This is a genomic window from Cellulosimicrobium sp. E-16, assembly GCF_049913115.1.
GTDB lineage: Bacteria > Actinomycetota > Actinomycetes > Actinomycetales > Cellulomonadaceae > Cellulosimicrobium.
Genome location: NZ_CP183974.1, coordinates 1,535,928 through 1,766,613 on the forward strand (window position 1 = coordinate 1,535,928; position 230,686 = coordinate 1,766,613).

The following is a 230,686-nucleotide window of genomic DNA, read 5'->3' on the forward strand; positions in this document are numbered from 1 at the left end:
GTGGCGCGCGTGGGCGCGGCCGCCACGTCCGGCGTCGCGGTCTGGGTCATGCTCGTGGGGTCGGTCGGGCTCGCACTGTGGCCGACGGTGCCGTGGGCGGTCGTCGTCGCGTTCTCGGTGCTGGGGCTCGGCAACGGGATCGGCTACGCGATCTGCGCACAGCTCGTCGTGACGTGGTCGCCGCCGGAGGAGATCGGCGCCGCGACCGGCCTCAACAGCGTGATCCGCACGGTCGGCTCGGCGGCCGCCGCGCCGGTCGTCGCGGCGCTGCTCGCGGGCGCGACGGCGGACGGCGATCCCGCCGGACCGTTCGCCGCGTCGTTCTGGGTCGCCGCGGCCGTGAGCGCGGCCGGCGTCCTGGTCGCCGTGGCGCTCACGGTCCTCAGCCGATCGAGCCGCTCTGCGTCGGCGCGTCCATCGCGTCCTTGAGGCGCGCGGTGTCGGCGGCCGACCAGCCCTCGGGAGCGTGCAGGGCGGCGAACCCGTCGGCGTACTCGAGCTTGTAGACGTGGCCGTGACCGGGCGGGATGTCCGACGCGGCCGCGACGAACAGGTCGCCCGTGAGCTGCCAGAACGTGACGAACGGGTACCACCGCACGTCGCCCAGGACGTCCGGGCCGCGCGGCTCGCGCAGCCAGTCGGGCTCGGACCAGAGCGTCTCCGGTCCCCACCAGGTCACGCCGTCGGACGCGTGCTGGAGGTAGACCACGCGTGGCTCGTCCCAGCGCGGGCCGGGACCCCAGAGGTCCGCGACGCCGGTCGCGACCGGGTCGCCCCACCGGACCTGCCGGCCGTCGTCGAGCACGGGCGCGTACTCGAGCGACCCGGGGTCGCGCGCGTCGGTGAGCTCGCGCCACATCGGGGTGAAGCCGGGCGTCCCGGTGAACATCGCGCCGTCGGAGCGCGCCTCGACGTCCTGCACCCCGCTGAACGCGCCCTGCATGCCGAACGACCCGAGCGAGATGCCGAAGGCGAGCAGGCGCGGGCGGGCGTCCTCGGGGAGCTCCGACCAGCGCGCATATACGGCCTCGAAGAGCGCCTTGCCGGCCGCGGGCGGGGTCGAGCGGTCGCCGACGAAGCTGATCCAGCTCGGCAGGTACGAGTACTGCATGCTCGCGATCGCGGTGTCGCCGCCGTGCATGAGCTCGAGCGCCTCCACCATGCCCGGGTCGACCCAGCCGGTCCCGGTCGTGGTCGCGACGACGAGGACGGACCGGTCCCACGCGTCGGTGCGGTCGAGCTCGTCGACGACGCGCGCCGCCGTGGCGTCGAGGTCGCCGTCGGCGTCGAGGCCCGCGTAGGCGTGGATCGGCTCGCGCACGTCCGCGGGGTCGACGACGTCGCCCGCCTCGGCGAACGCGCGCAGCTCGTCGACGGTCGGGCCGGACACGACGAACTTGCGGCCCTCCGCGCCGAGCGAGTCCCACGTCTCGGGGGACGCCGCCGACCCGGACCGCTCGGGCTGGGCCGGGGGAGACAGGCGGGGGTCGACGTCGGCGTTCGCGGCCGAGTAGATCGAGTTGAGCGCGCTCATCGCGCCCGACCAGACGACGCCGTTGAACACGAGCACCACGACGACCGCGACCGCCACGCCGCTCACGAACCGCGCGACCGGAGCAGGCACGACCCGGCCGACCAGCCGGGCGACCCAGCGCGCGACGCGGCGCAGCCCCCGCCCGGCCTGCAGCACGAGCAGCGCGACGGCGAGCGCCACGAGGAGGGTGACGACCTCACGCCCGGGGACGTCCTCGGACATACCGAACAGGTGCCGCAGCTCGATCTGGCGGCGTGCGCCGAGGACCAGCGAGAGGGGCACGAGCACGACCGTCGCCCCGGCGAGCACCCACCACGCGACGCGGCTCGCGCGCGCCGTCCAGCGGATGCGCAGGCCGACCTTCACGGCGAACCACTCGACGAACGCCCCGACCCCGTACCCGCCGACCGCGCTCACGCCCGAGATCACGGCCTGGTAGTACCACGCCCGCGGGATGAGCGACGGCGTGAACGACAGGCAGAACCACAGCAGCGCGAGCACCAGCCCGGTCGCCGAGAACCGCCGCAGCCACCGGCCCCACGCACCGTGCCTCGCAGGCTTCTCGTCGACGGGCTCGGGGGTTCGGGTCTCCGTCACGGTGGGCTGCACATCGCGAGCGTAGGCGAGGTGCCTCGAACCGTCCCCTCGAAGCGCCCGCGCCGGGGAGCGGTCACGCCTCCAGAAGCAGCGCCTCGCCCTGTCCGCCCCCGCCGCACAGCCCGACCGCGACGCGCCCGCCCCCGCGGCGCGCGAGCTCGTGCGCCGCGTGGACGGCGAGGCGGGCGCCGGACGCGCCGATGGGGTGGCCGAGCGAGATGCCGCCGCCGTGCACGTTGACGACGTCCGGCGAGACGCCGAGCACGCGCGTGGAGACGGCGACGACGGTCGCGAACGCCTCGTTGATCTCGACGAGGTCGAGGTCCTCGATCGTCCAGCCCGCGCGGTCGAGCGCCTGGCGGATCGCGCGCGCCGGCTGGGAGTGCAGGGACGTGTCCGGGCCGGCGACCTGTCCCCATGCCCGCACGGTCGCGAGCACGGGCGCGGCCGCGGACTCGGCCCGCGCGCGCGTCGTCAGCACGAGCGCGGCGGCGCCGTCGGAGATCTGCGACGCGTTGCCCGCGGTGAGGGTGCCCTCGGGGTCGAACGCGGGGCGCAGGCGCGCCAGGGTCTCGGTGGTGGTGTCGGGGCGCACGCCCTCGTCGTCGCGCACCTCGACCGGCTCGCCCCGGCGCTGCGGGACGCTCACGGGCGCGAGCTCGGCGTCGAACAGGCCGTCCTTCGCCGCGGCCGCGGCGCGCTGGTGCGAGGCCGCCGCGACGGCGTCCTGCTCCTCGCGCGACACGAACACGTCGTCCACGTTGGTGCGCTCGGTCGAGACGCCCATGGAGGCGCGGTCGAACGCGTCGGTGAGCCCGTCGCGGGCGACCGCGTCGACGAGCGTCGCGTCGCCGAACGCGAACCCGGCGCGCGAGCCGGGCAGCAGGTGCGGCGCGTTGGTCATCGACTCCTGGCCGCCGACGAGCACGACCTCGGCCTCGCCGGAGCGGATCATCCGCGCGCCGTCGATGACCGCGGTGAGCCCCGAGAGGCACACCTTGTTGACGGTCACCGCGGGCACGTCCCAGCCGACGCCGGCGCCGGCCGCCGTCTGGCGCGCGGGGTTTTGGCCCGCCCCGGCCTGGAGCACCTGGCCGAACACCACGGCGTCGACGGCGTCCGCGCCGAGGCCCGAGCGCTCGATCGCGGCGCGCGCCGCGACGGCGCCGAGCTCGACCGCGGTGAGCGCGGCGAGCGAGCCCTTGAGCCGCCCCTGCGGGGTGCGGGCGGCGGCGACGATCACGACGTCGTCCGGGCGAGCGGCGGGAGAGGCGTCGGGGGAGACGGGGGTGGTGGTGCTCACGGCTGGACCTCCAGGGGTGCGGACGGCTCTGTCTGCGCGGGCGCCGGGGGTGTGGCGCCCGCTCGTGCGGCGTCGGCGTCGACGACGACAACGGCACTGTCGACCAGCCCGAGCAGGAGCCCGAGGAACACGTCCGGCTCCTCGAGGTGGGGGCTGTGCCCGACGCCGGGCCGCACCTCTTCACGGTACCCGCCGCCCGCGGCGGCGTAGGCGTCGAGGACGGCGCGGGTCTGGGCGACCATCGGCTGTGGCGGGTGCGTCTCGGCACCCGGCCAGCCGGGGACGGCGCCGAGCGCGCCGAGCTGCGCGAGGTCGAACAGCGACGCGTCCGAGACGATCGCGTCGGCGTCGCCGCGCACCCACAGCACGGGTGCCGTCGCGCCGGACGTCGCGAAGCCGGACAGGTCGCAGTACTTCGCGCTGATCGCGTTGTTCATGCCGCGCGTCCCGGGGGCCACGCCGGGCCAGGTGTCGGAGGTCGTCCGGTCGCCTGGGTAGTTGTCGTCGCCCGTGCGCGTCGAGAGCACGGAGTCGAGCAGCAGCTCCTCCAGGGCGCCGAGCGGCTCGCCGAGCGAGGCCGGGTCGGCGACGTAGAACCGGCGCAGCACGTCGCGGGGCGACCCGGCGTCCTCGCTGCGGTCGCCCGCGGCGAGCGCCGCGACGAACGCGGGGTTGGCCGTCCCGCCTCCCGAGCCCGCGAAGTCGGGGGAGAGCGGCGTGCCGTCCACGTCGCGCGTGCCGCCGAACCCGTACGGCGACATGGGCGCCTCGAGGAGGAGCGCGTCGAACAGGTCGGGCCGGTCGGTCGCGAGCTGGAGCACGACTCCCGCCCCGGCGGAGTGCGCGACCGCGACGAGCGGGCGCGCCAGGCCGAGCGCGTCGACGACCGCCGCGACGTCGTCCGCGTAGTCCCGCACGCCGCGCGTCGCGTCGACGGGACGGACCTCGGCGTCGCCGTACCCGCGCAGGTCGACGGCGACGCCGCGCACGTCGGCGGGCAGCGCGCGCAGCAGGGGGTCGAAGAACGCCGACGACGAGCAGTTGCCGTGCACGAGCAGGACCGTCGCGCGCGCCGCGCCGTCGGCGGCGACCTCGCGCACGTGCTCGCGCCCGCGTGGGGTCGTGACGTCGCGGTGCAGCACGTCACGCCGCAGCACGTCGCGCGTCACGACGGCGTCCCGGCGGCCTGCGTGGACGGTCCCGGCTCGGCGTCGGTGACGTCGAGCGGGGCGTCGTCGAGCACGACGGCGAGATCGGGCTCGGTCGCGGCGCGCACGTCGTCGACGCTCACGCCGGGAGCGGTCTCGCGCAGCACGAGGCCGTCGGCCGTCACGTCGATCACCGCGAGGTCGGTGATGATGCGGTGCACGACCCCGCGCCCGGTGAGCGGCAGCGAGCACGAGCGCAGGATCTTGGGCGACCCGTCGCGCGCGACGTGCTCCATGAGGACGATCACGCGGCCCGCACCGTGCACGAGGTCCATCGCACCGCCGGGCCCCTTGACCATCTTGCCGGGGATCATCCAGTTGGCGAGGTCGCCCGTCTCGGAGACCTGCATGCCGCCCAGGATCGCGGCGTCGATCTTGCCGCCGCGGATCATGCCGAAGCTGAGCGCGGAGTCGAAGAACGCGGCGCCCGGCAGCACGGTGACGGTCTCCTTGCCGGCGTTGATGAGGTCGGGGTCGACGGCGTCCTCCGTCGGGTACGGCCCGACGCCGAGGATCCCGTTCTCCGACTGGAGCACGAGGTGCTTGTCCGCCGGCACGTAGTTGGGCACGAGCGTCGGCAGACCGATGCCGAGGTTGACGTACCAGCCGTCCTGGAGCTCGCGCGCGGCGCGCGCGGCCATCTCGTCGCGGGTGAGCGGCATGTCTCAGCCCTCCTTCGTGCTGGTCGCGGGGCCCGACGACGCGGGTGCGGGCTGGTCGGTCCCGGCTGCCGGGCGCACGGTGCGGCGCTCGATGCGCTTGGGCGCGTCGGGGCCGACCTCGACGACGCGGTGCACGAACACGCCGGGCAGGTGCACCTCGTCGGGGTCGATCTCGCCGGGCTCGACGAGCTCCTCGACCTGTGCGACGCACGCGCGGCCCGCCATCGCGGCGAGCGGGGAGAAGTTGCGCGCCGAGCGGTGGAACACGAGGTTGCCGTGGCGGTCGCCGCGCAGGGCGTGCACGAGCGCGTAGTCCGTGGCGATCGCGTCCTCGAGCACGAACTCGGCCTCGTCGGCGTACGACCCGTCGTGGCCGCGCGGGCCGACGCCGAACGTGCGCACCTCCTTGGGCGCGCTCGCCTGCGCGACGCCCCCCGCGCCGTCGTACCGCTGGGGCAGGCCGCCCTCGGCGACCTGCGTGCCGACGCCCGTGCGGGTCCAGAACCCGGCGATGCCCGCGCCGCCGGCGCGCAGCTTCTCCGCGAGCGTGCCCTGCGGCGTGAGCTCCAGCTCGAGCTCGCCCGAGAGGAACTGCCGCTCGAACTCCTTGTTCTCCCCGACGTACGAGCTCGTCATCTTCCGGATGCGGCCCGCACCGAGCAGGACCCCGAGACCCCAGTCGTCGACGCCGCAGTTGTTGCTCACGACCCACAGGTCGCGCGTGCCCTGGGCGAGCAGCGCCTCGATGAGCGCGATCGGGTTGCCGCACAGGCCGAACCCGCCGACGGCGAGCGACGCGCCGTCGGGCACGTCCGCGACGGCCTCGGCCGCGGACGCGACCACCTTGTCCAGCCCGGTCCCTCGTGGGGACGCGATCGTGGGGCTCATGCCGTGACCTCCTCGTCACTCGCGGGTCCCGGTCGGCCGCTCGTGACGGCGGCCAGGGCCCGCAGGGTCTCGCCCGCGACGGCCTCGACGCCGGGCGGGCTCATGATGATCGTGTAGTGATTGATACCCGCTACGTCGCGGGTGCGCAGCCCCGGCAGCCGCGCGCGCCACGCGGCGAGGTGCTCGGGGGAGTAGAGCGCCTCGGGCTCGTCGAGCAGGCCGCGCGGCGCGCGCAGGAGCACGAGCGGGACGTCGAGCGGGTGGTCGCCGGCGAGCGCGTCCGCGAGCGGCCCGCCTTCGTAGAGCTCGAGCGAGTCGGCCGAGACCGCGGCACCGGACGACGCCGGGCGCAGCGCGGGCGCCTCGCCCACGAGGTCGTAGTCCACGTACCCCGCGACGACGTCGCCCCACGGCTCGTCCCACGCGCTCGCGAAGGCGGGGTGCGCGCGCCAGAAGCCGCGGTACTCCTCGCGGTCGGCGAACGTGCGCTCGAGGCGCTCGACGGCGGGGCCGAGCAGGGCGCGCAGGACCTCGTCGTGCGTCGCGTCGGGTGCGAGCCCGGTGGGCGGCGGGAGCGGGACGCCGCCGTCGACGAGCACGAGCCGGGAGACCCGGCCGGGGTGACGGTGCGCGAGCACGACCGACACGAACGCGCCCATGGAGTGCCCGAGCGCGACGACGCTCTCGACGCCCAGCGCGTCCAGCACGGCGGCGAGGTCGTCGGCGTGCGCGCCCATGCCGTACGGGCCGGGCAGGGAGTTGCTGCGCCCACGGCCCCGCAGGTCGGGCGCGACGACGCGCACGCCCGGCAGGGCCGCCACGACCGCGGGCCACGCGCGGTGCGATGCCGTGATGCCGTGCACCGCGAGGACGGTCGGGACGGTCGTCGCATCCGGCGTGGCGTCGGGCCTCGCGTGGTCGAGCCCTGCGTGCTCGCCGCGACGCGCACCGTCGTCGGGCCGTGCACCGGGTGCGGGGACCGGGTCCCACACGCCGACGCGCAGGCGCCCGCCGGCGACAGGGACGTCGAGCGTCGCGTAGGTGTGGGTCGCGGCGGTGACGTCGTGCGGTGCAGACGTGGGGGTCGCGGTCGTGCCCGCGGTCATCGCGCGCTCCAGCCGCCGTCGATCGTCCACGAGGCGCCCGAGACCATCGACGCGTCCGGGCCGGTGAGCCAGCCGACGAGCGACGCGACCTCCTCCGGCTCGACGAGCCGCTTGACCGCGGACTCGGCGAGGAGCACGGTCGCGAGCACCTCGGACTCGGGGATGCCGTGCACGCGCGCCTGGTCCGCGATCTGCTTCTCCACGAGCGGCGTACGGACGTACCCGGGGTTGACGCACACGCTCGTCACGCCGTGCGGGCCACCCTCGAGCGCCGTCACCTTGGACAACCCCTCGAGCCCGTGCTTCGCGGACACGTACGCCGACTTGAACGGCGACGCGACGAGCCCGTGCACCGACGACACGTTGACGATGCGCCCGAACCCCCGCGCGTACATCCCCGGGAGCGCAGCCCGGACCAGCAGGAACGGTGCCTCGAGCATGATCGCGTGCAGCAGGCGGAAGTCGTCGGGCCGGAAGTCCTCGATGGGGCTCACGCGCTGCACGCCCGCGTTGTTGACGAGCACGTCGACGTCGAGCGTCAGGTCGTCGAGCGCGCGCGTGTCGGCGAGGTCGACGACCCACGCCTCGCCGCCGAGCTCGTCCGCGAGGCGCTTCGCGCCGTCGGGGTCGACGTCGGCGACGGTGACGTGCGCGCCGCGCGCGGCGAGCTCGCGCGCGCACGCCGCGCCGATGCCGCTCGCGCCGCCGGTGACGAGCGCGCGGCGCCCGGCGAGCGTCGAGGCGCCGGGTCTGGCGGGGATGCCTGCGGGGACGGTGGCGGCGACGGTCATCGCGCGTCTCCTTCGGTGTCGGTCGAGGTGGCGGTTCCGGTCCCGGTCGGTGGAGCGGGCCGCGGCGCGGCGAGCGCGCGCTCGATGAACTGCATGGTCTGCTCGAAGACGTGCGGAGGGACCTCGGCGGCCGCGGTGTCGTACGACGGCGGCTCCGCGCCCTCGTCCCAGCGCCCGCCCCACAGGACCCAGCGCATGCCGACGATCTCGCCGATCCCCATGAGCGCCCACGCGGCGACCTCCGGGTCGACGTCGTGGCCGACCTCGCCGTTCGCACGCGCTTTGTCGAGGCCCGTCATGTAGCCCTCGACGATGCGCGAGTAGTGCCGGCGCAGGGCCCCTGGCGAGACGAACTCGGCCTGCCGCACGATCCGGTAGAGCGCCGGGTGCTCGGCGGTGAAGCGGAAGAACGCCTCGAAGCCCGCGCGCTCGGCGGCCAGCCGCGAGCCCGCCTGCGAGCTCGCCTCGATCATCGCGTGCCGCACGCGGCGGTTGAGGTCGTCGACGAGCTCGTCGAACACGTCGATCTTCGACTCGAAGTACAGGTAGAACGTGCCCTGCCCGACGCCCGCCGCCTCCGTGATCTTCACGATCGACGCGTCGTGGTACCCGACCTCGGCGAACACCTGCTCGGCCGCGGCGAGGATCTTCGCCCGCGTGCGGTTGCCGCGGGCGGTGCGGGGCTGGGTGCTCATGAGTCCTCCGGGACGGTCACGCGCTCGGCGAGCGAGCGGCGCGACACCTTGTGCAACGACGTGCGGGGCAGGGACGGGACGAGGTCGAAGCGGCGCGGGACCTTGAAGTGCGCGAGCTCGCGGCGGCAGAACGCCTCGAGGTCCTCGGCGTCGGTGGGGAAGCCCTGGCGCGGGACGACGAACGCCGCGCCGACCTCGCCCCACCGGTCGTCGGGCACGCCCACGACCGCGACGTCCGCGACGCCGGGGTGGCGCCGGAGCACGGCCTCCACCTCGGACGGCGTGACGTTCTCGCCCCCGACGATGAAGACGTCCTTGATCCGGTCGACGACGCGGTAGTACCCGTCGGCGTCGCGCTCGACGAGGTCCCCGGTGCGCAGCCAGCCGTCGTGCAGGACGGCGGCCGTCGCGGCGTCGTCACGGAAGTACCCGGCGAACACCCCGGGTCCGCGGACCAGCAGCTCGCCCGACGCGGGACCGTCGAGCACCTGGCCGGTCACCGGGTCGGCGACCGCGACCTCGACGTGCGGGTACGGCGTCCCGGCCGACCCGAGGCGTTCGCGCGCCTGGTCGTCGGGCAGGCACAGCACGTTGGGTCCCGCCTCCGTGAGCCCGTACCCCTGCGAGAGCGCGACGCCGCGGCGGTGCCACGTGCGCAGCAGCGGCTCGGGCATGGGCGCGCCGCCCACGACGGCGTGCCGCAGCGACGACAGGTCGGCGTCCGCGAAGCCGGGGTGCTCCGCGAGGAGGAGGTAGTTCGTCGGGACGCCCATCATCGTCGTGACGCGGCGTTCCGCGACGAGCTGGAGCACGCGCTCGGGTTCGAACGTGCGCTCCAGGACGACCGTCGCACCGGTCCACCACGCGAGCAGGGGCTGGATGTTCCAGCCGCCCGCGTGGAACTGCGGCAGGACGCTCAGCACGACGTCGTGGCTCGTCAGCTCGACCGTGCGCGAGAGCGAGAGGTTGGTCCAGAAGCAGTTCGCGTGCGTGAGCAGCGCGCCCTTGGGCGTGCCCTGCGTCCCGGACGTGAAGACGAGCAGCAGCGGGTCGTCGTCGCGCACGGGCCGGCGTTCGGGGGAAGGCGTTCCCGCGGCCCGGTCTGGGCCGCTCGTCCCCCGTGCGCCGTCGGTCAGCCGCGGGCGGCGCGACGGCGCGGGGACGCGCGCCTCGACGCCGCTGCGGCCAAGCTCGGTGCGCCGCGGCGGGAGGACGAGCCGGTCCAGGGCGGCGTCGGCCAGCGCGGAGAACTCCTGCTCGACCAGCACGAGCGCGGGGTCGGCCTGCTCGAGCTGGGCCGCGAGCTCGCCGGGCGACAGGCGCCACGAGAGCGGCGCGAGCACCAGGCCCGCCTGCGCGCACGCGAAGAACAGCACGACCTGGTCGGCGCTGTTGCCCGTCACCGTGGCCACGCGGTCCCCGACGCCGTACCCCGCCTCGCGGAACGCCGCCGCCAGGGTGCTCGCGCGCTCGTGCAGGTCGCGGTAGCGCAGGGTCACGCCCCGGTCGTCGACCGCGACGCGGTCCGGCGTCGCGAGCGCGCGGTCGCGGGTCCAGCGCCCGAGGGTGTGCAGGCCGTCCTGCGCGCCGGGCCGGTGCTGCGTCGTCGTCATGCCACCTCCTCGAGGCGCTCGCGGGCTCCCTCCCGATCCTCCCGCGGGCGGCGGCGCGCGGCGAGGCGCGACGCGGCACCGGCGATCCCGCCGGGCAGGAACATCACGACGAGGATGAACAGCGTGCCGAGGAGGAACAGGGGCTCGCTCAGCGGCACGCGCAGCACCGCGGGGAGGTCGGCCACGGCCGCGGAGCTCGCGAGCGTCCCGAGGCGCTGGTCGAGGACCGTGTAGAGCACGCCGCCGACGATCGCGCCCCACCGGGAGCCGACGCCGCCGAGCACGACCATGACGAGCAGCGTGAGCGTGAAGTCGGCGGACGTCGCGCGCGGCACGGCCCCGGACTGGAGCAGCAGGTACGCCATGCCGACGACGGTCGCGAGCGTCGCCGCGAGCACGAACACGAGGAGCTTGACGAGGTAGGGCCGCCCGCCGATGACGCGCACGCGCATCTCGTTCTCGCGCGTCGCCGCCGCGACGTGGCCGGCGCGCGAGCGCTCGACCCACAGCACGACGAGGTAGACGCCGACGAGCACGGCGAGCGCGAGCCAGTAGAGGTTGCGCGTGTTGAGCACCCCGACGAACGCGTCGGGGACGTTCCCGGTCGCGAGGGCGAGGCCCTCCTCGCCGCCCGTGGCCCCACCGGGGTTGCGGCGCACGAGCACGTTGCCCGCCTGCGCGAACGCGAGCGTGACCATGGCGAACGAGATCCCGGTGACGCGCAGCGAGATCGCGCCGACGACGTGCGCGAGGACGATGCCCCCGACGAGCACGAGCGCCGCGGCAGGCAGGAGCGGGATCTCGGTCGTGTCGAGCACGATCGCGAGCCCGTAGACGCCGGCGGCGAAGTAGAGCGCGTGGCCGAAGCTCAGCAGCCCCGCGACCCCGAACAGCAGGTGGTAGCTCAGCGCGAGCGCGCCGATGAGCCAGCACAGCGCCATCATCTGCAGCGCGCCGGGCGTGTAGGTGGGGCCGGGCAGGACACCCGGGACGTGGATGGCCAGCAGCGGGAGGCACGCGAGCAGCGCGACGAGAGCGACGCCCGCGAGGGTGCGGACCAGCGTGCCCGACGGCGCCCTGCGGGCCGGGCGCTCGTCCTGGGGGGCGTCGTCGGCGCGGGCCGCGGGGGCCGGGGGAGCGGTCTGGGTGGTCATGCGGCTGCCCTCCCGAGGAGGCCGGTGGGACGGACGAGGAGCACGAGCGCGAGCAGCAGCACGACGATGAGGTCGCCGTAGCCGAGGTAGTAGTTCGCGAACTGCTGCAGGACCGCGACGAGCACGGACGCGATCGCGGCTCCGGTCAGCGAGCCGAGACCGCCGATGACGGTGACGATGAACGCGAAGATGAGCAGCGACCCGCCGAGGTGCGGTGAGACGTAGCCGAAGTACTGCGAGGCGAGGACCCCGCCGAGGCCCGCGGCGGCGCCGCCGACGGCGAACACGAGCGTGAACGCCTTGCGCACGTCGATGCCGAGCGCCGTGACCATGGACCGGTTCTCGACGCCCGCGCGGATGATGAGCCCGTAGCGGGTGCGCTTGAGGAACAGCACGATCGCGCCGAGCACGAGCGCCGCCGCGGCGATCGCGACGAACCGGTCGTTGGGTACCGGGGCACCCGCGAGGTCGGTCGTGCCCTTGAGCCACGCGGGGCCCGAGATGAACTCGGGGTCCGAGCCCCACATGCCCTCGAACAGCGCGACGGACGCGAGCGAGAGGCCGACCGTGACGAGCACCTGCTCGATGTGCCGCTCGTAGAGGGGGCGGATGAGCAGCAGCTCGGTGAGCGCCGCGGCACCGGCCCCGACGACCGCCCCGGCGACCAGCGAGAGCGCGAACACGCCCCACGAGTCCGCGCCGAGCGACCGCGCGACGAACCAGCCGCCGAACGCGCCGAGCGTGAGGAACGAGCCGTGCGCGAAGTTGAGGACGCCCATGAGCCCGTAGATGAGCGACAGGCCCGACGCGACGAGGAAGTACAGCGCCCCGAGGCCGAGCCCCGTGACGAGGAGGAGGACGATCGTGCTCACCGGGCAGCCGCCCCTTCGTTCTCGTGGTGTGCGTCCCCGGCGTGCACGCCGAGGAGCTGCTGGACGCGGTCGGGGTCGTCGAGGAGCTCGCGCGCCGGGCCGGTGTGCACGACGCGGCCCGCGTCGATCACGACGACGCGCTCGGCGAGCCGCTCGATGACCTCGAGGTTCTGCTCGACGAGCAGGATCGGCACCGTGCGCGCCGCCTCCGCGAGCGCGTCGGACACCTCGCCGACGATCCGCGGGGCGAGGCCCTTGGTCGGCTCGTCGACGAGGAGCAGCCGGTTGGCGTTGAGCAGGGCGCGCGCGAGCGACACCATCTGCTGCTGGCCGCCGGAGAGCGTCCCCGCGCGCTGCGCGGAGCGCTGCACGAGGTCGGGGAACAGCTCGGCGACGAGCTCGCGGCGCGGGTGCGCGTCGCGCTCTGCGAGGCGCAGGTTCTCCGCGACCGTGAGCCCGGCGAACACCTCCCGGTCCTCGGGCACGTACCCGACGCCCCGCCGCACGATCCGATCCGTGCGCTCGCCGTCGACGCGTTCGCCCGCGAGCCGCACCTCGCCCCGGCGCTCGATCAGGCCGAGCACCGCCTTGAGCGTCGACGTCTTGCCGACGCCGTTGCGCCCCAGCACCGCCGTGACGCCCGTCGACGGGACCGAGAAGGTCACGTCCTCGACGACCTGCTGCCCGGCGATGCGCGCGGACAGCCCGCGCACCTCGAGGACGGGCACGTCGCTCGACGCCTCCGCGTGGGCGGTGCCGTTCCTGCGGCCGCTCATGCTGCCTCTCCTGCCGTGACGCCCAGGTAGGCGCTCTGCACCGTCGGGTCCGCCATGACGGCGTCGGGGGTGTCGCACGCGAGCAGCTCGCCGTGGTGCATGACGGCGACCCGGTCCACGAGCCCCAGGACGACGTCCATGTGGTGCTCGACCATGAGGACGGTGCAGCCGGTCGCGTGCAGGTCGCGGATGACCTCGACGAGGCCGGGCACGTCGGCCGACGACACGCCCGCCATGGGCTCGTCGAGCAGCACGACGCGCGGCTCCGTGGCGAGGAGCACCGCGATCTCGAGCTTGCGCTTGTCGCCGTGCGACAGGTCCCCGGCCGCGACGTCGGCCCGGCGCGTGAGGCCCACGGTCTCCAGGTGCCGGTCCGCCTCCCGCGTCGCGGCGTCGCCGCGGCGCGGGAAGCGCAGCACGGACAGGGCGCCGCCGAGGCGCCCCTGCGCGGCGAGCCGCACGTTCTCCCGGACGCTCAGGCGCGGGAACAGGCTCGACGTCTGGAACGTGCGGCCCAGCCCGGCGCGGGCGCGCGCGGCCACCGAGTCGGTCGTCACGTCCACGCCCTCGAGAAGCACCGACCCGCTCGTCGGGCGGTGGATCCCCGAGACCAGGTTGAAGAGCGTCGTCTTGCCCGCGCCGTTCGGCCCGATCACCCCGAGCATCTCGCCCCGCCCGACGGCGAGGCTCACGCCTTCGAGGATGCGCGCGCCGCCGATCTGGAGGCCGAGGTCGCGGACCTCGAGCGCGGGGAGGGTGTGCGGCTCGCCCACGTCAGCCCGCCTCGGCCGGCGCGACGTCCTCGCCCGGCACCTCGGTGACGAGCTCGGGGACCCAGGCGTCGCCGTCGGCCACGAGCTTGACCTGGTACATCGGCTGGACCAGGGCGTGGTCGGACGCCCGGACCGTCGTCGTGCCCTTGGGGCCCTCGAAGCTCCAGCCCTCGAGCGCGTCGACCATGCCCTCGACGTCGTCGCCGCCCTCCTCGATCGCGTGGACGATCATCTGCGCCGCGACGAAGCCGTCGGGCGTGAAGAGGTCCGCCTGCTTGCCGGCCTCCTCGACCGACGCGAGCATCGCGGCCTCGACCTCGGTGCCCGCCGCGCCCGGGAAGTAGTGGTTGAGGAAGTCGACCTTGCTCGCGGCGCCGCCGTACGCGCCGTAGGTCGCGACGTCGCCGAGGCCGGTGACGACCGTCGTCGAGTCGAGCACGCCCTGCTGGTCGAGGCCCTGCCACATCGCGCCCGACGTCGCCCCGGCCCACGCCACGAACACGAGGTCGGGCGCGGCGTCGACGATCTGGTGCGCGAACGGCGTGAACTCCGTCGCGTCCTCCGGCACGAGCACGCTCGTCACCTCGGCGCCCTGCGCGCCGAGGACCGCCTCGACCGCGGCGAGGTTGCCCTGGCCGAACGCGTTGTCCTGCGCGAACACGACGACCTTCGCGCCGTCGGGGTCGACGAACGTCCCCGCCGTCGCGACGTCCTGGAGCGACTGGCGCCCCGAGCGGAAGGTGTAGTCGTTGATGCCCGTGAGCGCGTCGACCGCGGCGGGGCCGGAGATGTAGAGGACCTTGTTCTGCTCGGCCTGCTCGGCGAGCTTGAGCGCGACGCCGGACACGACCGTGCCGCCGAGGATCTGGTAGCCCTTGCCGATGAGGTCCTTGGCCTGGCCGACCGCCTTGTCGGGGTCGCCGCCGTCGTCGTGGAACGTCACGTTGACCGGGCGGCCGTCGACCTCGCCGGTGCCGTCGGTCGCGTAGTCGAGTCCGGCCTGGAAGCCCTCGTAGTAGGCCTCGCCGTAGGCCGCGAGCGGCCCGGTCTTGGAGTAGATGATGCCGACGTCGACCGGGTCGGCGCTCGCGCTGCTCTCGCCTCCGGTCGTGTCGCCTCCGGTCGCGTCGGTCGGCGCGCACGCGGCGAGCACGAGGCTCGCGGCCGCGAGCGCGGCGACGGCGAGTGCCGGCCGCTGGGACTTCTTCGTCCGCATGACTTCGCCCTTCTTTGGGTGGTCCTGGGGGAGCGCCGCTCAAACATGAGAGGCGATTCAGGTTGCGGGAATCATGGATCCGCGACCGACGCGGTGTCAACCCGCGCCGGTCACGATCCGGCCACGGGGCCGACAGGCGTATGTTGACAGGTGATTCAGGTCACACGTAACGTCCGGTCTCGCCCGGGTCCGGCGCGCAACGGTGCGCGCCGCGGTGCCTCCAGCGCCGACGGCGACCCGACCTCGACGTGGAGGTTCAGATGGTCAGGCACTCCCTCAGGCGGCAGGGTCGCGCCCGCCGCTCCGCGGCCGCGGTCGCGCTCGGCACGGCGCTCGCCGTCGTGCTCGCGCCGCTCGTCACGGCGCCGGCGTCCGCGGCCGGCTCCTGGTCCCAGCGCTCGGCGGGCGGTATGACGGTCGAGCTGTACCGGCCCACGACCGAGCCGGCGCTCCCCGGCGGTCGGGCGCTCATGATCTCGCTGCACGGCTGCGTCCAGACCTCGCAGGTGATCAAGAACGCGGGCAACTGGGCCGCGACCGCCGACGACCACGGCATGGTCGTCGCGGCCCCCGCCGCGCCGAACGGCGGTGTGCTGCTCGGCTGCTGGGACTACTACGACACGAACCACAGCCGCACCCACCCCGCGCGGCACGACGACAACCTGCTCGACCTCGTCTCGGCGCTGCTCGCCGACACCTCGCTCGGCATCGACCCGGACCAGGTCTACGTCAGCGGGCTGTCGTCCGGCGGCGGCCAGGCGATGGTCATGGGCTGCCTCGCCCCCGACGTGTTCGCCGGCGTCGGGATCGCGGCCGGTCCGACGGTCGGGACGACGTCGGGCCAGATCGGGAGCGTCGCGACGTCGCTCGCGCAGGCGCGCTCGACGTGCCGGACGTTCGCCGGGACGCACGCCGCAGACTTCGGCTCGCAGGTGACTTCGGTCGTCTTCGGCAGCGCCGACACGACCGTCGCGACCGGGTACGGGACGCTCAACGCCCAGGTCATGGCCGACCTCTACGGCGCCGGGACCACGTCGTCGTTCTCGCTCGCCGGGCTCGCGGGGGCGAACACCGCGGGCTCCGGCTCGCTGTGGTCCGACGCCGACGGCCCGCGCGTCTCGCTGGTCCGGAACACCGGGCTCGCCCACGCGTGGCCCGCGGGCGGCGGCCCGGGCGGGTCGTACGTCGCGACGAACAGCATCGACTACCCGGCGTACCTCACCGACTTCCTGTTCGCGAACAACCGCCGGGTGGAGCGCGACCCCGGCACCGGACCGGACCCGGACGTCGTCGCCCCGACGGTCTCGATCACGTCGCCGACCGCGGGCTCGACCGTGACCGGGACCGTCCGGGTCGGCGTCGCGGCGTCGGACGACCGCGGCGTGGACCGGGTCGAGCTGAGCGTCGACGGCGCGGCGCTCGCGACGCTGCGCACCGCCCCGTACACGTACGACTGGGACACGGCGGCGCTCGGCGCGGGCGCGCACGTCGTCGCGGCACGGGCCGTCGACGCCGCGGGCAACGCGACGACGGCGCAGGTCACCGTCACGGTCCAGGTGCCGTCCGGCCCGTGGTGCGGGACGGCGACGAACGCCCAGCACCAGGCCGCCGGCCGCGCGATCTCCTACGGCGTGAACCCGTACAACCCGTACTACGCGGTGGGATCGCTCGCGTACCTCGGCCAGGGCGACGCGACGGTCACCACGCTGCGCGAGGCCGCGCCGGGCCGCTACGAGATCGCGACGACCTGCTGACGGGCGCCCCTCTGTGCCGAACCCGGGGATACGGGCAGGTTGGCCGGTTCTCTCGCCTGTAGCCCCGGGTTCGGCGACGCCGGAGCGCGCCCCGGTGCCGCGGGACGGCCGGCGCAGGGGCGGTCGGGTCAGTGCTCGAGGCGGTCCTTCGCGTCGCCGATGTGGTCCGTGATGTCGTCCGGCAGGTCGTCGAGGTTCATGTCGTTGGTGCGTGCACGCCGGGCGTCCCAGCGCAGCGCGAGCGCCGCGAGAGCGGCGGCGATCGTCGAGGCGGCGAGGACCGCGATCTTCGCCGCGTCGGTGTGCGTCGAGTCCGGGAACGACAGCTCCGCGATGAGGAGCGAGACGGTGAAACCGATGCCGCCCAGCAGGCCGACCGGCAGCAGGTCGCGCACCCCGATGCCGGGCGCCAGGCGCAGCGGCGTGAACCGCGTGACGAGCGCCGTCACCCCGAGCACGCCCACGAGCTTGCCCAGCACCAGGCCGAGGACGATCGCGAGCACGACCGGCTGACCGAGGACGTCGCCCCCGCCGCCGACGAACGTCACGCCCGCGGCGAAGAACGCGAACACGGGCAGGGCGATCCCCTGGGAGAAGGGGCGCAGGGCGTGCTCGAACCGGTGGGTCCGCGACTCGGCCTCGCCGTGCATCGCGAGCGCCGGGACGGTGAAGCCGAGCAGGACGCCCGCGACCGTCGCGTGCACGCCGGACTCGTGGACGAGCACCCACGCGATCACCGCGACGGGCACCAGCAGCCACCAGCGCGTGCGCCGGGCGCGCACGAGCGCGGCGAACAGCGCGACCGCGACGAGCGCGAGGCCGAGGAACCCGATGCGCAGGTCGGCCGTGTAGAAGACCGCGATGACGATGATCGCGAGCAGGTCGTCCACGACCGCGAGCGTCAGCAGGAACGTGCGGATCGCGGCGGGCAGCCCGCGCCCGAACACGGCGAGCACGCCGAGCGCGAACGCGATGTCCGTGGCCGTCGGGATCGCCCAGCCGTGCAGCGCGCCGTCGTCGCCCGCGAGCAGCACGACCGCCGTGAAGATCACCGCCGGAACGGCCATGCCACCGACCGCGGCGAGCATCGGCACGCCCGCCTGGCGCGGGCTCCGCAGGCTCCCCGCCACGAACTCCTGCTTGAGCTCGACGCCTACGACGAAGAAGAAGATCGCGAGCAGCCCGTCGGCGGCCCAGGTCTCGAGGCTCAGGTCGAGGTGCAGGGGCAGCGGGCCGATCGAGGCCGGACCGACGACCGTCTCCGAGAGGGTCGTGTACGCGTCCCGCCACGGCGAGTTCGCCCACAGCAGCGCGAGCAGCGCCGCGCCGATGAGCAGCGCGCCGCCCGTCGTCTCCCTGCTGACCCAGCGGCGCAGCCGCGCCCGGGGCGACGGTCGGTCGGTCGGTGGGGTGGGGTGGGTGCCGGAGGGCGGGGTGGCGTGGGTCATCGTGCTCCCGGGGTCGCTGTCGAGTCGCACGGCCCGCGGACGCGAGACCGTGGCCGACCAGACTTCCCGGCACACCGCCCTCGATTCTACGGGCCGTACCCCGCGCGGCCGACGTGCCCGGCTCGCGATCATCCTCCCGGGCGACGCCGCGCGCGGCCAGCGCACGTGAGGATCCGTGGGTGCCCGACGCCGTCCCTCGCCCCGCGCCCGACCTCACCCCGGCAGGCCTCACCGGCGCTGCTCCGGCCCCGACACCTGCCCCGACGCCGTCCCCGGCCGGGTCGGCGTCACCGGACGTGCCGACCGTCGTCGGACCGACGGCGCTCGACCGCTCGCTCCTGTGGGGCGGGTCGCCGGTCGTGGGGGCGGCCGTCGCGTTCGGGCTGCTGCACCTCGCGGGCTGGATGGTGGGTCTGCCCTGGGCCCCGTTCCAGGGCCTCGCACGCGTGATCGACGAGCTCCTCGGCGAGCGCGGCGCGCTCGGTGCCGGGATCTGCCTCGCCGTCGGGGCGCTCGCCGGGCTGGCGTTCGCCGCGCACGCGGTGCGGGACATCGCGGTCGTGACCGTCGACCCCGAGCGCGCGACCCTGATCCTGCGCGACGACCGCACCGAGCTCGACCGCGACCGTGTCGCCGCCGTGCTCGTCGACCGCAAGGACCTCGTCGTGCTCGGCCGTCGTACGCCGTCCCCTACCGACCGGCAGGCGTCGCCCGCGTCACCCGCGGCGCGCGCGTCGACCTCTGATGCCGGCATGGCGGAGGGCGCGCCCGTCGACATTCCGGTCGTCGAGCTCCTGCACGTGCGCACCGAGCTCGCGACCGATCGCCTCGCGACTGCGTTCCGATCGCACGGGTGGCCGTGGCACGACGACGACCCGTGGGTGGACGAGTTCCGCCGCTGGGTCCCCGGCGACCCGGCACTGCCGCCGAGCGCCGACGCCGTCCTGCGCGCCCGAGCCGCCATGCTCCGCTCCGACAAGACGGCCGACGCCACGGAGCTGCGGCGCGAGCTCGCCCGCCTCGACGTCGTCGTCCGCGACGTCGACAAGGTCCAGCACTGGCGCCCGGCCACCCCGCAGAGATAGAGCCATGGTCGCGTGAGGTAGAGCCGTGGTCGCGTGAGGTAGAGGCCTGGTCGCGCGAGGTAGAACCCTGGTTCTTGTGCTCGACGGCGTGTGGTTGCGTCGGGTGGTCGGGTGGGTGGTGGTGCCGCGTCTACCATCCGCCGCTCGTTCCTCGCGGCTCCCGCCAGGCCCGCCACGACGCGGCACCACCACTCACCCCGCCCTACGTCGTCTCGCCCCGGTCGTCGCTCACCCGGGCGACCGCCCGCGGTGTCGGTCTCGCCAGGACGGTTCTGCTGCCGCTTGCCGGATGAAACCGCAGCGCCGGCGGCGAGCGGCGCTCCGAGAAACCACGGCCGAAAGGCCGGGGTGACGGCGCCGCAGCCCCGAGCACCGAGGCCACCCTCACCGCGGACCCCGCGGGCCTGAAACCCGACCACGCCCACCTCGCCGAACCACGGCTCTACCTCGCGCGACCACGGTTCTTCCTCGGCGGGGCCGGTCAGGTGGGGGTGTCCTCGGCGAGGGTGAGGAGGCGGGTCATGGTGTTCCAGTTGCGCCCTGTTACCGGGGTGCCGGCGGCCTTCGCGAGGACGGCCGTCGTGAGCTTCGAGCGGCCGATGCCGTCGGGGTAGGCGACGTAGAGGACGCCGTTCGCGACGGCCGCGCGCTCGGTACCGCCGCGGTCGGTGATCGTGGCGGCGCCGTCCGGGTCGACCGGGGTCTCGCCCACGAGGACGAGGAGCGCGGCGGGGTGCTCCTGCGCGTCGTCCGGGAGGGGGTTGCCGCGCACGATCTTGCGGAGGCGCTCGGTGGTGAGCACGGCAACGGCGGCGTCGACGCCGAAGCGCTCGGCGACGGCGTCGTGCAGGAGCCGGGCGACGTCGTCGGGACCGGACGCGCCCGAGGTCCCGGGCGCGACGACGAGGTTGCCGCTGTTGACGACCGTGCGGGCGTGCGCGAACCCGAGCTCGGCCGCGAGCTCGCGCAACGCGCCCGACGGCACCTTGCGGCCGCCGACGTTCACGGCGAACAGGAGTGCGACGTAGGCGGTCACGACGTCGCCCCCGGTCGCCGGTGGGACCACGGCGCGGCCTCCTCAAGGCGGGCGGCGAGGTCGAGGAGGAGCGCGTCGTCGCCGTGGTCCGCGCCGAGCATCACGCCGACCGGGACGGTGGCGGAGGTTCCGTCGGGGTCGGTCACGCGCGCCTCGCCGAGCGGGAGCGAGATCGCGGGCCGGCCGGTGAGGTTCCAGACGCTCGTCCACGGCGTGAACGCGGTCTGGGCGGCGAAGTCGGCGGCGGGGTCGTCGTCGATCCGCTGGCTCCCGACGAGCGCGGGCGGCTGGGCGAGGGTGGGGGAGAGCACGACGTCGACGCCCGCCCACGCGGTGGCGACCTCGCGCGTGAGCTGCTGCACCCCGGCGAGGGCGGTGGCGTACGCGAGCCCGCTCACGCCGCGCCCGCGCTCGCGCAGCCACCGGGTGAGGGGCACGAGCAGGTGCTCGCGGTCGGGCGGCACCGGCGCCTGGAGCGCGCCGACCGACCACAGCGCGGCGAACGCGTCCCAGCGCTCGGCGCCGAACGGCGGGGGGATCTCGACGACGTCGTGCCCGAGCCCGGCGAGGAGCGCCGCGGTCGCGCGGGCGGCGTCGGCGCACGCGGGGTGCACGGGAGCGTCGGCGGCGATCACGGGGTCGAGCAGGAGCCCGACCCGGAGCCGCCGCCCGCCCGGTGCGGCCGCGAGGCGCGCCGTGAAGGTGTCGCCCGGCCACGGGCGCGCGAGCACGTCGAGGAACGCCGCGGCGTCGCGCACCGACCGGGTGAGGACGCCGTGCGTGGCGAGGCCCGCGCCGTCGACCCCGTACGGCCCCGGGCTCACGAGCCCGCGCGACGGCTTGAGCCCGACCAGCCCGCACGCGCTCGCCGGGATGCGCAGCGACCCACCGCCGTCGCTCCCGTGCGCGACGGGGACGACGCGCGCCGCGACCGCGGCCGCCGCGCCCCCGCTCGACCCGCCCGCGGACCGTGCGAGGTCCCACGGCGTGCGGGCGGTCGGCCCGACGTCGGGCTCGGTGTAGCAGGGCAGGCCGAGCTCGGGGGTGGTCGTCTTGCCGACCATGACGGTGCCCGCCGCCCGCAGGAGCGTCACGACGCCGTCGTCGTAGGGGGCGGGGATCGGGTCGATCGCGGCGGACCCGGCGCGGATCGGCACGCCCTCGACCATCGTCAGGTCCTTGACCGGGCAGGGGACGCCCAGGAACGGGGGGAGACCGTCGATTCCCCCGACCGCGCTCCCCGCGCGGCGCGCCGCGACGAGCGCCGACTCGGCGGCGAGCGCCTGCGTGCGGGCGAGGTCGGAGGTGAGGACGGTGAAGGCGCCGACGTCGGCGCCCACGCCCGCGGCGGCGTCGAGCGTCGTGTCGAGCACCTCGGTGGGGGAGGCGTCGCCGGTCCGGAGCACGTGGGCGAGGGCGGTCGCGTCGAGGTCGAGCAGGTCGGTGACGCTCATGGCTCGTGAACCTACGCGGCGAGCCACGGCCGCGCGAACCGTCCGGGGTCGACACCCCGCCTGCCCGAGGCGTATATTCCAAGCGGAATATTCCTCGCGGACCTCCTCGTCCGGGCTGCCCGCCCGCACCGTCCGCCGCACCCCGCCCGTGAGACCGTCCCGGAGACGACCGTGCCCGCACCGCGCCTCAGCCCCACGGCGACCCTCGTGCTCGCCGTGCTGCTCGACCAGCCCATGCACCCGTACGAGATGCTCGTGCGCCTGCGCAAGCGGCGCGACGACCGCCTCGTCCGGCTCAACCCGGGCGCCGTCTACCACGCGGTCGACCGGCTGGAGCGTGACGGCCTCGTCGAGCGCGCGGGCGTCGACCGCGACGGCAACCGTCCGGAGCGCACGGTCTACGCCGTCACGGACGCGGGCGTCGCCGCGCACCACGACCGCACGCGTGAGCTCGTGCGCGAGACGCCGCCCGAGTACCCGGCCTTCCCCGTCGGGCTCGCGCTCGTGCACGACCTCCCGCGCGACGACGCCCTCGCCCTCCTGCGCGAGCGTCGTGCGACGCTCGCCGCCGCGACCGACGGGGTGCGCGAGCACCTCGACGGCGTCGTCGCGCGCGGGCTGCCCCGCCGCATCCTGCTCGACGCGTCGTTCCAGCTCCACCAGACCGCGGCCGAGATCGCGTGGCTCGACGCGACGATCGCCGACGTCGAGTCGGGCGCGCTGAGCTGGACCGAGGAGCCCGCGGCCGCCTTCCGCTTCCCCCGCACTGCCTCACCTCAGGAGACCTCGTGACCACTCCCACCCCGGGCAGCAGCCCGAGCACGGCCCCGGCACCCGCCGACGCCGGCTCGCGCGTCGTGCCCCTCGTCGACCTCCACGGCCGCAGCGCCTGGAGCATCCTGCCGCCGCTCATCCTCGGCTTCTTCATGATCATGGTGGACACCACGATCGTGAACATCGCCGTCCCCACGCTCCAGACCGAGCTCGACGCGTCGCTCGTCGCGGTGGGCTGGGTGAACAGCGCCTACCTGCTCTCCTACGCGGTGCTGCTCCTGCTCGCCGGGCGCCTCGGCGACCGGTACGGCCCCAAGCCGGTGTTCGTCGTCGGCCTGCTGGTGTTCACGCTCGCGTCGGCCTGGTGCGGGTTCTCGGGCTCCATCGAGATGCTCATCGCGGCGCGCGTCGTCCAGGGCGTCGGCGCGGCGCTCATGACGCCGCAGACCATGGCGATGATCACGCGCGTCTTCCCGCCGCGGCAGCGTGGCGCGGCCATGGGCCTGTGGGGCGCCACGGCCGGGGTCGCGACGATCGCCGGACCGCTGCTCGGCGGCGTGTTCGTCGAGTCCTGGGGCTGGGAGTGGATCTTCTTCGTCAACGTGCCGGTCGGCGTCGTGGCGCTGTGGTTCGCGCTCGTCCGGCTCCCGCGCCTCGCGACGAACAAGCGCTCGTTCGACGTGCTCGGCGTCGTGCTGTCGGTCGTGGGCCTGTTCGCCGTCGTCTTCGGCCTCCAGGAGGGGGAGACGTACGACTGGGGCACCATCACCGGGCCGATCACGGTCTGGGGCGTCATCGGCGCCGGGCTGCTCGTGCTCGTGGGCTTCGTCCTGTGGCAGCGCCACCTCGGCGACGGCGCGCTCCTGCCGCTGCGCCTCTTCCGCTCGCGCAACTTCTCGCTCGCGAACGTCGCCGGGATGTCCGTGTCGTTCGCCATGATCGGCATCTTCTTCCCGCTGACGATCTTCCTGCAGTCGATCCTCGGTCTCTCGCCGCTGCACGCCGCCCTCGTCAACCTGCCGGGATCGCTCGTGTCGGGGATCGTGGCGCCGCTCGCGGGACGCCTGTCCGACCGGGTCCCGGCCAAGTGGGTCGTCGCGACGGGCTTCGGCGTCCTCGCGGTCGCGATCGGCTGGCTCGCCGCGGTCGTGGGTCCCGGGGTGTCGGTCGTGACGATCGTGCTGCCGATGACGCTGTTCGGCATCGGCACCGGGTGCGTGTTCTCGCCGCTCGCCAACCTCGCGACGTCGGGCCTCGACCACCGCACCGCGGGCGCCGGGGCGGGCGCCTTCAACACCACGCGCCAGGTGGGCGGCGTCATCGGCTCCGCGGCGATCGTCGCGACGCTCACCGCGCGTCTCGCCGTCACGCTCCCCGCCGCCGCGCGGGACGCGGCGGCCTCGCTCCCCGAGCAGTTCCGCCAGCAGTTCGTCGACGGGTTCGCGAACGCGGGCTCCCTGCAGGGCGGTGCGGGCGGGTCGTTCGACCTCCCGCCCGGGGTGCCCGACGACGTCGCGCGCCAGGTGACCGACGCCGCCACGGCCGCGTTCCACGACGGTTTCGCGACCGCCGTCGGGCAGACGCTCGCCGTCACGGCCGTGGTCCTCGTCCTCGGGTTCGTGTGCGCGGTCGCGATGGCACCGAAGCACGTCGAGCACTGACACCCGCGAGATCGGCCCGTGCGCCACGAGATCGACCCTCCGAGGGTCGATCTCGGACGCTCGGGCCGATCTCGCGTCGTCGTTCTGCCGCTCCGCGTGAACGTCGGGTTAAACCTCGACGGCGCGCGCGTGCCGGGCTGGTGATCCGAATCACACGGGCGTAGTTTCGAGGAGACGGACGGCACCACCGCCGTCCTCCGGGAGGCCAGCCGATGGGGTTCACGCTCCGCTCAGGAGGGCCGGCACCGGCGCTGCTGAGCCGTGGCACCCACGGCCCGACGGCCGGTCGCCTGCCTCGCCCAGAGAGAGAACGGCGCCCGCGCGCCGGAGGGGAGCCCTCGTGGTCCATTCCTCACCCACCCCGCAGGACGACGCGAGAGACGACGCACGCCGCACGTTCGTCGTCGACACCTCGGTCCTGCTGAGCGACCCCCGCGCGATCGGGCGGTTCGCCGAGCACGACGTCGTCCTCCCGGTCGTCGTCATCACCGAGCTGGAGGCCAAGCGTCACCACGCCGAGCTCGGGTACTTCGCCCGCAGCGCGCTGCGCATGCTCGACGACCTGCGCGTCAAGCACGGCCGTCTCGACGCCCCGATCCCCGTCGGCGACGCCGGTGGGACCCTGCGCGTCGAGCTCAACCACACCGACCCGGACGTGCTGCCCGCCGGCTTCCGGCTGGGCGACAACGACACCCGGATCCTGTCCGTCGCCGCGAACCTCGCGGCGGAGGGGCACGACGTGACGGTCGTGTCCAAGGACCTGCCGATGCGGGTCAAGGCGTCGGCGGTCGGGCTGCGCGCGGAGGAGTACCGCCACGAGCTCGCCGTGGACTCGGGCTGGACGGGCATGGGGGAGATCTCCTTCACCGACGCGGAGGCCGCGGCGCTGTGGGAGCACGAGTCCGTCGAGCTGACGAGCCTCGACCCGGAGGTCGTCGAGGCCGCCGGGCCGCTGCACTGCCACACGGGGCTCGTCGTGCACTCGCCGCGCGGGTCGGCGCTCGGCCGGGTCACGGCGGACAAGCACGTCCAGCTCGTGCGCGGCGACCGGGAGCTCTTCGGGCTGCACGGTCGCTCGGCCGAGCAGCGCGTCGCGATCGACCTGCTGCTCGACGAGTCCGTCGGCATCGTGTCGCTCGGCGGCCGGGCGGGGACGGGCAAGTCGGCGCTCGCGCTGTGCGCGGGGCTCGAGGCGGTGATGGAGCGCCGGCAGCACCGCAAGGTCATGGTGTTCCGCCCGCTCTACGCGGTCGGGGGGCAGGAGCTCGGATACCTCCCCGGGTCCGAGGCCGAGAAGATGAACCCGTGGGCGCAGGCCGTCTACGACACGCTCGGCGCGCTCGTCTCGCCGCAGGTGCTCGACGAGGTGATCGACCGCGAGATGCTCGAGGTGCTGCCGCTCACCCACATCCGCGGGCGGTCGCTGCACGACGCGTTCGTCATCGTCGACGAGGCACAGTCGCTCGAGCGCAACGTGCTGCTCACGGTCCTGTCCCGCATCGGGCAGTCGTCGCGCGTCGTCCTCACGCACGACGTCGCACAGCGCGACAACCTGCGCGTCGGGCGGCACGACGGCGTCGCAGCCGTCATCGAGGCGCTCAAGGGCCACCCGCTGTTCGCGCACGTCACGCTGACGCGCTCCGAGCGCTCGCCCGTCGCGGCGCTCGTCACGGAGATGCTCGAGTCGATCGAGGTCTGATCCGCCGCGAGGTAGAGGCCTGGTCATGACCAGGCCTCTACCTCGCGGTACCAGGCCTCTACCTCGGCGGACCGGGGATCTCGCTCGCGCGGGGGCGGGTCCGCGGGTGGACGAGGACCACCGCGAGCACGCCGACGACGGCGCCCAGGACCGTGTCGAGCGCGCGGTCGAGCGCGAGCGCGGCCGGGTCGGCGGGGTGGGCGAGCGAGGTCATGAGCAGCGCCATGGGCGTGATCGTGAGCATCGCGAGCCCGTAGTGGCGTCCCACGATCGTCTCGGTCACGGTCTGGAGCACCACGACGACCGCGGCCGTCCCCCAGAAGCCGAGCGGCGCGGCGAGCAGCGGCCACGCGAGCAGCGCGCCCGCGACGGTGCCGGCCCCGCGCTGGATGGCCCGCACGACGGCGTGGCGCGCCGACTCGCCCTGGAGGACGGCGGTCGAGCCCATGGTCGCCCACGCGGCGTGCCCGAGGCCGGCGACGGCGGCGACCCCGCCGGCGACGAGCCCGGAGACACCGACGCGTGCCGTCGCGATCCGCCAGGGGCTACGGACGCGGGACCGCGCCCGGGTGGTGAGCGAGGTGCGGACGGGCGCCGCGCCGTCCGCGCGCGGGACGCCCAGGGCGTCGAGCGCCCGCTCGATCTCGTCGAGCTCGCGGGAGAGCGCCGGGACGGCGCCCCGCGGCAGGCGCCACGACGCGTCGTCGGCGAGCACCTCGCGCGCTCGGCCGACGGCGGATCGCGCGGCGTGGGCACCGTGCGGGACCGGCACGGGGAGAGCCGCGTCGGTCGGCCGCGCACCGGGAGCGCCCGGACCGCGCGAGGACTCCCGCGCGACGACCGCCACGGCGTCGGCGGCGCGCCGGACGGCGAGGCGCGCGGGCGCCGTCGGGCGCACGAGCGCGCCGGCCATGCAGACGAGCCACGCGAGGAGCGCGCCGGACGCGCCGGTGAGCACGCGAGGGCCGAGTTCCACGAGCGTGGGGGAGCCGGCGAGCCCGGCTCCCGCGGCGAAGACGATGATCGTCGCTCCGGGCGGGCCGGTCCGCACGAGGAGGCAGAAGGCCGTCGCGCCCGCGGCGAGCAGCGCGACGGCTGCGGTCGTGACGAGCGTGGGCGCGCCGGCGACGGCGAGGAGGCCGAACGCCGCGATCGTGCCGGTCATGAGGACGCCGACGGTGGCGAGCAGGGCGGCGCGGCGGCGGTAGGGGTCGTACCGGCCGTAGAGCGACGTGAGCGCGCCGAGCGACGCGAACGCCGCGAGGTCGGGGCGGCCGAGCAGCCCCGGGACCGCGATCGCGAGGGCGACCGCCGCGCCGCACCGCAGCGCGGCGGCGAGCGTCGCGTCGGCAGGGCTCACGCGCAGCGCGGCCCGCAGGTGGGCGGGGTCGAGCACGTCCTGGGCCGCGGTGCGCACCGGTGCGAGCGCGGTACGCGTAGGGGCGGGGAGGGGGGAGAGAAGAGGCATGTCCTCCCCAGGCTAGCGGTGATTCCAGGATGTTTCACTAGTGAACTACTGTGACGCCCGCCCTATCCTGGGAGCGTGGACTACGTGGACCGCGTCCGTGCGGAGTGGGCCGAGCAGCGGCCGGACCTCGACACCTCGACCTCCGCCGTCGGGGCGCGGCTGCGTCGTGCCGCCGGCCTCCTCGAGGGCGCGCTCGAACGCTCGGCGGCGCGCCACGACGTCTCGCGCGCGGAGTTCGACGTGCTCGCCGCTCTGCGCCGCGCCGGGAGGCCGCTGCGCGCGGGCGAGGTCACGACGATGACCGGCGCCCCCGGAGCGTCGATCACCAAGCGCCTCGACCGGCTCGAGCGCGCCGGGCTCGTCGAGCGGACCGTCGCCGAGCGGGACCGCCGCGGCGTCCTCGTCGCCCTCACGCAGGACGGCGTCGCGCTCGTCGACGAGGTGTTCCCGCAGCAGCTCGAGCGGGAGCGCGCGGCGCTCGCGGACCTCGACGACGCCGAGCGGGCCGAGCTCGCGCGACTGCTCGGCGTCGTCCTGCGCCGCCTCGACCCGGTCGACTACTGACCACCCGACGCCGCAGACGCCGAGAGCCGGGCGGGGTGCGTGCGCACCCCGCCCGGCTCTCGGGCAGATCGGTCGGGCCGAGGGCTCAGGCCTGCGGCGGGCGCGTCATCGACAGCACGTCGAGCGCCTCGTCGAGCTGCGCCTCGGTGACCTCGCCGCGCTCGACGAAGCCGAGGTCGATCACGGCCTGGCGGACGGTGAGGCCCTCCTTGACGGAGTGCTTCGCGACCTTCGCCGCCGCCTCGTAGCCGATCACGCGGTTGAGCGGCGTGACGATCGACGGCGACGACTCGGCGAGCGCGAGCGCCCGCTCGACGTTGGCGGTGATCCCCACGACGGTCTTGTCGGCGAGCACGCGCGACGCGTTCGCGAGGAGGCGGATCGACTCGAGCACGCCCTGCGCGATGACGGGGATCTGGACGTTGAGCTCGAACGAGCCGGACGCGCCGGCCCACGCCACGGTCGCGTCGTTGCCGATCACGCGCGCGGCGACCATGAGCACGGCCTCCGGGACGACGGGGTTGACCTTGCCCGGCATGATCGAGCTGCCCGGCTGCAGGTCGGGGATGAAGATCTCGCCGAGGCCCGTGTTGGGGCCGGAGCCCATCCAGCGCAGGTCGTTGCAGATCTTGGTGAGCGACACGGCGATGGTGCGCAGCGCACCGGACAGCTCGACGAGGCCGTCGCGCGAGGACTGCGCCTCGAAGTGGTCGCGCGCCTCGGTGAGCGGCAGACCGGTGTCCTCGACGAGCAGCGCGATGACGCGCTGGGGGAACCCGGCGGGCGTGTTGATGCCGGTGCCGACGGCGGTGCCGCCGAGCGGGACCTCCGCGGCGCGCGGGAGCGCCGACTCCAGCCGCTCGACGCCGTAGCGGAGCGCCGCGGCGTAGCCGCCGAACTCCTGGCCGAGCGTCACGGGCGTGGCGTCCATGAGGTGCGTGCGGCCCGACTTCACGACGGTCGCGAACTCCGCGGACTTGGCCTCGAGCGCCTCGGCCAGGTGGCCGAGCGCGGGCACGAGGTCGCGCACGACGCCGGCGGTCGCCGCGACGTGCACCGACGTGGGGAAGACGTCGTTGGAGGACTGCGAGGCGTTGACGTGGTCGTTCGGGTGCACGTCGCGCCCGAGCGAGCGCGTCGCGAGCGTCGCGAGGACCTCGTTGGTGTTCATGTTCGACGACGTCCCGGACCCGGTCTGGTAGACGTCCACCGGGAAGTGCGCGTCGTGCGCACCCGAGGCGACCTCGTCGGCCGCGGCGACGATGGCGGCGGCGACGTCCTCGTCGAGCACGCCGAGCTCGGCGTTCGCCCGGGCCGCGGCCTTCTTCACGCGAGCGAGGGCCTCGATGTGGCCGCGCTCGAGCGGGGTGCCGGAGATCGGGAAGTTCTCCACCGCGCGCTGCGTCTGCGCGCGGTACAGGGCCTGTGCGGGGACGCGCACCTCGCCCATCGTGTCGTGCTCGATGCGGTACTCGGTCGTCGGAGCAGCCTCGCCGGCGGCGGCGCCGGAGGCCTCGGGAGATGCAGTCATGGGGCCATCCTGCCGCACCGCGCGCGGGCTCCCGCAACCCGCGTGACCGAGGTCACGCGGGGCGCGGGACGTGCCGGTGGCGCGAGCTCAGGCGTCGGCGAGGGGCGCCTCGCCGACGTCGCCCACGACGTCGACCAGGTGGGCGCGGCCCTCGGCGAAGTCGTACTCGACGCCGACGATCGCGCAGCGGCCTTCGGCGACCGCCGCGGCGAGGCCCGCGGAGTACGAGTGGAGCATGTCGACCGTGTTGCGCACGTGCTCGCGGCGCAGCACCGCGGGATCGAGGTTCTCCAGCGAGCCGTTCCCGGCGCCCGTGATCTTCGCGATCGAGGGGATGACCCGGTCGACGACGGCCCGGACGAACCCGTCGGCCTGGGCCCCCGTGGTGAGCGTCTCCACCGCGGCACCCACGGCGCCGCACGAGTCGTGCCCGAGCACCACGACGAGCGGCGCGGAGAGGACGTCGACCCCGTACTCGATCGAGCCGAGCACCGTGGTGTCGACCACGTGGCCCGCCGTCCGCACGACGAACATGTCGCCGAGGCCCTGGTCGAAGATGATCTCCGCCGCGACGCGCGAGTCCGAGCACCCGAACAGCACCGTGTGCGGGTGCTGCGCGGCCGAGGTCTCACGCCGTCGGTCCGCGCCCTGCGAGGGGTGCAGCGGGGCGTCGGCGACGAAGCGGTCGTTGCCGGCTCGCAGCGTCGCCCACGCCTCGGCGGGGGTGAGCGAACGGACCGGCTGTGCGGGGGCGGGAGAGGTCATGACCCCCATCATCGCGCAGGTCGGGGCCCGCCCGACGCGCCCGTTCGCATGGCGGGCCGGGCCGGGGGGCGGTATCCATGGAGGGTGACACCCCGGAGACGGGGAAGCCGCGACCGAGGGGAGCTGACGTGCGTCGACGCACCCGAGCGCTCGCCGTCCTGGTCGCCGTGGGGCTCGTGGCGCCGCTCGCCGCGTGCGGCCCGGGCGACGACGGGACGCCGGTGCTCACGTGGTACATCAACCCGGACAACGGTGGCCAGGCCGACATCGCCGCCTCCTGCACGGAGGCCGCCGGGGGCGCGTACCGGATCCAGACCGAGCTCCTGCCGCGCGACGCCGCGTCGCAGCGCGAGCAGCTCGCGCGCCGCCTCGCGGCGAAGGACTCGTCGATCGACATCATGAGCCTCGACCCGGTGTTCATCGCCGAGTTCGCGGAGGCCGACTTCCTCGCCCCGGTGCCGGCCGACGTCGCCGACGCGACGACGCAGGACGTCGTCCAGGGGGCGATCGACGCCTCGACGTGGAAGGACGAGCTGGTCGCCATCCCGTTCTGGGCCAACACGCAGCTCCTCTGGTACCGCAAGTCGGTCGCCGAGGCCGCGGGCCTCGACATGTCGCAGCCCGTCACGTGGGACCAGATCATGCAGGCCGCCCAGGACCAGGACAAGCTCCTCGCGGTCCAGGGCGCCAAGGCCGAGTCGCTGACGGTGTGGATCAACGCGCTCGTCGAGGGCGCGGGCGGGCACATCCTCGAGAACCCGGAGGCGCCGGCGGACGAGGTGAAGCTCGGCCTCGACAGCGACGCGGGCAAGGCGGCCGCGACCATCATCGGGGAGATCGGCACGTCCGGCGTCGGCGGCCCGGGGCTCCCGAGCGAGGACGAACCGGCGTCGCTCACGAAGTTCCAGGGCGACCGCGGCTCGTTCATGGTCAACTGGCCGTTCGTCTGGTCCTCCACCCAGGGCGCGGTCGACGCGGGATCGCTCGACCAGTCGCTGCTCGACGACATCGGTTGGGGCCTCTACCCGCAGACCACCGAGGGGGAGGATGCCCGCCCGCCCTACGGCGGCATCTCGCTCGGCATCGGGGCGTTCGGCAAGCACACCGACCTCGCGTACGAGGCGGCGCAGTGCATCGTGAGCCCGGAGAACCAGGCCGAGTACTTCGTGACCAACGGGAACCCGGCCGCGAGCATCAAGGCCTACGACGACCCCGACGTGCAGAAGGCCTTCCCCATGTACGACGTCATCCGCGACTCGCTCGACCAGGCCGCCCCGCGGCCGCAGACACCGTTCTACAACGAGGTCTCCACGGGCCTGCAGCAGACGTGGTACCCGCCCGCCGACGTCGACCCCGACACGACGCCGCAGCAGTCCACCGAGTTCATCACCGCCGTCCTGCGAGGGGAGCGACTCCTGTGAACGCCGGACCTCCTGCCGAGCCCGCACCCCGCGGCCGGCACGCCTCCACGCCGTCGACCACCACCGAGGACGCGCCGCCCCGCCGCGGCGACGCGTCCCGCGCGGACTCCCGTGGCGTGCCCGACGCCGCCGCGAAGGCCGCTCGCAGCGACCGCGCCCGCGCCGAGGCGCGCCTCGGGTGGTACCTCGCCGGGCCGGCGTTCGTCGTCATGCTCGCCGTGACGCTGTACCCGATCCTCCAGGCGGTCTACGACTCGCTCTTCAACTACAAGCTCACCGCCCCGGACGACCGCGCGTTCGTCGGGCTCAACAACTACGTCGTGATCCTGACGGACCCGGTGTGGTGGAAGGCCCTCTGGGTCACCCTCCTCATCACCGTCATCACCGTCGCCATCGAGCTCGTCCTCGGGTTCGCGCTCGCGCTCGTCATGCACCGCGCGATCAAGCGCCTGCGCGGTCTGCTCCGCACGGCGATCCTCGTGCCCTACGGGATCATCACCGTCGTCTCGGCGTTCGCGTGGTTCTACGCGTTCGACATCACGTCCGGGTACGTCAACCACTGGTTCGACTGGGTGCCCGGCATCGGCCCCGACCTCAACTGGTTCGCGCAGCAGGGCACGAGCCTGTTCGTCATCATCGCGTCCGAGGTCTGGAAGACGACGCCGTTCATCTCCCTCCTGCTGCTCGCCGGCCTCGCGCAGGTGCCGGGCGACCTCGAGGAGGCCGCGAAGGTCGACGGCGCGACCGCGTGGCAGCGGTTCACGCGGGTCATCGTGCCGAACATGAAGGCCGCGATCATGGTCGCCGTCCTGTTCCGCGCGCTCGACGCGTTCCGCATCTTCGACAACGTCTTCATCATGACGAACGGCGCCAACGGCACCGAGGTGCTCTCGCTGCTCGCGTACCGCACCTCGATCGGCCAGCTCCAGATCGGCATGGGCTCCGCGATCTCCGTGCTGCTGTTCCTGTGCGTCGTGCTCATCTGCTTCATCGCGATCAAGCTCTTCAAGGTGGATCTCGCCGGCGCGAGGGGGGAGAAGTGATGGGCAGCGTCCTCAGCACCCGGGCCAAGATCTGGTGGGCCGTCATCACGGTCGTCGTCCTCGTCGGGTCGTTGTTCCCCGTGGTGTCGATCTTCATGACGAGCTTCAAGGGTCCCAGCGACATCAACTCCGGCACGTTCCTGCCGCCGCAGTGGAGCACCGACAACTACGAGCAGATCCTCGCCACGGGCGGCTCGGCGCAGGAGCTGTTCCTCTCCGCGCTGCGCAACTCCATCGGTATCTCGCTCATCGCGACGGTCATCGCCGTCGTGCTCGCGACGCTGTGCGCGTACGCGATCGCACGCCTGAACTTCCCGGGCAAGCGCCTCATCCTCACGACGGCGCTCGGCGTCTCGATCTTCCCGGTCGTCTCGATCGTCACGCCGCTGTTCAACCTGTGGCGCAACATCGGCCTGTACGACACGTGGATCGGCCTCATCATCCCGTACCTGTCGCTCACGCTCCCAATCTCCATCTGGACGCTCGCCGCGTTCTTCCGGCAGATCCCGTGGGAGCTCGAGCAGGCCGCCCAGGTCGACGGCGCGACGCCGTGGCAGGCGTTCCGCAAGGCGATCGTCCCGCTCGCCGCGCCCGGCGTCTTCACCACGGCGCTCATCGCGTTCTTCATCGCCTGGAACGACTTCGTCTACGGCATCTCGCTCACGTCGACGAGCGCGGCGCGTCCCGTCCCGGCGGCGCTCGCGTTCTTCACCGGTGCGTCGTACTTCGAGGAGCCGACCGGCGCGATCTCGGCGGCGGCCGTCGTCGTGACGATCCCGGTGGTCGTGCTCGTCGTGCTGTTCCAGCGCCAGATCGTCTCCGGCCTGACCCAGGGGGCGGTGAAGGGATGAGCACGACTGATCGCCGGGCGACCGCCCGGCAGCCGACCCCGCAGCCCGCCGCGGCACCGCCGCGCCCCGCCCGCGCCGTCGGGCACCGTGCCGCACGCCGAACCCGAGGAGAGAGCTGATGGCGTCGATCACCCTCAAGGACATCGTCAAGCGCTACGGCGACGGGTTCCTCGCGGTGGACCGCGTGAACCTCGACATCGCCGACGGCGAGTTCGTCATCCTCGTGGGCCCGTCCGGCTCCGGGAAGTCGACGGTGCTGCGCATGATCGTCGGGCTCGAGGACATCACGTCCGGCGAGCTCGACATCGACGGCGCGCGCGTCAACGAGAAGGCGCCGCGCGAGCGCGACCTCGCGATGGTGTTCCAGAACTACGCGCTCTACCCGCACCTCACGGTGGCCGAGAACATCGCCTTCCCGCTGCGCCTCGCCAAGGGCAAGCACAGCGAGGCGGAGATCCGCGAGAAGGTCGAGCGTGCGGCCGACATGCTCGACCTGCGCGAGCACCTCGACCGCAAGCCCGCGAACCTCTCCGGCGGCCAGCGCCAGCGCGTCGCGATGGGACGCGCGATCGTGCGCGACGCGAAGGCGTTCCTCTTCGACGAGCCGCTGTCGAACCTCGACGCCAAGCTGCGCGGGCAGACCCGCACGGAGATCGCGCGCCTCCAGCGGCGCCTCGGCACGACGACCGTCTACGTCACGCACGACCAGACCGAGGCCATGACGCTCGGCGACCGTGTCGCCGTGCTCCGGCGCGGCGTGCTCCAGCAGGTCGCGAGCCCGCGCGGGCTCTACGAGCAGCCGGTCAACCTGTTCGTCGCGGGGTTCATCGGGACGCCCCCCATGAACTTCCTGCCGGGCGAGGTGTCGGGCGGGCGGATCACGCTGCCCTTCGGCGAGTTCGACATGCCGGAGAACGTCGCGTCGGTGGTGGGGAACCGCGGACTGGTCATCGTGGGGCTGCGTCCCGAGCACTTCGAGGACGCGCGGCTCGTTGACCCGTCCAAGAAGGACCGGGGCCACACCTTCGAGATCCAGATCGACGTCACCGAGTGGCTCGGGGCGGAGCTCTACGCGTACGTCCCGTTCGAGATGCACGAGTCCGTGAAGGGCCAGCTCGAGGAGCTCGACCGCGAGCTCGACGGCGAGGGGCTGCGCACCCAGTTCGTCGTCGCCCTCGACTCCGCGTCGCGGGTGCGCGACGGCGACACCACCGAGCTCTGGTTCGACCCGACGAAGATGATGATCTTCGACCCGGAGACGAGCGAGAACCTCACGCGCGACGACGCCGAGGCCGACCGGATCGAGGAGGACAACGCCGAGGACCGCAAGCGGTCGCTCGAGCGTGCGCAGAAGCAGGACGCCCAGGTCTGAGGGTCGCCGCCGCCCGGGCGGTCTGCCCGGGCGGCCGAGACGTCCCCGAAAGCCGGCTCAGGCGGACGCGAGCTCGGCGCGGCGGGGCGGGTTGGCGCCCGCGCGGGAGACGGTGACGGCAGCGACGGCGGCGCAGCGTTCGAGCAGGGCGGCGAGCGTGGCGGCGTCGATCGCGCGCAGGGCTTCGCGGCGGTCCGCGCCGAGAAGGCCCGCGTCCCAGAGCCCGTCGACGAGCGCGCCCATGAAGGAGTCGCCCGCGCCGACGGTGTCGACGACGCTCACGCGCGGGGCGGCGACGCGCTGCTCCCCGGCGGCGGTGACGGCGACGGCGCCCTCGCCGCCGAACGTCACGACGACGAGCGCGGGGCCGAGCGCGAGCCACCGGTGCGCGACGGCGACCGGGTCCGCCCCGGGCACGAGCCACGCGACGTCCTCGTCGCTGACCTTGACGACGTCGGCGAGGTCGACGAGCGCCTCGATCCGGGCGAGGGCGTCGGCGGGGTCGCCCATGAGGGCGGGTCGGGCGTTGGGGTCGTAGGTGATCGTGGCGGTGTCGCGCGCGGCGGCGACCAGTGCGCGCACGTCGGACGCGCCGGGCTCGAGGACGGCGGCGATCGAGCCGGTGTGCACGGCGAGCGTGCCGGCGGCCGGGGCGGTGCCGGCGGGGACGCGCCACTCGAGGTCGAACTCGTAGGTCGCGGCGCCGTGAGCGTCGAGGTGGGCGGTGGCGACGCTGGTCCGGTCGGCGTCGGTGCTGCCGGGGGCGAGGGTCACGGCGGAGTCGTCGAGCCAGGCCCGGATCGCGTCGCCGCGCTCGTCCGGGCCGAGCCACGTGGCCAGGCGCGCGTCGCGGCCGAGCCGCCCGAGGGTGAGGGCGACGTTGGCGAGGCTCCCGCCGGGGTGCTCGTCGACGCTGCCGTCGGCGCGGTGCACGACGTCGATCAGCGCCTCTCCGACGACGAGCACGTGCTCGCCCTGCGCAGGGGCGCCGTCGGTCGAGGGGGCTGCGGGGGAGGTGCTCATCGGTCGTCTCCGGTGGTGTCGTCGGGGGTCTCGTCGGGCTCGTCGTGCGTGCGGCTCTCCGGGGCGCGTGCCGCGTCGAGCCGGGCCCGCGCGCCGTCGAGCCACTCCTGGCAGCGCGCGGCCAGCGCCTCGCCGCGCTCCCAGAGCGCGAGCGACGCCTCGAGCGGCTCGCCGCCGGCCTCGAGCCGCGCGACGACCTGCACGAGCTCGTCGCGCGCCTGCTCGTAGGAGAGCGTCGCGACGTCGGGCGTGACAGCGTTGTCAAAGGAAGTCACGGCAGTATTCAACCCCATCTGTGCATCGTGGTCGGACCGGGCGTCCGATAGCCGGACACCTCGGGGTGCGGGACGCGTCTCACGACGCGCCCCGGGAAGCGTCGGGCGCGGGCCCGTCGTCGTGCGTGGCGGTGACCTCCGCGTCGAGCGCACCGCGCGCGAGCCGCACGTGGACCCCGTCTCCTGCCGCCACGTCGTCGGGGGAGCGGACCACGTGGCCGTCCGTCCGCTGCACGACGGCGTACCCCCGCTCGAGCGTCGACGCCGGCGACAGAGCGCGCACCTGGGCCTCCAACCGTCCCACCTCGCCCGAGGCGCGCACGAGCCGCGTGTCGAGAGCGCGTCGCGCGCGGTCGCGCAGCGCGTCCACGCGCTCGGCGTGGTCGGCGAGCATCGTGCGGGGCGCGGCCAGGACCGGGCGGGACCGCAGTCCGTCGAGCAGCGCCTGTTCCCGCGCCACGCGCCCCGCGACCGCGGTCCGCAGCCGGTGACGGCCCTGCGCCACCCGGGCCCGTTCCTCCGCGACGTCCGGGACGACGCGCTTCGCGGCGGCCGTCGGGGTCGAGGCGCGGTAGTCCGCGACGAGGTCGAGGAGCGGGCTGTCCGTCTCGTGCCCGATCGCGCTCACGAGCGGGGTGCGGCACGCCGCCGCGACCCGGACGAGGGCCTCGTTCGAGAAGGGCAGCAGGTCCTCCACCGCCCCTCCGCCACGCGCGACGACGATCACCTGGACGTCCGGGTCGGTGTCGAGCGCCCGGATCGCGTCGCCCACCTGCTGGACCGCGTGCGCCCCCTGGACCGCGACCTCACGGATCTCGAACCGGACCTGGGGCCAGCGGGCGCGCGCGTTGACCACCACGTCGTGCTCCGCCTTGGACTCCCGCCCGCACACCAGCCCGACGACCTTCGGCAGGAACGGCAGCGGGCGCTTGCGCTCGGCGTCGAACAGCCCTTCGGCCGCGAGCACGCGCTTGAGGTGCTCGATGCGCGCGAGCAGGTCGCCCACGCCCACCGGCCGGATCTCGCGCGCCTGGAGCTGGAGCGTGCCGCGCCGCGTCCAGAACACCGGCTTGGCGTGCACGACGACGTGAGCGCCCTCGGCCAGCGGCGTGCCGTCGAGCACGCGCGTGGCCGCGGAGACGGGCAGGGACATGTCCAGGTCGGTGTCGCGCAGCGTGAGGAACGCGGTCGACGTGCCCGGACGGCGGTTGAGCTGCACGATCTGCCCCTCGACCCACACGGGCGCCATCCGGTCCACGTACTGCTCGATCTTGCGGGCGAGGAGCCGCACGGGCCACGGGTGGTCCGCGCTCGTCTCGAGCGCGCGCGCCGGCAGCGGGCCGCGGTCCCCGGGCCGGGGAGACCGCGCGGACGGGGTGCCCGGCCGCGGGACGTCGTCGGGCAGGGGGAGCGAGGCGGTCACGGGACCAGCCTGCCGCACCCCACCCACGCCCACCCGGCGCGCCCACCGGTCGGAGCGGGCGTCGCCGTGGCTGGGCGACCGTTCACGGGGCGAGCAGGTCGACCGTCACGAGCACGTACCCCTGGGCGCGCAGGTCGTCGATGATGCCGGGCACGGCGTCGACCGTCGTGGCGTGGATGTCGTGCATGAGGACGACGCTGCCCGGTCGGGCACCCTCGACAGCGCGCCGTCGGGTCTCCGCGGCGTCCTTGGTCTTCCAGTCGAGCGTGTCCAGGTTCCAGAGGATCACCTGGAGCCCGGTGCGCGTCGCGACCGACCGGACGCGGTCGTCGACGTCGCCGTACGGGGGGCGAAGGAACGTGGGTGTCTCGCCGGAGGCCGTCGTGATCGCCTCCTGCGTGCGCTCGAGCTCGGCGCGCACCTCGTCGTCGTCGAGCGTCGTGAGCTGCGGGTGGTCCCACGTGTGGTTCGCGAGCAGGTGGCCCGCGGCGGCGGTGTCCCGCACCACGTCGGGGCGCTTCTCGACGTTGGTCCCGACGAGGAAGAACGTCGCGGTGACGTGCTTCTCCGCGAGCGTCTTCAGCAGGCGCTCGGTGTCCGCGCCCGGCCCGTCGTCGAACGTCAGGGCGACGCACCGGTCGACCGTGCAGTCCACCCCCTGCGCCCGACCCAGCTCCCGTCGCTGCTGGAGCGTCAGCGCCAGCCGGTCGGTCCACACCGCCTCGGTGGCGCCGAGCACGGCGTCCCGCTGCGCCACGGTCTCGGCGACGGGGGCACCGCCCGCGCCGGCGTCGAGCGTGGGGCCTGCGGCGGCGAGCGCGGCGTCGAGCGACGTGCGGTGCGCCTCGTCGGAGACGAGCCCTGCCGACTCGGTGAGCACCGGGCGGCCCTCCGCGACGGCGTCCTCGAGCCCGTCGTACGCCCACTGCTGCCACGCCGACGCGACGTCCTGCGTCGCGGCGGCGACCGCTGCGGTCGCGTCGTCGAGCGCCTCGGGCGACGGCGTGGACCCCGTGACGACCTCGAACCGGCGCTCCGGCGACGAACGAGGGAACAAGGGGTTCGGACGCGTGAGCTCGTCGACGGTGCGGTCCTCGACCGGGTACTCGACGGGCGCTCCGACGAGCGTCGCGGCCTCCGGCAGCGCCGCTGCCAGCGGGTCGCGCACGGCGGGGTCCTCGACCTGGCCCTCGCTCTGCGTCAGCACGGCGCTGCCGATCACCTCCGCCACGGCGAGCGTCGCGAGGCGGGGCAGGTAGGCCGCCTCCGCCCCGGCACGGGCGGTCACGGCGTCGCGCTCCGCCTGGGCGACGTCGGCGTGGTACCGCGCGACGGAAGCGACCCACCGGTCGTGCTCCAGCGACGCCGCGAGGACCAGCGCCCCCGCCACCACGACGGCGACCCCGGGCACGAGCCAGGGCCACACGCGGCGCCGGGGTCGTGTCGGCTCAGCGGGGTCGACGGGTCCCCCGGACGTGCGGTGGTCGGACGCGTCAGGGGTCGTGGGGTCGATCGGGTCGAGGTCGTCGGCCATCACTCGATCCTCCGGGGACGTCGGACGTCCGGCGACCCGGAGCGCCGTCCCGCCGGGGTGAGATCCGTCTCCTGGTCCGGCGCCCGTGCCCCTCCTGCGAGCGAGTCGCGGAGGGACGGTGGAGCACCGGAGTCGGTGCTGTGAGGAGGGCGGGAGGAGCACGGGCGCGGCCCGTGGTGACGGGCCTCACCGGGGTCGGCGCGCGGGCGCTCGCCTAGACTCGGTGGCGTGAGCGACCTCCCCGCCGGCTCGTCCGCGCACCCGTCCGACCGCCCCGCCGTCCCGCCGGAGGCGGCACCGCTGGACGCCGCGCCCCGCAAGCGCGTCCTGCTGGCCGCGCCGCGTGGCTACTGCGCGGGTGTGGACCGGGCCGTCGTCGCGGTCGAGAAGGCGCTCGAGCACTACGGCGCGCCGGTGTACGTGCGCAAGGAGATCGTGCACAACAAGTTCGTCGTCGAGACGCTGAGCGAGCGCGGGGCGGTCTTCGTCGACGAGACCGACGAGGTGCCGGAGGGCGCGCGCGTCGTGTTCTCGGCGCACGGCGTCTCACCGGCGGTCAAGGCCGCCGCGGCGGCGCGCAACCTCGACACCATCGACGCCACGTGCCCCCTCGTGACCAAGGTGCACAAGGAGGCCGTGCGCTTCGCCAAGGACGACTACGACATCCTGCTCATCGGCCACACGGGGCACGAGGAGGTCGAGGGCACGGCGGGCGAGGCGCCCGACCACGTCCAGGTCGTCGACTCGCCGGACCACGTCGACAAGGTCGTGGTCCGCGACCCCGACAAGGTCGTGTGGATCTCGCAGACCACGCTCTCCGTCGACGAGACCATGGAGACCGTCCGCCGGCTGCGGGAGAAGTTCCCGACGCTCCAGGACCCGCCGAGCGACGACATCTGCTACGCGACGCAGAACCGCCAGGTCGCGGTGAAGAAGCTCGCGCCCGACGCGGACGTCGTCATCGTCGTCGGCTCGGCGAACTCGTCGAACTCGGTGCGCCTCGTCGAGGTCGCGCTCCAGGCGGGTGCCGGGGCGTCGTACCGCGTCGACCGGGCCAAGGAGATCGACCCGGCCTGGCTCGACGGCGTGACGACCGTCGGGGTGACGTCGGGTGCGTCGGTGCCCGAGATCCTCGTGGACGACGTGATCGCCTACCTCGCGGAGCGGGGGTTCGGCGAGGTCGAGGAGGTGCGCACCGCGACCGAGGACCTCATGTTCTCGCTGCCGCGCGAGCTGCGCACCGACCTCAAGGCGTCCGGGTCCGACGGCGGTCGTCCGGCCCGCGGGGGCCGCACCTCGCTCTCCGTCCAGCCCGTCTGACGGTCGGGGTCGCCCGCAGCCGCCGGCTCCGGGCGGGAGGTCAGGCGCTCGCGCCGCCCGCCGACGGCTCCCGACGGGACTCCTCACGGTCCTCGGGGCGCTCGTCGATCGCGACCACGGACTCGTTGACCGACGCGAGGAGCTCGGGCGCGCTGATGGCGCTGAGCTGCGGGTTCACGGTGGCGGGCGTCGCGAGCTCCTCGTCCACGACGTGCAGGTCGGCGAACCTCCGGGCGCTGACGAGCACGCGGGTCTCGAGCGAGCCGACCGTGCGGTTGTAGGCGTCGGAGGCGTTCTGGAGCTGCCGCCCGAGCTTGGCCAGGTGCGACCCCATGACCGCGAGGCGCCCGTGCAGCTCCTTGCCGAGCGTGAGCACCTGCTGCGCGTTCGTGGCGAGCGCGTCCTGCCGCCACGCGTACGCGATGGTCCGCAGCATCGCGACCATGGTCATGGGCGTCGCGATGACGACGTTCTTCGCGACGGCGTGCTCGAGGAGCGACGGGTCCTGCTCGACGGCTGCCGAGAGGAACGACTCCGCGGGCACGAACATGACGACGAACTCCGGCGCGGGGCCGAACTGGTCCCAGTAGCGCTTGGCGCCGAGGTCGTCGACGTGCTTGCGCATGTGGCGGGCGTGGGCGGCGAGCCGGTTCGCGCGCACCGCGGGATCGGTCGCACCCTGCGCGTCGAGGTAGCCGAGGAACGCGACCTTGGCGTCGACGACGACCTGCTTGCCCCCGGCGAGCCGCACCACCATGTCGGGGCGCAGCGCCCCGTCGTCCGTCGCGACCTGGTCCTGCTCCACGAAGTCGACGTGGGGGAGCATCCCGGCCGCCTCGACCACGCGGCGGAGCTGGAGCTCGCCCCACGCCCCGCGCACCTGCGACGACCGCAGCGCGGTGACCAGCTGCGACGTCTCGGCGCGCAGCAGCTCCGACGCGTCGCGGACCCCGCGCACCTGCTCGGCGAGGCTGCCGTGCGCCGCGAGCCGCGCGCGCTCGGCCTCGGCGACCTCGGCGCGCACCTTCTCGAGCGCGCCCGCGAGCGGTTCCACGAGGTGCCGCACGGCCTTCTCGCGGCGCTCGAGGTCCGCCGCGCCCTGCTCCTGGCTGCGGCGCAGGCGCTCCTCCGCCTGGACGAGGAACTGCTCCGTGCCCGCGGCCAGCACCTTGCGCGAGAGCACCTCGAACTGCCCCTCGAGGCGGCGGTGGTCGCCCTGGACCTCCTCGACGCGGCGCTCGGCCGCCGCGCGCAGCTCGGCGAGCTGCTGCTCGTGGGTCGCCCGCGCGAGGTCGAGGCGCTCGTCCGCGCTGCGCTGCGCCGCGCCGAGCTGGCGCACGAAGCCCTCGCGCTCGGCCTCCAGCCGCTCGGCCAGACCGGCGCCGCGCGCGGCCTCCTGCTGCGCCTGCCCCAGCAGCTGGGTGAGCCGGCGGACCTCCGCCGCGGCGGCGTCGGGCGACGCGCGCCGCACGGTGAGGACGAGCGCGGCACCGCCGACGAGCCCCAGCACGAGGCCGACCGCGAAGAGCAACCATCCCGAGGTGTCCATGGCGGCACCCTCCCACGGGGGACCGACACGACGGCCCCCGACACGTCGCGCGCGCTCTGGCGGACAGGTCGTGACAAAAGGCACCGCACGAGGTCGGAGGGCTCCGCTACGTTGGCCGCATGGTCGATCCCCACCCCGTCCCACCTGTCGCGCCGGCCGGCGCGCCCGCCCCCGCGCCGGGCCTGCCGCACGGTGCCGCGCCCGGGCCCCTCACCGGCACGCAGCCCGGCCTCCCGACGCCGCCCGACCCCGCCGCCGCGCTCTCGCTGCGCGGCCTGTGGAAGCGGTTCGGCGAGAAGATCGCGGTCGCCGGCATCGACCTGGACGTCCCGGCAGGCTCTTTCTACGGGCTCGTCGGGCCCAACGGCGCGGGCAAGACGACGACGTTGTCCATGGCGACCGGGCTGCTGCGCCCCGACGCGGGCTCCGCGCACGTGCACGGCACCGACCTCTGGGCCGATCCCGTCGCGGGGAAGCGGCAGCTCGGCGTCCTGCCCGACGGCGTCCGGCTGTTCGACCGGCTCACCGGGGCGCAGCTCGTCACGTACGCGGGCCTGCTGCGCGGCATGGACCGGGACACCGTGGCCGAGCGCACGGCCGAGCTGCTCGCGGCGCTCGACCTCGCGAAGGACGCCACGACGTTCGTCGTGGACTACTCGGCGGGCATGACCAAGAAGATCGCGCTCGCGACCGCGCTCATCCACGCCCCGCGCACGCTCGTCCTCGACGAGCCGTTCGAGGCCGTCGACCCGGTCTCGGCCGCCAACATCCGCGACATCCTCGCGGGCTACGTGGCGAGCGGCGGGACGGTCGTCGTGTCCTCCCACGTCATGGACCTGGTGCAGCGCATGTGCGACCACGTCGCCGTCGTCGCGGGCGGGCACGTCCTCGCGGCGGGCACGGTCGACGCGGTGCGCGGCGACCAGAGCCTGGAGGACCGGTTCGTCGACCTCGTCGGTGGCCGGCAGAGTACGGAGGGCCTGGCGTGGTTGCGCAGTTCGTAAGGCTCAAGCTCACCCTGATGGGCAACACGTTCCGGCGGAGCGTGTGGCAGACCATCGGGTTCCTCGTCGGGGCGCTCTACGGGCTCTTCGTCGTCGGGATGCTCGTCGTCGGGATGGTCGTCCTCGGTACGGACGACCCCGCGCTCGCGGGGTCGATCATGATCCTCGTCGGTGCGCTCGCCGTCCTCGGGTGGTGGGTGATCCCGCTCTTCGCGTTGGGCGTCGACGCCACCCTGGACCCGCAGCGCTTCGTCCTGTTCGGTATCCCGCAGCGCCGGCTCCTCGCCGGGCTCGCCGTCGCGGGCGTCGTGTCGATCCCCGGGATCGTCACGGCGCTGGCCGCGCTCGGCGTCTCCTTCGCGTGGTGGCGCACGCCCCTCGCGGTGCTCGCCGCCCTCGTCGGCGCGGTGCTCGCGGTGGCGTTGTGCGTCGTCGGCTCGCGAGCCACGACGACGGCACTCGCCCCGCTGCTCGAGTCGCGCCGCTACCGCGAGGTCGTGACCATCGCCGCCTTCGTGCCGCTCGTCCTCGTCGGCCCGGCCTTCGCCTGGGTCGGCTCGCAGCTCGGTGAAGGCCCGGTCGACGGCGACGCGGTGCAGGGCATGGTGTCGCGACTCGCCGAGATCGCGGCCTGGACCCCGTTCGGCGCCCCTTGGGGCCTGGGCGCCGCGGTGCACGACGGCGCGTGGGGCCTCGCGCTCGCGCGGCTCGTCGTCGCGCTGGCCACCCTCGCGCTGGCGTGGGTCGTGTGGGACAAGGCGCTCGCCCGCGCGCTCGTGACACCGCCCGCGGCCGGCTCCGGGGGCCGGGCCAAGGGGCTGGGCTTCTTCTCGCGGTTCCCCGCGACGCCGACCGGGGCGGTCGCGGCACGCACCGCGACGTACTGGCTCCGCGACCCGCGCTACTCGGGGTCGATCGCCGTCGTCCCGCTCATCCCGGTCGTGCTGCTCGTGGTGGGCGGAGGGGCAGGGTCCGAGATCTTCCTCGCCCTCGCGCCGTTCACCGCGTGGATCCTCGGCTTCTCGATCTCGGCCGACATCGCGTACGACCACACGGCGTTCGCGCTGCACGTGTCGACCGGAGTCTCCGGGCGCGCGGACCGGTGGGGTCGCGCCCTGCCGGTGCTGGTCGCCGGGGGCGTCGTGTCGCTCGTCTTCGCGGTGGTCTCGGTCGCCGTGGCGGGACGCTGGGACGCGCTGCCGGCGCTGCTCGGCCTGACGGTCGGCACCCTCCTGGTCGCGACCGGCGTCTCGAGCGCGACCTCGGCGCGGCTGCTGTACCCGGTGCCCAAGCCCGGCGACAGCCCGTTCAAGCAGCCGCAGGGCGCCGCGATGGCGACGCTCGTCGCGCAGTCGGTCGCGATGCTGCTCGTCCTCGCGCTGTCGCTCCCGTTCCTCGTGCCCGGGCTCGTCGCGATCCTGGCCGACCTGCCCGCCGTGGGCTGGGTGACGCTCGCCGTCGGTGTCGCCGTCGGGGTCGTCGTCCTGCTCCTCGGCGTCCGCTGGGGCGCCCGCGCGTACGACCGGCGTGCGCCCGAGCTGCTCCAGAAGGTGATGTCCGCGGCCTGACCTCCGGGCCGGGGTCCGCGCACCGCGGCCCCGGCCCGTAGACTCGGGCGACGTGGCACTCACTATCGGCATCGTCGGCCTGCCCAACGTCGGCAAGTCCACCCTGTTCAACGCCCTGACGCGCAACCAGGTCCTCGCGGCGAACTACCCGTTCGCGACGATCGACCCGAACGTCGGCGTCGTCTCGCTCCCCGACCCGCGGCTGGACAAGCTCGCCGAGATCTTCGGCAGCCAGCGCATCCTGCCCGCGACCGTGTCGTTCGTCGACATCGCCGGGATCGTCAAGGGCGCGAGCGAGGGGGAGGGGCTCGGCAACAAGTTCCTCGCGAACATCCGCGAGGCCGACGCGATCTGCCAGGTGACCCGCGCGTTCGCCGACCCGGACGTCGTCCGCGTCGAGGGCTCGACGGACGCCGAGGGCGACATCGAGACCATCAGCACCGAGCTGATCCTCGCCGACCTCCAGACGCTCGAGAAGACGGTTCCCCGCCTCGAGAAGGAGGTGAAGATCAAGAAGGGCGACGCCGCCCTCCTCGACGCCGCCCAGAAGGCGCAGGCGATCCTCGAGGCCGGCACGACCCTCTTCCAGGGCGCGGCCGCCGCCGGGCTCGACCTCGCCGACGTCGCGAGCCTCCAGCTCCTCACGGCCAAGCCCTTCATCTACGTCTTCAACACCGACGACGCCGGCCTCGTGGACGACGACCTGCAGGACCGCCTGCGCGCGCTCGTCGCGCCGGCCCAGGCGATCTTCCTCGACGCGAAGTTCGAGTCCGAGCTCGTCGAGCTCGAGCCGGACGAGGCGAAGGAGATGCTCGCCGAGTCGGGGCAGGACGAGGCCGGGCTGGACCAGCTCGCGCGCGTCGGGTTCGACACCCTCGGGCTCCAGACCTACCTCACCGCGGGTCCCAAGGAGGCGCGCGCCTGGACCATCCGCAAGGGCTGGACCGCGCCGCAGGCCGCGGGGGTCATCCACACCGACTTCGAGCGCGGCTTCATCAAGGCCGAGGTCGTCTCCTTCGAGGACCTCGTCGCGACGGGGTCCGTCGCCGCAGCCCGGGCGGCGGGCAAGGCGCGCGTCGAGGGCAAGGACTACGTCATGGCCGACGGCGACGTCGTGGAGTTCCGGCACGGAATAACCTCTGCGTCGCAGGGTAAGAAGTAGGACACACGATCCCTCTTGAGGGCAACGGAGGAGAGTGAGTCGTGTCAAGGCTGACCGAGCTGCTCAAGCAGGCGCAGAAGGTGGACCCGCAGCTCAGTGCGGACCTCGAGGCAGAGATCGTCGCTCTTACGAAACGGCGTTCGTTCGGCCTCGTCTTCGAGCAGCACCAGCCTGAGGCCATCGAGCTCCCCGGTCGACCTGTCCGCCGAGGCGACAAGGTGCGGGTGCTGCCGCCTCGGGGGACTGCTGGGCAGGGCGATCATCGGCTCTGGCGCGCCGTGCGGGTCGAGAGGGTGGACGGGCAGCGTGTGGTCCATCTGGTCGAGCTCGACGCCGATGAGCCCGAGACCCGTGCTGAGACCGACGACGCGCTTGTGGTCGTCGCAGAGTTCCGCGACCGCATCTACCCGGGCCTCGTCGAGACAGGTCGCGTCGAGCACGCGCCGGGCAAGCCGTTCCACACGGTGGTTAACGCAGAAAACTTCCATGCGCTCGAGATGCTCACCTACACCCATCAGGAGTCGGTCGACCTCGTCTACATCGACCCGCCCTACAACACCGGCGGGAAGTTCGCGTGGCTGTACAACGACGACTACGTGGACGCAGACGACGACTACCAGCACTCGAAGTGGCTGGCGTTCATGGATCGCCGACTACGGATCGCGCGCGAGCTGCTCAAGCCCAGCGGGGCGATCATGGTGTCGATCGGTGACGACGAGCAGCACCGGTTGCGGATGCTGATGGAGCAGATCTTCGGCGTCGAGAACCATGTAGCCCAACTGGCGGTCGAGATGTCCACGACATCCGGGCCGAAGACGACGAACGCGCAGCAGGGCACGATCGTCAAGAACGTCGAGTACGTCCTGATCTACCGGAAGTCTCCGACGTTCGACACCGAGGTCAGGCATACCCCCCTCTACGACGGCATCGAGAAGTGGGATGCCAACTACCCGCTGTGGCTGAACGATGACGGCACCACCGAATCGCTTTACCAGAGGCTCGATGAGGAACCGGCTGTGCGCGCAGACATCGAGCGGTTCGAACTCGTTCGCGAGACCGGCAAGCTCAAGGGGACCTTCATCGGAGCTCCGGGGATGGATCTGCTCCTCTCAGCGTCGGCGGCTGCGCGAGAGTTCATCCTCAACAACCTGACTCGCATCGGGCGCACTGACACGCCGCCGGTCTCTGGGAGGAGCGTTGAAGTCCCGACTGGACGATGGGTCGAGCACCGGACTGATGGGCGCACATATCGGCTCACGCGCTCCGGCAAAGGCAAGGTCTGGCAGATCTACACGCTGGACCGGAACTACCGGTTGTCCGATGACTACTTGCCGCGCTTCGGCCGGACGGTGATCCGTGGCGATCTCTGGCGAGGCTTCCACTCCGACATGGGGCACGTCTCGAACGAGGGAGGCGTCGGGTTCGCAAACGGCAAGAAGCCGGTTCGCCTCATCAAGCAGCTCGTGAAGTGGGCGAACAACTCGCCCGATGCAGTCATCCTCGACTTCTTTGCGGGCTCTGGCACCACGGCGCACGCGGTCGCGGCGATGAATGCAGAGGACGGCGGAAGCCGCCGCTCGATCATCGTCACGAACAATGAATTGAGCAAGGCCGATCGAAAGGTAGTTTCTGCTGCCGGGCACCGTGCAGGCGACCCGGAGTGGGAAGCTCTGGGCGTGTTCGAGTCGAAGACGAAGCCCAGGCTTCTGAACGCGTTCAGCGAGACCGCCGCCAACGCTGAGTTCTTCAACCTCACATACGAGGCACCGCTGTCCGTGCGCCACAACCGCGCGTTCGAACGCATCGCGCCGATGCTGTGGCTGCGTGCCGGCTCGCGCGGCCGGATCATCACCGAGTTGGGGGACGCGGGCTGGGACGTGGCAGAGGCGTACGGAGTCCTGGCCGACCTCGACCGCTCGAGCCAGTTCACGGCTGCGGTCGCAGCGACCGAGGGCGTCGTGAACGTGTTCATCGTCACCGACGACGACTCCGCTTTCCAGATGGTGTGCCGCGAGCTGCCCGATGGCGTCTCCCCAGTCCGCCTCTACGAGAGCTACCTGCAGAACTTCGAGATCAACACAGGAAGGACCCTGTAGTGGAGTACACGCTGAAGGACTACCAGGTCGGGGCCGTCCGCGACGTACTCAGGAACCTCGAGCGGGCGCGCGACTCCTACCGCCGCTATGACGCCAGGTCGCAGTTCTCCCTCGCGGCGACGACGGGTGCCGGCAAGACCGTGATGGCGGCCGCCGTGATCGAAGCGCTCTTCTTCGGCAATGACGAGTTCGACTTCGCCGCTGATCCAGGAGCCGTCGTCCTGTGGTTCTCCGACGATCCGTCGCTCAACGAGCAGAGCCGCGCACGGATCAAGGCGGCCGCCAGCGAGCTCGACTTCCGTCTTCAGGTCGTATCGAACACTTTCGCTGAGGAGTCCTTCAGGCCGGGCCTCGTGTACTTCCTCAACACCCAGAAACTCGCCAAGGGCTCGAAACTCGTCAAGGGAGTGTTCGAGGAGACGGAGCAGGAAGAGGAGGACCCCGCGCGGCTCCCCGGGATGGAGAACCGCCCGGACACAGCGCAGACGTCGATCTACGACACGATCACCAACACGATCGCCAACCCGGATCTCACGCTGTACTTCGTGCTCGACGAGGCGCACCGAGGCATGGGCACTCGGTCGTCGGATCGCTCCACTATCGTCCAGAGGCTCATCAACGGCCAAGGTCCGGTCCCGTCCATGCCGATCGTGTTCGGGATCTCGGCGACCGTGGAGCGCTTCGAGGCGGCGATGAAGGGCTCCAAGGACCGCGACGCTCTTCCATCGGTGCTGGTCGACTCCGCCCTCGTGCAAGCTTCCGGCCTGCTCAAGGACGACATAGCGCTGTCCATCCCGGCAGAGAAGGGATCCTTCGACACCGTTCTGCTCACCCGGGCAGTCGAGAAGATTCGCGCCTCGTCGGACGCGTGGGCCGACTACGCGGTCGCGCAGGGCGACCACGAGGCCGTCCAGCCGCTCCTCGTCGTGCAGCTCGACGACAAGCCGTCCCAGGAAGTGCTGGTCCGTGCTCTCGACACGATCTACGACGCCTGGCCGGATCTGCCGTTCGATGCCGTCGCCAACGTCTTCGGCGATCACGAGGGGAGAGCGCACCCCGACCTGAGCGTCGGTCGGCACCTCGTGCCGTACGTTGAGCCCCAGCGCGTCCAGGAGGACAAGCACATCAGGGTGCTGCTGGCGAAGAATGCGATCTCGACGGGCTGGGACTGCCCGCGCGCCGAGGTGCTCGTGTCCTTCAGGCCGGCGAAGAACCCGACCCACATAACCCAGTTGCTGGGGCGGATGATGCGCACTCCGCTGGCTCGCCGAATCTCGGGCAACGAGCTGTTGAACTCGGTCGACTGCCTATTGCCGAGATTCGATCGCAAGACCGCGACCGACGTGGCCCAACTGCTGATGCGTGGCGCGACGAGCAAGGACGGTGAGGACGGAGATGATGCCGGCGGCGGCCAGGGCCGTCGCGTGCTCTTCGACCCGATCGCGCTCCATCCGAACAACGCCATCGATCAGGGCGTCTGGGACTGCTTCGCTGCGCTCCCGTCCGTGACCATCCCGAAGAAGAACGTCAAGCCGATCCGCCGCCTCACCGCTCTGGCGACGGCTCTGTCCAAGGACCAGCTGGTTGACGAGGCTGTCAGCCAAGCCCACGCCCACCTGCACGCCGTGCTCGATGGGCGGGCCATCCAGTACAAGGAGAAGCTCGCAGCGGCGCGTGAGGATGTTCTGACGATGGAGGGCGAGGAGATCCGAGGCCGCGTCGGCGGCGGGCTCTCATACAAGGCCTTCGCGGTGAGCGCCGACCCCCGAGCGATCGAGGACTACTACAGGGCCTCGGCCCGGGTTCTGAGCCCGGCCCTCTGCTCGACCTACGTCGACCATCTCGTTGGCGACGACGGAGACGAGGACGACCTGCTCGAGGCGCACATCGTGGTGGCCTCGCTGGGGCGGGTTCCCGAGATCGCGCAGGCCGTGGAGGACGAGGCCGATGCGCTGGCGAAGACCTGGTTGACGCAATCCCGCGTTGCTCGGAAGGGCCTCTCCGACGAACGCCAGGCCGAGTATGACGTGCTCGAAGCGATGTCGACGACGCCAGACCCGGTCGCCCTCGTTGTCCCGACCGTCACGCAGACCGACACCAAGGTCCGCCATGCCGACGGGTCGGAAGAAGACCTCCCGGTGTTCGACATGCATCTGATGTCGATGGATGACGGCAAGGTGCCAATGCACTTCTCCAGCCGTTGGGAGGTCGAGGTGCTGCAAGCAGAATCCGCTCGAGCTGGGTTCCAAGGCTGGTACCGGAATCCCGACCGGGCGACCAAGGATTCACTGGCGATCGCGTACAAGGACGAACTGGGGGACTGGCGCGCCCTCAGACCCGACTTCCTCTTTTTCGGCACGTCGCACGACGGCCGTGTCGTTGCTGACCTCGTCGACCCGCATGGCCACCACCTGTCCGACGCCTTGCCGAAGCTGCGCGGGCTCGCGGACTTCGCTGAACGGTTTGCGGCAGACTTCCGGCGCATCGAGTCCGTCGCCGAGACTGGCGGAAAGCTTCGGGTGCTCGACATCACGAAGGCTTCGGTGCGGCAGGTCATTCGCGAGGCGCAGAGCGCCAAGGCACTGTATGAATCGGATCTCGCGAGTGACTACTGACCCTGTAGACGCCGAGCAGCGCGCCGCGATCCGCGATGAGGCGTCGCGGATCCATGAGAGCGCAGTCTTCTCCGCCCAGGGCCAGTTCGAGGCTGCGAAGGCATGGCGAGCCGTGCATTGGTCTCTCGGTGCGGTCACCGCGCTCGTCAGTGCGCTCTCGGCGGTCCTGACCTTCGCGAGCGAAGCTCAGATGCTCAGCGGTGCACTGGCGGTGCTGGCCGCGATCGCAGCAGCTGTGCTCACCACCAGCCGGCCGGACAAGCTCGCCGAACGCGCAGCCGGCTGCGGCAACGACTACACCGCGCTGCGGAACGATGCGCGGAGACTTCTCCACGTCCAGGTGCCCAACGACTCGCTCTCCACTCTCCGCAGGACCCTGGACGGCCTGGCGCGACGCGCCTCCGATCTCGACCACGCGGCAGATCCGATCCCTCGGTTCGCGTACAAGGCGGCCAAGCGCAACGTCGAGGGAGACGGCGGCCAGACCTTCAGGTCTGATACGCCATGAGCACGACCGCCAACGCCAACCTCGAGTCGCTGATCAAGGCGATGACGCCGGACGAGGCGAAGCGCACGGCCGCGGCGCAGCACCGCAGGGAGCTCGAGGACTGGCTCACCACGGATCAGGCGATCATCCGGATGCGGGAGACAGGCTCCTGGCATCACGGGACAGCGCTTGACGTGTTCAGCGACGTGGACTATTTCGTCACCATGCCGGGCTCGCGCCCGTCCTCCTCCTCGTCCGCACTCGAGACCCTCCGGGCGTCGCTCGCGCGAGGAATCAGCGGAGCGTACGTATCCGTGGACCGTCCAGCGGTGCGCCTCCGCTACTTCGGTGACGACGGTCCGGATGTGGAGATTACGCCGGCGTACTTCAAGGACACCGACGACTACGACATCCCGGACCCCGACGGCACCGGCTGGATCCGGAGCAACCCGGCCGTGCACCTGGCCTATGTGAACAAGGCGCAGCAAGACACCGACGGTCGCGCAAAGAGCCTGATCCGCCTGGTCAAGACGTGGAGGGCGTTCAATCACGTCCCGCTGTCCTGCTTCTACCTGGAGATGCGCACCGCCCAGTACGCGATGGCGCATACGCCGATCATCTATGACTGGGACCTCCGCGACTTCTTCAAGTCGCTCGCCGCGAACGGACTTCGTGAGATGAACGACCCGACCAACTATGGTCGTCGCATCAGCACCGGCGCGACCTCGCTGTCCGACTCGATCACGGCGAAGTACGCAGTGGAAGAGGCTGCGAGGCTCGCCGGCCTCGCTCGTGAAGCGACCGAGGCTGAGGACCACTCCGCCGCGATCCGCTACCACCTCCAGCTATTCAACGTCCAGCCGTAGCGAGCGTCTCGCGAGAACTCTTCAGTGCTCCATCTCGGCACTCGACTCCGCCCCTTCGCGTCTCGCGCGAAGCTCCGCACTGGCGCTTGGGCGATCAGTGCTGTGCTCGGGGAGCCTGAAGGGGTCGGTCGTGGTGAGCGTCCGGCTACCAAAGAAAGAGCGAGAGAATCGGAGTTCCGTATAGAAATAATCTCATGTCCGGTAGACTGGCTCCGTGAGCCAGAGCCCCCAGGCACCCGTCCGTGCGGTGGTCTACCTCCGCATCAGCCAGGACCGCGAGATGGACGGTCTCGCCATCGACCGTCAGCGCGCCGACTGCGAGCGGATCGCCAAGGACCGCGGCTGGGAGGTCGTGCGCGAGTACGTCGACCAGTCCAGGAGCGCGACCGACAAGACGAAGGTCCGCCCGGCCTACGACGAGATGGTGCGCGACTACGAGGCGGGCTCGTTCGAGGCCATCGTGTGCTACGACCTCGACAGGCTGACGCGGCAGCCCCGCCAGCTCGAGGACTGGATCGACGCCGCCGAGGACCGAGGGCTCAAGCTGGTCACCGCGAACGGCGAGGCCGACCTCAACACCGACGGGGGCCGCCTCTACGCGCGTGTCAAGGCCGCGGTGGCCCGCGGCGAGGTCGAGCGGAAGTCGGCCCGCCAGAGCGCCGCCCACGTCCAGCGAGCGGCTCAGGGGCGGCCTCCGAAGGGCGTGAGGCCGTTCGGCTACGACATCGACGGGACGGTCGTCCCTCACGAGGCCGAGGTGGTAGCCGAGCTCTTCAGGCTGTTCGCGGTGAAGGACGGCCCCTCGCTCGCCGCTCTCGCAGCTGGGCTCTCGGGCAAGGAGGCGAAGCACATCCCGCAGTCCCTGCATCACGTCCAGCGGTTCACGCGGACCCTCGCGATGGAGCGGAACGAGCGCCGAGCCGTCGAGGGCCTCGAGCCTCGGCCGGTGCCCGAGGACGGCCCCTGGAGCAGCTCGACCGTCCTGGGGATCCTCCGCAACCCGCGGTACGCCGGCTGGTCCGTCTACACCGACCGTCGCGACCGGACGAAGAACAAGCGCCGGTCCTGGTACGCGCAGGTGATGCGGGACGAGAACGGCGACCGGGTCAAGGGCCAGTGGGACCCGATCGTCGAGGAGGCGACCTGGCTCTCCGTCCAGGAGCGCCTGGACATGCCGGCGCGCGTCACCAACAAGACCGGTTCGACGTCGCGCAAGCACCTGGGCTCGGGCCTCTACCTCTGCGGCATCTGCGAGAAGCCCGTCAAGGCCCACGGGGTCCGCTACCGCTGCGCCGGCCACGTCATGCGCGTGCGGTCCCACGTCGACGACTGGGTGCTCCAGCTCGTGCGCGCCAGGCTCGCGCGGCCCGACCTGCAGGACGCGCTGCCGAGCCGGGACGAGCCGCGGCTGCGCGCCGTCCAGGCGCAGATCGCCGTGCACGAGGGGAAGATCAAGCGGGCCCAGCACGACTACGACGAGGAGGTCATCGAGAGCTACGACCTGAAGCGCGTCCGCGAGCGCGAGAACGCGAAGATCGTCGTGCTCGAGGCGGAGCGCACGGCGCTCACGGCGACGACGGACCTCGGGGGAGTGCTGAACGCCGAGGACCCCGTGTCCGCGTTCGACGGCGCTGACCTGGCGATCCAGCAGCGCATCGTGGACTTCTTCTGCACCGTCAAGCTCCTGCCAGCTCCGCGCGGACGCAAGGCGTTCGACCCCGACACCGTCGAGGTCACTCCGAAGTAGATGGCCCCGTTCTGCTCGCCCGGTGTCCCACGCGTCGTCTAGCGTCGTTACATGGTGCAGATCACGGACTACGAGCGGCGCGGGGATCTGAACGCCCCCTTCGAGCTGACGAAGAAGGACGATAGGGCGCAGAAGGAGCGCGAGCGCATCCGCGCCGCGGTCAGGAGCGACGTCCCGCCTCTGGCATGGGAGCAGTACACGGCCGGCGAGCCGTGCCCCGGCTGCGGGCTGCCCTACCGCGACGAGGAGCCCTGGGACTTCCGGGGAACCATGCACCTCAACGTCGAGGAGCGCGCCCGGTACGACGCCGAGGAAGCGCGGTTCGCGCGGGACCATGGCGAGTGCCATGGAGTGCGCCACTCGGTCTCCGGATCGCTGACCATGCACTGCGACGCGTGCTGCCCGCCTCCGCCGCTGTCGCCGTCGCAGAGGGAGGCGATCGCGAAGGTCTTCGCCTCCCCGACGCCGCCTCATGACCTCATGAGATGGCGGCTGCGGCTGTACTGCGGGCACGTCGTCGAACAGGCCGCCCACCGCACCCACATGACCATCCACGCCGCGTTCACCGGCTCCACTCGCTGCGCGGAGTGCGGGCTGGACCCGGCGACCATCGTCGACGGGGAGGCCATCGGGCTCAAGGAGGAACGGCCTCGCCCGAAGCGGGCAGCGGTTCCGGCCGAGGCGGGCACCCGATCGGGCAGGCCGACGAAGGCGGACCTGGAGGCCAGGGTCCACGAGCTGGAAGCAGAGGTGGAGCGGCTGCGAGGAAACTGACCGGCCGTTACGGTCGCTCCACGGCTGCGGGCTCGTCGAGCCACTCCGGCTCGTCGCGGCCCAGCCCCTCGGCGACAGCGGTCGCTGTCTCATGCCAGGCCCTCAACACTGCGTCCAGACGCTCGGTGTCGGCCGCGTCCGCGAGGTCCCGCGCGCACGCCTCCTGGTCGGCGGGCGACAGCGCGCGCATCCAAGCGAGGTCCTCGGTCATGCCCTCGATCCTAGGTCGCCCGACGGTCGGGCGCTCCAGCGCTAGATGATGGGCGTGGGCGTCCCCGCGGACCTCGGGTGCCGGGCGCACACCGGCGCGACGAGCTCCGGCAGCGGGACGCCGAGGGCATGCGCGATGCCGTGGAGTGTCGAGATCTTCGCGGCCACCCGGCCTGCCTCAATCTGGATGATCGACTTCCGAGCACCGCCTCGAGGGCCTCCAGGGCGTCGAGCGCTGAGCTGAGTCGCGCCGGCACGGCGCGCCTGGCGTGCTGCGGCCGAGCCTTCCTGCTTCCGACCGAATGTCGGTGCCCCACCTACTCTTGCGCTACAGATGCTTGAAGCGCGAGAGAGGCCATGAATTGAAGCTGACGTCATTCCGGGTTCACCGGTACAAGAACGTGCTGGACTCGACGGAGGTGGCGGTCGAGGGCGACGTCACGACGCTCGTCGGGATGAACGAGTCCGGGAAGTCGACGATGCTGGACGCGCTCTACCGGCTGAACCCTGTGTACGGCGACAGGTTCGTCGAGCTCGACGACTATCCGCGGTGGCGACGCAGCCGCGACAGCCGGAGCGGAGACCTTCAGGAGATCACGCCGATCGAGGCGACGTTCAAGCTCGACGACGATGACCTCAGTGCCCTCGGCGGGAAGCTCGGCGAGGACGTCGTCGGCTCGGACATGGTGAAGGTCGGCCGCCGCTACGACGGCGAGGCATGGGTCGAGATCGCCATCGATGAGAAGCGATTCCTCCGCGACGTGCTCGACGGCCACCGTGACGCGGACGAGCTGCTCGGAGCGCACGACACCGTAGCTGGGCTCAAGGGCGCGCTCGAGGCAATGGCCAAGGAGGAAGCCGCGACTGCAGCCGCTGCTGCCGCCGCGGCGGCAGCAGTGACCGACGACCCGGACGGCACGGACGACGATCCGGCCGCGGCGGCCGATGAGGCGGTGAGCACGACCACGGCGGACGTCCTGTCGCGCATCACCAGCAGGCTCGGCACTGCCAGTGACCTTGCCGCCGTCGCGGAGGCGACCGTGCTCGCGCGCATGCCGAAGTTCTTCCTGTTCAGCGACTACCAGCGCCTCGATGGACGGGTGGACGTCGCTGAGCTCAAGACCCAGGCGGACGAAGAGCCGGGGGCGTCGCCGAAGCAGACGGCTCGTGCACTGCTGAAGCTCGCCAACACGGACGTGAACGCGATGACGAACTCGAACTTCGAGGCCAGCACCGCCGAGCTCGAGTCGGTCTCGAACGACCTGTCCCGCGAGATGAAGGAGTACTGGAGCACGAACCCCGAGCTGCGGATCAAGATCGTGACCGAGCCGGAGACCATCTCGGACGCCCGCGGGCAGTACAGCGTCGTGCGCTACCTGAACTTCCGCGTCGAGGACCGCAAGCACGAGTTCACCAACAACTTCTCGCGCCGGTCCTCCGGCTACCGATGGTTCTTCTCCTTCCTCGCGGCCTTCAGCGAGTTCGAGAGCCGCGGCGGCGACGTCGTGATCCTCCTCGACGAGCCTGGCCTCACCCTGCACGCCAAGGCCCAGCGCGACTTCCTCCGGTTCATCAACGAGCGGCTCGCTCCTGCGGGCCAGGTGATCTACACGACGCACTCGCCCTTCATGGTCGAGCAGATCGAGCGCGTGCGCGTGGTCGAGGACCGCGGCGACGACATCGGCTCGGTGACCTCGTCCGACGCCCTGGAGGTGGGGGAGGACAGCGCGTTCCCCCTGCAGGCCGCCCTGGGCTACGACCTCACGCAGAACCTGTTCATCGGCGAGCGGAACCTCCTCGTCGAGGGCCCTTCCGACCTCGTGTACCTGGATCTGGTCAGCCGGCGGCTGCGCGAGCTCGATCGCGAGGGCGTCGACGAGCGCTGGCGCGTCCTCCCTGCCGGCGGGTCGTCGAACGTGCCCGCGTTCGTGTCCCTGCTCGGGCGGAAGGTGTCCGTCACCGTCCTCCTCGACTCCGGGACCGAGGGCGGCGGGAAGGTCGAGGCCGCGATGAACGCGAACAAGATCGACGGCGGGCGGATCGTGCTCGTCAGCGCCGTACTGGAGCAGAAGCACGCGGACATCGAGGACCTCTTCAGCGAAGAGGACTACGTCGAGCTCTACAACGCCGCGTTCGGCAAGTCCATCCGTCTCGAGGACCTGCCCAACCACCACCAGCGCATCCTGAAGCGCCTGGAGGCATCGGGGGAGCCCAAGTTCGACCACTGGCGTCCCGCTGCCGTCCTGCTGCGCGATCCTTCAAGGGTCGAGCGGCTCTCGGAGGCCACGCTGACGAACTTCGAGGCGCTCGCGAAGAGGATCAACGCCACTCACGTGTGACAGCCTGTAGGGAGCGACGTTGCACGCGAGACATTCGCTAACCGCGGCGACGTGGTGGAGTTCCGCTTCAACGTGTGACCCGGCTCGTCGTGCCCTCCGGGCGCCAGGCGCTCCAGCCGGCAGCCCAGTAGACCGGACGCCAGCCGCGGCGGCTCCAGTCCCGGGGCACCACCTCGACGTGTACCTGGGGGACCGCCTCCAGCGCCTGGCCGCCCCAGGTCTGGGCGTGGAACTCCGCGACCGTGTCGTCGACGTCGTCCCGGCACGCCTCGGCCCGACCGTCGGCCACGACGACGTGGAGGACGGTCGGCTCCGTCCGGGCGTCCACGAACGGCGCGCGGACGTCTGGCGAGATGTTGCCCAAGGCGGCCTGGACAGCGGCCAGCACCGCCACGTTCTCGCGGTCGAGGGCCGCCTTCTGCTCCTCCGTCAGCGCCGGGTCGTAGTAGTCGTGCACGCGCCGAGCAGAGAGATCCACCGGGGACGCCGCGGACACGTCGGACTCCCGACGAGGGACGGGCGACGCTCCGACCGAGACGCGGGACGCCGGCCGGACGGCCCGCCGCATCGTGAGATGTCGACGGGGCCCCGGTGCCTGGCCAGTCGACGTTTCGCGCGTGTTTCCCTGTCGTCTCGGGGTGGCGACGCGCCCGTACCGGCCAGTATCAACTCGGTAACGATCGACCGCAGCAACCGGGCAAGGGGGAGAAGCCACGCAACTTGCTGGGTAGCGTTGCCTCAAACCGTGGTGGGCATACCCGTCCACGCGCGCCGACACCAACCGGACGCGCGGGCGACGGGGCGGCCGGGGGGCGAACGACGCCCGTCCGTCCGCGCCCACCATCCCTTGGAGGAGGAACATTGAAGATCAGGCGCACGAGTGCCGCCCTCGCGGTGACGGTCACCGGAGCACTGCTGTTCTCGGCGTGCAGCGGCACGTCGGGTGACGGCGACACCGAGACCGACGACGCGGGTATCAACACCGAGTCGGCCGTCACGGTCGCGTGGGAGGCCCCCCTCAACGAGCTCAACCTCAGCTCGTCGAACGGCAACGCGACGCAGAACGCGATCATCAACTACGTGCTGAACTCCGGCTTCAGCTACTACGACGCCGACCTGAACCTCGTCCAGGACGAGTCGTTCGGTACGTACGAGAAGGTCTCGGACGACCCGCTGACCATCAAGTACACGTTCGGTGACGACACCAAGTGGTCGGACGGCACGCCGGTCGACGCGACGGAGCTGCTGCTCGACTGGGCCGGCCAGTCCGGCAAGTTCAACACCGTCGAGGCCGAGACGGACCCGGAGACCGGCGAGGTCACGAACCAGGCCGAGGTGGACGCTGGTGTCTACTTCGACGGGTCGGACCCGGGCATCGCCCTGATCTCGCAGAACCCCGAGATCTCCGAGGACAACAAGTCGGTCACGGTCGTCTACGACAAGCCGTTCGGTGACTGGGAGCTGAGCTGGACGAACGAGTTCGTCCCCGCCCACGTCGTCGGCCAGAAGGCGCTCGGCATCGAGGACGCGGAGGAGGCCAAGGCCGCCGTCCGCGACGCGATCCTCAACAACGACACCGCCGCGCTGTCGAAGATCTCGAAGTTCTGGAACGAGGGCTTCCAGTTCACCTCGCTCCCCGAGGACCCCTCCCTGTACGTCTCGAACGGTGCCTACACGCTCGAGGACTACAAGGAGAACCAGTACCTCACCCTGAAGGCGAACCCTGACTTCCAGGGCAAGAACAAGGGCGCGGTCGACACCATCACGGTCCGCTACATCGAGGACCCGATGGCCCAGGTCCAGGCGCTCGAAAATGGTGAGGTCGACCTCATCGGCCCGCAGGCCTCGGCCGACGTCCGCACGGCGCTCGAGGCGCTCGACGGCATCGAGACCCACTCGGGCATCGAGGGTACGTACGAGCACGTCGACCTGGTCTTCCAGAACAAGGGTCCGTTCGACCCGCAGACCTACGGTGGCGACGCGGAGAAGGCCAAGGCCGTCCGCCAGGCGTTCCTGCTGACGATCCCGCGCCAGACGATCGTCGACAACCTCATCAAGCCGCTCAACCCGGACGCCGAGGTGCGCAACTCGAACATCCTCATCCCGGGCTCGCCGAACTACGACCAGATGGTCGCGGAGAACGGCTCGGACTTCTACCCGGCTGCGGGTGACATCGAGAAGGCGAAGCAGCTGCTCGCCGACGCCGGGGTCGCCACACCGGTCAAGGTGCGCTTCGCGTACAACAACGAGAACACGCGCCGCGTGAACGAGCTCGCGCTCATCACGGACACCGCCTCGCAGGCCGGCTTCGAGATCGTCGACACGGGCCGTCCGGCCGCCGAGTGGGGCACCCTGCTCGCCACCGGCCAGGACCAGTACGACGCCTCGCTCTTCGGCTGGCAGTCCACGTCGACCGCGGTCACCGAGTCGGACGCGAACTTCCGCTGGGCGCCGAACCCCGGTGTCAACAACTACGGCCAGTACAACAACCCGGCCGTCGACGCCGCGCTGGACAAGCTCCAGGTCTCGACCGACCCCGAGGAGCAGTTCCAGCTCCAGCTCGAGGTCGAGAAGAACCTGTGGGCGGACGGCTTCGGTGTGACGATCTTCCAGTTCCCGGCCATCCAGGGCTGGGACGAGAACCTGAAGGGCGTCGAGTCGATCACGATCAGCCCGACGATCTTCCACGGTTTCTGGAACTGGACGTTCGAGGGCTGAGAGTCCTGAACACCGCCTGACGAGGCCCGTCGCCGTCCGCGAGGACGGCGGCGGGCCTGTCCGGACGCAGGAGACCGGGGGTCTCCGACGGCCCGTCCGTCGGGACCCCCGGTCCTCGCGTGCTCCCGAACCCCGACGTCCTCACCACGGCGTCCCGTGCCCCTCGGTTCACGATCGCGCGAGACCCGCGCGTAGAATCGACCGGCCCCAGACCCGGGGTCCCTACCGACCAGCGAGGTAAGACCTCCGATGTTCTCCTTCATCTCGCGGCGTGTGCTGGCAGGGTTGGCGACCCTCCTCGTGTCCACGTTCGCGATGTTCCTGCTCGTCGACGCCGCGATCCGGCCGTACATCTTCATGGATCTCGAGTCGAGCACGAAGCCCAACAAGGCGCAGCTCATCGCCCAGCGCACCGCCGAGCTCGATCTCGACACGCCCTCGGTGATCCGCTACTTCAAGTGGCTCGGCGACTTCGTCACCGGTGACCTCGGGACGGCCTGGCAGAGTGGCCAGTCCGTCACGACCCTGCTCCAGGGCGCGGTGATCTCGACCATCCAGCTCGTCGCCGCGGCGACCGTCCTCGCCGTCGTCTTCGGCGTCATGGTCGGCATCGTCAGCGCGCTGCGCCAGTACAGCACCTTCGACTACCTGACGATCTTCGTCTCGTTCGTGCTTTACTCGCTCCCGGCCTTCTGGGTCGCCGTCCTGCTCAAGCAGTGGGGCGCGATCGGCTTCAACGACTTCCTGCGGGACCCGAACCTCTCGATCCTCGTGATCGCCGTGGTCGGCGTCGTGATCGGCCTGTTCTGGTCCCTCGCCTTCGGCGGGACGCTCAAGCGCCGGCTCACCGTGTTCGCGATGGGCTTCGCCGCCAGCGCGCTCGCGCTGCTCTACCTCCAGCTCTCCGGGTGGTGGGCCGAGCCGAACCTCGGTCCGGTCATCATCATCGTCACGGGCACCGCCCTCGCGTTCGCGATCACCGCCCTGGTGTCCGGGCTGAAGAACCGCCGCGCGCTCTACGCGTCCCTCACCACGGTCCTGGTCGGCGTCGTCATCTACTTCCCCATCCAGTCCGTCCTCAAGCAGGTGGACAACTGGTGGCTCGTGCTCGTCCTCGGGGTCGTCGCCGTCGGCGTCGGCATCGGGATCGGGTATGCGTGGGGCGGCCCCGACAAGGGCGTGTCCGCGCGCGCCTCCGGCATCACGGCGTTCCTCGTCGCCTCGATGATCTTCGTCGACAAGGTGATGGGCGTCTGGCCCGCGTACTTCAACGCGACGGCGATCAACGGCCGGCCCATCCCGACGATCGGCAACAGCACGCCGAACCTCGGCGGGAACTTCTGGGTGCAGGTCCTCGACCAGTACACGCACCTGCTCCTGCCGACCATCGCGCTCGTGCTCATCCAGTTCGCCGGCTACACGCGCTACTCGCGCGCCAGCATGCTCGAGGTGATGAGCCAGGACTACATCCGCACGGCGCGCGCCAAGGGCCTGCCCGAGCGGACGGTCGTCATGCGCCACGGCTTCCGCAACACGCTGATCCCGCTCGCGACGATCGTCCCCATCGACGTCATCACCCTGCTGGGCGGCGCGATCATCACCGAGAAGGTCTTCGCCCGACCGGGCATGGGCCTGCTCTTCCTCAACTCGCTGCAACGAGGCGAGATCGACCCCGTCATGGCGTACCTCGTCATCGTCGCGGCCCTCGCCATCATCGCCAACATCGTGGCTGACCTCATCTACGCAGCCCTCGACCCGCGGATCCGGGTGAACGCATGAGCAACACACCGAACGACGCGTCGCAGAGCGGCGCGACCGAGAACCAGATCGAGCTCCTCGAGGTCGAGGGACTGTCCCAGGGGCAGATCGTCCGACGGCGCTTCTTCCACCACAAGGGCGCGGTCGTCGCGCTCGTCTTCCTCGTCGGCATCGTCGCGCTCGCGATCACGTCCATCGGGATCGGCGGATGGGACGGGTGGTACGCGTACAAGGCGTCCGGTCAGGGCTCGACCTACCCGCTCGTCAACGGGGGCGCACCCTCGCCCGAGCACATCTTCGGTCAGGACGAGGCCGGCCGCGACGTGTTCGCGCGCGTCATGCAGGGCACGCAGACCTCGCTCCTCGTGGTCCTGTCGGTCGGCGTCATCGCGACGGTGGCGGGCGTCCTCTTCGGGGCGCTGTCCGGGTACTACCGCGGTCGGGTCGACTCGTGGCTCATGCGCTTCACGGACCTCGTCATCACGATGCCGGTCATCGTCATCGGCGCGGTGCTCGCGCTCCTGTCGGGCGGCAGCAACGCGCTCATCCTGGGCGCGTTCCTCGGGCTCGTCCTGTGGCCGCCGCTCGCGCGCCTCGTGCGCGGCGAGTTCCTCTCGCTGCGCGAGCGGGAGTTCGTCGACGCCGCCCGCGTCGCCGGCGCGAGCGACCGGCGGATCATCTTCAAGCACATGCTGCCCAACGCGGTGGGCGTGATCATCGTCAACGTCACGCTGCTCATGAGCTCGGCGATCCTGCTCGAGACGGCGCTGAGCTACCTCGGCGTCGGCATCCAGGCGCCGGCGACCTCGCTCGGCAAGCTCATCAGCGACTACCAGGAGGCGTTCGCGACGCGTCCGTGGCTGTTCTGGTGGCCGGGTCTGTTCATCGTCGCGATCGCGCTGTGCGTCAACTTCATCGGTGACGGCCTGCGCGACGCGTTCGACCCGCGTCAGAAGCGGATCCCGTCGGAGCGCAAGATGGCGCGCGCACAGCGGGTCGCGCGTCCCACGGCCGCCGCCACGCCGGGCGCGACCGGTGAGGCCGGGGCGAGCTGATGACCGCCGTCGTCGCCGCCCGCCCGGGAGGTCGTGGACCTCTCGGGCGGCGCGGCGCGCCGACGAGGTCAGGCAGTGAGCGCCACGACCGTCCCCACGACGAGCGCGCCCAGCACGGCGAGCTGCACGACGTGCCACGTCGTGCGGGCACCGGGAGCCCCCGGCACCGCACGGTCGAGGTGGCCGGCGGCCGCGAGCAGACCGTGGCGCTGCGTGACGGCGTCGGCGACGGCCTCGGCGCTGGCACCCGCGACAACCTGGTCCTGGCCGGCCGTGCGCCGTCGGGAGCTGCGCAGCCAGCGAGCCGTCCCGCTCGACCGGGGCGCCGCCCAGGCGGTCACCGTGCCGCCCGCGTAGCGCACCTCGAGCGAGTACCGGGTCTCGACGCCCTCGTACGCGGTCCACGGCACGTGGACGGTGCGGGCGACGTTGCGGACCTCGACCCCGCCGTCGGACACCTCCACGGCGGGACGCCAGAACAGCATCCAGACGAGGTACGTCACGAGCGCGGCGGGGAGCAGAGCCCCCACGACCGCGACGACGTCCCCCGTCACGGCCGTGACCACGACCAGGGCGACGGCGACGGCGCCCGTCGCCACCGTGAGGACTCGGCCGTACGTCGAACGGAAGACCAGCGTGGGACCCATGCGCCCATGCTCGCAGAGTCGAGGCGCCACGAGCGCCGGCTCCAGCAGGAAGGACACTGATCAGCGTGGCCATCGAGACGTCTCCCGCGGCCCCGGCCGCGCGCCAGGGCAGCCCCGTGCTGACCGTGCGCAACCTCGGCGTGGACTTCTACGTCGACAAGGCCTGGTACCCCGCGGCCACGGACGTGAGCTACGACCTCCACTCCGGTGAGGTCCTCGCGATCGTCGGCGAGTCCGGCTCGGGCAAGTCCCAGTCGTCGCTCGCGCTGCTGGGCCTGCTGCCGCCGAACGGTCGTGCCCGCGGCTCCGCCAAGCTCGGCGACCGCGAGCTCATCGGCATGTCGCACGGCTCGCTGCGGCACGTCCGCGGCAAGGAGATCTCCATGATCTTCCAGGAGCCGATGACGGCGCTGAACCCCGTGTACACGGTGGGCTTCCAGATCGTCGAGACCATCCGGACGCACTTCAACGTCGGCCCCGCCGACGCGAAGAAGCGCGCGATCGAGCTCCTGCGGCTCGTCGAGATCCCGGAGCCGGAGCGACGCTTCGACGCGTACCCGCACCAGCTCTCCGGCGGTCAGCGCCAGCGCGCGATGATCGCCCAGGCCCTCGCGTGCGACCCCAAGCTCCTCGTCGCCGACGAGCCGACCACGGCGCTCGACGTCACGGTCCAGGCCGAGATCCTCAAGCTGCTCCGGGACCTGCGCTACCGGGTCGACGCCGCGATCATCCTCATCACGCACGACATGGGCGTGGTGGCCGACATGGCCGACTCGATCATGGTCATGAAGGACGGCCAGGTCGTCGAGCGCGGCACGTCGGCCGAGATCTTCGGCGCGCCGAAGCACCCGTACACGGTCCGTCTCCTCGAGGCGGTGCCGCACCTGGGCTCAACGCGCGAGGCGACCACGGCCACGGACCGCGTCCCGGCGGCCGCGGCGCAGGAGCGCCCGCTCGTGCTCGACGCGCAGGACATGATCATCGAGTACCCCGGTCGACGCCGCCAGGCCGCGTTCCGCGCGGTCGACGAGGTGTCGATGCAGATCCGCCAGGGCGAGGTCCTCGGGCTCGTGGGCGAGTCGGGCTCGGGCAAGACGACGATCGGGCGTGCAGCCGTCGGCCTCCTGCCGGTCACCGGGGGTTCGCTCGAGATCGTCGGCAGGAACATGGTGGGCGCCACGCCCAAGGACCTCAAGCCGCTGCGCACCGAGGTCGGCATCGTGTTCCAGGACCCGGGGTCGTCGCTCAACCCGCGCCTGCCGATCGGCGAGTCCATCGGCGAGCCGCTCATGCTGCACAAGGGCGTGAAGGGCAAGGAGCTCAGCCGTGAGGTCGAGCGCCTGCTCGACCAGGTCGAGCTCCCGCGCGCGATGCGCAACCGCTACCCGCACGAGCTCTCGGGCGGTCAGCGCCAGCGCGTCGGCATCGCCCGTGCGCTCTCGCTCGAGCCCAAGCTGCTCGTGGCCGACGAGCCGACGTCGGCGCTCGACGTGTCCGTGCAGGCCAGGGTCCTCGACCTGTTCACGGACCTCCAGCGCGAGCACGGGTTCGCGTGCCTGTTCATCTCGCACGACCTCGCGGTCGTCGAGATGCTGTCCGACCGCATCGCCGTGATGCACAAGGGCAAGCTGGTCGAGGTGGGCGCGACGTCGCAGATCGTGCACGCTCCCCAGCACCCGTACACGCAGCGGCTCCTCGCCGCGGTGCCGGTGCCGGACCCGGCGGCGCAGCGCGAGCGCCGTGCCGCGCGCGACGCGCTGCTCGAGGCCGCGGCGCGCGACATCGCGAACGACGAGCTCTCGTCGCTCGTCGACGAGGAGCGCTCGCTCGCGGAGCAGCGCGACGACATCGACCACGAGCGGAGCGCGCCGCCCACGGCGGGCGCCGGGTTCTGACCGCACCCCGCACCGACGTGCGGGACCGGACGACGCCTCGGGGGCGGCTGCGCACGCAGCCGCCCCCGAGGCGTTCCGGTTGCCGGGGGGCCCGTGCACGACAAGCCTGGAGCCCATGAGCGCGCCGGAGCACGAGACGCCCCCTGAGCCCTCCGACGTGGGCTCTCCCGCCCGCGGAGCCACGGCGGCCGACGACCTCGACAGCCCTCGCACCGGGAGACCCGACCCTCGGGTGTTCTACCCGGCGGCCGGGATCATCCTGCTCTTCGTGCTCGCGACCATCCTCTTCACCGACACGGTGACGGCGCTCATGAACACGCTCCAGCGGGACGTCATCGGGGTCTTCGGCTGGTACTACGTGATCGTCGTGGCCGGCTTCGTCGTGTTCTCCCTGTGGATGGGCCTGAGCCGCTTCGGCGACATCGTGCTCGGCAAGGACGAGGACGAGCCCTTGTTCCGGCTCCCCGTGTGGTTCGCGATGCTCTTCGCGACCGGTATGGGGATCGGGCTCGTGTACTGGGGCGTGGCGGAGCCGCTGTCGCACTACGTGAGCCCCAAGCCGGGCGTCGAGGGGAGCGACCCGGCGCTCGCCCAGGCCGCCATGGGGCAGAGCTACCTCCACTGGGGCGTCCACGCGTGGGCGATCTACGTCGTCGCGGGCCTCGCGCTCGCGTACGCGATCCACCGCAAGGGCAGGCCGGTGTCGATCCGGTGGGCGCTCGAGCCGCTGTTCGGCGACCGGGTGAAGGGCAGGCTCGGGGACGTCATCGACGTCGTCGCGATCATCGGCACGGTGTTCGGGGTGGCGACGTCGCTGGGCTTCGGCGTCCTCCAGATCTCCGCCGGCCTCGGGTACCTCGACGTGGTGCAGCCGAGCACGGCCCTCGAGATCGGGCTCATCGCGGCGATCTCCGCGCTCGCGACGATCTCCGTCGTGTCGGGGCTGGGCAAGGGGATCAAGTGGCTGTCCAACGGCAACATGATCCTGGCCGGGGTCGTCCTGGTCCTCGTGCTGGCCCTGGGGCCGACCCTCTTCCTCCTGCGCGAGTGGGTCCAGTCGCTCGGCTACTACGTCCAGAACATCGTCCGGCTGTCGTTCGACACGACCGCGTTCCAGGGCGAGGCCGGGCTCGAGTGGCAGTCGTCGTGGACGATCTTCTACTGGGGCTGGTGGATCTCCTGGGCGCCGTTCGTGGGCGTCTTCATCGCCCGGATCTCGCGCGGGCGCACGGTGCGCGAGTTCGTCCTCGGGACGCTCCTCGTCCCGACGGTCGTCACGACCCTGTGGTTCTCGGTCTTCGGCGGGTCGGCCCTCTACCGCGAGCTGACCGAGCCGGGGAGCATGCTCGTGGACGGCGCGGTCGACACCGACACGACGCTGTTCCAGCTCTTCGACGGCCTGCCGCTCGGCAACGTCCTCTCGGTCGTCGGGATCCTGCTCATCGTCGTGTTCTTCGTGACGTCGTCGGACTCCGGCTCGCTCGTGGTGGACATGCTCGCGAGCGGCGGCAACCCGAACCCGCCCACGTGGAGCCGCATCTTCTGGGCGGGCGTCTCGGGGCTCCTGGCGATCGCGCTCCTGCTCGCGGGCGGGTTGCAGGCGCTCCAGACCGCGGCGATCCTCATCGCGCTGCCGTTCTCCGTCGTGATGATCGGGATGGCGGTCTCGACCGTCCGCGCCCTGCGCGCGGAGCACGCCGCGATCCTGCGGGCGGAGCGCCGGGCCGCGCGCGCCGCGCTGACGGAGCACGTGACCACCCACGTCTCGGAGAGCATCTCGGAGCAGTGGGAGGAGCTCTACCCCGACCGCCCGGACCGGTTTCGCGCCCTGACCCGGCGCCCGCGCAAGGGCTCGCCGCCGTGACGCCGTCGGCACCGCGACGGGGACCGTCGCGGCGAGCCACGCAGGGAACGACGCGGGGGAGTGACGCGGGTCATGGTGGCGGGAACCGCGACCCGGTAGGATAGCCGTGCCCGGGTGACGGCCCGTGCTCCGTGATGCCGCGGCGGGCTGCTCCCGCGCCGTGCGCGCAGAGGTGGCCGGCCGTCGTCGCCCCTCGAACCCCACGAAATGAGAACCGTAGATGTCTGTGCGCTCCGACCTGCGCAACGTGGCGATCGTCGCCCACGTCGACCACGGCAAGACCACGCTCGTCGACGCGATGCTGCGCCAGTCCGGCGCCTTCTCCGCGCACCAGCACGTGGACGACCGCGTCATGGACTCCGGTGACCTCGAGCGCGAGAAGGGCATCACCATCCTCGCGAAGAACACCGCGGTCCGCTACGCCGGCCCGGCCGCCGCCGCGGTGGGGGAGCCCGACGGCATCACGATCAACGTGATCGACACCCCCGGCCACGCCGACTTCGGTGGCGAGGTCGAGCGCGGCCTCTCCATGGTCGACGGCGTCGTCCTCCTCGTCGACGCGAGCGAGGGCCCGCTCCCGCAGACGCGGTTCGTGCTGCGCAAGGCGCTCGCCGCGAAGCTCCCGGTCATCATCGTCGTCAACAAGGTCGACCGTCCGGACTCGCGCATCACCGAGGTCGTCGCCGAGGCCACGGACCTGCTGCTCGGCCTCGCCTCCGACCTCGCGGACGAGGTGCCCGACCTCGACCTCGACGCCATCCTGGACGTCCCGGTCGTGTACGCGTCGGCCAAGGCCGGCCGTGCGTCGCTCGACCAGCCCGTGGACGGCCAGCTCCCGTCGAACGAGGACCTCGAGCCGCTCTTCACGACCATCCTCGAGAAGATCCCCGCGCCGACGTACGACGAGGGCGCGCCGCTCCAGGCGCACGTCACGAACCTCGACGCGTCGCCGTTCCTCGGCCGCCTCGCGCTGCTGCGCATCTTCAACGGCGAGCTCCGCAAGGGCCAGGTCGTCGCGTGGGCACGGCACGACGGCACGCTCCAGAACGTCAAGATCACCGAGCTCCTCGAGACCAAGGCGCTCGACCGCGTCCCGACGGAGTCGGCCGCGCCCGGCGACATCGTCGCCGTCGCGGGCATCGCGGACATCACGATCGGCGAGACGCTCACCGACCCCGAGGACCCGCGCCCGCTCCCGCTCATCACGGTCGACGACCCGGCGATCTCCATGACCATCGGGATCAACACGTCGCCGCTCGCGGGCAAGGGCGGCAAGGGCCACAAGGTGACGGCCCGCCAGGTCAAGGACCGCCTCGACTCCGAGCTCGTCGGCAACGTGTCGCTGCGCGTGCTGCCGACCGAGCGTCCCGACGCGTGGGAGGTCCAGGGCCGCGGCGAGCTCGCGCTCGCGATCCTCGTCGAGCAGATGCGCCGCGAGGGCTTCGAGCTCACGGTCGGCAAGCCGCAGGTCGTCACGCGCACGATCGACGGCAAGACGCACGAGCCGATGGAGCGCATGACCATCGACGTCCCCGAGGAGTACCTCGGCAACGTCACGCAGCTCCTCGCGCAGCGCAAGGGCCGCATGGAGACCATGTCCAACCACGGCACGGGCTGGATCCGCATGGAGTTCATGGTCCCGGCGCGCGGGCTCATCGGCTTCCGCACGCGCTTCCTCACGGAGACGCGCGGCACGGGCATCGCGGCCTCGATCTCCGAGGGCTACGAGCCGTGGGCCGGGCACATCGAGACCCGCACGACGGGCTCGCTCGTGGCCGACCGCGCCGGCAAGGTGACGCCGTTCGCGATGATCAACCTCCAGGAGCGCGGCTCGTTCTTCGTCGACCCCACCCAGGAGGTCTACGAGGGCATGATCGTCGGCGAGAACTCGCGCAACGAGGACATGGACGTGAACATCACCAAGGAGAAGAAGCTCACGAACATGCGGTCCTCGACGGCCGACAACTTCGAGAACCTCATCCCGCCGCGCCACCTCACGCTCGAGGAGTCGCTCGAGTTCGCGCGCGAGGACGAGTGCGTCGAGGTCACGCCCGAGGTCGTCCGCATCCGCAAGGTCCTGCTCGACCAGACCGAGCGCGCTCGCGCGGTCTCGCGCGCCAAGCGCGCCTGACGTCGCCTCACGGGGTGACCGTCCCGTCCTACCAGCAGACCGCCGTCGTGCCCGACGGTGGTCTGCTGGCCGTGCACGCCCACCCCGACGACGAGACGCTCGCCACGGGTGCGCTCCTCGCGACCTGGGCGCGGTCCGGGCAGCGCGTCACCGTCGTGACGTGCACGCGCGGCGAGCGGGGCGAGGTGATCGACACGCCCGCGCACCCGACCGGCGTCGGGCACCTCGAGGGCGACGGTTCCGCCCTCGCCGCGCACCGCGAGGGGGAGCTCGCCCGCGCGCTCGCCGTCCTCGGCGTCTCGGACCACGTCTTCCTCGACACGGTGACGCCTCCCGGGGCGAGCACGCTTCCCGACGGTGCCGCGCGGCCCCGGTTCGAGGACTCCGGGATGGCCTGGGTCGCGCCCAGCGTCGCGAGCGCCGCGGAGGACCTCCCACCCCGGGCGTTCGTCGCCGTCCCGCTCGACGAGGCCGCCGCGCGGTTGGCCGCCGTCGTGCGCGACCGCCGTCCCGCCGTCGTCGCGACGTACGAGCCCGGGGGCGGGTACGGGCATCCCGACCACGTGCGCGCGCACGACGTCACCGTCCGGGCGCTGGAGCTGCTCGGTGCCGCCGGCGAGCCCGTGCCCGCGCTCTGGCAGGCCGTCGCCCCCGCGAGCACGGTGCGCGCCGCGCGGAGCGCCCTCGCGGCGCACCCCGCGGTCCGGGCGCTCCTCGCGGACGACGCCGCCCTCGTCCTGCCCGACCCGGACGAGGACCTGCCTCCGGTCGCGCGCCCCGACCCCTCGCTGCCCCTGCTCGTGACCGTTCCGGTGGCGCCCGTCCTCGACCAGCTCCTCGCCGCGATGCGGGCGCACGCGACGCAGGTCCAGCGCGTGACCGCCGCGGTCGGGGCCGAGGGATCCGGCGAGGGCGACGACCTCGAGGGCGTGCTGGGCTGGTACGCCCTCAGCAACGACGTGCTGGCCCCCGTCCCTTCACACGAGTTCTACGCTCCCTCCGGCGGCGCTCTCCCGGGCGACCAGGTCCGGCCCGAGCCCACGCGTTAATCTGGGCCCCGTGGAGACCGGTATGGGGCGGCTCGTCGGCCGCGGGGTGGCGTGCGCGCTCGTCGGTGTGATCGTCGGGCTCGTCGGCACCGTCGCGCACCGGGCGCACGTGCTCGGCGTCGACCTCCCCGGAGGCGCTGGGCTGGGCATCGTCCTCGCGCTGCTGACCGTCTTCGCGGCCGGCACCCTCGCACGCGCCTGGGGTGGCATGGCCGGCCTGCTCGGCTACGGCATCGGATGGGTCGTCGTGGTGCAGCTGCTCTCGCTCGAAGGCCCCGGCGGCGACGTCCTCGTGCCCAGCGAGCCCGTCGGGTACGTCTGGATCTACGGCGGTCTGCTCGTCGTCGCGGCGGTCGCGTTCCTGCCGCGTTCGTGGTTCAGCGACCGACCCGTCCGCCCGGCGCTCCACGGGCGTCCCACCAGGCACGACGGACCCGAGGACCCCCTCGCGTCCCGCTAGAATTCGCGGTGCGGATCCCCGCACACCCCTCGTCGTCGCGCGGACAGCCGCGCGCCTTTCGTCACGGAGACAGTGGATGGGTCAGCCGACCGACCGAGACGCCGATCTCGACTCCCCTCAGGACGCCGTCCCGGGGACCGGGGCCCCCGGTCCCCACCCCGAGCCCGCCCCCACCGACGAGAGCGCCGAGGCGCCCGGGACGGCCGACGTCCCCGAGCAGCCCGGCACGGACGACGGCGACGTCGCCGACGAGGCCGGTGCCCCCGCCGAGTCCGTGCCCGCCGTGGACGACGCACCGCGGGTCGGCACGGGCGAGGCCGCCGCTGCGGACGAGGTCCCCGAGCCCGCGCCGCCGCTCGACCAGGACACCCCGGCCGGCGACGGCGTCGCGGTCGAGCCGGTGGTGGCTGCCGAGCCGGTGGCGCTCGCCGAGCCCGCAGCCCCGCACGAGCGGGAAGACGCCCCGGTCGATCCGGACGAGACGACGGTCATCGAGGTGACCGAGGACCAGCCGGACCTGCCGGAGGGCTCGGAAGGTGTCGTGCCGCAGGCCGACGCCCTCCCGGGCGGCGCGCAGCCGGCGGATGCCTCCTCGACCGACGCGGGCGACGCTCCCGACGACGCGGCGCAGGTGCCGGCGCCGCGCAGCGAGCCCGCGGCCGCTCCGGCCGGGACGGCCGTCGGGGCCGAGGACGGCTCAGCGCAGGATGCGACCGCGTCGGACGCGGGAACCGCTGCGGTGGACGACGTCCCGGTCGCGGACGGTGCCGTGGAGGCTCCGGCCGCGGGAGAGGCGCCGAGCGCCGCACCCGTGCCCGAGGCGCCGGCCGGCTCGGCCCCCGTGGCGGAGACCGAGCCGCCGTCGACCGCCCCCGCCGGGACGGTCGGCCCGCCGTCGTCCCCGGACGAGGAGGACGACGGCGAGGAGGAGCCGTACGTGCCCCGCGTCTTCGCGTTCGACCCCAGCGTCCCGGCCGTGCTCGTCCCGTCGCCCGGGACCGAGGCGCAGGCCGCGACGCCCTCGGACGGTCCGGACGTCGCGGCGGACGAGCCCTCGGCCGAGCAGACCGCCGTGGTGCCCGCGGTGGAGGAGCCCGAGACCGAGCGGACCGCCGTCGTGCCCGTGGTGCCGCCGCAGGCACCCGTGCCGTCGGCGGACGTTCCGGACCCCGCGCCCGCGGACCCGGCCCCCGCGCAGGCCGCGGACGCCACCCAGGTCATCCCGCCCGTCGACCCGTGGTCCCGGCCCGCCCCGGTCGTCCGGACCTCCGTCCGGCCGGGTGCTCCGGCCACGGCCCCCGAGGCGGACCCGACGGCGGCCCCGGGCGCGACGCCCGCGGCCGCACCGGCGGCAGCCGGCCTGGGAAGCGCCTTCGGCCCGGTCCCGCCCGACGAGTCCCGGCAGACGTCGCCCTTCGACGGTTTCGAGGAGGACGCCCCCCGGCGCGGCTGGGTGCGCGGGCTGATGTGGACGGGCATCGGCGTCCTCGTCCTCGGCGGCCTCTACACGGGTGCGCAGTGGTTCTTCTCGGACAAGGTGCCGAGCGGGACGAGCGTCGCCGGCGTGGACGTGGGGGGACTCACCCGGACGGCGGCGCAGGACAAGCTCGAGTCCGAGCTCGGCCCGCGCGCGGCCGAGCCGGTCACGCTCACGGCGGGCGAGGCGAGCACGACGCTCGACCCGGCGACCGCAGGCCTCACGTTCGACGCCGCAGCCACCGCCGAGGAGCTCACGGCCTTCTCGATGAGCCCGGCCCGCCTGTGGCAGCACCTCTTCGGCGGCGAGGACGAGGCCCCCGTGGTCGCGGTCGACGACGCGGCGCTCGACGCCCAGGTCGAGGCGCTGCGCGGGAGCCTCGAGATCGAGCCGGTCGACGGCACGGTGCAGTTCGTGGACGGTGCCCCGACGAGCACGGCGGCGGCCGACGGCTCGGCCCTCGTGACGGACGAGGTCCCGGCGGCCATCACGTCGAGCTGGCTCGTCACGGACGGCCCGGTCGCGCTGCCGACCGAGCCCGTGGAGCCCGCGATCACGCAGGAGGAGACGGACGCCGCGCTCGCTCAGGCGGAGAAGGTCGTCTCCGCGCCCGTCGTCGTCTCGGTCGGGGGGCAGAACCCCGAGCTCCCGCCGGAGGCGCTCGCGGCTGCCGCGTCGTTCCCGGCGACGGACGGGGTGCTCACGCTCACGTTCGACGGCGCGACGCTCGTGGACTCGGTGGTCGACCGGACGAACGACCTGCTCACCGCCGCGGACGACGCGCACTTCGTCTTCCAGGACGGCGCGCCGGTGATCGAGGGCGGGGAGCCCGGCACGACGATCGACCCGGCGGCCATCGCGGCGGCCGTCACGACGGCGGCGTCGGGCGACGAGCGGACCGCGACGGTCGAGCTCGTCGAGTCCGACCCCGAGCAGTCGGTCGCCGCGCTCGAGGCGCTCGGGATCAAGGAGAAGGTCTCGGAGTTCTCGACGCCCGTGCCCAACGTCCCGGTCCGCACCGCGAACCTGCGGCGCGGCGCGGAGAAGGTGACGGGGACCCTCGTGAAGCCGGGCGAGACCTTCTCGCTCGTCGACACGCTGTCGCCCATCACCCTCGAGGGCGGCTACTTCGCGGCGGGCATCGTCGAGAGCGGTCGCCACACGGAGGGCGTCGGCGGCGGTCTGTCGCAGATGGCGACGACCACGTACAACGCCGGGTTCTTCGCCGGCCTCGAGGACGTCGAGCACCGACCGCACAGCTACTGGTTCGAGCGCTACCCCGCGGGGCGCGAGGCGACGATCTTCGTCGGTTCGATCGACATGAAGTTCAAGAACGACACCCCGTACGGCGTCCTCATGCAGTCCTGGGTCGGCGGGGGCGAGCTGCACGTCGCGATCTGGAGCACCAAGTACTACGACGTGGAGACGTCGTCCAGCGGCAAGTCGAACGTGGTCCAGCCGACGACGGTCACGCACTCCGGCGCCGACTGCGCCCCGACGCCCGCGGGCAGCCCGGGCTTCTCCATCACCAACTACCGCAAGGTCTACCGCGAGGGCGAGCTCGTCAAGGACGAGTCCTACCGGTGGACGTACAAGCCGGACAACGCGGTCGTCTGCGAGTAGACGACCGGTCCACCACACACACGGAGGTCCCATGCTCGGACGGAGCGAACGGGAGTCGGGCGCGCAGGCGCTGCTCGCGGCCACGGCGGCCGGCTGGGTCGAGGGCGACCCCGCCGAGGCGGACGCGCTGCTCGACCTCGGGTCGACGACGGCCACGCTGTCGACTGTCGCGAGCATCGACGGACTGTCCGCCGTCGTGCACCTGGGGCACCCGGCGCAGCCGTCGCACGAGCTGGAGCGGGCGCTGCTCGCCGCGCCGCCCACGCTCGTGCTCACGGGCGCGTCGGCCGTGCCGGCGCAGTGGGTCTGGGTCGGGCGCTCGGGCGCCGCGCGGGACCTGACGGGGCACGTCGTCGTGGACGAGGCGGGCATGCGCGACCGCCGCCACGTGCTGCGCACGATGGGCGTGAGCCCGTCCCTCGTCCCGACGCGGACGAGCCTGGAGGAGCGCATCGCGCTCGCCGGCCCCGACGGCAGCCTCGTCGTCGAGCGCTCCGTCGCCGCGGGACCGCTCGCCGCGCTCGGGTACGCCGAGCTCACCGGGAGCGAGGTCCTCGGCGACGGCGCGCCCGTCTGGTACGGCCTCCTGGAGAGCCGGGACGCCGTGCCGCGAGCCGAGGGCGTCGCCCAGGTCTGGCTCGCGTTCGGGCCGCGGGACGACCACCGCGGCTCGCTCCAGGAGACGCTCGCGCTCGTCGCCCAGGCAGGCATCGACCTCCAGCACCTGCGCAGCCACCGCTCCGAGGCCGGGCCCCACATCTTCTTCTGCGCGTTCTCCTGCCCCGACGCGGGGACGCTCGACGCTCTCCTCGGGGGCTTCGCGGAGCGGGGCGTCGCGCACCGCCTGCTGGCCGTCCTGCCCGGACAGGAGTTCGTGCCCGGCCCGGACGCGCTCGCCCCGCGCTGGGCGTCGGCGCCGGACCCCGTGCGCGCGTGAGCGTCGTCGGCTACCTCGGCCCGGAGGGGTCGTTCACGCACCAGGCGGCGGCCGGGTGGTGCGCCGACCACGCGGACGGCCAGGCCGACCGGTCCGCGCGCCTCGCCGCGTGCACGACGGTGGCGGACGTGTTCGCCGGGGTCGCCGCCGGAGAGCTCGCGCGCGGCGTCGTCGCGATCGAGAACACGGTCGAGGGCTACGTGGTGCCGTCGCTCGACGCGATCGTCGGGAGCGCGACGGTCGTCGCGGTGGACGAGGTCGTGCTCGACATCTCGTTCGACGCGTTCGTGCGGCCCGGCCACGGTGAGCTGACAGAGGTCACCGCCCACCCGCACGGCCTCGCGCAGTGCCAGGAGTTCGTCCGCCGGAGCGGGCTCGCCCCGCTCGCCGCGTCGTCGAACGCGGCGGCGTGCCGGGACGCCGGTCCGCACCAGGTGGCGCTGGGGCCGACGATCTGCGGCGAGCTCTACGGCCTCGACACGTTCGAGCGCGCTGTCGAGGACTTCGCCGGCGCCCGGACCCGGTTCCTCGTCCTCGCGCCGCGGGCAGAGGCGACGGCGGCCCTGGAGGCGGCGCGCGCCCAAGGCGACGGCCCGTGGCGCACGATGCTCGCGGTGACCCCCGTCGTCACCGGGCCGGGCGTGCTCGCCCGCATCACCCGGTCCTTCGGCGAGCGCGGCGTCAACCTGTCGAGCCTCATCACGCGCCCGCTCAAGGCGGTGGCCGGCACCTACGTGTTCGTCCTGACCGTCGACGGCGCCCCGTGGGACGCCCCGGTCCGCGCCGTGCTCGACGACCTGGTCCGGGCGGGCGACTCGCTCAAGGCCCTCGGGGTCGTGCCCGCGCGCGGCGAGCTGGACGAGTCGGTGCACGCCGACGTGGACGTCGCGCACGTCCCGGTCGGCAGCGTCGACTCCTCGGCGGACCCGGCCGCGCTCGCGGCGGGGCTGCTGTGGTGACGGCCGACGCCGGCCCCGAGAGGCCGGGGCTGCGGGTCGGGGTCGTCGGGCTCGGGCTGGTCGGCGGCTCGGTCGCGCGGCTCCTGCACGAGCAGGGCGTCGAGGTGACCGCGCACGACGCGACCGCCTCCACGCGCGCCGCCGCACGCGCCGCGGGCCTGCAGGTCGTCGGCGACGTGGCCGACGTGTGCGCGGCCGAGCCCGACGTCCTCGTGCTCGCCGTCCCGCTGCGGGCCATGCGGGCGGTCGCGACCGACGTCGCACGGCACGTGCGCGGCGCGACCGTCGTCACCGACGTCGGCAGCGTGAAGGGCGCGGTGCGCGACGCCGTCCGGTCGGCGGGTCTCGACGCGCGCTACGTCGGGGCGCACCCCATGGCCGGAACCGAGCACTCGGGGTTCGAGGCGTCCGACCCGCGGATGCTCGACGGCGCCCGATGGGCGGTCACGCTCGACGGGACGACGCGCCGCGAGGCGTTCGCCACGGTGCTGCGGCTCGTGACGGGTCCGCTCGGCGGGACGGTCCACGTGCTCACCGACGACGTCCACGACGAGTCGACGGCGCTCGTCAGCCACGTCCCGCACGTGCTCGCCACCGAGCTCCTCGGCGTCGTCGCGGACGCTCCGGTGCGCGACGTCGCGCGCGGGCTGGCGGCGGGCAGCTTCCGGGACGCGACGCGGGTGGGGCGCACCGACCCCCGGCGCACCGAGGCGATGGTCACCGACAACGCCGCCTGGGTGGCGTCCGCGCTGCGCGTGGTCGTGCGCGACCTCGAGCAGCTCGTCGCGGCTCTCGAGTCGAACGCGCCCGTGGGGGAGTTCTTCGACCGGCCCGACCCGGTCCGCGTCCCCGCCGCGGAGGCGGGGACCGGTGAGCGGCTGCGCGTGGTCCTCGACGACGCGGGGGAGTGGCGCGCGGCGCTCACCGCGGCGGGGGCCCGTGGGGCCGTCGTCGTGGCCGTCGAGGACGACGCGGTCGTCGTCGCCTGAGGCAGGCCCGGCCGCCGGGTCAGGCGGGCCGACGTGGCGGGCGCGGCGGGACGGGCTTGCCCGCCACGATCGCGTCGAGCGGGACGACGACGAGGGGCGGGACGGCGTCGTGCACGCCGTGACCGCGGTGCGGCGGGGCGGCGCTCCCGCCCGCGTCCTCGCGCAGGACGAGCTCGGTCGCGGTCGTCCGCACGACGACGCCGATGACGTCGGTGAGGGGCTTGCCCGCGGCGGCCGCCTCGTCCTCGGTGAGGCGACGGCGGACGACCACCCGGGTGCCCGGGGCCCACGCGGTCCAGGGCGCGTCGGGCACGGCAGGCGCTCCTCGGGTCTGTGACGTTCGTCCACGGGCTGGTCAGGAAGGGTCGGGCATGGCCCGACCTGAGCGATACTAGTCCTGCGTCTCCCTGTCGTGACCTCGCCCCTCGCCGGGCCGGGGTCCGGACGAATCCAGAAAGGTACTCGGTCGTGACTTACGTGATCGCTCAGCCGTGCGTGGACGTCAAGGACAAGGCGTGCATCGAGGAGTGTCCTGTCGACTGCATCTACGAGGGCAAGCGGTCGCTCTACATCCACCCCGACGAGTGCGTCGACTGCGGTGCGTGCGAGCCGGTCTGCCCGGTCGAGGCCATCTACTACGAGGACGACGTCCCGACGGAGTGGAGCGACTACTACCGCGCGAACGTCGAGTTCTTCGACGACCTCGGATCGCCGGGCGGCGCCGCGAAGATGGGTCTCATCGAGAAGGACGACCCGATGATCGCCGCCCTGCCGCCGCAGGCCTGAGCACCCGGCACCGCCGCACGTGGGACTCGCCGACCTCTCCGGTCTCGCCTATCCCTGGGACACGCTGACCCCGTACGCGGAGCGCGCCCGCGCGCACCCGCGGGGCGTCGTCGACCTCTCGATCGGCACGCCCGTCGACCCGACGCCGGACGTCGTGCGCGACGCGCTCGCCGCGGCGTCCGACGCGCACGGCTACCCGACGACGCACGGCACCCCGGCGCTGCGCGAGGCCGTCTCGGCCTGGTTCGCCCGCCGTCGCGGCGTCCTCGGCCTCGACCCCGGCGCGGTGCTGCCCACCGTCGGGAGCAAGGAGCTCGTCGGGCTGCTGCCCGCGCTCCTGCGCCTCGGGCCCGGGGACGTCGTCGTGCACCCCCGCACGGCCTACCCCACGTACGACGTCGGCGCGCGCCTCGCCGGCGCGACGCCGCTCGCGACCGACGACGTCGACGAGTGGGCCGGGCGCACCGACGTGCGCCTCGTCTGGGTCAACTCCCCGAGCAACCCGACCGGCCGGGTGCTCGACGCAGCCCACCTCGCGCGCGTCGTCTCCGCGGCGCGCGAGATCGGCGCGGTCGTCGCGAGCGACGAGTGCTACGCGGAGCTCGCGTGGGCCGAGCCCTACGCGTCGCAGGGCGTGCCGAGCCTGCTCGACCCGGCCGTCTCCGGCGGGTCGCCCGACGGGCTCCTCGTCACCTACTCGCTCTCGAAGCAGTCGAGCATGGCCGGCTACCGGGCCGCGTTCGTCGCCGGAGACCCGGCTCTCGTCGCGGACCTGCTCGCGACGCGCAAGCACCTCGGCATGATCGTGCCCGCGCCCGTCCAGGCGGCGATGGTCGCCGCCCTCTCCGACGACGCGCACGTCGCCGCGCAGCGCGACGTCTACGCGCGCCGGCGCGAGGTGCTCGTCGCGGCGCTCGGCGACGCCGGGCTCCAGGTCGACCACTCCGAGGCGGGCCTCTACCTGTGGTCACGACCGGCGGGGGACGACGGCGGCGACTGCTGGCGGACCGTGTCCGACCTCGCCGACCTCGGCATACTGGTAGGGCCCGGGGCGTTCTACGGACCGGAGGGCGCGGGGCACGTGCGGGTCGCGCTCACCGCGACCGACGAGCGCGTCCACGAGGCCGCGGCTCGACTCTCCGGAGCCTGATCGCTGACGTGACCTGCCTCACAGAGGTGTGGTGTTCTCGTGACGGTTCAGGATTGGTCACGTGCGGGTGAAGCGGGGTACGGTCGACCGCGCGGCAACGGCGCGAGCAGCAGCAGGAAGGGAACCATGACCACCACTCAGCAGGCGAAGGTCCGCCTCCTCGTCGACGACCAGGCGCAGGACCTGCCCGTGGTCGCGGCGACCGACGGCAACGACGGCATCGTCGTGTCCTCCTTGCTCAAGTCGACCGGGCTCGTGACCGTCGACCCGGGCTTCATGAACACGGCGTCGTGCGAGTCGAGCATCACCTACATCGACGGTGACGCCGGCATCCTGCGGTACCGCGGGTACCCCATCGAGCAGCTCGCGGAGCAGTCGAGCTTCCTCGAGGTCGCGTACCTCCTCATCCACGGCGAGCTCCCGGACACCCCGACGCTCGAGGCCTTCGTCGAGCGCGTCAACCGCCACACGCTGGTGCACGAGGACTTCCGGACGTTCATGGGGACGTTCCCGCGGGGCGCCCACCCGATGGCCGTGCTCTCGTCCGCGATCAACGCGCTGTCGACGTTCTACCCCGAGTCGCTCGACCCGTTCGACGACGAGACCGTCGAGCTCGCGACGGTCCTGCTCCTCGCGAAGACGCGCACCATCACGTCCTACCTGCACCGCCGCCGCGTCGGCGAGCCGCTGCTGTACCCCGACTACTCGCGCGGCTACGTCGACGACTTCCTGCGCATGACGTTCGCGACGCCGTACCAGCAGTACGAGGCCGACCCGGTCGTCGTCGACGCGCTCGACAAGCTGCTCATCCTGCACGCCGACCACGAGCAGAACTGCTCGACGTCGACCGTGCGCGTCGTCGGCTCGTCGCACGCCAACCTCTACGCCTCCGTCGCGGCGGGCGTCAACGCGCTCTCCGGCCCGCTGCACGGTGGCGCCAACGAGTCCGTCCTGACGATGCTCGACAAGATCGCGGGCGCCGAGTACGACGTCGACACCTTCATGAAGAAGGTGAAGAACAAGGAGGACGGCGTCCGCCTCATGGGCTTCGGCCACCGGGTCTACAAGAACTACGACCCGCGCGCGGCCATCGTCAAGAAGTCCGCCGACGCCGTGCTCTCGACCCTCGGCAAGAAGGACCAGCTCCTCGACATCGCCATGGGCCTCGAGGAGATCGCGCTCAACGACGACTACTTCATCGAGCGCAAGCTCTACCCGAACGTCGACTTCTACACGGGCCTCATCTACAAGGCCATGGGCTTCTCGCCCGCGATGTTCACGCCGCTCTTCGCGCTCGGCCGCATGCCGGGCTGGATCGCGCAGTGGCGCGAGATGATGAAGGACCCGCAGACCAAGATCGGCCGCCCGCGCCAGGTCTACGTCGGCGAGACCGAGCGCGACTACGTCCCGGTCTCCGACCGCTGACACCCGCTTCCCGGACGCCGCGTCGCTCACCCCACGGTGAGCGGCGCGGCGTCCGTCGTTCTGGCACGCGTGCACGACGAGGGCGACGACGGCGGTGACCGGCGCTCTTCAGGCCGTCGTCAGGACTCGTCCGGGACGGCGACGTGGACGCGGAGCAGGCCCGGGTCGAGCGGGGCGAGCTCGTCGGGGTCGAGCGGGCTCCACGTCGAGTCCTCGCGGGACCAGCGGCGGTCGCCCACCTCGACGGCGACGACGTTCGTCGCGTCGGCGGTGGCGGCGGCCCACTGGGCGACGGCCCACGCGGCACGGTCGGGGCCGCCGTCCTCGCCCGCGGCGGCCAGGCCCGAGGCGTCGACCTGCACGGTGCCCCCGTCCCCGCCGTCGAACGGGGACACCTGGGCCCCGTCGCCGAGGTCGCGGGCCAGGCGGTCTCGGAACGGCTGCGCGGGGTCGCCGTCGGCGGGGACCTCGGTCGCGGCGACGGGGGCGAGGTCGCACGTCAGCGAGGCGGGGGACCAGCCCGTGAGCGCGGACGCCCAGGCACGGGACCGGGGCTCGTGCTGCGCGTACGCGTCGGGGAACGCCGAGCGCTGGACGGTCTGCGCCGCGACGGTGACCTCCATGCCCTCGTAGCCCTCGACGGTCTCGAGCACGTCGTAGAACGCGTTGGCTGAGTACACGGGGTCCATGATCTGCTCGACGCTGCCCCAGCCCTGGGACGGGCGCTGCTGGAACAGGCCGACGGAGTCGCGGTCGCCGTAGTCGATGTTGACGAGCCGGGACTCCTGGAGCGCGGTCGCGAGCCCGATCGTCGCGGCGCGGGCGGGCAGTCCGCGGCGCACGGCCGTGCCCGCGACGAGCGCCGCGTTGTCCGCCTGGGTGACGGACAGGTACCAGGTGCGGCCGTCGGCGGTCGCGGCGCACCGCTCGGCGACGGGCGTCTCGTCGTCGAGCCGGTTGAGCGCGACGACGACGCCGCCCACCCCGACCGCGGCCACCGTGAGGAGGGTGACGACGGTGCGGAGCGGGCGGCGCCGGGGGCGCGCACGACCGACGTCCGGCAGGTCCCGGGGACGGGAGGCTCGGCTCGTGGTCATGCGGGACGCCGTCGTGCTCGTCGGTGGTGGGTCAGTTCGCGTGCAGCGCGGCGTTGAGCTCGACGCCGGCGCCGGTGCGGGACACGGCCTCGACGCCGCCGGTGAGCGAGTTGCGCCGGAACAGGATGCCGGAGCGGCCGGAGAGCTCCCGCGCCTTGACGACGAGGGGCTCGCCCGCGGCGTCCGTCTGACCGACGACGGTCACCTTGGTCCCCGCGGTGACGTAGAGGCCGGACTCGACGACGCAGTCGTCGCCCAGGGGGATGCCGAGGCCCGCGTTGGCGCCGAGGAGCGAGCGCTGACCGACGGAGATGACCTCGCGGCCGCCGCCGGAGAGGGTGCCCATGATCGACGCGCCCCCTCCGACGTCCGAGCCGTCGCCGACGACGACGCCCGCGGAGATGCGGCCCTCCACCATCGACGTGCCGAGCGTGCCGGCGTTGAAGTTGACGAAGCCCTCGTGCATGACGGTCGTGCCCGGCGCGAGGTGGGCCCCGAGCCGCACCCGGTCGGCGTCGGCGACGCGGACGCCCGCGGGGACGACGTAGTCGACCATGCGCGGGAACTTGTCCACGCCGTACACCGTCACGGTCTGCCCGGTCGCGCGCAGGCGCAGGCGCGTCTCCTCGAAGCCGTCGACCGCGCACGCGCCGTGGTTGGTCCAGACGACGTTCGTGAGCACGCCGAAGAGCCCGTCGAGGTTCTGCCCGTGCGGCGCGACGAGGCGGTGGGAGAGCAGGTGGAGGCGCAGGTACGCGTCGGCGGCGTCGGCGGGGGAGGCGTCGAGGTCGATCTCGGTCCGGACCACGACGACGTCCACGCCGCGCAGCTCGTCGCGCTCGGCGAGCGCGTCGAGCGAGGCCGGGACGGTCGTGTCCGCCGGCGCGGCGCCGAGCGCCGGGGCCGGGTACCAGACGTCGAGGGTCGTGCCGTCGTCGGTGACGGTCGCCAGGCCGTAGCCCCACGCCGTACGCGGCTCGGACGCGGCCGCCGAGGGGGCGGTCGCGGGGGTCGCAGAAGTCATGCGCCCCACCCTATCCGCCGCCGGTAGGGTGCTGGCGTGACCTCTCCCACCGCTGCCGCCCCACCCGTGCTCGACCTCCGCGGCGATCTCGTCGCCCTCTTCCGCGCGGTGTGCGACACGCCGTCGGTGAGCGGCGACGAGCGGGCGCTGGCGGACGCGGTCGAGAAGGCGCTCCGGGCGTGCCGGCACCTGGAGGTCGTGCGCGACGGCGACACGGTCGTCGCGCGCACGACGCTCGGCCGGGAGCGGCGCGTCGTGGTCGCGGGCCACCTGGACACGGTGCCGCTCACGGACCCGCCGAACCTGCCCACGCGCGTCGTGGGGGAGGGGGCGCACGCCGAGGTCTGGGGCCGTGGGACGGTCGACATGAAGGGCGGCGTCGCGGTCGCGCTCGCGCTCGCGGCCGAGCTCGACGCCCCCGCGCAGGACGTGACCTGGGTGTTCTACGACAACGAGGAGGTCGCGTCCGACCTCAACGGGCTCGGGCGCCTCGCGCGCAACCGTCCCGACCTGCTCGCGGCCGACTTCGCGGTCCTCGGCGAGCCGACGTCTGCCGGTCTCGAAGGCGGGTGCAACGGCACGCTGCGGGTCGACGTGCACGTCCCCGGGGTCGCGGCGCACTCCGCGCGCTCCTGGACGGGGGCCAACGCGATCCACGCGGCGCACGAGGTGCTCGACCGGCTGGCGGCGTACGCGCCGCAGGAGGTCGACGTCGACGGCCTCATGTACCGGGAGGGCATGAACGCCGTCGGGATCCGCGGCGGGATCGCGGGCAACGTCGTCCCGGACGAGTGCGTGGTCACGGTGAACTTCCGGTTCGCGCCGTCGCGCACCGTGGCCGAGGCCGAGCAGCACGTGCGCGAGCTGTTCGCGGGCTTCGAGGTCGTGCTCACCGACGCCGCGCCCGGCGCCCGCCCCGGTCTCGACGACCCGCTCGCTGCGGACTTCGCGGCCGCGGTGCTGGGTGTGACGGGCGGCGCGCCGGCGCCGAAGTACGGCTGGACCGACGTCGCGCGCTTCGCCGAGCTGGGCGTCCCGGCGGTCAACTTCGGCCCGGGGGACCCGCTCCTCGCGCACAAGGACGACGAGCGCTGCCCGGTCGGCGAGCTCGCGCTGTGCCGCGACGCGCTCCGTGCGTGGCTGACGGCCACCCCCGCGGCATAGGCTCGTGACCATGAGCGACACGGTGCGTGAGCAGGGTTCTGACGACGGGCTGCCGCAGGCGGGTTCGGGGTACCGCAAGGGTCCGGTGCTGCTGCGCGGGGACCAGATCCCGCGCCAGACGACGGACCAGCGCCTCCTCGACACCGGGGGCAGCGCAGACTGGGTCCACTCGGACCCGTGGCGCGTGATGCGCATCCAGAGCGAGTTCGTCGAGGGTTTCGGCGCTCTCGCCGAGGTCGGCCCGGCCGTCTCGGTGTTCGGGTCCGCCCGCACCAAGCCGGACCACCCGGACTACGCGCTCGCCGAGGAGGTCGGGCGCCGCCTGGTCGACGAGGGCTTCGCGGTCATCACGGGCGGCGGCCCCGGCATCATGGAGGCCGCGAACAAGGGCGCCTCGGAGGCCGGCGGGCTCTCGGTCGGGCTCGGCATCGAGCTCCCGTTCGAGCAGGGCATGAACCGGTACGTGAACCTGGGCGTGAACTTCCGGTACTTCTTCGCCCGCAAGACGATGTTCGTCAAGTACGCCCAGGGCTTCGTCGTCCTGCCGGGTGGGTTCGGCACGTTCGACGAGCTGTTCGAGGCGCTCACGCTCGTGCAGACCCACAAGATCACCGAGTTCCCCGTCGCGCTCGTCGGGACCGACTACTGGAGCGGGCTGCTCGAGTGGGCCCGCACGGCGGTCGCGGGACGCGGCATGATCAGCGCGCACGACCTCGACCTCGTCCACCTGTGCGACGACCCTGCCGAGGCCGTCGAGTACGTGTGCGACCGCGGCGCCGAGCTGCGCGCGGAGGAGCTCGAGGCGACCGAGGAGCTCGCGCGGGCGCAGGCCGGCGACGCGAGCTGAGGGCTGCGGCGCGATGACCTCACCCGGCCCCGCCGCGCCCGGGGAGCCGTCGGACGGGCACCCCGACGACGCACCCGAACCGCTGCCTCCCCTCGGCGTCCCACCTCGCGGCACGTCGCTCGTGCTGCGCGGGCGGGTCCTCGAACGGCCCGCGGTGATGGCGATCGTCAACCGCACCGACGACTCGTTCTACGCGGGCGCGCGCCAGCTCGACGACCGGGACGCGCTTGCCGCGGTCGAGCGCGCGGTCGTCCAGGGCGCCGAGATCGTCGACGTGGGGGGAGTGCGGGCCGGTGTCGGTCCCGTGGTGACGCCCGCCGAGGAGGTCCGTCGCGTCGTGCCCTTCGTGGCGCGGGTGCGCGCGGAGTTCCCCGACCTGCTCGTGAGCGTCGACACGTGGCGGGCCGAGGTGGCGCACGAGGCGGCGCTCGCGGGCGCCGACCTCATCAACGACACGTGGGCAGGTCACGACCCGCGACTGGTCGAGGTCGCGGGCGAGCACGGCGTCGGGGTCGTGTGCTCGCACACGGGGGGCGCGACGCCCCGTACCGACCCGTTCCGCGTCGCGTACCCCGCCCGGCCCGGTGCCGCGGACCCGCGCGACGGCGTCGTCCAGGACGTGGTGGCGACCCTCCGGGCGGCGGCCGAGCGCGCAGTCGCGTGCGGCGTACCGCGGGCGTCGGTCCTCGTCGACCCCACGCACGACTTCGGCAAGAACACGTGGCACTCCCTGCACCTCCTGCGCCGGACCGAGGTCCTCGCAGGCCTCGGGTTCCCGCTCCTCATGGCGCTGTCCCGCAAGGACTTCGTGGGCGAGACGCTCGACCTGCCTGCCGACGAGCGGCTGGAGGGCACCCTCGCCGCGACGGCCGTCGCCGCCTGGCTCGGCGCACGCGTCTTCCGCGCGCACGACGTCGCGGCGACCCGGCGCGTCCTGGACCTCGTCGCCGCGGTGCGCGACGAGACCCCTCCGGCGGCCGCCCTGCGGGGCCTCGCGTGACCACGCGGCGCGCCGCGGCGGGGCCGCGCGAGAGTCCGCGGCCGCTGCGTCCGACCTCCTGGCCGTGGTGGGCGCAGGTCCTCGCGGTGTACGGCCTGGCCCGCGCGGTGAGCGCGGTGATCCTCCTCGTCGTCGCGAGGTCCCAGGAGGCGAACCCCTGGACGGACGCCGCGCCGTCGTACCTGCCGTACGTGGCGCGCATGTGGGACGCGAGCTGGTACGAGCAGATCTACGCGTCCGGCTACCCGGACACGCTCCCCGTGGGTCCCGACGGCGCCGTCGAGCAGAACGTCTGGGCGTTCTTCCCGCTCTTCCCGGCGCTCGTCCGTGCTCTCGACGCCGTCACCGGTCTGGGGTGGGACGTGCTCGCGCCCACGGTCGCGCTCGCGTGCGGCGCCGGCGCCGTCCTCGTGATCCACCGGCTGGTCGCGACGGCGGGCGCCGCGGCCGTCGAGCGCCGGCCGGGCCTGCCGCTGGCGACGGTCCTGCTCGTGAGCGTCTTCCCGTCCAGCCCCGTCCTCCAGGTCGCGTACACGGAGTCCCTCGCGCTCCTCCTCGTGGCGTCCGCGCTCCTGCTGCTGGCGCGGCGACGCTACGGGTGGGCGGCGCTCGTGGTCGTCCTCCTCGGATTCTCTCGCGCCGTCGCGCTGCCGATGGCGGCGGTCGTCCTGTGGCACGGGCTCGTCCGGTGGCGCCGGGGCGACCTGCGCGGGCCCGACGCCGCGCGGGTGGGCGGTCTCCTCGCCGTCTCCCTGGCGAGCGGGTTCGTGTGGCCGTGGGCGTGCAGCGTCGTCACGGGCGTGCACCAGGGGTACTTCCGCACGCAGGAGGCGTGGCGCGGGGGCGCGGAGGTCGTGCCGGTCGCCCCGTGGGTCGACGTGTCGCGGTGGCTGATGGGCGACGCCGGCCCGTGGGTCCTCGCGCTCGTGCTGCTCGCGACGGCCGCCCTCGTGCTCAACCCCGTCACGGCGCGGCTCGGCCCGGAGATGCACGCGTGGTCCGGCGCGTACCTCGCCTACCTGGTCGCGGCGATCCAGCCGGGCACGTCGCTCGTGCGGTTCCTGCTGCTCGCCTTCCCGCTCGCCGCGGTGACCGTCGGGTGGACGCGGTCTCGTCTGTGGCTGGCCGCCGTGACCGTCGCCGGCGTCGTGGGTCAGGTGTGGTGGGTGTGGTCGCTGTGGCGGCTCGTCCCACCGTCCGGCTGGCCGCCGTGACCCGGACGCCCGGGATGTCGGCACGGGTGAACTAGACTGTCCTCGGGCGTCGTCCGAGGTCGGACGCCCCTCCTCGCGCGTGCGGGGTGGACTCGGGACAACGGAAATGGAGTGCCATCGATGGCTGCGATGAAGCCGCGGACGGGTGACGGGCCGCTGGAGGTCACCAAGGAAGGGCGAGGCATCGTCATGCGGGTCCCGCTCGAAGGTGGCGGACGTCTGGTGGTCGAGCTCAACGCGACCGAGGCCAGCGAGCTGGGTGAGGCGCTCCAGGCCGTGGTGGGCTGATTGCCCGCACGTGAGCGCCGGGCCTCCGGTCTCCCCGGGCTGCCGCGCACGCTGCCCGAGGTGGTCGGTGCCCGGGGCGCTCTGAGCGACGCGGCACTCCTCGACGACGCGCAGGTCGACGCGGTCGTCGTGGCCGTCGCGCCCCCGCGCGAGGCCGAGGACGGCGTGCAGCCGCGTGCCGGAACCGTCGACGCGACGGTGCGGTACGGCGTCGACCTCGCAGAGCTCGCCGAGCGTGCGGGCGGGCGGAGCTTCCGTGGTGCGTCCGGAGAGGTCGTGCGCGTCGACCTGCCGCGCGCGCACGCCGGTTCCGAGACCCGGCTCCCGTGGGCGGGCCTGCCCCCGCGGATCCTGCTGCTCGGGGTCGGTGCCGGGACGGCGTCGGACCTCCGGCGCGCCGGTGCGGCCCTGGCCCGGGCGTCGCGCGGCCTGGAGCGTGTCGTCAGCGCCGCCACCGCCGACGCCGGTCCCGACGGGGTCCGCGCGTTCGTCGAGGGCTACCTGCTCGCCGCGTACGCTCAGCCCCGGCAGAGCGGGTCCTCGCCGTCCGCGGCCGAGTCGGCCGCGGAGCAGCTCGTCCTGCTCACGCCCGAGGACCGGCCCGACGCCGCGACGCCGATCGAGGCCGCGCAGCGCGCCGCGTCGGCGACCTGGCTGGTCCGCGACCTCGCCAACGTCCCGTCCGACGTCAAGGACCCGGCCTGGTTCGCCGACCGCGCAGCGGAGCTGGCCGACGCGCTCGGGCTCGACTCGACCGTCCGTGGTCCCGCCGAGCTGGGTGCGGAGGGCTTCGGGGCGATCCTGGCCGTGGGTGCGGGCTCGGCACGACCACCGCGCCTCGTGACCGTCACCTACGACCCGGCGGACCACGGAGTCCTCCCTGCGGGCGCCGACGTCCGGCACGTCGTCGTCGTCGGCAAGGGCATCACGTACGACACCGGCGGGCTCTCCATCAAGCCGCGCGAGGCGATGGTGCCGATGAAGACCGACATGGCGGGCGCGGCCGTCGCGCTCGCGGTCGTGCTCGGCGCTGCCCGCGCACGCTCCGACCGCCGGGTCACCGCCGTGCTCCCGCTGGCCGAGAACCACGTGGGCGCCGCCTCGTACCGCCCGGGGGACGTGCTGCGCACCTGGTCGGGCCGGACGGTCGAGGTGGCGAACACCGACGCGGAGGGCCGCCTCGTCCTTGCCGACGCCATCGCGTACGCCGTCGCCGAGCTCGCACCCGACGTGCTCGTCGACGTCGCGACCCTCACCGGCGCGGCGAGCCTCGGCCTGGGCCGCGGGCACGGCGCGCTGTTCGCGACGGACGACGCCGTCGCCGACGCGCTGGAGGGTGCCGCGCTCTCCACCGGCGAGCGGGTGTGGCGCATGCCGCTCGTCGAGGACTACGCGGGCGCGCTGCGCTCCGACGTCGCCGACCTCCGGCACGTGCCCGTCGAGAGCCCGGGTGGCGGGTCGATCACGGCCGCGTTGTTCCTGCGAGAGTTCGTCGGGGACGTGCCCTGGGCGCACCTCGACGTCGCCGGCCCCGCGCGAGCGACCGCCGACCGGCACGAGGTCGTCGCCGGGGCCACGGGGTACGGTGCGCGGCTCCTGCTCGAGGCGCTCGACCGGCTCTGACCGTCGAGTCCCCTCACCCGACGGAACGTCTCAGCGGCGCACGGCGAGCAGCAGGCCGTCGCCGCTCGGGAGCAGCGCGGGCAGCACGCGCTCGTCCGACCGCAGCGACCGGCCGACCTCGCGGACGATCGTCGTCACCTCGTCGCGCCGCGCCGGGTCGGCGACCCGGTCGTGCGACAGTGCGCCGTCGACCGCGAGCACGCCGCCCGGGCGCAGCAGTCGCAGGCCCTGCTCGACGTACTCGGGGTAGCTGTGCTTGTCCGCGCCGACGAGGACGAGGTCGTAGGCGCCGTCGGTGAGCCGGGGGAGGACCTCGCTCGCGCGACCCGGGATGGTGCGGGTCCGCGCCGAGGGCACGCCCTCCTCCGCGAAGGCCTCCTTGGCCGCGCGCTGGTGCTCGACCTCGACGTCGATCGTCGTCAGCACGCCGTCGGCCGGCATGCCGCGCAGGAGCCAGAGCGACGCCACGCCCGTGCCGGTGCCGATCTCGACCACTGCGCGGGCGGCCAGCGACGCCGCGAGCACCTGGAGCACCGCCCCCACGCCGGGGAGCACCGTCGGGCAGCCGAGCTCGGCGGCCCGGTCGCGCGCACGCAGGAGGACCTCGTCCTCGGGGACGAACTCCTCGCTGTACACCCAGCTCGCCGCCTTCGCGCTGCGGTGGGTGCCGACGTCGCTGGTGATCGGTGCCTCCTGTGGTCCGTCGTCCGCGCGTGCTGCCCGGGGAGGGTTCCCCTGGCGGGTGCGCTGTCTCGGATCGTACCCGCCCCCTCCCACGGCGGCCCGCTCCCGCGCCGCACGTGTGTGCACGGGCCGTGGACGTCGCGCGCACGTCCCGCGCGAGAGGGGGAACACCGGGAGGGTGCCGGGCGTTCTTCTGGGACGATGGACGACGTGGACGACGCACGACCAGGGACGAGCACGCACGGGACGCACGACGGGAGCGCGTGGGTGCCGCCGTCGTGGGACGAGATCGTCCGCGAGCACTCCGCACGCGTGTACCGGCTCGCGTACCGCCTGACCGGGAACCGGCACGACGCCGAGGACCTCACGCAGGAGACGTTCGTCCGGGTGTTCCGCTCGCTCTCGAGCTACACCCCCGGCACGTTCGAGGGCTGGCTGCACCGCATCACGACGAACCTCTTCCTCGACCAGGTCCGGCGCAAGCAGCGCATCCGCATGGAGGCCATGGGCGACGACGACGGGCAGTACCCGGCCCGTTCGGAGGCCCAGCCGGAGCGCGGCTTCGAGCACGCCAACCTCGACCACGACGTCCAGCGCGCGCTCGACGCGCTCTCGCCCGAGTACCGGGCCGCCGTCGTGCTGTGCGACATCGAGGGCCTGTCCTACGAGGAGATCGCCGTGACGCTGGGGATCAAGCTCGGCACGGTCCGCTCCCGCATCCACCGCGCGCGGTCCCAGCTCCGCGCCGCGCTGCCCCACCGTGACCCCGCGGACCGCCCGGCGTCGGACGACGTCCCGACGCCCGTGGCCGCCCGGGGGGTGGCGTGACGCACCTCGGCTCCCGCCTCTCCGCTCTCGTCGACGGGCAGCTCACGCCCGCCGAGGCGGAGCGTGCCCTCGAGCACGTGGCGTGCTGCCCGCGGTGCGCGGCCGAGCTGTCGGCGGCGCGCGCCGCCCGGCGGGCCCTGAGCAGCGCCGGCCCGGTCGAGCCCGCGCCCGACCTCGCGGCGCGCCTGCTCGCCCTGTCGGCCCAGATCCCCCCGACCGACGGCGACCCGCTCCGCTCGGCGCCCGTGACGGGCGACCCCTGGGCGCAGCCGGTCCCCCTTCCGCGCGGTGCGTGGAGCGGGGAGGTGCGCCGGGGAGCGGTGCGTCGCCGGGTCGTCGGTCTCGTCGTCGGGGGCGTCGGCGTCGCGGCGGTCGGCCTCTTCGCGCTGGGGGAGAGCCCGCTCGTCACCCCCGAGCTCCACCGCAGCGACCCGCTCAGCGTGCTGGCGCAGGCCGCGCCCCGGGCCACCGGGGCGCTCGTCGTGGGAGGGGTGCGCACCGCGGACCAGGCCGAGGGTGCGGGTGCCGCTCCCGACGGCACCGCGGCGCTCGCGGCGCTCGACGCCCAGGGCTGGACCTGCCCCACGGCGCTCCCGGAGGGCTTCAGCGTGGTCGACGTCCGGGACGACGCCGCGCGCGGCGTCGTCGAGATCGACCTCGAGGCGCCGGGCGGCGAGGCCGTGGTCCGCGAGCAGTCGGGTCTCCTGGACACTGCCGCGCTCGCCGGCGGGGAGACGTGGGACGTCGGCGGCCGCCGGGTGCACGTGCTGTCCGAGGAGCCGTGGCACGTCGTCTGGCAGTCCGGCGACACGGTGATCGACGTCGTCGCCGACACCGAGCAGGAGACGGTCGCCGCCCTCGTGGCGGCCTTCCCGGCACGTGACTACGATGCCGGGGTCCCGGCGCGCATCTCCCGGGGCTGGACGACCATGACAGGAGCGCTCGGCACCTCATGACCGACCCCCAGACCGGCCCACAGTCCGGCCCGGAGCACGCCGGGGCGCCCGACGCCGCACGGAACCCGTTCGCACCGCCCTCCGCGTACCGCAGCGTCCCGCCCGTCCCGCCCTCGGCGCCTGTCGGCCCCGGCCCGGTCCCGCCCCCGCCGACCCTCCCGCCCTCGAGCGCGGCTTCGCAGCCGTCGCCGGTCCCCGCCCCGGCCGCGGTACCGTCCGGCGCGCCGGGCCCCGCAGACCCGTGGCAGACCCTGCGCTCGTTCGGCGAGCCCGAGCCGCCGTCGGCGCCGACGCGACCCGGCGGGTCGGTCGACCCGACGCTCGTCGGGGTCCCGCGCGGTGCTGCCGGCCCGCCGTCCGGGCGCGGGCTGCGTCCCGCCGTGGTGGCGGGAGTCGCCGTGCTCGCCCTCGTCGCGGGCGCGCTCGGCGGCGTCGCGGCCGACCGGCTCCTCGGGCAGGACTCGCCCGGCCCGTACACGTCGGCCCTGCCGCCCGCCAGCGTCGAGCCGGGCGCGGACCGCCCCGCGGGCTCGGTGGCGGACATCGCCGGCACGGTGCTGCCGAGCGTCGTCTCGCTCCAGGTCCGCGGGACCGACGGCGTCGCCACGGGGTCCGGCTTCGTCCTCCGCGAGGACGGGTACATCCTCACGAACAACCACGTGGTCGCGTCGGCCGCCGAGGGCGGGGACGTCGTCGTGCTGTTCTCCGACGGGCACGAGAGCCCGGCCGAGCTGGTCGGGCGGACCGTCGACTACGACCTCGCGGTGGTCAAGGTCGAGGACACGGGGCTCACACCGCTCGCGCTCGGCGACTCCGACGACGTCGTCGTCGGGGACCCCGTGGTCGCCGTCGGGGCCCCGCTGGGCCTCAACGGGACCGTCACCACGGGCATCATCAGCGCGCTCAACCGGCCGGTCCAGGCCGGCGCCGCGGCCGAGACCGCGTTCATCAACGCGATCCAGACCGACGCGGCGATCAACCCCGGCAACTCCGGAGGCCCGCTCGTCAACGGGCGGGGCGAGGTCGTGGGGATCAACTCCGCCATCGCCCAGCCGCCCGGCAGCCAGTCGGCGACCGGGAGCATCGGGCTCGGCTTCGCCATCCCGTCCAACCAGGCGCGCCGGACCGCGGAGCAGCTCATCGCCGACGGCGTCGCGACGTACCCGGTGATCGGCGTGCTGCTCGACCAGGGGTACCAGGGCGAGGGTGTGCAGGTCTCGACGCAGGCCCAGGCCGGCAACCCCGCGGTGACGCCCGACGGACCGGCCGACGCCGCGGGGATCCGGCCCGGGGACGTGATCCTCTCCATCGACGACCGGCCCGTCACGGAGTCGGACGAGCTCATCGTCGCCATCCGGGCGAAGGCTCCAGGGGACGCCGTGACCCTGCGGGTCCGCACGGGCGACCGGGAGCGCGACGTCCGCGTCGTCCTCGACGAGGCCACGAGCGAGTAGTCTGTCGGCGTGTTCGGGATCAACGGAGCCGAGTTCGTCGTGCTCCTCGTCGTGGCGGTCGTCGTCATCGGTCCTGAGCGCCTGCCGCGCTACGCGGAGCAGCTCGGGTCGTTCGTCCGGTCCGCCCGGGGGTACCTGCGGGACGCCAAGGCGCGGGTCGACGCCGAGATCGGGGACGAGATCGGGGACGTCGACTGGTCGAAGCTCGACCCCCGCCAGTACGACCCGCGCCGGATCGTGCGCGAGGCGCTCCTCGACGACGAGCCACCACGCGAGCGGGTCGCCCCGCCGCCGCCCCCGGCGCCGTCCTCCGTGCCTCAGGGGGGCGCCGCGCCGTTCGACGACGAGGCCACCTGAGGCCTGCCCCGCTCCCTCCCGGAGCGGGAGGCGATTCGTTCCGGCGCGGCACCACCTGTCAGAATGGGGCAATGTCCATCGAGGCGACGCACACCGGTCCGGCACCGGTCCCGGAGACCGCGCAGGCGACCGGGAACCCGACGAGCACCAAGCCCCGGATCCTGTCCGGCATGCAGCCCACGGAGGACTCCCTCCAGCTCGGGAACTACATCGGTGCCCTGCGCCAGTGGGTCGCGCTCCAGGACTCCTACGACGCGCTGTACTGCGTCGTCGACCTCCACGCCCTGACGGTCAACCCCGACCCGGAGCGACTGCGCGAGCGGACACGCCGCACGGCGGCGCAGTACCTCGCCGGCGGTGTCGACCCGGAGCGGTCCGCACTGTTCGTGCAGTCGCACGTGCCGCAGCACGCGGAGCTCTCCTGGGTGCTGTCCTGCCAGACGGGCTTCGGCGAGGCCGGCCGCATGACCCAGTTCAAGGACAAGTCCGCGAAGCAGGGTGCCGACGGCACGACCGTGGGACTCTTCACCTACCCCGTCCTCATGGCGGCGGACATCCTGCTCTACGATGCGGCCCTCGTGCCGGTCGGGGAGGACCAGCGTCAGCACCTCGAGCTCACCCGTGACCTCGCGGAGCGCCTGAACGCCCGCTTCGGCGACGGGACCGCGGTCGTGCCCGAGGCCCACATCGTGCGCTCGGTCGCGAAGATCTACGACCTCCAGGAACCGACGGCGAAGATGAGCAAGTCGTCGTCGAACGGCAAGGGCGTCATCTGGCTCCTCGAGGACCCGAAGGTCGCCGCGAAGCGGATCCGGTCCGCCGCGACGGACTCGGGCACCGAGATCCGGTACGACCCGGTGGCCAAGCCCGGCGTGTCCAACCTCCTCACCATCTTCTCCGCGCTCACGGGGCGCGACGTCGAGGCGATCGCCGCCGAGTACGACGGCCAGGGTTACGGACGGCTCAAGGTCGACCTCGCGGACGTCGTGGTCGACGTCCTCGTGCCGTTCCAGGAGCGCGCCAACACCTACCTCGCCGACCCCGCAGAGCTCGACGCGGTGCTCGCGCGGGGCGCCCAGAAGGCGCGCGACATCGCGGCCGGCACGCTCGCGCGCATCTACGACCGCGTCGGCCTCCTGCCCGTCGGAGGGCCGACCGCGTGAACCTCCCGGAGCGTGGGCCGGACCAGGTGCGGATCGGCATCGCGATCGAGGTGCCCGAACCGTTCGCGACGCAGCTCCAGGACGCGCGCGCACGGTTCGGCGACCCGCTCGCACGGTCGATCCCGCCCCACGTCACGCTCCTCGGGCCGACGGTGCTCGACCCGGCCGAGCTCGACGCGGCACGGTCGCACCTCGCCGCGGTCGCCACCACCGCCGCACCGTTCCGGGTCCACCTGCGTGGCTCCGCCACGTTCCGCCCGATCTCCCCCGTGGTCTTCATCCAGGTGGTCGAGGGCATCGCCGAGTGCGAGCACCTCGAGAGCACCATCCGTACCGGTCCGCTCGCCCAGGACCTCCGGTTCAACTACCACCCGCACGTGACCGTCGCGCACGAGGTGCCGGACGCCGCGCTCGACGCCGCGTTCGACGAGATGGCGACCTACGAGGCGCGGTTCGAGGTCGCCGGGTTCTCCCTCTACGAGCACGGCGACGACGGCGTGTGGCGCCCGGAGCAGGTCTTCCCGCTCACCGCGGATGCCGGGACCGCGACCGCCTCGTAAGGTTCGGGGCGTGACGCCGCCCCCCTCCGCCGCCCCCAGCGTCGTCCGGCGCACGAGGGAGCGCGTCGAGGTGCTCGTCGAGTGGTGGAAGGACAGCCGCGCAGGGCGCGCGACCTACCGCTACCTCTACGCCCGCGGCGCGCTGCTGTGCGGCGGCATCGCCTACTCCGCCCTGTTCTCCCTCTTCGCCGCGCTGACGATCGGCTACACGGTCTTCATGCGGGTCCTCGGCGGCAGCCAGGAGCTCATGGACGCCGTCTTCGGCGAGATCAACGAGCTCGTCCCCGGCCTCATCGCGGTCGACGGGACGCCGGGCGTGATCGATCCCGATCTCCTGCTCCTCGACGCCGGGCTCAGCGTCACGAGCATCGTGGCCGGAGTCGTGCTGCTCTTCTCCGTCGTCTCCTTCATGTACCACCTGCGCGGCGCCGTCCGGACGATGTTCGGCGTCAGCGACGTCGGCCAGAGCCCCGTGCTCGCCCGGGCGCGTGCCCTCCTCGGGTTCTTCCTCCTGGCGCTCAGCATGCTCGTCTCCGCTGTCGCCAGCATCGCCGTCTCCACGATCGGCTACAAGGTGCTGGAGGCGCTCGGGATCTCGGGCGGGCCCGCGATCCTCGTGACGGGGGCCGGACTGGTGGTGAGCATCCTGCTCGACGCCCTGGTCGTCGTCGTGGTGGTCACGCTGCTGGCCGGTGTCCACGTCCGCCGCCGCGACCTCCTCGTCGGGTCGCTCACCGCCGCGGTCGCGTTCGGGGTGCTCCGCTACCTCGGGTCGTCGTTCGTCGCGGGCAGCGCCAGCAGGAACGCGCTCCTCGCGTCCTTCGCCGTCCTCGTCACGCTCCTCGTCCTCGTGAACTTCACCGCGCGCATCCTCCTCGCGGTGTGCGCCTGGATGGCGAACCCGCCCCGCCCGCCCGACCCGGAGCCCGACGGACCCCGGCACGCTCGTGACGGCCGCCCCGAGCTCCCGGTCGTCGACGGCACCCCCACGACCGACGCGCGGCACGTGCGCGCCGCGCGGCACGCGGCGACCGAGGACGCCGCGCGCTCGGCGGTCGTGCTCGTCTCGGTGGAGGAACGACTCCGTGCCGGCCAGGGGTCCGGCAGGCCCTGGAGCCCGATCGTGCGCGGCGTCCGCCGCGCCCGCCTCCCGCGCGGCACGTAGCAACCGGCCACCAGGCACAGCCACTCAGGCGGGGAACCCCGCCGCCACCGGCCATCCCGACCCGACCATGCGGACCGTGCCCCCGTGCACGACGGAGGGCGCCGACCATGCTGGTCGGCGCCCTCCGTGCGGGACGTGCGAGAGATCTCAGAAGGCGCGCGTGATCATCGCGCGCTTGACCTCCTGGATGGCCTTCGTGACCTCGATGCCGCGGGGGCAGGCCTCGGTGCAGTTGAAGGTCGTGCGGCAGCGCCACACGCCCTCCTTGTCGTTGAGGATCTCGAGGCGCTGCGTGGCACCCTCGTCGCGGCTGTCGAAGATGAACCGGTGCGCGTTGACGATGGCGGCGGGGCCGAAGTACTGGCCGTCGGTCCAGAACACGGGGCACGACGACGTGCACGCGGCGCACAGGATGCACTTGGTCGTGTCGTCGAAGCGCTCACGCTGCGCGGCGGACTGGATGCGCTCCTTGCTGGGCTCGTTCCCGGACGTGATGAGGAACGGCATGATCTCGCGGTAGGACGCGAAGAACGGCTCCATGTCCACGACGAGGTCCTTGACCACGGGCAGGCCCTTGATGGGCTCGACCGTGATGGGCTTGTCGGGGTTGACGTCCTTGAGCAGCGTCTTGCACGCGAGGCGGTTGCGGCCGTTGATGCGCATCGCGTCGGAGCCGCACACGCCGTGCGCGCACGAGCGACGGAACGTGAGCGAGCCGTCGTTCTCCCACTTGATCTTGTGCAGGGCGTCGAGCACGCGGTCGGTGCCGTGGGCCAGGACGGTGAACTCGTCCCAGTACGCGTCCTCGCCGTGCTCCGACTCGGGGAGGTAGCGCCTGATGCGGAGGGTGACCTCGAACGAGGGGATCTCGCCGGCCTTGGCCTCGGTGGCGGGGCTCTCGAGTGTGGCAGTCATCAGTACTTCCGCTCCATGGGCTCGTACCGGGTCTGGGTGACGGGCTTGGAGCCCAGGGCGACCTTGTAGCCGTCGAACGCCTCGACGTGGTCGAAGTAGCCGGCGACGTGACCGTCGGCGACGTCGCTGGCCGACGTGGGGCGGCGGTACGCCATCGTGTGCAGCATGTAGTTGGCGTCGTCGCGGTCCGGGAAGTCCTCGCGGTAGTGACCACCGCGCGACTCCTTGCGGTTGATCGCCGCGACGACCGTGACCTCGGCGATGTCGAGGAGGAAGCCGAGCTCGATGGCCTCGAGCAGGTCGGTGTTGAACATCCGGCCCTTGTCCTGGACCGAGACGTTCTTGTACCGCTTCTGCAGGTCGCGGATGTCCGCGAGGGCCTGGTTGAGCGACTCGCCGGTGCGGAACACCTGGGCGTTGGCGTCCATGGTCTCCTGGAGCGCCTTGCGCACGTCGGCGACGCGCTCGCCGTCGGGCCGGTTCCGCATCTCCTCGAGCTGCGCGACGACGGCCGCGGCGGGGTTCTCCGGGAGCTCGCTGTACGAGGCCGTCGCGGCGTACGCGGCGGCGGTGCGGCCCGCGCGCTTGCCGAAGACGTTGATGTCGAGCAGCGAGTTGGTGCCGAGGCGGTTGGAGCCGTGGACGCTGACGCACGCGACCTCGCCGGCGGCGTAGAGGCCCTTGACGACGTTGTGGCTGTCGCGCAGGACCTCGGCCTCGACGTTGGTCGGGATGCCGCCCATCGCGTAGTGCGCGGTGGGGTACACGGGCACCGGCTCGGTGTACGGCTCGATGCCCAGGTAGGTCCGGGCGAACTCGGTGATGTCCGGGAGCTTTGCGTCGATGTGCGCGGGCTCGAGGTGCGTGAGGTCGAGCAGGACGTAGTCCTTGTTCGGCCCGGCGCCGCGGCCCTCCCGGACCTCGTTCGCCATCGACCGGGCGACGATGTCGCGCGGGGCGAGGTCCTTGATCGTCGGGGCGTAGCGCTCCATGAACCGCTCGCCGTCGGCGTTGCGGAGGATGCCGCCCTCGCCGCGCGCGGCCTCGGACAGGAGGATGCCGAGGCCGGCGAGGCCGGTCGGGTGGAACTGGAAGAACTCCATGTCCTCCAGGGGCAGGCCGCGGCGGTACGCGAGAGCCATGCCGTCGCCCGTGAGCGTGTGCGCGTTCGACGTCGTCTTGAAGATCTTGCCCGCGCCGCCGGTGGCGAAGATGATCGCCTTCGCCTGGAACACGTGGATCTCGCCGGTCGCGAGGTCGTAGGCGACGACACCGGTCGCGGTGACCGGCTCGCCGTCGGGGATCTCGCCCGTCGACAGGTCGTGGTCCGTGATGAGGTCGAGGACGTAGAACTCGTTGAAGAACTCGACGTCCTGCTTGACGCACTGCTGGTAGAGCGTCTGGAGGATCATGTGGCCGGTGCGGTCCGCGGCGTAGCACGAGCGGCGCACCGCGGCCTCGCCGTGGTTGCGGGTGTGCCCGCCGAACCGGCGCTGGTCGATACGACCCTCGGGCGTGCGGTTGAACGGCAGGCCCATGCGCTCGAGGTCGAGGACCGCGTCGATGGCCTCCTTGGCCATGATCTCCGCGGCGTCCTGGTCGACGAGGTAGTCGCCGCCCTTGACCGTGTCGAACGTGTGCCACTCCCAGTTGTCCTCCTCCACGTTCGCGAGGGCGGCGCACATGCCACCCTGCGCGGCGCCCGTGTGCGAGCGCGTGGGGTACAGCTTGGAGATGACGGCCGTGCGGACCTTGCCGGACGACTCCAGCGCCGCGCGCATCCCGGCGCCGCCTGCGCCGACGATGACGACGTCGTACTGATGGGTTTGCATCGGGGTCGATGCCTCCTGGGAGAGAGCCGGGTGGAGCGTGAAGACGGGGGCGAGTTGCGGGGTGTGCTCAGGCCGTGCAGAACGACGCGAGCAGCTCGGCAGGAGCGTTCGCGGGGCACGGGTCGAACGTGAAGATCACGAGCGTGCCGAGGACCGTGACGATCGTGAACGCGAGGTACAGCGCGAGCTTGAGGACGAGGCGAGTGCCGTCACGCTCGGCGTAGTCGTTGATGATCGTGCGCACGCCGTTGGTGCCGTGGAACATGGCCAGCCACAGCATGAGCAGGTCCCAGATCTGCCAGAACGGCGAGGCCCACTTGCCGGCGACGAAACCGAAGTCGATCGCGTGCACGCCCTCGCCGACCATGAGGTTGACGAAGAGGTGCCCGAAGATGAGGACGATCAGCACGACGCCGGACGCGCGCATGAAGATCCAGCTGTACAGCTCGTAGTTGCTGCGCGTGGCCTTGCGGCGCTTGTAGGGGTCGCGCGGGCTCGCGACCTCGACCGTGGGTGCGGCGGCCATCAGTGCCCCCCTCCGAAGACGTTCATGAGATGACGCGGCAGGAAGCCGGCCATCGTCACGACGAAGAGGCCGACGACGACCCAGAGCATGGTGCGCTGGTACCGCGGGCCCTTGGCCCAGAAGTCGACGAGGATGATGCGGATGCCGTTGAAGGCGTGGAACACGATGGCCGCGACCAGTCCCGCCTCGCCCAGGCCCATGATCGGCGTCTGGTACGTCCCGATGACGGCGTTGTAGGCCTCGGGCGACACCCGGACGAGCGCCGTGTCGAGCACGTGGACGAGCAGGAAGAAGAAGATGAGCACGCCGGTCACGCGATGCGCGACCCACGACCACATGCCTTCACGGCCGCGGTAGAGCGTGCCAGCTGGTGCACTGGGCACTTTGGGGGCCTCCTGTGGCGAGATCAGGGGGAGATGTCACGTTCCGGACGTGGCCCGGAACTCCCTCAGTCCGGACCGCGGGACCGTCGTCGGCATCGGTCTCTGGGCTTCCACCATAGTGACATCGGCGTCATGATGCGGACCGCCTGAGGCGGCGGAACGCCCTTGCGCGGGGGGTTTGTGACTGATCCCACAGCCCGCGGGGGAACTGCGCGCCTCACTATGCTGCCCCCATGGCCTCTTCGCCTCACCCCTCGTCCGCCGCGGCCGCGTCGCCGATCCCCGGCTTCCACGCCGTCGTCCCGGCGGGAGGGGCGGGCACGCGGCTGTGGCCGCTCTCGCGCGCGGGCTCGCCCAAGTTCCTCCTCGACCTCACCGGCTCGGGCCGGTCGTTGCTCCAGGCGACGGTCGACCGGCTCGTCCCGCTCGCGGGGGAGCAGGGCGTGGTCCTCGTCACCGGGGACCGCCACGTCGCCGCCGCGCGGACGCAGCTCCCGGGGCTCCCGGCCGAGAACGTCCTGGCGGAGCCGTCGCCCCGTGACTCGATGGCGGCCATCGGGCTCGCCGCGGCGGTGCTCGAGGCGCGGCACGGCGACGTCGTGGTGGGGTCGTTCGCCGCGGACCAGGTCATCACGGGCCGGGACGCGTTCGAGTCGTCGGTGCGTCAGGCGGTGGAGGCCGCGCGCGCGGGGTACGTCGTGACGATCGGGATCGCGGCCTCGCGGCCCTCGACGGCCTTCGGGTACGTGCACAGCGGCGCCCCGCTCGGCGTCGAGGGCGCTCCGAGCGCGCAGCACGTGCGCGGGTTCACGGAGAAGCCCGACGCGGCGACCGCGCAGCGCTACCTCGCGTCCGGCGAGTACCGCTGGAACGCCGGCATGTTCATCGTCCGGTCGTCCGTCCTCCTGGGACACCTCGCGGACCAGCGTCCGGACCTGCACGACGGCCTGCGCGCGATCGCCGCGGCGTGGGACGGCCCCGACCGCGATCGCGTGCTCGCCGAGCGCTGGCCCGCGCTCGAGCGGATCGCGATCGACCATGCCGTCGCGGAGCCGGTCGCCGCCGTCGGCGGCGTGGCGGTGGTGCCCGGCACGTTCGGGTGGGACGACGTGGGCGACTTCAACTCGCTCGCCGCGCTGCTGCCCTCGGTCGACGGTGCCGGTTCGAAGGTCCTCGGCGACACGGGCCGCGTCGTCCGTCGGGAGAGCGCAGGGTCCGTGGTCGTGCCGGCGAGCGACCGGGTCGTCACGGTGCTGGGCCTCGACGACGTCGTGGTCGTGGACACCCCGGACGCGCTGCTCGTCACCACGCGTGCCCGGGCCCAGCAGGTGAAGTCGATGGTCGAGACGGTGCGCGAGCTCGGGATGGACGAGCTCCTGTGACCGCCGACGTGACAGTCGCCGCCCGCATCGCCGCCGCCGCCGCGCGCCACGTGGACGAGGTCGTGGCGATCCGCCGCGACATCCACGCCCACCCGGAGGTCTCGCGCGCCGAGACGCGGACGACGGCGCTCCTCGCCGACCGGCTGCGGGCCGCGGGGCTCGAGCCGCGGCTCCTGCCCGGCACGGGCCTCGTGTGCGACGTCGGCCCTGCGCCGGGGGACGTGACGGCCACCGGGACGCCCGACGACGCGCCGTCGCCCGGCCGCGTGGCCCTGCGCGCCGACCTCGACGCGCTGCCGCTGCAGGACAGGTGCGACCTCCCGTGGGCCTCGACGGTCCCCGGCGTGGCGCACGCCTGCGGCCACGACGTGCACACCGCGGTGGTGCTGGGGGCCGGCCTGGTCCTCGCCGACCTCCACGCGCAGGGGGAGCTGCGCCGCGGCGTGCGGCTCGTCTTCCAGCCCGCGGAGGAGGTCCAGCCCGGCGGGTCGCTCGACGTCCTCGCCGCGGGCGCCATGGACGGCGTCGACGAGATCTACGCGGTGCACTGCGACCCCAAGGTCGACGTCGGACGCATCGGGACGCGCATCGGTCCGATCACGTCGGCGTCCGACGAGGTCTCGGTGACGATCGCGTCGCCCGGGGGGCACACCTCGCGCCCGCACCTCACGGGTGACGTGGTCTACGCGCTGGGCCAGGTCATCACCCAGGTCCCCGCGGTGCTCGGCCGGCGGCTCGACCCCCGCTCGGGCGTGAACCTCACGTGGGGCGCCGTGCACGCGGGGTCCGCGCACAACGCGATCCCGAGCACCGGGACGGTGCGCGGGACGCTGCGCTGCCTGGACGTGCGCGCGTGGGAGTTCGCGGGGCAGGTGCTGCACGACGCCGTCGAGCAGGTCGTCGCGCCCTACGAGGTCGAGGTGACCGTCCACCACACGCGCGGCGTCCCGCCCGTGGAGAACGACGAGCGCTGCACGGGGCTGCTGGAGGCCGCGGCGCGCGACGTCCTCGGCCCGGACTCGATCCTCCTGACCGAGCAGTCGCTCGGCGGCGAGGACTTCGCCTGGTACCTCACGAAGGTCCCGGGCGCGATGGCGCGGCTGGGCACGCGGACCCCCGGAGGGCGCAGCTACGACATCCACCAGGGCGACCTGCAGGTCGACGAGCGCGCGGTGGACGCGGGGATGCGCCTGCTCGCCCGTGTCGCCGCCGGTCAGGACGGGTGAAGCGGTCCCGACCCGTGGACAGGGGTGTGTCACGCCTCAGACGCAAAGTGACGCTTGCATAACGAAGCAGCGGCGTTACCGACAAGTAACGTGCAAGACCCCTCCGGCTGATTAGTGTTCGGTCCTATAGAGGCCGACGGACCGGTCCTCCCGTGCAAGGGCGCTCGGGAGGGCCCAGGGGTCCTTCCCTGCGCGGCCCTGCTACGAGAACGACAGGAGCTATCAGGTGAAGAGAGCGACTCAGGTCACCGCGCTCGCGGCCGTCGCCGCGCTCGCGCTGGCCGCGTGCGGCGCCGCACCCGAGGACGACGAGACGACCGGCGGCGGCGACGACACCGCGGGCGGCAACTCCGACTTCTCCGCGTGCATGGTGTCCGACGCCGGCGGTTTCGACGACCAGTCCTTCAACCAGGCCGGTTTCGAGGGCCTGGAGCAGGCGGAGTCCGAGCTGGGGATCACGGCCACCGAGGTCGAGTCCTCGGCGGACACGGACTACGCGCCGAACATCGACAACCTCGTCCAGCAGGGCTGCAACCTCGTCATCGGCGTCGGGTTCCTCCTCGAGGACCCGATCCAGGCGGCGGCGGAGGCGAACCCCGACACGAACTTCGCCCTCATCGACTCGTCGTTCTCCGACGCGGACTTCAACCCGGTCGAGATCGACAACGCCAAGCCGATCCTCTTCAACACGGCCGAGGCCGCGTTCCTCGCGGGCTACCTCGCGGCGGGCATGACCGAGACGGGCACGGTCGCCACGTTCGGCGGCATCCAGATCCCGTCGGTCGCCATCTTCATGGACGGCTTCGTCGACGGCGTCGCGAAGTACAACGAGGACAACGGCACCGAGGTCAAGACCCTCGGCTGGGACAAGGAGGCCCAGACGGGCTCCTTCACCGGTGACTTCGAGAACCAGGCGAACGGCCAGAACCTCGCGCAGGGCTTCATCGACCAGGGCGCGGACATCATCATGCCCGTCGCCGGCCCGGTGGGTCTCGGTGCGGCGGCCGCCGCGCAGAGCGGTGGCGCGAAGATCATCTGGGTCGACTCGGACGGCTTCCTCACGACGGAGTACGGCGACATCATCATCACCTCGGTGATGAAGCAGATCGGTCCGGCGGTCTTCGACACGGTGAGCGAGTCGGTCGACGGCAACTTCACCAACGAGCCCTACGTGGGCACGCTCGAGAACGAGGGCGTCGGCCTCGCGCCGTTCCACGACTTCGAGGACAAGGTGCCGGCCGAGCTGCAGGACATGCTCGCCCAGTACCAGGAGCAGATCATCGCCGGGGACCTGGTCGTGGAGTCGACCAACACTCCGTGACGACTCTCTGAGACCGTCGGTCCCGTGCCCGCTGCGGCGGCCGGGACCGGCGGGACGGTGGCCCGGGCGAGCCCGCCCGGGCCACCGTCGTCATGAGGCGACGCACGAGGCGACGACGCGACAGAAGTACGGTTCGATGGAGTTCCCTGTTCTCAGAGAGGCCGCCCGGTGAAGCTGGAGCTGCGCGGGATCACGAAGGTGTTCGGGTCCCTGGTCGCGAACGACCACATCGACCTGGTGATCGAGCCAGGCGAGATCCACGCCCTGCTGGGCGAGAACGGTGCGGGCAAGAGCACGCTCATGAACGTGCTGTACGGCCTGTACGACCCGGACGACGGCGAGATCCTCGTCGACGACCAGCCGGTCGCATTCACCGGGCCCGGCGACGCCATGGCGGCAGGGATCGGGATGGTGCACCAGCACTTCATGCTGGTCCCGGTGTTCTCGGTGGCGGAGAACGTCGCGCTCGGGCACGAGCCCGTGAAGGGCGCCGGTCTCATCGACGCCCGACGTGCGCGGCGGCTGGTCCAGGAGATCTCCGACCGCTTCGGGTTCGAGGTCGACCCGGACGCGATGGTCGAGGACATCCCGGTCGGCGTGCAGCAGCGCGTCGAGATCATCAAGGCGCTCTCGCGCGACGCGCGCGTGCTCATCCTCGACGAGCCGACCGCGGTCCTGACCCCGCAGGAGACCGACGAGCTCATCGCGATCATGCGCCAGCTCAAGGCCGCGGGGACGTCGATCGTCTTCATCACGCACAAGCTGCGCGAGGTGCGCGCCGTGGCGGACCGCATCACGGTCATCCGTCGCGGGAAGGTCGTGGGGACCGCGGACCCGAGCGCGAGCGAGACCGAGCTCGCGTCCCTCATGGTCGGCCGGTCCGTCTCGCTCGGCGTGGAGAAGGCGCCCGCCGAGCCGGGCGACGCGACGTTCCGGGTCACCGACCTCACGGTCATGGACGACCTCGACACCGCGGTCGTCGACCGCGTGAGCCTCGACGTCGCGCGGGGCGAGATCCTCGTCCTCGCGGGCGTCCAGGGCAACGGGCAGACCGAGCTCACCGAGACGATCGTGGGCCTGCGCAAGCCTGTCGCCGGCTCCATCACGCTCGACGGCAAGGAGCTCGTCGGCCGCGGGGTGTCGGACGTCCTCGCTGCCGGTGTCGGGTACGTGCCGGAGGACCGGAGCACGGACGGCATCGTCGGGACGTTCTCCGTCGAGGAGAACCTCGTCCTCGACCTCTTCGACCGTCCCCCCTACTCGCGCGGCGGCGCGCTCAACCGGGCCGCGATCCGCGACAACGCCGAGCAGCGGGTGGTCGAGTTCGACGTCCGCACCCAGACGGTCGAGGTGCCCGCCGGGAACCTCTCCGGCGGCAACCAGCAGAAGGTCGTCCTCGCGCGCGAGATGTCGCGCCCGCTGCGCCTGCTCATCGCGTCGCAGCCGACGCGCGGGCTCGACGTCGGGTCGATCGAGTTCGTCCACAAGCGCGTCGTCGAGGAGCGCGACAACGGCACCCCGGTGATCATCGTCTCGACCGAGCTCGACGAGGTGCTCGCCCTCGCGGACCGGATCGCCGTGATGTACCGCGGCCGCATCGTCGGCGTCGTCCCCGGCGGCACGGACCGCGACGTGCTGGGGCTCATGATGGCGGGGGTCCCGCTCGACGAGGCCGTCGCGCAGGCGGCCGAGCACCGCACCACCCTCGGCGAGGCCGACATCGAGGCGGGAGACGCGCCGTCGAGCGCCGGGGTCGACGTCGACCTGGCCGACGCCGACGCCCGCGAGGAGGAGATCCAGTGACCCAGCAGGCCATGCCCGACGACGCGGCGGCCGTCCCGCCGACGCCCGCGCCGCCGAGCGACACCACGAAGCCCCGGCCGCCGGCCGGAGCGAGCATCCTGCGCGAGATGCTGGAGAGCAGCTGGCTCGTCTCGCTGCTCGCGATCGTCGCGGCCCTCGTCCTCGGCGGCGTGCTCATCGCGGCGGCCGACCCGGAGGTCCAGGAGGCCGCGACCTACTTCTTCGCGCGGCCGGCGGACTTCTTCGAGGCCGTCTGGAACGCCGTGTTCGGCGCCTACAGCGCGCTCTTCCAGGGCGCCGTCATCAACTTCCAGGCGCCCGACCTCCAGCGGGCCCTCCGCCCGCTGACCGAGACCATGACGGTCTCGACCCCTCTCATCCTCGCGGGCCTCGGCCTCGGCATCGGGTTCCGCGCCGGCCTGTTCAACATCGGTGCGCAGGGCCAGATCATCCTGGGCGGCATCTTCGCCGGGTTCATCGGCTTCACGTTCTCCCTGCCCCCCGGCCTGCACCTGCTGCTCGCGGTCCTCGGTGCCGCGCTCGGCGGGGCGATCTGGGCGAGCATCGCGGGTGTGCTCAAGGCCAGGACGGGCGCGCACGAGGTGATCGTCACGATCATGCTCAACAACATCGCGGTCTACCTCGTGGCGTACCTGCTCACGACGCCCGCGTTCCAGCGCCCGGGCAGCAGCAACCCGATCAGCCCGCCCATCCCGAGCTCGGCCACGTTCCCGCTGCTGCTCGGCGAGGGCTTCCGCCTGCACCTCGGCTTCGTGCTGGCCCTGCTCGTGGCCGTGGGCGTGTGGTGGCTCATGGAGCGCTCGACGCTCGGCTTCCGTTTCCGCGCTGTCGGCGAGAACCCGCACGCGGCGCGCACGGCGGGCATCTCCGTGGCGTGGGTGACTGTCTGGGTCATGGCCATCGCCGGTGCGCTCGCGGGTCTCGGCGGTGCTGCGCAGGTGCTCGGCACCGAGAAGGTCCTCACCGCGGGCGTCGCCGCGAGCTTCGGGTTCGACGCGATCACCGTGGCGCTCCTCGGTCGCTCCCGGCCGCTCGGGACCGTGCTCGCCGGTCTGCTCTTCGGCGCCCTCCGCGCGGGCGGCTTCGCGATGCAGGCACGTACCGGGACGCCGATCGACATCGTGCTCGTCGTGCAGTCCCTCATCGTGCTCTTCATCGCCGCCCCGCCGCTCGTGCGGGCGATCTTCCGGCTCCCCACCCCGGGTGGCCCGACGCGCGCCGAGCGGCACGCCGCGCGGCGGCGGGCCAAGGCGGGCACGACCACCACGACGACGCAGGAGGTCGGAGCATGAGCACCGCGACCACCACCCCGGCGCCGGCCGCCGCGCCGGAGCGCGCGGCGAAGCCGCTGCCGCCCATCAGCTGGAAGGCCCCCGTCGCGTACACGGTCATCGGGCTGCTGTCACTGGTCTTCTTCGCCCTGCTCCCCGCCGGCGGGCAGCAGACGACGTTCCGCCTCTCGACGGCGAACGACTTCTTCCAGATCGAGCCGATCACGGTCAGCTCGACGGGAGCGGCCCTGTTCCTGTCGATCCTCGCGCTCCTGCTCGCAGGGCTGTCCTTCTGGGCGGCGCGCGACCGGCGCAAGGTCGGCGTCTGGCTCCCCATCGTGTTCGGCGTCGCCGTGGTCTTCGCCTTCCTGAGCTGGGCGGGGGCGGGCAAGTCCGCGATCCCGCTCACGGGGCTGCTGCAGGGCTCGCTCTTCCTGGCGGTCCCGCTCGTGTTCGGGGCGCTCTCGGGCGTGCTGTGCGAGCGCGTCGGCATCATCAACATCGCGATCGAGGGCCAGCTCCTCGCCGGGGCGTTCCTCGCCGCGGTCGTCGCGTCGCTGACGTCGTCCGCGTACGCGGGTCTCATCGCCGCCCCGATCGCGGGTGCCCTCGTGGGCGTGCTGCTCGTGATCTTCTCGGTGAAGTACTGGGTGAACCAGATCATCGTCGGCGTCGTGCTCAACGTGCTCGTCGTGGGCGTGACGAGCTACCTGTACTCCACGGTGCTCACGGAGGACCCGGGTACGTGGAACACGCGGACCCCGCTCCCCGTGATCGAGATCCCGGTGCTCTCGCAGATCCCCGTCGTGGGCCCCGTGCTCTTCCGCCAGACGCTGCTCGTCTACATCATGTACGTCGTCGTGATCCTGCTCCAGGTCTTCCTCTTCCGGAGCCGCTGGGGCCTGCGCCTGCGCGCGGTCGGCGAGCACCCCAAGGCCGCCGACACGGTGGGGATCAAGGTCAACGCGACCCGCGTGCGCAACACGATCCTCGGCGGCGCGGTCGCCGGCCTCGGCGGCGCGTTCTTCACGGTCGCTGCGGGCCTCGCGTTCGGCAAGGAGATGACCGGCGGCAAGGGCTTCATCGCTCTCGCGGCCATGATCCTCGGCCGGTGGAACCCCGTCGGCGCGCTCGTCGCGGCGCTCCTGTTCGGCTTCTCCGACAACCTGCAGACGGTGCTCGGCATCGTCGGCACGCCGATCCCGAGCCAGATCATGCTCATGACGCCGTACGTCGTGACGATCTTCGCCGTCGCGGGTCTCGTCGGGCGCGTGCGCCCGCCGGCCGCCGAGGGCATCCCCTACGTGAAGTGAGGTCACGGTGCCGATGACAGACCTGCCGCACGTGCACGACGCCGAGCCCCGGCCGGGCGAGGGGACGGACCAGGGCGGGACCGCCGTCGGGCCGACCGTCGACTGGGACGCCCTGCGCGACACCGCGCGCGAGATCATGACCCGCGCGTACGCCCCCTACTCAGGCTTCCCGGTGGGCGCCGCCGCGCTCGTGGACGACGGGCGCGTCGTCGTCGGGTGCAACGTGGAGAACGCCGCCTACGGCGTGACGCTGTGCGCCGAGTGCTCGCTCGTGAGCTCGCTCGTCGGGACGGGCGGGGGCCGACTCGTCGCGTTCGCGTGCGTCGACCGGCACGGGGCCACGCTCATGCCGTGCGGGCGCTGCCGACAGCTCCTGTGGGAGCACGGGGGCCCCGACCTGCTGGTCGACACCGTGCGTGGTATCAAGACGATGAGGGACGTGCTGCCCGACGCCTTCGGGCCCGAGGATCTGGAGGAGCGCTCGTGACCAGCGACGACGTGACCCCGCAGGGTGGCGGGACCGAGGACCAGGACGCGACGGCGGAGGCGCCCGTCGGGGCCGACGGCGACGCCGGGGGAGCGGACGGCGAGGGGCCGGCTCCCGAGCCGTTCGACGCCGTCGACGTCATCCGGACGAAGCGCGACGGCGTGCGGCTCGACGCGGCACAGATCGACTGGGTGATCGACGCCTACACGCGCGGCGTCGTCGCCGAGGAGCAGATGGCCGCGCTCGCGATGGCGATCTACCTCAACGGCATGGACCGGACCGAGATCGGCCGCTGGACGCAGGCGATGATCGCCTCGGGCGAGCGGATGGACTTCTCGGGGCTCTCGCGACCGACCGCGGACAAGCACTCGACCGGAGGCGTGGGGGACAAGATCACGCTGCCGCTCGCGCCGCTCGTCGCGGTGTACGGCGTCGCGGTGCCGCAGCTGTCCGGGCGCGGCCTCGGGCACACGGGCGGCACGCTCGACAAGCTCGAGGCGATCCCGGGCTGGCGCGCGGCGCTGACCAACGAGCAGATGATGAACGCGCTCGAGCACGTCGGCGCGGTGATCTGCCAGGCGGGCTCCGGCCTCGCGCCCGCGGACCGGCTCCTGTATGCGCTGCGCGACGTCACGGGCACGGTCGAGTCCATCCCGCTCATCGCGAGCTCGATCATGAGCAAGAAGATCGCGGAGGGCACCGGGGCGCTGGTGCTCGACGTCAAGGTCGGGTCCGGCGCGTTCATGAAGGAGCTCGGCTCGGCACGCGAGCTCGCGCGGACCATGGTCGACCTCGGGACCGACGCCGGTGTGCGCACGGTCGCGCTGCTCACGGACATGTCGACGCCGCTCGGCCTGACCGCGGGCAACGCGCTCGAGGTGCGCGAGTCGGTCGAGGTGATGAAGGGCGGCGGTCCGCAGGACGTCGTGGACCTCACGGTCGCGCTCGCTCTCGAGATGCTCGCCGGCGCGGGCCGCCCGCAGGACGAGGACGACGTGCGGCACGCGCTCGTGGGCGGCCGCGCGCTCGACAAGTGGCGCGAGATGATCGCCGAGCAGGGCGGCGACTCGCGTGCCCCGCTGCCGGTGGCGCGCGAGCGGGAGCACGTCGTCGCCGACCGCGACGGCGTCCTCGAGCGGCTCGACGCGTACGCCGTCGGGGTCGCCGCGTGGCGCCTGGGCGCGGGGCGCGCGCGCAAGGAGGACCCCGTGCAGGCGGGAGCGGGCGTCGAGCTGTTCGCCAAGCCGGGGGACACCGTGCGCAAGGGGCAGCACCTCATGACGCTGCACACGGACACGCCCGAGCGCTTCGAGCGGGCCGTGCAGGCGCTCGAGGGGGCGTGGGCGATCGCGGACCCGGGCACCGTCGTCGAGCGTCGACCGGTCGTCCTGGACCGCGTGGACTGACGTGGGCGTGCGCTGACCGTGGGCGGTGACGAGCAGGACGTCCAGGCGGGCGGCGAGGCACCGGCCGACGTGCGCCGGCCCCGCTCGGTGTACGGGGTGGGGACCGAGCCCGACGCGCGGTTCAGCCTCGCGAACGAGCGCACCGCGCTCGCGTGGGTCCGGACAGGGCTGGGACTCGTCGCGGGCGGCGTCGCGCTGACGTCCTTCGCGACGTTCGCCGACATGCCGGGCGTGCTCGACGTCGTCGCCGGCGTCGCGTGCCTCGCCGGCGCGGGGTTCGCGGGCTATGCGCTCGTCGCCTGGCGACGCAACGAGCGTGCGCTGCGCCTGCGCCGGCGGCTGCCCGCGCCGAGCGGGCTGCCCGTGCTCGTCGTCGGCGTCGTGATCCTCGCGCTCCTGCTCGCGGGGTACGCCGTCGGGTCGGCGACCGGGTCATGAGCGCCGCCCCCGAGCAGCCGGCTCCCTCGCCCCGCGACGAAGGGCTGCAGCCCGAGCGCACGGCGCTCGCGTGGCAGCGGACGGTGCTCGGCGTGGTCGTCGGGTCGCTCGTCCTCGCGGCCGCCGGCCTCCGTTCCGGGTCCACGGTGACCGTGTGCGCGGCGGTCGCCGTCGGCGTCCTGGCGCTGGTTCCCGCCGTGCTCCGGACCCCGACCGGCGGGCTGCCCGGGAGCGGCCGTCTGTACTCGTGGTCGTTCCTCGTGCGCGTCGCGAGCCTCGTCGTCGTGCTCGCCCTCGTGGGCGCCGTCTGGGCGCTCGGCCGGGCGTGGGGAGCGGCATGAAAGCCTCCGGCGCGCTCGGCGCGATCCGTGTCACCGACCTCGCGCGGCTCGTGCCCGCCCGTGCGGTGCCGGGACCACCGCCCGGTGACCGCTACCGGCCCGACGGCGGCACGGAGCACGCGCTCGACCTCGCCCGCCGCGCGGGCCACCCCGTCCCGCGGGTGCGTGCCCTCGCCACGACCCTCGGTGCGCTCGACCCGAGGACCCGGCGCGCCGTCGTCGACCCGCTGGGCCGTGCCGCGCCCGAGGCGTCACGTGACCGCCCGGTCCGACCGCTCGAGCTCGGCGGGGATCCCGCGCGCCAGACCGACGCGACGACGTGCGGCTCGGCCGTGCTCGGGCTGCTCGCCGCGGCCGGCGACCCGGTGCTCGCCCTGTGGCTCGCCACGGGCCTGCGCCCCGGGGACGGCCCGCGGCCCGGCGGCCGGTCCTGGTCGGGCGGCTCGGCACGGTTCGGGGAGCTGCAGCAGGCGGTGAAGCGGCGCACCAACCGCGGAGCCCTCGGGCCGTTGCCGTGGCCCGCCGCCCTCGGGACGCCGCCGTGGGGCGCCGCGCGGGCCGCGTGCTACGCGGACGTGCGCTACGCCGAGCGCGTCGTCGTCGGCGCTGGGAGCGAGCGGGTGGTCCGGGCCGCCCTCGTCGCGGCCGCGCGCGGTGTGCCGGTGCCCCTCTTCACGGGCGGCGACCTCGCGCTCGGGATCGCGACGGCGGTGCCGCGCCACGTCGTGCTCCTCACGGACGCCGACGCGCAGGCGCGCCGGTGCCGGGTCTACGAGCCGTCGTCGGGCATCGTGCACGACCTGGACGCCGGGTTGCTGCTGGACGGCGTGCGGTCGCCGGAGGTGCGACGCGCGCTCGGGGGCTGGCCGCACGTCTGCTGGGCCCTCCTGCCCGCCGGCCGGTAGGGCTGGCGAGCCCCCGCACCCGGCGCGAGGATGGAGGCGCCGCCACGTCTGTGGCGCGCGCCGAGTCGTCAGGTGAGGAGTCGCCATGAGCACCGTGCCCGGGAACGACGCGTGGCGGGACGCCGGCCTGGTCGAGCAGGACGACGAGGTCGTGAGCCTGGTCGAGGAGTCGGAGGACGCCGGTCCCGGCGTCGACGACTCCGAGCACGAGGGCGACGAGTACCGTCCGCGCACCGCGCGCCCCGACCTCGAGGGCGAGGCGAACGAGGCCGACGTCGTCGAGCAGGCGTCCGCCGTGCCGGGCGAGGAGGACGACTACGCCTGACCGGCCAGGCACCGGGCGACCGCTCGGCGCGAGCGCGGGCGTACCGGCCGGTACCGTGAGCGCATGACCACCGAGAACGCCCCCCTGACGGTCGACGTCATCCGCTCGCTGCCCAAGGTCGTGCTGCACGACCATCTCGACGGCGGGCTCCGCCCCGCCACGATCCTCGAGCTCGCCGCCGACGTCGGTCACCAGCTCCCCGCGGGCGACGCCGAGGCCCTCGGCGCCTGGTTCGCCGAGTCGGCCGACTCCGGTTCGCTCGTGCGCTACCTCGAGACGTTCGACCACACCATCGCGGTCATGCAGACACCGGCCGCGCTGGCCCGCGTGGCGCGCGAGGCGGTGCTCGACCTCGCACGCGACGGCGTCGTGTACGCCGAGCAGCGCTGGGCCCCCGAGCAGCACCTCCAGCGCGGGCTGACGCTCCAGGAGACGGTCGACGCCGTGCAGTCCGGCATCGAGCAGGGCGTCGCCGAGGCCGCCGCCGAGGGGCGCACCATCCGCGTCGGGCAGCTCGTCACCGCCATGCGGCACGCCGACCGGTGGCAGGAGATCGCCGAGCTCGCCGTCGCGAACCGTGCCAACGGCGTCGTCGGGTTCGACATCGCCGGCGCCGAGGACGGGTTCCCGCCCTCGCGCCACGCGGAGATCTGGCGCTACCTCGCGGACCAGAACTTCCCCGTCACCATCCACGCGGGCGAGGCGGCCGGGCCGGAGTCGATCGCCGAGGCCGTGCACCTCGGGCAGGCGAGCCGCATCGGCCACGGCGTGCGCATCGTCGAGGACGTCACGTTCGACCCCGAGTTCCCGCACAGCGCCGAGGGCGAGCCCGGGACTGCCGCGCTCGGCCTCCTCGCGCACTGGGTGCGAGACCACCAGATCCCGCTCGAGCTGTGCCCGTCGTCCAACGTGCAGACCGGGGCGGCGACGTCGGTCGCGGCCCACCCGATCACGCGCCTCAAGGAGCTCGACTTCGCGGTCACGCTCAACACCGACAACCGGCTCATGTCGCGCACGACGATGACGCAGGAGATGGCGCTGCTCGTCGAGCACGCCGGGTGGACGATCGACGACCTCGCCGACGTGACGATGAACGCCGCCTGGAGCGCGTTCGTCCACCACGACGAGCGCCGCGCGCTCGTCGACGACGTGATCCTGCCGGGCTACCAGGAGGTCCAGGGCGCCCAGCTCTGAGCGGACCTGCAGACCCGCCCGGGTCGCCGAACACGACTGTGGTGCCGTGACCGACGCGATCACGGCACCACGGTCGTGCTGGCGGGGTCAGACGCCCTTGGGGTGCCAGACCGTCTTGGTCTCGGTGAACGCGAGGATGCGCTGGGGCCGCGGAGCCTCGGTCCAGTCGGGCTCGGCGTCGTCGCCGCGTCGGCCGACGGCGGGGCGCAGGACGCGCTTGACCGAGTCGGCCGCGGCGGCCTCGAGCTCGCCCCACGCGACGCCCTCGGCGCCGACGGCGCCTGCGAGGTCGATCGCGTTGACGTCGAGGTGCGACGCGAGCGGGGGAGCGAGCTCCCTGGTGAAGCCCGTGAGGACGTTGACCACGCCGCCGGGGACGTCCGACGTCGCGAGGACCTCGGAGAGGGTGACCGCGGGGATCGGGCGCTGCTCGCTCGCGACGACGATCACCGCGTTGCCCGTGACGAGCGGCGGGACGATCGTCGAGACGAGGCCGAGCAGCGACGAGCGCTGCGGCGCGAGGACGACGACCACGCCCGTCGGCTCGGGCGAGGACAGGTTGAAGTACGGTCCGGCGACCGGGTTGGCGGAGCCGGCGACCTGCGCGACCTTGTCCGTCCAGCCCGCGTACCAGACCCAGCGGTCGATCGCCTCGGAGACCGCGAGCTCGGCCTGGCGTGCTGTGAGCCCCTCGCCCGCGACGACCTCGGCGACGAACTGCTCGCGGCGCCCCTCCAGCATCTCCGCGACGCGGTAGAGCACCTGGCCGCGGTTGTACGCCGTCGCGCCGGCCCACTTCGCCTGCGCGGCGCGTGCGGCGACGACGGCCTCGCGCGCGTCCTTGCGCGAGCCCTGCGCGACGTTCGCGAGGAACCGGCCCTTGGTGTCCGTCACCTCGTACGTGCGGCCCGACTCGCTGCGGGGGAACTTTCCGCCGACGTAGAGCTTGTACGTCTTGCGCACGCCCAGCCGCTCGGGCGCGGTGCGGGTCGCGCTGGTGGGCGCCTTCGTCGTGCGGGCCATCAGTAGGTGCTCCCCTCGATCAGGTAGGGCGCCAGGCCGTGCCGGCCGCCCTCACGTCCGTAGCCCGACTCCTTGTAGCCGCCGAAGGGGCTGGCCGGGTCGAACCGGTTGAAGGTGTTGGACCACACGACGCCCGCGCGGAGCTGGTCGGCCATCCAGAGGATGCGCGACCCCTTCTCGGTCCAGATCCCGGCCGACAGGCCGTACGGGGTGTTGTTCGCCTTGGCGACGGCCTCGGCGGGCGTGCGGAACGTCAGGACGCTGAGCACCGGGCCGAAGATCTCCTCGCGCGCGATGCGGTGCGCGGCGGAGACGCCGGTGAAGAGCGTCGGGGCGAACCAGTAGCCCGACGACGGCAGCTCGCAGTCCGGGCTCCAGCGCGTCGCGCCCTCGGCCGTGCCCGCGTCGGTGAGCTCGGTGATGCGCGCGAGCTGCTGCGGCGAGTTGATCGCGCCGACGTCGGTGTTCTTGTCCATGGGGTCACCGACGCGCAGCGTCCCGAGGCGCGCCTTCAGCCGGTCCACGAGCTCCTCGGCGATCGACTCCTGCACGAGCAGGCGGGACCCGGCGCAGCACACCTGGCCCTGGTTGAAGAAGATGCCGTTGACGATGCCCTCGATCGCCTGGTCGATCGGCGCGTCGTCGAACACGATGTTCGCGGCCTTGCCGCCGAGCTCGAGCGTCGCGTGCTTGCGCGTGCCCGCGATCTCCTGGGCGATGCGCTTGCCGACCGGGGTCGAGCCCGTGAACGCGATCTTGTCGACGTCCGGGTGGTTGACCAGGGCCGAGCCGGTGGCGCGCGCGCCGGTGACGATGTTGACCACCCCGGCCGGCAGCTCGGCCTGGCGGAGCAGGTCCGCGAAGAGGAGCGCCGTGAGCGGTGTGGTCTCGGCAGGCTTGAGCACGACCGTGTTGCCCGTCGCGAGCGCCGGCGCGATCTTCCACGCGAGCATGAGCAGCGGGAAGTTCCACGGGATGACCTGGGCGGCGACGCCGTGCGGACGCGGGTCGGGGCCGTAGCCCGCGTGCTCGAGCTTGTCGGCCCAGCCCGCGTAGTAGAAGAAGTGCGCGGCGGCCGTCGGGACGTCGACGTCGCGCGACTCGCGGATCGGCTTGCCGTTGTCGAGCGTCTCGAGGACCGCGAACTCGCGCGAGCGCTCGGCGAGCAGGCGCGCGATGCGGAAGAGATACTTGGCGCGCTCGCGGCCCGGCATGGGGCCCCACACCTTCTCCTGTGCGCGGCGGGCCGCACGGACGGCGCGGTCGACGTCCTCCTCGGTCGCCTCGGCGACCTCGGCGAGGACCTCCTCCGTGGCGGGGTTGACGGTCTTGAACGAGCCGGAGTCCGACGCCGGCGTGAACTCACCGTCGATGAACAGGCCGTACGACGACGCGATGTCGACGACGGCGCGCGACTCGGGCGCCGGCGCGTACTCGAACGGCGAGCCGGCTGTGCTTGCTGTGGTGGTCATGGTGTCCTTCAGTCCCGCTCAGTCGACGGTCACGTAGTCGGGGCCCCAGTAGGCACCCGTGGCGAGCTTGTTGCGCTGCATGAGCACGTCGTTGAGCAGCGACGACGCCCCGAACCGGAACCAGTCGGGGTCGAGCCAGTCGCCGCCCGCGGTCTCGTTGACCGCGACGAGGTACTTGATCGCGTCCTTCGACGTGCGGATGCCGCCGGCAGGCTTGACCCCGATCGGGACGCCCGTGAGCGCCCGGAAGTCGCGCACGGCCTCGAGCATGACGATCGTCACGGGGAGCGTCGCGGCGGGCGAGACCTTGCCGGTGCTCGTCTTGATGAAGTCGGCGCCCGCGAGCATCGCGAGCCACGACGCGCGGCGCACGTTGTCGTACGTGGCGAGCTCGCCGGTCTCGAGGATGACCTTGAGGTGCGCGTGGTGCCCGTTCGCCCGGCACTCCTCGCGCACGGCGACGATGTCCTCGTAGACCTGGGAGTAGCGCCCGGAGAGGAACGCACCGCGGTCGATGACCATGTCGATCTCGTCCGCGCCCGCCTCGACGGCGTCGCGCGTGTCCGCGAGGCGCACGGCGCGGCTCGCGCGGCCCGACGGGAACGCGGTCGAGACGGCGGCGACCTTGACGCCCGTCCCGGCGAGCGCCTCGACGGCGACGGGGACGAGGTCGTTGTACACGCACACGGCGGCGGCGGACGGGCACGACGGGTCGGCGGGCTCGGGGCGGACCGCCTTGGCGGCGAGCGCGCGCACCTTGCCGGGGGTGTCCGCGCCCTCGAGCGTCGTCAGGTCGACCATGCGGATGATGGTGTCGAGCGCCCAGGCCTTGGACGTCGTCTTGATCGAACGGGTGCCCAGGGCGGCCGCGCGGCCGTCGGCGCCCACCTTGTCGACGCCCGGCAGGCCGTGCAGGTACCGGCGCCAGGCGGTGTCGTCGAGGAGGGCGGAACCCGTCACGGAGCGCGCGAGATCGGCGATCTCGGCGGCGGACCGGTCAGCCGAACCCGGGGTCGCCGGGGCCGTTCCGGTGCCCGCCCGGCCGGTCTCGGCGACCGACGTCGGTGTCGTTGTGCTCATCGCACCAGGTTACCCGTCGGTACGCCTCGCGGCGGGCGTGCCGCGAGGCGTACCGACGGTCACAGACCCAGAGCCCTCTGCATGTCCGCCTTCACGCGGTCGAGGCGAGCTCGCGCGGCGGCGCGGGCTGCGGTGAGGTCGTCGTGCGAGGCGTCGGGCGCGACGGGCAGCACGACCTCGAGGTAGCACTTCACCTTGGGCTCGGTCCCGCTCGGGCGGACGATGACGCGCGTCCCGTCGGCCGTGAGGATGCGTACGCCGTCGGTGGGCGGCAGGCCGTCCAGGCCGGCGGACAGGTCGGCGACGTCCGAGACGCCGGCGCCCGCGAGCGTGCGCGGGGGAGCGGCCCGCAGGTGCGTCATCGTCTCGCCGATACGGTCGAGGTCGGTGAACCGCGCGGAGAGCTGGTCGCTCACGTGCAGATCGTGCGTGCGCGCCAGGTCGTCGAGCGCGTCGACGAGCGTGCGGCCCTCGGCCTTGAGCCGGTTCGCGAGCTGCGCGACGAGCAGCGCGGCGCTGATCCCGTCCTTGTCGCGCACGTGCGCGGGGTCGACGCAGTAGCCGAGCGCCTCCTCGTACCCGAAGACGAGCCCGTCGACGCGCGAGATCCACTTGAAGCCCGTGAGCGTCGTCGCGAAGCCGAGGCCGTGCGCGGCCGCGATCCTCCCGAGCAGCCGCGAGGACACGACCGAGCACGCGAGCACCCCGCCGGCGGCGCCGGACGCCGCGGCCCGCCGCGCGACGTCGTCGCCGAGCAGCGCGCCCACCTCGTCGCCGTGCAGCATGCGCCACCCGTTGGAGCGGGCGGTCTCCGCGCCCTGGTAGGTGCCGACGCGCGGGTCGAACACCGCGACCGCGCAGCGGTCGGCGTCGGGGTCGTTCGCGAGCACGACGTCGGCCGCGGAGTCCTGCGCGACGGCGAGCGCGAGGTCCATCGCGCCCGGCTCCTCCGGGTTGGGGAACGCGACGGACGGGAAGTCGGGGTTCGGGTCGAGCTGCTCCTCGACCGGGACGACGGTCGTGAAGCCCGCGTCGCGCAGCACGTGCGCGACCGTCTCGCCGCCCACGCCGTGCAGCGCGGTGGTGACGACCTTGAGCCGGCGGGGGGCGCCGTCCGACAGGGCGAGGACCGAGCGGACGTACGCGTCGACGACGTCGCGGCCCAGGACGGTCCACCCCGAGCCCGCACGTGGGACCGACCGCGCCGGGCCGACGGCCGCGATCGCGGCGGCGATGTGCGCGTCGTGCGGCGGCACGATCTGGGCGCCCTGCCCGGAGTCCGTGACGACGCGCCCGCCGAGATAGACCTTGTAGCCGTTGTCGGCGGGCGGGTTGTGGCTCGCGGTCACCATGACGCCCGCGTCCGCGCCGAGGTGGCGCACCGCGAACGCGAGCACCGGCGTCGGCAGCGCCGAGGGCAGGACGAGGACGTCGAGCCCCGCCGCCGTGAGCACGGCCGCGCTGTCGACGGCGAACGTGCGCGAGCGGTGCCGCGCGTCGAACCCGACGACGACGCGCGGGCGGGCCGCCCCGCCCGCCCCCGCAGGGCCGAGCGCGGCCAGCAGGTACGCACCCAGCCCCGCCGCCGCGCGGATGACGACCGCGCGGTTCATGCGGTGGGGACCGGCAGCCATGCGGCCGCGCAGTCCCGCCGTACCGAACTCGAGCGGCCCCGAGAACCGGTCCTGGAGCTCGGTGAGGGCCGCGACGCGCACGTCGTGCTTGCGCGGGTCCGGCGAGTCGGCGAGGTCGAGGAGGTGCCGCAGCTCGTCCTGGTCGCCCGCGTCGACGTCGTCGTCGATCCACGCGGCGACGCGCTCGAGGAACGCCCCGCGGTCGGTCCCCGGGTCGAACGTCGGGTCGTCGGCAGGGTCGGTCCGGTAGCCCGCGGTGCGGTCCGTCATGTCACACCAGCTTCGCGATGTCGGCCAGGAGGGCGCTGATCCGGGGTCCCGCGGCCTGGCCGGCCTCGATGACCTCGGCGTGGGAGAGCGGCGTCGGGCTGATCCCGGCGGCGAGGTTCGTCACGAGCGAGACGCCGAGCACCTCGAGGCCGCAGTGGCGGGCCGCGATGGCCTCGAGCGTCGTCGACATGCCGACCAGGTCGGCGCCGAGGACCCCGGCCATGCGCACCTCGGCCGGGGTCTCGTAGTGGGGCCCGGGGAACTGCGCGTACACGCCCTCCGGGAGCGTCGGGTCGACGCGGTGCGCGAGCTCGCGCAGGCGCGGCGAGTAGACGTCGGTGAGGTCGACGAACGTGGGGCCCTCGAGCGGGCTGCGGGCCGTGAGGTTGATGTGGTCCGAGAGCAGCACGGGCGTGCCCGCGCCCCAGTCCTGGTTGAGGCCGCCGCACCCGTTCGTGAGGATGAGCGTCTCCGCGCCCGTCGCGGCCGCCGTGCGCACGCCGTGCACGACGGCACGCACGCCCTTGCCCTCGTACAGGTGCGTGCGCGAGCCGAGCACGAGCGCGTGCCGCACCGAGCCGTCCGCCCGCTCGACCCGGATCGACCGCGTCACCGAGAGGTGGCCCGCGACCGCGGGGGCGGAGAAGCCGGGGATCTCGTGCGTCGGGACCTCGGCGACGACCTCACCCAGGAGCTCCGCGGCACCTCCCCACCCCGAGCCGAGCACGAGGGCCATGTCGTGGCCGTCGACCCCCGTGGCCTGCGCGATGTGGTCGGCGGCGGCCCGCGCCACGAGGAACGGGTCGGTCGCGGGGTCGTCGAGCGGGGGTGTGCTCGCAGGCGTCGTCGTCATGGTCGCAAGGCTAGTCCGTCCCCGGGCGCGCGACCCGACGAGCGGGAGGCGCCGCCGCGCGGCCCTCACCCGCCCAGGTGTCTCGCATGCTGACACCGCGGGACGCGACGGCCTGACAGAATGTCCGGCGTGACGCACGCGAGCATCGACCACCAGGCCACCCGCATCGTCGTCCTCGGAGGTGGGCCCGGAGGCTACGAGGCCGCTCTCGTCGCCCGCCGGCTCGGCGCCGACGTGACCGTCGTCGAGCGCCACGGCCTCGGCGGCGCGGCCGTGCTCACCGACGTCGTCCCCTCCAAGACCCTCATCGCGACCGCCGACTGGATGACCATCGCCGAGCGCGCCGCCGAGCTCGGGATCCGCCTGCCCGTCGACACGGCCAAGGCGCAGCACCCCGCGATGCGGCGCCACATCGTCGACCTCGAGGCCGTGAACACGCGCGTCATGGCGCTCGCGGCCGCGCAGTCGGCGGACATCCACGCGCGCCTCGAGCGCGAGGGCGTGCGCGTCGTCATCGGCGCGGGTCGCCTCGACGGCCCCGCGCGCGTCGTCGTCGACTCTCCCGACGGCGCGGACGGCCCCGTCGTGCTCGACGCCGACGTGATCCTCCTCGCGGTCGGCGCGACCCCGCGCGTCCTGCCGACGGCACAGCCCGACGGCGAGCGCATCCTCACCTGGACGCAGCTCTACAACCTGTCCGAGCTCCCGGAGCGCCTGATCGTCGTCGGGTCGGGCGTCACCGGTGCCGAGTTCGCGGGTGCGTACAACGCGCTGGGGTCCGACGTCGTGCTCGTGTCGAGCCGCGACCGCGTGCTGCCCGGCGAGGACGCCGACGCGGCCGAGCTGCTCGAGGGGGTCTTCCGCTCGCGCGGCATGACGGTCATGTCGCGCTCGCGCGCCGAGTCCGCCGAGCGCACCGAGGACGGTGTACGCGTCACGCTGTCCGACGGCCGCGTCGTCGAGGGCTCGCACGTCCTCATCGCCGTCGGCGCCATCCCGTCGACGAGCGGCCTCGGCCTCGAGGAGGCCGGGGTCCGGCTCACCCCGAGCGGGCACGTCGAGGTCGACAAGGTGTCGCGCACGTCGGTGCGCGGCATCTACGCGGCGGGGGACTGCACCGGCGTCCTGCCGCTGGCGTCGGTCGCCGCGATGCAGGGCCGCGTCGCCATGTCCCACGCGCTCGGCGACGCCGTCGTGCCGATCAAGCTGCGCACCGTCGCGGCGAACATCTTCACCGCGCCCGAGATCGCGACCGTCGGGTACAGCGAGGAGCAGCTCAAGGCGCAGAGCAGCAAGTACGTCACGACCGTGCTGCCGCTCGCGCGCAACCCGCGCGCCAAGATGCTCGGTATGCGCGACGGCTTCGTCAAGCTGTTCGCCCACCCCGAGGCCGGGGTCGTGCTGGGTGGCGTCGTCGTCGCGCCGCGCGCGAGCGAGCTCGTGTTCCCCATCACGCTCGCCGTGTCCCACCGGCTCACGGTCGACGACGTCGCGTCGGCCTTCACCGTCTACCCGTCGCTGTCGGGGTCCATCGCCGAGGTCGCGCGCATGCTGCACCACCGCGAGGACTGAGCGCGGGGGCTCCCTCAGCCGAGTGCGGTAGGCCCGTCGTTCACCTCAGAGCCGGCCGTCGAGGCGCAGCGTCCCGTCCGCGAACGCGAGCTCGGTGAGCTGGAACCCCGGGAAGGAGTGCTCGAGCACGCCGCCGAGCAGGGCCTGCACGTCGACCGCGACCCGCGCGTCGGGCAGCACGCGCACCGCCTGGGGCGGCAGCCCGTGCGAACGCAGCGCGCCCTGGAGCGGGGCCTCGACGAAGCCGAGCAGCTTGTGCGCGGGCAGACCGGCGGCGTTGGCCTCGACCGCGAGCACGGCGGTGCCCGCCACGACCGACTCGACGTGCAGCGTCGCCCGCACCACCGGGACCAGCCGGGCGGCCAGCTTGAGCGCCGACGGCGGGTCGGGCACCTCGCGCAGGTCGACGACGACCCGCACGTCGTCGCCCTCGCTCGTCACCGAGCGCACGTACGGCGGCAGCCCGCCTGTCGCACGCGCGATCTCGACGGCCTCGGTCACGGTCAGCTCGATACGCATCCCTCGACCCTAGCGGCCGGTCCCGCGAGTCAGTCGCGGGCGCGGAGCTCGGCGAGCAGGGGGCGGTGGTCGGAGGTGGTGACGTCGAGGACCTCGAAGGAGCGGAAGGTCACGTCGTCGGATCCGAGGACCCAGTCGATGCGGTGGGCGGGGGCGACCGAGGGCGACGTGAGCGCGTCCGGGTTGCCGGCGGCGTCCTGGCCGCTCTCGAGGCCCTGCTCCTCGAGGAGGGTGATCTCGTCCCAGCCGGGTTCGGCGTTGAGGTCGCCCGCGAGGACGTAGGCGCCCTCCACCGGCTCGGCGGCGAGGAGCGTCTCGAGCTGGTCGAGGCGGGTCGGCGTGTTCTCCTCGCGGTGCTGGAGGTGCACGGACGTGACGCGCACGGGGACGCCCGCGGCGTCGAGCGTGGCCGAGATCGCCGAGCGCTCCTGGGGCCCGGCGCCGTACGGCAGGGCGTGGCGCGCGACGTCGTCGAGGTCGCCGCGCAGCGGGTCCCACAGGAGCGCGTTCCCGAACTGCCGGTCGGCCGCGGGGACGAAGACGACGCGCATCCCGGTCTCGCGCGCGAGGTAGGTCGCCATGTCCGCGCCACCGCCGAGCACCCAGCCGCGCGACACCTCCTGGAGCGTGACGACGTCGGCGCCGGAGTCCTCGATCGTCGCGACCATCTCGTCGAGCCGCACCGACGGGTCCGCGCTCACGCCGTAGTGCAGGTTCCAGTCGAGCAGGCGCAGCTCACCGACCGGGTAGTCGGCGACGGCGGACGTCGTGGTCGGCACGTGGACCTGCGTGACCCCGACGAGCGCGAGCACCGCGACCGCCCCGCCGAGGGCGAGAGCGGGGGCACGGGACGCATCCGCGGGCGTCGTGCCCGACGCCGCGGGGTCGGTCGGGGCCGTCGACGCACCCCGGGTGCGGAGTCCGGTGACGACCGCGGGCACGGCGAGCGCGAGGGCCGCGGCGACGGGGACGAGCGTGTGGGGCACGGGGAGCGGGACGTCGTACTCGAGCTGGTACCCGAGAAGCGGCACCGCGACCCCGAGCCCGGCGACGCTCGCGGCGCCCGCGAGCCGCAGCCACGTGAGCGGACGCGCGGCCCGCGTCAGGGCGAGCGCGAGGGTGCGCGCGGCGGCGGGCACGAGCAGCACGAGCAGGACCAGGAGCGCCCAGCCCCCGACGGTCCCGGGACCGTCGAGGCGGGGCACCGCGAGGAAGACCACGGCGACGCCGGCGACGAGCACGGCGGGGGACACCCATGGCGACCCGGGTCGCGGCGACCGGCCCGCCCACGGGACGAACCACGCGGTGAGCACCGCCGCGACGGACAGGGCGGCGACGGCGAACGGCAGCGCGACGCCCGCCTGGGACGCGGAGAACGCGGGGTTGGCGAGCACCTGGACCAGCAGCGCGACGAACGGGCCGAGCACCCACAGCCCGCGCGCGCCCGGCCACGCGGCGCGGCCCCGCAGCACCCACGCGCACGCGACCGCGACGACGGCGACGACGACCGTCACGGCCCACCCCGCGACGTCGGACCGCCAGTACGCGTCCCACGTGCCGAGCACGGCGCTCAGCGCTCCGGCGAGCAGGGCGCCGAGCACGACGCCGAGCGCGACCAGCGACCCGCGCGCGAGGCGCCCGTCGGGTCGGGCCGGCGCAGGCTCCGGCGCGCCGTCGGTGCCGGGCGTGGGGTCGAGGTCCGTGCCGTCGCGGGTCGGCGTCCCGCTCGCGAACGCGGCCACGAGCACGAGCACGCCGATCCCGAGCGCGACGGTCGCGAGCCCGACGCCGTACCGCACGAGCCCGAGGTCCACGCCCGCGGAGACCGCCGCGCCGAGGCCCTGGAGCGCGAGGCGCGCCACGACGAGGGACGCCACCGCGAGCAGCACGACCTTGCCCGTGAGCTCGAGGCGCGCTGCGATCATCACGACGAGCACGCCGGGGGCGGCGTACGTCGCGAGCGCCGTGAGGGCCACCGTGACGACACCCGCGGAGAACGCGTGGTCGAGCAGCGGGCCGCTCGACCGCACGAGCTCGACGACGATCGCGGTGACCGTCACGACGAGCAGGAGCGGGACGAGGGCCGCGCGGTCGAACCGGGCGGCGGACCGGGGAACGGGCCGCACGGGCGGGGGCTGCGCTGCGCTCACGAGGCACGACGCTACCGGGCGGGCGCCGTGATCCGCACCACACGATCGGGCCTTCCGTGCCAGACTGAGGGATCGGCTGCGACGGCGCGCCACCACCTCGGCGCGCGAGGAGGCGAGGACGTGGAGACGACCGCTGGGATCTCCCCGCACGCGCAGGGCGCCACGAGCGCCCCGACCGCGACGGGCGACGGGCAGGAGCGCGACGGGCAGGCGCGCATCGGGCACTGGGTCGCGGGTCGTGCGCGGCCCGACGCGGAGCGGTACGGACCGGTCCACGACCCGGCGACGGGCGCGGTCACGGGGCGGGTGGCGCTCGCGTCCGCCGCGGACGTCGACGTCGCGGTCGCCGCGGCGCGCGACGCCTTCCCCGCGTGGCGCGCGACGAGCGTCTCGCGGCGCGTCGAGATCCTCTTCGCGTTCCACCAGCTCCTCGTCGACCACCGCGACGAGATCGCGGCGGTCGTGAGCGCCGAGCACGGCAAGGTGCTCTCCGACGCGGCGGGCGAGGTCGCCCGCGCGCTCGAGTGCGTCGAGTTCGCGTGCGGCATCGGCCAGCTCCTCAAGGGCGGGTACACCGAGCAGGCGTCGTCGGGCGTGGACGTGCACGAGGTGAAGCAGGCCCTCGGCGTCGTCGCCTGCATCACGCCGTTCAACTTCCCGGCCATGGTGCCGCTGTGGATGATCCCCAACGCGATCGCGTGCGGGAACACGGTCGTGCTCAAGCCGAGCGAGCGCGACCCCTCGGCGTCGCTCGTCGTCGCGCGCCTGCTCCAGGAGGCCGGCGTGCCGGACGGCGTGGTGAACGTCGTGCAGGGCGACCGCGTCGCGGTCGAACGCCTGCTGGAGCACCCCGACGTCGAGGCCGTGAGCTTCGTCGGCTCGACGCCCGTCGCGCGCCACGTCTACGAGACGGGGACCCGGCACGGCAAGCGCGTCCAGGCCCTGGGCGGTGCGAAGAACCACATGGTCGTGCTGCCCGACGCCGACGTGGACGTCGCGGCCGACGCGGCGGTCTCCGCGGCGTACGGGTCCGCGGGCGAGCGGTGCATGGCGGTCTCCGTGCTCGTCGCCGTGGGCGCGGTGGCCGACCCGCTCGTCGAGGCGATCCGCGAGCGCGTGGCGCGCCTCGTCGTCGGGCCGGGCTCCGACCCCGCGTCGCAGATGGGCCCGCTCATCACGGCCGAGCACCGCGACCGGGTCGCGGCCCGCGTGGGCACCGCCGCCGACGAGGGTGCGACGCTGGTCGTCGACGGGCGCGAGGCACCTGACGGGGCGGGGGCCGGCGCTCCCGAGCTGGGGCAGGGGTTCTTCCTGCACCCGACGCTCGTCGACCACGTGCGGCCCGAGCACACGGTGTACCGGGAGGAGATCTTCGGGCCGGTGCTGTCGGTCGTGCGTGCGGAGTCCTACGACGAGGCCGTCGGGCTCGTGAACGACAACCCGTACGGCAACGGTGCCGCGATCTTCACGCGCGACGGCGGCGCGGCACGCGCGTTCGAGGTGGACGCCCGGGCGGGCATGATCGGCGTCAACGTCCCCATCCCCGTGCCGGTCGGCTACTACTCGTTCGGTGGCTGGAAGAGCTCGCTGTTCGGAGACCTGCACGTCTACGGGCCGGAGAGCGTGCAGTTCTACACGCGCACGAAGGTCGTCACGACGCGCTGGCCCGACCCGTCCACGGCGGGCGTCGACCTCGGCTTCCCCCGGACCCGGTGACGGCAGGGGGCGACGGTGACGACGCACCAGGAGGCCGTGCGAGGGGCCGAGCGGTCGCGCACGCGCGCCGACGACCGCTACGTCTTCCACTCGTGGTCCGCGCAGGGCGCGATCGACCCGCTGCCCGTCGCGGGCGGTGAGGGGGCGTGGTTCTGGGACGAGGACGGCAACCGCTACCTCGACTTCGCGTCCCAGCTCGTCAACCTCAACCTGGGCCACCAGCACCCGCGCCTCGTCGCGGCGCTCCAGGCGCAGGCCGGACGCCTCGCGACGGTCGGGCCGACGTTCGCCAACGACGTGCGGGGCGAGCTCGCGCGGCTCATCACGGAGCGCGCGCCGGGCGCGCGGGCCGGTGGCTCGGCGGACGCGAACGGCGACGAACGACGGTGGCGCGTCTTCTTCACCAACGGCGGGGCCGACGCCGTCGAGAACGCGGTCCGGCTCGCGCGCCTGCACACCGGTCGCGCCAAGGTGCTCGCCGCGTACCGCTCGTACCACGGCAACACGACGACGGCGATCTCCCTCACGGGCGACCCGCGCCGCTGGCCCAACGAGGTCTCGCCCGACCCGCACGTGCGGCACTTCCTCGGCCCGTACGCGTACCGCTCGGCGTTCGGGGCGCACGACGACGCGGAGGAGGGCGTGCGCGCGCTCGCCCACCTGCGCGAGGTCGTGCAGCTCGAGGGGCCGGGGACGGTCGCGGCGGTCCTGCTCGAGACGATCGTCGGGACCAACGGCGTGCTCATCCCTCCCGACGGCTACCTCGAGGGCGTGCGCGCGCTGTGCGACGAGCACGGGATCCTCCTGGTGACCGACGAGGTCATGGTCGGGTTCGGCCGGGTCGGCGAGTGGTTCGCGGTGGACCGGTGGGGCGTCGTACCCGACCTCGTGACCTTCGCCAAGGGCGTGAACTCCGGCTACGTGCCGCTGGGCGGCGTCGTCATCGGGGAGCATGTCGCGCGGACGTTCGACGACCGCGCCTTCCCCGGTGGCCTCACCTACTCCGGCCACCCGCTCGCGTGCGCGGTGGGCGTCGAGTCGATCCGCACGTTCGAGGACGACCGGATCCTGGAACGGGTCCGGACGCTGGGCGCGGACGTCGTCGGGCCGCGGCTGCGCGAGATCGCGGACCGGCACCCGAGCGTCGGCGAGGTCCGCGGGCTCGGGTTCTTCTGGGCGGTCGAGCTCGTGCGCGACCGGGAGACGCGCGAGCCCCTCGTCCCGTTCAACGCGAGCGGTCCCGCCGCCGCGCCGATGGCCGCCGTCGTCGCCGCGGTGAAGGAGCGCGGCGTGTGGCCGTTCGTGCACTTCAACCGCCTGCACGTCGCGCCGCCGCTCGTCACGTCCGCCGACGACCTCGAGCACGGCCTCGCCGCGATCGACGCGGCGCTCGACGTCGCCGACGAGCAGGCCGAGGCGGTGCGGGCATGAAAAGGGCCCGGTCGTCGCCTCGAGACCGGGCCCTTTTCACGCCCACAACAGGAGACCGGAGACCCGAGGAGGGTTCATGACCACCGTGCGTGCCGCGCTCACCCAGGTCCGCTGGACGGGCGACAAGGAGTCGATGATCGACGTCCACGAGAAGCACCTGCGCGACGCCGCCGACCAGGGCGCGAAGCTCGTGTGCTTCCAGGAGCTGTTCTACGGGCCGTACTTCTGCCAGGTGCAGGACGCCGCGTACTACGCGTACGCCGAGTCCGTCCCGGGACCCACGGTCGAGCGCTTCTCGGCGCTCGCGGCCGAGCTGGGGACCGTCGTCGTGCTGCCCGTGTACGAGGAGGAGCAGCCGGGCGTGCTCTACAACACCGCGGCCGTGATCGACGCGGACGGGCGCTACCTCGGCAAGTACCGCAAGACGCACATCCCGCACGTGCGCGGGTTCTGGGAGAAGTTCTACTTCCGTCCCGGAAACCTCGGCTACCCGGTGTTCGACACCGCCGTCGGGCGCGTGGGCGTCTACATCTGCTACGACCGGCACTTCCCCGAGGGCTGGCGCGCGCTCGGCCTGAACGGCGCGGAGATCGTGCTCAACCCCAGTGCGACGAGCCGCGGGCTCTCCAACTACCTGTGGAGGCTCGAGCAGCCGGCGGCGGCGGTCGCCAACGAGTACTACGTCGGCGCGATCAACCGCGTGGGCGTCGAGGACCTGGGCGACGACGACTTCTACGGCACGTCGTACTTCGTCGACCCCGAGGGCGCGTTCGTCGGCGACCCCGCCGACGACCACGAGGAGGAGCTGATCGTCCGCGACCTCGACCTCGACCTGCTGCGCGTCGTGCGCGACCGGTGGCAGTTCTACCGGGACCGGCGGCCCGACGCGTACGACGACCTCACCCGGCCGTGACCTGAGGACCCGAGAGAGGAGCACGCGATGCCGCACACGCTGATCCGGGGAGGGACCGTCGTCGGGCCCACGGGCTCGACGCCCGCCGACGTGCTGGTCGACGGCGAGCAGGTCGCGGCGCTGCTGCGACCGGGGGACACGAGCCTGGGCTCCGACCTCGCCGCGACCGCCGAGCGCGTGATCGACGCGACCGGCAAGTACGTCATCCCGGGCGCCGTGGACTGCCACACGCACATGGAGCTGCCGTTCGGCGGGACGAACGCGTCGGACACGTTCGAGACCGGCACGCGCGCGGCCGCCTGGGGCGGCACGACGACGATCGTCGACTTCGCCGTGCAGCGCACCGGCGAGCGCGTCCAGGACGGGCTCGCCGCGTGGCACGCGAAGGCCGACGGGCGGTGCGCGATCGACTACGGGTTCCACCAGATCCTCGGCGGCGTCGACGACGACTCGCTCAAGGCCATGGACGAGCTCGTCACCGAGGGCATCACGAGCTTCAAGCTCTTCATGGCCTACCCGGGCGTGTTCTACAGCGACGACGGGCAGATCCTGCGCGCGATGCAGAAGGCGCGCGACAACGGCTCGGTGATCATGATGCACGCCGAGAACGGCATCGCGATCGACGTGCTCGTGCGCGAGGCGCTCGACCGCGGTGACACCTCGCCCTACTTCCACGGCACGAGCCGCCCGTGGGAGACCGAGGAGGAGGCGACGCACCGCGCGATCATGCTCGCGCGCCTCACGGGCGCACCGCTGTACGTGGTGCACATGTCGGCCAAGCAGGCCGTCGCGACGCTCGCGCAGGCGCGCGACGAGGGCTGGAACGTCTTCGGCGAGACGTGCCCGCAATACCTCTACCTCTCGCTCGAGGAGCAGCTCGCTGCGCGCAGCGAGGAGTGGGGCGACTTCGAGGGCGCGAAGTGGGTGTGCTCGACGCCGTTGCGCTCGCGCACCGAGGGCCACCAGGACGAGCTGTGGCGGTACCTGCGCACGGGCGACCTGTCGGTCGTGAGCACCGACCACTGCCCGTTCTGCATGAAGGAGCAGAAGGAGCTCGGGCGCGGCGACTTCTCGAAGATCCCCAACGGGATCGGCGGGGTCGAGCACCGCCTCGATCTGATCTACCAGGGCGTCGTCGACGGGCGCATCACGCGCGAGCGCTGGGTCGAGCTGTGCTGCACGACGCCGGCGCGCATGTTCGGTCTCGACGGCCGCAAGGGCGTGCTCGCCCCGGGCGCCGACGCCGACGTCGTCGTCTACGACCCGGCGGGCCGCACCTCGATCGGGTACGGGAAGACGCACCACATGAACATGGACCACTCCGCGTGGGAGGGGTTCGAGGTCGCCGGGCACGTGGACGTCGTGATGTCGCGCGGTCGCGTGGTCGTCGAGGACGGCACGTACCACGGGAGCCCCGGGCACGGGCGGTTCCTGCGCCGCGGGCTGTCGGCGTACCTGCGCTGAGCGCAGGCCTTGATCGGAGGTGGGCATGGACCTCGGGGTGGTGCTGCAGAACGACCCGCCCGCGTGGCGGGTCGTGGACCTCGCGCGGCAGGCGGAGACGTACGGCTTCTCGCACGTGTGGACGTTCGACTCGCACCTGCTGTGGGAGGAGCCGTTCGTCGTCTACTCCCAGATCCTCGCGGCCACGCACCGGGTGACGGTCGGCCCCATGGTCACCAACCCCGCGACGCGCGACGTCACCGTCACCGCCTCGCTGTTCGCGACCCTCAACGAGATGTTCGGCAACCGGACGATCTGCGGCATCGGCCGCGGCGACTCCGCTGTGCGGGTGATCAACGGGCGGCCGGTGACGCTCGCCGAGCTGCGCGAGGCGATCGGCGTGATCCGCGGCCTCGCGTCGGGGGAGGCCGTCGAGTACCGCGGCTCGACGCTGCGCCTGCCGTGGAACCCCCACTCCCGGCTGCCGGTGTGGGTCGCGGCGTACGGGCCGAAGGCGCTCGCGCTCACGGGCGAGGTGGGCGACGGCTTCATCCTCCAGCTCGCCGACCCCGACGTCGTCGCCTGGTCCGTCGCCGCGGTGCGTGCCGCGGCCGAGCGCGCGGGACGGGACCCGGACGCGGTGCGCATCTGCGTCGCCGCGCCCGCGTACGTGACCGACCACGCGCCGTCGGACGGCGAGGCGGGACGTCGCGCGCTCGCCCACGCGTACGACCAGTGCCGGTGGTTCGGCGGGATGGTGGGCAACCACGTCGCCGAGATCGTCGCGCGCTACGGGCCGGGCGGGTCGGAGGAGCGTGCGGGCGTGACGATCCCGCACGCGCTCACCGACTTCGTCGCGGGGCGGGAGGGCTACGACTACAACGAGCACGGGCGCGCGGGCAACACGCACACCGCGTTCGTCACGGACGAGATCGTCGACCGGTTCTGCCTCGTCGGACCGGCGGAACGGCACGTGGAGCGGCTGCGCGAGCTCGCCGCGCTAGGCGTCGACCAGTTCGCCGTCTACCTCCAGCACGACGCCAAGGACGAGACCCTGCGCGCGTACGGCGAGACGGTCGGCCCCGCGGTGCGCGACCTCGTCCGGGCGCGCGAGTGAGCCGCCGCATACCGCCCTGCGTCTCTCGTCCCGCGTGACCGCCGGGCGTGACCCAGCCCATGTGACCGCCGGCGTGACCCAGCCCACGTGACCGGCGCGCGGTGGCGGGACCTTCGGCCCTGTCCGGGCGTACCGCCGGATTCCTACGGTCGGGACCGTGGAAAACCCTCGGGGCGTGACGAGCAGGATGCCGTTCCGCGCGCTCCTCGTCCTGCCCGCCGGGGTCGCGCTGCTCACCGGGCTCGCGACCGGCCTGGCCCTGCTCGGGCTCCCGTCGCCGGTCCCGGCCGGGCGGGTCCAGGACGCGCACGGCCTGCTCATGGTGCTCGGGTTCGTCGGCACGCTCGTCACGCTCGAGCGTGCGGTCGCGGTGCGGCGCCCGGTCGCCTACCTCGCGCCCGCCGCGCTCGGCCTCGGCGCGCTCGCGCTCCTCTCGCCCGCACCCCGCCCGGTCGGGGAGGCGTTGCTCGTCGCGGGGACGCTCGGGCTCGTGGCGATCTACGTCGCGCTCTGGCGGCGGCAGCCCGCCGTCGCGACGGCGGTCCAGGCCGCAGGTGCCGTACTTGCCGTCGGGGGTGCCGCGCTCTGGGCCGCGGGCGTCGCGGTGCCCGACCTGCTGCCGTGGCTCGTCGGGTTCGTCGCCTGGACCGTGCTCGGCGAGCGCGTCGAGCTCGCACGGCTCGAGATCGACGCCCGGACCGAACGCACCGTCCTCGCCGGAGCGCTGGTCTACGTCGCCGCCGCGAGCCTCGCCCTGCTCGCGCCCGCACCCGGGTACGCGCTCGCCGGCGCGGCGCTCGCGGCGTCGGCCGTGGTCCTGCTGCGGCGCGACGTCGCGCGTCGCACGGTCCGCGCGTCCGGGCTGCCGCGCTTCGCCGCCGCAGCGATGCTCGCGGGGTACGCCTGGCTCGTCCTCGCGGGCGCAGCCTGGGTGTTCCTCGCTGCCGGCGCCGGTCCGTCCGGCCTCGGCCCCGGGGTGACGCTGCGGTCCGGGACGACGTACGACGCCGTCGTGCACGCCGTGTTCCTCGGGTTCGGGCTGTCGATGATCATGGCGCACGCACCGCTGATCCTCCCGGCCGTCCTGCGCCGTCCGCTCCCGTACCGCGCCGCGATGTGGGCGCCGCTCGCGCTGCTGCACGTGTCGCTCGCCGTCCGGGTCGTCGGCGACCTCGCGGGCGACGGGCCCGCCGCGGTCATGGCCGTCCGCGTCGGCGGCGCGGGGAACGTCCTTGCCGTCCTCGGGTTCGTCGGGGTCGCGGTCTGGTCGGCGCTCCGAGGGGTCGAGCCAGCCGCTCGGCCCACCCCGGCGCGCGCATCAGTGGACCAGGGGTCTGCTTCGCGTGACCAGGGTTCTTCCTCGGCCGACCAGGGTTCTACCTCGGCAGCCGCCGCAGTCCCGATCGTCTCCGGAAGGTGACCGTGCCCGCCTCGCCCGAGCGACCCTCGCTCCTGTCCGCCCGACCTTCCGGTCCGCTGCCCGGGACGCAGAAGGTCGGGGTGACCGGCCGGAACCTGTGGCTCCACGCCCTCGTCCTCGGCTGGTTCGTCGCGGAGGCGGTGCTCGTCGTCGTGCACCGGTTCGTGCCCGAGGCCGTGTGGCTCATGGTCCACGTCCTCATGCTCGGCGCCGTGAGCACGGCCATCCTCGTGTGGAGCCAGCACTTCGCCGACACGATGCTGCGCCGACAGGCACCGGGCGGCCGCCCGCTGCACGTCGCGCGGCTCGCCGCGCACACGGTCGGTGCGCTGCTCGTCGTCGCGGGGCTGCTGACCGACGTCTGGTCCCTCGTGGTCGCGGGCGGGGTGCTCGTGGGCGCAGGGGCGGTGACGCACGCGACCGTGCTCGTGCTCCAGGGGCGCGGCGCGCTGCCGTCGCGCTTCGGCCGGCTCGTCCGCTACTACGTGGTCGCCGCAGCGTGCCTGCCGGTCGGCGTGACGCTCGGCGTCCTCATGGCCCGCGGGGGCGCAGGGACGGAGGCGTATGGCCGTCTCTACGTGGCGCACGTGACGCTCAACGTCCTCGGGTGGGTCGGCCTCACGGTGCTCGGCACGCTCGTGCTCCTGTGGCCGACCGTGCTGCGCACGCGCATCGAGCCCGACGCCGACGTCGCGGCCCGCCGCGCGCTGCCGGTCCTCACCGCCGGGATCCTGCTCGTCGTCGCGGCGTGCGCGGTCGGCTGGCGACCTCTCGTCGCCGCGGGGGTGGCCGTCGTGCTCGGCGGTGTCGTGCTGGTGGGGCGGCACCTCGCGGCGCAGGGGCGGGCCGCGCAGCGCGGCGCCTGGGGGTTCGCCGCGTGGAGCCTCGCCGCGTCCGTCGTGTGGTTCGCCGGGAGCGTGGCTGCGTTCGGGATCCAGGTCGCCGCGGCGCCGTCGTGGGCCGCGGCGCAGGACGCGATCGGCGGGCTGCTGCTCCCGTTCGTCGTCGGGTTCGCCGCGCAGGTGCTCCTCGGCGCGCTCACCTACCTCGTCCCCGTCGTGCTCGGCGGCGGTCCGGCGCGACGCCGCCGCACCGAGGCCGTCGTCGGGGCGGGTGGCGCGTACCGCGTGCTCGTCGCGAACGGCGGCCTCGCGCTGTACCTTCTCCCGCTGCCGTCGTGGGTGCGGGTCGGCCTGTCGCTCGTCGTCTTCGCGACCTTCCTCGCCTTCCTCGTGCTGGCGCTGCGCGCCGTGGTGGTCACTCGGGGCGACAGGGCCACCCGGGGCGCCAGGGTCTCGCGGGGCGACGCGGTCTCGGGGGGCGACGCGTCCGAGCCGGCGGCCGCGCCGTCCTCGGCCCCACCGCCCGTCCCAGGCGCCGCGAGCCGCACGACGGGCGCTCCGCCGTCGGGCACGCGCGGCAGCGACGCCGCCCGTGCCGTCGCCGCCCGCCGGGACGCGCAGGCGCGCCGGCCCCTTGCGGGCGCGGTGACGGCCGCCGTCGCGACGCTGGCGCTCGCGGTCGTGGGCGGCGTCGCGGCCGACCCGGTGGCGGCGGGCGTCGGGTCGGGCGTCGTGCAGGGTGGCGCCGTCGCCGCCGGGACCGGAGGGGCCGACATGCCGGTCGCGGCGACCGGCCGCACGACGACCGTGCAGGTCGAGGCCGCCGACATGCGGTTCGTCCCGGACACGATCACCGTGCCCGCGGGCGACCGGCTCGTCGTCGAGCTCACCAACACCGACGACGACGTGCACGACCTCGTCCTCGAGGACGGCACGACGTCGGGCCGCGTCGCACCGGGGGAGACCGCCACGGTCGACGTCGGCGTCGTGAGCGGTCCGCTCGACGGCTGGTGCTCCGTCGCCGGGCACCGGCTCATGGGCATGACGCTCGCCATCGACGTCGAGGGCGCCGGGAGCACCGGCGGATCGGACGGTCCCGGCGGGGCGCTCGCGGCGGACGGCGACGGCACCGACCCGCACCACGGGCACACGAGCGCGGGCTCGGGCGAGGAGGACTCGCTGGCCGCGTCCGACGTCGACCTCATGACGCACCCGGGCGACGGGTTCACCGCGCGCGACGCGACCCTCGCACCGGCCGAGATCGATCCCGCGGGCGAGCCCGTCGTGCACCGGCGCACTCTCACCGTGACGGAGACGGTGCAGGAGGTGGCGCCCGGCGTCGAGCAGACCGTGTGGACGTTCGGCGGGACGGCGCCCGGCCCGGTGCTGCGGGGGAAGGTCGGCGACGTCTTCGAGATCACCCTCGTCAACGACGGGACGATCGGGCACTCGATCGACTTCCACGCCGGTGCGCTCGCGCCCGACGAGCCGATGCGGACCATCGCCCCGGGGGAGTCGCTCACCTACCGCTTCACGGCGACCCGGGCGGGGATCTGGATGTACCACTGCTCGACCATGCCCATGTCGCTGCACATCGCGAACGGCATGTTCGGCGCGGTGGTCGTCGACCCGCCGGACCTCGCCCCCGTCGACCGCGAGTACGTCGTCGTGCAGTCCGAGCTCTACCTCGGCGCGCAGGGCGCGTCGGCGGACGACGCGAAGGTCGCGGCCGCCGAGCCCGACCTGCTCGCGTTCAACGGCTACGCGAACCAGTACCGCTACGACCCGCTCGAGGCCCGCGTCGGCGAGCGCGTCCGCATGTGGGTGCTCGACGCCGGCCCGAACCGCCCGAGCGCGTTCCACGTCGTCGGTGGCCAGTTCGACACGGTCTACCACGAGGGCGCGTACTCGCTCCCGGCCGGCACGGCGGGCGGCAGCCAGGTGCTCAGCCTCCTGCCCGCGCAGGGCGGGTTCGTCGAGCTCGCGTTCCCCGAGGCCGGGACCTACCCGTTCGTCACGCACGCCATGTCCGACGCCGAGCGCGGCGCGTCGGGCGCGTTCGCCGTGACGCCCTGACCGGTCCCGCCCTCCGGCGCGGTCGTCCACGCCGGCGGGCCCCGAACCCAGCACCCCACCCGGCGCTCGCGCCACGACCAGGAGGACCACCATGGCAGCAGAACCGATCGAGATCACGGAGCCCCCGCGCCACGAGGCCGTGCACGGGGAAGGGCCCGAGGAGGGGCACACCTGCGGGTGCGCGCACGACGACGCCGAGATCGTCCTCGACGTCCGCACGATCCCGCACGCGGTGCGTCACGGCGTCGTCTTCGGGGCGCTCGAGGCGCTCGCGCCCGGGGACGGGCTCGTGCTCGTCGCGCCGCACGACCCGCTCCCGCTGCTCGCACAGCTCGAGGGGCGCGAGCCCGGCGCGTTCGACCGCGAGTACCTGTCGCGCGAGGCGACCGAGGTGAGCCTCCGCCTCACGCGGCGGCCGGTGCCCGCGCAGGGCTGAGAACCCCCGGGCCGGCTCGACCGGCCCGGGACGGCACGACGCCCGGCGGCACGGGGATGGCCGCCGGGCGTCGTCGTGCGCTCACGGGATCGAGCGATGCGTCTTCGCCCGAGCGCTGCGTGACGGGACGCCGCACCCGGGCGCGGATGCATCGCTCGGGCGAGGACGCTCCTCGTCTAGGGGGCCGTCGGGGGTTCCCAGCCGCGGCGCGGGGCGCGCGACGTCGTCGCGACGGCGCGGCGCCGGTAGACGACGTACGGCCGCGTGAGGTAGCCGAGCGGCGCGGAGAACACGTGCACGAGGCGGGTGAACGGCCACAGCGCGAACAACGCCAGGCCGCACAGGACGTGGAGCTGGAACGCGAGCGGGACGTCGGCCATGAGCGACGGGTCCGGCTGGAACGTGAGCAGCGACCGGAACCACGGCGAGATCGAACCGCGGTAGTCGTACCCGCCGCCGAAGATCTGGTGCTGCACCGTGGCGAGCGTGCCGAACCCGATCGCGGCGCCCAGCACGACGTACATGAGCTTGTCCGTGCGCGTGGTCACGCGGAACACGGCGCCAGAGAGCCTCCGGCGCAGGACGAGGATCACGAGCCCGACGACCGTGAGGACGGCCGCGAACGTCCCGGCGATCGTCGCGACGAGGTGGTAGGCGTGCTCGTCGACGCCGACGGCCTCGAGCCACGGGCGGGGCACGAGGATGCCCACGACGTGGCCGCCGATGACCATGAGGATGCCGACGTGGAAGAGCGGCGAGCCGAGGCGCAGCCAGCGGCTCTCGTAGAGCTGCGACGAGCGCGTGGTCCAGCCGAACTGGTCGTAGCGGTACCGCCACACGTGGCCGACGACGAACACGGCCGCCACGGCGTACGGGACGGCGACCCACAGCAGGACGTCGAGCGGGCTCATCGTCGGGTCTCCTCGGTCAGGCTCGGGATCGTGGCGAACGGCGTGAGGTGGGACAGGTCGCTCAGGCCGACGAGCTCGGTGGGCGGCCCCGCGGCCACGAGGTCGCGGAAGCGCGCGGCGGTCTCCGACTGCAGCGCGGGCAGCGTCGCGACGAGCGCGGCGACGACGTGCGCGTACGGGCTGCGGACGGTCTCGAGCGCGGCGCGCAGGACCTCGATGCCGTCGCGGTGCGCGTCGAGCACCATGCCGGCGATCTCGCCGTCGGTCCGTGCGGAGAGCTCGAGCACCGTGGGCAGGTGGTCGGGCAGCTCCGATCCGTCGGTCTCCCAGCCGGCCGCGCGGAACGCCTCGACGAACGTGACGAGCGCGGCGCCCCGCTTCCGGGTGTCCCCGGCCGCGTAGTACGACAGGTAGAGCGAGCACCGGCGCTTGAGGTCGAACGTCGCGACGTAGGCGGCCTGGAGCTCGCGGAGTGGCACGGACGCCGTGGCGTCGAGGAACGCGCGCAGGGGCCGACGCACGTCGGCGGGCAGACCCGCGACGACGTCCTCGACGTCCGCCCGGTGCGCGGCGGTCTCCACGGTGGGGTAGTCGAGCAGGAGCGAGATCACGGTGTGCGCGGCGCGGCGCTCGTCCGGCAGGGGGCCGGGCGACGCCCCGCTCGTCGAGGACGCCGGCCGGGACCGGGCCGCGCGCCTCATGCCGCACCCCCCGCGGGATCGGGGCGGCCCGTGGGTCGCGACGGTGGGAACAGCCCGCCCGGGGTCCCGTCGCCGTCCCAGTTGAGCAGGTTGACACGGCCCGACGTGGACGGCGTGTACGGGCTCGTGGCGCGCTCCTGCGCGCCGACCGCGTGGAACGACTCGCCCGTCGTCGGCCCCGCGCCGCCCATGCCGGGGCCGCCGTCGTAGTCGAGGGAGCAGGAGAGCTCGTCGAGCTCGCGGGCGATCTCGGTGTGGGCGGTGGGGATGACGTAGCGGTCTTCGTACTTGGCGATGGCCAGGAGGCGGTACATGTCCTGGATCTGTTGCCCGGTCATGCCGACGGCGGCCGCGGTCTGTTCGTTTGCGGGCTGGTCGAGGTTGAGGTCGCGCATGTAGGAGCGCATGGCGGCCAGGCGGCGCAGGACCTTCTCGACGGGTGCGGTGTCCCCGGCGGTGAACAGTCCGGCGAGGTACTCGAGCGGGATGCGCAGCTGGGAGATGGCGGCGAACAGGGTGCGTCCGTCCTCGCCGTCGTTGCCGGAGGCGGCCACGACGTCCACGACGGGGGACAGGGGTGGGATGTACCAGACCATGGGCAGGGTGCGGTACTCCGGGTGCAGCGGCAGGGCGACCTCGTAGCGGGTGATGAGGTCCCAGATGGGGGAGCGTTGGGCGGCGGTGATCCAGTCCTCGGGGATGCCCTCGGCGCGGGCGGCGGCGATGACCTGAGGGTCGTGGGGGTCGAGGAAGACGGCGCGTTGGGAGGCCAGGAGGTCGTGCTCGTCCTGGACGGCGGCGGCTTGGGTGACCTTGTCCGCGTCGTACAGGACGAGGCCGAGGTAGCGCAGGCGTCCGACGCAGGTCTCGGAGCACACGGTGGGTAGGCCGACCTCGATGCGGGGGTAGCACAGGGTGCACTTCTCGGCCTTGCCGGTCTTGTGGTTGAAGTAGACCTTCTTGTAGGGGCAGCCGGTGACGCACATGCGCCACCCCCTGCACTGGTCCTGGTCCACCAGGACGATGCCGTCCTCGGCCCGCTTGTACATGGCCCCCGAGGGGCAGGACGCGACGCAGGCGGGGTTGAGGCAGTGCTCGCAGATGCGGGGCAGGTAGAACATGAAGGTCTTGTCGAGCTCGGTCGCGACGTGCTCGGACATGTGTTGCAGGATCGGGTCCTGGTCCATGGTGGCGGTGGACCCGGCGAGGTCGTCGTCCCAGTTCGCCGACCAGGAGATGTTGATGTCCTTGCCCGTGAGCAGCGACTTCGGCCTGGCGACTGGGGTGTGCGCTCCTTGGGGGGCCGAGAGCAGCATGTCGTACTCGTACGTCCACGGTTCGTAGTAGTCGTGGATGGAGGGCAGCACGGGGTTGGAGAAGATCGTGGCGAGCTTCTTCAGCCGCCCCCCGGCGCGGAGCTTGAGCTTGCCCTTCTTGGTGCGCACCCACCCGCCCTGCCAGCGGTCCTGGTCCTGGTAGGTGCGGGGGTACCCCAGGCCGGGGCGGGTCTCGACGTTGTTGAACCACACGTACTCGACCCCGGTGCGGTTGGTCCAGGCCTGCTTGCACGTGACCGAGCACGTGTGACACCCGATGCACTTGTCCAGGTTCATCACCATCGACATCTGCGCCATGACCTTCATCAGTAGGTCACCTCCTGAGAACGACGACGGATCACCGTGACCTCGTCACGCTGGTTGCCCGTCGGGCCGATGTAGTTGAAGCCGTACGAGAGCTGCGCGTAGCCGCCGATGAGGTGGGTGGGCTTGAGCAGCACGCGCGTCAGGGAGTTGTGGATGCCACCTCGCAGACCGGACGTCTCCGACCGCGGCACGTCCACGGTCCGGTCCTTGGCGTGGTACATGAAGACCGTGCCCTCGGGCATGCGGTGCGAGACGACGGCCCGTGCGACCACGACCCCGTTGCGGTTGTAGGACTCGATCCAGTCGTTGTCCGCGACGCCGATCTTCTCCGCGTCCTGCGGGCTCATCCAGATCGTGGGGCCGCCGCGCGAGAGCGACAGCATGAAGAGGTTGTCCTGGTACTCGGAGTGGATCGACCACTTCGAGTGCGGGGTTAGGTAGCGCACGGCGACCTCCGCGTAGCCCTCGGACCCCTGCGCCCCCGTGGGGGACGTGTCGCCGACGCGCGAGTCGCCGAACAGGCGGTGCATGTCGAGCGGCGGCCGGTAGACCGGGAGCTGCTCGCCGAGCTCGGTCATCCAGTCGTGGTCGAGGAGGAAGTGCTGACGGCCGGTGAGCGTGTGCCACGGCTTGAGCCGCTCGACGTTGATGACGAAGGCGCTGTAGCGCCGCCCGCCGTGCTCGGAGCCGGACCACTCGGGAGAGGTGATGACCGCCGTCGGGCGCGACTGCACGTCCGGGAACGTGATGCGCTTGCCCTGCTCGTCCCGCGCGAGGTCGGCCAGGCGCTGTCCCGTACGACGCTCCAGGTCCTCGAACCCCTGCACCGCGAGCCGCCCGTTCGTCGTCCCCGACAGCGCGAGGATCATCTCGCACACGTGGGTGTCCCGGTCCAGGCGCGGACGTCCCGCCGTCGGTCCGCCGGCGACGACGCCGTTCGCGACGGCGAGCCGCTCGACCTCCGGCGTCGGGTCGAACGCGACGCCCTTGGTGACCATGCCCATCTTCTGGGTGAGCGGGCCCAGGGCGGCGAGCCGGTCGGCGAACGCCGGGTAGTCGCGCTCGACGACGACGAGCTTGGACATGGTCACCCCGGGCACGAGCTCGCCCTGCGGCAGGACCTCGCCGTGGGGCGTGGCCATGGCGTCCGGGGTGTCGTGCGCGAGGGGGACGGCGACGACGTCCTTGCGCACGCCCAGGTGCGTCACCGACAGCTCGGAGATGCGCCGGGCGATCGTGTGGAAGATGTCGAAGTCCGTGCGTGTCTGCCACGGGGGACTGATCGCCGGGTTGAACGAGTGCACGAACGGGTGCATGTCCGTCGAGGACAGGTCGTGCTTCTCGTACCAGGTCGCGGCCGGCAGCACGACGTCGGAGAACAGCGTCGTCGACGTCATCCGGAAGTCGGCGGTGACGAGCAGGTCGAGCTTCCCCCGGGGCGCCTCGTCGTGCCACGCGATGTCCCGCGGGCGGCGGTCCGGCCCGGACTCGGGCGCGCGCACCGCGGCGTCGGTCCCCAGCAGGTGCTTGAGGAAGTACTCGTTGCCCTTGCCCGACGACCCGAGCAGGTTCGCGCGCCAGACGGTGAGGACGCGCGGGAAGTTCGCCGGGTCGTCGGGGTCGGCGCACGCGTAGTCGAGCTCGCCCGAGGAGAGCTGGTCGACGACGTGGCGCACCGGGTCCGTGCCCGCGGCCTCCGCCTCGTCCACCAGGTCGAGAGGGTTGCGGTCGAACGTCGGGTAGCTCGGCGTCCAGCCGCGACGGACGGACTCCACCAGCGTGTCCGCCGTCGTGCGGCCCGAGAACGTCCCGGTGGCGAGCGAGGACGCGAGCGCGTCCGCGGGCAGGCCGTCGTAACGCCACTGGTCCGTCGCGAGGTACCAGAACGCCGTGCTGATCATGAGACGCGGAGGGCGGACCCAGTCGAGCGCGTTGGCGTACTGCTGGAAGCCCGTGATCGGGCGGACCTTCTCCTGCCCCACGTAGTGCGCCCAGCCGCCGCCGTTCACGCCCTGGCAGCCGGTCATGGTCACGAGCGCGAGGAACGTGCGGTAGATCGTGTCGGAGTGGAACCAGTGGTTGGTGCCTGCGCCCATGATGATCATCGACCGGCCGCCCGAGTCGAGCGCGTTCTGCGCGAACTCCCGCCCGATGCGCGCCGCCGCGGCGGCGGGCACGCCGGTGATCTCCTCCTGCCACGCCGGGGTGCCCGGCGTCGCGGGGTCGTCGTAGCCCGTCGGCCACGTGCCCGGCAGGCCGAGGTCGGGGCGGTCCACGCCGTACTGCGCGAGCAGCAGGTCGTAGACCGTCGTCACGAGGTGCTCGCCCACGCGGTGCGTCGGCACGCCGCGCCGCACCGAGCCCGCGCCGCCCTGGTGCTCGGCGCCCTCCTCAGGGGCGAGGTCGAACCGGGGAAGGTCGACGGCGACCGGTGCGTCCGACGTACCGCCCGTCAGGTCCGCGACCGACAGCGCGGGCTCGACGCCCTCGAGGTCGAGGTTCCAGCGCCCCGGGTCGCCGTAGCGGTGACCGAGCGACCCGTTGGGGACGACGACGTCGCCCTCGCGGGACAGGATCACCGTCTTCGACGCCGCGTTCGCGGCGCCGGCCTGGTCGGCGGCGGTCGTCCCGGCGAGCCGGTCCGCCGTGAGGAACCGCCCGGGTACGTAGGCGTCGCCGCGCCGCTCGAGCGTCACGAGGTACGGCGCGTCCGTGAACCGGGCCATGTAGTCGAGGAACCGCGGGGCACGGTCGCGGACGTGGAACTCGGAGAGGATGACGTGACCCATGGCCTGGGCGAGGGCGCCGTCCGTGCCGGGGTGCGGCGCGAGCCACTCGTCGGCGAACTTGGTGTTGTCCGCGTAGTCGGGCGACACGGTCACGACCTTCTGGCCGCGGTACCGCGCCTCCGCCATGAAGTGGGCGTCCGGTGTGCGGGTGACCGGGACGTTGGAGCCCCACATGATGCAGTAGGTGGAGTTCCACCAGTCGGCGGACTCGGGGACGTCGGTCTGGTCGCCGAAGACCTGGGGGGAGGCGACCGGGAGGTCGGCGTACCAGTCGTAGAACGACAGCATCGTGCCGCCGAGCATCTGGACGAACCGGGCGCCGACGCCGTGGGAGACCATCGACATGGCGGGGATGGGGGAGAAGCCGGCGACGCGGTCGGGGCCGTAGGTCTTGATGGTGTGGACGTGGGCGGCGGCGACGATCTCGGCGGCCTCGTCCCAGGTGGCGCGCACGAGGCCGCCCTTGCCGCGTGCGGACTTGTAGGCGCGGGCCGCGTCGGGGTCGGAGGTGAGCATCTCCCACGCGAGCACCGGGTCGCCTCCGACCGTGCTCTTCGCACGCCGGTACAGGTCGAGCAGGGTGCCGCGGACGTAGGGGTAGCGCACGCGGGTGGGGGAGTAGGTGTACCAGGAGAACGCGGCGCCGCGGGGGCAGCCGCGGGGTTCGTACTCGGGGGAGTCGGGGCCGACGGAGGGGTAGTCGGTCTGCTGGGTCTCCCAGGTGATGATGCCGTCCTTGACGTAGACCTTCCAGGAGCAGGACCCGGTGCAGTTCACGCCGTGGGTGGAGCGCACGACCTTGTCGTGGGACCAGCGGTCGCGGTAGAACACGTCGCCCTGGCGTCCGCCGGTCAGGAACACCTGCCGCAGGTCGTCCGACACCTGCCCGCGTCGCAGGCGGCTGCCCAGGCGCAGCAGGGCGTCGGCCGGGTCACGGGGGGTGCGCTCGTCGAGTGGGGGCACGACAGCTCCTCGGGTTCTCTGGGGCGGGGACGGCGGACGCGTCGCCGGACGTTCCCGGTCGGGGTCAGGAGGGGTTCGGGGCGCCCGGCCGGGCGTAGTAGTGCCACGTGAGCCACGTGCACAGGGCGAAGAACACGGCGCACCCGATGAAGAACGAGCGCGCGGGGACGAGCGACAGGCCGATGCCGACGAGGAACGGGCCGAACGCGGCGATCGAGGCGGTCCAGCCGATGACCCCGCCCGCCTGGCGGCGCGGGAAGATCATCGGCATCTGCTTGAAGGTCCCGGCGTTGCCGATGCCGGCGAAGGTGAACACCGCGAGCATCCCCGCGAGGAACCAGCCGAACTGCCCGACGTCGTGCGGGTCGAGGAAGAACAGCGAGAACACGGTCGAGACGGTCATGCCGATCCCGGCCACGAGGGTCCAGATCGCGCCGCCGAACCGGTCGCACAGCGGCCCGAACCCGGCGCGCGCGGCCGAGCCGAGCAGCGGGCCGAGGAACGCGTAGCGCAGCGGGTCGGGCGCGTTCGCGAACCCGCCGTACTGCGCGACGATGAGCAGCCCGAGCTGCGCCGCGAAACCGCTGAACGCCCCGAAGGTCATGAGGTAGATCGCCGTCATGATCCACGTGTGCTTGTTGCCGAAGATGTCGAGCTGCTCGCGGAGGTTCGCGCTCACCGGGACGCGGCGCAGGTAGAGGCCGGCGAGCACCGCCCCGAGCACGGTCCACGGCACGAGCACGAGCCCCGCGTTGTGCAGCCACAGGTGGCTGCCGGTCGCCGTCTGCTGGGGCGTGAGGACCGCCGTGCCCAGGAGACCGAAGCCGACGACCCACGGCGTGAGGAACTGGATGAGGCTCACGCCGAAGTTGCCGATCCCAGCCTGGAGACCGAGCGCCGTCCCCGCCATGCGTTTGGGGAAGAAGTAGCTCGTCGACGGCATGAACCCGGAGAACGCGCCGCCGCCGATCCCCGCCGCGACCGCGAGCAGCAGGAGCACCGAGTACGGCGTGCTCGCGTCGCGGACGGCGAACGTCCAGCCGAGCATCGGCAGGAGGACGAGCGTCGCCGTGCCGCCCACGAGCGTACGGGTGCCGACGACGGGCGGCAGGAACATGTAGACCATGCGGAACAGCCCGCCGGCGAGCCCCGGGACGGCCGTGAGCCAGTAGAGCTGCGCCGTCGTGAGGTCGAAGCCGACGTCGTTGAGGCGGGGCGCGACCGCGCTCACGAGGTACCACGCGCAGAACGCGAGCGTGAGGTTGTACGTCGTGATCCACAGCGTGCGCCACGCGAACCGGCGGTCCCAGCGGGACTCGTCCTCGGGGTCCCACGTCGACAGGTCCACGGTCGACGGCGTGCGTACCGCCCGTAGCAGCGAGGGGGGCCTGATGGTGGCTGGGGCGGTCATGTCGTGCTCCCGACGTCGCAGGTCACGACCACCGTCGTCGTGACGCCGGGTCCGTACCCGGTGCGCCGTCAGCATGGCCCGACGGCCGGGAGCCGCGGCGGGCCGCGGACCGTGAAAAATCAGCCCGCGCGCGAGAGCTGCAGCACGCAGTGGTGCGGCTCGACGAACGGGAGCAGCGCCTCCGCCCGGACCGGGCCGCCGACGCCCGCGAGCACGCCCTGGACGAGGCCGAGGTGGACCGCGCAGACCACGTCCTCGCGGTCCGCGGCGAGGGTGAGGAAAGGGCACCGGTAGAGGTGGAACCGCAGCCGGTCCTCCTCGAGCTCGGGGTCGAGACCGAGCTGGTGCAGGTGGTCGTCGAGCGCGGCGAGCTGGTTCTCGGGCGTGGGCTCGGGTGCGTCCTGGCCCGAGGCGCGGAGCACGTCGACGAGCCGCCGTCCCGCCGCGCGCGCCGTCCCGGCGAGGTCGTCGCCCGCGCCCTGCGCGGCGTGGTGCCCGGGCTCGTGGTGCCCGAGCACCGCGCGGGTCAGCGCCGCCCGGACGAGGGACTCGCCGAGGCGCCGCGACGCGCCGTCGTCCCGGGGAGGGTCCTCGCCCGCGATGGCCTCGTAGAGGATGCGCGGGCGCCCTCGCGTCGTGCGGACCTCCGGGGCGCTGCGCACGAACCCCGCGTCCGCGAGCCGCTGGAGGTGCTCGCGCGTGGCGCTCGGGCAGAGCGCGGCCTCGCGCGAGAGGTCGGCGACCGTCATCGGGCCGCGCTCCTGGAGTGCGTGGAGCAGGGTCAGCCGGCTCGACGACGCGAGCGCGCGGTACGTGGTCGACGTGTCCTCGGGCACGTCGCCATCGTGCCCCGGCCCGGCGTCGTCGGACCGGTCCCGGGACGGGCCCGACGCGGATCGGTGACGAAGGTCCCGCGTGCGCGGGCCGTCAGGCCCCGGGGGTGCTCTGGTCGAGCGTCGCGCGCAGGGTCGGCCACGCGTCCGCGAACGCGGGCAGCAGCTCGAGGCCCGCGACGTCGTCGACCGGGACCCACCGGACCTCGACGCTCTCGGCGTCGGTCGCGTGCGCCTCGACCCTCGCGCCGTCCGCGACCTCGGCGAGGACGGTCGTGTAGCGCCACGGGCCGTGGTCGAGCACGCGCTCGCCCACGACGCGCACGTGCGCCGGGTCGATGCCCGCCTCCTCCTGGGCCTCGCGCAGGGCTCCCTGGGCGGGCGTCTCGTCCGGTCCGACGGCGCCGCCCGGCACTCCCCACGTCCCGCCCTGGTCGGACCACGGGGCGCGGTGCTGGAGCACGACGTCGGTCAGCCGGCCCGCGCCGTCGCGCCGCCCGAGCAGCAGCCCGGCCGCACCGAACAGCCCCCAGTGCCGCCTGCCGCACTCGCACTCCACCCAGCCGTCGCCCGGCTGCAGGTGGCGGGGGAGCCGCGGGGGCGGCTCGCCGGGGTCGCGAGGGGTGGTGGGGATGGTCACGGGGCCATGCTGCCAGGCCCGGGCGACGCTCGGCGCCGCGCCTCACGCGGCCGACCGGGAAAGGTTGCTCGGGTTGACGGTACGGCGGCGTACGCTGGTCCGCTTGTGAGCAGGCTCGGAGAGATCGTCGCGCCCCGGCGCATGGGCACCGGCTTCCGCTGGTTGCTGTCGTCGTCGTGGACCAGCAACGTCGGCGACGGGATCGCCCTGGCGGCAGCGCCCCTGCTCGTCGCGTCCCAGACCGACTCCGCGTTCCTCGTCGCGCTCGCGGCGCTGCTGCAGCAGCTGCCCTGGCTCCTGTTCGGCCTCTGGGCCGGGGCGCTGGCCGACCGCCTCGACCGGCGCGTCGTCGTCATGGTCGCGAACGCGCTGCGGGCGCTCGTCGTCGTCGCCCTGTGCGTGGTGATCGCGACCGGGCACGTGAGCATCGGCGTCGTGCTCGCCGTGACGTTCCTCTACGGGGTCGCCGAGGTGTTCGCCGACTCCGCGTCCCAGACCTTGCTGCCGATGCTCGTCGAGCCGCGCGACCTCGGCACCGGGAACGCGCGCCTCCAGGCGGGTTTCCTCACGGCGAACCAGCTCCTCGGGCCACCTGTCGGGGCCTTCCTCTTCGCGCTCGGGACGGTCTGGCCCTTCGTGGTCCAGGTCGTGTGCGTGGCGCTCGCCGTGGTGCTGGTGGGACGGATCGCGACCACGCCGGGAGGGGTCCGCGAGACGCAGACGCACGTGCGCCAGGACATCGCCGAGGGTGTGCGGTGGATCCTCGGGAACGCGCCGGTCCGCACGCTCGCCCTCGTCATCCTCGCCTTCAACGTCACCTGGGCGGCACCGTGGGGCGTCCTCGTCAAGTACGCGCTGGACCACCTCGACATGGGCGAGGTCGGTTTCGGCCTCCTCACGACGGCCTCGGCCGTCGGGGGAGTGATCGGCATCGCGTCGTTCGGGTGGCTCGAGCGCCACCTGCGGCTCGCGACGATCATGCGCGTGTGCCTCTCGCTCGAGGTCCTCATGCACCTCGCGCTCGCGCTCACCACGACCGGCTGGGTCGCGCTCGCGATCATGGTCGTGTTCGGGGCGTACGCGTTCGTGTGGGGCACCGTGTCCAACACGATCCGCCAGCGCGCCGTACCGACCGAGTTCCAGGGTCGCGTCGGCTCGGTGTACCTGGTCTGCGTGTTCGGCGGCAGCGTCGTCGGGCAGGCGCTGGGCGGCATCCTCGCCCAGGCGTGGGGGATCACCGCGCCGTTCTGGTTCGCGTTCGTCGGCGCGGGCGTCACGCTCGCGCTCGTGTGGCGCCAGCTCGGGCACATCGCGCACGTGGGCGAGGTGCCCGCGGCCGACTGACCGTCAGCCGTCGGCGAATTCCGTGGACCGTGTGGGTGGCGGCCGTCAGGATGTGCGGGTGAGCCATACGCCGTACGAGAACACCGACGCCCCCACCGCCGACGTCTCCGACGGCGCGGCGCCCGACGCTCCCGTCGACGACACGCTCGCCAAGCCCCGGTGGCGGCGCGACACCGCGATCTTCCTCTCCGGGCAGACGGTCTCCCTCTTCGGCTCGATGCTCGTGCAGTACGCCGTCATGTGGCACCTGACGATCGAGACGAAGTCCGGTGCCGTGCTCGCGCTGAGCACGCTCTTCGGGTTCCTGCCGCAGGCCGTCGTCTCGATCTTCGGCGGTGTGTGGGCGGACCGCGTGAACCGCAAGGCGCTCGTCATCGCCGCCGACGGCACGATCGCCGTGACGACCCTCGCGCTCGCGCTGCTCATGCTCGGCGGCGCGGACGACCTCTGGCTCATCTACGGGGCGCTCGCGATCCGCTCCACGGGCGCCGGCATCCAGACCCCCGCCGTCGCGGCGCTCCTCCCGCAGATCGTCCCGACCAGCAAGCTGCTCCGCGTCAACGGGATCAACCAGTCGATCCAGTCCGCGATGATGCTCCTCGCGCCGGCGGTCGCCGCGGCCGTGTACGCCAGCACGTCCATCGTCTCCGTGTTCTTCATCGACGTCGTCACGGCCGTGATCGGGATCGGCCTCCTGCTGCTCGTCCCTGTCCCGACGCTCGCGCACGCCGCCGCGGGGGAGCGGGCCGGGTACTTCGACGACCTCGTCGAGGGCTTCCGCTACCTCGGCTCCCACCCGTTCGTGCGCTGGGTCCTCGGCCTCTACGCCGTGGTCTTCCTGCTCATCGTCGCGCCGTCGTACCTCACCCCGCTCATGGTCGCGCGGACCTTCGGCGAGGAGGTCTGGAAGCTCACCGTGAACGAGGTCGCCTTCTCCGTCGGCATGCTGCTCGGCGGCGTGCTCCTCGCGACCTGGGGCGGGCTCAAGAACCGCATCGCCATGATCGTCGGCTCGACGTTCGTGTTCGGCGTCCTGTCCGTCGCGATGGGCCTCTCCACGAACATGTGGGTCTTCTTCGTCTTCATGTTCCTGCTCGGCCTGTCCGTCCCGCCGTTCTCGACGACCTCCATGACCGTCCTCCAGGAGACCGTCGAGCCCGAGCGCCAGGGCCGCGTCTTCGGCTTCGTCGGCATCGTCATGGCCGTCTCGATGCCGCTCGGCATGGTGGTGTTCGGCCCGCTCGCCGACCGCTTCACCGTCGAGTCGCTCCTCGTCGTCTCCGGGATCCTCATGTTCCTCGTCATCACCGTCGCCGTCGTCCTGCCGTCGGGCCGGCGCGCCATCCGCGCCGCCGCCCAGCACGGATAGCACTCACCTCGTCCGCGGTGAGCCAGGTCTACGCCCGCGCGGTCGGGTCGGGGTCTACGGCCCGCGTGGTCGCGTCCGCGGTGGGGTCGGACCGTGTGCTCGGACTGGCGCACCGTCACCCTGGTCTGTCAGGCGGGAGTTCTGGGAGTGCGCCTCTGACGTCCTTCGCACACGGTCCGACCCCACCGCTCGTCCTGCCCGTCGCCGCACGACCCCGACCCAGGTAGGGCGGTCCCGTCCGGTCCAGGCGGGGCCGGCGTGTACCAGTGCCGGACGCCTCGCCGTCGTACGCGGGGCGGCCGGAAGCCTCACGGCGAGTGCGAGCACAGGCTCGTCGGAAGAACCACGAGCGTGTTGCGCCGACAGCGCGGCACCCCGGCCACCCGACCCGACCACGCGGGTCGTGAAAACTGGCCCAGCCCGGCGCCCCGACCACGCGGGTCATGCACCGGGCTCGACGGTGGCGCGGCGGGTCAGTCGACGATCTCGCAGATGGCCGTGCCGGAGCTGACGCTCGCGCCCGCGGTGGCGGAGAGGGAGCGGACGGTGCCGGCGCGGTGGGCGAGGAGGGGCTGCTCCATCTTCATGGCCTCGAGCACGACGACGAGGTCGCCCTCGGCGACCTGGGTGCCGTCGGCGACGGCGACCTTGACGATCGTGCCCTGCATGGGGGAGGCGAGCGTGGTGCCGGAGGCGCCGCCGTTGGCCTTCGCGGCGCTGCGGCGAGCGGGTCGGCGGGCGGCGTTGGCGGTGCGGGCGCGGCCCGCGGCCATGCCGAGGCCCGCCGGGAGGACGACCTCGAGGCGCTTGCCGCCGACCTCGACGACGACGCGCTCGGTCGCCAGGGGCTCGTCGTCCTCGTCGGCGGAGGCGGCCGGGGCGGGCGCGAGCGCGGCGAGCTGGTCGGCGAACTCGGTCTCGATCCAGCGGGTGTGCACCCGGAACGGCTCGTCGTCCGTGGGGACGAACGCCTCGGCGTCGAGCACGGCGCGGTGGAACGGCACGACGGTCGGGATGCCCTCCACCTCGAGCTCGCGCAGCGCACGGCGGGCTCGCTGGACGGCCTGCTCGCGCGTGGCGCCCGTGACGATGACCTTCGCGATCATGGAGTCGAACGCGCCGGAGATCGTGTCGCCCTCGGCGACGCCGGAGTCGACGCGCACGCCGGGGCCGGACGGGAAGCGCAGGCGCGTGATGCGCCCGGGGGCGGGGAGGAAGTTCGCGGCGGGGTCCTCGCCGTTGATGCGGAACTCGATCGAGTGGCCGCGCACCTGCGTCGACGTGTAGCCGAGCGGCTCGCCGGCCGCGATGCGCAGCTGCTCGCGGACGAGGTCGATGCCGGTGACCTCCTCGGACACGGGGTGCTCGACCTGGAGGCGCGTGTTGACCTCGAGGAAGGAGATGGTCCCGTCGGCGCCGACGAGGAACTCGCACGTGCCCGCGCCGACGTAGCCGGCCTCGCGCAGGATCGCCTCGGACGCCTTGTAGAGCTCGGCCTCCTGGGCGGGGCTGAGGTAGGGCGCGGGGGCCTCCTCGACGAGCTTCTGGTGGCGGCGCTGGAGGGAGCAGTCGCGCGTGGACACGACGACGACGGTGCCGTGCTCGTCCGCGAGGCACTGGGTCTCCACGTGGCGGGGCGTGTCGAGGTAGCGCTCGACGAAGCACTCTCCGCGCCCGAACGCGGCGGTGGCCTCGCGGACCGCGGACTCGAAGAGCTCGTCGATCTCGTCGGCCGTGCGCGCGACCTTGAGGCCGCGCCCGCCGCCGCCGAACGCCGCCTTGATCGCGACGGGCAGGCCGTGCTCGGCGGCGAAGGCGTGCACCTCGCTCGCGTCGGCGACCGGGTCGGGCGTGCCGGGCACGAGCGGGGCGCCGGCGCGCTGCGCGATGTGGCGCGCGCTCACCTTGTCGCCGAGGGCGTCGATCGCGGCGGGCGGGGGGCCGATCCAGACGAGGCCGGCGTCGAGCACGGCCTGGGCGAACTCCGCGTTCTCGGCGAGGAAGCCGTACCCGGGGTGCACCGCGTCCGCGCCGGAGCGGCGCGCGACGTCGAGCAGCTTCGCGATGTCGAGGTACGTCTCGGCCGCCCGGGCACCACCGAGCGCGAACGCCTCGTCGGCGAGGTGCACGTGCGGCGCCTGCCGGTCGGGGTCGGCGTAGACCGCGACGGACGCGATGCCGGCGTCGGCGCAGGCACGGACGATCCGGACGGCGATCTCGCCACGGTTGGCGACGAGGACCTTGCTCAGGGGGCGGGTGGGGTTCGCGGGCACGGCTCACGGTAACGCGTGCGCGCCGCGCCGATCACGCTCCCGGGCCGGGTACCGGACAAGATTGGAGAAGATGCCAAGGCGCATGCGGGGCGGTTGGAGGAAACCTCCATAGCGGCGCGCTCCTGGGCCTCGCCCGGCGCGTGGGGTTGTCCGGCACCCACAACGAGCGCAGACGACGGAGGACGGTCGCGTCGGGTCAGGCGCGCAGCTCGTGCCAGGCGACCCCGGCCTCGCGGAGCAGCGAGCGCAGCAGCGGGAGGCTGATCCCGACGACGCCGTGGTGATCGCCCTCGATGCGCTCGACGTAGGGGCCGCCGAGGCCGTCGACCGTGAACGCGCCCGCGACGTGCAGCGGCTCGCCCGTCGCGACGTACGCGTCGATCTCGGCGTCGGTGAGGTCGGCGAAGTGCACGGTCGTCGAGCTCGTGGCCCCCGTCGCGGTCCCCGTCCCACCGTCCGTCTCCGGTCGCAGGTCGACGAGCCAGTGGCCGGTGTGCAGGACACCGGCCCGGCCGCGCATCGCGCGCCAGCGCGCGCGGGCGTCGTCGGCGTCGGCGGGCTTGCCGAGCACCTCGCCGTCGAGCTCGAGCATCGAGTCGCAGCCGACGAGCAGCGTGGGGTCGTCGATACGCGCGCCGGTCCCGTCCTCGGCGAGGGCGCGCACGATCTCCTCGGCCTTCGCGCGGGCGAGGACGAGCACCGCGTCCACCGGGTCGAGGCCGCCTCGCTCCGCGGCGGCCGCCCGCAGGACCGCGTCCTCGTCGACCCCGGAGACGCGGACGAGGGGTTCGACGCCGGCCGCGCGCAGCGTCGCGAGGCGGGCGGGGGAGCGGGAGGCGAGCACGAGTCGGAGCACCCGCGCAGACTACCCGCCGAGGCCTGACGCACCGGAGCGCCGGGACGCGACGCGTCCGCTACGCGACGAGGAGCGCGGCGACGACGAGGACGACCGGCGAGCCGAGCGTGGTGACGAGGATCGTGTCGCGCGCGAGGATCTCGCCTCTCCCGAACCGCGCTGCGTAGTTGTAGACGTTCTGGGCGGTGGGCAGCGCGGCGAGCGTGACGGCGGAGGCGACCGCGGCGTCGTCGAGCCCGAGGACGAGCCGGGCGACGACGAACGCGACGACGGGCATGACGAGGAGCTTCGCCGCGCTCGCCACCCCGACCGCCGCGCGCGGCTCGCCGCGGCGCAGCGGCCTCGTGCCGTGCAGCGACATGCCGAACGCGAGCAGGATCATGGGGATCGCCGCGCCGCCGAGGATCTCGAGCGGCGCCATGACGGCCACGGGCGGCGTCCAGCCGGCCAGCGAGACGGCGGCCCCCGCGAACGACCCGAGGATGATCGGGTTGCGCACGGGCTGGGCGAGCACGAAGCGCCAGGACAGCCGCCCGCTCGTCGTCGCGTCGAGGACGAGCAGGGTCACGGGCGCGAGCACGAGGAGCTGGAGGAGGATCACCGGCACGACCGCGGTCGCGTCGCCGAGCACGTACACCGCGACGGGCAGGCCGATGTTGTTCGCGTTGACGTAGCCGGAGCCGACGGCCCCGATGGTCGCCTCGGGCGCGGGGAGCCGCAGCCACAGCCTGTCGACGAGCACGAACACGCCCGCGGTGACGACGGCGGCCGTCGCCGCGACGGCGAGCGGCGCCTGGACGAGCGCGCCGACGTCGGCCCGCGCGAGGACGGTGAACAGCAGCGCGGGGCTCGCGACGAAGAACCCGACGCGGTTGAGCGCCGTCCTGGCGTCGGGGCCCCCGATGCCGAGCCGCGCGGTGACGTACCCGGCCGCGACGACCACGGCGATGATGGCGAAACCGGTGAGGACGGCGCCCACGCGTCAGGTCCCCGAGGCGGGACCGACGCCGGTCGGCCCGGGCCGGCGCGAGGCCGTCCCGGGCCGTGCCGACGACCGGGTCACGAGGAGAGCGCGTCGCGCAGCACGTCCAGGCCCACCGAGCCGAGGTTCAGCGCACGCGCGTGGAACGCCTTGGCGTCGAACGCCTCGCCGCGGGCGGTGGCCGCCGCGCGCGCGTCGTCGCGCGTGGCCTCCCACAGGCGCTGGCCGACCTTGTACGACGGCGCCTGGCCCGGCCAGCCGAGGTAGCGGTCGAGCTCGAAGCGCACGAACGAGTCGGGCATGTTGACGTTCGCTCGCAGGAACGTCAGGGCCTTGTCGGCGTCCCAGGTCCCGCCGCCCCACTGCTCGGGCGCGGGCAGGCCGAGGTGCACGCCGATGTCGAGCACGACGCGCGCGGCGCGCATGCGCTGCGCGTCGAGCATGCCGAGGCGGTCGCCGTCGTCGTCGAGGAACCCGAGGTCCGCCATGAGGCGCTCCGCGTACAGCGCCCAGCCCTCGCCGTGGCCCGAGACCCAGCACGCGAGCCGGCGCCACGTGTTGAGCGTCGCGCGCGCGTACACGGCCTGGCCGCACTGCAGGTGGTGGCCCGGGACGCCCTCGTGGTAGACCGTCGTCTTCTCGCGCCACGTGTTGAACTCCGTGACGTCCGACGGCACCGACCACCACATGCGGCCCGGCCGGGAGAAGTCGTCGCTCGGCGGCGTGTAGTAGATCCCGCCCGTCTGCGTCGGCGCGATCATGCACTCGAGGTCGAGCACCGGCGTCGGGACGTCGAAGTGGACGCCGTTCAACGCGGTGATCGCGGCGTCCGACGTCTCCTGCATCCACGACTTCAGGGCGTCGGTCCCGTGCAGCGTGCGGGTCGGGTCGGCGTCGAGCGCGGCGACGGCGTCCTCGACGCTCGCGCCCGGCCCGGCGATGCGGCGCGCGATCTCCTCCTGCTCGGCGACCACGCGCGCGAGCTCCTCGAGACCCCACGCGTACGTCTCGTCCAGGTCGACCTCGGCGCCGAGGAACGTGCGCGAGAAGAGCGCGTAGCGCTCGCGGCCCACGGCGTCCTGCTCGGGGGCCTGCGGGGCGAGCGTCGTCTCGAGGAAGTCCGCGAGGCGCCCGTAGGCCTCGCGCGCCGCGGCGGCGCCGTGCTCGAGCTCCTTGCGCACGAGCGAGCACGCCGAGGAGTCGTCGAGGACCGCGTTGGCCTCCGGGCCGGCGACGAACGTCGTGAAGAACGAGCCCTCCGCGTCGGCGAGCTCGCGCGACTGCTGCACGCCGATCCGCACCTGGCGGATCGCGGCGACGTTGCCGCGGGAGGCCGCCTCCGTGAGCGACGCCATGTACCCGTCGATCGCGGTGGGGAGGGAGTTGAGACGCGAGGCGATGTTCTCCCACGCCTCGACCGTGCCGGTCGGCATGATGTCGAAGACGTCGCGCAGCTCCTGCACCGGCGACGCGATGTTGTTGAGGCTCGCGAGCGGCTCGCCCGCCTCGTGCAGCTCGAGCTGGAGGCCGACGCGCTCGCGCATCGCCGCGAGGGTGACCCGGTCGACGTCGTCGACCGGCTCCAGGCCCTCGAGCTCGCGCAGCACCGCGCGGTCGGCGTCGGCCCGCGCGTCGTGCCCGGCGGGCGAGAGGTCGGAGACGAGGTGGTCGTAGCCGGACAGGCCCATCGCGGTCGCGGAGATCGGGTCGAGCTCGGCGATCCGCGTGACGTAGGCCTCGGCGACGGCGTCGATCGGCGTGGGTGTGCGGTCGGGGGTCCCGGCGGATGCGCCGGCAGGTGTGGTGGTGGTGTCGCTCACCCGGTCGAGACTACTCGGCGGCCGGTCGCGGGTCTGCCGGATTCTCCGGGGTCTCTGCGTCGTCGTCCTCGGCCTGGTCCGTGGCCGAGTCCTCGAGGGGAGCGTCGTCGGACAGGGCGCGGAGCGCCGCCGCGAGGTCGTCCGCCCAGGCGCGGTGGTAGCGCACGAGGAGCACGCCCGTCGCGTCCGCGTCGTCCGCGGCGTGCCAGACGGCGACCGGGTCGCCCGGCCGCGGACCTGCCGCGCCGTCGGGCACGACGACGCGCGCCGGGCGTGCGGTCCTCGCGCCGGACGCGGTGGTCACGACCAGCGTCGCCCGCGCGACCGAGGGACCTGCCGTCCCCTCGGCGGTGCCCGTGGTCGAGTCCACGGCACCGACCGCGGGGAGCACGAGCGTCCCGGTCGCCCGGACCGGCGCGGCGAGCAGCGCGTCGCGGCCGCGGGCGAGCCCCGCCACCACCCGGTCGTCCTGGTAGCGCACGAGCGCGAGCAGGGCCGTGACGAGGAGCCCCAGCGTCGCGACCACCACGACGGCGTCCGGCACGGGCCAGCCGCGGCCCGACGCGAGGCGCTGGTAGACGAGCAGCGCGACGGTCGGCACGAACGCCACGGCCCAGGCCCAGCGGCGCCAGCCCGGCACGGGCTCCACCGCCGGCAGACCGGTCGGGTCCGCCTCGACCGCGTCGGCGGAGGCGGGCAGCTCGACGAGCACTCCCCGCTCGGGCAGGCGGCGCACGCGGGGCGACGCGTTCGGCGCGGTCACGACCGCAGGCTCCAGCGCCAGGAGTCGGCGTTGTGCCGGCCGGAGCGCCCGCCGAAGTTCTTCGCGGTCGCGCCGTCCCCGTTCCCGCGCAGCCCCCGCGCCCGGTTGGTCCACTCGTCGACGGGCGCGACGTCTTCGGGCAGACCGTCGGCGGCGGCCGCCGCGGCGAGGCCCGCGACGAGCGCGGCGACCTCGAGCTCGTCCGGCGCGCCCCGCACGACGCGGACGCTCGGGGCGTCTGGGCGCGGCGTGCTCACTCGTCGTCCTCGTCGTGGTCGTGGTCGTCGGCCCCGCGGCCCACGCCCCACTCGGGCACGGCGTAGCCGGCCTCGACGAGCCGCTCGCGCGCCTCGTGGCCCCACCGGTCCAGGAGCCCGACGACGTCGTCGAGGTCCGGCCCGCCGGGGTGCGTCATGACGACGTAGTCGAGGGTGAACGTGTCGTCCTGCACGTCGGCCGGTGAGGCGTCGTCGTCGACCTCCTCGTCGGCGCCCGGGTCCCACACCGACGTCGTGAGGTCGGCGTGGATGCCGAGCGCGCCGTGCAGCTCGTCGAACAGCCGCGCGTTGAGCGCGCCGATGCGGCCCTCGAGCGCGAGGACGCGCGGGTCCTCGTCCGCCTCGGACGCCCCGAACTCGGCCCGCACCCCGACGGCCGTCTCGACGTACTCGTGCAGCGCCGCCGTGAGCGCGTCGACCGCGGCGTGCAGCGGCGCCGGGTCCACCGACCCGAGCGGCACGGGTCCGTGCGTGGCGTCGTCGTGGCTCATGCGTGGTCCTTCCTCGCGAGGTTCGTCGGGCGCTGGTGCTCGCTCGTGGTCACAGCGGGATGTTGCCGTGCTTCTTGGGCGGCAGGGTCGCGCGCTTGGTGCGCAGCGCCCGCAGCGCGCGCACGACCTGCACGCGCGTCTCCGACGGACGGATCACCGCGTCGACGTACCCGCGCTCGGCGGCGTCCCACGGGTTGACGATCGCGTCCTCGTACTCGGCGACGAGCCGTGCGCGCTCCGCCTCGACGTCGTCGCCCGCGTCCGCGGCGCGCTTGAGCGCCGCGCGCTGAAGGATGTTCACCGCGCCGCCGGCGCCCATGACGGCGACCTGCGCCGTCGGCCACGCGAGGTTGACGTCGGCGCCGAGCTGCTTGGAGCCCATGACGATGTACGCCCCGCCGTACGCCTTGCGCGTGATGACGGTGACGAGCGGGACCGTGGCCTCGGCGTAGGCGTAGATGAGCTTCGCGCCGCGGCGGATGATGCCCTGGTGCTCCTGGTCGACGCCCGGGAGGAACCCGGGGACGTCCACGAGCGTCAGCACGGGGATGTTGAACGCGTCGCACGTGCGCACGAACCGCGCCGCCTTCTCCGCGGCGTCGATGTCGAGCGTGCCCGCCATCGCGAGCGGCTGGTTCGCGACGACGCCGACCGACTGGCCCTCGACGTGCCCGAACCCGACGAGCACATTCTTCGCGAACAGCGGCTGCACCTCGAGGAACGCGCCCTCGTCGAGCACGTGCTCGATCACCGCGCGCATGTCGTACGGCTGCGAGTCCGAGTCGGGCACGAGCGCGTCGAGCTCGAGGTCCTCCTCCGTGACGTCGAGCTCGACGTCGTCGGGCGGGAACGACGGCGCGTCCGAGAGGTTGTTCTGCGGCAGGTAGGACACGAGGTGGCGCACGTAGTCGATCGCGTCGTCCTCGTCAGCGCCGAGGTAGTGCGCGACGCCGGACTTCTCGTTGTGCGTCAGGCCGCCGCCGAGCTCCTCGAAGCCCACGTCCTCGCCCGTCACGGCGCGGATCACGTCCGGTCCGGTGATGAACATGTTGGACGTCTTGTCCGCCATGACGATGAAGTCCGTCAGGGCGGGGGAGTACACCGCGCCGCCCGCGCTCGGGCCGAGGATGAGCGAGATCTGCGGGATCACACCGGACGACGCGACGTTGCGGCGGAAGATCTCCGCGAACTGCGTGAGCGCCGCGACGCCCTCCTGGATGCGCGCGCCGCCGCCGTCGGAGATGCCGATGAGCGGCACGCCCGTGCGCAGCGCGAGGTCCTGGACCTTGGTGATCTTCTGGCCGTGCACCTCGCCCAGGCTCCCGCCGAACACGGTGAAGTCCTGCGAGTACACGCACACCTGGCGGCCGTCGATCGTGCCGTGCCCGACGACGACGCCGTCGCCCGCCAGGCGCTTCTTCTCCAGCCCGAAGTTGTGCGAGCGGTGCTTGGCGAAGGCGTCGAGCTCGACGAAGCTGCCCTCGTCGAGCAGCGCCTCGATGCGCTCGCGCGCCGTCTTCTTGCCGCGCGCGTGCTGCTTGGTCCGCGCCGCCTCCTCGGGCAGCTCGGTCGCCTCGGCGCGGCGACGGTCGAGGTCGGCGAGCTTGGCCGCGGTGCCCACGAGGTGGGGCGCGTCGGGCGATGTCGGGGGGGCCTCGGGCGTCGCGGGCGAGGTGGTCGCAGAGTCCGTCACGGACCCGAGCCTAGTTGGCGGGTGGCGCCAACTCGATGCGGGCGACGCCAGCACGGCCGGGGCGGGTCTTGGTGGGTGTCGACAAACCCGACGCGGGCGCCAGGGACGTGCCACCGGGTGCCCGGACCGCCGGGCCGCCCTCGTGCCGGACCGTCCGCGTGCGGGAGGATGGCGGGCATGGCGAGCGCGCGCGAGGACGAGACCAGGCCCGACGGCGAGGGGCGGCCTCCGCTCCGGCCGGAGTTCCTGCGGGAGCTGCTCGTGACGCCTGCGGGACCGCTCGCCCGGCTCGAGGTCGTCGCCGAGTCGGCCTCGACGAACGCCGAGCTCGCGCGTGCGGTCGCCGCCGACCCGGGCGCCTGGCCGGCGCCGGCCCTCCTCGTCGCCGAGCACCAGCCCGGAGGGCGCGGCCGGCTGGGCCGCTCGTGGACGACCCCGCCGCGCGCCGCGCTCCTCGGCTCGCTCCTCCTGCGCCCCGAGGTGCCGCGCGAGGCACTGAGCTGGCTCCCGCTCCTCGCCGGGCTCGCGACCGCCCGCGCGCTGCGCGCGACCGCCGGGGTCGACGCCGTCGTCAAGTGGCCGAACGACGTCCTCGTGCCGGACCCGGGCGCCGCGCCGGGGTCGCAGGACGTCGCGACGCCGGGAGCCGGCGACCAGGCGCCGCTGCGCAAGGTCGCCGGCATCCTCGCGGAGGTGCTCCCCGACGGCGGCGTCGTCGTCGGCGTCGGGCTCAACGTCTCCCAGGAGCGCGACGAGCTGCCCGTCCCCACGGCCACCTCGCTCGCCCTGGCGGGCGCCGCGACGACCGACCGGGAGGTCGTGCTCGTCGCCCTCCACGAGGCGTTCGGCGAGGTCCTGGTGCGCTGGCAGGACGCCGGGGGCGACGCCCGCGCGGCCGGGCTCGACGCCGACTGCGCCGAGGTCAGCGCCACGCTCGGGACGCGCGTGCGCGTCGAGCGCGTCGGGGGCGGCGACGTCGTCGGGCTCGCGACCGGGCTCGCTCCCGACGGCGGCCTGGTGGTGCGGGAGGACGACGGGACGACGAGCGTCCACCACAGCGGCGACGTCCACCACCTGCGCCGGCACGACTGATCTCGCCGGCCGCGGCCGAGGAATAGGATCGCCGGGTGCCCGTGGACCCTGAGCAGAACGAGCCCGTCCCCACCACCCCGTCCCCGGACGGCGGGGAGGGCGGCGAGCCGGCCCCGGACACCGAGGCGACGGAGGCGGTGCTCGACGAGGCGCTGCTGGGCGGCCCCCGCACCCTCACCGTCGAGCGGCTCGCCGAGCGCGCCGGCGTCGGCGAGGACCGGGTCCGCGCCTACTGGCAGGCGCTGGGCCTCCCTCTCACCGAGGGCGAGGAGCACGCGTTCACCGAGAAGGACGCGCAGGCGCTCGCGGACGTGTTCGCCTTCGCCGAGACGGAACGGCTCGACGAGCGCGCGCTGACGACCCTCATCCGGTCCACCGGGCACACGACCGAGCGGCTCGTGCTCTGGCAGGTCGAGGCGCTCGTCGAGCACCTGACGCGCCGGTTCGACCTCGACGACACGAGCGCGCGCCTGCTCGTCCTCGACCGGCTGCCCGAGCTCGCGCCCGTCCTCGAGGAGCAGCTCCTGCACGCCTGGCGCCGCCAGCTCGCGGCGGTCGCCGGGAGGTTCGCCGTCGAGTTCTCGGACGCGCGCGCCACCGCGGTCGACGAGCACGAGCTCCCGCTCCCGCGCGCGGTCGGGTTCGCGGACATCGTCTCCTTCACGCAGCGCACGCGCGGGCTGGGATCGAGCGAGCTCGCGGAGTTCGTCCAGCTCTTCGAGACGAGCGCGCGCGACGTCATCACCGCCGCGGGCGGGCGCGTCGTCAAGACGATCGGCGACGCGGTGCTCTACGTCGCCGACGACGTCGCGACCGGGGCGCGCGTCGCGCTCGGCCTGGCCGAGGCCGGCGGGCGGGAGGAGGACGTCGACGTCCCACCCGTCCGGGTCAGCCTCGTGTGGGGCCGGGTCCTCTCGCGGTTCGGCGACGTGTTCGGGCCGAGCGTCAACCTCGCCGCCCGCCTCGTCGACATCGCCGAGCCGACGACGGTCCTCGTCGACCGCGACACCGCGGGCCTGCTCGCGGGCGACCAGCGCTTCGCGCTCACGGCGCAGCCCGAGACCGAGGTGCAGGGGCTCGGCACGATCGAGCCCGTGCGCCTCCAGTGGGCCTACCGCGGCTGACGCCCTGCCGACGTCGCGGCCCGCTCAGACGGCCTCGAGCAGGCCCGGCCCGTCGTTCGTCACGGAGTTGACCAGGGTCGAGATCTCGCGCGCGACCATCGGGACGTCGTCGTGCGGGCCACCGAGGCCGAGCAGGTCGGCCGCCCCGCGGGCGTCGACCGCCGGGTCGAGCCACGCGTCCCACGCGTCGGCGGGCAGGACGAGCGGCATGCGTTCGTGGATCTCGGCGAGGTACGGCGCCGCGTCCGTCGTGATGATCGTCGTCGAGACGAGCCAGCGGTCGGGGTCATCGTCCGCCTTGGTCCGGTCGCGCCAGAACTCGTAGAGCCCGGCGAACGCGGCGCTCTCGCCGCCGCCCGGCGTGATCCAGTACGGCTGCTTGGGCACCTTGCCCCGGCGGACGGGCGCGCCCGCGGACCCGGCCGGGGACGCGCCGTCGGGCAGGACACGCCACTCGTAGTACCCGTCCGCAGGAACGAGGCAGCGGCGCACGCCGAACGGCTTGGCGAACGCCGGCTTGTCGAGGATCGACTCCGCGCGCGCGTTGATCATGCGCGCGCCGCCCTGGGGGTCCTTGGACCACGACGGCACGAGGCCCCAGCGCGCGAGGCGCAGCGAGCGCCGGACCTCGCCCGTGTCCTTGGCCGCGCGCTCGACGACGATCCGCACGGGGTCGGTCGGCGCGAGGTTCCACGACGGCGGCAGGAGCCGCGCGTCGTCGGCCACGTCCGCGATCGCGAACTCGTCCGCGAGGTCCTGCGCGTCCCGGAAGGAGGCATAGCGTCCGCACATGCCCCCAGCCTGCCGCACGCCACCCACGCGCGGAGAACGGGAGCCGCGGCGGGGTGGGCGAGCCCCCGGCGGGGGGAGAGGAGGCTCACTCCCGCACGGGCGGTCTCGCCCCGATCGAATCGATACGATGGACGCCATGCCCTCTTCCTCGGTCGACCCCGCCGTGCCCCGACCGAGATCGAACGCCCGCTGGGTGCTGCTCCTCGGCGCGCTCGCCACGCTCCCCGCGCTCACGGTCGACATGTACCTCCCGCTGCTGCCCGAGGTGGGCGCCGAGCTCGGCGCGCCCGACTCGCTCGCGCAGCTCACGCTGTCCGGGATGCTGCTCGGCGGCGCGGTCGGCCAGCTCGTCATCGGGCCCCTCTCCGACCGCTACGGCCGGCGCCTGCCCGTCCTCGTCGGGCTCTCCCTGCACGTCGTCACCTCGCTCCTGTGCGCGCTCGCGCCCAACATCGGCATCCTCATCGGGCTGCGGGTGCTCCAGGGTTTCTTCAACGCGTCGGCCTCCGTCGTCGCGATCGCCGCGATCCGCGACCGCTTCACCGGGTCGGACGCCGCGCGCATCCTGTCGCGCCTCATGCTCGTCATCGGGCTCGCCCCGCTCCTCGCGCCGTCGATCGGGTCGTTCATCGGGGCCCACGCCTCGTGGCGCGCGGTGTTCTGGGTCCTGGCGCTCGGCGGCATCGCGCTCGGTGCGATCGTGCTGATCTGGATGCCGGAGTCCCTGCCCGTCGAGCGACGACGGCCCGCCGGGGCACGCACCGTCCTGCGTGGCTACGCGAGCCTCCTGCGCGACCGCCACTTCGTGGCCCTCGCCGTCCTCCCCGGACTCGGCCAGGCCGTGCTCATGAGCTACGTCGTCGGTTCGCCGTTCGTCCTCCAGGAGGGGTACGGGCTCAGCCACGGACAGTTCGCGCTCCTCTTCGCGGTCAACGGCATCGGCCTCGTCCTGTCCGCGCAGGCCAACGCCGCGCTCGTCCGTCGCGTCGCGCCCGTGCGCCTGCTCCGGACCGCGCTCGTCGTGCAGGGCGTGTTCGCCGTCGGGCTGCTGCTCGTCGCCGTGACCGGCGCGGGCGGGATCGTCGGGATCGTCGCCGCCCTGTTCCTCGTCCTGTCGATGCAGGGCATGATCCCCGCGAACGCGTCGGCGCTCGCGCTCACCCGGCACGGCGAGATCGCGGGCACGGCGGCCGCCGTCATCGGGGCCTTCCAGTCGGGCGTCGCCGGCCTGGTGAGCCCGCTCGTCGGCGTGCTCGGCGGCGACGCCGTCGCGATGGCGACCGTCATGCTCGGCGCGGTCGTCGCGTCCCTGCTCGTGCTCGCCCTCGCCACGCCCGCGTTCCGCCGCGGCGGCTGGCACACCCCGGTCTGACGGCCACCGGCGGGCCACGCGCTCGTCGACCACCCGTCGCCCGCCGGACACCCCCGTGTCGCCGGACGGCGCTTGGCTGGCTCCCATGAGACCCACAGCCGTGCTCAAGGTCGCCGCCGCGCTCACCACCGCCGTCGCCGTCGCGCTGACGCCCTGCGCGACGGCGCTCGCCGCTGCACCGGGCGCCCTCGCCGCCCGTCCGGGCGAGGGGGCCGGCCACGGCCGCACGACGGCCGTCGTCCCCACGCTCGTCGCGCGTGCGACGCTCGCCGCGGACCACCTCGAGGAGGGCCCGCCGTCCGGCGCGCTCGCGACGCCCGCCAACGGCCGTCAGGGGCCGTTCGACGGCCAGGTGATCCCGGGCTTCTCGGCCGTGATCGACAACGGCGACGGGACCTTCTGGGCCCAGCCCGACAACGGGTTCGGATCGAAGGGCAACTCGGCCGACTTCCTCCTGCGCCTCTACCGCGTCACGCCCCGCTGGGAGACGGCGCGCGGCGGCGCCGGCGAGATCGAGGTCGGCGAGCACCTCTCGCTGCGCGACCCGGACCACCACGTCGACTTCCCGATCGTCCACGAGGACACCGAGGAGCGGCTCCTCACCGGGGCCGACTTCGACATCGAGTCCGTCGTGCGCGCGAAGGACGGCACCTTCTGGATCGGGGAGGAGTTCGGGCCCTTCCTGCTGCACGTCGACGCGACGGGCGCGCTCCTCGCCCCGCCCGTTCCGTTCCCCGACGGCAAGTCACCCGCCAACCCCTACCTCGCGCCCGGGGAGACGCCGCTCGTCGGGTCGAGCCGCGGGTTCGAGGCGCTCGCGGGCTCGCGCGACGGCCGCTACCTGTACCCCGTGCTCGAGGGCGCGCTCGTCGGCGACGACCCGCGCGACCGCGTGGTGCGCCAGTTCGACGCGCGCGCGGGCCGGTACACCGACCGCACCTGGACCTACCGCGTGGACACCGACGCGAACGTCGTGGGCGACGCGTTCCTGGTCCGTGGCGACGAGCTCCTGCTCGTCGAGCGCGACGACGTCGACGGCGAGCAGTCCGTGACCAAGCGCGTCTACCGCGTCGACCTCGGCGAGGCCGACCGGTCCGGCCGGCTCGAGAAGGAGCTCGTGCTCGACGCGCTGAAGATCGCGAACCCGTACGGCCTCGGCGCGGGAGACGGCTACGGCACCGGCGACCCGTTCTCGCTGCCCGTGCAGTCGTTCGAGACCGTGGTCCAGCTCCGCGACGGCCGCCTGCTGCTCGCGAACGACAACAACTACCCGGGGAACGACGCGCGCGTGCCCGGCACTCCCGACGACACCGAGATGGTCCTCGTCGACCTGCGGCGCGAGCGCGTCGCGACCGACGACGTCACCGTCGTCGGGCACCGCGGCGCGAGCGGCCACCGCCCCGAGCACACGCTCGCCGCGTACGAGCAGGCGATCCTCCAGTGCGCCGACTTCATCGAGCCCGACGTCGTCTCCACGAAGGACGGCGTGCTCGTCGCCCGGCACGAGAACGAGATCGGGGGCACGACGAACGTCGCGCAGCACCCCGATTTCGCCGAACGCCGCACGACGAAGACGATCGACGGCACCGCCGTCACCGGGTGGTTCACGGAGGACTTCACGCTCGCCGAGCTGCGCACCCTGCGCGCGAAGGAGCGCATCCCGGCCGTCCGTCCGCAGAACACGGCGTTCGACGGCCTCTACCCGGTCCCGACCCTCGCCGAGGTCCTCGACCTCGCCCGGCACTCCGAGACGTGCGACGGGAAGCAGGTCGGGGTGTACCCCGAGACCAAGCACCCGACGTACTTCGACTCGGTCGGGCTGTCGCTCGAGGAACCGCTCGTCGCCGCGCTGCGCGAGGCCGGGCTCGACTCACGCACGGCGCCCGTCGTCGTGCAGTCGTTCGAGACGGGCAACCTGCGCGAGCTCGACCGCCAGACGAAGGTCGACCTGGCGCAGCTCGTCAGCAGCTCCGGCGCCCCCTACGACCTCGTCGCCGCCGGCGACCCGCGCACGTACGCCGACCTGGTCACGCGCACCGGCCTGCGGGAGATCGCGCGGTACGCGGACGGCGTCGGGCTCGAGAAGAACGTCATGATCCCGCGCCGCGCCGACGGGACGCTCGGCACGCCGACGCCCGTCATCCGGGACGCGCACCGCGCAGGGCTCGAGGTCCACGGGTGGACCTTCCGCGCGGAGAACCAGTTCCTGCCCGCGGAGCACCGATCGAGCGCCGACCCGGCCGCGCACGGCTACCTCGCCGGCGAGGTCCGCGTCTTCCTCGACGCCGGCATGGACGGGTTCTTCACCGACCAGCCGGACCTCGGCGTCGCCGCCGTGCGCGACCGCTGACACCTCCGCAGGTCCGTCCTTCGCCGCCCTTTCACACGTCCTCCTGCTGGTTCAGCGCACGCATCCACGCCGCACCCTTTACCCTCAGACCGTGCCAACGACCGCCCCCGCCTCGTCGTCCCCGCGCTCGCGGCCCCGAGCGCCGCAGACGACGCACTCCCGGAAGGGCGGGGAGGACAAGCCCTCCGGCGGCCCGCACCACGCGCGCGCCCTGCGCTCGCACCGCGTCGCGCGGGCCGTCGGGCTCGTCCTCACCGGGGCGCTCGTCTTCGTCGCGGTGGGTGCCGGAGCCGTGTACCTCGACCTCAAGTCGAAGATCACCGTGAGCGGCGCGACGGACTACGTCGTCGGCATGCCGACGGAGGAACCACCGAAGGACCCGTCGGACCCGTTCGCGGGCAAGGCGCTCAACATCCTCGTCATGGGCACCGACTACCGCGACGCCGCGAACGAGGCGATCGCCGGCAAGGAGGAGGGCATGCGGTCGGACACCACGTTCATCGTGCACGTGTCCGGAGACCGCACGCGCATGGAGGTCGTCTCGATCCCGCGCGACTCGCTCGTCGACCTGCCGGAGTGCAAGCTCCCGGACGGCTCGATGTCCTCGCCCCGTCGCAACGTGATGTTCAACGAGGCGTTCCAGATCGGCTCGGGCGGCGTCGACGACATGGACGCCGCCGCCGGCTGCACGATCTCGTCGGTCTACAGCCTCACGGGCGTGCCCATCACCAACCACGTCGTCGTCAAGATGACCGGGGTCATCGGCGTCGTCGACGCGATCAACGGTGTGACCATGTGCTTCCCGGAGCCCGTCAAGGAGAGCCCGCGGTACGGCACCCTGGACCTTCCCGCCGGGGAGCACACGCTCAACGGCCACGAGGCGATCAGCTTCCTGCGCGCCCGGCACGGCACGGGCATGGGGCTCGAGATGGGGTCCGACCTCACGCGCATCGCGCGCCAGCAGGCGTTCATCGACTCGGCCGTGCGCGAGCTGCTGTCCCAGAACATCATCACCAACTCGCCCCAGCTCTACGGGGTCATCGAGGCCGTGCTCAGCTCGATCAGCGCGGACCCCACCATCGCGGACCCGACGGCGCTCGCGGGCCTCGCGTTCAGCCTCCGGGCCATCAAGCCCTCCGAGGTCGTCTTCACCCAGGTGCCCGTCGTCGAGGCGGCCAGCGACCGCAACCGCGTCGAGTGGACGTCGGAGGCCGACGCGATCTGGCAGCGGCTCATCGACGACGCGCCCGCGCCCGGCCACGAGCCCGTCGACCCGCGCGACGACGCGACGGCGCCCGCGGGCGGCACGACCGACCCGGCGACGGGGACCGACCCCAACACGACCGACCCGGGGGCGGGCACGACCGATCCTGGGACGACCGATCCAGGGACGACGGACCCGGGCACGACGCCCGAGACCCCGGTCGAGGAGCTGCAGCCCGGCGTCTGCGGCTGAGCTGGCCCGCCCGCGCGTGTCGATCGCGCTTCGGCGGGCGCTCTGAGGCTCGGTCAGGCGCGGGGCGCCTCGCTGAGACGGGAGAGTCGTCCCACCGCCTCGCGCAGCACGTCGTCACGCTTGACGAACGTGAACCGCACGCGTGAGCCCAGTGCACGGGCCGTCGTCGACCCTGGCGTGCAGAACGCGCTCACGGGGACGGCGACGACGCCCGCGAGGCCGGGCAGCTCGCGGCACAGGGCGGCGCCGTCCTCGAAGCCGAGCGGGGCGCCGTCGGCGATGACGAAGTACGTGCCCTGCGGCACGACGACGTCGAACCCGGCCCGGACCAGGCCCTCGCACAGCAGGTCCCGACGCGCGGCGAGCGAGTCCGCCAGTGCGCGCGGGGTCTCGTCGTCGGACAGCGCGTCGGCGATCGCGGGCTGGAACGGCGCGCCCGACGTGTAGGTGAGGAACTGCTTGACCGTCCGGACGGCGGTGACGAGCGGCTCCGGCCCGTGCAGCCAGCCGATCTTCCAGCCGGTGAAGGAGAACGTCTTGCCGGCCGAGGAGATCGTGATCGTGCGCTGCCGCATCCCGGGGAGGGTCGCGATCGGCACGTGCCGGGCGTCGTCGAACGTCAGGTGCTCGTAGACCTCGTCCGTGACGACGACCGCGTCGTGGCGGCGCGCGACGGCCGCGATCGCGTCGAGCTCGTCGAGGTCGAGCACCGTGCCCGTCGGGTTGTGGGGCGAGTTCACCAGGATGAGGCGCGTGCGGTCGGTGACGGCCGCGCGCAAGGCGTCGAGGTCGAGGCGGAAGCGGTCCGGGCCGGGCACGAGGGGGACGGTGACGTGGTTCGCCCCCGCGAGCGCGATGCACGCGGCATGGGAGTCGTAGAACGGCTCGAGCGTGACGACGTCGTCCCCCGGGCCGGCCAGCGCGAGGATCGTCGCGGCGAGGGCCTCCGTCGCGCCCGTCGTCACGAGGACCTCGGTCTCCGGGTCGGGGTCCAGCCCGTAGTGACGGTACTGGTGGCTCGCGATCGCGTTGCGCAGCTCGAGGATGCCCGGACCCGGCGGGTACTGGTTGTGGCCCTCCTCGATCGCCCGGACTGCCGCGTGCTTGACCGTCGCCGGGCCGTCGACGTCCGGGAAGCCCTGCCCCAGGTTGATCGCCCCCGTGCGGTGCGCGAGGGCGGTCATCTCGGCGAAGACCGTCGCTGCCACCGCGCCGTCCGCTCCGAGGAGGCCGGTAGCGCGGGCGGCGGCCTGCCAGCGGCCGGGCGGGAGGTCGGTCATGCCCCGACCCTAGCCGTGCCCGCGCCCACGATGTGGGACGCCGCGAGCGGGTTCCTGGCGGGTGCTCGCCGTGATCCCGAGGCTCCCGCCGGCGGTGTCCACAGGGCACTGCCGCGAGACGCGCGAATGCCCTACTCTCTCGGTCAGGTCTTTCGGTCCGGCGAGGCAGCCGGCCAGCAGAGCAGGGGGAATGCTCGACATGTCTACGGACACGCACGCCGTCGGCGTGCTCGAGGGCGAGGTGCGCGAGCTCGTCCGGCGGCGCGGGGTGGACCCCGTGCGGGACCGGGCGGCGGTCGACGAGCTCGTCCGCGAGGCGGTCGCCGACTACGAGACGCGCAGCGCGCTCGGCGCCGTCGCGCCGCTCGCCGACCCGACGGCGGCGGGCCGCGCGGTGGTCGACTCCGTGGCCGGCCTCGGACCGCTCCAGCCGTACCTCGACGACCCGGAGATCGAGGAGATCTGGATCAACGCGCCCTCGCAGGTGTTCGTCGCGCGGGGTGGTCGGTCCGAGCTCACGACGACGATCCTCACCGCGGAGCAGGTGCGCGACCTCGTCGAGCAGATGCTGCGCTCGTCGGGCCGCCGCCTGGACCTGTCCAGCCCGTTCGTCGACGCCTCCCTGCCTGGCGGCGAGCGGCTCCACGTGGTGATCCCGGATGTCACGCGTACCGCGTGGGCCGTCAACATCCGCAAGCACGTGGTCCGTGCGTCGCACCTCGATGATCTCGTGCGGCTCGGCTCGCTCACCCCGCAGGCGGCGGCGTTCCTCGACGCCTCGGTCCGCGCCGGGCTGAACATCCTCGTCGCGGGCGCCACCCAGGCGGGCAAGACGACGATGCTCAACGCCCTCGCGGGCTCGGTGCCGCCCACGCAGCGCGTCGTCACGTGCGAGGAGGTGTTCGAGCTCCGGTTCGCCGTGCGGGACGTCGTGTCCATGCAGTGCCGCCAGCCGAGCCTCGAGGGGACCGGCGAGATCCCGCTGCGGCGCCTCGTCAAGGAGGCGCTGCGCATGCGCCCGGACCGGATCGTCATCGGGGAGGTCCGCGAGGCGGAGAGCTTCGACCTCCTCGTCGCGTTGAACGCGGGAGTTCCCGGGATGTGCACCTTGCACGCGAACTCGGCCCGCGAGGCGATCACCAAGATGTGCACGCTGCCGCTGCTCGCGGGCGAGAACGTCTCCGACCGCTTCGTGGTGCCGACCGTCGCGTCCGCGATCGACCTCGTCGTCCACCTCGGCGTCGACGTCGACGGGCGGAGGGTGGTGCGTGAGGTCCTGGGCGTCACGGGGCGGGTCGAGCAGGGCGTGGTGGAGGCCGCGGAGATCTTCGTCCGGGCCGGGGACCGCCTGGTGCGGGCGGACGGGTTCCCGCCCGGCGCGGACCGGTTCGCGCGTGCGGGGATCGACCTGGCAGCCGTGCTGCACCCCGGGCGCGCGCTCGTCGCGGACGCTTCGGAGGCTGACTCGGCGAGCACGGCGTGGTCGGGGGCGAGCTGACGTGGGCGTGGTCGTGGGATTCCTGCTCGGTGCGGGCCTGTTCTGCGTCTGGTGGTCGTTCTGGACGCCAGGCCCGCCCCGGGAGCGCCGCGCGGACGGCTGGGCGGCCCGTACCCAGGACCTCCTCGTGCAGGCGGGTGCGCCCTCCGTGACGCCGGGCGCTCTGGTGGCGACGAGTGCGGGCGTGGGGCTCGTGGTCCTCCTCGTCGCGACGGTCCTCGCGGGGTCGGTGACGATCGCCGCGTGCTTCGGGGCGATCGCCGCGTCGCTGCCGGTGCTCCTCGTGCGCTCCCGCGCCCGACGCCGGAGGGCGCGGCTTCGCGACGTGTGGCCCGAGGTGCTGGACCACCTCGCCTCCGGCGTCCGCGCTGGCCTGTCGCTGCCCGAGGCCGTCGGCCAGCTGGGCGAGCGTGGGCCGGCGGAGCTGCGGGAGCCGTTCGCCCGGTTCGCGCTGGACTATCGCGCTTCGGGGCGCTTCGGGGACTGTCTGGACCGGCTCAAGGACCGCCTCGCGGACCCGGTGGCCGACCGCATCGTGGAGTCGCTGCGGCTGACGCGCGACGTGGGCGGGACGGACCTGGGGCGGCTCCTGCGCACCCTCTCGGCGTTCCTGCGGGAGGACGCGCGGACCCGTGGCGAGCTCGAGGCGCGTCAGTCCTGGACGGTGAACGGCGCGCGGCTCGCCGTCGCGGGCCCCTGGGTGGTGCTCGGATTCCTGGCGACGCGGCCCGAGACGGCGGCGGCCTACAACTCGCTGACGGGAGCGCTCGTCCTCGCCGTCGGAGCAGCCTGCTCCGCCGCGGCGTACCAGCTCATGCTGCGGATCGGGCGCCTGCCCGAGGAGGAGAGGGTGCTCCGATGAACGTGCTCGACGTGTCAGTGTCGGGTGCCGCGGTCGGGGCGCTCGGCGGGGTGGGGGTGCTGCTCGTCGCGGCCGGTGTCCGCGGTCGTGCGATCCGGCTCGACGAGCGCCTCGCGCCCTACCTGCGTACCCACGACAGGACGTCGGTGCTCCTCCGCGACCAGCCGACCTGGACGCCGTTCCCGACGGTCGAGCGTCTGCTCGCGCCGGTGCTCGCCGACGCCGGCCGGGCGCTCGAGCGGCTCGGCTCCACGTCCTCCGACGTCCGCCGTCGGATCGAGCGCGCGGGCCGTCGTCAGAGTGTCGAGCAGTTCCGTGCACGCCAGCTCGTGTGGGGCGTCGTCGGGCTCGCCCTGGGCACGTTGTTCGCGATCGTCCTCGCCGCGACGCGGGGCTCGTCCGTCGTGCTGCTCGTGCTCCTCGCGCTGCTGTGCGGGGTGGGAGGCATCCTCGCCTGCGACCACGCCCTGACCCGCGCGGTGCGACGCCGGGAGCACCGCATGCTCGCGGAGTTCCCGACCGTCGCCGAGCTGCTCGCCCTCGCGGTGAACGCCGGCGAGGGCCCGGTCGCGGCGCTCGAGCGTGTCGCGACGGCGGCCCGCGGGGAGCTCTCGGGCGAGCTGCGCGCGACCCTGGCGTCGGTACGCTCCGGCACGCCCCTCGCGCGAGCGCTCGAGCAGCTCGCCGACCGGACCGCTCTGCCGAGCCTCACCCGCTTCGCCGAGGGAGTCGCCGTCGCGGTGGAGCGCGGGACCCCGCTCGCCGACGTCCTGCGCGCCCAGGCGCAGGACGTGCGCGAGTCCGGGCGTCGCGCACTCATGGAGGCGGGCGGCAAGAAGGAGGTGGCGATGATGATCCCGGTCGTCTTCCTCATCCTCCCCGTGACGGTGGTCTTCGCCGTGTATCCGTCGCTCGCCACGCTGCGGCTCGGGTTCTGAGCGGGGGGCTCCCCGGGGTGCGCTCGACACCCGCACAGCCCGAGACGGCACGACCGACGACGAACGAACGAACGAGGGGGAACCATGCAGGGGTGGGGTCACAGGACGCAGGGTGCGCGGCGAGCAGGGCGCGAGGCGCTCGGACGGCTGGTGCGCGGAGAACCAGAGCGGGGGGACGTCCCGGGGTGGGTGCTCATCACGTTGATGACGGCGGGACTCGTCATCGCGTTGTGGGCGGTCGCAGGGCCGGCGCTGACCCAAGCCTTCAGCAACGCGATCTCGAGCGTGGGCGCGCCCTGACGTGGCGGACGGTGATGCTCCCGGCACGGCGTCCGACGCCGCCGAGCGCGGATCGGCGGTCGTCGACTTCACTCTCGTGTCCGTGCTGGTGCTCGTGCTGTTCCTCGGTGTCGTCCAGGTGGCGCTCGCGGTCCACGTGCGGGCGACGCTGGTGGACTGCGCCGCCGAGGGTGCTCGGGTCGCCGGCCGCGCCGACCGCGACCCGGAGGACGGGGTCGTCCGGGCGCGCGAGCTGATCACGGCCGCGCTCTCGCCGCGCTACGCGCAGGACGTCGTGGCGCGGCAGACGGTCGTCGACGGCCTCCCGGTCGTCGAGGTCACGGTCGCGGCGCCGCTCCCCGTGGTGGGACTTCTCGGTCCCGCGGGCGTGGTGACCGTCGACGGGCACGCGCTCGAGGAGGCGCCGTGATCCGTCGGCTGCGGGTGCTGCTCGCCCGGCTCACCGGGGGTGGGCAGCGGGCGGAGCGGGGGAGCGCGGTCGTGGAGTTCCTGGGCGTGGCCCTCGTGCTGCTGCTGCCGGTGGTGTACCTCGTGCTGACGGCCGGGCGGCTCCAGGCGGCCACGTTCGCGGTCGAGGGCGCCTCGCGGGAGGCTGCGCGGGCCGTCGTCACCGCGCCGTCCGCGGACGACGGCGCGCGGCTCGCCGAGGCGGCCGCCAGGCTCGCGCTCGACGACCAGGGCTTTCGGGCCGGCGCCGACGTGCTGGCGATCTCGTGCTCCGCCACGCCCTGTCTCGAGCCCGGGGCCGAGGTCGTCGCGCGGGTGAAGTTCGAGGTGCCGCTGCCGCTCGTCCCGCCGTTCGTCCGCGCAGCGGTGCCTCTCTCGGTCCCGGTCGAGGCGCGGCACGTCGCGTCCGTCGACGAGTACGCCGCGAGGCGGCCGTGACGCGCGCGGGTCGTGACCTGTCGCGGCGGAGGGTTCCGTCGGACGGGTCGGAGGACGGGCGGATCATGCTCCTCACCACGGCGTTCGTCGCGTTCGCGCTGCTGCTGGTCACGGTCGTGGTGAGCGCGACGCAGGTGCATCTCGAGCGCAAGCGGCTGTACGAGCTCGCGGACGCGCTCGCTCTCACGGCAGCGGACTCGATGGCACCTGAGTCGTTCTACACGGGCGCCGCCACCGCACCGGTCGAGAGCGGCGTCCTGACGCTCACGGACTCCTCGATCCGGTCGGACGTCCAGGACTACCTCGCGCGGAATCCCGGGGCGCTCGACGGTCTCCATGACGTCGTGGTGACGGACGCGTCGACCGCGGACGGGCGCACCGCGACGGTGAGTCTCGCCGCGCGGTCACGACCCGCGATGATCAGCTGGGTGACCCAGGCGTGGAGTGATGGCATCATCGTGCGTGCAGAGTCACGTGCCAGAGCGTGGTGAGCACCTGTTGCTGTTCGACGACGAGCATCCAGGAAGGGACGGTTCGCAACGACGCGTGAGCATGCCCCGCGCCTTTGTTTACTTTCTTAACTTTGGATGGCCACTTCTGGTTGGGACCTGTCAAAACCCCAGGTTCGCCGCTATGGTGATCCGGTCCGACAACAACTCCAACGATGGAGAGCTACAACATGAACGCACGAGCAACGAAGAAGCTCGTCGCCGGGGGTGCCCTCGGTGCGATGCTCATCGGCACGGTCGCCCTCGCGTCCGCTGCCTCCGCAGACCAGGTGGGCGACGACCAGGGTGTCGACGTCTCGGTCGAGATCGAGTCGAACGTCGAGCCGGGCAACCTCGCCCTCTCGGTCGCCTCGAACGCGACCTCGCTCACCGAGCAGGACTCGACGGTCGACGGCACCCGTGAGTTCACGGGCACCCTGCCGGACGTCACCGTCACCGACACGCGTACCGAGGTTGCCGAGGGCGCGTACTGGTACGTCGTGGGCAGCGCCTCGGACTTCACCGGCGACGCCGGCACGATCGCGGCGTCGAACCTCGGCTGGGCGCCGTCGCTCGTCAGCGAGAGCGAGAGCGGCCTCGTCGAGGCGGGCGAGGGTGTCGACCCCGCGCTCGAGGGTGGCGAGGGTCTTGCCGAGCAGGACCTCCTCGTGTCGGCCTTCGACTCGGCCGAGGTCAACCCGGAGGGCTCCTGGACCGCGAACGCGGGCCTCACGCTCCGCACCGCCGAGGACGTCGCCGCCGGCGCCTACTCCTCGACGATCACGCTCTCCCTCTTCGAGGACTGAGCACACCCGGTCCTCGTGACCTGACGGTCGGCCACGGTCGACCGTCGACCGAGCAGTCCACGGCGGGCCGCTCCACTCGTCCGGCTCCAGGTCGGATCGGGTGGGCGGCCCGCCGTCGTACGGAGAGAGCACCTGCGTGAACCCTGCACCACACCTGAGCCACCGACCGCGCCGGTTCGCCCGTTGGTTCGCCGCGGCCGGCGCGGTCCTCGTCGCGGCCCTCGCGCCTGCGCTGCCGGCAGGCGCCGCGACCAGCAGCACCCTGCCGCTCGACACCCAGGACGTCATCACCTGGGGGGTCAAGCCCGCAGACGCGGACGGGCCGGACGGACGCACCCGCGTCGAGCTGGTCCTCGACCCCGGGGCGTCGGCGTCCGAGCACCTCGCCGTGTCGAACTTCAGCGACGTTCCCGTGACCTTCTCGATCCAGGCTGCCGACGGGTACATCAACCCCAAGGGCCGGTTCAACATGCTGCCCTCCGACCGGGAGTCGACGGGAGCGGGGACGTGGATCGAGGTCCAGGACTCGGTCGAGGTGGCGCCCGACGCGACGGTCGTCGTGCCGTTCACCGTCGCCGTGCCGGACAACGCCACCCCTGGGGACCACGTCGCGGGCATCGCCGCGACGGTGAAGAGCACCGGCGAAGGAGAGGGCGGGACGAGCGTCGGCGTGGAGAGCCGCGTCGGCTTCCGCGTCTCGACGCGGGTCACGGGAGAGGTGCAGCCGCTCCTCGCCGTCGAGAACGTCAAGGCGTCCTACACGCCGTCGTGGAACCCGTTCGCGGCGGGCGACCTGACGGTCTCCTACGACGTCGCGAACGACGGCAACGTGCGCCTCGGCGCCGAGGGTGACGTCGCGACGACCGGCTTCTTCGGTGCGGTCTCCACCGACCGCTCGGCCGCGGACATCCCCGAGGTCCTGCCCGGCGGCTCGCAACGCTCTCGCGTCGAGACGTCGAACGTGTGGCCGCTCGGCCCGGTCCGTTCGACGATCACCGTGACGCCGACGACGGTGGACGACGACCAGGTCGACGCACCGCTCGAGCCCGTCACGGTCACCGTGACGACCTGGGCCGTCCCGTGGCCGCAGCTCCTGCTCGTCGCGATCGTCGTCGTCCTGATCATCGGTGTCCGCGACGACCGCCGCCGCCGGCGCCAGCGCCTGGAGGCCATGCTCGCGAGGGCGCGCGACGAGGGCCGCCAGCAGGCGGGGAGCGAGCCCGCGCCGTCGGGCACGGCCGCGCCCTCGGCCAAGGGCGAGCCGAAGGCCTGACCGCCCCTCGCCGTCGGGCCGGGTCTCCGGGCCCGACGGCGCGGACCGCGCGCGGGGTCGCGTAACCTTGAACCTCGTGGCCACCATCGACTTTCCGACCGAGATCAAGGCGCTGCGCAGCACGCTCGAGTCCATCGAGAGCGTGAGCGACCCGGAGGTGCTGCGCGCGAAGATCGCGGACCTCTCGGAGAAGGCGTCGGCCCCCGACCTGTGGGACGACCCGGACGCCGCGCAGAAGGTGACGTCGGCGCTCTCCGCGGCGCAGTCCGAGCTGGAGCGGGTGAGGAAGCTCGGACAGCGCATCGACGACGTCGAGACCCTGGTCGAGATGGGCCAGGAGATGGAGGACGAGGACACCCTCGTCGAGGCGGAGACCGAGGTCGGGGCGATCCGCAAGGACCTCGACCAGCTCGAGGTCCGTACGCTCCTCGCCGGCGAGTACGACGCCCGCGAGGCCGTCGTGACGATCCGCGCGGGTGCGGGCGGCGTAGACGCGGCCGACTTCGCGGAGATGCTCCTGCGCATGTACCTGCGCTGGGCCGAGCGCCACGGCTACTCGACCACGGTGCTCGACACGTCCTACGCCGAGGAGGCGGGGCTCAAGTCGGCCACGTTCGAGGTGAAGGCGCCCTACGCGTTCGGCCACCTCTCGGTCGAGGCGGGCACGCACCGCCTCGTGCGCATCTCGCCGTTCGACAACCAGGGCCGGCGGCAGACGTCGTTCGCGGCCGTCGAGGTCATCCCGCTCATCGAGCAGACGGACTCGATCGAGATCCCGGAGTCGGAGATCAAGGTCGACGTCTTCCGGTCCTCGGGACCGGGCGGGCAGTCCGTCAACACGACGGACTCCGCGGTGCGCATGACGCACATCCCCACCGGGATCGTCGTGTCGATGCAGAACGAGAAGTCGCAGATCCAGAACCGCGCCGCCGCGCTGCGCGTCCTCCAGTCCCGCCTGCTGCTCGTGCGCCAGGAGGAGGAGAACGCGAAGAAGAAGGAGCTCGCGGGCGACATCAAGGCGAGCTGGGGAGACCAGATGCGCTCCTACGTGCTCCAGCCGTACCAGATGGTCAAGGACCTGCGCACCGAGCACGAGGTCGGCAACCCGTCGGCGGTGTTCGACGGCGACATCGACGACTTCATCGAGGCCGGGATCCGCTGGCGACGCGGGTCGCAGCAGGAGGCCTGACCCGGCGCGAGCCCACCCGGGCGGTTGATCCGAGCAACGGGTCGATGCGCCCGGGCGCGGCGTGTCCGCCCCGCCGGGCCGGAGACGCGTGCCTACCCTCGGGATCGTGCGACGAACCTCGTTCGTCCACGGATCGACCCCCGACCCGAGGAACGTGCCGCTGTGATCCGCTTCGAGAACGTCACCAAGGTCTACGCGCGCGGCGCGAGGCCGGCCGTCGACGACGTGTCGATGGAGGTTCGCCGCGGCGAGTTCGTCTTCCTCGTCGGCGCGTCGGGCTCCGGCAAGTCGACGTGCCTGCACCTCGTCCTGCGCGAGGAGCGCCCGACCAAGGGGAAGGTCTTCGTCGCGGGCCGCGACCTCGGGTCGATGTCGAGCTGGAACGTGCCCAAGCTGCGGCGACAGATCGGGGTCGTCTTCCAGGACTTCCGCCTCCTGCCGAACAAGACGGTGTTCGAGAACGTCGCGTTCGCGCTCCAGGTCATCGGCAAGCCGCGGCACACGATCGCGATCACGGTGCCCGAGACGCTCGAGATGGTGGGCCTCGCCGGCAAGGAGAAGCGGCGTCCGCACGAGCTCTCCGGCGGCGAGCAGCAGCGCGTCGCCATCGCGCGCGCCATGGTCAACCGGCCGCCCATCCTGCTCGCCGACGAGCCGACCGGGAACCTCGACCCCACGACGTCGCTCGGCATCATGCGCCTGCTCGACCGCATCAACCGCACCGGGACCACCGTCGTCATGGCGACGCACGACGAGGAGATCGTCAACCAGATGAGGCGCCGGGTCATCGAGCTCGACACCGGCACGCTCGTGCGCGACCAGGCGCACGGCGCGTACGGGGCCCGGGGGCAGGTCATCCCCGACCCGGACCGCACCGCCCCGGGTGCTGCGACCGGCGCCGTGGCCGGCGCCATGACCGGCACTGCACCGGAGTCGGCGCCGACGACGACCGTCCCGCGCGCGCAGCCGGTCGCGGCCCGGCCGGCCGCCGAGGAGGAGCCGGCCGAGCCGCCGTCGCGACGCTCGGTGCGTCGCCACGTCGAGGCGACGGCGGGGGAGTGATCGGCGTGCGACTCCAGTTCATCCTCGCGGAGCTCGGCCAGGGCCTGCGGCGCAACGTCTCGATGACCGTCTCGGTCGTGCTCGTGACCTTCGTGTCGCTGACGTTCGTCGGCGCGTCCATGCTCCTCCAGGCGCAGATCGGCAAGCTCAAGGACGACTGGTACGACAAGGTCGAGGTGTCCGTCTTCTTGTGCCCGACGGGATCGCCCTCGCCGACGTGCGCCGCGGGCGAGGCGACCCCGGACCAGATCGCCGCGCTCGAGGACGTGTTCGAGTCCGAGCTCGCCGACGAGATCCAGACCGTGTACTTCGAGTCCAAGGACGACGCGTTCGCGGCGTTTCAGGAGCGGTACCCGGACGGCTACCTCGGCACGCAGCTCACCGTCGACGACATGCAGGCGTCCTTCCGGCTCAAGCTCACGAACCCGGAGAACTACGAGGTCGTCAACGACGTCGTCACCGGGCGCCCGGGGGTCGAGGTGGTCGAGGACCAGCGGCGCATCTTCGACTCGCTCTTCCTCGCGCTCAACCGTGCGTCGCTCCTCGCCGCCGGCCTCGCCGCGGTCATGCTCCTCGCCGCGGTGCTGCTCATCACGACGACGATCCGGCTCTCGGCGCTGAGCCGTCGCCGGGAGACCGGCATCATGCGGCTCGTCGGGGCGTCGAACCTGTTCATCCAGCTCCCGTTCCTCCTCGAGGGGGCGATCGCGGCCGTGCTGGGTGCGCTGCTCGCGGTCGGCGGGTTGTGGGTGGGGGTGAAGTACCTCGTCACCGACTGGTTGTCGCAGTCCGTGACGTGGGTGGCCTACGTCGACGAGTCGGACGTGCTCCGCATCGCGCCCGTCCTCGTCGGCATCGCGTTCCTGCTGGCGGCCGTGTCCTCGGTCGTCACGCTCAACCGGCACACGAGGGTGTGAGATGACCCGGGACCTCCGCCGCGCGACCGCGGCCCTGATCGCCACGACGATGCTCCTCGTGGGGGGTGTCGCGTCGGCCGCCGCCGACGACATCGACGACCGTCGCGCAGCAGCGGAACGGCGCCAGTCCGAGATCCTCGGCAACCGCGAGCAGCTCCAGTCCGAGCTCGAGGACACGGACTCCGAGCTCGCGCAGGCGGTCGTCGACCTCCAGGCGATCGAGGCACGACTGCCCGTCGCCCAGGCCGAGCTGGACGCGGCCGAGGCCGAGGTCGAGCGGACCCAGCGCGAGGCGGAGCTGCTCGCCCAGCGGCTCGAGGACGCGCTGGGGCAGGAGGCCGCGATCAGCGCAGAGATCGAGCGCGGCGCGACCGAGGTCGCCGACGCGAAGTCCAGCATCGCGGAGATGGCGCGTCAGGCGTACCGCGGTCAGGGCGACGTGTCGAGCCTCGGCATCGTCACGGGCGCGGAGAGCACCGAGGAGTTCATCGAGGAGTACGCGGTCTCGTCGACGGCGGCGCGCAGCCAGTCCCGTTCGCTGCAGGACCTCCTCGAGGCGGAGTCGGTCGCGCGCAACCGGGAGGCGCGCCTGCAAGCGGTGCGCGAGACGGTCGCCGACCTGAAGAAGCAGGCGGACGAGAACCTCGTCGCTGCGGAGGCGGCACGCAAGGCCGCGGCGGACCGCAAGGCCGAGGTCGAGCAGCTCATCGTCGACCAGCAGGCGAAGAAGGCGACGATCGAGGAGCGCAAGGCCGCGGCCGAGGCGAAGGTCGCCGAGAACGAGGCGGCCCAGCAGTCTCTCCAGCAGGAGATCAAGGGGATCATCGCCGAGCAGGCGGAGCGCGACCGCAAGGCCGCCGAGGAGGAGGCGCGGCGCCAGCAGCAGCAGCAGTCGTCCGGCGGCGGCGGCGGGTCGTCGGGCGGCGGTGGCGGCGGAGGAGGCGGTGGCGGGTCCTCGTCCGGGGGCGACCGGGGCAGCATCTCGAGCTTCCTGTCGTACCCGACCGCGGTGCCGCACGTGACGTCGAGCTACGGGATGCGGCTCCACCCGATCCTCGGGTACTACCGCCTGCACGCCGGGACCGACCTGCGCGCCTACTGCGGGACACCGATCATGGCGGCCGGGCCCGGGACGGTCGTCCATGCCCAGTGGCGCAACGGCTTCGGCAACCAGGTGCTGATCAACCACGGCACGGTCGGAGGCAAGAACCTCATGACGAGCTACAACCACCTCACGCGCTTCGCGGTCTCCTCCGGGCAGAAGGTCGAGAAGGGCAAGGTCATCGGCTACTCCGGCAACACCGGGTTGTCGGGGGCGTGCCACCTCCACTTCGAGGTGTACGTCAACGGGTCCACCATCGACCCGATGTCGGTCCTGGGCTGACCGGCGTCCGCTCGAGCCCGGCCGCGTCGTGCGCCGCTGCCCGACCCGCGGCGTCCGGCCGCGGGGGATAATCGGTACCGGGCGTGGCCGGGCACCCGTACGCTGGGGCGCCGGCACGACGGCGGCCCCGCACCCGGTCCGCGGGTCCGGGGGCCATGCACCACGGGCGACGACACGACAGCGAAGGACGGTAGGACACGGATGGCGAAGGACACCGGCCGCAAGGTCGTCGCCAGCAACCGCAAGGCACGCCACGACTACGTGATCGAGGACGTGTACGAGGCGGGGATCGTCCTGTCGGGCACCGAGGTCAAGGCGCTGCGGATGGGGCGGGCCTCGCTGGTCGACGGCTACGTCGCCGTCGACCGGGGCGAGGCCTGGCTCGAGAACGTCCACATCCCCGAGTACACCGAGGGCACGTGGAACAACCACGCACCGCGTCGCAAGCGCAAGCTGCTCCTGCACAAGGAGGAAATCCTGCGCCTCGAGTCCAAGACGCGCGAGAAGGGCCACACGATCGTGCCCCTCGCGCTGTACTTCCTCGACGGGCGGGCCAAGGTCGAGATCGCGCTCGCCCGCGGCAAGAAGGAGTACGACAAGCGCCAGGCCCTGCGTGAGAAGCAGGACAACCGCGAGGCGCAGCGCGCCATGCGGCAGCGCGAGCTGCGCTGACCCCGGGCGCCTCCTGGCCGACGACGGCCCCACCCGCTGGTGACGTCGTCGCCCCCGACGTACGGTCGAGGGCGAGACGACGACCACGAACCAGGAGGCCCCATGGTCAAGCTCCGTCAGTACATCCCGCGCCTCGCGGCGGGCGCGTACATCCTCAACTCCGGCCTGAACAAGCGCGGCGCGGACGAGGCGACCGCGCAGGGGATCCACGGCATGGCGGCGGGGACCTACTCGTTCCTGGGGGACGTCGAGCCGAAGCAGTTCACCAAGGCGCTCTCGACCACGGAGATCGCGCTCGGCGCGGCGCTCGTCGCCCCGTTCGTCCCCACCGGGCTCGTGGCCGTGGGCCTGGGCGTCTTCTCGGCAGGGCTCGTGGGCATGTACCTGAAGACCCCGGGCATGACGCGCGAGGACGGGGTGCGACCGACCGAGCAGGGCACCGGGCTCGCGAAGGACGTGTTCCTCCTCGGGATCGCGGGCGGTCTGCTCGTGGACGCCCTGAGCCGCAAGAAGTAGCCGCCGGCGTCGCGAGCCGGGCCGCGTCCGGGAGGTGCGGAAATATCGGTGCGGCGACCGACGTTCATCCCGTAGGCTTGTCCTGCTGAGCGAGGACCGGGTCCGCCCGGGAGCCGCGCGGTGATTGACAACTCCACAGGGGGTGATCGGTTTCGACGGTGGTCGTGCTTCGAGGAGAAGCGGGCCGAGGATGCAGGCTTATCTCGTAAACGATGTCTGCAAAACACAGGTGCCGATAACAAGCGCACCGACTTCGCCCTCGCCGCCTGAGCGAGCCCCGAAGTCCGTCAGCCCGAGCTAGCTCTCGACTCGGATCCTGGCGTCATCTAGAGAGCCACTGCTCGTAGTCCTCGTCATCGGGGCTGCGGGGACTTTCAGGTGACTGAGCCCGTCCGCATCTTGTCTGCGTGAGTGCGGGGGCCGAGAAAAACGACAGCAGACTGCGCCCGGAGAAGTCCTCGATCGGCGTCACCGGACCGGGGTTCGATTCCCCGCACCTCCACCCCTGCGGCGACGGCCCGCACCCCTCGAGGGTGCGGGCCGTCGTCGTCCCGGCGGGCTGTTCGTGGCCCGAGACGGGTTGCCCGTCACCACCCGTGCTGCGCCCAGGCGGCGGCCGCCTCCTCGCCGTCGAGCCACTCGACCCGCAGCCGGCGCCCCCGCACGACGAGGCCGTCGCCGTCCTCGCGGGGGAGCGGCGGCGCCTCGGGGTCGTCGCTGTACAGGTCCTCCGCCAGGGCCGGGTCGGCGCCGTCCAGGTGGGCGCGCCACTGGACGCGCGGCTCGGGGTTCACGTGCCGCGGGAAGGCGTGAGGCCCCACGGTGTCCCAGTGCGTGCACACGCGCGTCACGAGGTGCCCGACCGGTCGCGGCTCGCCGTCGTCCGGGTCGTGCCAGAGGCGGGCGACGCGCCCGGACGACGAGGTCTCGGCGATCGTCGGGTCAGTCATGGGTGGACGCTCCGACGAGCGGACCGCGGCTCGCGGCGGGAGCGTCGGGGGCGTCGTCGGGCCCCGGGCGGTCGGCGCCGGCTGGCGGCGTGCCGCCGTCCTGGGCTCGCCGCCGGAACCGCCGCAGGACCCAGCGCACGACGAGCAGCACCACCCCGGCGACCACGAGCCACGGGAGCAGTGCGCCGAGGACGACGACGAGCCCGTTGAGCGTGGTGAGCAGGGCGTTCCAGCCGTTCTGAAGACCCCCGAGGAAGCCGCCGGGGGCGAGCCGCTCGGTCGGCGCGACCTCCACGACGGTGACGTGGAGGGTCGACATCGAGACCTGGTCCGTGAGCGCCGCTCGCTGCGACTGGAGCGACTCCAGCTCGGCCTGTCGTGTCGTCAGCTCCTGCTCCGCGGCGAGCAGGTCCGCGGTCGTGGCGGCGTCGCCCATGAGCGTGCGCAGCCGTTCCACGGACGTCGTCAGGGCGTCGACCCGGGCGTCGAGGTCGCGCGCTGTCCCGGTCACGTCGACAGCCTCGATCGAGAGGTCGCGCACCTCGCCCACCTGGTCGAGGGCGTCGACGGTGGCGGTCGTCTGCGTCGACGGCACCCGGATCGTCAGCTCCGCTGACGCGCGCGCGTCGCCCTCGGGCTCCGACTGCCGCCGGCTCTCGACCCGGCCGCCCGCGCTCTCCGCGAGGTCGGCGACCGCGTCGGCCGCGACCGCCGGGTCGTCGGCCACGACCGTGACCGACCCCGTGGTGACGATCTCCCGCTCCGCCGCGGTGCCGGCGTCCTCGTCCCCCGGGGCGACCCCCGAGGACGCGTCCTCGGCGGCGTCCGCGACGCCGCCCTCCGCGACCTCCGAGACCGCGCCGCCGTCGTCCGCGGAGAGGGACGCCATGTCGCCCGAGGACGCGGAGCAGCCCGCCAGGAGAGCGCCGCCGAGCAGGAGCGCCGCGACGACGGCGAGGGGGCGAGTGGTCCGCATGCTGCGAGAGTAGGGGGCCAAGCGTGCGAACCGGACACCGCGCGCGACATCGTGACCGTCTTGTGAACTGGTCGTGATCCAACCGCAGCGTGCCACTCCGGACCGTGGACGGCGGCGCGGTCCCCGGCTCCGGCACGGCAGGATGGGCGCGTGCTCGTGTGCTGCGGTCTCGTGACCCTCGACGTCGTCCAGGTCGTCGACGCGCTGCCGCGACCCGACGAGAAGGTCGTCGCGCGGTCCGTCGCCGCCACCTTCGGGGGGCCGGCGGCCAACGCCGCCGCGACCGCCGTCGCGCTGGGCGTCCCGACGCGGCTCGTCACCGCCGTCGGAGGCGGGCCGCTCGCGGAGGTCGTGCGTCGCGAGCTCGCGGACTGCGGGATCGAGCTCGTCGACGCCGCGGCCGGGACGAACGGCGGGCGCCTCGCCGTCTCGACCGTGCTCGTCACGCGGGCCACCGGAGAACGGGCCGTCGTGAGCACGAACGCGTCCGGGTTCGACGACCTCGCGGGTCGCGCGGTGGCGGGCGGCCCCGGGTTCCTCGACAGCATCGGGCCGGGCGACGTCCTGCTGCTCGACGGGCACCTGCCGGGCCTCGCGCTCGCGGCGGCGCACCAGGCGCGCGAGCGGGGCGCGGCCGTCGTGCTCGACGGCGGGTCGTGGAAGCCGGACGCCGCGGAGATGATCGGCTCGTGCGACGCGGTCGTGGTGTCGGCGGACTTCCGGCCACCGGGGGTCGGTGCGGGCGACGTGCTCGCCGCCGTCGCGGCGCTCGGTCCGCGGTTCGTCGCCCGTACCCGCGGTCCGGGTCCGGTCGAGGTGCTCGACGCGGGGGAGCGGTACGACGTCGCGGTGCCCGAGCCGGAGCGCGTCGTCGACACGCTCGGAGCGGGGGACGTGGTCCACGGGGCCTTCGCGGCGGAGGCCGCGCGCGGCGCGTCGTGGCGGGTCGCGCTCGAGCAGGCCGTCGTCGTCGCGTCGCGCTCGGTGGAGCACCCCGGCGCGCGGGGCTGGGTCGGCGTGGCGGGCTCGCCCTGACGCGGACCGCCGGGTCGACGGGCCGCCCCGCACGGGACCCAGGTCCCGTGGTGAGGGCCGATCGGCAACATTTCGGTCACGAAGCCGCGAGGAAGTTGACAGCCACTTAGTAAAGGCAGTCTACTAACAAACATGACAACGGCAGTCACCGGGACCGGAGCACCGAGGAGGCGTCTGAGCACAGGGCTCAGGCCGACCTCGAAGGTGCTGCCCGAGCACGCTCGGGCCCACAACCGGTCCCTCGTGCTGCAGCATCTGTTCCACGAGGGACCCACCTCGCGCGCCGACCTGGCGCGCGCCACGTCCCTCACTCGTGTGACCATCTCCGACCTTGTCTCCGTGCTCATCGCCGAGGGCCTGGTGGAAGAGCTCGGCGTCCGCCCGGGCCAGCGTGTCGGCAAGCCGGCGATCCTCGTCGGGATGCGCACGAGCGCGTACCAGATCGTCTCCGTGGACCTCACCGACGACGAGGTGCTGCGCGGCGCGGTCCTCACGCTCACCGGCGACTTCGTCGTCCGGCAGAGCCTGGCGGTCGACGGGCGCACCGGCACCGAGCTGGTCGACCTCCTCACGCGCTTCTGCCGCGGCCTCATCGCGTCCGCCACCCAGCCGGTCATCGGCGTGGGGATCGGCTCGCCCGGCGTCGTCGACGCCGAGGGACGCGTCATCGAGGCGCCCAACCGTCGCTGGTACGACGTCCCGCTCGCCGCGCAGCTCACCGAGCGGCTCGGCCTCGCCGTCCACGTGGCCAACGACGCGAACATCGCCGCGCTCGGCGAGTTCACGTTCGGTGGCGCGGCCGGCGACGGGCTGCTCGTCCTCACTGTGGGCGAGGGTGTGGGCGCCGGGATCATGGTCGACGGCGCACGGGTGCGCGGGCACGCGGACGCGGCCGGCGAGCTGGGTCACGTGACCGTCGTCGACGACGGCGAGCCGTGCGCCTGCGGGCGCCGTGGCTGCCTGGAGACCGTCCTGTCCGTGCCGGCGCTGCGCCGCGCGGTGGACGGGCTCGACACCGAGGCTTCCGACGCCGTCCTGGCGTCGGTGGGCAGGACGCTGGGCATCGCTCTGGCACCTGTCGTCAGTGCGCTCAACCTCGCGGAGGTGCTCGTCAGCGGTCCTGCGGACCTGCTCGACGGGCCCCTGCGCGAGGCGGCGTTCGAGACCATCCGCTCCCGCACGATGCCGGTCATCGGCAGCGGGCTCCAGGTGCGGATGGCCACGCTCGACGAAGACGTCGTCCTTGCCGGGGCAGCCGTCCTCGTCCTGTCCGGACAGCTGGGGGTCTCATGAGCCGACGCCGCTCGGACTGACCCCCACCGCCCGACCGGGGCCGGGCCCCGACCCAGCCCCCCAGACCTCCTGGGAACCCCAGAGCAGCATCCCCAGGAAAGCAGTACCCCTGCACGTGCTCTATTACGCAGGACTCCTGCCACACCTCCGGTGGCGTCATCGACGCCGCCACCAAGAAACACCGAGAGGAAGCACCCAGTGAAGAGGAACCGTCTCGTCGCCGCCTCCGTGGCGTCGACGATCACCCTGGCGCTCGCGCTGACCGCCTGCAGCACCGGCGGCGGGAGCGACGACACCGGCTCGGACGAGGCCGCCACCGGCGACATCCGCGTCTGGCTCAACGGCTCGGACACGCCCGACGCCGCTCGCGAGTACCTCAAGACGACCTTCGAGGAGGAGAACCCGGGCAGCACCCTCACGATCGAGGAGCAGTCCTGGACCGGCCTCGTCGACAAGCTGACGACCTCGCTCTCGGGCTCCGACAGCCCGGACGTCGTCGAGGTCGGCAACACGCAGTCCCCGGCGTTCACCTCCGCGGGCTTCTTCCGTGAGATCACGGAGGAGGAGTTCCAGTCCTTCGGCGGCGACGACCTGCTCCAGGGCTTCGTCGAGGCCGGCGACTGGGACGAGAAGCACTACGCCCTGCCCTACTACGCGGGCTCGCGCGCCGTCTTCTACTCGCCGTCGGCCATCGGCTCGGAGATCACCGTCCCGACGACGCTCGACGAGTACGTCACGCTGGGCAAGTCGCTCAAGACCGACACGCGCTCGGGCGTCTACTGGCCCGGCCAGGACTGGTACAACGCGCTCCCGTTCGTGTGGGAGAACGGCGGCTTCATCGCCGAGCAGAACGACGCCGGCGAGTGGGAGGCGGGCTTCTCCTCCGAGGGCGGCCTCGCCGGTCTCGCGCAGGTCCAGGACCTCATGCTCAACGCGTCGCTCGCGCCGAAGGACGGTCAGGAGACCGACCTCCAGGTGCCGTTCTGCGAGGGCAACGTCGCGTTCCTCTCGGCGCCGACGTGGATCCAGTGGTCCATCAACGCCCCGGAGGAGCCCGAGACGCCGGACGGCGTCCCCGGCTGTGCCTCGACCTACGGCGCCGACCTCACGGCCTTCCCGCTCCCGGGCAAGGAGGCCGGCACGACCGCGCAGGTCTTCGCCGGTGGCTCGAACATCGCGGTGGCGCAGAAGTCGAACAACCCTGAGCTCGCGTTCAAGGCGTTCGAGATCATGATGAGCGACGAGTACCAGACGATCCTCGCTCAGAACGGCCTCATCCCGGCCCGCGTCTCGCTCTCGAGCGAGGTCCCGCAGGACAACCCGATCGCCCAGGCCGGCGTCGCCGCCGCGGCGAACACGCGCCTCACCCCGCCGTCGCCCAAGTGGGCCGATGTCGAGGCGCAGAACGTGCTCCAGACCGCCTTCACGCGGATCGCGAACGGTGACGACGTCAAGACCGTCGCCGCTGACCTGGACGCGAAGATCGAGGAGATCCTCAACAGCTGAGCCCGACCGGTGGCGCTCGGCCAGTCCGGGCGCCACCGGAGGCTCGAGCCGTCAGGGGTGGGGTCTCCTTCAGGGAGCCCCACCCCTTCCCATGACGGGCCCGTCGGCACGTCTCCGCGCACCACCGCGCACCCCTGACGGAGTGAGGAAATGAGCTCAACCACCCTCGAACCCCGCACCGAGCGCTCCGGCGCGCCCGTGCGGCCCCCCAAGAAGCGGCGTCCACCGGTCCTCCCCTGGACGCTCCTCGTCCCCAGCCTCGTCGTGCTGGGGGTCCTGGTCGGGTACCCGATCGTCCGACTGATCGTCATGTCGTTCCAGGAGTACGAGCGGGCCCAGCTCATGGGCCAGCCCGCCGAGTGGGTCGGCTTCGACAACTACGTCCAGGTCCTCACGGACGTCGACGGCTTCTGGACCGTGCTGCTGCGCAGCTTCGTCTTCATGGTCGTCTGCGTCACGCTGACGATGGTCCTGGGCACGCTCATCGCGCTGCTCATGATGCGGCTCGGCAAGGGCTTCCGCCTGCTCGTCTCCGTCGGGCTGCTGCTCGCCTGGGCCATGCCGGCCCTCGCCGCGACGATCGTCTGGGGCTGGATCTTCGACACCCAGTACGGCGTGATCAACAACGTCCTGACGAAGATCACGGGCGACAACTGGATGGGCCACTCCTGGCTCCTCAACCCGCTCCAGTTCTTCCTCATCGCCACCATCATCATCGTGTGGGGCGCGATCCCGTTCGTCGCGTTCACGATGTACGCCGGCCTGACGCAGATCCCGGGCGAGGTGCTCGAGGCCGCGCAGCTCGACGGCGCGGGCCCGTTCCAGCGCTTCCGGCTCATCATGATCCCGTACGTGCGCAGCATCATCACCGTGCTCATCGTGCTGTCGATCATCTGGGACCTGCGGGTGTTCACACAGATCTACGCGCTCCAGGGCGTGGGTGGTGACCGCGAGAAGACGAACACGATCGGCGTGTACATCTACCAGATGGGTATGGCCCAGGGGCACTACGGGCTGGCCGGCGCGATCTCGGTGATCTTCGTCTTCATCATGCTCGGCATCTCCTTCTACTACGTGCGCCAGACGATCCGGGAGGAAGAACTGTGAGCGCCATCTCGACCACCCCCCGGGCCTCGGTGCGGCACGCCTCGGCCGCGGGCAAGCCTGCGCCGCGCAAGAGCCGCGAGACGCAGCGCAAGAAGGCCGCCAACGTCGGCTTCGCGATCATCGCGATCATCGTCTTCGTGGCCTCGGTCTTCCCGGTCTACTGGATGATCAACACGTCGTTCCTGCCGTCGAGCCTCATCCGCGGCACGGACCTGCACTTCTTCCCGACGCCGGACGTCTTCACCCTCAACAACTACGTGTCGGCGTGGACCGACACGTCGCGAGCCCCGCTGCCGCCGGCGATGGGGAACTCCATCATGGTGACGTTCTTCACGCTCATCATCGCGATGGTGCTCGGGTTCCTCGCGTCGCTCGCCGTGACGCGGTTCCGGTTCCAGGGCCGCCGCGCCTTCATCATCGCGATCCTCGTGGTCCAGATGATCCCGGGCGAGGCGATGATGATCTCGATCTTCCGGATCATCGACGGCTGGCAGATGCTCAACACCGTCGTCGGTCTGGGCATCGTCTACGTGTCCGGCGTGCTGCCCTTCACGATCTGGACGCTGCGCGGGTTCGTCAACGGCGTTCCCGCCGAGCTCGAGGAGGCCGCCATGATCGACGGCTGCTCGCGCGGCAGGGCGTTCTGGAAGATCACGTTCCCGCTGCTCGCGCCCGGGCTCGTCGCGACGGGTGTGTTCGCCTTCATCCAGGCGTGGAACGAGTTCGTCATGGCCCTGATCATCATGCAGCGCCCCGAGTCGATGACGCTGCCCGTGTGGCTGCGCACCTTCCAGCAGGCGACGCAGGCGACCAACTGGGGAGCGCTCATGGCGGGTTCGGTGATCATCGCTGTGCCCGTGGTGGTCTTCTTCCTCATCGTCCAGGGTCGGATGACCGGTGGCCTCGTCTCGGGTGCGGTGAAGGGCTGACGTGAGCGACCTGAGCACGGCTGCCTCGCTGAACGGCGAGGCGGCCGCAGCCCTGGCCGGTAGCCCCGGTCCCGGTGGCACGCCGCGGTGCGACTCCGCGGCGACCGGGAACGCGGTCGGTCTCGACATCGGCGGGACCAAGGTGCTCGCCGCCTTCCTCGGTCCCGACGGCGTCGCGCGGGAGACACTGCGCCTGCCGACCGTGCGCGGACCGCAGGGCGTGGTGTCCAGCGCGGCCCGTGCGGTCCGCGAGGTGGTGCGCCGTGCCGGCGTCGAGCTCGCCGAGGTCGACGGCGTCGGCGTCGGCGTGCCGGGACTGGTGGACCCCGAGGACGGCTCCGTCATGCACGCCGTCAACCTCGGCATCGAGGGCGGCCGCTTCGCTCTGGCGGAGGCGCTGTCGGCGGAGCTCGGCGGCCTTCCGGTCCAGGTCGACAACGACCTCAACGTCGCCGCGCTCGGTGCCTCGCACCTGCGCGGGGACGACGGGTCGGACCTCGCCTTCCTCGCGCTGGGCACCGGTCTGGCCGCCGGGATCGTGCTCGGAGGCGAGCTGCGCCGGGGCGTGAGCGGCGCGGCGGGCGAGATCGGGCACATCCCGATCGACCCGCGCGGCCCCGAGTGCGCGTGCGGCCAGCGCGGGTGCGTCGAGGTCTACGCCTCCGGCTCCGCGGTGTCCGCCCGGTGGCCGTCGCGCCACGGCCGGCCCGCGCCCGCGGAGCTCTTCGACGCGGCCGCCGCGGGCGACCCGCAGGCGATCCGGATCAAGGACGAGTTCGCGTCCGCCGTCGCCTCCGCGGTGCGGATCCTCGAGCTGACGGTCGACGTCCGGCACGTCGTCCTCGGTGGCGGCGTGTCCGCCCTGGGGCAGCCGCTCCTCGACGCCGTGCGCGCCGCGCTCGACGCGCAGTCGAGCACGTCCCCGTTCCTGTCCTCGTTGCGTCTCGCCGAGCGGGTCTCGCTCGCTCCGGCGGACGTGCCCGTCGCCGCGGTGGGTGCTGCCCTCGTCGGCCGTCGAAAGGTGAAGTGATGGAGGTCGTGATCGCTCCTGCGGAGCGGTTGGCGGTGCTGGCTGCGGACGCGGTCGAGAAGGTGGTGCGGTCGCGGCCGGAGGCGGTGCTGGGGTTGGCGACGGGCTCGTCGCCGTTGAAGGTGTACGACGAGCTGGCTCGGCGTCACCGTGAGGACGGGTTGTCATTCGCCCGGGTGCGGGCGTTCATGCTCGACGAGTACGTGGGTCTGCCCGCGGAGCACCCGGAGCGGTACCGGAACGTGATCGAGACGGAGATCGCCTCGCGGGTGGACTTCGCCCCGGGCGCGGTCCAGGGTCCGGACGGCAACGCGGCGGACCTGGTCGCGGCGTGCGCGGCCTACGAGGAGGCGATCGCGGGGGCCGGGGGTGTGGACGTGCAGATCCTGGGGATCGGCACGGACGGGCACATCGCGTTCAACGAGCCGGGCTCGAGCTTGGCGTCGCGCACGCGGATCAAGACGTTGACGGCGCAGACGCGCGAGGACAACGCGCGGTTCTTCGGGGACGACGTGGACCAGGTGCCGCGGCACTGCCTGACGCAGGGGCTGGCCACGATCATGTCGGCGCGGCACCTGGTGCTGCTGGCCACGGGCAAGGGCAAGGCGGAGGCGGTGCACCAGCTCGTGGAGGGCCCGATCAGCGCGTTGTGGCCCGCGACGATCATGCAGATGCACCCGCACGCCACGGTGCTGGTCGACGACGCGGCGGCCTCGCGCCTGCAGCTCGGGGACTACTACCGCCAGACGTACGCGTCCAAGCCGGACTGGCAGGGCCTGTAGCCGATCTGTCGATGAACTCTCGCGGGCCGTCGCCCGCGAGGCGCAGCCGCCCGCCGGCGCGCGGTCCACGCCCCTGGACCGCCGCGCCGGCGGGCTCTTCCCGTCTCCCTGCGGGGCGGTTCGCGGCACTCACGGACGACGCCGCGCCGCACGGGTGTCGGCGCACCGACGTAGACTTCCCCCCATGATCGAACTCCGTGCGAGCACGCCCCCCGGGGGTCCTGAGGACCCGTTCCGGAACCCCGAGACCGAGCCGACGACCGGCACGTCGACCGGGGTGCTCGAGCGCGAGGAGACGCGCGAGCAGACCGAGCCGGGCGACCACGAGCGCTTCGCGCACTACGTGCGCAAGGAGAAGATCATGGAGTCGGCGCTCTCCGGCAAGCCGGTGATCGCGCTGTGCGGCAAGGTGTGGGTGCCCGGACGCGACCCGAACAAGTTCCCCGTGTGCCCCACGTGCAAGGAGATCTACGACGGTCTGCGGGACCCGCAGGACGGCGAGGGTGACTCCGGCAAGTGAGCGGGGAGCACCACACGACGTCCACCGGTCACTCCGTCCCCGACACCCGTAGCAGGACCACCCCGCCCGCGCCGCAGAGCCCGTCGTCGGCTGCGGCCTCGCACCTCTCGCCCGCGTTCCCGCGCCGTGCCCCGTGGGGCTCGGCGTCGAAGCTGCGCGCGTGGCAGGCGGAGGCTCTCGAGCTCTACCGCATGCGCGCGCCGCGCGACTTCCTCGCCGTCGCGACCCCCGGCGCGGGCAAGACGACGTTCGCGCTGCGCGTGGCGACGGAGCTCCTGGAGCAGGGCGTGGTGCGGCGGGTGACGGTCGTCGCGCCGACCGAGCACCTCAAGCACCAGTGGGCCGACGCCGCCGCGCGCGTCGGCATCCGCATCGACCCGAACTTCCGCAACAGCCAGGGCAGGCACGGCGCCCACTACGACGGCGTGGCGCTGACGTACGCGCAGATCGCCGCCAAGCCCGCGCTGCACGCGGCACGGACGACCGCCGACCGCACGCTCGTCATCCTCGACGAGGTGCACCACGGCGGCGACGCGCTGTCGTGGGGCGACGCCGTGCGCGAGGCTTTCGAGGACGCGACGCGCCGTCTCGCTCTCACGGGCACGCCCTTCCGCTCCGACACCGCGGCGATCCCGTTCGTCGAGTACGAGCGCGGCCCCGACGGCATCCGGCGCTCGCGCGCGGACTACACGTACGGCTACGGCGACGCTCTGCGCGACCACGTCGTGCGCCCGGTGCTGTTCCTGTCGTACTCGGGGAACATGCGCTGGCGCACCAAGGCCGGTGACGAGGTGAGCGCGCGTCTCGGCGAGGCGCTCACCAAGGACATGACGGGCCAGGCGTGGCGCACCGCACTCGACCCGAACGGCGAGTGGATCCCGTCGGTCCTCGCGGCGGCGGACAAGCGGCTGACCGAGGTGCGGCGCGCGATCCCCGACGCCGGGGGACTGGTCATCGCCACCGACCAGACCGACGCGCGCGCCTACGCGGGCCACCTCGCTCGGATCACCGGGAAGTCCCCGACCGTGGTGCTGTCGGACGACGACGGGGCGAGCAGCCGCATCGAGGAGTTCTCCGACGGCGACGGCCGGTGGATGGTCGCCGTGCGCATGGTGTCGGAGGGCGTGGACGTCCCGCGCCTCGCCGTCGGCGTGTACGCGACCTCGACGGCGACCCCGCTGTTCTTCGCGCAGGCCGTCGGGCGGTTCGTGCGCGCGCGCAAGCGGGGCGAGACCGCGTCGGTGTTCCTGCCGAGCGTGCCGCACCTGCTCGAGCTGGCGAACGGGCTCGAGATCGAGCGCGACCACGCGCTCGACCGCCCGCTCACGGCAGAGGAGCAGGGCGAGGGCTTCAACCCCGAGGACGCGCTCCTCGCGGAGGCGAACCGCGAGGACAAGGCGTCGGGCGAGCTCGTCCAGGGCTCGTTCGAGGCGCTCGAGGCGCAGGCGTCCTTCGACCGCGTGCTGTTCGACGGCGGCGAGTTCGGCACGGGCGCGGACGTCGGGTCGGACGAGGAGCTCGACTTCCTCGGTCTCCCCGGTCTCCTCGACGCGGACCAGGTCACCACGCTGCTGCGCCAGCGCCAGGCCGACCAGCTCAGCGCCCGCTCGAAGACCACGCACTCCGCGGAGCGTGAACGGTCCGAGATGGACCACCGTCGGGCGGCCGAGCTCCGCAAGGAGCTCCAGCAGCTCGTGTCCGCCTGGTCGCGCCGCAGCGGGCAGCCCCACGGCTCGGTGCACACCGAGCTACGTCGCCGCTGCGGTGGACCCGAGGTGCCGCTCGCGACGGTCGAACAGCTCGACGCCCGCGTCGCGACGGTCCGCGGCTGGTTCGTCGGCAAGCGATGAGGCCGCTCGTGGGCGCGGCGCGCCGCCGGGAGTCGCGGCCGGCTGCGGCCGGCTCCGCGATCACAGCCCGGCGAGCCCGGGTTGCGGGCACGCGGTGTTGATCCGCAGCTGCTCGGCCTCGGCGCGCTCGACGGGCAGTGTGCCGAGTGCTTCGACGAACGCCTCGTAGGCGCTCCACGCCATTCCCTGCGACTCGACGAAGTCGGACTCGCTGACGGGTTCGGGGATCGAGTAGCCCTGGGCGAGCAGGCACTCCCTCGTGTCGAGCTGGCGCTCGTAGAGGCCGTGGAGCTGGCTCGTGGTCAGCGGGGCGCGGTAGGCGGAGCCGAGGATGGATCGGGTGCACTCGTCGAGCGCGTCGTCGAGCGCAGCGGCGAGGGCCGGGTCGATCGCGTAGAAGCCGCCGAGATCATCCGCCTGGAACTCGACGCCCCGGTCCGTGAGGCAGCGGGACTGTCGAGCGACCAGGCGGGCGTCCGCGGCGAGCTGTTCGTCCATCCAGACCGGGCGCTCGTACGTCGTCGTGCGCGTCGGCTCGACCGGCCCGGGGCCGGCAGCACACGCCGCGACGGAGAGGAGCAGGGCGCACGCCCCGATCGTCGCGGGCAGGCGGTACCCGAACCGCCGGGCTGCCCGGGATCCGAGGATCCCGGGCAGCCGTCGTGGCGGACGGTGCATCAGTAGATGCAGCCCTTGCTGATCGACAGGGTCGATCCGCCGCCCCACACCAGCCACTCGCCCGAGCGGACGCCGTAGGCGTTGTAGCGGTAGGTCTTGGTGGTGGCGGTCCCCCAGTTGTAGCTGCCCGACGGGGAACCGATCCGGCTCCGCCCCGGGGCCCAGATGCTCACGCTGTACTTCGAGGTCCCGGCGACCCACGAACCGCCGGACGCTGCCGAGCAGCTCGTGTCGGGGTACGCGTTCACGTTGGCGGACGCGGTGCTCGCGCCGGACAGGAGAGACGCCGCCACCACGAGGGCGACGACGGCTGCCTTGAGGGACGTCTTCATGCTCAACCCCTACCTCCGACTCGTCCGGCACCTCCATTAGTGCGCGTCCTTAACGAATCGGCCAGCGACGATGCTAGCGAAGCCTGGTGGCGACCGGAAGGGTTTGAGCCGACCCATGTCACCGGTCCTCGCCGTCAGGCGCCGCGTCGCCGTCAGTCCTCGCGTCACCCCGTCGGGCGGGCGAGCACCGCAGGTCAGGGGAGCGTGTGCACGACCGTCGGGATCGCGGGGTCGCCGGCGGAGAGGCGGCGGGCGCCGCGGGGCAGCTCCGCGCGGGCCTCGCGATGGCGGTGCGCGGCGTTCTGGACGCCGTACGACCCGACCCAGCGCGAGTCGACCGCGCCGTCGACGACGAGCGGGACCTGCAGCGGCCGCAGGTCGCCGTCGTCGGGCTCCCACTCCTGGACGGGGAGGTCGGCGCCCGTGACGACGACCTCCTCGACCGCGCGGCCGTCGACGTCGTACCGGCGCGCCGCGACCTTGCGTCCCCCGGTGCTGGTCTTGGCCGTGGACGCCTTGGCGACGGGCTGGAGCACGCCGGAGGAGTCGGCGCGGGCGACGAGCTTGTAGACCATGCCGCACGTCGGCGCGCCGGAGCCGGTGACGAGCGACGTGCCGACGCCGTAGGAGTCGACGGGGGCCGCGGCGAGCGACGCGATGGCGTACTCGTCGAGGTCGGACGTGACGGTGATCTTCGTGTCGTGCGCGCCGAGGGAGTCGAGCTGGCGGCGCACCTCGACGGCGAGGACGCCGAGGTCGCCCGAGTCGAGCCGGACGGCGCCGAGGCGCCCGCAGGCGGCGCGGACCGCGTTCTGGACGCCCTTGCGCACGTCGTAGGTGTCGACGAGGAGCGTGGTCTCGGGCCCGAGCGAGGCGACCTGCGACGCGAAGGCCGACTCCTCGTCGTCGTGCAGGAGCGTGAAGGCGTGCGCGGCGGTACCGATGGTCGTCAGCCCGTACCGGCGTCCCGCCTCGAGGTTGGACGTCCCGGCGAACCCGCCGACCACGGCGGCGCGTGCTGCGGCGACGGCGGCCTGCTCGTGCGCCCGCCGCGCGCCCATCTCGAGGCACGGGCGCTCGACGGCGGCGCTCGTCATGCGAGACGCAGCCGACGCGACGGCGGAGTCGTAGTTGAGGATCGACAGCACGAGCGTCTCGAGGAGGACCGCCTCGGCGAACGTGCCCTCGACGGTCATCACGGGCGACTGGGGGAAGAAGACCTCGCCCTCCGCGTACCCGGTGATCGTCCCGGTGAACCGGTATCCGGCGAGGAACTCGAGGGTGCGGTCGTCGACGACGGACTGCGCGTGGAGCCAGTCGAGCTCGTCGGCCCCGAAGCGGAACGACGACAGCGCCTCGAGGACGCGCCCGGTCCCGGCGAGGACCCCGTACCGCCGCCCCGGGGGCAGGCGGCGCGTGAAGACCTCGAACAGGCAGTGCCGGTCGGCGGTGCCGTCAGCGAGCGCGGCCTGGAGCATCGTCAGCTCGTAGCGGTCGGTGAGGAGCGCGGTCGACGCCGTCGGTCGGTAGGGCGGCCGCTGCGTGCCGACCTGCGGCGAGGCAGCGCTGTCGGTGGGGGAGAGGGCGACGCTGCCCGGGTCGGCGAGGCTCATGCGGAATACGGTAGGGCAGCCGCCGGCGACGTGGGCGTCGACAGGCCCACGAATACAGTGGTGGCGTGAGCCCCCAGCCGATCTTCACCCGCGCCGTCGGCGCGCGGGCGTCCGTGACCGTGCCCGAGGAAGCGACGCGGGTCGACGAGACCGTCCTCCCCGACAGCCCGTGGGTCACCCTCGTGTGGAACGACCCGGTCAACCTCATGAGCTACGTCGCGTACGTGTTCGAGTCGTACTTCGGGTATGCCGCGGAGCGCGCCCACGAGCTCATGCTCCAGGTGCACCAGGAGGGTCGCGCCGTCGTGTCGACGGGCGACCGCGAGCGCATGGAGGTCGACGTGCAGGCGATGCACTCGTTCGGGCTGTGGGCGACGCTCCGGAAGGACGGCGAGCAGTGAGGCCGTTCCGCGCCGAGGCGGACGGGTACGTCGCGGAGCTCGAGCCGTCGGAGCGGATCGTGCTGGCCCAGCTCGCGGGCGACGTCGCGCAGATGCTCCAGGAGGGCGTGCCGGGACGGGCGCCGGGAGAGCCCGGGCCGTCCGTGCCCGACGACGCGTGGTCACCTCCCGGCTGGACGGGCCCGGTGCCCGGTGGGCACGCGACGGACGCGACGCCGCCGCCGGACCCGGCGGTGCGGCGTCTGCTCCCGGACGCGTCGGACGACGTCGAGGTGGCGGCCGAGTTCCGGCGGTTCACGCAGGACGACCTGGCCGCGCGCAAGGTAGGGCGGCTGGTGCTGCTGGCGCGCATGCTCGTGGACTCGGAGCCGTCCGAGGCGGCCCCGTTCGCGGTCGCCCGCGAGGAGGCCGAGGACGTCGCGGGGGCGCTGACGGACGTGCGCCTCGTGCTCGCCGAGCGGCTCGGCCTCCGGACCGACGAGCAGGTCGAGGGACTGTACGACGAGCTGGACCGTGAGGGCGACGACGGCCCGGACGACGGCGAGGTGGGCGGCGCGCCGCGCCGCTTCCTCGTGAGCGTGTTCCTGCTGACGGGCCTGCTGCAGGAGTCGCTCGTGGACGGCATGCTCGCCGACCTCAGGGCGGGGCGCGGCGGCGGGTCCTGAGGGTCGACACGTGCGTCGGACCCGGCACGGGCCCCTGTGGGCGCTGCCACAGGCGGGAGCCGCGGTTCGGTGCGCCCCGCGCGCGGGCGCGCCAGTAGGCTCGGGCGGGTGAACGACGCTCCCATCGGGATCTTCGACTCGGGCGTGGGCGGCCTGACCGTCGCGCGCTCGATCCTGGACCAGCTCCCGAACGAGTCCCTCCTCTACATCGGGGACACCGCGAACGGACCCTACGGGCCCAAGCCGCTCGCGGCGGTCCGGGCGATGGCGTTGGCGATCATGGACCAGCTCGTCGACGACGGCGTGAAGATGCTCGTCATCGCGTGCAACTCGGCCTCCTCGGCGGTGCTGCGCGACGCTCGCGAGCGGTACACGCAGCGCCACGGCCTGCCGGTCGTCGAGGTGATCCTCCCGGCCGCGCGCCGCGCGGTCGCGGCGACGCGCTCGGGGCGGATCGGGGTCATCGGGACGCGCGCCACCATCACGTCGCGGTCCTACGAGGACGCTTTCGCGGTCACGTCGGGCCTGCACCTGACGACCCAGGCGTGCCCGGACTTCGTGCCCCTCGTCGAGCAGGGCGTGACGTCGGGGCCCGAGGTGCTGGAGGTCGCGCACCGCTACCTCGACCCGGTCAAGGCGGCGGGCGTCGACACGCTCGTGCTCGGGTGCACGCACTACCCCCTGCTGACGGGCGCGATCTCGTACGTCATGGGCGAGGAGGTGACGCTCGTGTCGAGCGCGGAGGAGACCGCCAAGGACGTCTACCGCACGCTCGTCGCGCACGACCTCGAGCGCTCCCGCGACGCGGGAGCGCCGCAGCACCGCTTCCTCGCGACGGGGAGCGCGGAGCCGTTCGAGCACCTGGCGCGCCGCTTCCTCGGCCCCGAGGTGCTCAGCGTGGAGGCCGCCTGATGCGCCTCGTCACGGTCGGGTGCTCGGGGTCGTTCGCCGGGCCGGAGTCGCCCGCGTCGTCGTACCTCGTCCAGGTCCCGGCCGCCGAGGCCGCGGCCGCGGGGTTCGAGGCGCGCGACTGGAACGTCGTGCTCGACCTGGGCAACGGGGCGCTGGGTGCGCTCCAGCGGTTCGTGGACCCGCTCGACCTCGACGCCGTCGCGCTGTCGCACCTGCACCCCGACCACTTCGTCGACGTCTGCGGGCTCTACGTCTACCTGCGCTACCACCCCGAGCGCGGCTCGACCCGGACCGGGGTGCCGAGCCGGCTGACGGTCCTCGGTCCGTCGGGCACGGCCGGGCGCATCGAGGCGGCGTACGGGGCCGAGCCGGGCGACGGGATGAGCGAGGAGCTCGACGTGCGGGCCTGGGACCCGGGCGTGCCCGTGCAGGTGGGACCGCTCACGCTCGAGCCGTACCGCGTGTTCCACCCCGTCGAGGCGTACGGCGTGCGCGTCACGGGGCCGTCGTCGCTGCGGCCGGGCGAGCGTGCGGTGCTCGCCTACACGGGCGACACCGACGCGTGCGACGGCGTCGTCCAGCTCGCGCGCGACGCCGACCTGCTGCTCTCCGAGGCCGCGTTCCACGAGGGCCGCGACGACGGCGTCGAGCGGGGCATCCATCTCACGGGGCGTCGGGCGGGCGAGGTCGCGACGGCGGCCGGCGCACGCCGGCTGGTGCTGACCCATCTCCCGGCATGGAACGACCCCGAGCGGTCGCGCGCCGAGGCCCGCGAGACGTACGCGGGCCCGGTCGACGTCGCCACGACGGGCGCGGTCTTCGACCTCTGACCGTGGGTGCATGAAAGAGTCGCGCCCGAGGCCGATCGGCGCGACTGTTTCATGCACTCAGCGGGTGTCGGGGGGTCGGTAGGGTGGCGGTATGACCACCCCTGCCTCTTCCGCGGTCGTGCGCGCCGACGGCCGCACGCCCGACCAGCTCCGCCCCGTGACCATCACCCGCCACTGGCTCGACCAGGCCGAGGGCAGCGTGCTCGTCGAGTTCGGCCGCACGCGTGTGCTGTGCGCGGCGTCGTTCACGGAAGGCGTGCCGCGCTGGCGCAAGGGGTCGGGCGAGGGCTGGGTCACCGCCGAGTACGCGATGCTGCCGCGCGCGACCAACGAGCGCAGCCAGCGCGAGTCGGTCAAGGGCAAGATCGGCGGTCGCACGCACGAGATCTCGCGCCTCATCGGCCGGTCCCTGCGCGCGATCATCGACGTCTCGGCGCTCGGCGAGAACACGATCGTGCTGGACTGCGACGTTCTCCAGGCCGACGGCGGCACGCGCACGGCCGCGATCACGGGCGCCTACGTGGCGCTCGCCGACGCGGTCGCGTGGGGCCAGCGCCACGGCCACGTCAAGGGCGGCAAGCCCGTGCTGACGGACTCCGTCGCCGCCGTGAGCGTCGGCATCATCGACGGCACGCCCATGCTCGACCTCCCCTACGTCGAGGACGTGCGCGCCGAGACGGACATGAACGTCGTCGTCACGGGCTCGGGCACGTTCGTCGAGGTGCAGGGCACCGCCGAGCACGCCCCGTTCGACCGCGCCGAGCTCGACGCGCTGCTCGACCTCGCCGTCGCGGGCACCGCGGACCTCACGGCGATCCAGCGCGCGGCGCTCGCGACGGACGCGCGGTGAGCGGCGCTCCCGAGGCGATGGGCGTCGTCGTGCCCCACGGCGCGCGCCTCGTCCTCGCGACGCACAACCCGGGCAAGATCGCCGAGCTGCGCGCCATCCTCGCGGCCGAGCTCGACGCGCACCCGGGACTCGAGCTGGCGCCCGAGGCGATCGTCGGCGCGGGCGACGTCGGCGCGCCCGAGCCGGTCGAGGACGGCGTGACGTTCGCCGAGAACGCGCTCATCAAGGCGCGGGCGCTCGTCGCGGCCACGGGGCTGCCGGCGGTCGCCGACGACTCGGGCCTCGCCGTCGACGTGCTCGGCGGCGCCCCCGGGATCTTCTCGGCGCGCTGGGCCGGGCGCCACGGCGACGACGTCGCGAACCTCGAGCTCCTGCTCGCCCAGCTCGGGGACGTGCCCGCCGGGCACCGGGCCGCGGGCTTCGTGTGCGCGGCGGCGCTCGTCACGCCGGACGGGACCGAGGTGGTGCGCACGGGCGAGATGCGCGGGACCCTGCTCACCGAGCCGCGGGGCGGGAACGGGTTCGGGTACGACCCGATCCTCCTGCCCGACGAGCAGCCTGGGGGCGGCGCCCGGTCCGCGGCCGAGCTGAGCTCCGCGGAGAAGAACGCCATCAGCCACCGGGGCAAGGCGTTCCGCGCGCTCGCCCCGGACGTCGTCACCGCCCTGTCAGCGCGGTAGCGGGCCGCCCGCGAGGTCGCGCGCGCGGCGTCGCCGGTCGCCGGGCCGGAGCACGCCGACGAGCGCGACCACGCCGCGCCAGCCCAGCATCGTGACCGCGAGGAACCCGAAGGACACGAGCTGGAACGCCGGGGCGACGCCCTGGCCGGTGAGGACGCGCAGGAGGACGCCGAGCGCCCAGGTGCAGCCCCAGATGACCACTCCCGCCGGCCACAGGGCCCACGGGCGGCGCCACGCGCGCGTGACGAGCCAGCCCAGTGCGGCGCCCGCCGCGAACGGCCAGGCGACGACGAGCAGCCGGGCCATGCCCTCGTCGGCGGAGTGCGTCGCGAGGCCGCCGCTCGCGAGCGCCAGGACGCTCGCGACGTCGGCGAGGGCGGCGAGCAGGACGAGCCCGGGACGGCGCGGGCTCGCTCCGGTGGGCGCGGGGTCGGTCATGCTCACGACCGTACCCCGCCGGTGGGATCGACCCGGACGGCCGAGGTCGACCCTCAGCAGGCCGATCTCGCGACGCAGGGGTCGATCTCGCGGAGGCCACGTCGCCACCTAGGGTGGTCCCCGTGCATCTCGCCGCCGACGACCTCGCCTTCGCCTACCCCGGACGTCCCGTCCTCGACGGCGTGAGCCTGCGCGTCGCCGGAGGGACGCGGCTGGGCGTCGTGGGGGAGAACGGCACGGGCAAGTCGACGCTGCTGCACGTGCTCTCGGGCGACCTGACCCCCAGCCGCGGGGAGGTGCGCCGTGCGGGCTCGCTCGCGCTCGTCGAGCAGGAGCTCGCGATCGAGCCCGGCCAGACGGTCGGCACGCTCGTCGCCGCGACGCTCGGCGGGCTGCGCGCGGTCGCCGCCGAGCTCGAGGCGGCCGCCCGCGACTTCGACCACGAGGCCGGGGACCTCGCCGAGCTCACGGAGATCCTCGCGCGGGCCGAGCACCTCGCCGTGTGGGACGCCGACCGCCGCGTCGACGTCGCGCTGTCCCGGCTCGGCGCGTGCCGGGACCGCGGCAGGGAGCTCGCGACGCTCTCCGTCGGCGAGCGCTACCGCGTGCGGCTCGCGTGCCGGCTCGCCGAGCGCGCCGACCTGCTCCTCCTCGACGAGCCCACCAACCACCTCGACGCGGGCGGGATCGACTTCCTCACGGGCGAGCTCGTCGCGTGGCGCGGGGGAGTGGTCATGGTCACGCACGACCGCCAGCTCCTCGACGACGTCGCGACCGAGATCCTCGACCTCGACCCCGCCATGGACGGGAAGCCGGTGCTCTACGGACAGCCGGGCTACCTGTCCTACCGGTTCGCCAAGAACCAGGCGCTGCACCGGTGGCGCCAGCGGTTCCGGGCGGAGCAGAAGCGTGCGGAGAAGCTCGCCGCGGTGCTCGACGCGTCCTACGAGGGGCTCTCCGACGAGTGGCGCCCGCCCAAGGGCAGCCAGAAGCACCGTCGCGCGACGCGCGCCCGCCTCCACGTCAAGGCCGCCGACCGGCGCCTCCAGCAGCTCGAGGCGGAGGCCGTCGAGGTCCCGGTGCCACCGCTCCAGCTCGTCTTCCCCGAGCTCCCCGCGATGTCGGCGGGCTGGGACCCGGGGGACCCGGTCCTCGAGCTGCGCAGCCCGCGCGTCGGGCCCGACGGCGGTGCGCGCCTCGACCTGCCCGGGACCCGGGTCGCGCTCCCGCCCAGCGGGCGGCTCCTGGTGACCGGGCCGAACGGGAGCGGGAAGTCGACGTTCCTCGCAGCGCTCGCGGGCCTCGTCGCCCTGGACCGGGGCGCGCGGTCCGTGGTCGACGGCGCGCGCCTGGGCATCGTCGCGCAGGAGGGCCCGGCACTGCCGCCGGACGCCGAGGGCCGTACGGGGTTCGACGAGTACGCGCGCGAGGCGCTCGAGCTCCTCGACGCGAACCGCCTGGACCCGGACCACCTCGTGCCCGTGGCGTTCCTCGGCCTGCTCACCGAGGAGGACCTGGAGCGGCCGCTGCGCGAGCTGTCCGCGGGGCAGCGGCGCCGGTTCGACCTCGCACGGGCGCTCCTGGCCGCGCCGCACGTGCTGATCCTCGACGAGCCGACCAACCACCTCTCGATCGACCTCGTCGACGAGCTGACGCAGGCGCTGCGGGTCACGCCCGCGGCCGTGGTCGTCGCGACGCACGACCGGCGCATGCGCGAGGACCTCGAGGACTGGCCGCGTCTCGAGCTCGCGGGCTGACCCGGGCGGCGGTCCGCGCCGACCCAGCGAGCCGCTCGCTCAGCGGCCCTCGACCGGGCTGCCCGCCGGGACGAGGAGCTTGCCCAGCGCGCGGCCCCACGCCCGCGCGCGATCCAGCTCGCCGTCGTCGAGCGGACCCTCGACGTCCCCGACGTAGAACGACGCCGGGGGCGTCACCAGACGGAACCCCGCGCGGCGCAGCACCTTGGCCGCACCGCGGGCGGCGGAGCCGGGCAGCGGCTTGACCTTGGTGACGCGCGTGTCGAACGTCGCGGCGAGGCGCGGCTCGTCCTGGCGGGGCACGGACTCGACCCACTCCCGCAGGCCGGAGGCGCGGTCGGACACGGCGCCGGTCGCCCGCTGCACGGCCTCGGCGCGGGTCGCGGGCCGCGTCATGCCGAACGCGTGGGTCGGGCCGCCCGCGACGACGAGGCCCATGTGCCGCAGGGCCTCGTGGCTCGCGGCCGGGTCGGTCACGTCCACGACCTCGACGCGGACCGTCTCGCACAGACCCTCCGCGATCGCCTGCGCGACGCGTTCGCTGTTGCCGTACATCGACTCGTAGACCACTGCGGCATCCATGGCGCGCCCCTTCGTCGTACGCCCGTCCGGGCCGGACGGGTCCCCTTCCTCCAGCGTCCGGGCAGGGGGGCGCCTGGCCCAGGGCCGAGCGGACGGAAGGCGGAGGCCGTTGGTCCCGGGCGACGTCAGGCCACCCGAGCATGCGCCGCGGGGGATCCGGGGTGGAGGGGGCGGGGCAGGCGCGTCAGGGCGCCGGGCGCAGCCGCGCGTCCACGAGGCGGACGAGCCAGGCGAGGACGAGGAAGACGACGGCCACGACCGCCGTGTTGACGAGGGCCCGCGCGAGGCCGAGGGAGCCCACGTCGAGGAAGGGGTAGGGGTACCAGCCGACGACGGCGCCCCGGAGGAAGGTGTACGCGATCCACGCGAGGGGGTACGCGACCGACCACCACACCGTCGCGGCGTCGACCCGCGGGCGCGGCCCGGCGATGAGCCACGCCAGGACAGCGAGCAGCGGTGCGAGCAGGTGCAGCAGCAGGTTCGAGACCTGGCCCGCGGCGGTCAGCTCGGCGAGGCCCCGGAGCACGGTGTTGTAGACGATCCCGGTGACGGCGATGCACAGCAGCGCGTCGAGGTGGACGACGCGGAACACCGGGCCGTCGCGCTCGGGACGGACCGCGAGGAGGAGCGACACGACCCCGACGAGCAGGTTCGACTGGATCGTGAAGTAGGAGAACAGGCGTACGAGACGCTCGGCCTGGCTGGGCGCCGTGCCAGGTCCGTCGACGAGCGCGATGACGAGCTCCATGACGACGCCCGTGAGCGCGGCGAGCGCCACGAGCGCGTGCAGCACCCGGGCGATCGAGAGTCGGCGGCCCGGCGCCGGGACGCGCGGCGCGCCGGTCACGGCAAGCGGCCGACGTACGCCATCGCCTGGCGCAGCAGCACCCCCTGGCCGCCGCGCATCTCGAGCTGCACCTCGTCGCTGCACGCCTGCTCGGGCGTGAGCCACGCGAGCTCGAGCGCGTTCTGCTGCGGTCGGCAGTCGCCCGTGACGGGCACGACGTAGGCGAGCGACACCGCGTGCTGGCGCGGGTCGTGGTACGAGGTGATGCCGGGCGTCGGAAAGTACTCGGCGACCGTGAACGGCTGCGGCGAGGCCGGGACCTGAGGCAGCGCGACCGGGCCGAGGTCCTTCTCGATGTGCCGCAGCAGGGCGTCGCGGATGCGCTCGTGGAACATCACGCGGCCGGAGACGAGGGCGCGCGTCATCATGCCCTCCGGCGTGACGCGCAGCAGGAGACCGACGGCGACGACGTCGCCCGAGTCGTCGACCCGCACGGGGACGGCGTCCACGTAGACGAGCGGGAGCTGCGCGCGCGCGACCGCGATCTCCTCGGGGCTGAGCCAGCCCGCAGGCTGCGGGTTCTCGTGGGAGAAGTCGTCGGGCACGAAGTCGGCGGTGTCGGTCACGCGACTGTTCTACCCCGTGCGGTGCGCCGGGGCGAGTCCGCTCACGGCGTGCCGGGACCGGCGGGCGGCTCGGCGACCCGCGCGACGATCTCGACGAGCGCCCGTTCTGCCACCGCGGCGGGCAGCACCTCCATGACCGCCATGAGCGGTGCGAGCCGGTCGGGCAGGACGGAGCGGGTCGTCCCGCGGGGCTCGCCACCGTCCGCGGCGAGCGCCGCGAGCAGCGCCTCCCAGACGGCGTCCGCGGTGGGCTCCGCCGGGGCGTCGCCCGGCGAGGCGGAGAAGGCACCGGCCAGGGCGCCGAGGACGGCGCTCACGTCGGGGCGCGGCTCGCCGCGCACCGCGTCGGCACCCTGCACGAGCGCCGCGACGAGGTCGCCGAGGCCCGCCTCCGTCACGGGGGTGACCGTGAGGTGGGTCGTGTGCGGCAGGTGCGTGCCGTCGTCCTGCGCGAGCCCCGGCTGCGGCTGGAGGACCCACCCGAGCGTCCGGACGGCGTCGGCCCAGTGGTGCGGGTCGACCTGCCGCGCGGCCGGGACGGACTCGTCGCAGGCCACCGCGACCAGGGGACCGGTCGGGTGGCCGACGACGCGCAGCCCGTCGATCCCGTCGATCGCCTCGCGCAGGGCCCGGGTCGCGCGCACGCAGCGCGCGGTGAGGGCCGTGTACCCGGCCGTGCCGAGGGCCTGGCTCACCGCCCACGCCGCCGCGAGCGGGGCCGCCGAGCGCGAGCCCGACGTCGTCGGGTTGACCACCGGGTAGCCGGGCCAGCCCGTCGTCGCGAAGAACTGGCGGCGCTGGCGGTCACGGCCGCGGACGAGCAGGACCGACGTGCCCTTCGGCGCGTAGCCGTACTTGTGCACGTCGGCGGAGATGCTCGTCACGCCCGGCACGGAGAAGTCGAAGGCCGGCACCTGCTCGCCGCCCGCACCCTCCCAGAACGGCAGCACCCACCCGCCGACGCACGCGTCCACGTGCACCGGGACGCCGCGCGCTGCGGCCGCGGCGGCGACCTCGGCGACCGGGTCGACGACGCCGTGCGGGTACGACGGAGCGGACACCACGACGAGGGCGACGTCGTCGTCGAGCTCCGCGACGAGGTCGGCGGCCATGAGGGTCCCGGTCGCGGGGTCGACCGGGACGAGCGTGAGGTCGACGTCGAGGTACTGCGCGGCCTTGCGGAACGCCGCGTGCACGCTCACCGGCGCGACGACGCGGGGGCGCACGCCGGGCCGGGCCGCGCGTGCGGCGTCGCGGGCGATCTTCACCGCGAGCAGGCAGCTCTCGGTCCCGCCGGAGGTCACCGAGCCCACGACCGCGTCCGGCCCGGTGGCGGGCCCGCGGAGCATGGTCCGGGCGAAGGCGACGAGCTCGGACTCCATGACGGCGACCGACGTGAACGTCGTCGGGTCGAGGCCGTTGACGGGCTGGACCGCACGGGCGGCCGCGGCGGCGAGCTCGTCGAGCTCGGCGAGGCCCGGGTCGTACACGTAGGACAGGACGCGGCCCCCGTGCGTGGGGGCGTCGGCGGCGCGGAGCGCGGCCAGCCGGTCGAGGATCCCGTCCGTGCGCAGGGGGACGTCGCCGGACGGCGCCGCCCCGGGGCGCTCCGAGGAGAGGTCAGTCGTGGGCTCGGTCGGTGGGGGCGTGGTCACGCGGCAGCTCCGGTGCTGTGTCGTCGATGTCCCCCTTGCGCAGACCGTACCGTACGAGGGGTACGAGGCTCACCAGCACGAGGACCGCGGGGACGACCGAGAACGACAGGGCGATCCCGTCGACGGCGGCGTCCGGCTGCGCGACCGTCTCGCCCGCCCGCGTCGACACGTACCCCGTGACACCGAGGACGAGCGAGAGCACGGCGGCGCCGAGCGCCATGCCCGTCGTCTCGCCCGCCGTCCAGACGCCGCTGAAGGCCCCGCCGCGGCCCTCGCCGTGCGTGCGTGCGTCGTGGGCGATGACGTCCGGGAGCATGGCGAGCGGGAGCGCCTGCATGCCCGCGTAGGCGATCCCGGCGAGCGCGGTCGGCACGTACACCCAGGCGCCGGGCGCCCACAGGAGCGGGACCATGCCGAGCGCGGCGACCGCGAAGAGCACCGTGGCGACGACGAACCCGCGCTCCTTCCCGTCGCGGCGCGCGAGCCGGGTCCACAGGGGCATGCAGAGCAGAGCGGGGGCGATGAGGGCGGCGAAGAGGTAGCTCACCGCGGCCTCGTCGTGCAGCACGTACCGCGCGACGTACGCGGCCCCGGCGAGCATGAGGCCGGTGGCGACCGCCTGGAGGACGAACGCGGCGAGCAGCGTGCGGAACGGCCGGGAGCGGCGCAGCGCGTCGAACGCCTCGCGGACCGCGAGGGTCCACGCGCGCGAGGCGGACGTCGAGGCGGCGGGGGCGAGCGGCGTCGTGCGCGCGGCCGGCGCCCCGTCACTCGTGGTGCCCGAGCGGCCGGTCCGGGGGGCGACGCGGGTCGCGACGAGCATGCCCGCGCCGATGACCACGCCGGACACGACGCCCATGACGAGGTATCCCGAGGTCGAGTCGCCGCCCCCGCGCAGCGCGGGGCCACCTGCGCCGAACAGCAGGATGGCGAACGCGAGCGCCGCGACGCGCCACGCGAGCAGCCGCGTGCGGCCGTCGTAGGTGGGGTCGAGCTCGGCCGGCAGGGCGATGTAGGGGACCTGGAAGAGGGAGAACGACGTCGCGGCGAGGAGGAACGCGACGAGCACCCAGACCGCCGCGGCGGTCGGCCCCGCCGCGGCGGGGACCGCGAAGGTCAGCGCGAAGAAGACGGGCAGCGTGAGGGCGCCGATCGTCATGAAGCGCCGGCGCGAGCCGGTGCGGGCGAGGTCGCGGTCGGAGCCGTACCCGATGAACGGGTCGATGACGACGTCCCAGACCTTCGCTCCCGTGACGATGAGCCCCGCGACCGCGGCGGGGACCGCGAGCGCGTCGGTCAGGTACACGAGCAGCACGAGGCCGGGCAGGGTGCCGAAGCCCCCGGTTCCGACGGAGCCGGCGGCGTAGCCGGCGATCGTCGCGCGCGAGAGCCGGGGGGAGGCGGTGGCGTTCGTCACAGGGGCAGCGTAGAGGTTGGCCTTGAGCGGGGCGGCCCGGGTGCGTGTCGCCGCTGGGGGGCGGAGGGGAATACGTGGGGGAGGATCGTTGCTCTACGAGGCAGACACCCCCACCGTCCCAGGAGGATCATCCATGGCCACGCAGACGCTCACCGAGTCCACCTTCGAGCAGACGATCACGGAGAACGACATCGTCCTCGTCGACTTCTGGGCCGACTGGTGCGGACCGTGCAAGATGTTCGCCCCCGTGTTCGAGGCGTCGTCCGAGGAGAACCCGGACGTGGTGCACGGCAAGATCGACACCGAGGCCGAGCGCGGCCTGGCCGCCGCCGCGAACATCACGTCGATCCCGACGCTCATGGCCTTCCGCGAGGGCATCCTCGTCTTCTCCCAGCCGGGCGCGCTCCCCGCTCCCGCGCTCAAGCAGGTCGTGGACGCCGTCAAGGGCCTCGACATGGAGGACGTCCGCCGCCAGATCGCCGCGGCGAACGACGGCACCCCGGCGCAGGACGCCTGACCTCGACTCCGCGCACACGAACGGCCCGGCACCTCGAGGGTGCCGGGCCGTTCGCGTCTCGGTCAGAGGCCGTCGTGCGCGCGCAGGATGCGCCTCGACGGAAGAAGCCGGTGCCCGCACCGGCAGGGGGCAATGGTGCGGACACCGGCTCTGACGTCAGGCTAGCCGTCCAACTGGACGGGCGTCCAGTTGATGGCCGGGTGAAAGCGTGGGCGTCGCCCAGGGTGCGCGAGGCGGGACTCGAACCCGCACGTCCGAGGACACCAGGACCTAAACCTGGCGCGGCTGCCAGTTACGCCACTCGCGCGCGGAGGTCAGTCTACGGCGCGAGCGCTGCGTCCCCGGTCGGTCGATGCGTCCGGGGGCGCAGCGCTCGGGCGGGGACGCAGCGCTCGCGCAGCGGCGACTACTTGGGGTCGATGCCCAGGTCCCGGCGCAGCTTGGCCACGTGGCCCGTCGCCTTGACGTTGTACTGCGCGAGCTCGACCTTGCCCTCCGGGTCGACGACGACCGTCGAGCGGATGACGCCCACGACCGTCTTGCCGTAGAGCTTCTTCTCGCCCCACGCGCCGTAGGCCTCGAGGACCGACTTGTCGACGTCGGAGACGAGCGGGAACGTGAGGTGCTCGGCCTCGACGAAGGCCGCGATCTTGTCCACGGGGTCGGGGGAGACGCCGACGACCGAGTACCCCGCGCCCTGGAGCGAGGCGAGGCTGTCGCGGAAGTCGCACGCCTCGGTCGTGCAGCCGGGGGTGCCGGCGGCCGGGTAGAAGTAGACGACGACGTGCTTGCCGCGCAGGTCCGAGAGCGTGACGGTGCTGCCGTCGGCGGCGGGCAGGGTGAAGTCGGGAGCGGTGTCGCCGACGGTGAGGCGCGTGGACATGGATCTCCTTCGGTCCGGCCAGGGTGTGGGTTCGAGCGTAGGTGAGGTGTCGTGGCACCGGTAGCGTTGTGGCTGTGAGCAAGACGACGTCCGTGACCCCCTCGACCTCCTCGACCGCCTCGCCCCGCTCGTCCTCCGCCCGGTCGGCGGCCCGCGACCTCCCGATCCGGATGCTGCACGACCGGCTGCTCGTCGACCCGGAGGTCGACGCGAGCGAGCGGCAGAGCTCGGCGGGCCTCGTCATCCCCGCGACGGCGGTCGGCCCCAAGCGCCTGGCATGGGCCGTCGTCGTCGCCGCTGGTGAGCACGTGCGCCAGGTGGCCGTGGGCGACCGCGTCCTGTTCGACCCGGACGACCGCGCGGAGGTCGAGCTCGGAGGACGGGACCTCGTGCTGCTGCGCGAGCGTGACGTGCACGCCGTCTCCCAGGAGCCCGAGGAGGACGGCCCGACCGGGCTGTATCTCTGAACCGCGCCGTGAGCCCGTCGCCGGGCGGGGCGCCGGGCGCTGTCGCCGACGTCACACGGGAGCGGGCGGAACGGATTTTCCCGGCGCGCCCACGGCTGCTAGTGTTTTCTCTCGCGCGCCATTAGCTCAATTGGCAGAGCAGCTGACTCTTAATCAGCGGGTTCGGGGTTCGAGTCCCTGATGGCGCACCACCACCGATCGGGCCGTCCGCATGGCGGGCGGCCTGAGCCGTGCCGGTCGAGGGACCGGGGCGGCGGCGGGAGCGGAACTCCTCGTGCAGGACGACCCGCGGCCGCTGGTAGTGTTCCCTCTCGCGCGCCATTAGCTCAATTGGCAGAGCAGCTGACTCTTAATCAGCGGGTTCGGGGTTCGAGTCCCTGATGGCGCACCCTTCCTGACCAGGCCGTCCACCCTCCGGGTGGGCGGCCTGCGTCGTCCCGGGCCCGTGGCGCCCGTGCCGACGTCATCGCGTGCGGCTCCTGCCGGGCGCTCCGTCCTCCGTCCCCGTCGTCATCGTGCCGGGCACCCGACCGTCTCCCGGCGTTCGGATCGCGTTCGTCCCGTCTCGTCCGAGAGTTCACCCGTGCCCGGAATGGTCCGGTACGGGTGCGCTCGCCGCGGACGGCGGACCGTGCCCTTGCCTGTCGACGACGAAAGGACACACCGATGCGCACGCACGTGCACACGCCCCGCACCCGGAGAAGACGCCGAGCGCTCGCCGCCGTGGTCGGAGCGAGCCTCGCCGTGGGGACCGCGCTCCCCGTGACGGCGGCCGTGGCCGCCGACCGCGCGCCCACGCAGCGCGCCGCCGCGGCGGCGGAGGAGCCGAGCGGGACACCGGTGCTCCACCCCACTCCCGGGACGTACCTGGACGGCACGGTGACCGTCACGGCGCAGCCCGTCCTGGCCGGCGACCCGGTCCGTGAGCTCTCCGTCGACGGGCAGCCGCTCGCGGGCGCCACGGCGACCCCCGCCACGTCGCGTCTCCTGTTCGACGTGGGCAGCAACTCGATCGAGAAGCGCTACGGCAGCCACGTGCTCGTCAACGGCACGCGCCTCGAGCTCGACCGCGACATGGTCTCCGAGCGCGTGGCGCTCGACGTGCCGAACGACCTGCTCGTCCGGGGGGAGAACGCGGTGCGGTTCGTCGTGGGCGCCGTCCCCACGTCGTGCGGCTCGAACTACGACGACTTCGACCTCACCGAGGTCTCGCTCGAGCTGCTCGGCGAGGTCGCCGACGGCTCCGGCAACCGTTTCACCTACCAGCTCGGCGACGGCTCGTGCGGGACGAACACGTCCCGCGTCCTGACGGCAGACCTGACGTTCACGGTCGCCCAGGACCCGGCCGCGACGACCGGCCTCACGGCGGAGCTCGACACGACGACGCTCGAGAACGGCGCGCACACCCTCACGGCCACGACCGCGTCGGGCCAGACCGCGACGAGCGGCGTGACCGTGAACAACTCCGCGCCCGGCGCGCCGGCCCTGACCCCGGCGGACGGCGAGCTCCTCAACGGCGCGCGGACCCTCCTCGCGACCCCGCCCGCCGGGGGCGACGCCCCGACGGGCATCGAGGTCGACGGCGCGCCCCTCACCACGACCTCGACCCTCGGCGCCGGCTCGTCGCAGTTCGTCTTCACCGTGGGCTCGAACTCGATCGAGGCGCGCTACACCAACCACCTGCTCGTCAACGGCCAGCGCATCGACCTCGTCGACCGCGACTACGTGAGCGAGACCGTGCGCGTCGACGTGCCCAACGCGTACCTGGCCGCCGGGCGCAACACCGTCCGGTTCGTCACGGGCACCTACCCGACCTCGTGCGGCGACAACCGGGACGACTTCGCGATCTCGGGCATCGGCCTCGTGCCGAGCCACGGCACCGCGACCCCGGTCGACGTCGCGTCGTCGTACTCGCTCGGTGACGGCGACTGCGGCACGAGCGCGACCAAGCCGCGCGAGGCCGTCCTCACGTTCGACGTCGCCCCCGCCGCCGACGCCCCCGCGCCCGGCCTGCGCGCCGACCTCGACACCGCCACCCTGACCGACGGCGAGCATGTCCTGACCTCCTCGACCGCGGCGGGCGCCACGGCCCGTCGCACGGTCACGACCGACAACACGGGACCCGCCGTCGTGTCGAGCACGCCCGCGGCCGGGGCCGAGCTCGCCACGGCGACCAGCCTCGCGGTCGAGCTCACCGACGCCTCGGGCGTGCTCGAGGGCCCGTCCGTCACGCTCGACGGCGAGGCCGTCGAGGCGGGCGCACTCGTCGGCCCGGGCCTGGCGCCCGGGGCGCACGCGCTCGTCGTCACGGCGACGGACGTGCTCGGCAACGCGAGCACGCACGAGATCGGCTTCACGAGCCTCGGCGTCCCCGACGTCCCGACCGACATCACCCCCGCGACCGGGACGACCGGGGTCGAGGGCTCCGTCGAGCTCGAGGCGCGTGTGAGCGCCCCCGGCGGCGGCGACGTCACGGCGACGTTCGCACGCGCCGACGTGCGCTCGCCCGTGGTCGCGGCGCAGGGCGAGACCGCCGAGGTGCCCACCGACGTGCTGCACGTCGACGGCGAGAGCCCGGCCGACGTCGGCGCGCTCGTCCCGGGCGACGGCGCGACGCTCGACGCGGCGCCCGCCGCCGACGTCGCGTTCCAGCGCTTCGAGATCCCGGCCGAGGGGGACGTGGCCGGGCAGACCGTCCGGTGGGACGGCGTCATCGACCCGCAGCGCCTCGCGACGCTCCACGTCTGGGACGGCGCGGCCTGGGAGGCGCTCGTCTCCGCACGCGGTGCCGTCGAGGGGCCGACGAGCCTGACCGCCACGCTGTCCGCGCGGCACGCGACGCAGGGGACGGTCCACGTCCTCGTCACCGGCACCGACCCGTTCGCCGACGACATCGACGACGGCGTCGGCACCGAGGAGCCGACGTCGTTCGCGGACCGCGACGCGTACGACTTCTCGATGGTCCACTTCACGGATACCCAGTACCTGTCCGAGGGGGCCGTCGAGCAGGAGACCGCCGAGGAGCGCGCGGTCTGGGCGAAGACCTACACCGACCTCGTGCAGTGGGTCGTCGACAACGCCGACGAGCGCGGCATCGAGTACGTCGCGCACACGGGCGACATCATCGAGAACTACACGCGCACGCCGGCCGACGACGCGATGGCGGCCCAGGTCCGCGGCGAGTACGAGTTCTCGTCGTCCGCCCAGCGCCTGCTCGACGACGCGGGCATCCCCAACGGCGTCCTGGCGGGCAACCACGACAACCTCACCGGCGCCGACAACGGCCCCGGCGCGCTCTACAACGCGTACTACGGCCCGGACCGGTACGAGGCGCTGTCGGCCGGCTGGCAGGACGCGTCCTACGGCGGCCCGTGGCGCGAGGGCGACAACCAGAACCACTACGACCTGTTCACGGCCGGCGGCCTGGACTTCGTCGCGGTGTACCTCTCGTACGGCGTGACCGACGAGGAGGCCGCCTGGGCCGACGGCGTGCTCGAGCAGTTTGCCGACCGCAACGCGATCCTGCTCGCGCACGACTACCTCGCCCCGAGCACGAACCCCGACGGCCGCGGGGCGCCGTTCTCCACGCCCGACGGGCGGCTGCTGTACTCGAAGGTCGTCGAGCCGAACCCGAACGTCTTCCTCGTGCTCTCCGGCCACGAGCACGGCGTGGGGATCAACGTGAAGCGCGACGTGGGCACGCCCGGCAACGGCGTCGTCGAGCTGCTCGCGGACTACCAGTTCTACGAGGTCACCGCGGAGGAGGCCGGCCTCACCGAGATCGGCGGCTACGCGCCCGACCAGGGCCTGCGGCTCGGGTCGAGCTACCTGCGCCTCCTCCAGTTCGACGTCGACCGCTCCGAGCTCGTCGTCGACACGTACTCGCCGTGGCTCGAGAACTTCGGGGCCACGGAGTACGACGACCGTCAGCGCTACAACGGGCTCGAGGACGACTTCACGGTGCCGGTGGACCTGACGACCCGCACGACCACGCTCGTGACGGACGCCGTGGCGCTCTACGCCCCGGCCGAGGAGATCGGGAGCGTCTCCGTCCCGTCGGGCGAGGTCGCGCGCGTGACCTGGGACGGTCTCGACGCCGGGGCCCTGCACGCGTGGGTCGTCACGGCGACGAGCGCGGGCGGCGGAACGGCCGTGTCGCCGGTCACCACGTTCACGACGGCCCCCGCCCAGGACGGCCTCGTCGTCTCGACGACGGCGCGCAGCCAGTGCATGGCGGGCACGGCGTACGTCGCGGTCCGCGCGACCAACGCCGACACCGTGCCGGTCGACGTCACGCTGAGCACGCCGTACGGCGAGCGCACGGTCGCGGCCGTGCAGCCCGGCGCGTCGGCGTACCAGTCGTTCGCCGTGCGCTCGACGCAGGTCGCCGCGGGCACCGCCCACGTGGCCGCGACCGGCGACGGCCGCACGTTCGCGGGCGACGTCGCGTTCGACGCGGCGTCGTGCGGCTGACCCGTGCGCCGCGCAGGTGACCGGGGCGACCCGGTGACGCGCGGCGACGAGCGGTGAGTAGTGGCCCCCGAGCACTCGCGCTCGGGGGCCACTACTCCGTTCTCGGCCCGGTAGCCGTCGTGGTCAGACGGCGGCCCACCCGCCGTCGCTGTGCAGCACGGTGCCGGAGACGTTCGCCGAGTCGTCCGAGAGCAGCCACGTGATCGCCGCGGCGAGCTCGTCGGCGCTCGCGGCGGGCGGGACGGTCGTCGCCATGATCGGGCCGAGCCGCTCGCCGGCGAACTGCGAACGGAAGGGCGCCTCGATGCTCGTCGCGACGGCACCGGGCGCGACGACGTTCGCCCGCACGCCCTGCGGGGTGTAGAAGAAGGCCGTGCTCTTCGTGAAGCCGACGATCGCGTGCTTCGACGTCGCGTACGCGGTGCCGGAGGCCGACGCGCGCGACCCCGCCTCGGACCCGACGTTGACGATCGACCCCTTCCCGGCGTCGAGCATGAGGGGCAGCACCGCGCGCGTGAGCCGCATGACGGCCGTGACGTTGACGGCCATGACGAGGTCCCAGGTCGAGTCGTCGACCTCGGCGCTCGGCAGGAAGCCGTCCATGATGCCCGCGACGTTGGCGAGCGCGTCCACCCGGCCGCCCGCGGCGGCGACCACCGCGTCGACCGTCGTCTGCGCGCTCACGTCACCCGCGACCGTCACGAGGGCGTCGGTCCCGACGTCCGCCACGAGCTTCTCCAGGCGGTCCTCCCGGACGTCCGTCGCGACGACGCGCGCGCCCTCCGCGAGCAGCCGCTCGACCGTCGCGCGCCCGATGCCGGCGCCCGCGCCGGTGACGATCGCGGTGCGGCCCTCGAACCGGCCGGGAACGTGGTTGCTGACCATGACGGCTCCTTCCGTCCGCGCCGGCACTGCCGTCGTCCGGCGTCCTGGTCCCATCCCATCTGCCTCCCCTCGCGCGCGCGAGGGCCGATCGTCCCGGGGCCCGTGCCGGTGGTCCCTGCCGGTGGTGTCCCGGCCGCGCACGCCGGGGTAGGGTCGGCGGCGTGACGCACCCGTCCGTGACCCTCTGGTGGCCGGCCGCCTGACGGCCGGTGACCTCATCCGGCCGTGCCCCGACGACGTGGGCGGCCTCGGCGGACCCCGGAGCACGCGTCGTCGGCCCAGCGGCCGTACCTGAGCTGGAGCCCCCAGAATGACGACACAGCAGTCTCCCGTCTCCGTCCGGTCCCTCGAGCCGACCGGCGCGGAGGTGCCCTCGACCGTCCCGACGCACTGGTACAACCTCGCCGCGGACCTGCCCGAGCCCGTGCCGCCGCACCTGCACCCCGGCACGCGTGAGCCCCTCACGCCCGACGACCTCGCGCCGCTGTTCCCGCTCGCGCTCGTCCAGCAGGAGGTCACGACCGAGCGCTACGTCGAGATCCCGCAGACGATCCGCGAGATCTACGCGCTGTGGCGGCCGTCGCCGCTCGTGCGCGCGCGGCGCCTCGAGCGGGCCCTGGGTACCCCGGCCCGGATCTACTACAAGTACGAGGGCGTGAGCCCGGTCGGCTCGCACAAGCCGAACACCGCGGTCGCGCAGGCGTACTACAACGCGCTCGAGGGCACGACGAAGCTCACGACCGAGACGGGTGCGGGCCAGTGGGGCGCGTCGCTGTCCTTCGCGGGCGCGCTGCTCGGGCTCGACGTGGAGGTGTGGCAGGTGCGCGCGTCGTACGACTCCAAGCCGTACCGCCGCGCGCAGATGGAGGTCTACGGCGGGATCTGCCACCCGTCGCCGTCGGACCTCACCGAGGCCGGGCGCGCGATGCTCGCCGCCGACCCGGACACGACCGGCTCGCTCGGCATGGCGATCAGCGAGGCGGTGGAGACCGCGGCCAAGGACCCCGCGGCGCACTACGCGCTGGGCAGCGTGCTCAACCACGTCATGCTGCACCAGAGCGTCATCGGCCAGGAGGCGCTCGTCCAGCTCGACGAGGCGGGCGAGGGCGCGCCGGACGTGGTGTTCGGGTGCGCGGGCGGCGGGTCCAACCTCGCGGGCCTGACGTTCCCGTTCCTGGGCCGCAGCCTGCGCGAGGGCACGACGACGCGGCTCGTCGCGTGCGAGCCGGCCGCGTGCCCGTCGCTCACCCAGGGCGAGTACCGCTACGACTTCGGCGACGTCGCGGGCCTCACGCCGCTGCTCAAGATGCACACGCTCGGCAAGGACTTCGTCCCGCCGGCGATCCACGCGGGCGGGCTGCGGTACCACGGCATGTCGCCGATGGTGTCGCACGCGGTGCACCTCGGTCTCATGGACGCCGTCGCCGTCGACCAGGACGACGCGTTCGTCGCGGGCACGCTCTTCGCGCGCAGCGAGGGCATCATCCCGGCGCCCGAGTCGACGCACGCCGTCGCGGCCGCGATCGCGCACGCGCGCGCGGCGACCGAGCCCGAGGTGATCGTGCTCGGGCTGTCGGGCAACGGCATCCTCGACCTGCCGGCCTACGCAGCGTACGTCTGACGGACGCCCCCGGGCGCCCCGCGCGATAGGTCCCCGCGCGGGGCGCCCGTACCCTGGTGCGATGCCCGACCCGAGCCCCGACACCCTCGACGACCGCCCGCGCTACCGCACGCAGCCCGTGTCGTTCGTGCGACGCAGCGGGCGCCTCGCGCCGCGTCAGCAGCGCGCATGGGACGAGCACCGGGACCGCTACGTGGTCGACGTGCCGCGCGACGTCGCGCGGACGTCGGTCGACCCGGCGTACGTGCTCGACGTCGCGGGGACCTTCGGACGCGAGGCGGGCCTCGTCGTCGAGATCGGCTCGGGCCAGGGCGAGGCCGTGGTGGCCGCGGCCGAGCGCGAGCCGGGCACCGACTTCCTCGCGGTCGAGGTGTACGCGCCGGGCCTGGCGCAGACCGTGCTGCGCGCGTCCCAGCGCGACCTGACGAACGTGCGGCTGGTCCAGGCGAACGCGGCCGAGCTGCTGGCTACGACGCTGCCCGCGGGGAGCGTCGACGAGCTGTGGGTGTTCTTCCCGGACCCGTGGCACAAGTCCCGCCACCACAAGCGGCGCCTGGTGACGCCGTCGTTCGCGGCGGTCGCCGAGCGGGTGCTGCGGGCGCCGGGCGAGGGGGACGGCGCGCGGCCCGGTGGGACGCTGCGCCTCGCCACGGACTGGGCCGAGTACGCGGAGCAGATGATCGACGTGCTCGACGCCGCGCCCGGGCTGCGCAACGTCCACGGCCCGCGCGGCGTGGCGCCGCGCTTCGAGGGGCGCGTGCTCACCGGGTTCGAGCGCAAGGGCGAGAACGCCGGCCGCGTCATCACCGACCTGGAGTACGTGCGCGTCTGACGCGTCGGGGACCGGCGCCCGACCAGCCGCGCCGGGTTCTTGCGGACAGAAGTGATCTACGGCACATTGTGCCGGGGGCGGAACGTCGCCCCGGGCACGCAGTGTCGCGTGCGGTCGCGTCGACAGGGTGGCCGTCTGCGGGTGCGGGCTCTGTGTCAGTCCACGGAATGAGCCAACGGAGGCGTCATGACCGACGTGACGGCCGGCCCCGGAACGGGGCCCGCCGAAGAGACCGACTACCAGCGCGTACAACGCTCGCCCGAGTTCCAGGACCTGCGCAGGCGCTTCCGGAACTTCGTGTTCCCGATGACCGCGCTGTTCCTCGTGTGGTACTTCGTCTACGTCCTGCTGGCGAACTACGCGCACGACTTCATGAGCATCCGGGTGTGGGGGAACATCACGGTCGGGCTGCTCTTCGGCCTCGGCCAGTTCGTGTCCACGTTCGCGATCACCATGATCTACGCGCGCTGGGCCAACAAGCGCTTCGACGCCGCGGCGGACGAGCTGCGCCGGGAGATCGAGGAGGACGAGCTGTGAGCGCTCACCTCCTGGCCGCAGAGGCCACCGACGTCGGGAACCCGGTCGTCAACGTCGCGATCTTCGGCGTCTTCGTCGCCGTGACGCTCGTCATCGTGCTGCGCGCGTCGCGGCAGAACAAGTCCGCCGCGGACTACTACGCGGGTGGTCGGTCGTTCACCGGGCCGCAGAACGGCACCGCCATCGCGGGCGACTACCTCTCGGCCGCGAGCTTCCTCGGGATCTGCGGGGCCATCGCGATCAACGGGTACGACGGCTTCCTCTACTCGATCGGGTTCCTCGTCGCGTGGCTCGTCGCGCTGCTGCTCGTCGCCGAGCTGCTGCGCAACACCGGCAAGTTCACGATGGCCGACGTGCTGTCCTTCCGGCTCAAGCAGCGTCCGGTGCGGATGGCGGCGGCGCTCGCGACCCTGGCCGTCGTGTTCTTCTACCTGCTCGCCCAGATGGCCGGCGCGGGCGGGCTCGTGGCCCTCCTGCTCGGCGTCTCCTCGACGGCGGGGCAGAGCGTCGTCGTCGCGGTCGTGGGCGCGCTCATGATCCTCTACGTGCTCGTCGGCGGTATGAAGGGCACCACGTGGGTGCAGATCATCAAGGCCGTGCTGCTCATCGCGGGCGCCGCGGTCATGACGGTGTGGGTGCTCGCCAAGTTCGGCTTCAACCTCTCCGACCTGCTCCAGGGCGCCATCGACAAGGCGGGCGTCGGCGGCGAGGCGCTCATCGAGCCCGGCAAGCAGTACGGCGCGACCGGCACCACCAAGCTCGACTTCCTCTCGCTCGCCCTGGCCCTCGTGCTCGGCACCGCCGGGCTGCCGCACGTGCTCATGCGGTTCTACACCGTGCCGTCGGCCAAGGAGGCCCGTCGCTCGGTCGTCTGGGCGATCTGGCTCATCGGCATCTTCTACCTGTTCACGCTCGTGCTGGGGTACGGCGCCGGGGCGCTCGTGGGGCCGGAGACGATCAGCGCGGCGCCAGGCGGCGTGAACTCGGCGGCGCCGCTGCTCGCGTTCGCGCTCGGCGGCGAGATCCTGCTCGGCTTCATCTCCGCCGTCGCGTTCGCGACGATCCTCGCCGTCGTGGCGGGCCTGACGATCACCGCGGCCGCGAGCTTCGCCCACGACATCTACGCCAACGTCATCAAGCGGGGCGAGGTGAAGCCCGACGGCGAGGTCAAGGTCGCGCGGATCACCGTCGTCGTCATCGGGATCCTCGCGATCCTCGGCGGCATCTTCGCCCAGGGCCAGAACGTCGCGTTCCTCGTGGCGCTCGCGTTCGCGGTCGCGGCGAGCGCGAACCTGCCGACGATCCTCTACTCGCTGTTCTGGAAGCGGTTCAACACGTCCGGGGCGCTGTGGAGCATGTACGGCGGGCTCGTCTCGTGCGTCGTGCTCATCGCGTTCTCGCCGGTCGTGTCCGGCAAGGTCGACCCGGTCACGGGCGCGAGCCTGTCGATGATCAAGAACACCGACATCGACTTCGCGGTCTTCCCGCTGAGCAACCCCGGCATCATCTCCATCCCGCTCGCGTTCCTGCTCGGGATCCTCGGGACGCTGCTCAGCAAGGAGAAGCCGCACCCGGAGAAGTTCGCCGAGATGGAGGTCCGCTCGCTCACGGGCGCGGGGGCCGAGAAGGCGGTCACGCACTAGCGGGACGCTCTCGCTCCGCACGAGGACGCCCTCGGTCCGCCCGGGCCGGGGCGTCCGCGCGTCCTGTGGTCCGGTCGACGCGCGCTGCGGTCCCGCCGGTCGACGTCCCTCGCGCCGCAATCCCGTCGCCGTGGGCACGGCCCGCGACGTACGGTCGCGCCATGACCTCTCCGACCCCACCCGCCGCGGCCGCTCGCGCGGGGGCGCCGGCGCCGGTCCTCGTGGTCACCGGGGCGATGGCCTCGGGCAAGTCGACCGTCGCCGAGGCGCTCGCGCGGACGTTCCCGCTCGCAGCGCACGTGCGCGGTGACCTGTTCCGGCGGCTCGTCGTGAGCGGGCAGGCCTCGATGGCGCCGCCCCTGTCGCCCGCTGCCCGCGCCCAGCTCGACCTGCGGCAGCAGCTCGCGGCCCAGGCCGCGGACACGTACGCCGCGGCCGGCGTGGTCGCCGTCGTCCAGGACATCCTGCTCGGGCCCGACCTGGAGCGGTTCACGGCGCGCGTGCGCACCCGCCCGTGCTACGCCGTCGTGCTCGCGCCCGACGCCGCGACGCTCGCCGCGCGCGACGCGGCCCGGCACAAGCAGGGGTACGGGGACTGGACCCCCGGCGAGTTCGCGGCTGCGGCGCGGGAGACGCCCGGCGGCCTGCACCTCGACACGACCGGGTGGTCCGTCGCCGAGACCGTCCGGCAGGTCCTCGACCGGCTCGACGAGGCGCGCGTCGACTGAGGCCGCCGACGTCCCGCTGAGCGACGACCGCGACACCGCGTGAGGATGGGCCCATGACGAGCGACCCGCAGCACCAGACCGCGCCCGACGAGACCTACGACGTGATCGTGATCGGCGGCGGGCCCGTCGGGGAGAACGCCGCCGACCGCGCCGGGCGCACGGGCCTGAGCGTCGCGCTCGTCGAGGCCGAGCTCGTGGGCGGCGAGTGCTCGTACTGGGCGTGCATCCCCTCCAAGACGCTCCTGCGGCCCGGCGCGGCACGCGCCGAGGCGCGGGGCGTCCCCGGCGTGGGCGTCGACGACGCGCTCGACGTCCCCGCGGTGCTCGCGCGCCGCGACGCGATGGTGGCGGACTGGGACGACGGCGGCCAGGTCTCGTGGGTCGAGGGCGTGGGGATCGCGCTCGTGCGCGGGCTGGGGCGGATCGTCGGGCCGCGCCTCGTGGAGGTCGTCGCGGAGGAGCCTGACGCCGACCCGGACGGCCTGCCGCGCGTCCGCCGGATCGCGGCCCGGCACGCCGTGATCGTCGCGACCGGGAGCGTCCCCGTGCTCCCGGACGTGCCCGGCCTCGCCGACGTGAACCCCTGGACGAGCCGCGAGGCGACGGCGGTCGAGGACGTGCCGGAGTCGCTCGTGATCGTGGGCGGGGGAGTGGTCGCGACCGAGATGGCCGTCGCGTTCACCGACCTGGGCGCACGCGTCACGGTGCTGTCGCGCGGCGGCCTGCTCGGTCGGACCGAGCCGTGGGCGGGCGAGGCGGTGGCCGCGTCCCTCCGGGAGCTCGGCGTGGACGTGCGTCTCGGCGTGGGCACCGAGTCGGTCGAGGCGCTGCCCGACGGCGGGGCGCGCCTCACGCTGTCGGCCGCCGGGTCGCGGCCGGGCGAGGGCCGCGCCGACGGGGCGCCGGACCTGTCGCCCGTGACCGCGGAGCGCGTCCTCGTCGCGACCGGCCGCGTCCCGCGGACCCAGGACCTCGGCGTCGACGCGGTCGGGCTCGTCCCGGGGCGCGCGCTCGACGTCGACGACACGATGCTCGTCCGAGGGGTGGCGCCGGGCGGCACCGAGGAGTCCGGCGGCTGGCTGTACGCCGCGGGCGACGTCACCGGGCGGGTCGCGACGACCCACCAGGGCAAGTACCAGGGCCGGGTCGTGGGCGACGTCGTCGCGGCCCGGTTCGGCGACCCGGACGCCGACGGGGCGCCGACCGCGGGGGAGCGCGCGCCCGCCGTCGGCGCGACGCCCGAGCCGTGGTCCCGGTTCGCCGCGACGGCCGACGGCGTCGCGTCCCCGCAGGTCGTCTTCACGCGTCCCGAGGTCGCGGCGGTCGGGCACACCGAGGCGTCCGCGCGCGAGGCCGGGATCGACGTGCGGGTCGTGCGGTACGACCTCGCGAACGTCTCCGGCGCCGCGGTGCGCGCCGAGGACTACGCCGGCAGCGCCCAGCTCGTCGTCGACGCCGCGCGCGAGGTCGTCGTCGGCGCCACCTTCGTCGGCCCCGACGCGGCGGAGATGCTGCACGCCGCGACGATCGCCGTCGTGGGCGAGGTCCCGCTGCGCCGCCTGTGGCACGCGGTGCCGTCGTACCCGACGGTGAGCGAGGTCTGGCTGCGGTTCCTCGAGGAGTACGGGCTCTAGGACCCGCGCCCGCGCCGGGGCGGGCGCGTCACAGGAGCAGGGCGCCCGCGCGGCCGCCCCGTCCCCTAGGCTCGGGGCGTGACGACCGAGACCTCAGCCCCGCGCGTCGCTCTCGCGACGTGCTCCGTCCTGCCGCACCTCGACCCCGACGACGCGCCGCTCGTCCGCGCGCTCGACGCCCGCGGCGTCGCCGCGCAGCCCGCCGTCTGGGACGACCCCGACGTCGACTGGGACGCGTTCGACGCCGTCGTCGTGCGCTCGACGTGGGACTACTCGGCCCGGCGCGACGAGTTCGTCGCGTGGGCGACGCGCGTCCCGCGCATCCTCAACACTGAGGCCGTGCTGCGCTGGAACACCGACAAGGGCTACCTGCGCGAGCTCGAGCGCGCGGGGATCCCCGTCATCCCGACGCTGTGGCTCGACCCCGCGCGCAACCTGTCCTCGCGCGCGATCCACACGCGCCTTCCCGCGCAGGGCGACTTCGTGATCAAGCCCGTCGTGAGCGCGGGCGCCAAGGACACCGGCCGCTACCAGGCGGGTGAGGCCCACTCGCGCGGACTGGCGATCCAGCACGCCAAGAACCTGCTGGTCTCGGGTCGCGAGGTCATGGTGCAGCCGTACGTGACGAGCGTCGACACCGCGGGGGAGACGGGGCTGGTCTTCGTCGACGGGGAGTTCTCCCACGCCGTGCGCAAGAACGCGCTCCTCACCGGCCCGCACCGCCCGACCCGCGGCCTGTACCAGCAGGAGGAGATGAGCCCGTTCACCGCGACCGAGGAGCAGCTCGACGTCGCGCGCCGGGCGCTCGCGGCGGCGGCCGACGCGGTCGGCGGCGGGGACGCGGCGAGCTTCCTGTACGCGCGCGTCGACGTCGTGACGGGCAACGACGGCGGAGTCGTCGTCATCGAGCTCGAGCTCACCGAGCCGTCGCTGTTCCTCGCCCTCGCCCCGGGGTCGCTCGACCGGTTCGCCGACGCGATCGCTGCTCGCGTCGCTGCCTGACGCCGCTCCCGCCGCACCGGCGCGGAGACGTCGCGTGAGCCGTTCACATCGTCTCGTGCGGTGAGAAGGTCGCGGTTCGAGGATGGCGTCGGGCTCGCCCGACCGTACGGTGTCGCCTCGTCCCGCGACACCGAGAGGCCGACCATGCTGCCGATCCGCACCGACGCTCCGACCCCCGTGGCCGGTACCGGCGCCGCGCGGGGTTTCACCACGCGCCAGGTCCACGCGGGCGACGTCGCGTGCGACCCCGGCGGCGTGCGCCCGCGCGCGACGCCCGTCTACCTCACGGCGGGGTTCCGGTTCGACGACTTCGAGCAGGCGGGGGCCCACTTCGGCACGGGGGAGGGGTACGCGTACACCCGGCACGGCAACCCGACGACGGATGCCGCCGAACGCAAGGTGGCGGACCTCGAGGGTGGCGCGGAGGCGCTGCTCGTGGCGAGCGGGCAGGCGGCGGTCACGGTGGCGGTGCTCGCCCTCGTCGCCGCGGGGCAGCGCGTCCTGTCCGCGACGAGCGTCTACGAGGGGACGCGCGGGCTGTTCCTGGAGAACCTGCCGCGACTCGGGATCGAGACCGGGTTCGTCGAGGACGCCAACGACCCCGACGAGTGGGACCGGCGGATCACGCCCGACACGCGCGTGCTGTTCTGCGAGTCGGTCCCCAACCCCCGCAACGACCTGGTCGACCTCGCCGCCGTCGCGCGCGTCGCGCACGCGCACGGGCTGCCGCTGGTCGTCGACAACACGCTCGCCACCCCGTACCTGCTGCGTCCGATCGAGCACGGGGCGGACGTCGTCGTGCACTCGGCGAGCAAGTTCCTCGCCGGGCAGGGCGCGGTGCTCGGCGGCGTCGTGGTCGACGCCGGGACGTTCGACGCCGAACGGTCCGGCGCGTTGTTCCCGCACCTCGTGGAGCGGACTCGACTCGGCGGTCCCGGCTATGCCGAGCGCTTCGGGGGGAGCGCCCGCATCGCCTACGCGCGCGAGAACGTGGCGCCGCGGCTGGGGCCGACGCCGTCGCCGTTCACGGCGTTCCTCGTCGCGCAGGGGGTCGAGACGCTCTCGTTGCGCGTGGCGCGGCAGAGCGCCGTCGCGCTCGAGGTGGCCGAGTGGCTCGCCGGGCGCCCCGAGGTGCTCTCGGTCGACTACTCGGGACTCCCGTCGAGCCCGTCGCACGACCTCGCGCGGCGCTACCTGCCCGACGGCCAGGGGTCGGTCTTCTCCTTCACGCTGCGCGACGGGGAGCGTGCCGCGCGGCACGTGGTCGAGAGCGTGCGCCTCTTCACGCACATGACGCACCTGGGAGACGTGCGCTCGCTGGTCCTGCACCCCGCGAGCACGAGCCACGTGCTGCGCTCGCCGGAGGAGCAGGCGGCCGCGGGCATCTGGCCGGGCACGCTGCGCGTCTCGATCGGCATCGAGGACCCGCTGGACCTGGTCGCCGACCTCGAGCAGGCCCTGACGACCGTCCCGGCTGCTCCAGGGAGGGCGTCGTGAGCCGTCCGCAGCACCTGGGGTGGTTCCTCGCGCGCGGCTTCGGACCCCACGGCTGGGGCCACCCGTATCTCGACTGGGGCTACCGCTGGACGTCTCCCGACCTCTACCAGCAGTCCGCCCGCGAGCTCGACCAGGCCGGACTCGACCTCCTGGTCATCGAGGACGCGCCGTCGCTGGGCTCGGCCGCGACGATCGACCTGCGCGTGCGGCACGCGTTCGGCGGGCCCAAGCTGGACCCGCTGCTCCTCGCGCCCTACCTCTTCCAGGCGACGCGGCACCTCGGTGTCGTGCCGACCGTCAACCCCGCCGCGGTCGGCCCGTACACGGCGGCGCGCCAGCTCGCGACGCTGCAGCACCTCAGCGGCCACCGGCTCGGGCTCAACGTCGTGACCGACACGGGCTCCGCCCGGCACTTCGGGGACGGTGCGCCCCTCGCCCACGACGCCGCGTACGACCGTGCGGAGGAGTGGCTCGACGGCGTGCGGTCGCTGTGGCGGAGCTGGGACGAGGGGGCGCTCGTCGCGGACCCGGCCAGCGGGCGGTACGCCGACGGGAGCCGGATGGACGCGGTCCGTCACCGTGGCGAGCACTACGCGTTCGACGGTCCCCTCAACTTCGTGCCCTTCACCGACGGTGAGCCGGTCGTCGTGTCGCCGGGCGGCTCGGGCCGGGGCCTCGCCTTCGCGGGTGCGCGGTCCGACGTGCAGCTCGCGCTGGCGCCGCTGGACGTCGAGAGCGTGCGCGCGTACCGGGGACGGGTCCACGCGGCCGCGGTGGCGGCCGGGCGCTCGCCGTCCGACGTGAAGATCCTCTTCGCGGTCCAGCCGGTGCTGGTGTCGAGCCGGGAGGAGGCCGACCGGCTCGTCGCCGCGTCCGCCCACCCGGACGACGACACCCTCCGCCGGGTCGCGAAGCGTCAGTCGAGCGATCTCGAGACCGACCTGACGGCGCTCGACCTCGACCGGCCGCTCGACCTCGGGGTCTTCGGCGACCACGTCTCGCACGGGAGCATCGCCCGTCTGGTCGGGACGCACGACACCGCCACGACGCCGCTGCGCACGCTGCTCGGCGCCCAGGCGCGGCTCGGGCGGCTGTCGGACCGCAGCGGGTTCGTCGGCACGGCCGACGAGCTCGCCGACGTGTTCGAGGAGCTCGGTGACGACGCCGACAACGACGGGTTCCTGCTGTGGGGCGACCTGCACCCGGTCACCGTGCACCGCACGCTCGACGAGCTCGTCCCGGTCCTGCGCCGCCGCGGGATCCTCCGCACCGATCACGGGGCGTCGCTCCGGGAGAACCTCGCAGCGTTCTGACCCGCGGTCGTCACCGCCACGAGCGCGGCCCGGGAGCCGACGAGACCGTCGCCCCCGGGCCGCGCTCCTGAGCGACCGATCCTCGTCAGGCCAGGCCGTTCTCCGACAGCCAGTCCGCCGCGATGTCCTCGGGCGAGCGCTGGTCCTCGGTGGACTCCACGTTCAGGGCGACGAGGCCCTCGGGCGTGAGCGCCGCGCTGACGGGGTTGATGACGTCCGCGATCTCGTCGGCGATGTCCGCGTTGACGAGCGGCACGACGTTCGAGGCGAGGAACAGGCTCTCCGGGTCCTCGAGCGTCACGAGCTTCTCGGTCTGGATGCGCGGGTCGGCGCTGAACACGTTCGCGACGTTCACCGTGCCGGCGACGAGGTCCTGGACGGTCGTGTCTCCCGTGGCGACGAACGACACGTCGACGCCGTACACGTCCTTGAGACCCTGCGGGCCGTAGGGGCGCTGCTCGAGCTCCGCGGGCCCGCCGAGGGTGAGCGGCACGTCGAGGCCCGCGAGGTCGGCGATGCTCGTGAGGTCGTGCTCCGTGGCGAACGCCTCGGTCACGTTGTACGAGTCCTGGTCGGTCGCGCTCGACTGGTCGAGGACGGTGAGCCCGTCGGGCAGCGCCTCCTGGAGCGCGGCGTACACGTCGTCGGGAGACGTCGCCGTGGTCTCCGGGTCGAAGAACTGCAGCAGGTTGCCCGTGTACTCGGGGAAGAGCTGGACCTCGCCGCTCTCGAGCGCCGGCATGTAGGCGTCGCGCTGGCCGATCGAGAAGTTCCGCTCGACCGTGAAGCCCTCGGCCTCCAGGGCCTGGGCGTAGATCTCGGCGATGATCTCGTTCGAGTAGTACGCCTGGGAGCCGACGACGATGGTGTCGGACGCCGCGCTCCCGCCGTCGGAGGTCCCGGTGTCGGCGTCGAGCGGGTCGGACCCGCCGCCGCAGGCGGTGAGCGTGAGGACGGCGGTCGCCGCGGCGGCGACGAGGGCGGCGGTGCGTCGGGTGGTGCGCATGTGTCTGCCTTTCTGAGAGCCGTCCCGGGGACCGGGAGGGAGTGGGAGAGGTCGGTCTGGCGGTGGGCGGTACGGCGGTCGGGGCCCGCGCGTCAGGCGGTGGTCGGTGCGGGGACCCGGCGGCGGCGCCGCCGGGCAGGTTCGTCGTCCGAGGAGCGGCCCGCGGTCACGCCCCGCGGCACGACGACCCGCTGGAGGATCGCGAACAGCGCGTCGAGCACGACGGCCAGGACGACGATGACGAGGGCGGCGCCGAGGATCTGGGAGAAGTCGCGGATCTGGATGCCCTGCACGATGTAGAAGCCGAGGCCCCAGTTGCCGACGTACCCCGCGAGGGTGACCGTCGCGACGACCTGGAGCGTCGCGGAGCGCAGGCCGCCGATGAGCAGCGGGAGCCCGAGCGGCACCTCGGCCCTGAACAACACCTGCCACCCCGTCATGCCGACGGACCGGGCCCCGTCGACGACGCGCCGCTCGACGGCCTCCACGCCCGCGTAGGCGCCGGCGAGGATGGGCGGGATCGCCAGCAGGACGAACGCCGTCGTGGACGCCGCGATCTTGTGGGTCACGCCGAGGACGAGGACGAGGAGGAGGACGAGCCCGAAGGACGGGACAGCACGGGCCGCGCCCGAGAGGGCGACCGCGAACTCCCGCCCGCGTCCGGTGTGGCCGATGGCCCAGCCCGCCGGGATCGCGATCGCCGCGGCGATGAGCACGGAGACGAAAGTGAACGCCAGGTGGGTCCAGATCGCCTCAGGGAGGGGGAGCGCGCCGGTCAGCCGGGCGGGCGAGAAGATCCAGGCGACCGCGTCGGAGAAGAGGTTCATGCGCGCACCTTCCGGGACCAGGGCATGACCGCTCGCCCGGCGAGCACGAGCAGCAGGTCGACGAGGAGGGCGATGACGACGACCGCGACGACGCCCGAGAGGATCTCGGCGACGATCTGCCGCTGGTAGCCGTTGGTGAAGAGGTACCCGAGGTTGTCGATCCCGATGAGGATGCCGACCGTCGCGAGCGAGATGGTCGACACCGCCGTGACGCGCAGCCCGGCGAGCACGACCGGGCCCGCGAGCGGGAGGTCGACCTGCCAGAAGCGTCGCCACGGCCCGTAGCCGACCGCGAGGGCCGCCTGCCGCACCGTCGGGTCGACCGAGGCCAGGGCGTCCGCGACGAACCGGGTCATGATCGCCACGGCGTAGATCGTCAGCGCGACGACCAGGTTGAGCTCGGACAGGAAGCTGATGCCGAGGAGCGGCGGGAGCAGCGCGAACAGCGCGAGCGACGGGATCGTGTAGAGCAGCCCGACGAGGGTGAGCACGAGGCCCCGCGTGAGGCGGAACCGGAAGGCGAGCCAGCCCAGCGGGATCGAGACGAGGAACCCGAGCACGATGGGCAGCACGCACTGGCTCAGGTGCTCGACCGTGAGGCGGCCGATGAGGTCGAGGTTGTCCAGGACCCAGGTCATGCGCCACCCTCGGCGTGGTCGTCGACCAGGACGCCCTGCGTGCGGCCGGTGCCGTCCACGAGCACGGTCCCGTGGGCCGTGCGCTTCGTGTGCAGCGCCCGGGCGCCGCGCTCCGCCCCGATGAAGCTCGCGACGAACTCGCTCGCAGGGTTCTCGATGATCTCGCTGGGCGACCCGATCTGGGCCACCTGCGCCCCCTTCTCGAGGATGACGACCTGGTCGCCGAGCAGGAAGGCCTCGTCGATGTCGTGCGTGACGAAGACGACCGTCTTCTCCAGCTCGCGCTGGAGCCGGATCGTCTCCGTCTGGAGCTCGGCGCGCACGATCGGGTCGACGGCCCCGAACGGCTCGTCCATGAGGAGGATGTTCGGGTCCGCGGCGAGCGCGCGCGCCACGCCGACGCGCTGCTGCTGGCCACCCGAGAGCTGGCTCGGGTAGCGGTCCGCGAGCGCCCGGTCGAGCCCGACGGTGTCCAGCAGCTCGAGCGCGCGGTCGCGCGCCTGCCGGCGCGGCGTGCCCTCGAGGCGCAGGACCGTCGTCACGTTGTCGACGACCTTGTGGTGGGGGAGGAGCCCGCCGTTCTGGAGCACGTAGCCGATGCTGCGGCGCAGCTTCACGGGGTCCCGGTCGAGGATGGAGGCTCCGTCGATCTCGATCGTTCCCGACGTGGGCTCCACCATGCGGTTGATCATGCGCAGGAGCGTCGTCTTGCCGCTCCCGGACGACCCGACGAGCACCGTCGTGCGGTGGGGCGGGATCACCAGGTCGAAGTCCGCGACCGCCGCCGTGCCGTCCGGGTACGTCTTGGTGACCGATCGGAACTCGATCATGGGGCGCTGCCTCCCGACAGTCGGTGAACGGCCTCCACCCAACCACGACCGCGGTTCGGCCAGTCAAGCGCAATGCCTCGCGTCTCACAGACCGTACGACGAACCACCGACACGTCGCACTCGCACCGGTACGTCGGCTTCGCGTCGTGGCACGTCCCGTGGGTCCACCTCGGGCCGCGCGGGATTCTCCCGTGACGCTCGTCACGTCGGGGCCTATCGTGGCGCTGTGCCGCACCTCGACTCCCTGCTCGCCTTCTCGCTCGCCTCGCTCGTGCTCGTCGTGGTCCCCGGTCCGAGCGTGCTCTTCGTCGTCGGCCGGTCGCTCGCGCTCGGGCACCGGGGCGGGGTGCTGAGCGTCCTCGGCAACGAGCTCGGGGCGCTGACTCTCGTCGCCGCCGTGGCGCTCGGGGTCGGGACCGTCGTCGCGACGTCCGTCGCGGTGTTCACGGTCGTGAAGCTGGTCGGTGCGGCCTACCTCGTCTACCTCGGCGTCCAGGCGGTTCGGCACCGGCGGGAGGGGACCGTCGCGGTCGCGGTCGCGCCCGTGCGCGAGCCGTGGTGGCGGGTCGTGCGGCAGGGCTACGTCGTCGGCGTGACGAACCCGAAGACCATCGTGTTCTTCGTCGCGGTCCTGCCGCAGTTCACGGACTTCCACGCCGGGCGCGTGCCCGCACAGATGATGGTGCTCGGGCTGGTCTTCGCGGTGATCGCGTTCGTGTGCGACAGCGCGTGGGCGCTGGCCGCGGGCGCCGCACGGTCGTGGTTCGCGTCCTCGCCCGGGCGCCTGAGCGCGGTCCGCGCGACGGGCGGCGGCATGATGGTCGGCCTGGGCGGCGTCCTCGCCGTCGCCTCGCACCGGTCCGCCTGACACGGACGTCGAGCGCCGGGGAGACGCGGCGAGGGCCGGTCTCCGTCTCGGAGACCGGCCCTCGCCGTCTGGGGTGAGTAACGGGACTTGAACCCGCGACCCCCTGGACCACAACCAGGTGCTCTACCAGCTGAGCTATACCCACCAAGACCGGCGCGTGAAGCACCGGCCGTCGAAAAGTGTACCTGGTCCCCGAGGGGCTCCCGGACCGCTTTTCGAGGTCAGGAGTCGGCGGACCCTGTGACGGTGGCCACGGAGGTCTCGGCGTCGTCGTCGGCCGGTCGGGTCCGGCCGCGCGTGACGCTCGTCGCCACGACCTGCTCGGCGACCTTGCGCGCCGTCGCAGAGTCGGGGCCGGGCTGGGGCACGAACACCGCGGCGCGGTAGTAGCGCAGCTCGTCGATGCTCTCGAGGATGTCCGCGAGCGCGCGGTGGCCGCCGTGCTTCTCCGGCGACGAGAAGTAGGCGCGCGGGTACCAGCGGCGCGAGAGCTCCTTGACGGACGACACGTCGATGATCCGGTAGTGCAGGTGGCTCATGAGCGCGGGCATGTCGCGGTCGAGGAAGCCCTTGTCGGTGCCGACGGAGTTGCCGGCCAGCGGGGCCTTGCCCGGCTCGGGGACCCACGTGCGGACGTAGTCGAGGACGCGCTGCTCGGCCTCGGCGAGCGTCAGGCCCTCGTCGAGCTCGTCGAGCAGCCCGGAGGTCGTGTGCATCTGGCGGACGAAGTCGCCCATCTGCTCGAGCGCCTCGGCCGGGGGACGGACGAGGACGTCGACCCCGTCGCCGAGCACGTTGAGCTCGGAGTCGGTGACCACGGCGGCGACCTCGACGAGGGCGTCGGCGCCCAGGTCCAGCCCGGTCATCTCGCAGTCGATCCAGACGATGCGTTCGTTCGCGTTCACAGGACTCACGGCCCACAGCCTAACCGTGGTGCGCGCGACGGCTCGGCGTGCCCGTGACGCGGAGCACGGCGGCGCGCGGGGAGGGGGCGCACGACGAAGGCCCCGGCTGTCCGGTCCACGGGGGTCCGGACGGTCGGGGCCTTCGGCGAGGTGTGCCGCCGCCTGTCGGGGAGGGTCCCCGGCCCGGCGAGCGGTCGGTGCGCGTCATGCGGTACCGCGCGGCAGGCGGGCCTGCCGGGTGTTCGCCGGGACGCGGGTCGTGGTGCGGCGCAGCTGCGACCGGCGCAGGGTCTGCTCCTGCAGCTGCTCGCGACGGCTGAGGGCCGCCACGTCGTACGTGATCAAGGGATGCATGGTCTGCTCTCGTGACGCTGGGTTCGTGGGTCTGGCCGGACCCTCCACCGCCCGGTACGGACCGGACGGACGTCACCGCGGTGTGGGTACATACGACCACGGTCGTCGTGGGCGGTGCATCCCTTTTTCGCCACGAGCGTCGGGTGCCGGTGCACGAATGACGGTCGGCCGCGCTGCGCCGTCGGCTCGCCGTGCGTAGCCTCCGGGGATGAGCGCGGGGGACGGGCAGGCAGGCGGCACGACGGGCGAACGGCGCGGCGCGTCCGCGCGCGAGGTCCTCGCGAGCGTGTGGCCGGGCGTGCTCCTGGTGCTCGCCGGGGTCGCGGGGTTCGCCCTCCTCCTCGACGCGGTCCGCGACCAGGAGGACCTGTGGCGGCTCGACGACCCGCTGCTCGCGTGGATGGTCGCGCACCGCACCCCGGTCGCGACGGGCGTCCTCACCGTGGTCACGACCGTGTTCGGCCCGTTCGTGCTCCCCGTCCTCGTCGCGGTGGGGTGCGTGGTGTGGGCGCGGCGCACGGGGACGTGGTGGGAACCCGGGCTGCTCGCGGGGGCCATGGTGCTCGCGACGCTGGTCTCGACGGTGCTCAAGGCGGTGGTCGCCCGGCCGCGGCCGCCCGACGTCTCGATGGTCGTCGCCGGGGTGGAGCGGTCGTTCTCCTTCCCGTCCGGGCACACGATCGGGGCGGCGACGCTCGTCCTGGTGGGCGGCTACCTCGTGTGGCACCGCCATCACGACGCGCGGGTCCTCGCGGTCTGGGCGGCGGCCTCCGTGCTCGTGATCGGCACCGTCGCGCTGAGCAGGCTCTACCTCGGGTACCACTTCCTCACCGACGTCCTGGCGGGGCTGTCGCTCGCCGTGGCGGTGCTCGGCGTCGTGGTCGCGGTGAGCCGCGTCCACGACCTCGTGGTCGCGCGTCGTGCGGCTCCCGGAGCGACGGGCGATTCTCGCTAAAGAACTCTTGCGCAAGAACTCTTTCCTGAACTAGCGTGGTCGGCATGAGCGCGCCAGCCGACCCGCACGCCAGCCCGCCGGACGTCCCGGCCGTCCCGACCGGCCCCGGCTCGGCGTCGTCGGAACGACTCCCGCGCGGCCCGAGGCCCGAGCCCGGGCAGGTCGTCGCGACCGACCCGGCGACCATCCGGGCGCTCGCCCACCCGCTGCGCCTGCGGATCCTCGCGCTGCTCGACGACGAGGGCGAGGTCACCGCGACGCGGTGCGCCGAGGCGACGGGCGAGTCCGTGGCGAGCTGTTCCTTCCACCTGCGGATGCTCGCCAAGTACGGGTACGTCGAGCCCGCGGAGCGGCGCGGCAAGGAGCGGCCGTGGCGCTCCGTCGGGCGTGGCCGCCAGACGAAGTTCGACCCCGACGTCCCGGAGTCCCTGCACGCCGCGGGCGCGGTGGCGACCCTCCTGCTGGACCAGGAGACGGCGCGCGTCCGGTCGTGGATCGCCGGGTCCGCCGCCGACGACCCGCAGTGGCTCCTCGCCTCGACGATGACCGGCGCGTCCTTCTACGCGACGCGCGAGGAGCTCGACGCGCTCGCCCGCGAGGTCGAGGCGCTCACGGACCGCTTCCGGGGGCGCTGGGACGACCCGTCGCTCCGTCCCGCGGGGGCACGTCGCGCGCGCCTCTTCTCCATCGTCAACGCCGACCTCCCGGAGGCCCCGCGATGAGCACGCCCCCCGAGCCGACGACCGTCGCCGCACGGACCGCGCCCGAGGACCTTCCCGCGGCGGCGTCGGAGACCGTCGCCGCGGCCGTTCCCACCGCTGCTCCAACCGGTGCTCCCGACAGCGTCCGGGACCCCCGCGCCGCGCTGCGCTCCCGCCCCTTCCGCCTCCTGTCGGTCGCGTGGGGGTTCACGAACTTCGCCGACTCGGTCCTCGCGATCATCCTCGCGGTGTGGGTGAAGGACCTCACCGGCTCCAACGGCGCGGCCGGGCTCGTGTTCGCGGCGCTCGGCCTGCCGGCGCTCGCGTCGCCGCTCCTCGGCCAGCTCGCCGACCGGGTGTCGCGCCGGCGGATGCTCGTCGTCACGTACCTCGTCGGCGCGGTGAGCCTGCTCGCCCTCCTCGCGGTCCGCGGGCCCGAGCAGGTCTGGCTCGTCTTCGTGGTGACGGTCGTCTACTCGGGCGTCGGGTTCGCGACCGCGGCGGCCCAGGCGGGCCTCGTGCGCGACATGCTCCCGGACGAGGCGATCGCCCCCGCGAACGGTCGGCTCACGACCATCGACCAGGTCTTCCGCCTCCTCATGCCGGTCGTCGGCGCGGGCGCGTACGCGCTCGCGGGCGCATGGCCGCTCGTGGTCGCGGCCTCGGTCGCGTTCGCGGTCGCGGGCACCGTGATCGGCCGCATCCGGCTCGTCGAGACGCCGCCGACCCCCGCCGCCGAGCGCGAGCCGTACCTGGCCGAGCTGACGGCGGGCTTCCGCCACCTCGTGCGCACGGCACCGCTCGGCGTGCTCACGCTCGCCATGCTCGTCGCGTTCGCGGGGGT

At 73.4% G+C, this 230,686-nt stretch carries 204 protein-coding genes, 4 tRNA genes, 1 other RNA gene and 1 pseudogene (2 of these 210 only partly in view); 129 read left to right on the forward strand and 81 right to left on the reverse strand.

Translation table 11 applies throughout. From position 1 onward, the window contains the following. Positions 1-429, forward strand: the end of a protein-coding gene (locus ACN9MS_RS06715) for an MFS transporter (RefSeq protein WP_426311242.1). It extends 1,092 nt beyond the left edge of the window; the window shows 429 of its 1,521 coding nt (coding positions 1,093-1,521); the start codon falls outside the window, past its left edge; the stop codon is at positions 427-429. Here the strand turns inward: ACN9MS_RS06715 and ACN9MS_RS06720 are convergent. The 14 genes from ACN9MS_RS06720 to ACN9MS_RS06785 all read right to left on the reverse strand — a co-directional run bounded on the left by ACN9MS_RS06720 (position 383) and on the right by ACN9MS_RS06785 (position 15,188). After that, positions 383-2,143 carry an alpha/beta hydrolase gene (locus ACN9MS_RS06720; RefSeq protein ID WP_426311243.1) on the reverse strand — a complete coding sequence of 587 codons (1,761 nt, stop codon included), beginning with the start codon at positions 2,141-2,143 and terminating at the stop codon, positions 383-385. The two genes, ACN9MS_RS06715 and ACN9MS_RS06720, sit on opposite strands and share 47 nt — an antisense overlap. Before the next feature lie 61 nt (positions 2,144-2,204). Continuing rightward, complete coding sequence (locus ACN9MS_RS06725; protein ID WP_426311244.1) at positions 2,205-3,434, reverse strand: acetyl-CoA C-acyltransferase; 1,230 nt, start codon at positions 3,432-3,434, stop codon at positions 2,205-2,207. Then, the gene (locus ACN9MS_RS06730; RefSeq protein WP_426311245.1) at positions 3,431-4,603 is read right to left on the reverse strand and encodes an alpha/beta fold hydrolase; all 1,173 of its coding nucleotides are present in this window, start codon (positions 4,601-4,603) and stop codon (positions 3,431-3,433) included. The genes ACN9MS_RS06725 and ACN9MS_RS06730 overlap by 4 nt, the downstream gene beginning before the upstream one ends. Beyond that, positions 4,600-5,304 (reverse strand): CoA transferase subunit B, encoded by a 705-nt coding sequence (locus tag ACN9MS_RS06735; RefSeq protein ID WP_426311246.1) that lies wholly within the window; start codon positions 5,302-5,304, stop codon positions 4,600-4,602. The genes ACN9MS_RS06730 and ACN9MS_RS06735 overlap by 4 nt, the downstream gene beginning before the upstream one ends. Positions 5,305-5,307: 3 nt before the next feature. Further along, positions 5,308-6,192 carry a CoA transferase subunit A gene (locus ACN9MS_RS06740; protein WP_426311247.1) on the reverse strand — a complete coding sequence of 295 codons (885 nt, stop codon included), beginning with the start codon at positions 6,190-6,192 and terminating at the stop codon, positions 5,308-5,310. Beyond that, positions 6,189-7,298 (reverse strand): alpha/beta hydrolase, encoded by a 1,110-nt coding sequence (locus ACN9MS_RS06745; protein WP_426311248.1) that lies wholly within the window; start codon positions 7,296-7,298, stop codon positions 6,189-6,191. The genes ACN9MS_RS06740 and ACN9MS_RS06745 overlap by 4 nt, the downstream gene beginning before the upstream one ends. Continuing rightward, positions 7,295-8,089 (reverse strand): 3-hydroxybutyrate dehydrogenase, encoded by a 795-nt coding sequence (locus ACN9MS_RS06750; protein ID WP_426311249.1) that lies wholly within the window; start codon positions 8,087-8,089, stop codon positions 7,295-7,297. The genes ACN9MS_RS06745 and ACN9MS_RS06750 overlap by 4 nt, the downstream gene beginning before the upstream one ends. Further along, positions 8,086-8,784, reverse strand: coding sequence for a TetR/AcrR family transcriptional regulator (locus tag ACN9MS_RS06755; RefSeq protein WP_426311250.1), 699 nt, complete (start codon positions 8,782-8,784; stop codon positions 8,086-8,088). Before ACN9MS_RS06755 ends, ACN9MS_RS06750 begins: the two co-directional genes overlap by 4 nt. Next, positions 8,781-10,397, reverse strand: a complete 1,617-nt coding sequence (locus ACN9MS_RS06760; protein WP_426311251.1) for a class I adenylate-forming enzyme family protein — start codon at positions 10,395-10,397, stop codon at positions 8,781-8,783. The genes ACN9MS_RS06755 and ACN9MS_RS06760 overlap by 4 nt, the downstream gene beginning before the upstream one ends. Continuing rightward, positions 10,394-11,551, reverse strand: coding sequence for a branched-chain amino acid ABC transporter permease (locus ACN9MS_RS06765; protein WP_426311252.1), 1,158 nt, complete (start codon positions 11,549-11,551; stop codon positions 10,394-10,396). Before ACN9MS_RS06765 ends, ACN9MS_RS06760 begins: the two co-directional genes overlap by 4 nt. Beyond that, the gene (locus tag ACN9MS_RS06770; protein ID WP_237842134.1) at positions 11,548-12,423 is read right to left on the reverse strand and encodes a branched-chain amino acid ABC transporter permease; all 876 of its coding nucleotides are present in this window, start codon (positions 12,421-12,423) and stop codon (positions 11,548-11,550) included. Before ACN9MS_RS06770 ends, ACN9MS_RS06765 begins: the two co-directional genes overlap by 4 nt. Then, positions 12,420-13,199: an ABC transporter ATP-binding protein gene (locus tag ACN9MS_RS06775; RefSeq protein ID WP_426311253.1), complete on the reverse strand. Its 780-nt coding sequence runs from the start codon at positions 13,197-13,199 to the stop codon at positions 12,420-12,422. The genes ACN9MS_RS06770 and ACN9MS_RS06775 overlap by 4 nt, the downstream gene beginning before the upstream one ends. Next, positions 13,196-13,972, reverse strand: coding sequence for an ABC transporter ATP-binding protein (locus tag ACN9MS_RS06780; RefSeq protein ID WP_426311254.1), 777 nt, complete (start codon positions 13,970-13,972; stop codon positions 13,196-13,198). Before ACN9MS_RS06780 ends, ACN9MS_RS06775 begins: the two co-directional genes overlap by 4 nt. A gap of 1 nt (position 13,973) precedes the next feature. Continuing rightward, positions 13,974-15,188 carry a substrate-binding domain-containing protein gene (locus tag ACN9MS_RS06785; protein ID WP_378234368.1) on the reverse strand — a complete coding sequence of 405 codons (1,215 nt, stop codon included), beginning with the start codon at positions 15,186-15,188 and terminating at the stop codon, positions 13,974-13,976. A 260-nt stretch (positions 15,189-15,448) separates the two neighbouring features. Between ACN9MS_RS06785 and ACN9MS_RS06790 the strand changes: the two genes are divergently transcribed. Then, positions 15,449-16,942, forward strand: coding sequence for an extracellular catalytic domain type 1 short-chain-length polyhydroxyalkanoate depolymerase (locus tag ACN9MS_RS06790; protein WP_426311255.1), 1,494 nt, complete (start codon positions 15,449-15,451; stop codon positions 16,940-16,942). 128 nt (positions 16,943-17,070) lie between these two features. Here ACN9MS_RS06790 and nhaA read toward each other — a convergent pair whose 3' ends face one another. After that, complete coding sequence (nhaA, locus tag ACN9MS_RS06795) at positions 17,071-18,390, reverse strand: Na+/H+ antiporter NhaA (RefSeq protein WP_426311256.1); 1,320 nt, start codon at positions 18,388-18,390, stop codon at positions 17,071-17,073. Between the two features lie 179 nt (positions 18,391-18,569). Here nhaA and ACN9MS_RS06800 point away from each other — a divergent pair, with 179 nt between their 5' ends. Continuing rightward, a complete protein-coding gene (locus ACN9MS_RS06800; RefSeq protein WP_426311257.1) occupies positions 18,570-19,475 on the forward strand; it encodes a YqeB family protein in 906 nt (301 codons plus the stop codon). A gap of 481 nt (positions 19,476-19,956) precedes the next feature. On the opposite strand, the gene ACN9MS_RS06805 is transcribed toward ACN9MS_RS06800, so the two are convergent. Both ACN9MS_RS06805 and ACN9MS_RS06810 read right to left on the reverse strand, forming a co-directional pair. Then, positions 19,957-20,541: a DUF1697 domain-containing protein gene (locus tag ACN9MS_RS06805; protein WP_426311258.1), complete on the reverse strand. Its 585-nt coding sequence runs from the start codon at positions 20,539-20,541 to the stop codon at positions 19,957-19,959. Continuing rightward, a complete protein-coding gene (locus ACN9MS_RS06810; protein ID WP_426311259.1) occupies positions 20,508-21,965 on the reverse strand; it encodes an amidase in 1,458 nt (485 codons plus the stop codon). The genes ACN9MS_RS06805 and ACN9MS_RS06810 overlap by 34 nt, the downstream gene beginning before the upstream one ends. Positions 21,966-22,136: 171 nt before the next feature. On the opposite strand from ACN9MS_RS06810, the gene ACN9MS_RS06815 reads away from it, so the two are divergent. The 3 genes from ACN9MS_RS06815 to ACN9MS_RS06825 all read left to right on the forward strand — a co-directional run bounded on the left by ACN9MS_RS06815 (position 22,137) and on the right by ACN9MS_RS06825 (position 26,099). Further along, positions 22,137-22,757 carry a PadR family transcriptional regulator gene (locus tag ACN9MS_RS06815; RefSeq protein ID WP_426311260.1) on the forward strand — a complete coding sequence of 207 codons (621 nt, stop codon included), beginning with the start codon at positions 22,137-22,139 and terminating at the stop codon, positions 22,755-22,757. Positions 22,758-22,891: 134 nt separating this feature from the next. After that, positions 22,892-24,400 (forward strand): DHA2 family efflux MFS transporter permease subunit, encoded by a 1,509-nt coding sequence (locus ACN9MS_RS06820; RefSeq protein ID WP_426311846.1) that lies wholly within the window; start codon positions 22,892-22,894, stop codon positions 24,398-24,400. Positions 24,401-24,740: 340 nt separating this feature from the next. After that, positions 24,741-26,099 (forward strand): PhoH family protein, encoded by a 1,359-nt coding sequence (locus ACN9MS_RS06825; RefSeq protein WP_426311261.1) that lies wholly within the window; start codon positions 24,741-24,743, stop codon positions 26,097-26,099. Between the two features lie 58 nt (positions 26,100-26,157). Here ACN9MS_RS06825 and ACN9MS_RS06830 read toward each other — a convergent pair whose 3' ends face one another. Then, positions 26,158-27,567, reverse strand: a complete 1,410-nt coding sequence (locus ACN9MS_RS06830; RefSeq protein WP_426311262.1) for an FUSC family protein — start codon at positions 27,565-27,567, stop codon at positions 26,158-26,160. 75 nt (positions 27,568-27,642) lie between these two features. Between ACN9MS_RS06830 and ACN9MS_RS06835 the strand changes: the two genes are divergently transcribed. Beyond that, entirely contained in the window at positions 27,643-28,131 is a 489-nt protein-coding gene (locus tag ACN9MS_RS06835; RefSeq protein ID WP_426311263.1) for a MarR family winged helix-turn-helix transcriptional regulator, read from the forward strand. An 85-nt stretch (positions 28,132-28,216) separates the two neighbouring features. Here ACN9MS_RS06835 and ACN9MS_RS06840 read toward each other — a convergent pair whose 3' ends face one another. After that, entirely contained in the window at positions 28,217-29,662 is a 1,446-nt protein-coding gene (locus tag ACN9MS_RS06840) for a class II fumarate hydratase (protein WP_426311264.1), read from the reverse strand. An 87-nt stretch (positions 29,663-29,749) separates the two neighbouring features. After that, the gene (locus ACN9MS_RS06845; RefSeq protein ID WP_426311265.1) at positions 29,750-30,427 is read right to left on the reverse strand and encodes a carbonic anhydrase; all 678 of its coding nucleotides are present in this window, start codon (positions 30,425-30,427) and stop codon (positions 29,750-29,752) included. A gap of 128 nt (positions 30,428-30,555) precedes the next feature. Here ACN9MS_RS06845 and ACN9MS_RS06850 point away from each other — a divergent pair, with 128 nt between their 5' ends. The 4 genes from ACN9MS_RS06850 to ACN9MS_RS06865 all read left to right on the forward strand — a co-directional run bounded on the left by ACN9MS_RS06850 (position 30,556) and on the right by ACN9MS_RS06865 (position 35,114). Then, complete coding sequence (locus ACN9MS_RS06850) at positions 30,556-31,848, forward strand: sugar ABC transporter substrate-binding protein (RefSeq protein WP_426311266.1); 1,293 nt, start codon at positions 30,556-30,558, stop codon at positions 31,846-31,848. Positions 31,849-31,964: 116 nt separating this feature from the next. Then, positions 31,965-32,891 (forward strand): carbohydrate ABC transporter permease, encoded by a 927-nt coding sequence (locus ACN9MS_RS06855; protein ID WP_426311847.1) that lies wholly within the window; start codon positions 31,965-31,967, stop codon positions 32,889-32,891. Beyond that, positions 32,891-33,742, forward strand: coding sequence for a carbohydrate ABC transporter permease (locus ACN9MS_RS06860; protein ID WP_426311267.1), 852 nt, complete (start codon positions 32,891-32,893; stop codon positions 33,740-33,742). The genes ACN9MS_RS06855 and ACN9MS_RS06860 overlap by 1 nt, the downstream gene beginning before the upstream one ends. 118 nt (positions 33,743-33,860) lie before the next feature. After that, positions 33,861-35,114 carry an ABC transporter ATP-binding protein gene (locus ACN9MS_RS06865; RefSeq protein WP_426311268.1) on the forward strand — a complete coding sequence of 418 codons (1,254 nt, stop codon included), beginning with the start codon at positions 33,861-33,863 and terminating at the stop codon, positions 35,112-35,114. A gap of 57 nt (positions 35,115-35,171) precedes the next feature. Here ACN9MS_RS06865 and ACN9MS_RS06870 read toward each other — a convergent pair whose 3' ends face one another. The 4 genes from ACN9MS_RS06870 to ACN9MS_RS06885 form a co-directional block, all read right to left on the reverse strand. After that, the gene (locus tag ACN9MS_RS06870) at positions 35,172-36,137 is read right to left on the reverse strand and encodes a carbohydrate kinase family protein (protein WP_426311269.1); all 966 of its coding nucleotides are present in this window, start codon (positions 36,135-36,137) and stop codon (positions 35,172-35,174) included. Beyond that, on the reverse strand, positions 36,134-36,430 hold the full coding sequence (locus ACN9MS_RS06875) for an exodeoxyribonuclease VII small subunit (RefSeq protein ID WP_426311270.1): 297 nt from the start codon (positions 36,428-36,430) through the stop codon (positions 36,134-36,136). Before ACN9MS_RS06875 ends, ACN9MS_RS06870 begins: the two co-directional genes overlap by 4 nt. A 61-nt stretch (positions 36,431-36,491) precedes the next feature. Beyond that, positions 36,492-37,835 (reverse strand): exodeoxyribonuclease VII large subunit, encoded by a 1,344-nt coding sequence (gene xseA, locus ACN9MS_RS06880; RefSeq protein ID WP_426311271.1) that lies wholly within the window; start codon positions 37,833-37,835, stop codon positions 36,492-36,494. Between the two features lie 82 nt (positions 37,836-37,917). After that, positions 37,918-39,369: a polysaccharide deacetylase family protein gene (locus ACN9MS_RS06885; RefSeq protein ID WP_426311272.1), complete on the reverse strand. Its 1,452-nt coding sequence runs from the start codon at positions 39,367-39,369 to the stop codon at positions 37,918-37,920. 300 nt (positions 39,370-39,669) lie between these two features. Between ACN9MS_RS06885 and ACN9MS_RS06890 the strand changes: the two genes are divergently transcribed. Further along, positions 39,670-40,689 (forward strand): 4-hydroxy-3-methylbut-2-enyl diphosphate reductase, encoded by a 1,020-nt coding sequence (locus tag ACN9MS_RS06890; protein ID WP_426311848.1) that lies wholly within the window; start codon positions 39,670-39,672, stop codon positions 40,687-40,689. A 40-nt stretch (positions 40,690-40,729) separates the two neighbouring features. On the opposite strand, the gene rmuC is transcribed toward ACN9MS_RS06890, so the two are convergent. After that, complete coding sequence (rmuC, locus tag ACN9MS_RS06895) at positions 40,730-42,238, reverse strand: DNA recombination protein RmuC (RefSeq protein ID WP_426311273.1); 1,509 nt, start codon at positions 42,236-42,238, stop codon at positions 40,730-40,732. Positions 42,239-42,357: 119 nt separating this feature from the next. Here rmuC and ACN9MS_RS06900 point away from each other — a divergent pair, with 119 nt between their 5' ends. The 9 genes from ACN9MS_RS06900 to ACN9MS_RS06940 all read left to right on the forward strand — a co-directional run bounded on the left by ACN9MS_RS06900 (position 42,358) and on the right by ACN9MS_RS06940 (position 54,557). Beyond that, positions 42,358-43,242, forward strand: coding sequence for an ABC transporter ATP-binding protein (locus ACN9MS_RS06900; protein WP_426311274.1), 885 nt, complete (start codon positions 42,358-42,360; stop codon positions 43,240-43,242). After that, positions 43,224-44,810 carry a hypothetical protein gene (locus tag ACN9MS_RS06905; RefSeq protein WP_426311275.1) on the forward strand — a complete coding sequence of 529 codons (1,587 nt, stop codon included), beginning with the start codon at positions 43,224-43,226 and terminating at the stop codon, positions 44,808-44,810. Before ACN9MS_RS06900 ends, ACN9MS_RS06905 begins: the two co-directional genes overlap by 19 nt. 52 nt (positions 44,811-44,862) lie before the next feature. Next, positions 44,863-45,972: a redox-regulated ATPase YchF gene (ychF, locus tag ACN9MS_RS06910; protein WP_426311276.1), complete on the forward strand. Its 1,110-nt coding sequence runs from the start codon at positions 44,863-44,865 to the stop codon at positions 45,970-45,972. 41 nt (positions 45,973-46,013) lie between these two features. Further along, positions 46,014-48,068, forward strand: a complete 2,055-nt coding sequence (locus tag ACN9MS_RS06915) for a DNA methyltransferase (RefSeq protein WP_426311277.1) — start codon at positions 46,014-46,016, stop codon at positions 48,066-48,068. Further along, positions 48,068-50,683, forward strand: coding sequence for a DEAD/DEAH box helicase (locus ACN9MS_RS06920; RefSeq protein ID WP_426311278.1), 2,616 nt, complete (start codon positions 48,068-48,070; stop codon positions 50,681-50,683). The genes ACN9MS_RS06915 and ACN9MS_RS06920 overlap by 1 nt, the downstream gene beginning before the upstream one ends. After that, on the forward strand, positions 50,673-51,191 hold the full coding sequence (locus ACN9MS_RS06925) for an SLATT domain-containing protein (RefSeq protein ID WP_426311279.1): 519 nt from the start codon (positions 50,673-50,675) through the stop codon (positions 51,189-51,191). The genes ACN9MS_RS06920 and ACN9MS_RS06925 overlap by 11 nt, the downstream gene beginning before the upstream one ends. Further along, positions 51,188-52,036, forward strand: coding sequence for an SMODS domain-containing nucleotidyltransferase (locus ACN9MS_RS06930; protein WP_426311280.1), 849 nt, complete (start codon positions 51,188-51,190; stop codon positions 52,034-52,036). Before ACN9MS_RS06925 ends, ACN9MS_RS06930 begins: the two co-directional genes overlap by 4 nt. Before the next feature lie 214 nt (positions 52,037-52,250). Then, the gene (locus ACN9MS_RS06935) at positions 52,251-53,783 is read left to right on the forward strand and encodes a recombinase family protein (protein ID WP_426311281.1); all 1,533 of its coding nucleotides are present in this window, start codon (positions 52,251-52,253) and stop codon (positions 53,781-53,783) included. A 51-nt stretch (positions 53,784-53,834) separates the two neighbouring features. Next, complete coding sequence (locus ACN9MS_RS06940; protein WP_426311282.1) at positions 53,835-54,557, forward strand: hypothetical protein; 723 nt, start codon at positions 53,835-53,837, stop codon at positions 54,555-54,557. A 7-nt stretch (positions 54,558-54,564) separates the two neighbouring features. Here ACN9MS_RS06940 and ACN9MS_RS06945 read toward each other — a convergent pair whose 3' ends face one another. After that, positions 54,565-54,768 carry a hypothetical protein gene (locus ACN9MS_RS06945; protein WP_426311283.1) on the reverse strand — a complete coding sequence of 68 codons (204 nt, stop codon included), beginning with the start codon at positions 54,766-54,768 and terminating at the stop codon, positions 54,565-54,567. 400 nt (positions 54,769-55,168) lie between these two features. On the opposite strand from ACN9MS_RS06945, the gene ACN9MS_RS06950 reads away from it, so the two are divergent. Continuing rightward, entirely contained in the window at positions 55,169-57,106 is a 1,938-nt protein-coding gene (locus tag ACN9MS_RS06950; protein WP_426311284.1) for an ATP-dependent nuclease, read from the forward strand. Positions 57,107-57,173: 67 nt separating this feature from the next. Here ACN9MS_RS06950 and ACN9MS_RS06955 read toward each other — a convergent pair whose 3' ends face one another. Further along, on the reverse strand, positions 57,174-57,584 hold the full coding sequence (locus tag ACN9MS_RS06955; RefSeq protein ID WP_426311285.1) for a hypothetical protein: 411 nt from the start codon (positions 57,582-57,584) through the stop codon (positions 57,174-57,176). Between the two features lie 383 nt (positions 57,585-57,967). Between ACN9MS_RS06955 and ACN9MS_RS06960 the strand changes: the two genes are divergently transcribed. From ACN9MS_RS06960 to ACN9MS_RS06970, 3 genes are all read left to right on the forward strand, one after another. Beyond that, the gene (locus tag ACN9MS_RS06960; RefSeq protein ID WP_426311286.1) at positions 57,968-59,824 is read left to right on the forward strand and encodes an ABC transporter family substrate-binding protein; all 1,857 of its coding nucleotides are present in this window, start codon (positions 57,968-57,970) and stop codon (positions 59,822-59,824) included. 249 nt (positions 59,825-60,073) lie between these two features. After that, the gene (locus ACN9MS_RS06965; protein WP_426311287.1) at positions 60,074-61,603 is read left to right on the forward strand and encodes an ABC transporter permease; all 1,530 of its coding nucleotides are present in this window, start codon (positions 60,074-60,076) and stop codon (positions 61,601-61,603) included. Further along, positions 61,600-62,637 carry an ABC transporter permease gene (locus tag ACN9MS_RS06970; RefSeq protein WP_053371173.1) on the forward strand — a complete coding sequence of 346 codons (1,038 nt, stop codon included), beginning with the start codon at positions 61,600-61,602 and terminating at the stop codon, positions 62,635-62,637. The genes ACN9MS_RS06965 and ACN9MS_RS06970 overlap by 4 nt, the downstream gene beginning before the upstream one ends. 68 nt (positions 62,638-62,705) lie before the next feature. On the opposite strand, the gene ACN9MS_RS06975 is transcribed toward ACN9MS_RS06970, so the two are convergent. Continuing rightward, positions 62,706-63,284, reverse strand: coding sequence for a PH domain-containing protein (locus ACN9MS_RS06975; RefSeq protein ID WP_426311288.1), 579 nt, complete (start codon positions 63,282-63,284; stop codon positions 62,706-62,708). 65 nt (positions 63,285-63,349) lie between these two features. Between ACN9MS_RS06975 and ACN9MS_RS06980 the strand changes: the two genes are divergently transcribed. From ACN9MS_RS06980 to ACN9MS_RS07020, 9 genes are all read left to right on the forward strand, one after another. Continuing rightward, positions 63,350-65,179: an ABC transporter ATP-binding protein gene (locus ACN9MS_RS06980; protein WP_426311289.1), complete on the forward strand. Its 1,830-nt coding sequence runs from the start codon at positions 63,350-63,352 to the stop codon at positions 65,177-65,179. 115 nt (positions 65,180-65,294) lie between these two features. Continuing rightward, positions 65,295-67,043: a BCCT family transporter gene (locus ACN9MS_RS06985; RefSeq protein WP_426311290.1), complete on the forward strand. Its 1,749-nt coding sequence runs from the start codon at positions 65,295-65,297 to the stop codon at positions 67,041-67,043. Positions 67,044-67,263: 220 nt separating this feature from the next. Beyond that, positions 67,264-69,174 carry a translational GTPase TypA gene (gene typA / locus ACN9MS_RS06990; RefSeq protein WP_047232779.1) on the forward strand — a complete coding sequence of 637 codons (1,911 nt, stop codon included), beginning with the start codon at positions 67,264-67,266 and terminating at the stop codon, positions 69,172-69,174. Positions 69,175-69,188: 14 nt separating this feature from the next. Next, entirely contained in the window at positions 69,189-70,223 is a 1,035-nt protein-coding gene (locus tag ACN9MS_RS06995) for a PIG-L family deacetylase (protein WP_426311291.1), read from the forward strand. A 10-nt stretch (positions 70,224-70,233) separates the two neighbouring features. After that, positions 70,234-70,683, forward strand: a complete 450-nt coding sequence (locus ACN9MS_RS07000) for a hypothetical protein (protein WP_426311292.1) — start codon at positions 70,234-70,236, stop codon at positions 70,681-70,683. A 76-nt stretch (positions 70,684-70,759) separates the two neighbouring features. Further along, entirely contained in the window at positions 70,760-73,783 is a 3,024-nt protein-coding gene (locus tag ACN9MS_RS07005) for a VanW family protein (RefSeq protein WP_426311293.1), read from the forward strand. 31 nt (positions 73,784-73,814) lie between these two features. After that, positions 73,815-74,720 (forward strand): hypothetical protein, encoded by a 906-nt coding sequence (locus ACN9MS_RS07010; RefSeq protein ID WP_426311294.1) that lies wholly within the window; start codon positions 73,815-73,817, stop codon positions 74,718-74,720. Beyond that, complete coding sequence (locus ACN9MS_RS07015) at positions 74,717-75,679, forward strand: prephenate dehydratase (protein ID WP_426311295.1); 963 nt, start codon at positions 74,717-74,719, stop codon at positions 75,677-75,679. The genes ACN9MS_RS07010 and ACN9MS_RS07015 overlap by 4 nt, the downstream gene beginning before the upstream one ends. Then, positions 75,676-76,668, forward strand: a complete 993-nt coding sequence (locus ACN9MS_RS07020; RefSeq protein WP_426311296.1) for a prephenate dehydrogenase — start codon at positions 75,676-75,678, stop codon at positions 76,666-76,668. The genes ACN9MS_RS07015 and ACN9MS_RS07020 overlap by 4 nt, the downstream gene beginning before the upstream one ends. A 19-nt stretch (positions 76,669-76,687) precedes the next feature. On the opposite strand, the gene ACN9MS_RS07025 is transcribed toward ACN9MS_RS07020, so the two are convergent. Beyond that, a complete protein-coding gene (locus ACN9MS_RS07025) occupies positions 76,688-76,981 on the reverse strand; it encodes a hypothetical protein (protein WP_426311297.1) in 294 nt (97 codons plus the stop codon). A gap of 155 nt (positions 76,982-77,136) precedes the next feature. Here ACN9MS_RS07025 and fdxA point away from each other — a divergent pair, with 155 nt between their 5' ends. From fdxA to ACN9MS_RS07040, 3 genes are all read left to right on the forward strand, one after another. Further along, positions 77,137-77,454, forward strand: coding sequence for a ferredoxin (gene fdxA / locus ACN9MS_RS07030; protein WP_024841122.1), 318 nt, complete (start codon positions 77,137-77,139; stop codon positions 77,452-77,454). A 19-nt stretch (positions 77,455-77,473) separates the two neighbouring features. Further along, positions 77,474-78,604, forward strand: a complete 1,131-nt coding sequence (gene dapC / locus ACN9MS_RS07035) for a succinyldiaminopimelate transaminase (RefSeq protein ID WP_426311298.1) — start codon at positions 77,474-77,476, stop codon at positions 78,602-78,604. Positions 78,605-78,730: 126 nt separating this feature from the next. Further along, a complete protein-coding gene (locus tag ACN9MS_RS07040; protein WP_378234102.1) occupies positions 78,731-80,029 on the forward strand; it encodes a citrate synthase in 1,299 nt (432 codons plus the stop codon). A gap of 119 nt (positions 80,030-80,148) precedes the next feature. On the opposite strand, the gene ACN9MS_RS07045 is transcribed toward ACN9MS_RS07040, so the two are convergent. Together ACN9MS_RS07045 and dapD are read right to left on the reverse strand one after the other, a co-directional pair. Next, positions 80,149-81,126 (reverse strand): hypothetical protein, encoded by a 978-nt coding sequence (locus tag ACN9MS_RS07045; protein WP_426311299.1) that lies wholly within the window; start codon positions 81,124-81,126, stop codon positions 80,149-80,151. Between the two features lie 31 nt (positions 81,127-81,157). Continuing rightward, positions 81,158-82,150: a 2,3,4,5-tetrahydropyridine-2,6-dicarboxylate N-succinyltransferase gene (dapD, locus tag ACN9MS_RS07050; protein WP_426311300.1), complete on the reverse strand. Its 993-nt coding sequence runs from the start codon at positions 82,148-82,150 to the stop codon at positions 81,158-81,160. A gap of 36 nt (positions 82,151-82,186) precedes the next feature. Here dapD and dapE point away from each other — a divergent pair, with 36 nt between their 5' ends. The 6 genes from dapE (at position 82,187) to ACN9MS_RS07080 (ending at position 88,286) form a co-directional block, all read left to right on the forward strand. Beyond that, a complete protein-coding gene (dapE, locus tag ACN9MS_RS07055) occupies positions 82,187-83,314 on the forward strand; it encodes a succinyl-diaminopimelate desuccinylase (RefSeq protein WP_426311301.1) in 1,128 nt (375 codons plus the stop codon). Between the two features lie 10 nt (positions 83,315-83,324). Further along, positions 83,325-84,161, forward strand: a complete 837-nt coding sequence (locus ACN9MS_RS07060) for a TIGR00730 family Rossman fold protein (RefSeq protein ID WP_378234096.1) — start codon at positions 83,325-83,327, stop codon at positions 84,159-84,161. A 13-nt stretch (positions 84,162-84,174) separates the two neighbouring features. Next, complete coding sequence (folP, locus tag ACN9MS_RS07065; protein WP_426311302.1) at positions 84,175-85,161, forward strand: dihydropteroate synthase; 987 nt, start codon at positions 84,175-84,177, stop codon at positions 85,159-85,161. Beyond that, positions 85,158-86,375: a hypothetical protein gene (locus ACN9MS_RS07070; protein WP_426311303.1), complete on the forward strand. Its 1,218-nt coding sequence runs from the start codon at positions 85,158-85,160 to the stop codon at positions 86,373-86,375. Before folP ends, ACN9MS_RS07070 begins: the two co-directional genes overlap by 4 nt. A 120-nt stretch (positions 86,376-86,495) precedes the next feature. Next, positions 86,496-86,663, forward strand: a complete 168-nt coding sequence (locus ACN9MS_RS07075) for a DUF3117 domain-containing protein (protein WP_064506638.1) — start codon at positions 86,496-86,498, stop codon at positions 86,661-86,663. Between the two features lie 60 nt (positions 86,664-86,723). Then, positions 86,724-88,286 carry a leucyl aminopeptidase family protein gene (locus tag ACN9MS_RS07080; protein WP_426311304.1) on the forward strand — a complete coding sequence of 521 codons (1,563 nt, stop codon included), beginning with the start codon at positions 86,724-86,726 and terminating at the stop codon, positions 88,284-88,286. 30 nt (positions 88,287-88,316) lie between these two features. Here ACN9MS_RS07080 and ACN9MS_RS07085 read toward each other — a convergent pair whose 3' ends face one another. Then, entirely contained in the window at positions 88,317-88,922 is a 606-nt protein-coding gene (locus tag ACN9MS_RS07085) for an O-methyltransferase (RefSeq protein ID WP_269430019.1), read from the reverse strand. Positions 88,923-89,171: 249 nt separating this feature from the next. Here ACN9MS_RS07085 and sigE point away from each other — a divergent pair, with 249 nt between their 5' ends. The 7 genes from sigE to ACN9MS_RS07120 all read left to right on the forward strand — a co-directional run bounded on the left by sigE (position 89,172) and on the right by ACN9MS_RS07120 (position 95,453). Further along, positions 89,172-89,798, forward strand: coding sequence for an RNA polymerase sigma factor SigE (gene sigE, locus ACN9MS_RS07090; RefSeq protein ID WP_378234090.1), 627 nt, complete (start codon positions 89,172-89,174; stop codon positions 89,796-89,798). Further along, the gene (locus tag ACN9MS_RS07095) at positions 89,795-90,754 is read left to right on the forward strand and encodes a zf-HC2 domain-containing protein (RefSeq protein WP_426311305.1); all 960 of its coding nucleotides are present in this window, start codon (positions 89,795-89,797) and stop codon (positions 90,752-90,754) included. Before sigE ends, ACN9MS_RS07095 begins: the two co-directional genes overlap by 4 nt. Beyond that, positions 90,751-92,208, forward strand: a complete 1,458-nt coding sequence (locus ACN9MS_RS07100; protein ID WP_426311306.1) for a trypsin-like peptidase domain-containing protein — start codon at positions 90,751-90,753, stop codon at positions 92,206-92,208. Before ACN9MS_RS07095 ends, ACN9MS_RS07100 begins: the two co-directional genes overlap by 4 nt. Before the next feature lie 9 nt (positions 92,209-92,217). After that, positions 92,218-92,565, forward strand: coding sequence for a twin-arginine translocase TatA/TatE family subunit (locus ACN9MS_RS07105; protein ID WP_426311307.1), 348 nt, complete (start codon positions 92,218-92,220; stop codon positions 92,563-92,565). A 170-nt stretch (positions 92,566-92,735) separates the two neighbouring features. Continuing rightward, positions 92,736-93,728 (forward strand): tryptophan--tRNA ligase, encoded by a 993-nt coding sequence (trpS, locus tag ACN9MS_RS07110; protein ID WP_426311849.1) that lies wholly within the window; start codon positions 92,736-92,738, stop codon positions 93,726-93,728. Further along, positions 93,725-94,288: a 2'-5' RNA ligase family protein gene (locus ACN9MS_RS07115; protein WP_426311308.1), complete on the forward strand. Its 564-nt coding sequence runs from the start codon at positions 93,725-93,727 to the stop codon at positions 94,286-94,288. Before trpS ends, ACN9MS_RS07115 begins: the two co-directional genes overlap by 4 nt. Positions 94,289-94,298: 10 nt before the next feature. After that, positions 94,299-95,453: a YihY/virulence factor BrkB family protein gene (locus ACN9MS_RS07120; protein WP_426311309.1), complete on the forward strand. Its 1,155-nt coding sequence runs from the start codon at positions 94,299-94,301 to the stop codon at positions 95,451-95,453. A gap of 147 nt (positions 95,454-95,600) precedes the next feature. Here ACN9MS_RS07120 and ACN9MS_RS07125 read toward each other — a convergent pair whose 3' ends face one another. The 4 genes from ACN9MS_RS07125 to sdhC form a co-directional block, all read right to left on the reverse strand. Further along, positions 95,601-96,368 (reverse strand): succinate dehydrogenase iron-sulfur subunit, encoded by a 768-nt coding sequence (locus tag ACN9MS_RS07125; RefSeq protein WP_426311310.1) that lies wholly within the window; start codon positions 96,366-96,368, stop codon positions 95,601-95,603. Beyond that, on the reverse strand, positions 96,368-98,200 hold the full coding sequence (sdhA, locus tag ACN9MS_RS07130) for a succinate dehydrogenase flavoprotein subunit (RefSeq protein ID WP_426311311.1): 1,833 nt from the start codon (positions 98,198-98,200) through the stop codon (positions 96,368-96,370). The genes ACN9MS_RS07125 and sdhA overlap by 1 nt, the downstream gene beginning before the upstream one ends. A gap of 67 nt (positions 98,201-98,267) precedes the next feature. After that, complete coding sequence (locus ACN9MS_RS07135) at positions 98,268-98,726, reverse strand: succinate dehydrogenase hydrophobic membrane anchor subunit (protein WP_141388663.1); 459 nt, start codon at positions 98,724-98,726, stop codon at positions 98,268-98,270. After that, positions 98,726-99,064 (reverse strand): succinate dehydrogenase, cytochrome b556 subunit, encoded by a 339-nt coding sequence (sdhC, locus tag ACN9MS_RS07140; protein ID WP_426311850.1) that lies wholly within the window; start codon positions 99,062-99,064, stop codon positions 98,726-98,728. The genes ACN9MS_RS07135 and sdhC overlap by 1 nt, the downstream gene beginning before the upstream one ends. A 278-nt stretch (positions 99,065-99,342) precedes the next feature. On the opposite strand from sdhC, the gene ACN9MS_RS07145 reads away from it, so the two are divergent. The 13 genes from ACN9MS_RS07145 to ACN9MS_RS07205 all read left to right on the forward strand — a co-directional run bounded on the left by ACN9MS_RS07145 (position 99,343) and on the right by ACN9MS_RS07205 (position 112,542). Further along, on the forward strand, positions 99,343-100,491 hold the full coding sequence (locus ACN9MS_RS07145) for a mannose-1-phosphate guanylyltransferase (RefSeq protein ID WP_426311312.1): 1,149 nt from the start codon (positions 99,343-99,345) through the stop codon (positions 100,489-100,491). Continuing rightward, positions 100,488-101,717, forward strand: a complete 1,230-nt coding sequence (locus ACN9MS_RS07150; protein WP_426311313.1) for an amidohydrolase — start codon at positions 100,488-100,490, stop codon at positions 101,715-101,717. Before ACN9MS_RS07145 ends, ACN9MS_RS07150 begins: the two co-directional genes overlap by 4 nt. 226 nt (positions 101,718-101,943) lie before the next feature. Next, the gene (locus ACN9MS_RS07155) at positions 101,944-103,038 is read left to right on the forward strand and encodes a BMP family lipoprotein (RefSeq protein ID WP_426311314.1); all 1,095 of its coding nucleotides are present in this window, start codon (positions 101,944-101,946) and stop codon (positions 103,036-103,038) included. Between the two features lie 168 nt (positions 103,039-103,206). Beyond that, complete coding sequence (locus ACN9MS_RS07160) at positions 103,207-104,841, forward strand: ABC transporter ATP-binding protein (protein WP_426311315.1); 1,635 nt, start codon at positions 103,207-103,209, stop codon at positions 104,839-104,841. An 11-nt stretch (positions 104,842-104,852) separates the two neighbouring features. Then, complete coding sequence (locus ACN9MS_RS07165; RefSeq protein ID WP_426311851.1) at positions 104,853-106,154, forward strand: ABC transporter permease; 1,302 nt, start codon at positions 104,853-104,855, stop codon at positions 106,152-106,154. After that, entirely contained in the window at positions 106,151-107,446 is a 1,296-nt protein-coding gene (locus ACN9MS_RS07170) for an ABC transporter permease (RefSeq protein WP_426311316.1), read from the forward strand. The genes ACN9MS_RS07165 and ACN9MS_RS07170 overlap by 4 nt, the downstream gene beginning before the upstream one ends. 136 nt (positions 107,447-107,582) lie before the next feature. Further along, a complete protein-coding gene (locus ACN9MS_RS07175) occupies positions 107,583-107,933 on the forward strand; it encodes a cytidine deaminase (protein ID WP_253051439.1) in 351 nt (116 codons plus the stop codon). Between the two features lie 140 nt (positions 107,934-108,073). Beyond that, on the forward strand, positions 108,074-109,339 hold the full coding sequence (locus tag ACN9MS_RS07180) for a thymidine phosphorylase (RefSeq protein ID WP_426311852.1): 1,266 nt from the start codon (positions 108,074-108,076) through the stop codon (positions 109,337-109,339). Positions 109,340-109,357: 18 nt separating this feature from the next. Continuing rightward, positions 109,358-109,777, forward strand: a complete 420-nt coding sequence (locus tag ACN9MS_RS07185; protein ID WP_426311317.1) for a YidH family protein — start codon at positions 109,358-109,360, stop codon at positions 109,775-109,777. Beyond that, positions 109,774-110,118: a DUF202 domain-containing protein gene (locus ACN9MS_RS07190; protein WP_426311318.1), complete on the forward strand. Its 345-nt coding sequence runs from the start codon at positions 109,774-109,776 to the stop codon at positions 110,116-110,118. The genes ACN9MS_RS07185 and ACN9MS_RS07190 overlap by 4 nt, the downstream gene beginning before the upstream one ends. Next, positions 110,115-111,023 (forward strand): hypothetical protein, encoded by a 909-nt coding sequence (locus ACN9MS_RS07195; protein ID WP_426311319.1) that lies wholly within the window; start codon positions 110,115-110,117, stop codon positions 111,021-111,023. The genes ACN9MS_RS07190 and ACN9MS_RS07195 overlap by 4 nt, the downstream gene beginning before the upstream one ends. A gap of 85 nt (positions 111,024-111,108) precedes the next feature. Continuing rightward, positions 111,109-111,348 (forward strand): hypothetical protein, encoded by a 240-nt coding sequence (locus tag ACN9MS_RS07200; protein WP_426311320.1) that lies wholly within the window; start codon positions 111,109-111,111, stop codon positions 111,346-111,348. Positions 111,349-111,411: 63 nt separating this feature from the next. Beyond that, complete coding sequence (locus ACN9MS_RS07205; RefSeq protein ID WP_426311321.1) at positions 111,412-112,542, forward strand: adenosine deaminase; 1,131 nt, start codon at positions 111,412-111,414, stop codon at positions 112,540-112,542. 87 nt (positions 112,543-112,629) lie between these two features. On the opposite strand, the gene ACN9MS_RS07210 is transcribed toward ACN9MS_RS07205, so the two are convergent. The 5 genes from ACN9MS_RS07210 to ACN9MS_RS07230 are packed head-to-tail and all read right to left on the reverse strand — an operon-like array spanning position 112,630 to position 118,874. After that, positions 112,630-113,565 carry an aldehyde dehydrogenase family protein gene (locus tag ACN9MS_RS07210; RefSeq protein WP_426311322.1) on the reverse strand — a complete coding sequence of 312 codons (936 nt, stop codon included), beginning with the start codon at positions 113,563-113,565 and terminating at the stop codon, positions 112,630-112,632. After that, positions 113,565-115,037, reverse strand: a complete 1,473-nt coding sequence (locus ACN9MS_RS07215; protein WP_426311323.1) for an aldehyde dehydrogenase family protein — start codon at positions 115,035-115,037, stop codon at positions 113,565-113,567. Before ACN9MS_RS07215 ends, ACN9MS_RS07210 begins: the two co-directional genes overlap by 1 nt. A gap of 18 nt (positions 115,038-115,055) precedes the next feature. Further along, a complete protein-coding gene (gene deoC, locus ACN9MS_RS07220; protein WP_426311324.1) occupies positions 115,056-116,117 on the reverse strand; it encodes a deoxyribose-phosphate aldolase in 1,062 nt (353 codons plus the stop codon). A 59-nt stretch (positions 116,118-116,176) separates the two neighbouring features. Beyond that, entirely contained in the window at positions 116,177-118,021 is a 1,845-nt protein-coding gene (locus tag ACN9MS_RS07225; protein WP_426311325.1) for a phospho-sugar mutase, read from the reverse strand. Between the two features lies 1 nt (position 118,022). Then, the gene (locus ACN9MS_RS07230) at positions 118,023-118,874 is read right to left on the reverse strand and encodes a purine-nucleoside phosphorylase (protein ID WP_154799038.1); all 852 of its coding nucleotides are present in this window, start codon (positions 118,872-118,874) and stop codon (positions 118,023-118,025) included. Between the two features lie 120 nt (positions 118,875-118,994). On the opposite strand from ACN9MS_RS07230, the gene ACN9MS_RS07235 reads away from it, so the two are divergent. Next, positions 118,995-120,446: an NAD(P)H-quinone dehydrogenase gene (locus tag ACN9MS_RS07235; RefSeq protein ID WP_426311326.1), complete on the forward strand. Its 1,452-nt coding sequence runs from the start codon at positions 118,995-118,997 to the stop codon at positions 120,444-120,446. Between the two features lie 45 nt (positions 120,447-120,491). On the opposite strand, the gene ACN9MS_RS07240 is transcribed toward ACN9MS_RS07235, so the two are convergent. Together ACN9MS_RS07240 and ACN9MS_RS07245 are read right to left on the reverse strand one after the other, a co-directional pair. Next, positions 120,492-120,965 (reverse strand): hypothetical protein, encoded by a 474-nt coding sequence (locus ACN9MS_RS07240; protein WP_426311327.1) that lies wholly within the window; start codon positions 120,963-120,965, stop codon positions 120,492-120,494. A 29-nt stretch (positions 120,966-120,994) separates the two neighbouring features. After that, positions 120,995-123,115 (reverse strand): endonuclease/exonuclease/phosphatase family protein, encoded by a 2,121-nt coding sequence (locus ACN9MS_RS07245; protein ID WP_426311328.1) that lies wholly within the window; start codon positions 123,113-123,115, stop codon positions 120,995-120,997. Between the two features lie 216 nt (positions 123,116-123,331). Here ACN9MS_RS07245 and ACN9MS_RS07250 point away from each other — a divergent pair, with 216 nt between their 5' ends. The 8 genes from ACN9MS_RS07250 (at position 123,332) to ACN9MS_RS07285 (ending at position 134,509) form a co-directional block, all read left to right on the forward strand. Next, the gene (locus ACN9MS_RS07250) at positions 123,332-124,831 is read left to right on the forward strand and encodes a CoA-acylating methylmalonate-semialdehyde dehydrogenase (protein WP_426311853.1); all 1,500 of its coding nucleotides are present in this window, start codon (positions 123,332-123,334) and stop codon (positions 124,829-124,831) included. Positions 124,832-124,846: 15 nt separating this feature from the next. Next, complete coding sequence (locus tag ACN9MS_RS07255) at positions 124,847-126,262, forward strand: aspartate aminotransferase family protein (protein WP_426311329.1); 1,416 nt, start codon at positions 124,847-124,849, stop codon at positions 126,260-126,262. 76 nt (positions 126,263-126,338) lie between these two features. Continuing rightward, entirely contained in the window at positions 126,339-127,175 is an 837-nt protein-coding gene (locus tag ACN9MS_RS07260) for a nitrilase-related carbon-nitrogen hydrolase (RefSeq protein ID WP_426311330.1), read from the forward strand. A 27-nt stretch (positions 127,176-127,202) separates the two neighbouring features. After that, positions 127,203-128,639 (forward strand): dihydropyrimidinase, encoded by a 1,437-nt coding sequence (hydA, locus tag ACN9MS_RS07265; RefSeq protein WP_426311331.1) that lies wholly within the window; start codon positions 127,203-127,205, stop codon positions 128,637-128,639. Positions 128,640-128,664: 25 nt separating this feature from the next. Further along, positions 128,665-129,735 (forward strand): TIGR03842 family LLM class F420-dependent oxidoreductase, encoded by a 1,071-nt coding sequence (locus tag ACN9MS_RS07270; RefSeq protein WP_426311332.1) that lies wholly within the window; start codon positions 128,665-128,667, stop codon positions 129,733-129,735. A 175-nt stretch (positions 129,736-129,910) separates the two neighbouring features. Next, on the forward strand, positions 129,911-131,155 hold the full coding sequence (locus ACN9MS_RS07275; RefSeq protein ID WP_426311333.1) for a hypothetical protein: 1,245 nt from the start codon (positions 129,911-129,913) through the stop codon (positions 131,153-131,155). Continuing rightward, complete coding sequence (locus ACN9MS_RS07280; protein WP_426311334.1) at positions 131,152-134,073, forward strand: multicopper oxidase domain-containing protein; 2,922 nt, start codon at positions 131,152-131,154, stop codon at positions 134,071-134,073. Before ACN9MS_RS07275 ends, ACN9MS_RS07280 begins: the two co-directional genes overlap by 4 nt. A gap of 91 nt (positions 134,074-134,164) precedes the next feature. Continuing rightward, the gene (locus tag ACN9MS_RS07285; RefSeq protein WP_426311335.1) at positions 134,165-134,509 is read left to right on the forward strand and encodes a DUF2249 domain-containing protein; all 345 of its coding nucleotides are present in this window, start codon (positions 134,165-134,167) and stop codon (positions 134,507-134,509) included. Positions 134,510-134,685: 176 nt separating this feature from the next. On the opposite strand, the gene narI is transcribed toward ACN9MS_RS07285, so the two are convergent. The 7 genes from narI to ACN9MS_RS07320 all read right to left on the reverse strand — a co-directional run bounded on the left by narI (position 134,686) and on the right by ACN9MS_RS07320 (position 144,394). Then, positions 134,686-135,420: a respiratory nitrate reductase subunit gamma gene (gene narI, locus ACN9MS_RS07290; protein ID WP_426311336.1), complete on the reverse strand. Its 735-nt coding sequence runs from the start codon at positions 135,418-135,420 to the stop codon at positions 134,686-134,688. Continuing rightward, entirely contained in the window at positions 135,417-136,121 is a 705-nt protein-coding gene (gene narJ / locus ACN9MS_RS07295; protein WP_426311337.1) for a nitrate reductase molybdenum cofactor assembly chaperone, read from the reverse strand. The genes narI and narJ overlap by 4 nt, the downstream gene beginning before the upstream one ends. Next, positions 136,118-137,764 (reverse strand): nitrate reductase subunit beta, encoded by a 1,647-nt coding sequence (narH, locus tag ACN9MS_RS07300; protein ID WP_426311338.1) that lies wholly within the window; start codon positions 137,762-137,764, stop codon positions 136,118-136,120. Before narH ends, narJ begins: the two co-directional genes overlap by 4 nt. Continuing rightward, on the reverse strand, positions 137,764-141,516 hold the full coding sequence (locus ACN9MS_RS07305) for a nitrate reductase subunit alpha (RefSeq protein WP_426311339.1): 3,753 nt from the start codon (positions 141,514-141,516) through the stop codon (positions 137,764-137,766). The genes narH and ACN9MS_RS07305 overlap by 1 nt, the downstream gene beginning before the upstream one ends. Positions 141,517-141,580: 64 nt before the next feature. Continuing rightward, entirely contained in the window at positions 141,581-142,864 is a 1,284-nt protein-coding gene (locus ACN9MS_RS07310; protein WP_426311340.1) for an MFS transporter, read from the reverse strand. A gap of 182 nt (positions 142,865-143,046) precedes the next feature. After that, positions 143,047-143,763, reverse strand: a complete 717-nt coding sequence (locus ACN9MS_RS07315) for a helix-turn-helix transcriptional regulator (protein ID WP_426311341.1) — start codon at positions 143,761-143,763, stop codon at positions 143,047-143,049. 91 nt (positions 143,764-143,854) lie between these two features. Then, the gene (locus ACN9MS_RS07320) at positions 143,855-144,394 is read right to left on the reverse strand and encodes an NUDIX hydrolase (RefSeq protein ID WP_313664157.1); all 540 of its coding nucleotides are present in this window, start codon (positions 144,392-144,394) and stop codon (positions 143,855-143,857) included. 147 nt (positions 144,395-144,541) lie between these two features. Between ACN9MS_RS07320 and ACN9MS_RS07325 the strand changes: the two genes are divergently transcribed. Continuing rightward, on the forward strand, positions 144,542-145,744 hold the full coding sequence (locus ACN9MS_RS07325; protein WP_426311854.1) for an MFS transporter: 1,203 nt from the start codon (positions 144,542-144,544) through the stop codon (positions 145,742-145,744). A 58-nt stretch (positions 145,745-145,802) separates the two neighbouring features. Further along, positions 145,803-147,113 carry an MFS transporter gene (locus tag ACN9MS_RS07330; protein ID WP_426311342.1) on the forward strand — a complete coding sequence of 437 codons (1,311 nt, stop codon included), beginning with the start codon at positions 145,803-145,805 and terminating at the stop codon, positions 147,111-147,113. A 473-nt stretch (positions 147,114-147,586) separates the two neighbouring features. Here ACN9MS_RS07330 and ACN9MS_RS07335 read toward each other — a convergent pair whose 3' ends face one another. From ACN9MS_RS07335 to ACN9MS_RS07370, 8 genes are all read right to left on the reverse strand, one after another. Then, a complete protein-coding gene (locus ACN9MS_RS07335) occupies positions 147,587-149,386 on the reverse strand; it encodes an acetyl/propionyl/methylcrotonyl-CoA carboxylase subunit alpha (RefSeq protein WP_426311343.1) in 1,800 nt (599 codons plus the stop codon). A 196-nt stretch (positions 149,387-149,582) separates the two neighbouring features. Next, complete coding sequence (locus ACN9MS_RS07340) at positions 149,583-150,242, reverse strand: Maf family protein (RefSeq protein ID WP_426311344.1); 660 nt, start codon at positions 150,240-150,242, stop codon at positions 149,583-149,585. 58 nt (positions 150,243-150,300) lie between these two features. Then, positions 150,301-151,221 carry an AEC family transporter gene (locus ACN9MS_RS07345; RefSeq protein WP_426311345.1) on the reverse strand — a complete coding sequence of 307 codons (921 nt, stop codon included), beginning with the start codon at positions 151,219-151,221 and terminating at the stop codon, positions 150,301-150,303. Positions 151,222-151,301: 80 nt separating this feature from the next. Then, a complete protein-coding gene (locus ACN9MS_RS07350) occupies positions 151,302-153,044 on the reverse strand; it encodes a DUF885 domain-containing protein (RefSeq protein WP_426311346.1) in 1,743 nt (580 codons plus the stop codon). Positions 153,045-153,054: 10 nt separating this feature from the next. Next, positions 153,055-153,807 carry a hypothetical protein gene (locus ACN9MS_RS07355; protein WP_426311347.1) on the reverse strand — a complete coding sequence of 251 codons (753 nt, stop codon included), beginning with the start codon at positions 153,805-153,807 and terminating at the stop codon, positions 153,055-153,057. After that, positions 153,804-154,064 (reverse strand): acyl-CoA carboxylase epsilon subunit, encoded by a 261-nt coding sequence (locus tag ACN9MS_RS07360; RefSeq protein WP_426311348.1) that lies wholly within the window; start codon positions 154,062-154,064, stop codon positions 153,804-153,806. The genes ACN9MS_RS07355 and ACN9MS_RS07360 overlap by 4 nt, the downstream gene beginning before the upstream one ends. After that, entirely contained in the window at positions 154,061-154,576 is a 516-nt protein-coding gene (locus ACN9MS_RS07365) for a hypothetical protein (protein WP_426311349.1), read from the reverse strand. The genes ACN9MS_RS07360 and ACN9MS_RS07365 overlap by 4 nt, the downstream gene beginning before the upstream one ends. A 49-nt stretch (positions 154,577-154,625) precedes the next feature. Then, a complete protein-coding gene (locus tag ACN9MS_RS07370) occupies positions 154,626-156,197 on the reverse strand; it encodes an acyl-CoA carboxylase subunit beta (RefSeq protein ID WP_426311855.1) in 1,572 nt (523 codons plus the stop codon). Between the two features lie 249 nt (positions 156,198-156,446). On the opposite strand from ACN9MS_RS07370, the gene ACN9MS_RS07375 reads away from it, so the two are divergent. After that, on the forward strand, positions 156,447-157,361 hold the full coding sequence (locus ACN9MS_RS07375; RefSeq protein WP_426311350.1) for a biotin--[acetyl-CoA-carboxylase] ligase: 915 nt from the start codon (positions 156,447-156,449) through the stop codon (positions 157,359-157,361). A 35-nt stretch (positions 157,362-157,396) separates the two neighbouring features. Beyond that, positions 157,397-158,485, forward strand: a complete 1,089-nt coding sequence (locus ACN9MS_RS07380) for an adenylate/guanylate cyclase domain-containing protein (RefSeq protein ID WP_426311351.1) — start codon at positions 157,397-157,399, stop codon at positions 158,483-158,485. Between the two features lie 24 nt (positions 158,486-158,509). Here ACN9MS_RS07380 and ACN9MS_RS07385 read toward each other — a convergent pair whose 3' ends face one another. After that, on the reverse strand, positions 158,510-159,277 hold the full coding sequence (locus tag ACN9MS_RS07385; protein WP_426311352.1) for an SOS response-associated peptidase: 768 nt from the start codon (positions 159,275-159,277) through the stop codon (positions 158,510-158,512). Positions 159,278-159,413: 136 nt separating this feature from the next. Here ACN9MS_RS07385 and ACN9MS_RS07390 point away from each other — a divergent pair, with 136 nt between their 5' ends. The 3 genes from ACN9MS_RS07390 to ACN9MS_RS07400 all read left to right on the forward strand — a co-directional run bounded on the left by ACN9MS_RS07390 (position 159,414) and on the right by ACN9MS_RS07400 (position 164,455). Next, positions 159,414-160,649: a multidrug effflux MFS transporter gene (locus ACN9MS_RS07390; protein WP_426311353.1), complete on the forward strand. Its 1,236-nt coding sequence runs from the start codon at positions 159,414-159,416 to the stop codon at positions 160,647-160,649. 85 nt (positions 160,650-160,734) lie between these two features. Beyond that, a complete protein-coding gene (locus tag ACN9MS_RS07395) occupies positions 160,735-162,999 on the forward strand; it encodes an esterase-like activity of phytase family protein (protein ID WP_426311354.1) in 2,265 nt (754 codons plus the stop codon). A 91-nt stretch (positions 163,000-163,090) separates the two neighbouring features. Next, on the forward strand, positions 163,091-164,455 hold the full coding sequence (locus ACN9MS_RS07400) for an LCP family protein (RefSeq protein ID WP_426311355.1): 1,365 nt from the start codon (positions 163,091-163,093) through the stop codon (positions 164,453-164,455). A 53-nt stretch (positions 164,456-164,508) separates the two neighbouring features. Here the strand turns inward: ACN9MS_RS07400 and ACN9MS_RS07405 are convergent, their stop codons facing one another. Next, entirely contained in the window at positions 164,509-165,735 is a 1,227-nt protein-coding gene (locus ACN9MS_RS07405; RefSeq protein WP_426311356.1) for a pyridoxal phosphate-dependent aminotransferase, read from the reverse strand. Between the two features lie 199 nt (positions 165,736-165,934). Here ACN9MS_RS07405 and ACN9MS_RS07410 point away from each other — a divergent pair, with 199 nt between their 5' ends. The 16 genes and pseudogenes from ACN9MS_RS07410 (at position 165,935) to ssrA (ending at position 179,030) form a co-directional block, all read left to right on the forward strand. After that, positions 165,935-167,233 carry a CpaF family protein gene (locus ACN9MS_RS07410; protein ID WP_426311856.1) on the forward strand — a complete coding sequence of 433 codons (1,299 nt, stop codon included), beginning with the start codon at positions 165,935-165,937 and terminating at the stop codon, positions 167,231-167,233. A gap of 1 nt (position 167,234) precedes the next feature. Then, entirely contained in the window at positions 167,235-168,095 is an 861-nt protein-coding gene (locus ACN9MS_RS07415) for a type II secretion system F family protein (RefSeq protein ID WP_426311357.1), read from the forward strand. After that, positions 168,092-169,033 carry a type II secretion system F family protein gene (locus ACN9MS_RS07420; RefSeq protein ID WP_426311358.1) on the forward strand — a complete coding sequence of 314 codons (942 nt, stop codon included), beginning with the start codon at positions 168,092-168,094 and terminating at the stop codon, positions 169,031-169,033. Before ACN9MS_RS07415 ends, ACN9MS_RS07420 begins: the two co-directional genes overlap by 4 nt. An 84-nt stretch (positions 169,034-169,117) precedes the next feature. Then, positions 169,118-169,333, forward strand: a complete 216-nt coding sequence (locus ACN9MS_RS07425) for a hypothetical protein (protein ID WP_426311359.1) — start codon at positions 169,118-169,120, stop codon at positions 169,331-169,333. A 1-nt stretch (position 169,334) separates the two neighbouring features. After that, the gene (locus tag ACN9MS_RS07430) at positions 169,335-169,742 is read left to right on the forward strand and encodes a TadE/TadG family type IV pilus assembly protein (RefSeq protein ID WP_426311360.1); all 408 of its coding nucleotides are present in this window, start codon (positions 169,335-169,337) and stop codon (positions 169,740-169,742) included. Next, entirely contained in the window at positions 169,739-170,218 is a 480-nt protein-coding gene (locus tag ACN9MS_RS07435; protein ID WP_426311361.1) for a pilus assembly protein, read from the forward strand. Before ACN9MS_RS07430 ends, ACN9MS_RS07435 begins: the two co-directional genes overlap by 4 nt. Positions 170,219-170,283: 65 nt before the next feature. Beyond that, entirely contained in the window at positions 170,284-170,709 is a 426-nt protein-coding gene (locus ACN9MS_RS07440; RefSeq protein WP_378232039.1) for a hypothetical protein, read from the forward strand. Between the two features lie 188 nt (positions 170,710-170,897). Further along, complete coding sequence (locus ACN9MS_RS07445) at positions 170,898-171,512, forward strand: hypothetical protein (protein WP_378232037.1); 615 nt, start codon at positions 170,898-170,900, stop codon at positions 171,510-171,512. 136 nt (positions 171,513-171,648) lie between these two features. Continuing rightward, positions 171,649-172,785: a hypothetical protein gene (locus ACN9MS_RS07450; protein ID WP_426311362.1), complete on the forward strand. Its 1,137-nt coding sequence runs from the start codon at positions 171,649-171,651 to the stop codon at positions 172,783-172,785. Between the two features lie 76 nt (positions 172,786-172,861). Continuing rightward, positions 172,862-173,974, forward strand: a complete 1,113-nt coding sequence (gene prfB / locus ACN9MS_RS07455; RefSeq protein ID WP_378232033.1) for a peptide chain release factor 2 — start codon at positions 172,862-172,864, stop codon at positions 173,972-173,974. Positions 173,975-174,136: 162 nt separating this feature from the next. Continuing rightward, positions 174,137-174,817 (forward strand): annotated as a pseudogene (gene ftsE, locus ACN9MS_RS07460) (cell division ATP-binding protein FtsE); the annotation flags it as partial. Positions 174,818-175,041: 224 nt separating this feature from the next. Beyond that, complete coding sequence (ftsX, locus tag ACN9MS_RS07465) at positions 175,042-175,953, forward strand: permease-like cell division protein FtsX (protein ID WP_047234060.1); 912 nt, start codon at positions 175,042-175,044, stop codon at positions 175,951-175,953. A 1-nt stretch (position 175,954) separates the two neighbouring features. Beyond that, positions 175,955-177,337: a peptidoglycan DD-metalloendopeptidase family protein gene (locus ACN9MS_RS07470; RefSeq protein ID WP_426311363.1), complete on the forward strand. Its 1,383-nt coding sequence runs from the start codon at positions 175,955-175,957 to the stop codon at positions 177,335-177,337. A 201-nt stretch (positions 177,338-177,538) separates the two neighbouring features. Beyond that, positions 177,539-178,009, forward strand: coding sequence for an SsrA-binding protein SmpB (smpB, locus tag ACN9MS_RS07475; protein ID WP_047234045.1), 471 nt, complete (start codon positions 177,539-177,541; stop codon positions 178,007-178,009). Between the two features lie 102 nt (positions 178,010-178,111). Further along, positions 178,112-178,525, forward strand: coding sequence for a hypothetical protein (locus ACN9MS_RS07480; protein WP_047234046.1), 414 nt, complete (start codon positions 178,112-178,114; stop codon positions 178,523-178,525). A gap of 138 nt (positions 178,526-178,663) precedes the next feature. Then, positions 178,664-179,030, forward strand: a transfer-messenger RNA (tmRNA) gene (gene ssrA, locus ACN9MS_RS07485). Between the two features lie 82 nt (positions 179,031-179,112). Here the strand turns inward: ssrA and ACN9MS_RS07490 are convergent. Together ACN9MS_RS07490 and ACN9MS_RS07495 are read right to left on the reverse strand one after the other, a co-directional pair. Further along, positions 179,113-179,475 (reverse strand): hypothetical protein, encoded by a 363-nt coding sequence (locus ACN9MS_RS07490; protein ID WP_426311364.1) that lies wholly within the window; start codon positions 179,473-179,475, stop codon positions 179,113-179,115. Then, positions 179,468-180,451, reverse strand: a complete 984-nt coding sequence (locus ACN9MS_RS07495) for a DUF4349 domain-containing protein (protein ID WP_426311365.1) — start codon at positions 180,449-180,451, stop codon at positions 179,468-179,470. Before ACN9MS_RS07495 ends, ACN9MS_RS07490 begins: the two co-directional genes overlap by 8 nt. Positions 180,452-180,622: 171 nt before the next feature. Between ACN9MS_RS07495 and ACN9MS_RS07500 the strand changes: the two genes are divergently transcribed. The 9 genes from ACN9MS_RS07500 to ACN9MS_RS07540 all read left to right on the forward strand — a co-directional run bounded on the left by ACN9MS_RS07500 (position 180,623) and on the right by ACN9MS_RS07540 (position 190,503). Beyond that, positions 180,623-181,486: a PfkB family carbohydrate kinase gene (locus ACN9MS_RS07500; RefSeq protein WP_426311366.1), complete on the forward strand. Its 864-nt coding sequence runs from the start codon at positions 180,623-180,625 to the stop codon at positions 181,484-181,486. Positions 181,487-181,618: 132 nt separating this feature from the next. After that, complete coding sequence (locus ACN9MS_RS07505; RefSeq protein WP_082141568.1) at positions 181,619-182,779, forward strand: ROK family transcriptional regulator; 1,161 nt, start codon at positions 181,619-181,621, stop codon at positions 182,777-182,779. Positions 182,780-182,977: 198 nt separating this feature from the next. Further along, positions 182,978-184,285, forward strand: coding sequence for an extracellular solute-binding protein (locus ACN9MS_RS07510; protein ID WP_426311367.1), 1,308 nt, complete (start codon positions 182,978-182,980; stop codon positions 184,283-184,285). Positions 184,286-184,435: 150 nt separating this feature from the next. Next, the gene (locus ACN9MS_RS07515; RefSeq protein WP_426311368.1) at positions 184,436-185,392 is read left to right on the forward strand and encodes a carbohydrate ABC transporter permease; all 957 of its coding nucleotides are present in this window, start codon (positions 184,436-184,438) and stop codon (positions 185,390-185,392) included. Then, positions 185,389-186,321: a carbohydrate ABC transporter permease gene (locus tag ACN9MS_RS07520; protein ID WP_426311369.1), complete on the forward strand. Its 933-nt coding sequence runs from the start codon at positions 185,389-185,391 to the stop codon at positions 186,319-186,321. Before ACN9MS_RS07515 ends, ACN9MS_RS07520 begins: the two co-directional genes overlap by 4 nt. 1 nt (position 186,322) lies before the next feature. Next, positions 186,323-187,351, forward strand: a complete 1,029-nt coding sequence (locus tag ACN9MS_RS07525) for an ROK family protein (protein WP_426311370.1) — start codon at positions 186,323-186,325, stop codon at positions 187,349-187,351. After that, on the forward strand, positions 187,351-188,133 hold the full coding sequence (gene nagB / locus ACN9MS_RS07530; RefSeq protein WP_426311371.1) for a glucosamine-6-phosphate deaminase: 783 nt from the start codon (positions 187,351-187,353) through the stop codon (positions 188,131-188,133). The genes ACN9MS_RS07525 and nagB overlap by 1 nt, the downstream gene beginning before the upstream one ends. 184 nt (positions 188,134-188,317) lie before the next feature. Continuing rightward, the gene (locus ACN9MS_RS07535) at positions 188,318-188,653 is read left to right on the forward strand and encodes a DUF3039 domain-containing protein (RefSeq protein ID WP_426311372.1); all 336 of its coding nucleotides are present in this window, start codon (positions 188,318-188,320) and stop codon (positions 188,651-188,653) included. Beyond that, positions 188,650-190,503, forward strand: a complete 1,854-nt coding sequence (locus ACN9MS_RS07540; protein ID WP_426311373.1) for a DEAD/DEAH box helicase — start codon at positions 188,650-188,652, stop codon at positions 190,501-190,503. The genes ACN9MS_RS07535 and ACN9MS_RS07540 overlap by 4 nt, the downstream gene beginning before the upstream one ends. 60 nt (positions 190,504-190,563) lie before the next feature. On the opposite strand, the gene ACN9MS_RS07545 is transcribed toward ACN9MS_RS07540, so the two are convergent. The 3 genes from ACN9MS_RS07545 to ACN9MS_RS07555 form a co-directional block, all read right to left on the reverse strand. Further along, complete coding sequence (locus ACN9MS_RS07545) at positions 190,564-191,181, reverse strand: hypothetical protein (RefSeq protein WP_426311374.1); 618 nt, start codon at positions 191,179-191,181, stop codon at positions 190,564-190,566. Further along, complete coding sequence (locus ACN9MS_RS07550; protein ID WP_426311375.1) at positions 191,181-191,513, reverse strand: hypothetical protein; 333 nt, start codon at positions 191,511-191,513, stop codon at positions 191,181-191,183. The genes ACN9MS_RS07545 and ACN9MS_RS07550 overlap by 1 nt, the downstream gene beginning before the upstream one ends. Before the next feature lie 194 nt (positions 191,514-191,707). After that, positions 191,708-192,991, reverse strand: a complete 1,284-nt coding sequence (locus ACN9MS_RS07555; protein WP_426311857.1) for a nicotinate phosphoribosyltransferase — start codon at positions 192,989-192,991, stop codon at positions 191,708-191,710. Positions 192,992-193,239: 248 nt separating this feature from the next. Between ACN9MS_RS07555 and clpS the strand changes: the two genes are divergently transcribed. The 6 genes from clpS to rdgB all read left to right on the forward strand — a co-directional run bounded on the left by clpS (position 193,240) and on the right by rdgB (position 197,464). Then, positions 193,240-193,527 carry an ATP-dependent Clp protease adapter ClpS gene (gene clpS / locus ACN9MS_RS07560; protein ID WP_426311858.1) on the forward strand — a complete coding sequence of 96 codons (288 nt, stop codon included), beginning with the start codon at positions 193,240-193,242 and terminating at the stop codon, positions 193,525-193,527. Then, positions 193,524-194,192: a DUF2017 family protein gene (locus ACN9MS_RS07565; protein WP_426311376.1), complete on the forward strand. Its 669-nt coding sequence runs from the start codon at positions 193,524-193,526 to the stop codon at positions 194,190-194,192. Before clpS ends, ACN9MS_RS07565 begins: the two co-directional genes overlap by 4 nt. A 108-nt stretch (positions 194,193-194,300) precedes the next feature. Next, a complete protein-coding gene (gene murI / locus ACN9MS_RS07570; protein WP_426311377.1) occupies positions 194,301-195,104 on the forward strand; it encodes a glutamate racemase in 804 nt (267 codons plus the stop codon). Beyond that, complete coding sequence (locus tag ACN9MS_RS07575; protein ID WP_426311378.1) at positions 195,104-195,934, forward strand: MBL fold metallo-hydrolase; 831 nt, start codon at positions 195,104-195,106, stop codon at positions 195,932-195,934. The genes murI and ACN9MS_RS07575 overlap by 1 nt, the downstream gene beginning before the upstream one ends. A 91-nt stretch (positions 195,935-196,025) precedes the next feature. Continuing rightward, positions 196,026-196,784, forward strand: coding sequence for a ribonuclease PH (gene rph / locus ACN9MS_RS07580; RefSeq protein WP_426311379.1), 759 nt, complete (start codon positions 196,026-196,028; stop codon positions 196,782-196,784). A gap of 17 nt (positions 196,785-196,801) precedes the next feature. Beyond that, positions 196,802-197,464 carry an RdgB/HAM1 family non-canonical purine NTP pyrophosphatase gene (gene rdgB / locus ACN9MS_RS07585; protein ID WP_426311859.1) on the forward strand — a complete coding sequence of 221 codons (663 nt, stop codon included), beginning with the start codon at positions 196,802-196,804 and terminating at the stop codon, positions 197,462-197,464. On the opposite strand, the gene ACN9MS_RS07590 is transcribed toward rdgB, so the two are convergent. Next, positions 197,453-197,902, reverse strand: coding sequence for a DUF3054 domain-containing protein (locus tag ACN9MS_RS07590; RefSeq protein ID WP_426311380.1), 450 nt, complete (start codon positions 197,900-197,902; stop codon positions 197,453-197,455). The two genes, rdgB and ACN9MS_RS07590, sit on opposite strands and share 12 nt — an antisense overlap. A 122-nt stretch (positions 197,903-198,024) precedes the next feature. Between ACN9MS_RS07590 and ACN9MS_RS07595 the strand changes: the two genes are divergently transcribed. After that, a complete protein-coding gene (locus ACN9MS_RS07595) occupies positions 198,025-199,659 on the forward strand; it encodes an ABC-F family ATP-binding cassette domain-containing protein (RefSeq protein ID WP_426311381.1) in 1,635 nt (544 codons plus the stop codon). Positions 199,660-199,698: 39 nt separating this feature from the next. Here the strand turns inward: ACN9MS_RS07595 and ACN9MS_RS07600 are convergent, their stop codons facing one another. The 5 genes from ACN9MS_RS07600 to ACN9MS_RS07620 all read right to left on the reverse strand — a co-directional run bounded on the left by ACN9MS_RS07600 (position 199,699) and on the right by ACN9MS_RS07620 (position 204,726). Then, positions 199,699-200,241, reverse strand: coding sequence for a flavodoxin domain-containing protein (locus ACN9MS_RS07600; protein WP_313664153.1), 543 nt, complete (start codon positions 200,239-200,241; stop codon positions 199,699-199,701). A gap of 184 nt (positions 200,242-200,425) precedes the next feature. Beyond that, positions 200,426-201,088 (reverse strand): Pr6Pr family membrane protein, encoded by a 663-nt coding sequence (locus ACN9MS_RS07605; protein ID WP_426311382.1) that lies wholly within the window; start codon positions 201,086-201,088, stop codon positions 200,426-200,428. Then, positions 201,085-201,654 (reverse strand): NUDIX hydrolase family protein, encoded by a 570-nt coding sequence (locus ACN9MS_RS07610; RefSeq protein ID WP_087471623.1) that lies wholly within the window; start codon positions 201,652-201,654, stop codon positions 201,085-201,087. The genes ACN9MS_RS07605 and ACN9MS_RS07610 overlap by 4 nt, the downstream gene beginning before the upstream one ends. Before the next feature lie 41 nt (positions 201,655-201,695). Beyond that, entirely contained in the window at positions 201,696-203,309 is a 1,614-nt protein-coding gene (locus tag ACN9MS_RS07615; protein WP_426311383.1) for a pyridoxal phosphate-dependent decarboxylase family protein, read from the reverse strand. Then, entirely contained in the window at positions 203,275-204,726 is a 1,452-nt protein-coding gene (locus tag ACN9MS_RS07620) for an MFS transporter (protein ID WP_426311384.1), read from the reverse strand. Before ACN9MS_RS07620 ends, ACN9MS_RS07615 begins: the two co-directional genes overlap by 35 nt. 133 nt (positions 204,727-204,859) lie before the next feature. Between ACN9MS_RS07620 and trxA the strand changes: the two genes are divergently transcribed. Continuing rightward, positions 204,860-205,243 carry a thioredoxin gene (trxA, locus tag ACN9MS_RS07625; RefSeq protein WP_047233225.1) on the forward strand — a complete coding sequence of 128 codons (384 nt, stop codon included), beginning with the start codon at positions 204,860-204,862 and terminating at the stop codon, positions 205,241-205,243. A gap of 225 nt (positions 205,244-205,468) precedes the next feature. On the opposite strand, the gene ACN9MS_RS07630 is transcribed toward trxA, so the two are convergent. Both ACN9MS_RS07630 and bcp read right to left on the reverse strand, forming a co-directional pair. Continuing rightward, positions 205,469-205,550: transfer RNA gene (locus ACN9MS_RS07630), tRNA-Leu, on the reverse strand. A 99-nt stretch (positions 205,551-205,649) separates the two neighbouring features. After that, entirely contained in the window at positions 205,650-206,126 is a 477-nt protein-coding gene (gene bcp / locus ACN9MS_RS07635) for a thioredoxin-dependent thiol peroxidase (RefSeq protein ID WP_426311385.1), read from the reverse strand. A 170-nt stretch (positions 206,127-206,296) separates the two neighbouring features. Between bcp and ACN9MS_RS07640 the strand changes: the two genes are divergently transcribed. From ACN9MS_RS07640 to ACN9MS_RS07655, 4 genes are all read left to right on the forward strand, one after another. Further along, on the forward strand, positions 206,297-206,593 hold the full coding sequence (locus ACN9MS_RS07640; RefSeq protein ID WP_426311860.1) for a GroES family chaperonin: 297 nt from the start codon (positions 206,297-206,299) through the stop codon (positions 206,591-206,593). Between the two features lie 115 nt (positions 206,594-206,708). Beyond that, positions 206,709-206,784 (forward strand) — tRNA-Lys (locus tag ACN9MS_RS07645). Between the two features lie 124 nt (positions 206,785-206,908). Continuing rightward, a tRNA-Lys gene (locus ACN9MS_RS07650) sits at positions 206,909-206,981 on the forward strand. A gap of 278 nt (positions 206,982-207,259) precedes the next feature. Continuing rightward, entirely contained in the window at positions 207,260-211,066 is a 3,807-nt protein-coding gene (locus ACN9MS_RS07655) for a metallophosphoesterase (protein ID WP_426311386.1), read from the forward strand. Positions 211,067-211,189: 123 nt separating this feature from the next. Here ACN9MS_RS07655 and ACN9MS_RS07660 read toward each other — a convergent pair whose 3' ends face one another. After that, the gene (locus tag ACN9MS_RS07660; protein WP_426311387.1) at positions 211,190-211,951 is read right to left on the reverse strand and encodes an SDR family NAD(P)-dependent oxidoreductase; all 762 of its coding nucleotides are present in this window, start codon (positions 211,949-211,951) and stop codon (positions 211,190-211,192) included. 310 nt (positions 211,952-212,261) lie between these two features. On the opposite strand from ACN9MS_RS07660, the gene ACN9MS_RS07665 reads away from it, so the two are divergent. The 9 genes from ACN9MS_RS07665 to ACN9MS_RS07705 all read left to right on the forward strand — a co-directional run bounded on the left by ACN9MS_RS07665 (position 212,262) and on the right by ACN9MS_RS07705 (position 222,758). Continuing rightward, a complete protein-coding gene (locus tag ACN9MS_RS07665; RefSeq protein ID WP_426311388.1) occupies positions 212,262-213,572 on the forward strand; it encodes a TrpB-like pyridoxal phosphate-dependent enzyme in 1,311 nt (436 codons plus the stop codon). A 61-nt stretch (positions 213,573-213,633) separates the two neighbouring features. After that, the gene (trmB, locus tag ACN9MS_RS07670; protein ID WP_426311389.1) at positions 213,634-214,404 is read left to right on the forward strand and encodes a tRNA (guanosine(46)-N7)-methyltransferase TrmB; all 771 of its coding nucleotides are present in this window, start codon (positions 213,634-213,636) and stop codon (positions 214,402-214,404) included. Positions 214,405-214,590: 186 nt separating this feature from the next. Next, entirely contained in the window at positions 214,591-214,941 is a 351-nt protein-coding gene (locus ACN9MS_RS07675) for a DUF485 domain-containing protein (protein WP_047233219.1), read from the forward strand. Next, the gene (locus tag ACN9MS_RS07680) at positions 214,938-216,584 is read left to right on the forward strand and encodes a solute symporter family protein (protein WP_426311390.1); all 1,647 of its coding nucleotides are present in this window, start codon (positions 214,938-214,940) and stop codon (positions 216,582-216,584) included. Before ACN9MS_RS07675 ends, ACN9MS_RS07680 begins: the two co-directional genes overlap by 4 nt. Before the next feature lie 161 nt (positions 216,585-216,745). Continuing rightward, positions 216,746-217,312 (forward strand): AAA family ATPase, encoded by a 567-nt coding sequence (locus ACN9MS_RS07685; RefSeq protein ID WP_426311391.1) that lies wholly within the window; start codon positions 216,746-216,748, stop codon positions 217,310-217,312. A gap of 53 nt (positions 217,313-217,365) precedes the next feature. Next, the gene (locus tag ACN9MS_RS07690; RefSeq protein ID WP_426311392.1) at positions 217,366-218,946 is read left to right on the forward strand and encodes a dihydrolipoyl dehydrogenase family protein; all 1,581 of its coding nucleotides are present in this window, start codon (positions 217,366-217,368) and stop codon (positions 218,944-218,946) included. A 78-nt stretch (positions 218,947-219,024) separates the two neighbouring features. Continuing rightward, positions 219,025-219,948 (forward strand): ATP-grasp domain-containing protein, encoded by a 924-nt coding sequence (locus tag ACN9MS_RS07695; RefSeq protein WP_426311393.1) that lies wholly within the window; start codon positions 219,025-219,027, stop codon positions 219,946-219,948. 144 nt (positions 219,949-220,092) lie between these two features. Next, positions 220,093-221,445: an O-acetylhomoserine aminocarboxypropyltransferase/cysteine synthase family protein gene (locus ACN9MS_RS07700; protein ID WP_426311394.1), complete on the forward strand. Its 1,353-nt coding sequence runs from the start codon at positions 220,093-220,095 to the stop codon at positions 221,443-221,445. Continuing rightward, on the forward strand, positions 221,442-222,758 hold the full coding sequence (locus ACN9MS_RS07705) for an LLM class flavin-dependent oxidoreductase (protein WP_426311395.1): 1,317 nt from the start codon (positions 221,442-221,444) through the stop codon (positions 222,756-222,758). The genes ACN9MS_RS07700 and ACN9MS_RS07705 overlap by 4 nt, the downstream gene beginning before the upstream one ends. Before the next feature lie 85 nt (positions 222,759-222,843). On the opposite strand, the gene ACN9MS_RS07710 is transcribed toward ACN9MS_RS07705, so the two are convergent. From ACN9MS_RS07710 to ACN9MS_RS07725, 4 genes are all read right to left on the reverse strand, one after another. Then, positions 222,844-223,764 (reverse strand): ABC transporter substrate-binding protein, encoded by a 921-nt coding sequence (locus ACN9MS_RS07710; protein WP_426311396.1) that lies wholly within the window; start codon positions 223,762-223,764, stop codon positions 222,844-222,846. 92 nt (positions 223,765-223,856) lie between these two features. Then, a complete protein-coding gene (locus ACN9MS_RS07715; RefSeq protein WP_426311397.1) occupies positions 223,857-224,591 on the reverse strand; it encodes an ABC transporter permease in 735 nt (244 codons plus the stop codon). Next, on the reverse strand, positions 224,588-225,229 hold the full coding sequence (locus tag ACN9MS_RS07720) for an ABC transporter permease (protein WP_047233210.1): 642 nt from the start codon (positions 225,227-225,229) through the stop codon (positions 224,588-224,590). Before ACN9MS_RS07720 ends, ACN9MS_RS07715 begins: the two co-directional genes overlap by 4 nt. Then, the gene (locus tag ACN9MS_RS07725; protein ID WP_426311398.1) at positions 225,226-226,059 is read right to left on the reverse strand and encodes an ABC transporter ATP-binding protein; all 834 of its coding nucleotides are present in this window, start codon (positions 226,057-226,059) and stop codon (positions 225,226-225,228) included. The genes ACN9MS_RS07720 and ACN9MS_RS07725 overlap by 4 nt, the downstream gene beginning before the upstream one ends. 226 nt (positions 226,060-226,285) lie before the next feature. On the opposite strand from ACN9MS_RS07725, the gene ACN9MS_RS07730 reads away from it, so the two are divergent. Continuing rightward, positions 226,286-226,927: a LysE family translocator gene (locus ACN9MS_RS07730; protein WP_426311399.1), complete on the forward strand. Its 642-nt coding sequence runs from the start codon at positions 226,286-226,288 to the stop codon at positions 226,925-226,927. Between the two features lie 69 nt (positions 226,928-226,996). Here ACN9MS_RS07730 and ACN9MS_RS07735 read toward each other — a convergent pair. From ACN9MS_RS07735 to ACN9MS_RS07745, 3 genes are all read right to left on the reverse strand, one after another. Next, positions 226,997-227,072 (reverse strand) — tRNA-His (locus tag ACN9MS_RS07735). Positions 227,073-227,148: 76 nt separating this feature from the next. Further along, on the reverse strand, positions 227,149-227,793 hold the full coding sequence (gene orn / locus ACN9MS_RS07740; RefSeq protein WP_426311861.1) for an oligoribonuclease: 645 nt from the start codon (positions 227,791-227,793) through the stop codon (positions 227,149-227,151). A 243-nt stretch (positions 227,794-228,036) separates the two neighbouring features. Then, the gene (locus ACN9MS_RS07745) at positions 228,037-228,186 is read right to left on the reverse strand and encodes a hypothetical protein (protein ID WP_426311400.1); all 150 of its coding nucleotides are present in this window, start codon (positions 228,184-228,186) and stop codon (positions 228,037-228,039) included. Positions 228,187-228,394: 208 nt separating this feature from the next. On the opposite strand from ACN9MS_RS07745, the gene ACN9MS_RS07750 reads away from it, so the two are divergent. The 3 genes in view from ACN9MS_RS07750 to ACN9MS_RS07760 are tightly spaced (at most 44 nt apart) and all read left to right on the forward strand, a layout consistent with a single transcriptional unit that may run on beyond the window. Next, entirely contained in the window at positions 228,395-229,141 is a 747-nt protein-coding gene (locus ACN9MS_RS07750) for a phosphatase PAP2 family protein (protein WP_426311401.1), read from the forward strand. A gap of 44 nt (positions 229,142-229,185) precedes the next feature. Then, positions 229,186-229,863, forward strand: coding sequence for an ArsR/SmtB family transcription factor (locus ACN9MS_RS07755; RefSeq protein WP_426311402.1), 678 nt, complete (start codon positions 229,186-229,188; stop codon positions 229,861-229,863). Then, positions 229,860-230,686, forward strand: the 5' portion of a protein-coding gene (locus ACN9MS_RS07760; RefSeq protein ID WP_426311403.1) for an MFS transporter. 508 nt of this gene lie beyond the right edge of the window; only the first 827 of its 1,335 coding nucleotides appear in the window; it begins with the start codon at positions 229,860-229,862; the stop codon falls past the right edge of the window. Before ACN9MS_RS07755 ends, ACN9MS_RS07760 begins: the two co-directional genes overlap by 4 nt.

Bases quoted from the DNA above. Each gene is read 5' to 3' on its own strand.
- ACN9MS_RS06735 (WP_426311246.1), bottom strand. From the start codon at position 5,304: ATGCCGCTCACCCGCGACGAGATGGCCGCGCGCGCCGCGCGCGAGCTC.
- ACN9MS_RS06740 (WP_426311247.1), bottom strand. From the start codon at position 6,192: ATGAGCCCCACGATCGCGTCCCCACGAGGGACCGGGCTGGACAAGGTG.
- ACN9MS_RS06745 (WP_426311248.1), bottom strand. From the start codon at position 7,298: ATGACCGCGGGCACGACCGCGACCCCCACGTCTGCACCGCACGACGTC.
- ACN9MS_RS06750 (WP_426311249.1), bottom strand. From the start codon at position 8,089: ATGACCGTCGCCGCCACCGTCCCCGCAGGCATCCCCGCCAGACCCGGC.
- ACN9MS_RS06755 (WP_426311250.1), bottom strand. From the start codon at position 8,784: ATGAGCACCCAGCCCCGCACCGCCCGCGGCAACCGCACGCGGGCGAAG.
- ACN9MS_RS06760 (WP_426311251.1), bottom strand. From the start codon at position 10,397: ATGACGACGACGCAGCACCGGCCCGGCGCGCAGGACGGCCTGCACACC.
- ACN9MS_RS06765 (WP_426311252.1), bottom strand. From the start codon at position 11,551: ATGACCACCCAGACCGCTCCCCCGGCCCCCGCGGCCCGCGCCGACGAC.
- ACN9MS_RS06775 (WP_426311253.1), bottom strand. From the start codon at position 13,199: ATGAGCGGCCGCAGGAACGGCACCGCCCACGCGGAGGCGTCGAGCGAC.
- ACN9MS_RS06785 (WP_378234368.1), bottom strand. From the start codon at position 15,188: ATGCGGACGAAGAAGTCCCAGCGGCCGGCACTCGCCGTCGCCGCGCTC.
- ACN9MS_RS06790 (WP_426311255.1), top strand. From the start codon at position 15,449: ATGGTCAGGCACTCCCTCAGGCGGCAGGGTCGCGCCCGCCGCTCCGCG.
- nhaA (WP_426311256.1), bottom strand. From the start codon at position 18,390: ATGACCCACGCCACCCCGCCCTCCGGCACCCACCCCACCCCACCGACC.
- ACN9MS_RS06810 (WP_426311259.1), bottom strand. From the start codon at position 21,965: ATGAGCGTCACCGACCTGCTCGACCTCGACGCGACCGCCCTCGCCCAC.
- ACN9MS_RS06820 (WP_426311846.1), top strand. From the start codon at position 22,892: ATGATCATGGTGGACACCACGATCGTGAACATCGCCGTCCCCACGCTC.
- ACN9MS_RS06830 (WP_426311262.1), bottom strand. From the start codon at position 27,567: ATGCCTCTTCTCTCCCCCCTCCCCGCCCCTACGCGTACCGCGCTCGCA.
- ACN9MS_RS06840 (WP_426311264.1), bottom strand. From the start codon at position 29,662: ATGACTGCATCTCCCGAGGCCTCCGGCGCCGCCGCCGGCGAGGCTGCT.
- ACN9MS_RS06845 (WP_426311265.1), bottom strand. From the start codon at position 30,427: ATGACCTCTCCCGCCCCCGCACAGCCGGTCCGTTCGCTCACCCCCGCC.
- ACN9MS_RS06860 (WP_426311267.1), top strand. From the start codon at position 32,891: ATGGGCAGCGTCCTCAGCACCCGGGCCAAGATCTGGTGGGCCGTCATC.
- ACN9MS_RS06865 (WP_426311268.1), top strand. From the start codon at position 33,861: ATGGCGTCGATCACCCTCAAGGACATCGTCAAGCGCTACGGCGACGGG.
- ACN9MS_RS06870 (WP_426311269.1), bottom strand. From the start codon at position 36,137: ATGAGCACCTCCCCCGCAGCCCCCTCGACCGACGGCGCCCCTGCGCAG.
- ACN9MS_RS06875 (WP_426311270.1), bottom strand. From the start codon at position 36,430: ATGGGGTTGAATACTGCCGTGACTTCCTTTGACAACGCTGTCACGCCC.
- ACN9MS_RS06885 (WP_426311272.1), bottom strand. From the start codon at position 39,369: ATGGCCGACGACCTCGACCCGATCGACCCCACGACCCCTGACGCGTCC.
- rmuC (WP_426311273.1), bottom strand. From the start codon at position 42,238: ATGGACACCTCGGGATGGTTGCTCTTCGCGGTCGGCCTCGTGCTGGGG.
- ACN9MS_RS06900 (WP_426311274.1), top strand. From the start codon at position 42,358: ATGGTCGATCCCCACCCCGTCCCACCTGTCGCGCCGGCCGGCGCGCCC.
- ACN9MS_RS06930 (WP_426311280.1), top strand. From the start codon at position 51,188: ATGAGCACGACCGCCAACGCCAACCTCGAGTCGCTGATCAAGGCGATG.
- ACN9MS_RS06940 (WP_426311282.1), top strand. From the start codon at position 53,835: ATGGTGCAGATCACGGACTACGAGCGGCGCGGGGATCTGAACGCCCCC.
- ACN9MS_RS06945 (WP_426311283.1), bottom strand. From the start codon at position 54,768: ATGACCGAGGACCTCGCTTGGATGCGCGCGCTGTCGCCCGCCGACCAG.
- ACN9MS_RS06965 (WP_426311287.1), top strand. From the start codon at position 60,074: ATGTTCTCCTTCATCTCGCGGCGTGTGCTGGCAGGGTTGGCGACCCTC.
- ACN9MS_RS06970 (WP_053371173.1), top strand. From the start codon at position 61,600: ATGAGCAACACACCGAACGACGCGTCGCAGAGCGGCGCGACCGAGAAC.
- ACN9MS_RS06975 (WP_426311288.1), bottom strand. From the start codon at position 63,284: ATGGGTCCCACGCTGGTCTTCCGTTCGACGTACGGCCGAGTCCTCACG.
- ACN9MS_RS06985 (WP_426311290.1), top strand. From the start codon at position 65,295: ATGAGCGCGCCGGAGCACGAGACGCCCCCTGAGCCCTCCGACGTGGGC.
- typA (WP_047232779.1), top strand. From the start codon at position 67,264: ATGTCTGTGCGCTCCGACCTGCGCAACGTGGCGATCGTCGCCCACGTC.
- ACN9MS_RS07005 (WP_426311293.1), top strand. From the start codon at position 70,760: ATGGGTCAGCCGACCGACCGAGACGCCGATCTCGACTCCCCTCAGGAC.
- ACN9MS_RS07010 (WP_426311294.1), top strand. From the start codon at position 73,815: ATGCTCGGACGGAGCGAACGGGAGTCGGGCGCGCAGGCGCTGCTCGCG.
- ACN9MS_RS07040 (WP_378234102.1), top strand. From the start codon at position 78,731: ATGACCACCACTCAGCAGGCGAAGGTCCGCCTCCTCGTCGACGACCAG.
- ACN9MS_RS07045 (WP_426311299.1), bottom strand. From the start codon at position 81,126: ATGACCACGAGCCGAGCCTCCCGTCCCCGGGACCTGCCGGACGTCGGT.
- dapD (WP_426311300.1), bottom strand. From the start codon at position 82,150: ATGACTTCTGCGACCCCCGCGACCGCCCCCTCGGCGGCCGCGTCCGAG.
- ACN9MS_RS07060 (WP_378234096.1), top strand. From the start codon at position 83,325: ATGAGCGACACGGTGCGTGAGCAGGGTTCTGACGACGGGCTGCCGCAG.
- folP (WP_426311302.1), top strand. From the start codon at position 84,175: ATGACCTCACCCGGCCCCGCCGCGCCCGGGGAGCCGTCGGACGGGCAC.
- ACN9MS_RS07075 (WP_064506638.1), top strand. From the start codon at position 86,496: ATGGCTGCGATGAAGCCGCGGACGGGTGACGGGCCGCTGGAGGTCACC.
- sigE (WP_378234090.1), top strand. From the start codon at position 89,172: ATGGACGACGTGGACGACGCACGACCAGGGACGAGCACGCACGGGACG.
- ACN9MS_RS07100 (WP_426311306.1), top strand. From the start codon at position 90,751: ATGACCGACCCCCAGACCGGCCCACAGTCCGGCCCGGAGCACGCCGGG.
- trpS (WP_426311849.1), top strand. From the start codon at position 92,736: ATGCAGCCCACGGAGGACTCCCTCCAGCTCGGGAACTACATCGGTGCC.
- ACN9MS_RS07125 (WP_426311310.1), bottom strand. From the start codon at position 96,368: ATGACTGCCACACTCGAGAGCCCCGCCACCGAGGCCAAGGCCGGCGAG.
- sdhA (WP_426311311.1), bottom strand. From the start codon at position 98,200: ATGCAAACCCATCAGTACGACGTCGTCATCGTCGGCGCAGGCGGCGCC.
- ACN9MS_RS07135 (WP_141388663.1), bottom strand. From the start codon at position 98,726: ATGGCCGCCGCACCCACGGTCGAGGTCGCGAGCCCGCGCGACCCCTAC.
- sdhC (WP_426311850.1), bottom strand. From the start codon at position 99,064: ATGTGGTCGTGGGTCGCGCATCGCGTGACCGGCGTGCTCATCTTCTTC.
- ACN9MS_RS07145 (WP_426311312.1), top strand. From the start codon at position 99,343: ATGGCCTCTTCGCCTCACCCCTCGTCCGCCGCGGCCGCGTCGCCGATC.
- ACN9MS_RS07165 (WP_426311851.1), top strand. From the start codon at position 104,853: ATGCCCGACGACGCGGCGGCCGTCCCGCCGACGCCCGCGCCGCCGAGC.
- ACN9MS_RS07170 (WP_426311316.1), top strand. From the start codon at position 106,151: ATGAGCACCGCGACCACCACCCCGGCGCCGGCCGCCGCGCCGGAGCGC.
- ACN9MS_RS07175 (WP_253051439.1), top strand. From the start codon at position 107,583: ATGACCCGCGCGTACGCCCCCTACTCAGGCTTCCCGGTGGGCGCCGCC.
- ACN9MS_RS07190 (WP_426311318.1), top strand. From the start codon at position 109,774: ATGAGCGCCGCCCCCGAGCAGCCGGCTCCCTCGCCCCGCGACGAAGGG.
- ACN9MS_RS07195 (WP_426311319.1), top strand. From the start codon at position 110,115: ATGAAAGCCTCCGGCGCGCTCGGCGCGATCCGTGTCACCGACCTCGCG.
- ACN9MS_RS07200 (WP_426311320.1), top strand. From the start codon at position 111,109: ATGAGCACCGTGCCCGGGAACGACGCGTGGCGGGACGCCGGCCTGGTC.
- ACN9MS_RS07205 (WP_426311321.1), top strand. From the start codon at position 111,412: ATGACCACCGAGAACGCCCCCCTGACGGTCGACGTCATCCGCTCGCTG.
- ACN9MS_RS07210 (WP_426311322.1), bottom strand. From the start codon at position 113,565: ATGGCCCGCACGACGAAGGCGCCCACCAGCGCGACCCGCACCGCGCCC.
- ACN9MS_RS07215 (WP_426311323.1), bottom strand. From the start codon at position 115,037: ATGACCACCACAGCAAGCACAGCCGGCTCGCCGTTCGAGTACGCGCCG.
- deoC (WP_426311324.1), bottom strand. From the start codon at position 116,117: ATGAGCACAACGACACCGACGTCGGTCGCCGAGACCGGCCGGGCGGGC.
- ACN9MS_RS07225 (WP_426311325.1), bottom strand. From the start codon at position 118,021: ATGACGGACCGCACCGCGGGCTACCGGACCGACCCTGCCGACGACCCG.
- ACN9MS_RS07230 (WP_154799038.1), bottom strand. From the start codon at position 118,874: ATGACGACGACGCCTGCGAGCACACCCCCGCTCGACGACCCCGCGACC.
- ACN9MS_RS07235 (WP_426311326.1), top strand. From the start codon at position 118,995: ATGTCCGGCGTGACGCACGCGAGCATCGACCACCAGGCCACCCGCATC.
- ACN9MS_RS07240 (WP_426311327.1), bottom strand. From the start codon at position 120,965: ATGCGTATCGAGCTGACCGTGACCGAGGCCGTCGAGATCGCGCGTGCG.
- ACN9MS_RS07260 (WP_426311330.1), top strand. From the start codon at position 126,339: ATGACCACCGTGCGTGCCGCGCTCACCCAGGTCCGCTGGACGGGCGAC.
- hydA (WP_426311331.1), top strand. From the start codon at position 127,203: ATGCCGCACACGCTGATCCGGGGAGGGACCGTCGTCGGGCCCACGGGC.
- ACN9MS_RS07270 (WP_426311332.1), top strand. From the start codon at position 128,665: ATGGACCTCGGGGTGGTGCTGCAGAACGACCCGCCCGCGTGGCGGGTC.
- ACN9MS_RS07285 (WP_426311335.1), top strand. From the start codon at position 134,165: ATGGCAGCAGAACCGATCGAGATCACGGAGCCCCCGCGCCACGAGGCC.
- narI (WP_426311336.1), bottom strand. From the start codon at position 135,420: ATGAGCCCGCTCGACGTCCTGCTGTGGGTCGCCGTCCCGTACGCCGTG.
- narJ (WP_426311337.1), bottom strand. From the start codon at position 136,121: ATGAGGCGCGCGGCCCGGTCCCGGCCGGCGTCCTCGACGAGCGGGGCG.
- narH (WP_426311338.1), bottom strand. From the start codon at position 137,764: ATGAAGGTCATGGCGCAGATGTCGATGGTGATGAACCTGGACAAGTGC.
- ACN9MS_RS07325 (WP_426311854.1), top strand. From the start codon at position 144,542: ATGGGCACCGGCTTCCGCTGGTTGCTGTCGTCGTCGTGGACCAGCAAC.
- ACN9MS_RS07365 (WP_426311349.1), bottom strand. From the start codon at position 154,576: ATGAGCCACGACGACGCCACGCACGGACCCGTGCCGCTCGGGTCGGTG.
- ACN9MS_RS07375 (WP_426311350.1), top strand. From the start codon at position 156,447: ATGGCGAGCGCGCGCGAGGACGAGACCAGGCCCGACGGCGAGGGGCGG.
- ACN9MS_RS07385 (WP_426311352.1), bottom strand. From the start codon at position 159,277: ATGTGCGGACGCTATGCCTCCTTCCGGGACGCGCAGGACCTCGCGGAC.
- ACN9MS_RS07390 (WP_426311353.1), top strand. From the start codon at position 159,414: ATGCCCTCTTCCTCGGTCGACCCCGCCGTGCCCCGACCGAGATCGAAC.
- ACN9MS_RS07395 (WP_426311354.1), top strand. From the start codon at position 160,735: ATGAGACCCACAGCCGTGCTCAAGGTCGCCGCCGCGCTCACCACCGCC.
- ACN9MS_RS07405 (WP_426311356.1), bottom strand. From the start codon at position 165,735: ATGACCGACCTCCCGCCCGGCCGCTGGCAGGCCGCCGCCCGCGCTACC.
- ACN9MS_RS07410 (WP_426311856.1), top strand. From the start codon at position 165,935: ATGTCTACGGACACGCACGCCGTCGGCGTGCTCGAGGGCGAGGTGCGC.
- ACN9MS_RS07420 (WP_426311358.1), top strand. From the start codon at position 168,092: ATGAACGTGCTCGACGTGTCAGTGTCGGGTGCCGCGGTCGGGGCGCTC.
- ACN9MS_RS07425 (WP_426311359.1), top strand. From the start codon at position 169,118: ATGCAGGGGTGGGGTCACAGGACGCAGGGTGCGCGGCGAGCAGGGCGC.
- ACN9MS_RS07440 (WP_378232039.1), top strand. From the start codon at position 170,284: ATGCTCCTCACCACGGCGTTCGTCGCGTTCGCGCTGCTGCTGGTCACG.
- ACN9MS_RS07445 (WP_378232037.1), top strand. From the start codon at position 170,898: ATGAACGCACGAGCAACGAAGAAGCTCGTCGCCGGGGGTGCCCTCGGT.
- ACN9MS_RS07470 (WP_426311363.1), top strand. From the start codon at position 175,955: ATGACCCGGGACCTCCGCCGCGCGACCGCGGCCCTGATCGCCACGACG.
- smpB (WP_047234045.1), top strand. From the start codon at position 177,539: ATGGCGAAGGACACCGGCCGCAAGGTCGTCGCCAGCAACCGCAAGGCA.
- ACN9MS_RS07480 (WP_047234046.1), top strand. From the start codon at position 178,112: ATGGTCAAGCTCCGTCAGTACATCCCGCGCCTCGCGGCGGGCGCGTAC.
- ACN9MS_RS07490 (WP_426311364.1), bottom strand. From the start codon at position 179,475: ATGACTGACCCGACGATCGCCGAGACCTCGTCGTCCGGGCGCGTCGCC.
- ACN9MS_RS07495 (WP_426311365.1), bottom strand. From the start codon at position 180,451: ATGCGGACCACTCGCCCCCTCGCCGTCGTCGCGGCGCTCCTGCTCGGC.
- ACN9MS_RS07505 (WP_082141568.1), top strand. From the start codon at position 181,619: ATGACAACGGCAGTCACCGGGACCGGAGCACCGAGGAGGCGTCTGAGC.
- ACN9MS_RS07515 (WP_426311368.1), top strand. From the start codon at position 184,436: ATGAGCTCAACCACCCTCGAACCCCGCACCGAGCGCTCCGGCGCGCCC.
- nagB (WP_426311371.1), top strand. From the start codon at position 187,351: ATGGAGGTCGTGATCGCTCCTGCGGAGCGGTTGGCGGTGCTGGCTGCG.
- ACN9MS_RS07535 (WP_426311372.1), top strand. From the start codon at position 188,318: ATGATCGAACTCCGTGCGAGCACGCCCCCCGGGGGTCCTGAGGACCCG.
- ACN9MS_RS07545 (WP_426311374.1), bottom strand. From the start codon at position 191,181: ATGCACCGTCCGCCACGACGGCTGCCCGGGATCCTCGGATCCCGGGCA.
- ACN9MS_RS07550 (WP_426311375.1), bottom strand. From the start codon at position 191,513: ATGAAGACGTCCCTCAAGGCAGCCGTCGTCGCCCTCGTGGTGGCGGCG.
- ACN9MS_RS07555 (WP_426311857.1), bottom strand. From the start codon at position 192,991: ATGCTCCAGGCCGCGCTCGCTGACGGCACCGCCGACCGGCACTGCCTG.
- ACN9MS_RS07575 (WP_426311378.1), top strand. From the start codon at position 195,104: ATGCGCCTCGTCACGGTCGGGTGCTCGGGGTCGTTCGCCGGGCCGGAG.
- rph (WP_426311379.1), top strand. From the start codon at position 196,026: ATGACCACCCCTGCCTCTTCCGCGGTCGTGCGCGCCGACGGCCGCACG.
- rdgB (WP_426311859.1), top strand. From the start codon at position 196,802: ATGGGCGTCGTCGTGCCCCACGGCGCGCGCCTCGTCCTCGCGACGCAC.
- ACN9MS_RS07590 (WP_426311380.1), bottom strand. From the start codon at position 197,902: ATGACCGACCCCGCGCCCACCGGAGCGAGCCCGCGCCGTCCCGGGCTC.
- ACN9MS_RS07600 (WP_313664153.1), bottom strand. From the start codon at position 200,241: ATGGATGCCGCAGTGGTCTACGAGTCGATGTACGGCAACAGCGAACGC.
- trxA (WP_047233225.1), top strand. From the start codon at position 204,860: ATGGCCACGCAGACGCTCACCGAGTCCACCTTCGAGCAGACGATCACG.
- bcp (WP_426311385.1), bottom strand. From the start codon at position 206,126: ATGTCCACGCGCCTCACCGTCGGCGACACCGCTCCCGACTTCACCCTG.
- ACN9MS_RS07640 (WP_426311860.1), top strand. From the start codon at position 206,297: ATGCTGCACGACCGGCTGCTCGTCGACCCGGAGGTCGACGCGAGCGAG.
- ACN9MS_RS07655 (WP_426311386.1), top strand. From the start codon at position 207,260: ATGCGCACGCACGTGCACACGCCCCGCACCCGGAGAAGACGCCGAGCG.
- ACN9MS_RS07660 (WP_426311387.1), bottom strand. From the start codon at position 211,951: ATGGTCAGCAACCACGTTCCCGGCCGGTTCGAGGGCCGCACCGCGATC.
- ACN9MS_RS07665 (WP_426311388.1), top strand. From the start codon at position 212,262: ATGACGACACAGCAGTCTCCCGTCTCCGTCCGGTCCCTCGAGCCGACC.
- trmB (WP_426311389.1), top strand. From the start codon at position 213,634: ATGCCCGACCCGAGCCCCGACACCCTCGACGACCGCCCGCGCTACCGC.
- ACN9MS_RS07675 (WP_047233219.1), top strand. From the start codon at position 214,591: ATGACCGACGTGACGGCCGGCCCCGGAACGGGGCCCGCCGAAGAGACC.
- ACN9MS_RS07685 (WP_426311391.1), top strand. From the start codon at position 216,746: ATGACCTCTCCGACCCCACCCGCCGCGGCCGCTCGCGCGGGGGCGCCG.
- ACN9MS_RS07690 (WP_426311392.1), top strand. From the start codon at position 217,366: ATGACGAGCGACCCGCAGCACCAGACCGCGCCCGACGAGACCTACGAC.
- ACN9MS_RS07700 (WP_426311394.1), top strand. From the start codon at position 220,093: ATGCTGCCGATCCGCACCGACGCTCCGACCCCCGTGGCCGGTACCGGC.
- ACN9MS_RS07710 (WP_426311396.1), bottom strand. From the start codon at position 223,764: ATGCGCACCACCCGACGCACCGCCGCCCTCGTCGCCGCCGCGGCGACC.
- ACN9MS_RS07715 (WP_426311397.1), bottom strand. From the start codon at position 224,591: ATGAACCTCTTCTCCGACGCGGTCGCCTGGATCTTCTCGCCCGCCCGG.
- ACN9MS_RS07720 (WP_047233210.1), bottom strand. From the start codon at position 225,229: ATGACCTGGGTCCTGGACAACCTCGACCTCATCGGCCGCCTCACGGTC.
- ACN9MS_RS07725 (WP_426311398.1), bottom strand. From the start codon at position 226,059: ATGATCGAGTTCCGATCGGTCACCAAGACGTACCCGGACGGCACGGCG.
- orn (WP_426311861.1), bottom strand. From the start codon at position 227,793: ATGACCGGGCTGGACCTGGGCGCCGACGCCCTCGTCGAGGTCGCCGCC.
- ACN9MS_RS07745 (WP_426311400.1), bottom strand. From the start codon at position 228,186: ATGCATCCCTTGATCACGTACGACGTGGCGGCCCTCAGCCGTCGCGAG.
- ACN9MS_RS07750 (WP_426311401.1), top strand. From the start codon at position 228,395: ATGAGCGCGGGGGACGGGCAGGCAGGCGGCACGACGGGCGAACGGCGC.
- ACN9MS_RS07755 (WP_426311402.1), top strand. From the start codon at position 229,186: ATGAGCGCGCCAGCCGACCCGCACGCCAGCCCGCCGGACGTCCCGGCC.